Source organism: Pseudomonas sp. GW822-FHT06B12, from assembly GCF_058799675.1.
In genome coordinates, this window is the sequence record NZ_JBXALR010000004.1 from 224278 (window position 1) to 454963 (window position 230686).

The 230686-nt window shown below is 59.6% G+C and carries 210 protein-coding genes and 1 pseudogene (2 of these 211 running past the window's edge); 98 read left to right on the forward strand and 113 right to left on the reverse strand.

The genetic code is table 11. From position 1 onward, the window contains the following. The 7 genes from AC1RKH_RS11095 to tagH form a co-directional block, all read right to left on the reverse strand. A protein-coding gene (locus tag AC1RKH_RS11095; protein ID WP_493062696.1) for a PP2C family protein-serine/threonine phosphatase crosses the window boundary here: on the reverse strand, positions 1-31 show its beginning. It extends 701 nt beyond the left edge of the window; 31 of the gene's 732 nt are visible here — the first part of the coding sequence; the start codon lies at positions 29-31; its stop codon lies beyond the left edge, outside the window. Next, the gene (gene tagF, locus AC1RKH_RS11100) at positions 32-682 is read right to left on the reverse strand and encodes a type VI secretion system-associated protein TagF (protein WP_493062697.1); all 651 of its coding nucleotides are present in this window, start codon (positions 680-682) and stop codon (positions 32-34) included. Continuing rightward, entirely contained in the window at positions 679-4179 is a 3501-nt protein-coding gene (gene tssM, locus AC1RKH_RS11105) for a type VI secretion system membrane subunit TssM (RefSeq protein WP_493062698.1), read from the reverse strand. The genes tagF and tssM overlap by 4 nt, the downstream gene beginning before the upstream one ends. Then, positions 4176-5474, reverse strand: a complete 1299-nt coding sequence (locus AC1RKH_RS11110; protein WP_493062699.1) for a DotU family type VI secretion system protein — start codon at positions 5472-5474, stop codon at positions 4176-4178. Before AC1RKH_RS11110 ends, tssM begins: the two co-directional genes overlap by 4 nt. Positions 5475-5480: 6 nt before the next feature. After that, positions 5481-6815 (reverse strand): type VI secretion system baseplate subunit TssK, encoded by a 1335-nt coding sequence (tssK, locus tag AC1RKH_RS11115; RefSeq protein WP_123426126.1) that lies wholly within the window; start codon positions 6813-6815, stop codon positions 5481-5483. A gap of 15 nt (positions 6816-6830) precedes the next feature. Further along, positions 6831-7337 carry a type VI secretion system lipoprotein TssJ gene (gene tssJ / locus AC1RKH_RS11120; protein WP_123426125.1) on the reverse strand — a complete coding sequence of 169 codons (507 nt, stop codon included), beginning with the start codon at positions 7335-7337 and terminating at the stop codon, positions 6831-6833. 75 nt (positions 7338-7412) lie between these two features. Beyond that, the gene (gene tagH, locus AC1RKH_RS11125) at positions 7413-8810 is read right to left on the reverse strand and encodes a type VI secretion system-associated FHA domain protein TagH (protein WP_493062700.1); all 1398 of its coding nucleotides are present in this window, start codon (positions 8808-8810) and stop codon (positions 7413-7415) included. 404 nt (positions 8811-9214) lie between these two features. Here tagH and tssA point away from each other — a divergent pair, with 404 nt between their 5' ends. From tssA to AC1RKH_RS11195, 14 genes are all read left to right on the forward strand, one after another. After that, positions 9215-10270, forward strand: coding sequence for a type VI secretion system protein TssA (tssA, locus tag AC1RKH_RS11130; protein ID WP_493062701.1), 1056 nt, complete (start codon positions 9215-9217; stop codon positions 10268-10270). 80 nt (positions 10271-10350) lie between these two features. Beyond that, the gene (tssB, locus tag AC1RKH_RS11135; protein ID WP_007894500.1) at positions 10351-10860 is read left to right on the forward strand and encodes a type VI secretion system contractile sheath small subunit; all 510 of its coding nucleotides are present in this window, start codon (positions 10351-10353) and stop codon (positions 10858-10860) included. A gap of 15 nt (positions 10861-10875) precedes the next feature. After that, complete coding sequence (gene tssC, locus AC1RKH_RS11140) at positions 10876-12369, forward strand: type VI secretion system contractile sheath large subunit (protein ID WP_493062702.1); 1494 nt, start codon at positions 10876-10878, stop codon at positions 12367-12369. Positions 12370-12491: 122 nt separating this feature from the next. Beyond that, on the forward strand, positions 12492-12980 hold the full coding sequence (locus AC1RKH_RS11145) for an Hcp family type VI secretion system effector (protein ID WP_493062703.1): 489 nt from the start codon (positions 12492-12494) through the stop codon (positions 12978-12980). 82 nt (positions 12981-13062) lie between these two features. Continuing rightward, entirely contained in the window at positions 13063-13503 is a 441-nt protein-coding gene (locus AC1RKH_RS11150) for a type VI secretion system amidase effector protein Tae4 (RefSeq protein ID WP_493062704.1), read from the forward strand. Beyond that, positions 13500-13940 carry a hypothetical protein gene (locus tag AC1RKH_RS11155; protein ID WP_493062705.1) on the forward strand — a complete coding sequence of 147 codons (441 nt, stop codon included), beginning with the start codon at positions 13500-13502 and terminating at the stop codon, positions 13938-13940. The genes AC1RKH_RS11150 and AC1RKH_RS11155 overlap by 4 nt, the downstream gene beginning before the upstream one ends. Continuing rightward, positions 13934-14446, forward strand: a complete 513-nt coding sequence (gene tssE, locus AC1RKH_RS11160) for a type VI secretion system baseplate subunit TssE (RefSeq protein ID WP_493062706.1) — start codon at positions 13934-13936, stop codon at positions 14444-14446. The genes AC1RKH_RS11155 and tssE overlap by 7 nt, the downstream gene beginning before the upstream one ends. Beyond that, on the forward strand, positions 14443-16302 hold the full coding sequence (tssF, locus tag AC1RKH_RS11165) for a type VI secretion system baseplate subunit TssF (RefSeq protein ID WP_123426117.1): 1860 nt from the start codon (positions 14443-14445) through the stop codon (positions 16300-16302). Before tssE ends, tssF begins: the two co-directional genes overlap by 4 nt. Beyond that, positions 16266-17318, forward strand: coding sequence for a type VI secretion system baseplate subunit TssG (gene tssG, locus AC1RKH_RS11170; protein ID WP_493062707.1), 1053 nt, complete (start codon positions 16266-16268; stop codon positions 17316-17318). Before tssF ends, tssG begins: the two co-directional genes overlap by 37 nt. Next, positions 17311-19989 (forward strand): type VI secretion system ATPase TssH, encoded by a 2679-nt coding sequence (tssH, locus tag AC1RKH_RS11175; RefSeq protein WP_493062708.1) that lies wholly within the window; start codon positions 17311-17313, stop codon positions 19987-19989. The genes tssG and tssH overlap by 8 nt, the downstream gene beginning before the upstream one ends. A gap of 168 nt (positions 19990-20157) precedes the next feature. After that, positions 20158-22095 carry a type VI secretion system Vgr family protein gene (locus tag AC1RKH_RS11180; RefSeq protein WP_493062709.1) on the forward strand — a complete coding sequence of 646 codons (1938 nt, stop codon included), beginning with the start codon at positions 20158-20160 and terminating at the stop codon, positions 22093-22095. An 18-nt stretch (positions 22096-22113) separates the two neighbouring features. Beyond that, a complete protein-coding gene (locus AC1RKH_RS11185) occupies positions 22114-22548 on the forward strand; it encodes a DcrB-related protein (RefSeq protein WP_493062710.1) in 435 nt (144 codons plus the stop codon). 12 nt (positions 22549-22560) lie between these two features. Continuing rightward, a complete protein-coding gene (locus tag AC1RKH_RS11190) occupies positions 22561-26934 on the forward strand; it encodes an RHS repeat-associated core domain-containing protein (RefSeq protein ID WP_493062711.1) in 4374 nt (1457 codons plus the stop codon). Positions 26935-26956: 22 nt separating this feature from the next. Next, entirely contained in the window at positions 26957-27403 is a 447-nt protein-coding gene (locus AC1RKH_RS11195) for a hypothetical protein (protein WP_493062712.1), read from the forward strand. 380 nt (positions 27404-27783) lie between these two features. On the opposite strand, the gene AC1RKH_RS11200 is transcribed toward AC1RKH_RS11195, so the two are convergent. From AC1RKH_RS11200 to AC1RKH_RS11210, 3 genes are all read right to left on the reverse strand, one after another. Beyond that, on the reverse strand, positions 27784-28059 hold the full coding sequence (locus AC1RKH_RS11200; RefSeq protein ID WP_003213368.1) for an HU family DNA-binding protein: 276 nt from the start codon (positions 28057-28059) through the stop codon (positions 27784-27786). A gap of 189 nt (positions 28060-28248) precedes the next feature. Next, positions 28249-29397: an NAD(P)/FAD-dependent oxidoreductase gene (locus AC1RKH_RS11205; protein WP_493062713.1), complete on the reverse strand. Its 1149-nt coding sequence runs from the start codon at positions 29395-29397 to the stop codon at positions 28249-28251. A gap of 34 nt (positions 29398-29431) precedes the next feature. Then, a complete protein-coding gene (locus AC1RKH_RS11210; protein ID WP_123427432.1) occupies positions 29432-29602 on the reverse strand; it encodes a rubredoxin in 171 nt (56 codons plus the stop codon). A gap of 201 nt (positions 29603-29803) precedes the next feature. On the opposite strand from AC1RKH_RS11210, the gene AC1RKH_RS11215 reads away from it, so the two are divergent. After that, positions 29804-30367 carry a chorismate--pyruvate lyase family protein gene (locus AC1RKH_RS11215; RefSeq protein ID WP_493062714.1) on the forward strand — a complete coding sequence of 188 codons (564 nt, stop codon included), beginning with the start codon at positions 29804-29806 and terminating at the stop codon, positions 30365-30367. Further along, positions 30367-31257 (forward strand): 4-hydroxybenzoate octaprenyltransferase, encoded by an 891-nt coding sequence (gene ubiA, locus AC1RKH_RS11220; protein ID WP_493062715.1) that lies wholly within the window; start codon positions 30367-30369, stop codon positions 31255-31257. The genes AC1RKH_RS11215 and ubiA overlap by 1 nt, the downstream gene beginning before the upstream one ends. A 102-nt stretch (positions 31258-31359) precedes the next feature. Here the strand turns inward: ubiA and AC1RKH_RS11225 are convergent, their stop codons facing one another. Next, on the reverse strand, positions 31360-31737 hold the full coding sequence (locus AC1RKH_RS11225) for a COG4315 family predicted lipoprotein (protein ID WP_493062716.1): 378 nt from the start codon (positions 31735-31737) through the stop codon (positions 31360-31362). A gap of 151 nt (positions 31738-31888) precedes the next feature. On the opposite strand from AC1RKH_RS11225, the gene phoB reads away from it, so the two are divergent. The 3 genes from phoB (at position 31889) to AC1RKH_RS11240 (ending at position 35613) form a co-directional block, all read left to right on the forward strand. Next, positions 31889-32578, forward strand: coding sequence for a phosphate regulon transcriptional regulator PhoB (gene phoB, locus AC1RKH_RS11230; RefSeq protein WP_007896474.1), 690 nt, complete (start codon positions 31889-31891; stop codon positions 32576-32578). Between the two features lie 128 nt (positions 32579-32706). Beyond that, positions 32707-33993, forward strand: coding sequence for a phosphate regulon sensor histidine kinase PhoR (gene phoR, locus AC1RKH_RS11235; RefSeq protein WP_259740302.1), 1287 nt, complete (start codon positions 32707-32709; stop codon positions 33991-33993). Positions 33994-34272: 279 nt separating this feature from the next. Next, positions 34273-35613 (forward strand): hemolysin family protein, encoded by a 1341-nt coding sequence (locus tag AC1RKH_RS11240; protein ID WP_123427442.1) that lies wholly within the window; start codon positions 34273-34275, stop codon positions 35611-35613. Between the two features lie 141 nt (positions 35614-35754). On the opposite strand, the gene AC1RKH_RS11245 is transcribed toward AC1RKH_RS11240, so the two are convergent. From AC1RKH_RS11245 to AC1RKH_RS11290, 10 genes are all read right to left on the reverse strand, one after another. Then, entirely contained in the window at positions 35755-36651 is an 897-nt protein-coding gene (locus AC1RKH_RS11245; protein WP_493062717.1) for a M23 family metallopeptidase, read from the reverse strand. Between the two features lie 119 nt (positions 36652-36770). Next, entirely contained in the window at positions 36771-37088 is a 318-nt protein-coding gene (locus tag AC1RKH_RS11250) for a helix-turn-helix domain-containing protein (RefSeq protein ID WP_123427510.1), read from the reverse strand. Between the two features lie 176 nt (positions 37089-37264). Beyond that, on the reverse strand, positions 37265-37654 hold the full coding sequence (locus AC1RKH_RS11255) for a DUF6124 family protein (protein ID WP_493062718.1): 390 nt from the start codon (positions 37652-37654) through the stop codon (positions 37265-37267). Between the two features lie 475 nt (positions 37655-38129). Then, positions 38130-39074, reverse strand: a complete 945-nt coding sequence (locus AC1RKH_RS11260) for a response regulator (protein ID WP_493062719.1) — start codon at positions 39072-39074, stop codon at positions 38130-38132. Positions 39075-39239: 165 nt separating this feature from the next. Continuing rightward, positions 39240-40001: a phosphate signaling complex protein PhoU gene (gene phoU / locus AC1RKH_RS11265; RefSeq protein ID WP_123427460.1), complete on the reverse strand. Its 762-nt coding sequence runs from the start codon at positions 39999-40001 to the stop codon at positions 39240-39242. A 113-nt stretch (positions 40002-40114) separates the two neighbouring features. Next, entirely contained in the window at positions 40115-40948 is an 834-nt protein-coding gene (gene pstB, locus AC1RKH_RS11270; RefSeq protein ID WP_019694309.1) for a phosphate ABC transporter ATP-binding protein PstB, read from the reverse strand. Between the two features lie 146 nt (positions 40949-41094). Further along, the gene (gene pstA / locus AC1RKH_RS11275) at positions 41095-42765 is read right to left on the reverse strand and encodes a phosphate ABC transporter permease PstA (protein WP_493062720.1); all 1671 of its coding nucleotides are present in this window, start codon (positions 42763-42765) and stop codon (positions 41095-41097) included. 15 nt (positions 42766-42780) lie between these two features. Next, the gene (locus AC1RKH_RS11280; protein WP_493062823.1) at positions 42781-44814 is read right to left on the reverse strand and encodes an ABC transporter permease subunit; all 2034 of its coding nucleotides are present in this window, start codon (positions 44812-44814) and stop codon (positions 42781-42783) included. 465 nt (positions 44815-45279) lie between these two features. After that, on the reverse strand, positions 45280-46284 hold the full coding sequence (locus AC1RKH_RS11285) for a phosphate ABC transporter substrate-binding protein PstS (RefSeq protein WP_123427466.1): 1005 nt from the start codon (positions 46282-46284) through the stop codon (positions 45280-45282). A gap of 243 nt (positions 46285-46527) precedes the next feature. After that, positions 46528-47826: an MFS transporter gene (locus tag AC1RKH_RS11290; protein WP_123427468.1), complete on the reverse strand. Its 1299-nt coding sequence runs from the start codon at positions 47824-47826 to the stop codon at positions 46528-46530. A gap of 361 nt (positions 47827-48187) precedes the next feature. Between AC1RKH_RS11290 and AC1RKH_RS11295 the strand changes: the two genes are divergently transcribed. Together AC1RKH_RS11295 and AC1RKH_RS11300 are read left to right on the forward strand one after the other, a co-directional pair. Next, entirely contained in the window at positions 48188-48592 is a 405-nt protein-coding gene (locus tag AC1RKH_RS11295) for an acyl-CoA thioesterase (protein ID WP_019694314.1), read from the forward strand. A 57-nt stretch (positions 48593-48649) separates the two neighbouring features. Beyond that, a complete protein-coding gene (locus tag AC1RKH_RS11300; RefSeq protein WP_493062721.1) occupies positions 48650-49549 on the forward strand; it encodes a D-hexose-6-phosphate mutarotase in 900 nt (299 codons plus the stop codon). Positions 49550-49684: 135 nt separating this feature from the next. On the opposite strand, the gene AC1RKH_RS11305 is transcribed toward AC1RKH_RS11300, so the two are convergent. From AC1RKH_RS11305 to AC1RKH_RS11325, 5 genes are all read right to left on the reverse strand, one after another. Beyond that, positions 49685-50221, reverse strand: coding sequence for a DUF3299 domain-containing protein (locus AC1RKH_RS11305; RefSeq protein ID WP_123427514.1), 537 nt, complete (start codon positions 50219-50221; stop codon positions 49685-49687). Between the two features lie 88 nt (positions 50222-50309). Beyond that, positions 50310-50555, reverse strand: coding sequence for a GlsB/YeaQ/YmgE family stress response membrane protein (locus tag AC1RKH_RS11310; protein WP_123427470.1), 246 nt, complete (start codon positions 50553-50555; stop codon positions 50310-50312). Between the two features lie 111 nt (positions 50556-50666). Beyond that, positions 50667-51749 (reverse strand): 5-(carboxyamino)imidazole ribonucleotide synthase, encoded by a 1083-nt coding sequence (locus AC1RKH_RS11315; RefSeq protein WP_493062722.1) that lies wholly within the window; start codon positions 51747-51749, stop codon positions 50667-50669. Positions 51750-51760: 11 nt separating this feature from the next. Further along, on the reverse strand, positions 51761-52252 hold the full coding sequence (purE, locus tag AC1RKH_RS11320) for a 5-(carboxyamino)imidazole ribonucleotide mutase (protein WP_019694319.1): 492 nt from the start codon (positions 52250-52252) through the stop codon (positions 51761-51763). Between the two features lie 224 nt (positions 52253-52476). Further along, complete coding sequence (locus AC1RKH_RS11325; protein WP_123427475.1) at positions 52477-53403, reverse strand: LysR substrate-binding domain-containing protein; 927 nt, start codon at positions 53401-53403, stop codon at positions 52477-52479. Between the two features lie 180 nt (positions 53404-53583). Here AC1RKH_RS11325 and AC1RKH_RS11330 point away from each other — a divergent pair, with 180 nt between their 5' ends. From AC1RKH_RS11330 to AC1RKH_RS11360, 7 genes are all read left to right on the forward strand, one after another. Next, positions 53584-55008: an aspartate ammonia-lyase gene (locus tag AC1RKH_RS11330; protein ID WP_071552724.1), complete on the forward strand. Its 1425-nt coding sequence runs from the start codon at positions 53584-53586 to the stop codon at positions 55006-55008. A gap of 486 nt (positions 55009-55494) precedes the next feature. After that, the gene (locus AC1RKH_RS11335) at positions 55495-56946 is read left to right on the forward strand and encodes an alanine/glycine:cation symporter family protein (protein ID WP_493062723.1); all 1452 of its coding nucleotides are present in this window, start codon (positions 55495-55497) and stop codon (positions 56944-56946) included. Between the two features lie 181 nt (positions 56947-57127). Further along, positions 57128-58132: an asparaginase gene (locus AC1RKH_RS11340; RefSeq protein WP_123427478.1), complete on the forward strand. Its 1005-nt coding sequence runs from the start codon at positions 57128-57130 to the stop codon at positions 58130-58132. A 162-nt stretch (positions 58133-58294) separates the two neighbouring features. Then, a complete protein-coding gene (locus AC1RKH_RS11345) occupies positions 58295-59287 on the forward strand; it encodes an AraC family transcriptional regulator (RefSeq protein WP_493062724.1) in 993 nt (330 codons plus the stop codon). A gap of 318 nt (positions 59288-59605) precedes the next feature. Continuing rightward, positions 59606-60637 (forward strand): histone deacetylase family protein, encoded by a 1032-nt coding sequence (locus AC1RKH_RS11350; RefSeq protein ID WP_493062725.1) that lies wholly within the window; start codon positions 59606-59608, stop codon positions 60635-60637. Positions 60638-60649: 12 nt separating this feature from the next. Then, on the forward strand, positions 60650-61765 hold the full coding sequence (locus AC1RKH_RS11355; protein ID WP_493062726.1) for a polyamine ABC transporter substrate-binding protein: 1116 nt from the start codon (positions 60650-60652) through the stop codon (positions 61763-61765). Between the two features lie 161 nt (positions 61766-61926). Then, entirely contained in the window at positions 61927-66555 is a 4629-nt protein-coding gene (locus AC1RKH_RS11360) for a dermonecrotic toxin domain-containing protein (protein WP_493062727.1), read from the forward strand. 407 nt (positions 66556-66962) lie between these two features. Here the strand turns inward: AC1RKH_RS11360 and pdxR are convergent, their stop codons facing one another. Then, a complete protein-coding gene (pdxR, locus tag AC1RKH_RS11365) occupies positions 66963-68525 on the reverse strand; it encodes a MocR-like pyridoxine biosynthesis transcription factor PdxR (RefSeq protein WP_493062728.1) in 1563 nt (520 codons plus the stop codon). A 104-nt stretch (positions 68526-68629) separates the two neighbouring features. Between pdxR and AC1RKH_RS11370 the strand changes: the two genes are divergently transcribed. The 4 genes from AC1RKH_RS11370 (at position 68630) to AC1RKH_RS11385 (ending at position 72964) form a co-directional block, all read left to right on the forward strand. After that, positions 68630-69259, forward strand: a complete 630-nt coding sequence (locus AC1RKH_RS11370) for an FMN-binding negative transcriptional regulator (protein ID WP_493062729.1) — start codon at positions 68630-68632, stop codon at positions 69257-69259. A gap of 2 nt (positions 69260-69261) precedes the next feature. Beyond that, complete coding sequence (locus AC1RKH_RS11375; protein WP_493062730.1) at positions 69262-69708, forward strand: GNAT family N-acetyltransferase; 447 nt, start codon at positions 69262-69264, stop codon at positions 69706-69708. Positions 69709-69725: 17 nt separating this feature from the next. Beyond that, positions 69726-70397: a GNAT family N-acetyltransferase gene (locus tag AC1RKH_RS11380; protein WP_493062731.1), complete on the forward strand. Its 672-nt coding sequence runs from the start codon at positions 69726-69728 to the stop codon at positions 70395-70397. A 350-nt stretch (positions 70398-70747) separates the two neighbouring features. Then, positions 70748-72964: an autotransporter outer membrane beta-barrel domain-containing protein gene (locus AC1RKH_RS11385; protein WP_493062732.1), complete on the forward strand. Its 2217-nt coding sequence runs from the start codon at positions 70748-70750 to the stop codon at positions 72962-72964. Positions 72965-73042: 78 nt separating this feature from the next. On the opposite strand, the gene oadA is transcribed toward AC1RKH_RS11385, so the two are convergent. Together oadA and AC1RKH_RS11395 are read right to left on the reverse strand one after the other, a co-directional pair. After that, positions 73043-74866, reverse strand: coding sequence for a sodium-extruding oxaloacetate decarboxylase subunit alpha (oadA, locus tag AC1RKH_RS11390; protein WP_493062733.1), 1824 nt, complete (start codon positions 74864-74866; stop codon positions 73043-73045). 11 nt (positions 74867-74877) lie between these two features. After that, entirely contained in the window at positions 74878-76293 is a 1416-nt protein-coding gene (locus tag AC1RKH_RS11395) for an acetyl-CoA carboxylase biotin carboxylase subunit (protein WP_493062734.1), read from the reverse strand. Positions 76294-76482: 189 nt separating this feature from the next. Between AC1RKH_RS11395 and AC1RKH_RS11400 the strand changes: the two genes are divergently transcribed. Further along, positions 76483-77445, forward strand: a complete 963-nt coding sequence (locus tag AC1RKH_RS11400) for a LysR family transcriptional regulator (RefSeq protein WP_123427499.1) — start codon at positions 76483-76485, stop codon at positions 77443-77445. Here AC1RKH_RS11400 and AC1RKH_RS11405 read toward each other — a convergent pair. From AC1RKH_RS11405 to AC1RKH_RS11415, 3 genes are all read right to left on the reverse strand, one after another. Beyond that, positions 77387-77596, reverse strand: coding sequence for a PA3496 family putative envelope integrity protein (locus tag AC1RKH_RS11405; RefSeq protein WP_081013719.1), 210 nt, complete (start codon positions 77594-77596; stop codon positions 77387-77389). The genes AC1RKH_RS11400 and AC1RKH_RS11405 overlap by 59 nt on opposite strands. A 226-nt stretch (positions 77597-77822) precedes the next feature. After that, complete coding sequence (gene hexR / locus AC1RKH_RS11410) at positions 77823-78689, reverse strand: transcriptional regulator HexR (protein ID WP_123427501.1); 867 nt, start codon at positions 78687-78689, stop codon at positions 77823-77825. 235 nt (positions 78690-78924) lie between these two features. Further along, the gene (locus AC1RKH_RS11415) at positions 78925-81795 is read right to left on the reverse strand and encodes a putative bifunctional diguanylate cyclase/phosphodiesterase (protein WP_493062735.1); all 2871 of its coding nucleotides are present in this window, start codon (positions 81793-81795) and stop codon (positions 78925-78927) included. Between the two features lie 260 nt (positions 81796-82055). Between AC1RKH_RS11415 and uvrD the strand changes: the two genes are divergently transcribed. The 4 genes from uvrD to AC1RKH_RS11435 all read left to right on the forward strand — a co-directional run bounded on the left by uvrD (position 82056) and on the right by AC1RKH_RS11435 (position 86427). After that, on the forward strand, positions 82056-84239 hold the full coding sequence (uvrD, locus tag AC1RKH_RS11420; protein WP_493062736.1) for a DNA helicase II: 2184 nt from the start codon (positions 82056-82058) through the stop codon (positions 84237-84239). A gap of 164 nt (positions 84240-84403) precedes the next feature. Next, a complete protein-coding gene (locus AC1RKH_RS11425) occupies positions 84404-84844 on the forward strand; it encodes an EamA family transporter (protein ID WP_071552707.1) in 441 nt (146 codons plus the stop codon). A gap of 178 nt (positions 84845-85022) precedes the next feature. After that, a complete protein-coding gene (locus AC1RKH_RS11430) occupies positions 85023-85883 on the forward strand; it encodes a Tim44 domain-containing protein (RefSeq protein ID WP_493062737.1) in 861 nt (286 codons plus the stop codon). A gap of 136 nt (positions 85884-86019) precedes the next feature. Beyond that, positions 86020-86427 carry an SMI1/KNR4 family protein gene (locus AC1RKH_RS11435; protein WP_019694340.1) on the forward strand — a complete coding sequence of 136 codons (408 nt, stop codon included), beginning with the start codon at positions 86020-86022 and terminating at the stop codon, positions 86425-86427. A gap of 21 nt (positions 86428-86448) precedes the next feature. Here the strand turns inward: AC1RKH_RS11435 and AC1RKH_RS11440 are convergent, their stop codons facing one another. Continuing rightward, a complete protein-coding gene (locus AC1RKH_RS11440) occupies positions 86449-88212 on the reverse strand; it encodes a cation:proton antiporter (protein ID WP_493062738.1) in 1764 nt (587 codons plus the stop codon). A 254-nt stretch (positions 88213-88466) separates the two neighbouring features. Here AC1RKH_RS11440 and AC1RKH_RS11445 point away from each other — a divergent pair, with 254 nt between their 5' ends. Then, positions 88467-88949 carry an acyl-CoA thioesterase gene (locus tag AC1RKH_RS11445; protein ID WP_123427195.1) on the forward strand — a complete coding sequence of 161 codons (483 nt, stop codon included), beginning with the start codon at positions 88467-88469 and terminating at the stop codon, positions 88947-88949. Positions 88950-89014: 65 nt separating this feature from the next. On the opposite strand, the gene pdxY is transcribed toward AC1RKH_RS11445, so the two are convergent. Next, positions 89015-89887: a pyridoxal kinase PdxY gene (pdxY, locus tag AC1RKH_RS11450; protein WP_493062739.1), complete on the reverse strand. Its 873-nt coding sequence runs from the start codon at positions 89885-89887 to the stop codon at positions 89015-89017. Between the two features lie 115 nt (positions 89888-90002). Here pdxY and AC1RKH_RS11455 point away from each other — a divergent pair, with 115 nt between their 5' ends. Then, complete coding sequence (locus AC1RKH_RS11455) at positions 90003-90401, forward strand: DUF3301 domain-containing protein (RefSeq protein ID WP_401123013.1); 399 nt, start codon at positions 90003-90005, stop codon at positions 90399-90401. A gap of 12 nt (positions 90402-90413) precedes the next feature. Here the strand turns inward: AC1RKH_RS11455 and AC1RKH_RS11460 are convergent, their stop codons facing one another. Next, complete coding sequence (locus AC1RKH_RS11460) at positions 90414-91385, reverse strand: CobW family GTP-binding protein (protein ID WP_493062740.1); 972 nt, start codon at positions 91383-91385, stop codon at positions 90414-90416. A gap of 27 nt (positions 91386-91412) precedes the next feature. Between AC1RKH_RS11460 and AC1RKH_RS11465 the strand changes: the two genes are divergently transcribed. Then, a complete protein-coding gene (locus AC1RKH_RS11465; protein ID WP_123427187.1) occupies positions 91413-91769 on the forward strand; it encodes an NADH:ubiquinone oxidoreductase in 357 nt (118 codons plus the stop codon). A gap of 1 nt (position 91770) precedes the next feature. Here the strand turns inward: AC1RKH_RS11465 and AC1RKH_RS11470 are convergent, their stop codons facing one another. Beyond that, positions 91771-92412 (reverse strand): DUF1826 domain-containing protein, encoded by a 642-nt coding sequence (locus tag AC1RKH_RS11470; RefSeq protein WP_493062741.1) that lies wholly within the window; start codon positions 92410-92412, stop codon positions 91771-91773. Further along, positions 92412-93620 carry a zinc metallochaperone GTPase ZigA gene (gene zigA / locus AC1RKH_RS11475; protein WP_493062742.1) on the reverse strand — a complete coding sequence of 403 codons (1209 nt, stop codon included), beginning with the start codon at positions 93618-93620 and terminating at the stop codon, positions 92412-92414. Before zigA ends, AC1RKH_RS11470 begins: the two co-directional genes overlap by 1 nt. Before the next feature lie 138 nt (positions 93621-93758). Here zigA and AC1RKH_RS11480 point away from each other — a divergent pair, with 138 nt between their 5' ends. Further along, positions 93759-94136, forward strand: coding sequence for a glutamine synthetase (locus tag AC1RKH_RS11480; protein ID WP_493062743.1), 378 nt, complete (start codon positions 93759-93761; stop codon positions 94134-94136). On the opposite strand, the gene AC1RKH_RS11485 is transcribed toward AC1RKH_RS11480, so the two are convergent. Then, positions 94133-95344: an N-acetylmuramoyl-L-alanine amidase gene (locus AC1RKH_RS11485; protein ID WP_493062744.1), complete on the reverse strand. Its 1212-nt coding sequence runs from the start codon at positions 95342-95344 to the stop codon at positions 94133-94135. The genes AC1RKH_RS11480 and AC1RKH_RS11485 overlap by 4 nt on opposite strands. Positions 95345-95430: 86 nt before the next feature. Between AC1RKH_RS11485 and folE2 the strand changes: the two genes are divergently transcribed. From folE2 to AC1RKH_RS11510, 5 genes are read left to right on the forward strand one after another with little or no spacing between them, the layout of a single operon-like run. After that, on the forward strand, positions 95431-96327 hold the full coding sequence (gene folE2 / locus AC1RKH_RS11490) for a GTP cyclohydrolase FolE2 (protein ID WP_493062745.1): 897 nt from the start codon (positions 95431-95433) through the stop codon (positions 96325-96327). Continuing rightward, entirely contained in the window at positions 96324-96992 is a 669-nt protein-coding gene (locus AC1RKH_RS11495; protein ID WP_493062746.1) for a metal ABC transporter ATP-binding protein, read from the forward strand. Before folE2 ends, AC1RKH_RS11495 begins: the two co-directional genes overlap by 4 nt. Next, positions 96992-97858 (forward strand): metal ABC transporter permease, encoded by an 867-nt coding sequence (locus AC1RKH_RS11500; RefSeq protein ID WP_493062747.1) that lies wholly within the window; start codon positions 96992-96994, stop codon positions 97856-97858. Before AC1RKH_RS11495 ends, AC1RKH_RS11500 begins: the two co-directional genes overlap by 1 nt. Positions 97859-97869: 11 nt before the next feature. Then, positions 97870-98754, forward strand: a complete 885-nt coding sequence (locus tag AC1RKH_RS11505; protein WP_493062748.1) for a metal ABC transporter substrate-binding protein — start codon at positions 97870-97872, stop codon at positions 98752-98754. Further along, positions 98751-99311, forward strand: a complete 561-nt coding sequence (locus AC1RKH_RS11510; RefSeq protein WP_493062749.1) for a gamma carbonic anhydrase family protein — start codon at positions 98751-98753, stop codon at positions 99309-99311. Before AC1RKH_RS11505 ends, AC1RKH_RS11510 begins: the two co-directional genes overlap by 4 nt. Before the next feature lie 94 nt (positions 99312-99405). Here the strand turns inward: AC1RKH_RS11510 and AC1RKH_RS11515 are convergent, their stop codons facing one another. Next, entirely contained in the window at positions 99406-99927 is a 522-nt protein-coding gene (locus AC1RKH_RS11515; protein WP_123427167.1) for a DUF3617 domain-containing protein, read from the reverse strand. 131 nt (positions 99928-100058) lie between these two features. On the opposite strand from AC1RKH_RS11515, the gene cls reads away from it, so the two are divergent. Beyond that, positions 100059-101498 (forward strand): cardiolipin synthase, encoded by a 1440-nt coding sequence (gene cls, locus AC1RKH_RS11520; RefSeq protein ID WP_493062750.1) that lies wholly within the window; start codon positions 100059-100061, stop codon positions 101496-101498. On the opposite strand, the gene cfaB is transcribed toward cls, so the two are convergent. From cfaB to AC1RKH_RS11555, 7 genes and pseudogenes are all read right to left on the reverse strand, one after another. After that, entirely contained in the window at positions 101495-102679 is a 1185-nt protein-coding gene (gene cfaB, locus AC1RKH_RS11525) for a C17 cyclopropane fatty acid synthase CfaB (RefSeq protein WP_493062751.1), read from the reverse strand. The two genes, cls and cfaB, sit on opposite strands and share 4 nt — an antisense overlap. Before the next feature lie 84 nt (positions 102680-102763). Then, positions 102764-102919: pseudogene (locus AC1RKH_RS11530) on the reverse strand (HvfC/BufC N-terminal domain-containing protein); the annotation flags it as partial. 7 nt (positions 102920-102926) lie between these two features. Continuing rightward, positions 102927-104837, reverse strand: a complete 1911-nt coding sequence (locus AC1RKH_RS11535) for a heavy metal translocating P-type ATPase (RefSeq protein WP_493062752.1) — start codon at positions 104835-104837, stop codon at positions 102927-102929. Further along, positions 104834-105892 carry a protease modulator HflK gene (gene hflK, locus AC1RKH_RS11540; RefSeq protein WP_493062753.1) on the reverse strand — a complete coding sequence of 353 codons (1059 nt, stop codon included), beginning with the start codon at positions 105890-105892 and terminating at the stop codon, positions 104834-104836. The genes AC1RKH_RS11535 and hflK (AC1RKH_RS11540) overlap by 4 nt, the downstream gene beginning before the upstream one ends. Further along, positions 105889-106935, reverse strand: a complete 1047-nt coding sequence (gene hflC, locus AC1RKH_RS11545; RefSeq protein ID WP_493062754.1) for a protease modulator HflC — start codon at positions 106933-106935, stop codon at positions 105889-105891. The genes hflK (AC1RKH_RS11540) and hflC overlap by 4 nt, the downstream gene beginning before the upstream one ends. Beyond that, on the reverse strand, positions 106932-108905 hold the full coding sequence (gene hflK / locus AC1RKH_RS11550) for a protease modulator HflK (protein WP_493062755.1): 1974 nt from the start codon (positions 108903-108905) through the stop codon (positions 106932-106934). The genes hflC and hflK (AC1RKH_RS11550) overlap by 4 nt, the downstream gene beginning before the upstream one ends. A gap of 179 nt (positions 108906-109084) precedes the next feature. Beyond that, the gene (locus AC1RKH_RS11555; protein WP_054594814.1) at positions 109085-109558 is read right to left on the reverse strand and encodes an Lrp/AsnC family transcriptional regulator; all 474 of its coding nucleotides are present in this window, start codon (positions 109556-109558) and stop codon (positions 109085-109087) included. A gap of 143 nt (positions 109559-109701) precedes the next feature. On the opposite strand from AC1RKH_RS11555, the gene AC1RKH_RS11560 reads away from it, so the two are divergent. Beyond that, entirely contained in the window at positions 109702-110331 is a 630-nt protein-coding gene (locus tag AC1RKH_RS11560) for a LysE family translocator (RefSeq protein ID WP_493062756.1), read from the forward strand. Positions 110332-110334: 3 nt separating this feature from the next. Here the strand turns inward: AC1RKH_RS11560 and AC1RKH_RS11565 are convergent, their stop codons facing one another. From AC1RKH_RS11565 to AC1RKH_RS11595, 7 genes are all read right to left on the reverse strand, one after another. Beyond that, complete coding sequence (locus tag AC1RKH_RS11565) at positions 110335-112479, reverse strand: hypothetical protein (RefSeq protein WP_493062757.1); 2145 nt, start codon at positions 112477-112479, stop codon at positions 110335-110337. Then, positions 112466-113662, reverse strand: a complete 1197-nt coding sequence (locus tag AC1RKH_RS11570) for a DUF3142 domain-containing protein (RefSeq protein WP_493062758.1) — start codon at positions 113660-113662, stop codon at positions 112466-112468. Before AC1RKH_RS11570 ends, AC1RKH_RS11565 begins: the two co-directional genes overlap by 14 nt. Before the next feature lie 106 nt (positions 113663-113768). Continuing rightward, a complete protein-coding gene (locus tag AC1RKH_RS11575; RefSeq protein WP_493062759.1) occupies positions 113769-114599 on the reverse strand; it encodes a class I SAM-dependent methyltransferase in 831 nt (276 codons plus the stop codon). Further along, positions 114593-115747: an acyltransferase family protein gene (locus AC1RKH_RS11580; protein WP_493062760.1), complete on the reverse strand. Its 1155-nt coding sequence runs from the start codon at positions 115745-115747 to the stop codon at positions 114593-114595. Before AC1RKH_RS11580 ends, AC1RKH_RS11575 begins: the two co-directional genes overlap by 7 nt. Beyond that, complete coding sequence (locus tag AC1RKH_RS11585) at positions 115744-116631, reverse strand: class I SAM-dependent methyltransferase (protein ID WP_493062761.1); 888 nt, start codon at positions 116629-116631, stop codon at positions 115744-115746. Before AC1RKH_RS11585 ends, AC1RKH_RS11580 begins: the two co-directional genes overlap by 4 nt. Then, on the reverse strand, positions 116628-117932 hold the full coding sequence (locus tag AC1RKH_RS11590; protein WP_493062762.1) for a glycosyltransferase: 1305 nt from the start codon (positions 117930-117932) through the stop codon (positions 116628-116630). The genes AC1RKH_RS11585 and AC1RKH_RS11590 overlap by 4 nt, the downstream gene beginning before the upstream one ends. Next, positions 117926-119491 (reverse strand): glycosyltransferase, encoded by a 1566-nt coding sequence (locus AC1RKH_RS11595; RefSeq protein WP_493062763.1) that lies wholly within the window; start codon positions 119489-119491, stop codon positions 117926-117928. The genes AC1RKH_RS11590 and AC1RKH_RS11595 overlap by 7 nt, the downstream gene beginning before the upstream one ends. A 429-nt stretch (positions 119492-119920) precedes the next feature. On the opposite strand from AC1RKH_RS11595, the gene AC1RKH_RS11600 reads away from it, so the two are divergent. From AC1RKH_RS11600 to AC1RKH_RS11635, 8 genes are read left to right on the forward strand one after another with little or no spacing between them, the layout of a single operon-like run. Further along, positions 119921-120835, forward strand: a complete 915-nt coding sequence (locus AC1RKH_RS11600; RefSeq protein ID WP_493062764.1) for a GDP-mannose 4,6-dehydratase — start codon at positions 119921-119923, stop codon at positions 120833-120835. Beyond that, the gene (gene gmd / locus AC1RKH_RS11605; RefSeq protein WP_493062765.1) at positions 120832-121803 is read left to right on the forward strand and encodes a GDP-mannose 4,6-dehydratase; all 972 of its coding nucleotides are present in this window, start codon (positions 120832-120834) and stop codon (positions 121801-121803) included. Before AC1RKH_RS11600 ends, gmd begins: the two co-directional genes overlap by 4 nt. A gap of 3 nt (positions 121804-121806) precedes the next feature. Further along, complete coding sequence (locus AC1RKH_RS11610; protein WP_493062766.1) at positions 121807-123249, forward strand: mannose-1-phosphate guanylyltransferase/mannose-6-phosphate isomerase; 1443 nt, start codon at positions 121807-121809, stop codon at positions 123247-123249. Further along, on the forward strand, positions 123250-124047 hold the full coding sequence (locus AC1RKH_RS11615) for an ABC transporter permease (protein ID WP_493062767.1): 798 nt from the start codon (positions 123250-123252) through the stop codon (positions 124045-124047). It abuts the gene before it with no gap. Further along, on the forward strand, positions 124047-125300 hold the full coding sequence (locus AC1RKH_RS11620; protein WP_493062768.1) for an ABC transporter ATP-binding protein: 1254 nt from the start codon (positions 124047-124049) through the stop codon (positions 125298-125300). The genes AC1RKH_RS11615 and AC1RKH_RS11620 overlap by 1 nt, the downstream gene beginning before the upstream one ends. Further along, positions 125297-126664, forward strand: a complete 1368-nt coding sequence (locus AC1RKH_RS11625; RefSeq protein WP_493062769.1) for a glycosyltransferase family 4 protein — start codon at positions 125297-125299, stop codon at positions 126662-126664. Before AC1RKH_RS11620 ends, AC1RKH_RS11625 begins: the two co-directional genes overlap by 4 nt. Further along, positions 126648-127778, forward strand: a complete 1131-nt coding sequence (locus AC1RKH_RS11630) for a glycosyltransferase family 4 protein (protein ID WP_493062770.1) — start codon at positions 126648-126650, stop codon at positions 127776-127778. The genes AC1RKH_RS11625 and AC1RKH_RS11630 overlap by 17 nt, the downstream gene beginning before the upstream one ends. Further along, the gene (locus tag AC1RKH_RS11635; protein ID WP_493062771.1) at positions 127779-128909 is read left to right on the forward strand and encodes a glycosyltransferase family 4 protein; all 1131 of its coding nucleotides are present in this window, start codon (positions 127779-127781) and stop codon (positions 128907-128909) included. Between the two features lie 102 nt (positions 128910-129011). On the opposite strand, the gene AC1RKH_RS11640 is transcribed toward AC1RKH_RS11635, so the two are convergent. The 5 genes from AC1RKH_RS11640 to AC1RKH_RS11660 form a co-directional block, all read right to left on the reverse strand. Further along, positions 129012-131042 (reverse strand): pyridoxamine 5'-phosphate oxidase family protein, encoded by a 2031-nt coding sequence (locus AC1RKH_RS11640; RefSeq protein WP_493062772.1) that lies wholly within the window; start codon positions 131040-131042, stop codon positions 129012-129014. A gap of 63 nt (positions 131043-131105) precedes the next feature. Next, positions 131106-131729 (reverse strand): glutathione S-transferase family protein, encoded by a 624-nt coding sequence (locus tag AC1RKH_RS11645; protein WP_493062773.1) that lies wholly within the window; start codon positions 131727-131729, stop codon positions 131106-131108. Positions 131730-131859: 130 nt separating this feature from the next. Continuing rightward, positions 131860-132762, reverse strand: coding sequence for a LysR family transcriptional regulator (locus AC1RKH_RS11650; RefSeq protein ID WP_493062774.1), 903 nt, complete (start codon positions 132760-132762; stop codon positions 131860-131862). Between the two features lie 43 nt (positions 132763-132805). Then, positions 132806-134128 (reverse strand): ABC transporter ATP-binding protein, encoded by a 1323-nt coding sequence (locus AC1RKH_RS11655; RefSeq protein WP_493062775.1) that lies wholly within the window; start codon positions 134126-134128, stop codon positions 132806-132808. Between the two features lie 14 nt (positions 134129-134142). Next, positions 134143-135885 (reverse strand): ABC transporter permease, encoded by a 1743-nt coding sequence (locus AC1RKH_RS11660; protein WP_493062776.1) that lies wholly within the window; start codon positions 135883-135885, stop codon positions 134143-134145. Positions 135886-137200: 1315 nt separating this feature from the next. Here AC1RKH_RS11660 and AC1RKH_RS11665 point away from each other — a divergent pair. Then, the gene (locus tag AC1RKH_RS11665) at positions 137201-138841 is read left to right on the forward strand and encodes an Nramp family divalent metal transporter (RefSeq protein ID WP_493062777.1); all 1641 of its coding nucleotides are present in this window, start codon (positions 137201-137203) and stop codon (positions 138839-138841) included. Between the two features lie 440 nt (positions 138842-139281). Here AC1RKH_RS11665 and AC1RKH_RS11670 read toward each other — a convergent pair whose 3' ends face one another. After that, on the reverse strand, positions 139282-139479 hold the full coding sequence (locus AC1RKH_RS11670) for a hypothetical protein (protein ID WP_493062778.1): 198 nt from the start codon (positions 139477-139479) through the stop codon (positions 139282-139284). A 744-nt stretch (positions 139480-140223) separates the two neighbouring features. On the opposite strand from AC1RKH_RS11670, the gene AC1RKH_RS11675 reads away from it, so the two are divergent. The 3 genes from AC1RKH_RS11675 to AC1RKH_RS11685 all read left to right on the forward strand — a co-directional run bounded on the left by AC1RKH_RS11675 (position 140224) and on the right by AC1RKH_RS11685 (position 142182). Continuing rightward, positions 140224-140880 carry a hypothetical protein gene (locus AC1RKH_RS11675; RefSeq protein ID WP_493062779.1) on the forward strand — a complete coding sequence of 219 codons (657 nt, stop codon included), beginning with the start codon at positions 140224-140226 and terminating at the stop codon, positions 140878-140880. Positions 140881-141348: 468 nt separating this feature from the next. Then, positions 141349-141570: a hypothetical protein gene (locus AC1RKH_RS11680; protein ID WP_493062824.1), complete on the forward strand. Its 222-nt coding sequence runs from the start codon at positions 141349-141351 to the stop codon at positions 141568-141570. A 60-nt stretch (positions 141571-141630) separates the two neighbouring features. After that, on the forward strand, positions 141631-142182 hold the full coding sequence (locus AC1RKH_RS11685; RefSeq protein WP_493062780.1) for a helix-turn-helix domain-containing protein: 552 nt from the start codon (positions 141631-141633) through the stop codon (positions 142180-142182). 193 nt (positions 142183-142375) lie between these two features. Here the strand turns inward: AC1RKH_RS11685 and glmS are convergent, their stop codons facing one another. The 21 genes from glmS to rpmH all read right to left on the reverse strand — a co-directional run bounded on the left by glmS (position 142376) and on the right by rpmH (position 162748). Beyond that, positions 142376-144208, reverse strand: a complete 1833-nt coding sequence (glmS, locus tag AC1RKH_RS11690; RefSeq protein WP_493062781.1) for a glutamine--fructose-6-phosphate transaminase (isomerizing) — start codon at positions 144206-144208, stop codon at positions 142376-142378. Position 144209: 1 nt separating this feature from the next. After that, positions 144210-144989: a DeoR/GlpR family DNA-binding transcription regulator gene (locus tag AC1RKH_RS11695; protein ID WP_493062825.1), complete on the reverse strand. Its 780-nt coding sequence runs from the start codon at positions 144987-144989 to the stop codon at positions 144210-144212. Positions 144990-145204: 215 nt separating this feature from the next. Continuing rightward, positions 145205-146572 (reverse strand): bifunctional UDP-N-acetylglucosamine diphosphorylase/glucosamine-1-phosphate N-acetyltransferase GlmU, encoded by a 1368-nt coding sequence (glmU, locus tag AC1RKH_RS11700; RefSeq protein ID WP_493062782.1) that lies wholly within the window; start codon positions 146570-146572, stop codon positions 145205-145207. A 116-nt stretch (positions 146573-146688) separates the two neighbouring features. After that, positions 146689-147114 (reverse strand): F0F1 ATP synthase subunit epsilon, encoded by a 426-nt coding sequence (locus AC1RKH_RS11705; RefSeq protein ID WP_071552658.1) that lies wholly within the window; start codon positions 147112-147114, stop codon positions 146689-146691. A gap of 44 nt (positions 147115-147158) precedes the next feature. Then, positions 147159-148538, reverse strand: a complete 1380-nt coding sequence (atpD, locus tag AC1RKH_RS11710) for a F0F1 ATP synthase subunit beta (protein WP_019694391.1) — start codon at positions 148536-148538, stop codon at positions 147159-147161. A gap of 27 nt (positions 148539-148565) precedes the next feature. Then, on the reverse strand, positions 148566-149426 hold the full coding sequence (atpG, locus tag AC1RKH_RS11715) for a F0F1 ATP synthase subunit gamma (protein WP_019694392.1): 861 nt from the start codon (positions 149424-149426) through the stop codon (positions 148566-148568). Between the two features lie 50 nt (positions 149427-149476). Beyond that, entirely contained in the window at positions 149477-151021 is a 1545-nt protein-coding gene (gene atpA / locus AC1RKH_RS11720) for a F0F1 ATP synthase subunit alpha (RefSeq protein WP_054594853.1), read from the reverse strand. 21 nt (positions 151022-151042) lie between these two features. Next, entirely contained in the window at positions 151043-151579 is a 537-nt protein-coding gene (locus AC1RKH_RS11725; RefSeq protein ID WP_462020455.1) for a F0F1 ATP synthase subunit delta, read from the reverse strand. Positions 151580-151591: 12 nt separating this feature from the next. Beyond that, positions 151592-152062 (reverse strand): F0F1 ATP synthase subunit B, encoded by a 471-nt coding sequence (locus tag AC1RKH_RS11730; protein ID WP_019694394.1) that lies wholly within the window; start codon positions 152060-152062, stop codon positions 151592-151594. A 58-nt stretch (positions 152063-152120) separates the two neighbouring features. Further along, positions 152121-152378, reverse strand: coding sequence for a F0F1 ATP synthase subunit C (gene atpE, locus AC1RKH_RS11735; protein ID WP_019694395.1), 258 nt, complete (start codon positions 152376-152378; stop codon positions 152121-152123). Positions 152379-152511: 133 nt separating this feature from the next. Then, entirely contained in the window at positions 152512-153381 is an 870-nt protein-coding gene (gene atpB / locus AC1RKH_RS11740; RefSeq protein ID WP_123427106.1) for a F0F1 ATP synthase subunit A, read from the reverse strand. Positions 153382-153397: 16 nt separating this feature from the next. Next, a complete protein-coding gene (locus AC1RKH_RS11745) occupies positions 153398-153805 on the reverse strand; it encodes a F0F1 ATP synthase subunit I (protein WP_123427104.1) in 408 nt (135 codons plus the stop codon). A gap of 148 nt (positions 153806-153953) precedes the next feature. Beyond that, positions 153954-154826 (reverse strand): ParB/RepB/Spo0J family partition protein, encoded by an 873-nt coding sequence (locus tag AC1RKH_RS11750; protein WP_493062783.1) that lies wholly within the window; start codon positions 154824-154826, stop codon positions 153954-153956. Positions 154827-154835: 9 nt separating this feature from the next. Next, entirely contained in the window at positions 154836-155633 is a 798-nt protein-coding gene (locus tag AC1RKH_RS11755; RefSeq protein WP_019694399.1) for a ParA family protein, read from the reverse strand. A gap of 18 nt (positions 155634-155651) precedes the next feature. After that, positions 155652-156287, reverse strand: coding sequence for a 16S rRNA (guanine(527)-N(7))-methyltransferase RsmG (gene rsmG / locus AC1RKH_RS11760; protein WP_493062826.1), 636 nt, complete (start codon positions 156285-156287; stop codon positions 155652-155654). 5 nt (positions 156288-156292) lie between these two features. Continuing rightward, positions 156293-158185, reverse strand: a complete 1893-nt coding sequence (gene mnmG, locus AC1RKH_RS11765; RefSeq protein WP_493062784.1) for a tRNA uridine-5-carboxymethylaminomethyl(34) synthesis enzyme MnmG — start codon at positions 158183-158185, stop codon at positions 156293-156295. A gap of 637 nt (positions 158186-158822) precedes the next feature. Next, on the reverse strand, positions 158823-160193 hold the full coding sequence (gene mnmE, locus AC1RKH_RS11770) for a tRNA uridine-5-carboxymethylaminomethyl(34) synthesis GTPase MnmE (RefSeq protein WP_123427098.1): 1371 nt from the start codon (positions 160191-160193) through the stop codon (positions 158823-158825). A 79-nt stretch (positions 160194-160272) separates the two neighbouring features. Beyond that, positions 160273-161955, reverse strand: coding sequence for a membrane protein insertase YidC (yidC, locus tag AC1RKH_RS11775; protein ID WP_493062785.1), 1683 nt, complete (start codon positions 161953-161955; stop codon positions 160273-160275). A gap of 2 nt (positions 161956-161957) precedes the next feature. Beyond that, positions 161958-162203 carry a membrane protein insertion efficiency factor YidD gene (yidD, locus tag AC1RKH_RS11780; RefSeq protein WP_052966011.1) on the reverse strand — a complete coding sequence of 82 codons (246 nt, stop codon included), beginning with the start codon at positions 162201-162203 and terminating at the stop codon, positions 161958-161960. Further along, positions 162196-162597, reverse strand: a complete 402-nt coding sequence (gene rnpA / locus AC1RKH_RS11785) for a ribonuclease P protein component (RefSeq protein WP_221178169.1) — start codon at positions 162595-162597, stop codon at positions 162196-162198. Before rnpA ends, yidD begins: the two co-directional genes overlap by 8 nt. Before the next feature lie 16 nt (positions 162598-162613). Beyond that, positions 162614-162748 (reverse strand): 50S ribosomal protein L34, encoded by a 135-nt coding sequence (rpmH, locus tag AC1RKH_RS11790; RefSeq protein ID WP_003213577.1) that lies wholly within the window; start codon positions 162746-162748, stop codon positions 162614-162616. 565 nt (positions 162749-163313) lie between these two features. Here rpmH and dnaA point away from each other — a divergent pair. The 5 genes from dnaA to AC1RKH_RS11815 all read left to right on the forward strand — a co-directional run bounded on the left by dnaA (position 163314) and on the right by AC1RKH_RS11815 (position 170156). Next, positions 163314-164831 (forward strand): chromosomal replication initiator protein DnaA, encoded by a 1518-nt coding sequence (dnaA, locus tag AC1RKH_RS11795; RefSeq protein WP_493062786.1) that lies wholly within the window; start codon positions 163314-163316, stop codon positions 164829-164831. Positions 164832-164870: 39 nt separating this feature from the next. Beyond that, positions 164871-165974, forward strand: a complete 1104-nt coding sequence (gene dnaN, locus AC1RKH_RS11800) for a DNA polymerase III subunit beta (protein WP_123427090.1) — start codon at positions 164871-164873, stop codon at positions 165972-165974. 20 nt (positions 165975-165994) lie between these two features. Next, a complete protein-coding gene (recF, locus tag AC1RKH_RS11805; RefSeq protein ID WP_019694407.1) occupies positions 165995-167098 on the forward strand; it encodes a DNA replication/repair protein RecF in 1104 nt (367 codons plus the stop codon). 4 nt (positions 167099-167102) lie between these two features. Beyond that, entirely contained in the window at positions 167103-169520 is a 2418-nt protein-coding gene (gene gyrB / locus AC1RKH_RS11810; RefSeq protein WP_493062787.1) for a DNA topoisomerase (ATP-hydrolyzing) subunit B, read from the forward strand. 306 nt (positions 169521-169826) lie between these two features. Beyond that, a complete protein-coding gene (locus tag AC1RKH_RS11815; RefSeq protein WP_123427085.1) occupies positions 169827-170156 on the forward strand; it encodes a hypothetical protein in 330 nt (109 codons plus the stop codon). A 120-nt stretch (positions 170157-170276) separates the two neighbouring features. On the opposite strand, the gene AC1RKH_RS11820 is transcribed toward AC1RKH_RS11815, so the two are convergent. Next, positions 170277-170996, reverse strand: coding sequence for a response regulator transcription factor (locus tag AC1RKH_RS11820; protein WP_493062788.1), 720 nt, complete (start codon positions 170994-170996; stop codon positions 170277-170279). Positions 170997-171177: 181 nt separating this feature from the next. Here AC1RKH_RS11820 and AC1RKH_RS11825 point away from each other — a divergent pair, with 181 nt between their 5' ends. From AC1RKH_RS11825 to AC1RKH_RS11835, 3 genes are all read left to right on the forward strand, one after another. Then, on the forward strand, positions 171178-171468 hold the full coding sequence (locus tag AC1RKH_RS11825) for a hypothetical protein (RefSeq protein ID WP_493062789.1): 291 nt from the start codon (positions 171178-171180) through the stop codon (positions 171466-171468). 431 nt (positions 171469-171899) lie between these two features. Further along, a complete protein-coding gene (locus tag AC1RKH_RS11830) occupies positions 171900-172901 on the forward strand; it encodes a FecR family protein (RefSeq protein WP_493062790.1) in 1002 nt (333 codons plus the stop codon). Positions 172902-172919: 18 nt separating this feature from the next. After that, positions 172920-175226, forward strand: a complete 2307-nt coding sequence (locus tag AC1RKH_RS11835; RefSeq protein ID WP_493062791.1) for a CHASE2 domain-containing protein — start codon at positions 172920-172922, stop codon at positions 175224-175226. Between the two features lie 178 nt (positions 175227-175404). Here AC1RKH_RS11835 and AC1RKH_RS11840 read toward each other — a convergent pair whose 3' ends face one another. The 4 genes from AC1RKH_RS11840 to glyQ form a co-directional block, all read right to left on the reverse strand. Further along, on the reverse strand, positions 175405-176175 hold the full coding sequence (locus tag AC1RKH_RS11840; protein WP_123581840.1) for a lysophospholipid acyltransferase family protein: 771 nt from the start codon (positions 176173-176175) through the stop codon (positions 175405-175407). Positions 176176-176238: 63 nt separating this feature from the next. Then, complete coding sequence (gmhB, locus tag AC1RKH_RS11845; protein WP_185015443.1) at positions 176239-176778, reverse strand: D-glycero-beta-D-manno-heptose 1,7-bisphosphate 7-phosphatase; 540 nt, start codon at positions 176776-176778, stop codon at positions 176239-176241. A gap of 4 nt (positions 176779-176782) precedes the next feature. Further along, entirely contained in the window at positions 176783-178837 is a 2055-nt protein-coding gene (glyS, locus tag AC1RKH_RS11850) for a glycine--tRNA ligase subunit beta (RefSeq protein ID WP_493062792.1), read from the reverse strand. Next, positions 178834-179787, reverse strand: a complete 954-nt coding sequence (glyQ, locus tag AC1RKH_RS11855) for a glycine--tRNA ligase subunit alpha (protein ID WP_031319418.1) — start codon at positions 179785-179787, stop codon at positions 178834-178836. Before glyQ ends, glyS begins: the two co-directional genes overlap by 4 nt. 81 nt (positions 179788-179868) lie before the next feature. Here glyQ and AC1RKH_RS11860 point away from each other — a divergent pair, with 81 nt between their 5' ends. The 3 genes from AC1RKH_RS11860 to AC1RKH_RS11870 all read left to right on the forward strand — a co-directional run bounded on the left by AC1RKH_RS11860 (position 179869) and on the right by AC1RKH_RS11870 (position 181682). Beyond that, positions 179869-180432, forward strand: coding sequence for a DNA-3-methyladenine glycosylase I (locus AC1RKH_RS11860; RefSeq protein ID WP_493062793.1), 564 nt, complete (start codon positions 179869-179871; stop codon positions 180430-180432). A 51-nt stretch (positions 180433-180483) separates the two neighbouring features. After that, complete coding sequence (locus tag AC1RKH_RS11865; protein ID WP_493062794.1) at positions 180484-181371, forward strand: lysophospholipid acyltransferase; 888 nt, start codon at positions 180484-180486, stop codon at positions 181369-181371. Positions 181372-181442: 71 nt separating this feature from the next. Then, positions 181443-181682 (forward strand): PilZ domain-containing protein, encoded by a 240-nt coding sequence (locus AC1RKH_RS11870; protein ID WP_123427063.1) that lies wholly within the window; start codon positions 181443-181445, stop codon positions 181680-181682. Positions 181683-181698: 16 nt separating this feature from the next. Here the strand turns inward: AC1RKH_RS11870 and AC1RKH_RS11875 are convergent, their stop codons facing one another. From AC1RKH_RS11875 to def, 5 genes are all read right to left on the reverse strand, one after another. After that, positions 181699-182013: a tetratricopeptide repeat protein gene (locus AC1RKH_RS11875; protein WP_493062795.1), complete on the reverse strand. Its 315-nt coding sequence runs from the start codon at positions 182011-182013 to the stop codon at positions 181699-181701. Between the two features lie 178 nt (positions 182014-182191). Continuing rightward, a complete protein-coding gene (trkA, locus tag AC1RKH_RS11880) occupies positions 182192-183565 on the reverse strand; it encodes a Trk system potassium transporter TrkA (RefSeq protein ID WP_123427060.1) in 1374 nt (457 codons plus the stop codon). A 23-nt stretch (positions 183566-183588) separates the two neighbouring features. Continuing rightward, entirely contained in the window at positions 183589-184899 is a 1311-nt protein-coding gene (gene rsmB / locus AC1RKH_RS11885; protein ID WP_493062796.1) for a 16S rRNA (cytosine(967)-C(5))-methyltransferase RsmB, read from the reverse strand. Continuing rightward, the gene (fmt, locus tag AC1RKH_RS11890) at positions 184896-185855 is read right to left on the reverse strand and encodes a methionyl-tRNA formyltransferase (RefSeq protein ID WP_493062797.1); all 960 of its coding nucleotides are present in this window, start codon (positions 185853-185855) and stop codon (positions 184896-184898) included. Before fmt ends, rsmB begins: the two co-directional genes overlap by 4 nt. Positions 185856-185921: 66 nt before the next feature. After that, on the reverse strand, positions 185922-186428 hold the full coding sequence (def, locus tag AC1RKH_RS11895) for a peptide deformylase (protein WP_123427054.1): 507 nt from the start codon (positions 186426-186428) through the stop codon (positions 185922-185924). A 171-nt stretch (positions 186429-186599) separates the two neighbouring features. Here def and AC1RKH_RS11900 point away from each other — a divergent pair, with 171 nt between their 5' ends. The 3 genes from AC1RKH_RS11900 to tsaC all read left to right on the forward strand — a co-directional run bounded on the left by AC1RKH_RS11900 (position 186600) and on the right by tsaC (position 189418). Beyond that, positions 186600-187625 carry a LysM peptidoglycan-binding domain-containing protein gene (locus AC1RKH_RS11900; protein WP_493062798.1) on the forward strand — a complete coding sequence of 342 codons (1026 nt, stop codon included), beginning with the start codon at positions 186600-186602 and terminating at the stop codon, positions 187623-187625. 80 nt (positions 187626-187705) lie between these two features. After that, positions 187706-188809 (forward strand): DNA-processing protein DprA, encoded by a 1104-nt coding sequence (gene dprA / locus AC1RKH_RS11905; protein ID WP_493062799.1) that lies wholly within the window; start codon positions 187706-187708, stop codon positions 188807-188809. Between the two features lie 51 nt (positions 188810-188860). Next, positions 188861-189418, forward strand: a complete 558-nt coding sequence (gene tsaC / locus AC1RKH_RS11910; protein ID WP_071552626.1) for an L-threonylcarbamoyladenylate synthase type 1 TsaC — start codon at positions 188861-188863, stop codon at positions 189416-189418. Between the two features lie 133 nt (positions 189419-189551). Here tsaC and AC1RKH_RS11915 read toward each other — a convergent pair whose 3' ends face one another. Continuing rightward, positions 189552-190529, reverse strand: coding sequence for an NADPH:quinone reductase (locus AC1RKH_RS11915; protein WP_493062800.1), 978 nt, complete (start codon positions 190527-190529; stop codon positions 189552-189554). A gap of 179 nt (positions 190530-190708) precedes the next feature. Between AC1RKH_RS11915 and hemF the strand changes: the two genes are divergently transcribed. Continuing rightward, positions 190709-191617 (forward strand): oxygen-dependent coproporphyrinogen oxidase, encoded by a 909-nt coding sequence (gene hemF, locus AC1RKH_RS11920; protein WP_123427047.1) that lies wholly within the window; start codon positions 190709-190711, stop codon positions 191615-191617. 104 nt (positions 191618-191721) lie between these two features. Further along, positions 191722-192543, forward strand: coding sequence for a shikimate dehydrogenase (gene aroE, locus AC1RKH_RS11925; protein ID WP_493062801.1), 822 nt, complete (start codon positions 191722-191724; stop codon positions 192541-192543). Between the two features lie 115 nt (positions 192544-192658). Here aroE and AC1RKH_RS11930 read toward each other — a convergent pair whose 3' ends face one another. From AC1RKH_RS11930 to betC, 3 genes are all read right to left on the reverse strand, one after another. Continuing rightward, entirely contained in the window at positions 192659-194227 is a 1569-nt protein-coding gene (locus AC1RKH_RS11930) for a SulP family inorganic anion transporter (protein WP_493062802.1), read from the reverse strand. A gap of 166 nt (positions 194228-194393) precedes the next feature. Next, the gene (gene choX / locus AC1RKH_RS11935; RefSeq protein WP_493062803.1) at positions 194394-195326 is read right to left on the reverse strand and encodes a choline ABC transporter substrate-binding protein; all 933 of its coding nucleotides are present in this window, start codon (positions 195324-195326) and stop codon (positions 194394-194396) included. Positions 195327-195341: 15 nt separating this feature from the next. After that, positions 195342-196856, reverse strand: a complete 1515-nt coding sequence (betC, locus tag AC1RKH_RS11940) for a choline-sulfatase (protein WP_493062804.1) — start codon at positions 196854-196856, stop codon at positions 195342-195344. Positions 196857-196970: 114 nt separating this feature from the next. Between betC and AC1RKH_RS11945 the strand changes: the two genes are divergently transcribed. Both AC1RKH_RS11945 and AC1RKH_RS11950 read left to right on the forward strand, forming a co-directional pair. Beyond that, the gene (locus AC1RKH_RS11945) at positions 196971-197921 is read left to right on the forward strand and encodes a choline sulfate utilization transcriptional regulator (protein ID WP_493062805.1); all 951 of its coding nucleotides are present in this window, start codon (positions 196971-196973) and stop codon (positions 197919-197921) included. A gap of 40 nt (positions 197922-197961) precedes the next feature. Further along, positions 197962-198288, forward strand: a complete 327-nt coding sequence (locus tag AC1RKH_RS11950; RefSeq protein WP_493062806.1) for a DOPA 4,5-dioxygenase family protein — start codon at positions 197962-197964, stop codon at positions 198286-198288. A gap of 136 nt (positions 198289-198424) precedes the next feature. Here AC1RKH_RS11950 and AC1RKH_RS11955 read toward each other — a convergent pair whose 3' ends face one another. The 3 genes from AC1RKH_RS11955 to trpB form a co-directional block, all read right to left on the reverse strand. Continuing rightward, on the reverse strand, positions 198425-198856 hold the full coding sequence (locus tag AC1RKH_RS11955; protein WP_103314883.1) for an anti-virulence regulator CigR family protein: 432 nt from the start codon (positions 198854-198856) through the stop codon (positions 198425-198427). A 123-nt stretch (positions 198857-198979) separates the two neighbouring features. After that, a complete protein-coding gene (trpA, locus tag AC1RKH_RS11960) occupies positions 198980-199792 on the reverse strand; it encodes a tryptophan synthase subunit alpha (RefSeq protein WP_493062807.1) in 813 nt (270 codons plus the stop codon). Then, a complete protein-coding gene (gene trpB / locus AC1RKH_RS11965) occupies positions 199792-201027 on the reverse strand; it encodes a tryptophan synthase subunit beta (RefSeq protein WP_123427036.1) in 1236 nt (411 codons plus the stop codon). The genes trpA and trpB overlap by 1 nt, the downstream gene beginning before the upstream one ends. Before the next feature lie 112 nt (positions 201028-201139). Between trpB and AC1RKH_RS11970 the strand changes: the two genes are divergently transcribed. Continuing rightward, on the forward strand, positions 201140-202033 hold the full coding sequence (locus AC1RKH_RS11970) for a LysR family transcriptional regulator (RefSeq protein WP_493062808.1): 894 nt from the start codon (positions 201140-201142) through the stop codon (positions 202031-202033). Here AC1RKH_RS11970 and AC1RKH_RS11975 read toward each other — a convergent pair. Beyond that, on the reverse strand, positions 202030-202356 hold the full coding sequence (locus AC1RKH_RS11975) for an ElaB/YgaM/YqjD family protein (RefSeq protein ID WP_493062809.1): 327 nt from the start codon (positions 202354-202356) through the stop codon (positions 202030-202032). The genes AC1RKH_RS11970 and AC1RKH_RS11975 overlap by 4 nt on opposite strands. Before the next feature lie 142 nt (positions 202357-202498). Between AC1RKH_RS11975 and AC1RKH_RS11980 the strand changes: the two genes are divergently transcribed. Both AC1RKH_RS11980 and AC1RKH_RS11985 read left to right on the forward strand, forming a co-directional pair. Continuing rightward, a complete protein-coding gene (locus AC1RKH_RS11980) occupies positions 202499-202714 on the forward strand; it encodes a dodecin (RefSeq protein ID WP_123427033.1) in 216 nt (71 codons plus the stop codon). A 132-nt stretch (positions 202715-202846) separates the two neighbouring features. Further along, positions 202847-203068, forward strand: a complete 222-nt coding sequence (locus AC1RKH_RS11985; RefSeq protein ID WP_123427032.1) for a DUF1161 domain-containing protein — start codon at positions 202847-202849, stop codon at positions 203066-203068. Between the two features lie 68 nt (positions 203069-203136). Here AC1RKH_RS11985 and AC1RKH_RS11990 read toward each other — a convergent pair whose 3' ends face one another. Next, positions 203137-204138, reverse strand: coding sequence for an LLM class flavin-dependent oxidoreductase (locus AC1RKH_RS11990; RefSeq protein ID WP_123427031.1), 1002 nt, complete (start codon positions 204136-204138; stop codon positions 203137-203139). A gap of 241 nt (positions 204139-204379) precedes the next feature. Between AC1RKH_RS11990 and AC1RKH_RS11995 the strand changes: the two genes are divergently transcribed. Beyond that, on the forward strand, positions 204380-204811 hold the full coding sequence (locus tag AC1RKH_RS11995; RefSeq protein ID WP_401120207.1) for an OsmC family protein: 432 nt from the start codon (positions 204380-204382) through the stop codon (positions 204809-204811). Between the two features lie 127 nt (positions 204812-204938). After that, entirely contained in the window at positions 204939-205172 is a 234-nt protein-coding gene (locus AC1RKH_RS12000) for a DUF1161 domain-containing protein (protein ID WP_019694449.1), read from the forward strand. Positions 205173-205178: 6 nt separating this feature from the next. Here AC1RKH_RS12000 and AC1RKH_RS12005 read toward each other — a convergent pair whose 3' ends face one another. Together AC1RKH_RS12005 and AC1RKH_RS12010 are read right to left on the reverse strand one after the other, a co-directional pair. Then, positions 205179-205598 carry a PA0061/PA0062 family lipoprotein gene (locus AC1RKH_RS12005; protein ID WP_493062810.1) on the reverse strand — a complete coding sequence of 140 codons (420 nt, stop codon included), beginning with the start codon at positions 205596-205598 and terminating at the stop codon, positions 205179-205181. A 40-nt stretch (positions 205599-205638) separates the two neighbouring features. Continuing rightward, positions 205639-206055: a PA0061/PA0062 family lipoprotein gene (locus AC1RKH_RS12010; RefSeq protein ID WP_493062811.1), complete on the reverse strand. Its 417-nt coding sequence runs from the start codon at positions 206053-206055 to the stop codon at positions 205639-205641. 58 nt (positions 206056-206113) lie between these two features. Between AC1RKH_RS12010 and AC1RKH_RS12015 the strand changes: the two genes are divergently transcribed. Beyond that, positions 206114-207190 (forward strand): aminopeptidase, encoded by a 1077-nt coding sequence (locus AC1RKH_RS12015; RefSeq protein ID WP_493062812.1) that lies wholly within the window; start codon positions 206114-206116, stop codon positions 207188-207190. A 117-nt stretch (positions 207191-207307) separates the two neighbouring features. On the opposite strand, the gene AC1RKH_RS12020 is transcribed toward AC1RKH_RS12015, so the two are convergent. Both AC1RKH_RS12020 and AC1RKH_RS12025 read right to left on the reverse strand, forming a co-directional pair. Continuing rightward, complete coding sequence (locus AC1RKH_RS12020) at positions 207308-207958, reverse strand: HAD family hydrolase (protein ID WP_493062813.1); 651 nt, start codon at positions 207956-207958, stop codon at positions 207308-207310. Positions 207959-207985: 27 nt separating this feature from the next. Continuing rightward, positions 207986-208531, reverse strand: a complete 546-nt coding sequence (locus AC1RKH_RS12025) for a gamma carbonic anhydrase family protein (RefSeq protein WP_123427025.1) — start codon at positions 208529-208531, stop codon at positions 207986-207988. Between the two features lie 76 nt (positions 208532-208607). Here AC1RKH_RS12025 and prlC point away from each other — a divergent pair, with 76 nt between their 5' ends. After that, positions 208608-210686, forward strand: a complete 2079-nt coding sequence (prlC, locus tag AC1RKH_RS12030; RefSeq protein WP_493062814.1) for an oligopeptidase A — start codon at positions 208608-208610, stop codon at positions 210684-210686. Next, a complete protein-coding gene (locus AC1RKH_RS12035; protein WP_123427023.1) occupies positions 210683-210973 on the forward strand; it encodes a YheV family putative zinc ribbon protein in 291 nt (96 codons plus the stop codon). The genes prlC and AC1RKH_RS12035 overlap by 4 nt, the downstream gene beginning before the upstream one ends. Before the next feature lie 136 nt (positions 210974-211109). Here the strand turns inward: AC1RKH_RS12035 and AC1RKH_RS12040 are convergent, their stop codons facing one another. Further along, entirely contained in the window at positions 211110-211766 is a 657-nt protein-coding gene (locus tag AC1RKH_RS12040; protein ID WP_493062815.1) for a dual specificity protein phosphatase family protein, read from the reverse strand. A 329-nt stretch (positions 211767-212095) separates the two neighbouring features. Beyond that, positions 212096-212398: a hypothetical protein gene (locus AC1RKH_RS12045; protein WP_493062816.1), complete on the reverse strand. Its 303-nt coding sequence runs from the start codon at positions 212396-212398 to the stop codon at positions 212096-212098. Between the two features lie 243 nt (positions 212399-212641). Between AC1RKH_RS12045 and AC1RKH_RS12050 the strand changes: the two genes are divergently transcribed. From AC1RKH_RS12050 to AC1RKH_RS12060, 3 genes are all read left to right on the forward strand, one after another. After that, positions 212642-213700, forward strand: coding sequence for a PA0069 family radical SAM protein (locus AC1RKH_RS12050; RefSeq protein WP_493062817.1), 1059 nt, complete (start codon positions 212642-212644; stop codon positions 213698-213700). A 244-nt stretch (positions 213701-213944) separates the two neighbouring features. After that, entirely contained in the window at positions 213945-214676 is a 732-nt protein-coding gene (locus AC1RKH_RS12055) for a carbonic anhydrase (protein WP_054594926.1), read from the forward strand. Positions 214677-214765: 89 nt separating this feature from the next. Further along, positions 214766-216304 (forward strand): SulP family inorganic anion transporter, encoded by a 1539-nt coding sequence (locus AC1RKH_RS12060; protein WP_493062818.1) that lies wholly within the window; start codon positions 214766-214768, stop codon positions 216302-216304. Positions 216305-216424: 120 nt separating this feature from the next. Here the strand turns inward: AC1RKH_RS12060 and AC1RKH_RS12065 are convergent, their stop codons facing one another. After that, positions 216425-217075: a hypothetical protein gene (locus tag AC1RKH_RS12065; protein ID WP_123427017.1), complete on the reverse strand. Its 651-nt coding sequence runs from the start codon at positions 217073-217075 to the stop codon at positions 216425-216427. A 373-nt stretch (positions 217076-217448) separates the two neighbouring features. Between AC1RKH_RS12065 and coxB the strand changes: the two genes are divergently transcribed. The 4 genes from coxB (at position 217449) to AC1RKH_RS12085 (ending at position 221872) form a co-directional block, all read left to right on the forward strand. Next, positions 217449-218576: a cytochrome c oxidase subunit II gene (gene coxB / locus AC1RKH_RS12070; RefSeq protein ID WP_123427016.1), complete on the forward strand. Its 1128-nt coding sequence runs from the start codon at positions 217449-217451 to the stop codon at positions 218574-218576. 82 nt (positions 218577-218658) lie between these two features. Next, the gene (gene ctaD, locus AC1RKH_RS12075; protein WP_019694463.1) at positions 218659-220254 is read left to right on the forward strand and encodes a cytochrome c oxidase subunit I; all 1596 of its coding nucleotides are present in this window, start codon (positions 218659-218661) and stop codon (positions 220252-220254) included. Between the two features lie 138 nt (positions 220255-220392). Continuing rightward, complete coding sequence (locus tag AC1RKH_RS12080) at positions 220393-220950, forward strand: cytochrome c oxidase assembly protein (protein WP_123427015.1); 558 nt, start codon at positions 220393-220395, stop codon at positions 220948-220950. A gap of 34 nt (positions 220951-220984) precedes the next feature. Further along, positions 220985-221872 (forward strand): cytochrome c oxidase subunit 3, encoded by an 888-nt coding sequence (locus tag AC1RKH_RS12085; protein ID WP_493064504.1) that lies wholly within the window; start codon positions 220985-220987, stop codon positions 221870-221872. An 8-nt stretch (positions 221873-221880) separates the two neighbouring features. On the opposite strand, the gene AC1RKH_RS12090 is transcribed toward AC1RKH_RS12085, so the two are convergent. Next, positions 221881-222084 (reverse strand): twin transmembrane helix small protein, encoded by a 204-nt coding sequence (locus tag AC1RKH_RS12090; protein ID WP_123427013.1) that lies wholly within the window; start codon positions 222082-222084, stop codon positions 221881-221883. A 70-nt stretch (positions 222085-222154) separates the two neighbouring features. On the opposite strand from AC1RKH_RS12090, the gene AC1RKH_RS12095 reads away from it, so the two are divergent. Genes AC1RKH_RS12095 through AC1RKH_RS12115 form a run of 5 tightly spaced genes read left to right on the forward strand, consistent with a single transcriptional unit; the run spans position 222155 to position 226060 of the window. After that, positions 222155-222895 (forward strand): SURF1 family protein, encoded by a 741-nt coding sequence (locus tag AC1RKH_RS12095; RefSeq protein ID WP_493064503.1) that lies wholly within the window; start codon positions 222155-222157, stop codon positions 222893-222895. Beyond that, positions 222861-223451 carry a PA_0111/PP_0108 family redox-active disulfide protein gene (locus AC1RKH_RS12100; protein WP_493064502.1) on the forward strand — a complete coding sequence of 197 codons (591 nt, stop codon included), beginning with the start codon at positions 222861-222863 and terminating at the stop codon, positions 223449-223451. Before AC1RKH_RS12095 ends, AC1RKH_RS12100 begins: the two co-directional genes overlap by 35 nt. A 10-nt stretch (positions 223452-223461) precedes the next feature. Further along, on the forward strand, positions 223462-224541 hold the full coding sequence (locus AC1RKH_RS12105; protein WP_493064501.1) for a COX15/CtaA family protein: 1080 nt from the start codon (positions 223462-223464) through the stop codon (positions 224539-224541). Then, entirely contained in the window at positions 224529-225428 is a 900-nt protein-coding gene (gene cyoE / locus AC1RKH_RS12110) for a heme o synthase (protein WP_493064500.1), read from the forward strand. Before AC1RKH_RS12105 ends, cyoE begins: the two co-directional genes overlap by 13 nt. Next, positions 225425-226060, forward strand: coding sequence for an SCO family protein (locus tag AC1RKH_RS12115; protein ID WP_123427008.1), 636 nt, complete (start codon positions 225425-225427; stop codon positions 226058-226060). The genes cyoE and AC1RKH_RS12115 overlap by 4 nt, the downstream gene beginning before the upstream one ends. 195 nt (positions 226061-226255) lie before the next feature. Here the strand turns inward: AC1RKH_RS12115 and AC1RKH_RS12120 are convergent, their stop codons facing one another. The 6 genes from AC1RKH_RS12120 to znuC form a co-directional block, all read right to left on the reverse strand. Then, positions 226256-227029: a MetQ/NlpA family ABC transporter substrate-binding protein gene (locus tag AC1RKH_RS12120; RefSeq protein ID WP_123427007.1), complete on the reverse strand. Its 774-nt coding sequence runs from the start codon at positions 227027-227029 to the stop codon at positions 226256-226258. A 61-nt stretch (positions 227030-227090) separates the two neighbouring features. Beyond that, entirely contained in the window at positions 227091-227765 is a 675-nt protein-coding gene (locus AC1RKH_RS12125) for a methionine ABC transporter permease (protein ID WP_123427006.1), read from the reverse strand. Then, positions 227765-228772 carry a methionine ABC transporter ATP-binding protein gene (locus tag AC1RKH_RS12130; protein ID WP_123427005.1) on the reverse strand — a complete coding sequence of 336 codons (1008 nt, stop codon included), beginning with the start codon at positions 228770-228772 and terminating at the stop codon, positions 227765-227767. The genes AC1RKH_RS12125 and AC1RKH_RS12130 overlap by 1 nt, the downstream gene beginning before the upstream one ends. A 222-nt stretch (positions 228773-228994) precedes the next feature. After that, positions 228995-229708: a PA5502 family lipoprotein gene (locus AC1RKH_RS12135; protein WP_493064499.1), complete on the reverse strand. Its 714-nt coding sequence runs from the start codon at positions 229706-229708 to the stop codon at positions 228995-228997. Between the two features lie 37 nt (positions 229709-229745). After that, positions 229746-230534 carry a zinc ABC transporter permease subunit ZnuB gene (gene znuB / locus AC1RKH_RS12140; protein WP_071552583.1) on the reverse strand — a complete coding sequence of 263 codons (789 nt, stop codon included), beginning with the start codon at positions 230532-230534 and terminating at the stop codon, positions 229746-229748. Next, positions 230527-230686: the end of a zinc ABC transporter ATP-binding protein ZnuC gene (gene znuC, locus AC1RKH_RS12145; RefSeq protein ID WP_493064498.1), read on the reverse strand. 626 nt of this gene lie beyond the right edge of the window; the window shows 160 of its 786 coding nt (coding positions 627-786); the start codon falls outside the window, past its right edge; its stop codon occupies positions 230527-230529. Before znuC ends, znuB begins: the two co-directional genes overlap by 8 nt.

Sequence of the window (230686 nt, forward strand, 5' to 3'; positions counted from 1 at the left end):
ACTTGAAGATCTTTCCAACGCTTGCACACATCTACACAACACCTTCTTGGCCGAGCAAAAATTGCGCAAAATCAGCGGCGGCCGGCAGGCCCTGGCACCGCAATAAACCGGGCGCGATGCGCTCCGAACCCTGGCCCCACCACACACTGGCCCCTTCGCAGGCCTGTTCGGCGAGGGCGGTCATTCGCGCCTGCGGATCGGTGACATCAAAGCGGTGCAGACCGGCAAAACGGCTGCTCGGCGTGCGCCGCAGGTACGCCGGGCTACCCAGCGTCTCCAGCCCTGCACCGAAGGCTTCGAAGCTCGCCTCCACGCTCAAGGTGCTCAACATCAATTGCTCGACCTGTTCAAACCAGGCATCCGAACCGCCGACCACCGATGCCGGATCGGCGTCGTGTTGCAGCAGCACCGCGACGGTCAGCGGAAAATATCGGCCAACCCGATCGACACTCGGCATCACTACCCCCACGACGGCCTGCGGCCCACACACACCGGGCGCGACCACAAAACGCCACAACGGACTGACCAGATAGGCATTCAGCCAACGGTCGCCGAGGCTTTGGCTGGCGAGCAAACCCGCCGCAAGCCATGAATCCCAGGGGCCGATAAAACTCTGCGGCAAGCCACGGCTGACAAAGTCCCCGCGACTGGCCAACTTTCCATAGAAACCCGGAGTACTCATAACCGCTCCGGCAGGCTGAAACCACTGAGCACACGGCTCTTGAACGGGTTGAAGGCGCTGTTGGCCCGCAGCTCGTAAGAGGCGCTGGCGCCGTCGACCCGCAGCCGCAGGTTGAAGCGATCCGGCGAGTTGCCGGCGGTCAGGTCCGATTGCTCGAGCAGGCGGAACCAGGCCCAGGGGCCGTCCAGGGTGATGCCGGACCGACCGCTGGCCGTGGGCGGCATGATCGAGATCCGCACCACGCCGATGCTGCCAGCGTTGGGCCATTGCATGGCGGTCGGACGGCTCGGGCCGTGGTCGTAGCTCAATTGCTGACCATCGAGGTCAAGTAAAAACTGGGTAATGCTGGCGTCCATCGCCACTGGTTTGAGTTCGAAGCGCACCATCGGCTGGGTGCCGCCGGAACGGAAAAATGCATCCCGGATGGTCGCTGCCCGCTGGAAGGTCTGCAGCACGCCCGGGGCGATGCCGAGCTTCTGCGCGGCGCCCGGTTGCCAGCGCCAGGCCTGGGTCGAGGTATCCACATACGGCTGCAGGTACTTGCGGAAGTAGTTGTCCATCACCCCGCCCACGCCGAAGAACTGGCCGAAGTCGTCGAGAGTCGCGTCTCGCGCACTGCCTGGCGACATCGGATAACGCCCGGCCAGGGACTGGCGATAGATGTTCACCACTTCGCTGGTCCAGGCCGCGTTCAGTTGATTGCGTACCCCGCCCATCATGCTATTGGTGGTGGAGTTGACCACCGACTTGACCAGGCCCTGCACCAACGCCGGTTGACGCTCGGCGTTGAGGCTGACCCGTGTCGCGGCCGCTGCGGCCTGGTTCTTGGCTTCGCCAAGCAAGGCGTCGCCGCTGGCGCCGACCATGGCGCTGACCTGCACATACAGGGCGTTCATGTCGGCCAACAGGCCATCGATGGCCGCCGGCTCGCCTTCGTTCTTGCTGACGATGCGGTTGAGTTCGGCAAAATGCGCGGTGATTGGATCGTCACTGGCCTCAGGTGTGTTTTGCGTCGCCTGCTCCTGGCCGAGCAAGGTGCCCAGGCGCTCCTTGAGCTTGTCGACCCCGCCCTCCACCGGCGCGCCCTTGGCGGCCAGCAGGCGTTCTTCCTGTTGCAGGTCGGTTTCCTTCGCCACCGCCACCAGCAGTTTTTTCAACGGTGAAGTCGGCCCGGAAATCACCCGCAGCACATCGGCGGCCTGGGCCACGCCGGTAATCGGCACGAAGTCGATATCAGCCAGCAAGGCGTCCCACTGGCGCTGGTAATCCTGGAAATACAGGCGACGCACTTCGGCGGCCAGGCTGGCGACGTTCTGCTGTTCTGCCTGGTCGTGACCGAGCACCCACTGCTCCTCAGCCAGGGTGCCGGTCTGGTTCAGGCTGGTGAGCAAAAACCCTTGGCGATAACCCTTGGCGGTGAAGAAGCCGCTCAAGGGGTCGCCCAACGGCTTGCCGCTCTTGCGGCTGAACACCAGCGCCGCATCGCGCCCGGCCGCTTCGTTGAGACGAAAGTCCGGGATGCCGTCCGGCAGTTGCTGCCGTTTGATCCGGTCGTAGACACGCTGGGCCACCGGCAGTTGTTGCAACTGCCGGCGCAAATCGTCGATCAGGCTTGGGTCGAGACGTGCGGTGGGTGGATGGCGTTCGAACAGCGCCTGCAAGTGTTCCCCGAGGGCTACGCGCTGCTCGGCCGGCAAGTCGCGCGGCAGGCTGCGGTCCCAGTCCAGGGCGATCCATGCCTTGATGAAGTCAGCATCGTAATGCTCGCTGTCGGCGAGCATCAGGTAGGCCTTCAAGCCTTCGTAAAGGAAGTCCGAATTGCCGCCGCCGTGCAGTTGCTCTTCGATACGCGTGAGCAAGCGCGGCGCGAAGACCGCGATCAACAGCTTGCGATAGACACTGCCGGACTCGGCTTCAAGCATGTAACCCTGATACAGACCCAGGCCTTCGGCCCAGTTCGGCGCATCATCGGCCAAGTGCTTCACTGCGTTGAGCAAGGGCAACACTGCGAGCACGTCCCTCTGTGCCGGGCTGAGGTTCTGCACGGCCTGGCCCAGGGGCACGACTTTCTGATCGACTTGCGCGATATACGCCTGATTAGCGCGGTAGCTGACCCACCACAAGGTCCCGACCACCAGCACCAGGGCCACGGTCGAGGCCAGCACGCCCTGGGCGATCCACTTGCGTCGACGTTCGACTTTCGGGTTGACCCCCACCAGCCCTCGCTCGGCAAAGGCCACGGCGGTGAAGAGTCTTTCGATGAAGTAACTGCGCCCGGTGCCGGTCTGGCGCGCCAGGTGCTGGCGGTCCAGGTTCATGCTCTGGGCCATAGAGCCGATCAGCCGGTCAATCGGACTGCCTTCCTGAGTGCCGCTGGTGAAATACACCCCGCGCAACAGCACTCGCTCTTCAAAGGCGTTGGGTTTAAACACACCCTCAAGGAAGCTTTGCAGGCAATCCTTCAACGCGCCGAACTGCTGTGGAAAACCGTAGATCAGATCGCGTCGCGCCGGGTCGCGTTCCTGCTGCAAACGCTCCACCAGTCGATCGTTCAAGCGTTGCTCCAGACCGGCGAATTCGCTTTGCAGATGGGCCAGCGGGCTGTCATTGCTTTTGCCGTCATCCAGAACGAAGGTCATGCCCCAGACCTGGGCTCGCTCTTCTTTGCTCAGGGTGTCGAAATACTCCATGAACCCAGGCACCAGATCGAGTTTGGTCAGCATCAGGTAGATCGGGAAGCGCACGCCCAATTGGGTATACAGCTCCTGAATGCGCAGGCGTATCGCAGCGGCATGGGCGGCGCGTTCGGCGTCGCTGCCCAGCAACAGGTCGGAGAGGCTGATAGCGATAAATGCACCATCGATCGGGCGACGGGCCCGCTGTTTTTTCAACAGACCCAGAAAGCCCAGCCAGGCGGCCTTGTCGACTGTCGCGTCGCTGTCCTGAGTGGTGTAGCGGCCTGCGGTGTCGAGCATCACAGCCTGGTCGGTAAACCACCAATCACAATTGCGCGTACCGCCGACGCCGCGCACCGCACCTGCGCCCAACTGCGCAGCCAACGGAAAATGCAGACCGGAGTTGACCAGCGCCGTGGTCTTGCCCGAACCCGGCGGGCCGATGATCACGTACCACGGCAATTCGTAGAGATTGCGTCGCTCGTCGCCGCCCAGCTTGGCTTTCTTCAACAGCGCCAGGGCTTCGTCCATACGTTGACGCAGGGTTTCGAGCTCTTCGGCCGTAGCGATGCTGGTCGGGTCCGGCGGGGTTTGCGCCGCCAGGCTACGCATGACTTCGGCGGCCTGACGGCGGGCCTGGATGATGCGAAACAGCCGGTAGGCGATCCACACCGCGAACAGCAGAATGATCAGCGCCCAGCGCCGGCCTTCGGGCACCAGGAATTCGAGCAGCGGCCCGACAAACCAGATGATCAGGCTCAGGGCGATCAGCCCCAGCAACGGAATGACCCAGCGGGTGATAAAACTGAAAAACGCCTTCACTCGACTCCCTCCGCCAACACTGTGATTTCGACCCGACGATTGCGTGCGCGCCCCTCGGTCGTAGCGTTCGAGGCCAACGGCTCGGTGTCACTGCGGCCTTCGGCGCTGAAGCGCTCGGGCTGGCCGGTCTTGGCCGAAAGGATTTGCAGCACCGAAGTGGCCCGCGCCTCGGACAAAGCCCAGTTCGATGGAAACCTGAGGGTGGCAATCGGGCGATTGTCGCTGTGGCCGGTCACGCGGACCTGGCCCTTGACCTTGCGCAGGGCATCGGCGATGCGCAGCATCAATGGCTGAAAGTTGTCGATGATGCTGGCGCTGCCCGAGGCGAACAGTTCATCGCCACGGATGGTCACCACTGAACGGTCAACGGCGTCTTCCACCGAGACCCGCCCGGCCTTGATTTCATCGGCAAGGAAGCCTGCCAGGCGAGGACGCTCGATCAGTTTCGGTTGCACCACCGGACGGTCGATGGCCTGCACCGGGATTTCGCCCAGCGCATGGATGTTTTTAAACACCGGCTCGGCATCGGCGGCCAGTTTCAAGCGCAGGCCGAACAACAGGGCCAGCAGCAACGCCACACCGATGGCCACCGCGATCCATGGCGGTATGAATTGCGCCAGCCGGTCGCGCGCCACGGTAACGCCGCGCCAATGGGGCGACAGTTCACGCTCGTATTCGCCACGGGCGCTGCGGATGACCGCACTGGTGCGCTCACGCAAGGCATCCAGTTGGCTGCGACCGTCATTTATGACCCGATAACGCCCTTCGAAACCCAGGCACATGCACAGGTACAACAGCTCCAACAGATACAAACGTTCGCGGGGGCTTTGCAGGCAATGTTCCAATAGCTGGAACACCTTCTCGCCGCCCCAGGCCTCGTTATGCACGGTGATCAGCAGGCTCTGCTTGCCCCAGTCGCCGGTGCCGCCCCACGGCGTACTCAACACCGCTTCATCCAGGGCGGTGCACAAGGCGTAGCGGGCCAGCAACACATCGTTGCGCACCACACCGGCGGCCTCGGCGCGTTCCTCGAACTGGCGCAGGTAGGCCAGTAATTGCGCCCGCAGGCTCGCCGGTGCCGGGTGGGCAATGGTGTTGCGCAAGCGGGTCAGCAAAGCCAGCAGCGGACCCGCGGCGCTCTCCAGGGGGTTGAGACCTTCGGCTTTGCCGGTCAACACCGGCGCGGCCGGCATCGAAAGCGGCGCGGGCTGGGCGCGACCAGGGTCCGGGCGGGCCGGTTCGGCGCCACGGCCACCGGGTGTCGGCATGAACTGGGTACGATCGTCGTTATTCATCGCGGTTTATCCTCGGATCGCCCAGAAAGCCAGGTTCAGCCCCGGGAACTGACCCGCGATGTGGAACGCAAAACCGCCGGAGTTGGCCAGTTGTTGCCAATGCTCGCTGCCCCGGTCGAGTTCGTAATAGGTGGAACCGGCGTGATACGGAATCTGCCGTGGCGCCACGGGCATTGGCAGCAGGCCGATGCCCGGCAATTGCAGGTTGACCATATCGCGAATGTGCTCCACCGAGCCGATTTTGCTCTGCTGGCCGAAGCGGCTGCGCAGGGTCTCGGCAGGCACATCGGCGCGCACCACCAGGATAAAACTGGCACTGTCGAGCAGGGTTTTGTCAGCCAGCATGGCCACATGAATGCCGTAGGCTTTTTCGACAATCGGAATCGGCGTGGCCTTGCTGTCGATCAGCATTGACAGCGCCTCACGCAGGGCTTGCATCACCGGCGCAAAACTTAGCGCGAGGTCATCATGCTGGTACTGCGGGAATTCCTGCGGTCGCCGCCCGGAAGCGGTAAAGGTCGAGAATTCCCCGGCCAGGCTCACCAACTCGCTGTAGAACCGCTCGGGATGCAACGGGCTCAAGTGGCTCAAGTGCTGGATCAGCGGCTGGGCACGGTTGACCAGTTGCAGCAGCATGAAATCGGCAATCTCCGAGGCACCGCCGGCACCGGACGCCACCACTCGCCCGGCGAGCGCTTCGCCGCGCTGATGAAGCAGGCCCAGTAGCTCGTTGCGAAACGCGGCCAAGGGCGTGGAGGCGACCACATCCAGCAGCGGCGGGATGTAAGTGTCGTCGAGCACCAAGGCACGGTCGGCGCGTTTCTCCTTGATTCGCACCAGGCCGATCGCCGCGTAGTCGCTGATGCCGTCCCGGGCGATCAATAATCGCAGCGCCCTCGATCCCACGGCCACCGGGGCCTGGTTTTCGAACGGCGCGTTGTCGTCCCGCACTTCGCGCACCTGACTCACATAGCGCGCAGCGCCCAGGGCCTCGCCCTCGTCAACGGTGTCACGCGCGCCGGCGCGCTTGAGCGGCAAGGCCAGGTACACCAAACCATCGCGCAGGTTGTCATCGACATTCAGCGGGCTCGGCGCCAGGTCATCCTGGGGAATGTTGAATGGCGTGCCATCTGGCAACAGGCCCCGCGCCGAGATGATCGCCAGTTTGCCCTGGGCCAGCAGGCCCTGGTCGATCAGCAATTCAGAAAATCCCCAGGCCCCAGCCGACAATGGGCGACTCCGGGCGTCGATGAGGTTCTCCAGGTAACGGTCATGCTGCTGGAAGTGCTGCGTTCCAATGAACATACCTTCCGACCAGACCACGCGATTGTTCCAGGACATGGGGGCTCCGATTGCTTATTGGGCAGGGCTGGATGGGGGAACAACGACGGCGCTGCGCACGGCGCGCACATCGAGGCTGATCTGGTATTCGGTGTATTGGCGCGGCGGAACATTCATCACCGTGCGCCACTGCGCCTGATCCAGTTCGCGATACCCCACCAGCACGCCGATATGGCGAGTGGCCGGATCGAGGTCGCGCTGCAGGCTCAACTGCTGGCCGGGCTGGATCAGCACTTCGTCCTGGTCGATCAGATCCGCACCGAGCGTCGCCTGGGCTCGTTCGGCCAGTGCGAAATAATCGGAACGACCGAAGGTGGCGGCATTTTTCAATTCGAAAATGCGCACCCGGACCGGGGCCGGCTGGCCAGTGGCTCCGGGGTTGAGCCCGGCGATGGCGTGAAAGTGCAACTCGACGGCGGCCGTGTCGGCCTCAGCCTCTTCGGGTTGGGGTTTGGTGGCCTCCTTGGCACACGCGGTCAGCAGAAGCGCGGTGGCAACTGCGAGTAAAAACCTGGGAATCATCCTGCGTCCTCAATGACGTTTCAGCTATCCGTTGTTCCGTTCTTTGCTATGAATCGCGTTATGTGACAGCGGCGCTCAGCGGCGACCTTGTCTTGCACTGTGTTCTTCGTAGGCGCGGCTGAACTCCCGACCGAACAGGTCCTGGAAATCCTCCTGGGCCTCACGGGAAATATTGCTGTAGAGCTCGGTGAACTGCTGCCAGTACTGGGCCTGTCGTGAGCCATTGAAAATGCTCGACAGGCCACCGGGCTTGCCCATGCGCTCTTCCAGTTGTGCCGGCTCGAAACGCGCCAATAGGTGCTTGATCGCAGCTTCCACACCCGCCATCACCGCCAATTGGTGGGCGCGCAAGTCATCGAAGCTGTCGCGCACCGCCAGGTCCGGCGCCATGAACGCCTGATTGGTGTGGCGCAACAGCAACAGCAAGGCTTCATCGACGTTGGGAGCGAATTTCAGCGGGTTGTTTTCCACCGGCTGAATCATCGTCTGCTGAATGCGGAACTCGCCCTTGAGGCTGCTGCGGGCGCGCAAGACATCGATCAGGCCCTCGACCATCAGCCGATAACTGCGGCCGATGCTTTCCATCTGCGCTTCGGCCTGGGCCTTTTCCAGGCGCACTTGATCCAGCCCGGCGCCGCGCAGAAAGGCTTGCAACAGGTCGGGTTGAGAATGGCTGACCGGACTGACCGGGGGCTCAACGATAGCCACGGGCGGTTCGCGCAGGGGGGCCGGCTCGATCGGTACGCTGATTTGAGGTACGGGTGGCGGCGCAACTTCTGCAACAGGCAAGGGGGCAACCGCCAGCGGCGCAGGCTGGTCGCTGAACAGGTCCCAATCTTCCGGAATCAGTGGGGCCGACGCCAGCGGCGCAGGCTCTGTCATGGGCGTCGGCTTAGGGATCGGGGTCGGTGGACGGAAGTCGTGTTGCTCGACCGGGACATGGTCGGGCTGGGTGGCCGGCGGGATGCTGCTCGGTGCCAGAAAGTCGAACAAGTCCGGCAGCGTGTCCATGGCCGACACGCCCTGAAAATGTGCTGGGGGTGTCACGGGCAACGGGGTCGGCGTCTTCACGCCGGCGCCCTGGCGTCCCATCAAGGCATCGAAGCTGCTGGACGAATCGGCAAACGGGTTGCTGTCAGTCACAGGCAGATTGAAATCGATGCGCGCCTGGATTTCATAATCACCGATGCGGATAACTTCCCCATCTTGCAACGGCTCGCTGTTTCCCTTGCGCAGACGAATGCCGGCCTTGACTAACTCCACCCCATTAGTGCTGTTATCGGTTAAATAATACCGGCCATCTTTGTATTGAATAATGCAATGTTTTCCGGAGACCAAGCGCTCTGGATCGGGCAATACCCAGTCATTATCAGAATTACGGCCAATTGCCATCACGCCCTGATCCATGGATTTTTCAGAGCATTGACCAGGGGTAATTTTGTGATAACTAGTGATAGTCAAACACAGTGGCATCTTGCCTCCTTGCTGCACACTTTGCGCGCCGGCGAATGAGGGGATCAATCCCCGCGGAACTCGCCGACAAACCTTGCAAACAACCTCAAAAACGGCTTTTTACCAGCATGTTTGCTGATCTTAACCGGTTTACGTGACAAAAACCTGCGTCAGCACCTTCCTGGACCTACTGGTCGTGAGGGTTGTTAAGCACCTCACATCCGTCACACAGGAGAAATAGCTTACCTTGACAAGCCATAAGTACTACACCAAAAATGAACAACTTTCTTGAATAACAATGATGGCACTTTAAGGTCATAGAGGATCCAAAGGGCCATTACACGCAAGGAAACATGCGAAGTTCCACTTGGAACTAACGTGTGAACTGCCCGACTCTGTCGCGGGCGATAGGGAGATCAAATTCAGTGGAAGTGCTTTCGCTGCTTGCCGCCGTTTCCGCGACTTCGCCTTGTGGCGAAGATCTGGAATACGACGCGGACTTTTTGCGCCTGGAACGCGATTCCCTAGGCCAGCCCGAGCGCAGCATGGGCGATTCAATATTGCCTGCCGAACCGCCTGAGTGGCGCAGCATCCAGCAGCAAAGCCTGGATTTGTTGCAACGCAGCAAAGACCTGCGCATCACCCATTTCCTTTTGCAAAGCTCCCTTGCCCTGGAAGGTGTCACCGGCCTGGCCCGCGTCCTGACGCTGATCAGCGAATTGCTCAAGCAATACTGGGCCGTCCTGCATCCACGACTGGATGCCGAAGACGACAACGATCCCACCGTGCGCATCAACGCCCTCGCCGGCCTGGCGTCCGATGCCACCATTCGACTACTGCGCGAAAGTATCCTGGCCCGTTCGCGAACCTTTGGCGCTGTCAGCCTGCGCGCGGCCGCCAACGCCAGCGGCCTGCAAAGCTTCCCTGACGAAAACCTCGGCGCCGAGCAGCTTGCCGGGGCGTTCCTTGACAGCGATCCCGAGCAGCTGGAAATTACCCGCGCCGCCTTGCACGAGGCCCGCAACGTCGCCGAGGCCATCGAGCAACACGTCAGCGAACAGGTCGGGTCCGCCCAGGGCGTTGACCTTGGCCCGTTGAAGCAACCGCTCAAAATGGCCCTGCAGATTCTCGGCCAGTTCGCCCCGCAGAAAGGCGATAGCCCCCTGCCCGACTCCATCAGCCACGACAGCGCCGCGCCGGTTGAATACACCACCGCACCGAGCGCACCGCGCAGCAGCGGCACCAACAGCGGTACCAGCAGCGGTACCAGCAGCGGCGAAATCAATAACCGCGACGACGTGCTGCGCAGCCTGGACCGGATTCTTGCCTATTACACCCGTCATGAACCCTCCAGCCCTCTGCCGGTGCTGTTGAACCGGGCAAAGAATCTGGTGCACGCCGACTTTGCGGCGATCGTGCGCAACCTGATTCCCGACGGCATGAGCCAATTTGAAAACCTGCGCGGACCAGACAGCGAATAAAAGCGTACGGATCACGCAGTCACGTCACCGGCACCGCCGATGACGCCAACACCGTCGCTTGAGCGACCAGGAGCAGCAACGTGGCGAAGCAAAGTTCTCAGAAATTCATCGCGCGCAACCGCGCGCCTCGAGTGCAGATCGAGTACGACGTCGAGCTCTACGGCGCCGAAAAAAAGGTCCAGTTGCCCTTCGTAATGGGGGTTATGGCTGACCTCGCCGGCAAGCCGGCCGAGCCCCTGGCTCCTGTGGCCGATCGCAAGTTCCTTGAAGTGGATGTGGACAACTTCGACTCCCGCCTCAAGGCCATGCAGCCACGCGTCGCGTTCCACGTGCCCAACGAGCTGACCGGCGAAGGCAACCTGAGCCTGGACATCACCTTTGAAAGCATGGACGACTTCAGCCCGGCCGCCGTGGCACGCAAGGTTGACTCGCTGAACAAACTGCTCGAAGCGCGCACTCAATTGGCCAACCTGCTGACCTACATGGACGGCAAGACCGGTGCCGAAGAAATCATCATGAAGGCCATCAAGGATCCGGCGCTGCTCCAGGCACTTGCCAGTGCGCCCAAGCCCGCCGAGCCTCAGGCTTAATCAGGACGAATGATCATGACCGATCCAGTACGTGCAGACGCCCAGACACTGGGCACCACCGAAGAAGCCAGCGAGTTCGCCTCCCTGCTGCTGCAAGAATTCAAACCCAAGACCGACCGCGCTCGCGAAGCCGTCGAGGCTGCTGTACGCACCCTGGCCGAACAGGCCCTGGCGCAGACCGACCTGGTGTCCAACGACGCCATCAAGTCGATCGAGTCGATCATCGCCGCCATCGACGCCAAGCTCACCGCCCAGGTCAACCAGGTCATCCATCACCCGGAGTTCCAGCAACTGGAAAGCGCCTGGCGTGGCTTGCACTACCTGGTCAACAACACCGAGAGCGACGAGCAGCTGAAGATCCGCGTGCTCAACATCTCCAAGACCGACCTGCACAAGACCCTGAAGAAATTCAAGGGCACCGCATGGGACCAGAGCCCGATCTTCAAAAAGATGTACGAAGAAGAGTACGGCCAGTTCGGCGGCGAACCTTACGGCTGCCTGGTGGGCGATTACTACTTCGACCAGTCGCCGCCGGATGTCGAATTGCTGGGCGAACTGTCGAAAGTCTGCGCCGCCATGCACGCGCCATTCATTGCCGCCGCATCGCCGACCGTGATGGGCATGGGCTCGTGGCAGGAACTGTCGAACCCGCGCGATCTGACCAAAATCTTCACCACCCCGGAATATGCCGGCTGGCGCTCGCTGCGTGAATCGGAAGACTCGCGTTACATCGGCCTGACCATGCCGCGCTTCCTGGCACGCCTGCCGTACGGTGCCAAGACCGACCCGGTGGAAGCCTTCGCCTTCGAAGAAAACACCGACGGCGCCGACAGCTCCAAGTACACATGGGCCAACGCCGCTTACGCGATGGCGGTGAACATCAACCGCTCGTTCAAACACTTTGGCTGGTGCTCGCGCATTCGTGGCGTGGAGTCTGGTGGTGAAGTGGAGAACCTGCCGGCGCACACTTTCCCGACCGACGACGGTGGCGTGGACATGAAGTGCCCGACTGAAATCGCCATTTCGGACCGCCGTGAAGCGGAACTGGCGAAGAACGGTTTCATGCCGCTGCTGCACAAGAAAAACACCGACTTCGCCGCGTTCATCGGCGCCCAGTCATTGCAAAAGCCGGCCGAGTACGACGACCCGGATGCTACCGCCAACGCCAACCTGGCCGCGCGCCTGCCATACCTGTTCGCCACCTGCCGTTTCGCCCATTACTTGAAGTGCATCGTGCGCGACAAGATCGGCTCCTTCAAAGAGCGGGACGAAATGCAGCGTTGGTTGCAGGACTGGATCCTCAACTACGTCGACGGCGACCCAGCGCACTCCACCGAAACCACCAAGGCCCAGCACCCATTGGCGGCGGCCGAAGTGATTGTCGAAGAGGTGGAAGGCAACCCGGGGTACTACAACTCCAGGTTCTACCTGCGCCCGCACTATCAGCTCGAAGGTCTGACTGTGTCCCTGCGCCTGGTATCGAAGCTGCCTTCGGCCAAGGGCGCGTAACACCGCTCTTGATGTGATCGTTCCCACGCTCTGCGTGGGAATGCCGCCCGATGCGTGACCACGCAGAGCGTGGGAACGATCAGCAAAAACACAATGTGGTAGAGACCACACAGGGAGAAAACATGGCTGTTGATATTTTCATCAAGATCGGCGACATCAAGGGCGAGTCCATGGACAAGGCCCACAAGGACGAAATCGACGTCTTGAACTGGAGCTGGGGCATGTCTCAGTCGGGCAATATGCACCTGGGGGGCGGCGGCGGTGCCGGCAAGGTGAACGTCCAGGACCTGTCGCTGACCAAGTTCGTCGACAAGGCCTCACCCAACCTGATGATGCATTGCGCCAGCGGCAAGCACATCGACAAGGTCAAGCTGACCGTGCGCAAGGCCGGTGGCGAAAGCCAGGTCGAGTACATGATCATCAACCTGGAAGAAGTTCTGATCAGTTCCCTGAGCACCGGCGGCTCGGGCAGCGATGATCGCCTGACTGAAAACGTCACCCTGAACTTCGCCAAGGTGCTGGTGGACTACCAGCCGCAAAAAGCCGACGGCACCAAGGAAGGCGGGCCGATCAAGTTCGGCTGGAACATCCGCCAGAACGTCAAGTTGTAATCGAACGTGCCCCCGTCGTTATGCGTCGGGGGCATTTTGGTGCTTGCTCGAATCCAATCCTTCCCCATCCGGTGTCTGAGTCATGGCCAAGCCTTCGTTTGTCAATTTGTGGAACAGCTACCCCACTACGTCAACGCCCTGTGATGGGCCTTGGGATAATCAGTGCGCCATCCGCATGAGCGTCACGCTCAATGCGGAACAGACAATCAAGGTCAACAAGTCCACTTACAGCGACCCCAAGTGTGCGCACGAACATGCCCGGGGCGCTGAGTCGCTGGCCAACTGGCTTTGGCGTCATCATCTAGGCCGTCCGACCATTCTCACGGGAAGCGCCGAAGACCGACGCACGCTTTACCAAAAGACTGGGATCATCTTTTTCAAGGACTGCTTTGCACGACTGGGCCAATCTCAGGAAGCGCGTACCGGCGACCATATCGACTTATGGAATCGTGGCAGGGTCACAGGCGACTTCGCCGATCAGGCACATCGCTCAAAGCAAGTCTGGTTCTGGGAACTGAAATGATCAAACGAACTGTGCTATCGGCGCTGTCGGGCTGTCTTTTCTTAAGTCTGAACGCCTGCGCCGAACAAACCGACGCACCCGCCACGCAAAACAACCAGGTCAGTCTTGCCGGTCAAATCCTGACCTTGGAAAACCACGACCAACGCTGTGCCTTGCGCAAACCGGACCAGACTTTACTCACGCTGAACATTCCATGGCCCTGTCAGTTAAGTGTCGACCGCAACGGCTTACCCCGCGTTGAAAGCTTTAACAACGCATTGATCATTATCGTGCAGCACTTCGAACCAGAACCTGCGCCAAGCACTGAGTGTCGCTCCCAATACCAAGCCATTAGACAAATCGAAGGCCGTCTGGAGACGTCAATTGTGGGTGATGGCGGTCGTTGCTTGGCCGGGGCTGTTGACCAGAAAAATTTTGTGGCCCTGTTTTCGTGGTAACCGACATCGCCACCCGCGATCGTCTGCAACCGTCCCTGCTGGATCGGCTGACCGACGACGACCCGAGCAATCTCAAGGAAAGCGCCGACAAGCGCGTGCTGTCCCTGAGCCAACTCAAAGCCTCGGTGCTGCGGGACCTGGCGTGGCTGCTCAACACCACTTCATTGCTCGGCGCCGATGAGACGTTGCACACCCCGGCCGGTACTTCGGTGGTCAACTTCGGGCTGCCGGCCCTGGCCGGCAACAGTGCGTCGAACGTCGACATCGCGGCGCTTGAAGCGCTGATCCACCAGGCCATTGCCACGTTCGAACCGCGCATTCTGCGCCATACCCTGCGCGTGCGGGCCCGGGCATCTGCCGAGATGAACCACAACGCCCTGAGTTTCGAGATCGAAGGCGATCTCTGGGCCCAGCCAGTGCCGCTGCGCCTGATGCTGCAAACCGACCTGGACCTGGAATCCGGTCATGTACGGGTGGTCAACGCCGACCAGCGGAGACACTCATGAACCCGCGCCTGCTGGAGCTGTACAACCAGGAACTGCACCACGTGCGCGAAAGCGCGGCGGAGTTCGCCCAGGAGTACCCGAAAATCGCCAGTCGGCTGACGTTGTCCGGCATGGACTGCGCCGATCCGTACGTCGAGCGCTTACTGGAAGGGTTCGCCTACCTGACGGCGCGGGTACAGCTCAAGCTCGATGCCGAATACCCGACCTTCACCCACAACCTGCTGGAAATCGCGTACCCCCATTACCTGGCGCCGACACCGTCGATGACCGTGGTGCACTTGCAGGCCGACCCCGATGAAGGCTCGCTGAGCAGCGGCTTCCCGCTGCCCCGGGACACAGTCCTGCGCGCAGCCCTGGGGCGCGAAAGCCAAACCTGCTGCGAGTACCGCACCGCCCATGCGGTGACGTTGTGGCCATTGCAGGTCAGCCAGGCCGAGTACTTCGGCAACCCGTCCGCCGTGCTTGGGCGGCTGGCCGCTAGCGCCCCCAAGGCCAAGGCCGGCCTGCGCCTGACCCTGCGCACCGGTGCCGAACTGCCGTTCAACAGTCTGGCCCTGGACAACCTGCCGTTGTACCTCAACGGCGCCGACGAACAACCCTTTCGCCTCTACGAACAGTTGCTGGGCAACGCCTGCGCCGTCTTCGCCCGTCAGCCTGGCGGCGATTGGGTAGAACGCCTGCCGCAGGATGCACTGCGTTCCGTGGGATTCGACGATACCGACGCCGCGCTGCCCGTGGTCTCGCGAGCCTTCCAGGGCTATCGCCTGTTGCAGGAATATTTCGCCCTGCCCCGCCGCTTTCTGTTTGTCGACTTCACCGGGTTGAGCCGGGCAGTCAAACGCTGCGAGGGTCAGGAACTGGAATTGATCGTGCTGTTCGACCGTCATGATCCGAGCCTGGAAGGCAGCGTCGGTGCCGCGCAGTTCCTGCCGTTCTGCACCCCGGCAATCAACTTGTTTCCCAAGCGCCTGGATCGCATCCACTTGTCGGAACGGGTGAATGAACATCACGTGATCGCCGACCGTACCCGGCCGATGGATTTCGAGATTCATTCCCTGACCGCCCTCACCGGCCATGGCACCGGGTCGGAACAGCCTTTTTTGCCGTTCTATGCCGTCCGCGATCCGTCTCGCTACGGCCGTGATCAGGCGTATTACACGGTGCGGCGCGAACCCCGCATGCTGTCCAGCGGCCAACGGCGCAACGGCCCACGTTCGACTTACATCGGCAGCGAAACCTTCGTCAGTCTGGTGGACAGCCAGCAGGCGCCCTATCGCCACGACCTGCGCCAATTGGGCGTAACGGCGCTGTGCACCAACCGCGACCTGCCGCTGTTCATGAGCGTGGGCAACAGCAAGACCGACTTCACCCTGGCCGACAGCGCACCGGTAGCAGCAGTGCGCTGCGTGGCGGGCCCGAGCCGCCCACGCGCCAGCCATGCCCACGACGCCAAGGCCTGGCGGTTGATCAGCCAGCTTTCGCTCAACTACTTGTCCCTCAGCGAGCAAGGCCAGGGCGCCGCCGCCCTGCGCGAGCTGCTGCGCCTGTATGGCGACGACAATGATGCAGCCTTGCAGTTGCAGATCGAAGGCCTGCGCGAAGTCAGCAGCAAAGCCTGCACCCGACGCTTGCCAATGCCGGGACCGATCGTGTTCGGCCGCGGTATGGAAATCACCCTGGAATTCGATGAGAACGCGTTTCGTGGCACTGGCGTCTTTTTGCTCGGTGCAGTGTTCGAGCGCTTCCTGGCACGTTACGTGTCGATCAACAGTTTTACCGAGACGGTGATCCGTACCACCGAACGCGGCGAGATCATGCGATGGAAAGCCAAACCCGGACGCCGTCCGACCCTGTGAGTACCCTGGACGCGATGCACCAGGAGCCCTGGGAATACGACTTCTTCCAGGCATTACGGCGCATCGAGTGCGAATCGCCTGAGTTGCCGCGCCTGGGCCATTCGTTGCGCCTGGCCGACGACCCCTTGCGCCTTGGGCAACAGGCCGATTGCACCTTCGCCCCCGCGACCCTGGCCTCGGTACAGCCGGGCATCGACGGTTCGCCGGCGCGTCTGGAGCAGTTCTTTTTCGGCCTCGGCGGCCCCAATGGCCCATTGCCGCTGCACCTCACCGAATATGTGCGTGAACGCCAGCGCAACAACGCCGACAGCACCAGCAAACGCTTTCTGGATGTGTTCCACCATCGCCTGCTGAGCCTGTTTTACCGGGCCTGGGCCGAAGCCCGGCCGACAGTCAGCCATGATCGCCCGGACGATGACTACTGGTCGGCACGTCTGGCAGCACTGAGCGGTCGAGGCATGCCGAGCCTGCTCAAACAAGGGCTGATACCCGACACTGCAAAGCTGCATTACAGCGGTCATTTGTCGGCACAAACCCGTTACCCCGACGGTTTGAAGGCAATTATCGGCGAGTACTTCGGCCTGCCGGTGGAGATCGAAGAGTACGTCGGCCAATGGCTGATGCTGCCGGAGCGCAGCCGCGTGGGCGTGAGCGCCCATCAATTGGGCGTGGATTTTTGCCTGGGCCGCTGCGTCTGGGATCGCCAGCACAAATTCCGCATTCGCCTGGGGCCGCTCAAGCTGGATGACTACATGAGCATGTTGCCGGGCAGCCCATCCTTCAATGAGCTGGTGGCCTGGGTGGCCGAATACCTGGGCCATGAACTGGACTGGGATCTGAACCTGGTTCTGAAACAGCCCGAAGTGCCGGCGCTGCAACTCAATGGCCGCTTCCGCCTGGGGTTCAATACCTGGGTGGGCAAGCCCGCAAAAGATGCCAAGGACTTAATACTGGCCCGGCATTACGCCGAGCAAGCCAACACCTCACAGATCTCAAGGAGCCAAGAGCATGGGTGAAATCAGTCGCGCCGCGTTGTTCGGCAAACTCAACAGCGTGGCCTACAAAGCCATCGAAGCCGCCACCGTGTTTTGCAAGTTGCGTGGCAACCCTTATGTGGAACTGGCCCACTGGTTTCATCAGTTGCTGCAATTGCAGGACTCGGACCTGCACCGCATTATCCGCCAGTTCAATATCGAACCGGCGCGCCTGGCCCGGGACCTGACCGAAGCCCTGGACCGTTTGCCACGGGGCTCGACTTCGATCACTGACTTGTCCTCCCATGTGGAAGAAGCCGTGGAGCGTGGCTGGGTCTACGGCAGCCTGATGTTCGGCGAAAGCCAGGTGCGTACCGGTTATCTGGTGCTGGGCATCCTCAAGACGCCGAGCCTGCGCCATGGGTTACTGGGACTGTCGGCAGAGTTTGACAAGATCAAGGTCGAGGCCCTGAGCGAGCGTTTTGACGAATACGTCGGCGACTCGCCGGAAAATGCGCTCAGCGCCAGCGATGGTTTCAACGCCGGCAGCGTGCCCGGTGAAGCCAGCGGCGCCATGGCCCCCAGCGCCATGGGCAAGCAGGAAGCGCTCAAGCGTTTTACCGTCGACCTCACCGAGCAGGCCCGCAATGGCAAGCTTGACCCGATCGTCGGCCGTGACGAAGAGATCCGCCAATTGGTGGACATCCTCATGCGTCGTCGGCAGAACAACCCGATTCTGACCGGTGAAGCCGGCGTCGGTAAAACCGCCGTGGTCGAAGGCTTTGCCCTGCGCATCGTCGCCGGTGACGTGCCGCCGGCGCTCAAAGACGTGGAACTGCGCAGCCTCGATGTCGGCCTGTTGCAGGCCGGCGCGAGCATGAAAGGTGAATTCGAACAGCGCCTGCGCCAGGTCATCGAAGAGGTCCAGGCCTCGCCCAAGCCGATCATCCTGTTCATCGACGAAGCCCACACCCTGGTCGGTGCCGGTGGCGCCGCTGGTACCGGGGATGCGGCCAACCTGCTCAAGCCGGCCTTGGCCCGGGGCAGCCTGCGCACCGTGGCCGCCACGACGTGGGCCGAGTACAAGAAGCACATTGAAAAAGACCCGGCCCTGACTCGTCGCTTCCAGGTGGTGCAAGTGGCCGAGCCGTCGGAAGACAAGGCGTTGCTGATGATGCGCGGCGTGGCCTCGACGATGGAAAAACACCATCAGGTGCAGATCCTCGACGAAGCCTTGGAAGCGTCGGTCAAGCTGTCTCACCGCTACATCCCGGCGCGCCAGTTGCCGGACAAATCCGTGAGCCTGCTGGACACCGCCTGCGCCCGGGTCGCCATCAGCCTGCATGCCGTGCCGGCCGAAGTGGACGACAGCCGTCGCCGCATCGAGGCGTTGGAAACCGAGCTGCAGATCATCGCCCGCGAGCACGCCATCGGCATCGTCATCGGCGCCCGCCAGAGCAACAGCGAAAACCTGCTGGCCGCCGAGCGCAAACGCCTGGTCGAACTCGAAAGCCGCTGGGCCGAAGAGAAGACCTTGGTGGACGAACTGCTCGCCACCCGCGCCATCCTGCGTGAAAGCGTCGGTATCGTGGACAACGATGTCGGGACCGAAGACAGCCACGCCCTGCGCGAGAAACTGGTGGACCTGCAACAGCGTCTCAGCGCCCTGCAAGGCGAAACCCCGTTGATCCTTCCGACTGTGGATTACCAGGCCGTGGCCTCAGTGGTCGCCGACTGGACCGGGATTCCGGTGGGCCGCATGGCCCGTAACGAACTGGAAACCGTGCTGAATCTCGACCTGCACCTGAAGAAACGCATCATCGGCCAGGACCACGCCTTGCAGATGATAGCCAAGCGCATCCAGACCTCCCGCGCCGGCCTCGACAACCCGAGCAAACCGATTGGCGTGTTCATGCTCGCCGGTACCTCCGGCGTGGGCAAGACCGAAACCGCCCTGGCCCTGGCCGAAGCCATGTACGGCGGCGAGCAGAACGTCATCACCATCAACATGAGCGAATTCCAGGAAGCCCACACGGTGTCCACCCTCAAGGGCGCGCCACCGGGCTACATCGGCTATGGCGAAGGCGGCGTGCTGACCGAAGCCGTGCGGCGCAAACCCTACAGCGTGGTGCTGCTGGACGAGGTGGAAAAAGCCCACCCGGACGTGCATGAGATCTTCTTCCAGGTCTTCGACAAAGGCGTGATGGAGGACGGCGAAGGTCGGGTGATCGACTTCAAGAACACCTTGATTCTGCTGACCACCAACGCTGGCACCGAGCTGATTGCCCGGGTCTGCAAAGACCCGCAAAACGTGCCCGAGCCCGAAGAAATCGCCAAGGCCCTGCGCCAACCGCTGCTGGAGATTTTCCCGCCGGCCTTGCTGGGCCGCCTGGTGACCATTCCGTACTACCCGCTCAGCGACGAGATGCTCAAGGCCATTACCCGCCTGCAACTCAATCGCATCAAGAAGCGCGTGGAGAACACCCACAAAGTGGCGTTCGATTACGACGATGAGGTGATCAACCTGATCGTCTCCCGTTGCACCGAAACTGAAAGTGGTGGGCGGATGATCGACACCATCCTGACCAACAGCCTGCTACCGGACATGAGCCGCGAGTTCCTCACCCGCATGCTCGAAGGCAAGACGCTGGCAGGGGTGCGGATCAGCGCCCGGGATAACGAATTGCACTACGACTTCAGCGACGCCGCCTGACCTGACCGAAACACGGTCAATGTGGGAGCGGGCTTGCTCGCGAATGCAATCTGTCAGCGACATTGATATTGGCTGACACACCGCCTTCGCGAGCAAGCCCGCTCCCACACTGGACCCGGTTCCGACAGGGATATGCAGCTCGGTTCTATAACGTTTACGGGATAACTGATGCTATTCAAGCAACTCTCACGCCTGGCAAAAATCACCAGCCCCCTGGGGCCGGAGGTGCTGTTGCTCAAAGACATGGGCGGCGGCGAAGAGCTGGGGCGGCTGTTCAACTATGAGTTGCAGCTGCACTCACTGGACAATGCCATCGACCTCAACCAGTTGCTCGGCAAACCCATGTCCCTGAGCCTGCAACTGGACGGCGGTGGCGAACGTCATTTCCATGGCATCGTTGCCCGCTGCAGCCAGAATGTCGACCAGGGCCAGTTCGCCAGCTACCAGGTCACGCTGCGGCCTTGGCTTTGGCTGCTGACCCGCACCTCCGATTGCCGGATTTTCCAGAACCTGACCATCCCGCAGATCATCAAGCAGGTGTTTCGCGACCTGGGCTTTTCCGATTTCGAAGACGCCCTGAGCCGGCCCTATCGCGAGTGGGAATACTCCGTGCAGTATCGCGAAACCAGTTTCGATTTTGTCAGCCGCCTGATGGAGCAGGAAGGGATCTACTACTTCTTCCGCCATGAACAGGGTCGTCATGTGTTGGTGTTGGCCGATGCCTACGGCGCTCACACCAGTGCGCCCGGCTACGCCTCGGTGCCCTACTACCCCAAGAATGAGCAGCAGCGCGAACGCGATCACATCCACGATTGGCACTTGGCCCAGGAAGTCCAGCCGGGTTCGCTGGAACTCAACGACTATGATTTCCAGCGCCCCAGCGCGCGTATCGACGTGCGCTCGGCCATGCCCCGTCCGCACACCGCCGGCGATTATCCGCTGTACGACTACCCCGGCACTTATGTGCAAAGCGAAGACGGCGAACATTACGCCCGCACCCGCATCGAAGCCTTGCAGACCCTGCACGAACAGGTCGAGCTGGCCGGCAACGCCCGAGGCCTGGGCTCGGGCCATTTGTTCAACCTCACCGGCTTCAGCCGCCAGGACCAGAACCGCGAATACCTGATCGTTGGCGCACGCTATTACATTTCCCAGGAAAGTGGGGAAACCGGTGGTGGCGCGCCTTCGGCACAGTTCGAAAGCAGCCTGACCTGCATCGACGCCCAACAAAGCTACCGCCCGCTGCCCAACACCCACCGCCCAATCGTCAAAGGCCCGCAGACCGCGTTGGTGGTAGGCCCCAAAGGCGAGGAAATCTGGACCGACCAGTTCGGCCGGGTGAAGGTGCACTTTTACTGGGACCGGCATGATCAGTCCAACGAAAACAGCTCGTGCTGGATTCGCGTGTCGCAGTCCTGGGCCGGTAAAAACTGGGGCTCGATGCAGATCCCGCGGATCGGTCAGGAAGTCATCGTCAGCTTCCTCGAAGGCGACCCGGACCGGCCGATCATCACCGGCCGCGTCTATAACGCCGAACAGACCGTGCCCTACGACTTGCCGGAAAACGCCACCCAAAGCGGCATGAAAAGCCGTTCGAGCAAGGGCGGCTCACCGGCCAATTTCAACGAAATCCGCATGGAAGACAAAAAAGGCGCCGAGCAGCTGTACATCCATGCCGAGCGCAACCAGGACATCGTGGTCGAGGTCGATGAAAGCCACTCGGTGGGCCACGATCGCAACAAGAGCATCGGGCATAACGAGACGGTGACCATCGGCAACAACCGTCTGCGCATCGTCAAGCAGGAAGACATTCTGTCGGTGGGCCAGCGCAAGACCGACAGCATTAGCCAGAGCTACGTCATCGAAGTTGGCGAGAACCTGCGGCTGGTGTGCGGCGAAAGCATCCTGGAGCTCAATGCCAGCGGCCAGATCAATCTGACCGGCGTGCAAATCAGCTTCTATGCCAGCGGTGATGCCGAGATCAACACCGGCGGCGTACTGCACCTGAACAACGGTGGCGGCCCTGGCGCCACGCCTGACGGCCAGGGCGTCAAGGCCAGCATCGACGCCAATATCAATGCCGCATTCCCCAAGCCCAAGGGTTAACCACGAGATTTAGGCGCCATGACTTATCGCATCAATGAATTCCAGTTCCAACTGCCGGCAGGCGAGCTGCAAGACGCGACGATCAACATCCTCAAGTTCGCCGAACTGGGCACTTCGCTGATCGTCAGCCGCAGCTTGCTGGCCGACGGCGAAACCCTGCAAAGCAACTTCGACGACCAGCTCAAACGCCTGGAAAAACAAGTGCAAGACTTGCGTTTTCAACCGGGTGTCGCCGTGCGCCTGGGTGCCAACCAGGAAGTCGAAGGCATCGAGTTGCGCAGCCAGTTCAACAAGGGCAACGACAAAGTCTTCCAGTACCAATTGGCGCTGGTGTTGCCCGGCACCCGCAAAATGCTCGCCCTGAGCTACGTGAAGGCGGAAAAACTCGGCGATGCCGAAGCCGCGCATTGGGCGACCATCAAGAATTCGCTGTTGTTCGACGTTCAGGCCTGATGAGCACCCCGCATGTCTGACGCACTCTGGGCCGCCCGGCTGGGCGATGCACTCGACCACACCTCGATGATGGCCGACATTCTTGGCGGCGTGCTTGAGGTGGCGGCCAACATTGCGATTACCGCGCTGGCCACCGCCGCCGTGGTCGCGGCCACCGGCATCACCGTCGCCACCGGCGGCCTCGGTTGCTTTCTGCTCGGTGCGGTGGTGGGCACCATCGTCGGCCTTGCCATGAGCAAGACCGGGGCCGACAAGGGTTTAAGCAACCTGTGCGAGAGTTTCAGCAATTCGCTGTTTCCGCCCACGGTGCAGGCGACGATTCTCACCGGTTCCACCAACACCCTGATCAACAGCATTCCCGCCGCCCGCGCCGCCGGGGCGATCCCGTCCCATGTCGCGCCGGCCGGTACCGAGCTGGAGGCACCCGAGCCCGAAGCCGAGCCCAGCTATCTGGACATGGCCGAGAGCTTCTTCTCCCAGATGTGGCGCCCCACTGTCGCCACCCCGGCGCCCGGCGCCGTACCCAAGCCGCTGGACCTGGTCACCTGCATGAAGCATCCGCCGATGCCGCCGCAATTTCTGGCCGAGGGCTCGGACAAAGTCACCATCAACGGCCAGCCCGCCGTGCGCAGCGGCGACCGCACCACCTGCGACGCCAAGGTGGTGGGTTCCGGGCTGATCTCACCCAACGTCACCATCGGCGGCGGTTCGGCGGTGGTGCGCGAGATCCGCAGCGGCAAGACCCCAGGCGTGGGGCTGGCGGTCACCGCGCTACTGATGCTCAAGGGCGGCAAAGGCAAGTTCTTCAGCAAACTGCCGTGCATGCTGATCGGCGGCGCGACGTCGATGGCCGTCAGCAGCGCGATGGGCGCCATGGCCAACGCCGCCATGGGCTCGTCGAATCCGGTGCACGCCGCGACCGGGGCCAAGGTGCTGGGGGGCGATGAAGAGCTGGATTTCGTGCTGCCCGGTATCTTGCCGATCGATTGGCAGCGCTTCTACAACAGCCGTGACGAACGCCGCGACAGCTTGTTCGGCGCAGGCTGGAGCGTGTCCTACGAGGTGTGCGTGGAAATCCTGCCTCACCCGGAGGGCGGGGAAACGCTGGTTTATACCGATGAACAGGGCCGACGCATCGACATGGGTTCGATCCCCTTGGGTGGCGCGGTGTTCAGTGCCGGTGAAGGGCTCAGTGTTCGGCGCCACGTTAATGGGCAGTTGTTGATTGAAAGCGATGACGGGTTGTATCGGCTGTTCGACGGTACACCCGGTAATCCGTCCTTGTTGCGCCTGAATCAGCTGGGTGATCGTAATGACAACCGGGTTCACCTCGACTATGACGAAACCGGACAATTGTCGCGCCTGCGGGATACTTTCGATCTGGTGCAGGTCGAGCTGACTCATGAAGGCGGTCGCGTGGCTCGGGTGGAACGCCTGTACCCCGACCAACGCCGCGAAGTGCTCGTCAGCTACGGCTACGACGCAGTGGGCGATCTGGCCGAGGTGCGCGACGCCACTGGCCAGGTGCAGCGGCGCTTCGCCTACGACGCCGGGCGGCGGATGGTCGAGCATCAGTTGCCCACGGGGCTGCGCTGCTTCTATGAATGGGCTTATATCGAGGAAAAAGAATGGCGCGTGGTCCGGCACTGGACCGACGAGGGCGATACTTACCGGTTCGACTATGACCTCCTCGCCGGTGTCACGCGCATCACCGATGGCTCGCAGCGCGTCAGTACACGCCGCTGGAACACCCAACACCAGATCACCGAATACACCGACAACCTCGGCCAGACCTGGCAGTTCGAGTGGAACGACGAACGCCAATTGCTCAGCGCCACCGACCCGCTGGGCGGGCGCTACGAATACAGCTACGACGACGCCGGCAACCTGATCGGTGAAACCGACCCGCTGGGCCGCAGTGACTCGACCCTATGGCTGGAACACTGGGCCTTGCCGCTGGTGGAAACTGATGCCGCCGGCAACAGCTGGCAATATCGCTACGATCAGCGCGGCAACTGCATCGCCGAGACCGATCCGCTGGGCCACATCACCCGCTACCGCTACGACACCCACGGCCAGGTCGTCGAGATCATTGACGCCACCGAAAAAAGCAAAAAACTGCGCTGGAACCCGTTCGGCCAACTGGTCGAACACATCGATTGTTCGGGTTACCCGACACGATTCAGCTACGACAACCGGGGCTATCTGCAAACCATCACCGACGCCCTCGGTGAACGCACCCAGTTCAGCTACGACGCCCAGGGACGGTTGCTCAGCAGCCAATTACCGGACGGGCGCATCGAGCAGTATCAGCGCGACGTCAGCGGCCAGTTGATCGGCTACACCGACCCGGCCGGGCACACCACGCTCTATCAACACAACCGTCGCGGCCAGGTACGCCAGCGCACCGACGCCCATGGCCGGCAGGTGCAGTTCGGGTACGACAGCTATGGGCGACTGCAAGCGCTGACCAATGAGAACGGCGAAAGTTATCGGTTCGCCTGGGATGCTGGAGACCGGCTGACCGAACAACAAGACCTCGACGGCAGCGCCAAGCGCTACACCTATGATCTGCTGGATAACGTCGCGGCGGTCACGGCGATTACCGCGCCTTACGGTAACGGCCTGGCCGTCGTCCCCGAAGCACCTCCGGCCCCCATCGTTCATCGGCTGGAACGCGACGCCGTTGGCCGGCTGATCGCCAAAGTCACCGACGATGGCCGCACCGACTACAGCTACGACCCGCTGGACCAGCTCACCGCCGTCACCTTCACCGACCACCACGGCAACGTCCAAGCCCTGAGCTTCGCCTACGACGCCCTCGGCCAGTTGCTCGCAGAACAAAGCACGGCCGGCAACCTGCACCACCACTACGACGAACTCGGCAACCTGATCCAGACCCAACTGCCCGACGGGCGTTGGCTCAATCGCCTGTACTACGGCAGCGGCCACCTGCACCAGATCAACCTCGACGGCCAGGTCATCAGCGACTTCGAACGCGACCGCCTGCACCGCGAAGTGCTGCGTACCCAAGGCCAGATCAGCACTCGCAGCGAGTACGACCGTAGCGGCCGCTTGCGCTCACGCCAACGCCGTCACAGCAGTCAGCTCTCGCTGATGCCGGCAGCGGTGCAAAAGCACTTCGAGTACGACCCCGCCGACAACCTGATCGGCAAACTCGACCAGCAACCCGCCGCGCAACACCGCCAACTGCTGCACTACGACGCCACCGGCCGCATCATCGCCAGCCAGGACAGCCTGCACGGCCAGCGCGAAACCTTCGCCTACGACGCCGCCGCCAACCTGCTGGACGGCCCGCAACCCGGTGCCGGGCTGGTGGTGCACAACAAACTGCTGACCTATCAGGACAAACGTTATCGCTATGACGCGTTTGGCCGGATGATCGAAAAACGCAGCGCTAAACGGGGCCTGCAACGCTTTGCCTACGACGCCGAAAGCCGGTTGATTGAAGTGCGCAACGAAAACGGCAGCGTGGTCAGGATGACCTACGACCCGCTGGGCCGACGCATTGAAAAAACCGAGCACGACACCCACGGCTACCCACTCGGCGAAACCCGCTTCACCTGGGACGGCCTGCGCCTGTTGCAGGAACATCGCCATCAGCAGACCAGCCTCTACCTCTACGAAGACGAAGGCTACGAACCCCTGGCCCGCGTCGACGGCACCGGCCCGCTGCAAAAGATCCGCTACTACCACAACGACCTCAACGGCCTGCCGGAACAGCTCACCGAAGCGGACGGCCACAACGTCTGGCGGGCGACTTATCGGGTGTGGGGCAACACGTTAGAAGAGGCGCGCGAGCCGTACTACATTGAAGAGCAGAACCTGCGATTCCAGGGACAGTACCTGGACCGGGAGACGGGGCTGCATTTCAATACCTTCAGGTTTTATGATCCGGATGTGGGGCGGTTTACGACGCCGGATCCGATTGGGTTGGATGGGGATCTCAATCTATACCTATATGCGCCGAATCCTATTGCCTGGGTGGATCCATGGGGATGGAAATGTTGGGGTACTGCAAGGAAAGGCCACTGGAAAAAAGCGGCAAGTAAAGCTCCGCCAGGCAAGTATTCCGCAAAAAATCTGGCGCGGATGGCGGCCGGTAAAGCACCTAGAATGAGGGTCGAGGTCCGCTACCGTGACAGTGCAAGGAACCGACGGCTCGGGCGTGTCGGCAAGACAGCTCGAATAGATGTGTCGATGGAACTGAACCACCAGTACATTCCCCAACGCGTCGGATCGAAAGTCGCTCACGAGGATTGGAACCTGACCAAAGCAACACCTTGGGGGCATGAGTCAATGGACAAGTACCGCCATACAGGATGGGACTTGGTAAAAGTTATAAAAACCACCGGACAATGGTAAAGCAAGCTTTACAGGAGAGGACATGAGCGGGTTGACCGATTTTCACATTTTCTGGGGCGCTGCGATGGAGATCGCAGAAAAGCAATCCGCGTCGATGGAAGCCGAAGGTGCAGAAGATTTTGCAAGGAACCTTTACAACGAATACGTCGAGCAAGGCGCCCCAAAAAATAAAAAGAAATGGCTAACAGAACGTCTAGAAAATGAGTTCCTGTGTTTGAATGAAAAACCTGTATGGGTGGGCGAACCAGCCTGGTTGTATCATCAGGGCCTACCCATGGTCTTCTTACATCAATTTTTAGTCTCGCCCTCAGCACAGCATATAAAAGAAAAAATTTCACTTGGCGACACCATATACGTGTTTGGCTCAAAACATACTCTTAAAAGATCATCAGAGGATAGTTGGACGGTCATTTATCGAACGGCCGTCCAAACCTTTGAAGGAGAGACTGCAGTGGAAACCTTAGAGTAGGCTGTTATAAATCTCACGCCACTTATAGCGATCAAGTATCAAGCAGTACGCCTACCATAAATGCAGAACTATCATATGAAAGACTTAGCCAATGAAAACCCTAAACTGGCAGACGAGATAATGGCCATCATGGCCTCGGGCAATGAGTTCGATGAGCAAAAAAATCCGCTACTACCACAACGACCTCAACGGCCTGCCGGAACAGCTAGGCTTCTACACCGTTAACCACTCATTCTCCCCCTATAAAAACCAAGCGTGATCTACCAGTGGAAGGCATTCGTTTAAATGCGCCAACCAGCGTTCACAAAAAATGGGCACCCGACCCAGTCGGCGTGCCCATTTTTTTACCGCCCCGCCTCCCTTCGAGACGGTACCGCTAATTACGGATTAACGCTGTCTTTGAGCGACTTGCCCGGCTTGAAGGCAACGGTGTTGCTGGCCTTGATTTTCACTGGCTCACCGGTTTGCGGGTTCTTGCCGGTGCGAGCGCCACGATGACGCTGCAGGAAAGTACCGAAGCCCACCAGGGTGACGCTGTCTTTACGGTGCAGAGCGCCGGTGATTTCTTCGAGGACGGCGTTGAGAACGCGGTTAGCCTGTTCTTTGGTGAGGTCAGCCTTTTCAGCGATTGCTGCGGCGAGTTCTGGTTTACGCATGAGTGAAGCCTCTTTGACGGTTTTTTGTTGTTATGTCCGTGCTGTTCTTCCGGAACAGCGCCCAAGGCGCCGCAGGCTCTACTCTGCGGCAGACGGGAGTGAGGATGGCACGCGGTTAGTTGCGGCGCCAGTCTCGGGGCGACCTTTGTAGGGGCAAAAGCGGGGTGATTCCGACAGAACGACCGGTATTTACGCCAGAAGCGCCGGAAGCTCCTTGTTTAGAGCCAGTTTCTCCATCACCGCCGCCCCGGTAAGCGCGTAACCCAGCAGTTTTCCGCTGGCATCACGGCACAGCGCCTTGATGTCCGCACCCTGCCCTTCGACGGTCCAGATACCTTCAAAACCCCGTGGTGGCGGGGACACCACCAATGGGCAGACCGGTGTTTTCACGGTGATCGGCATCGCGCCGTAGCTGACCGCAGTCGGGTTGCCGGCCAGGGTCTGAGCCAGCGCACGCGCACAGCTCATCAGGGGCATCACGTACAGCAAATTCAGCCCATCGACCTCGGCGCAGTCGCCCAAGGCGTAGATATTGGCGTGGGAGGTCTTGAGGTGGCGGTCTACGACCACACCGCGATTGATCTGCAAACCGGCAGCGGCCGCCAGATCGATGCGCGGGCGCAGGCCAATGGCAGATACCACGACGTCGCAGGGGATCACCTGGCCATCGGACAAATGCCCTTCGAGCCCGTCATCGGTGCGCTGCAAACTGTTGAGTACCGGCCCGAGGTGGAACTGCGCACCCAGGCTTTCCAGCCCGGCCTGCACCGCAGCAGCCGCTGCCGGGTGAAGCAGCGTCGGCATGACTTGTTCGCATGGCGCGACCAGCTGCACTTCATAACCACCGAGGATCAGGTCGTTGGCGAACTCGCAGCCAATCAGGCCGGCGCCGAGTAGCAGCACCCGACGCTTACCGGCCGCCGCTGCACGAAAGCGCGCATAGTCTTCGAGGTCGTTGATCGGGAAGATCGCCTCGGGCGCATCGCCCTGCACCGGCACGCGTACGGTTTCCGCGCCCCAGGCGAGGATCAGGTCGCGATAGGCCACGGCTTCTTCGCCGATCCACAGGCGTTTGTGGCCAGGGTCGATGCCGCTGATGCGCGTGTGGGTGCGCACTTCAGCTTTCAGTTGTTCGGCCATGGCGCCGGGCTCGGCCATGCTCAGGCCATCGGCGTCCTTGTTCTTGCCGAAACCAGTGGAGAGCATCGGCTTGGAGTAAGAGCGTCCGTCATCTGCGGTAATCAGCAGCAGCGGTGTTTCGCCATCGAGTTTGCGAAACTCCCGGGCCAGGTTGTAGCCAGCCAGCCCAGTGCCGACGATCACGACAGGTGCGTTCATTCCTTACTCCTCTTCAATTCATAAAAAGCTGTGATCAGGCAGCGATTTCGATCATCTCGAAATCCATTTTGCCGACGCCACAGTCCGGACACAGCCAGTCTTCTGGCACGTCCTGCCACAAGGTACCGGCGGCGATGCCGTCATCCGGCCAGCCTTCGGCTTCGTTGTAGATCAGCCCACAGACCACGCATTGCCACTTTTTCATTACTTGTTTCCTCAGGTTCTCAGGCTTTTGCTGGCGCGAACGGTCGCCTGATAAAGGTCTGCCGTCCGGCTCAAGGCGTTTTGTACTGATCGGGCGCAGCAGATGCAAGCCTGTTCGCGGCCATTACCCGGTCTGATCAGTCAATATCACCGACCAACATGGTAAGCTCGCCGCCTCATTTGCTGCCAATACTGACTCACTGTGCCGCACTCAAAACCCCTCGCCCCTGCTCTGCTCTGGCTGCCACAAAGCCAGCTGACCCCGCTACCTGACGCGCAAACCCTCGACTGGCTATTCGATGAGGGCTCGCTCACCCGTCGCCTGACCCGTTTGTCGGATGACGGCTTCAGCGTGACGCCGCTGTTCGAAGGCTGGCAGCCTTTGCGTGCAGACGAATGCGCCGCACTGGAATTGCCCGAAGGCAGTGAAGGCTGGGTTCGTGAGGTGTATTTGCGTGGTCATGGCGAGGCCTGGGTGTTTGCCCGCAGCGTCGCGGCGCGCAGCTCGTTGCAGGACGGCGGGTTGAATATGGATGAGTTGGGCAGCCGCTCCCTGGGCGAGTTGCTGTTTTGCGATCAGGCGTTCCAGCGCCGCGCCATCGAGGTTTGTCACTATCCCGTCGAGTGGTTGCCGAGCGAATCCCGGGCACCGCAATTGTGGGGCCGTCGTTCGCGTTTCGACCGGGGGAGCTTAAGCGTACTGGTCGCGGAAATATTCTTGCCGACGCTGTGGCGTGCTGTTTGCGCGAATGCGGAGAACTGCTGATGTACCAGAGTCTGCTCAAATCGTTGAATCGCCTGAACCCACGTGCCTGGGACTTCATTCAACTGACCCGCATGGACAAACCCATCGGCATTTACCTGCTGCTGTGGCCGACCTTGTGGGCGCTGTGGATTGCCGGCAAAGGTTCGCCGTCACTGGCCAATATCGTGATTTTCGTCCTGGGTGTGGTGCTGACCCGCGCCGGAGGCTGCGTGATCAATGACTGGGCTGATCGCAAGGTCGACGGCTACGTGAAACGTACCGAACAACGGCCACTGGTCAGCGGCAAGATCAGTTCCAAAGAAGCGCTGGTGTTCTTCGGGTTGCTGATGGGCGTGAGTTTCCTGTTGGTGCTGTGCACTAACGCGGCCACGGTCTGGCTGTCGTTCGGCGGTTTGGCGCTGGCCGCTACTTACCCGTTCATGAAGCGCTACACCTATTACCCGCAAGTGGTGCTGGGCGCGGCGTTCTCCTGGGGCATGCCGATGGCGTTCACCGCCGAAACCGGTGAGCTGCCGGCCATTGCCTGGTTGCTGTGGATCGCCAACCTGCTGTGGACCGTGGGTTATGACACCTATTACGCCATGACCGACCGCGACGACGACTTGAAGATCGGCGTGAAATCCACGGCGATTCTGTTTGGCGATGCCGATCGGGTGATTATTCTCACGCTGCAAGGGCTGGCCTTGGCGTGCTTGCTGCTGGCGGGATCAAAATTCGAGCTGGGCGGCTGGTTTCACTTGGGGTTGCTGGCTGCGGCCGCGTGCTTTGCCTGGGAATTCTGGTACACCCGAGACAAGGACCGACTGAAGTGTTTCCAGGCCTTCCTGCATAACCACTGGGCGGGGTTGGCGATTTTCATCGGAATTGTGCTGGATTACGCGTTGCGCTGATTGTTTGAAAAGATCACAGCCTCCGGCAGCTCCTACGGAGGTACGCGCGTAGGAGCTGCCGGAGGCTGCGATCTTTTAGCGGTTCAGATCACGTTGTATGGATCAATGCTTCGCCATGTGCCACATATTTTTGAAACCTTCACCTTTCGCTTCACCGGGCTTCATGTCCATTTTGTAGGTGTACAGCGGCTTGCCGTCGTAAGCCCATTGCATCATGCCGTCATCACGCTTGATGACCGTCCATTCACCTTCGGCCTTGGCGCCTGCCGGGGCCATCATCGGCAGCCAGATCTTGGCGCAATCAGCGTTACACATCGACTTACCGCCCGTGTCCTTGTCGAACGTGTACAACGTCATGCCCTTTTGATCGACCATCATGCCGTTCTTCATCATTGCCGGCTCGGCAGCGAGCGCGAGTGTCGGTAATGCCAGGGCAGCGGCCAACACCAGAGCTTTGAACGATTGAGCGTAGTGAGTCATGGAAACCTTCCTTTGTGGTTGTCAGGATTCGAACTTTGAGCTTAGTTCAGGATTGCACCGCCCGCCGCACGACTAAAATACTGTCACACGACTGCAATAATTCCGTTATCTAATGCGGCGCAAGACAGTTAAATGACAAGAGGATTAAGGCATGGTTGGCAGGAGTATTCTGATCGTCGACGACGAAGCGCCCATTCGCGAAATGATCGCCGTTGCGTTGGAAATGGCCGGCTATGACTGCCTGGAGGCGGAAAACTCCCAGCAGGCCCACGCCATTATTGTCGACCGTAAACCCGACCTGATCCTGCTCGACTGGATGCTGCCCGGCACGTCAGGCATCGAGTTGGCCCGGCGTCTCAAGCGCGATGAACTGACCGGGGACATCCCGATCATCATGCTCACCGCCAAAGGCGAAGAGGACAACAAGATCCAGGGCCTGGAAGTTGGCGCCGATGACTACATCACCAAGCCGTTTTCCCCACGTGAGCTGGTTGCGCGCCTGAAAGCCGTGCTGCGTCGCGCCGGCCCTACCGACGGCGAGGCGCCGATCGAAGTCGGCGGCCTGCTGCTGGACCCGATCAGCCATCGTGTGACCATCGACGGCAAACCCGCCGAGATGGGCCCGACCGAATACCGCTTGCTGCAGTTTTTCATGACTCACCAGGAACGCGCCTACACCCGCGGGCAATTGCTCGATCAGGTCTGGGGCGGCAATGTGTATGTCGAAGAGCGCACCGTCGACGTGCATATCCGTCGTTTGCGTAAAGCCCTCGGCGATGCCTATGAGAATCTGGTACAAACCGTGCGTGGCACTGGTTATCGCTTTTCCACGAAAGCATAAAAGCAGCTGCAAGCCTTAAGCTACAAGCGGCAAGCAGCCGCTCTAACTTGCAGCTTGCAGCTTGAAACTTGAAGCTGCCTTTAGGACCCCAAGTGAACCAAAACTGGCATGGCACTCTGATCCGCCACATGCTGTTGCTGGTCACCGGCTGTCTGGTGATCGGCCTGATCACAGGCGCATACGGCTGGAGCCTGGCCGCAGGCCTGGGGATTTACCTGGCCTGGACCCTCAAACAACTGCTGCGTCTGCACGAGTGGCTACGCCTGCAAAAACCCGACGAAGCACCACCCGACGGCTATGGCCTGTGGGGTGAAGTGTTCGACAGCATCTACCACCTGCAACGGCGCGATCAGCGCGTGCGCGGACGCCTGCAAGCGGTGATCGACCGGGTTCAGGAGTCCACCGCAGCGCTGAAAGACGCAGTGATCATGCTCGACAGTGACGGCAACCTGGAATGGTGGAACCGCGCCGCCGAAACGCTGCTGGGCCTCAAGACCCCGCAGGACAGCGGTCAGCCGGTAACCAATCTGGTGCGTCATCCGCGCTTCAAGGAATACTTCGAGCAGGACAGCTACGCCGAACCGCTGGAAATCCCTTCGCCCACCAACGACCGGATGCGGATTCAGCTGTACATCACCCGTTACGGCAACAATGAACACCTGATGCTGGTGCGCGATGTCACCCGCATTCATCAGCTCGAGCAAATGCGCAAAGACTTCATCGCCAACGTCTCCCACGAACTGCGCACGCCATTGACGGTGATCTGCGGCTACCTGGAAACCCTGCTCGACAACGTCGAAGAAGTGAATCCGCGCTGGAGCCGTGCGTTGCAGCAAATGCAGCAGCAAGGCGGGCGCATGCAGACGTTGCTCAATGACTTGCTGCTATTGGCCAAGCTCGAAGCCACCGATTACCCGTCGGACAACCAACCGGTGCCGATCGACAGTCTGCTGCAATCGATCAAGAGCGATGCCCAGGCACTGTCCGGGCAGCGTAATCAGCACATCACCCTGGAAGCCGATTCGTCGATTATGCTCAAGGGCAGTGAAGCGGAACTTCGCAGCGCGTTCTCGAACCTGGTGTTCAACGCGGTCAAATACACCCCGGACGGCGGTAATATCCGCATCCGCTGGTGGGGTGACGAGCAAGGCGCACACCTCAGCGTGCAGGACTCGGGGATCGGCATCGACAACAAACACCTGCCGCGCCTGACCGAACGTTTCTACCGCGTCGATTCCAGCCGCAACTCCAATACCGGCGGCACCGGACTGGGCCTGGCCATCGTCAAACACGTTTTGTTACGACATCGCGCGCGAATGGAGATCAGCAGCGTGCTGGGTCACGGCAGCACGTTCACCTGCCATTTCGTGCCGGCACAGGTCACAAAATCGCGGGTCAACTCGCTGACCGACTAACGCACGTGTCGTGGCCTGTACGGCTAGTTCGTTAGCTCAAATTCGGATGCCAGCGGTCCAGAGCCAAGGCGCTGTGACGAGTCATAGCCCGCTATGGCGAGGAACAGCAACGCAGGATATGGGCTGCTGGCGCCGAAGTTGACTAACATAACTGGCCACACAGGCCACTACCCTCTAGGCAATCGCCCTGTCAGCCGCTACATTGGCTGACTTGGGCCTGCCTTTCAGGCTCGGCAATCCCCTTTCCTTTCGAATATACGGAACCCGCAAAACTCCATCATGGACCCTTCCCCTGGCTTGACCCTCGCTTCACTCTTCGCCGATTTCGGCATGATTCTTTTTGCACTGATCCTGGTTTTGCTCAACGGCTTCTTCGTTGCGGCGGAATTTGCCATGGTCAAACTGCGCTCGACCAAGGTCGAGGCCATTGCCCATAAAAACGGCTGGCGCGGGCAGATCCTGCGCACCGTACACAGCAAGCTCGACGCCTACCTGTCCGCCTGCCAATTGGGTATCACCCTCGCCTCCCTGGGCCTGGGTTGGGTCGGTGAACCGGCGTTCGCGCACTTGCTGGCGCCACTGCTCAGTGCGGTGGGCGTAGAGTCCGCTGAAGTGGTCAAAGGCATATCGTTCTTTACCGCCTTCTTCATCATTTCCTACCTGCACATTGTGGTCGGCGAACTGGCCCCCAAATCCTGGGCGATCCGTAAACCCGAGCTGCTGTCGCTGTGGACCGCAGTGCCGCTGTACCTGTTCTATTGGGCAATGTACCCGGCCATTTACCTGCTCAACGCCAGCGCCAACACCATCCTGCGGATCGCCGGCCAAGGCGAACCCGGCCCGCATCACGACCACCATTACAGCCGTGAAGAACTGAAACTGATCCTGCACTCCAGCCGTGGCCAGGACCCGAGCGACCAAGGCATGCGCGTACTCGCCTCGGCCGTGGAGATGGGCGAGCTGGAAGTGGTCGACTGGGCCAACTCCCGGGAAGACCTGGTGACGCTGGAGTTCAATGCGCCGCTCAAGGAAATCCTCGCGCTGTTCCGTCGTCACAAGTTCAGCCGCTACCCGGTGTACGACAGCGAACGCCAGGAGTTCGTCGGCCTGCTGCACATCAAGGACCTGCTGCTGGAACTGGCCGCACTGGACCACATTCCCGAGTCGTTCAACCTGGCCGAGCTGACCCGCCCGCTGGAGCGCGTATCGCGCCATATGCCGTTGTCGCAGTTGCTGGAGCAGTTCCGCAAAGGCGGTTCGCACTTCGCCGTGGTAGAAGAGGCCGACGGCAACATCATCGGCTACCTGACCATGGAAGATGTGCTGGAAGTGCTGGTCGGCGACATCCAGGACGAACACCGCAAAGCCGAGCGCGGGATCCTCGCTTACCAGCCGGGCAAGTTGCTGGTGCGCGGTGACACACCACTGTTCAAGGTCGAACGCCTGCTGGGCATTGATCTGGACCACGTCGAAGCAGAAACCCTCGCCGGGCTGATCTACGAAACCCTGAAACGGGTGCCGGAAGAGGAAGAAGTGCTGGAAGTCGAGGGTTTGCGGATCATCATCAAAAAGATGAAAGGTCCGAAGATCATATTGGCCAAGGTGTTGATGCTCGACTAGTGCCCGACACCTGATCGGCGTCGATCCCATCGCGAGCAAGCTCGCTCCCACACTGATTCGGTGTTACTCCGGTTTCCCGGCAAAACACAAATCCCCTGTGGGAGCGAGCTTGCTCGCGATAGCGCCAGCTCGGACAACACATTATTGTTTGCCCAACGCAAAGTTCGGCAAGCTGCCCACCGGCTGGTTGAACTGATACGGAATCGACACCAGCCCCAGCCCGCTATTGCGCTGCACCACGAAGTGCAAGTGCGGCCCGCTGCTGTTGCCGGTGTTGCCCGACAACGCCAGCGCACTGCCGACCGCCACCCGCTGACCTTCCCGAACACACACCGAACCGCGCTTGAGGTGCAGGTACACGCCCATGGTCCCGTCATCGTGCAGCACCCGCACGAAGTTGCCGGACGGATCGGTGCCACGTCCGCTCTGGCTGTTTTCGGTCTTCACCACCACCCCGCCACGCGCCGCAATGATCGGCGTGCCTTCCGGCATGGCGATGTCCATCGCGTAACGGTTCTTGACCCCAAAGTGGCTGTATTGACCATTGGCGCCCTGAGTCAGGTGAAACGGCCCGCCACGCCACGGCAGCGGATATCGATAGGCCAGCGTGGTGCCTGAGGGGTCGCCCAGTGAATAGTTGAACGTCGGGGTATAGGCCAGCGGCTTGCCAGGCGCAATCGCCGTGAGCAACGCCAGACGCATAGTGCTGCGCGCCGGCAACACCCGGCGGATCGTCTGCGAAGGCGCGCCCCTGACATTCATCAGTCCTGCAAAACTCAACTCGACCTCTACCGGCGCATACAGGTCGTTACGCGCAAACACGATGTGCGTGTCCTTCTGCTTCTTGATATCCAGATGAACCTGGCGCTCAAGGTGCTCGTCCATCCGGTCGCGAAACACAAAGATCCGTGCGCCATGGGATGGGCGGTCACTGTACGAGACCACGCCCGTCACGCTGGTGGATTTGTAAATAGTGATGGCCACAGCCGAAGTGGAGGCCATGAACAGACCACAGAAAAACAGCAATCGCGCGAGCATGGGCAAGGTTCTGTCGAGGAAGGCCTGAAAACAGCCTAGCAGCCAGAATGGACCCGTGTAGTCGGCAGATGTTTCAAATGATCGTTCCCAAACCTTTCGTAAACGATCAACTGACCGCATCAGACCATCTGAAGTGGCCCGAGCGGCTGTGGGTCGAAACAGATATCAACGCCCAATCGAGCGGCTGCGGACAAGTTCACCAAGGCATCCAGCGAGAACTTGTCGATCTTGCCGTTGAGCACATCATTGAGCCGGGGTTGAGTGATGCCCAGGCGTTTGGCCGCGTCCTTTTGCGGCAACTCCCAGGCACGAATGGTTTTGCACAGTTCCTGCATCAGCCTGGAACGCAGGCGCATGTTGGCCGCTTGTTGTGGAGTGTCTTCCAGCGCATCCCAGACACTGGTGAAACGCTCGGTTTGAATCTGACGTTCGGTCATGGTGTTCAACCTATTTCCTGCAATCTGGCGCGTGCCAGTTCGATATCCCGCATTTCGGTTTTCGATCGTTCCCATGCTCTGCGTGGGAATGCAGCCAGTGACGCTCTGCGTCACCGTCGAACTGGACGCGGAGCGTCCGGGGAGGCGTTCCCACGCCGGAGCGTGGGAACGATCAACTACATCTTGACCCGATATTCCGCTGGGTTCGGTGGGTCGAGGTTGTCCATGGCGCGGTCGATCAGCAGTTGGGCGCCTTCGGCCATGCGGTAGATGGCGAGGGCGACGTTGCGGCGGGAGCCTTCGATTTCGAAGGCGAGGTCGCCGGCGATGGCTTTGATGGAGGCGATGTCTTCGGAGGCGTTGGCCAGGAGGCTGTCGGTGTCGACGTCTGGGGCGACGATGAAGAGTTGGCCTTTGCGGGCGTCGGCCAGGTGGATTTTGTGGCGTGGTGGGGTCAGGTGGTGGTCGAGGGCGCGTTCGGCGGCTTCGTGGAGTTTTTTCGAATCCAGGGATTCGTAGGGGGAAGTTGCTGGGTCTTCTGGTGGATTAGGTGTTGGCTTGATCATTGGAGTAATTCCGAGATTAAGGAGCTAACACCGTTTCGCTTGCTTCGAAAGAGGTGGCAGCTGTGCATAGGTGTGCAAGACCGGGCTCGGAAACCGGCAGACCCGAAGGCCTCCCACACACAGCCGCCATAACGATTCGCGAGCATAAGAAAACGCTCGATGAATAGCCATCTACGATTGTGTACCAAGCCGGACTTGCACGTCCGTGTCACCGTTTTTTGGTGACAGGGTGAGACTAGCCCTGACTCGCAGGCCGGACTAGTTACCGAACACCGCTACAACTTGAAGGAAATGTCCGAGGGGTTGGGAACGACCAATGAGCGCTTCAGGGAGAGATGCGCAGAGTTCGATGACCCCATCGCGAGCAAGCTCGCTCCCACACTGGTTGTGTGTCGATCACATAAATGTGGTTCGACGCCAATTAAATGTGGGAGCGAGCTTGCTCGCGATGGCGTACTGACAGGCGAAGCTGTACTTACGCGCCCGGTACGAAATGCTTCTGCGCCGTGCCGCGGGCGATCAGGCGGGAGATGTAGTCGAGCTTTTGTGCGTCCTGGTCGACGAAGCGAAAGGTCAGTTGCAGCCATTCGCTGTCGGGTTTCGGTTCAAAGGCGACGATAGCGTGCAGGTAACCGTTCAGGCGTGCGACTTCAGCGTTGTCACCCTGCTCCAGGTCGAGCACTGCGCTATCCAGCACTTGTGGCAGGGTGTCGGTGCGTTTAACCACCAGCAACGCTTCCTTGATGCTCAAGGCTTTGATCACACATTGCTGAGTGCCGTTGGGCAGACGCAGTTGACCTTGGCCACGACCGCCGGCCGGGGCCGCTGCAGGGGCTTTGACCGGCGGGCTGTTGAGCAGGCCGCGAGAGGGTGCTGCTGCCGGGGCAGGTGCGGCGGCGGCAGGTTTGGCGAACGGATTGACCGGGGCCGCCGCAGGGGCGACGACAGCAGCCTTGCCGCCCGTGAGTGCGCTGAGCGAGTCGTTGCCGAACGCCGAATTCATCTTGGTGGGCGCGCTGTTCATCAAGGTGTCGAGTTTGCCGACCTTGTTCAGGGCCTGTTTGACCTTGGTCAGCAACTGCTCGTTGGTGAAGGGTTTGCTGACGTAGCCGGAAACGCCGGCCTGAATCGCCTGAACCACGTTCTCTTTATCGCCACGGCTGGTGACCATGACGAACGGCATGCTCTTGAGATTGTCCTGCTCGCGGCACCAGGTCAGCAGTTCGAGGCCGGACATTTCCGGCATCTCCCAGTCGCACAGGACCAGGTCGAATGCTTCGCGCGCCAGAATGGCCTGCGCCTTTTTACCGTTGACCGCGTCTTCGATTCGAATGCCCGGGAAGTAGTTGCGCAGGCACTTCTTCACCAGGTCACGAATGAACGAAGCGTCATCGACCACCAACACACTGACCTTACTCATCAAACACCCCTTTAAAAAATCCCGGCAAGCATAACGCTTTGCTGATGGCACTTTGCCAAAACTCTTCAGTCACGCCGGGACTTTTTTCGTTCGCGGGTGCTATGAATTGCAAAACCACAAACAAAAACGCCCGGCCAAAGGGCCGGGCGCTTTACTTGGGCAATCTTACTTATCGTCAGCTTTGCCCGGAACATTAGCGCTTTCGGCACTTGTGCCTTCAACTTCTTCCTTCATGCGCTTGAGGCCCAAGTGACGGACATCGGTACCGCGCACCAGGTAAATCACCAGTTCGGAAATATTGCGTGCGTGGTCGCCGATCCGCTCCAGTGAACGCAGCACCCAAATGATGCTCAAGACCCGCGTGATAGAACGCGGATCTTCCATCATGTAGGTCGCCAGTTCGCGTAGCGCGGTCTTGTATTCGCGGTCGATGGTCTTGTCATATTGGGCCACCGACAACGCCAGGTCGGCGTCGAAGCGAGCGAAAGCGTCCAGCGCGTCGCGAACCATGTTGCGTACCTGATCGCCGATGTGCCGAACTTCGACGTAGCCACGCGGGGCCTCGCCTTCTTCGCACAGCTGGATGGCACGGCGGGCGATTTTGGTCGCTTCGTCACCGATGCGTTCCAGGTCGATCACCGACTTGGAGATGCTGATGATCAAGCGCAAGTCGGACGCGGCCGGCTGACGACGGGCCAGAATGCGCAGGCATTCTTCGTCGATGTTGCGCTCCATCTGGTTGATCTGGTCGTCGATCTCGCGCACTTGCTGGGCCAGACCCGAGTCCGCTTCGATCAGTGCAGTGACCGCGTCATTAACCTGCTTCTCGACCAGCCCGCCCATGGCCAGCAGGTGGCTGCGCACTTCCTCAAGCTCAGCGTTGAACTGCTGGGAGATGTGGTGAGTTAAACCTTCCTTCGAAATCATGATTTGCTCCGCAAAAGCTGTGAGCTGCAAGCTACAAGCTGCAAGCTATTTGTGTCGTAACGCTGAACCGCTCTCACTTGCCGCTTGAAGCTTGCGGCTTGCAGCTGCCTCAACTAGCCATACCGACCGGTGATGTAGTCTTCGGTCTGCTTCTTCGCCGGATTGGTGAACAGGGTGTCGGTGTCGCCGAATTCCACCAGTTTGCCCATGTACATGAACGCCGTGTAGTCGGAAACCCGCGCGGCCTGTTGCATGTTGTGGGTCACGATGACGATGGTGAACTTGGATTTCAGTTCGTAGATCAGTTCTTCGACTTTCAGCGTCGAGATCGGGTCGAGTGCCGAGCACGGTTCGTCGAGCAACAGCACTTCCGGCTCCACCGCGATGGTACGAGCGATCACCAGACGTTGCTGCTGACCACCGGACAAGCCCAGTGCCGACTCGTGCAGACGGTCTTTGACTTCATCCCACAGTGCCGCGCCCTTCAACGCCCATTCGACGGCTTCGTCGAGCACGCGCTTTTTGTTGATGCCTTGAATGCGCAGACCGTAGACCACGTTTTCATAGATGGTTTTCGGGAACGGGTTCGGCTTCTGGAACACCATGCCGACGCGACGACGCAGTTCAGCCACGTCTTCGCCCTTGCGGTAGATGTTGTTGCCGTACAGGTTGATCTCGCCTTCGACACGGCAGCCGTCCACCAGATCGTTCATCCGGTTGAACGTGCGCAGCAGCGTTGACTTGCCGCAACCGGACGGACCGATGAAAGCGGTCACGCGCTGCTTGGGAATGTTCATGCTGACGTCGTACAGCGCTTGTTTGTCGCCGTAGAACAGGCTCAGGCTCGGCACTTCGATGGCCACGGTTTCCTGTGCCAGGTTCAGGCTCTGTTTGTCGCGACCCAGGGCCGACATGTTGATGCCGTGGGTATGTGTTTCGTGCTGCATGGGAAACTCCCTGTGCTAACAAATTCGGTTCGGTTTTTGTGGGAGCGAGCCTGCTCGCGATGCAGGCGGCGCGGTTTAAGTCTGAAACCGCGGTGATGCCATCGCGAGCAGGCTCGCTCCCACAGAAAAATCAGTGCTGCATGAAATCAGCTATCCAAAGCTTTGTATTTCTCGCGCAGGTGGTTACGAATCCACACTGCCGACAGGTTGAGCGTGGCGATCACCAGCACCAGCAGCAGCGCCGTGGCGTAGACCAGCGGCCGCGCGGCTTCGACGTTCGGGCTCTGGAAGCCGACGTCATAAATGTGGAAGCCCAGGTGCATGATTTTCTGGTCAAGGTGCAGGTAGGGGTAATTGCCGTCTACCGGCAGCGACGGCGCCAGTTTCACCACACCCACCAGCATCAACGGCGCCACTTCACCGGCGGCGCGAGCCACGGCGAGGATCATCCCGGTCATCATCGCCGGGCTGGCCATTGGCAGCACGATCTTCCACAAGGTTTCAGCCTTGGTCGCGCCGAGGGCCAGCGAGCCTTCACGCACGGTGCGAGGAATCCGCGCCAGACCTTCTTCAGTGGCCACGATCACTACCGGCACCGCCAGCAGCGCCAGGGTCAGCGAGGCCCAGAGCAAGCCCGGGGTGCCGAAGGTCGGCGCCGGCAAGGCTTCAGGGAAGAACAAACGGTCAACCGAGCCGCCGAGCACGTAAACGAAGAAGCCCAGGCCGAACACGCCATAAACAATCGCCGGAACGCCCGCCAGGTTGTTCACCGCAATGCGGATCAAACGGGTCATCGGCCCCTGGCGTGCATATTCACGCAGGTAGACCGCCGCCAGTACGCCGAACGGGGTAACGATCATCGCCATGATCAGGGTCATCATCACGGTGCCGAAGATCGCCGGGAAGATCCCGCCTTCGGTGTTGGCTTCACGCGGGTCGTCGCTGAGGAATTCCCAGACCTTTTTGAAGTAGAAACCCAGTTTGGTCAGGTAGCTCATGGCGTTCGGCTGGTAGGCATGAACCACTTTGCCGATGCCGATTTCGACTTCCTTACCATTGGCATCGCGAGCGGTCAGGCTGTCGCGGTTGAACTGCGTGTGCAGGTCGCTCAGGCGCGCTTCGACGTCTTGATAGCGGGCGTTCAGCTCGGCGCGCTCGGACTCCATATCAGCTTGCGCGGCGGCGTCGAGTTTGCCCTCCAGTTCCAGCTTGCGGCCGTGCAGGCGAATACGCTCAAGGCCTGAGTTGATCGCGCCAATGTCGGTTTTTTCGAGGCTCTTGAGTTGTGCCGCGAGCTGGTTGACGCGATCCACCCGCGCTTGCAACTCCGGCCAGGCTGCTTCGCCTTCAGCGATGACCTTGCCGTCCTGTTTGACGTTGAGCAGGTAGCCGTAAAAGTTACCCCACTCGCGACGCTCGATGGTCATCAACTCGGGTGGATTGCTCTGGTTGGTCAGCCACTCGCCGACAATCCAGGTGAAGTCATTGCCGTTGATGTCACGGTTGCCGACCTTGATCAGCTCGCGGGTCATGAACTCCGGGCCCTGATCCGGCACTGGCAAACCAGCGCTTTTCAGACGCTCACGCGGCACTTCTTCCTTCTGCACCACTTCGCCGATGACGATATGGTTGGCCTGGCCTGGCACGTCGTAACTGGCGTGCATCAGGTCTGCCGGCCAGAAGTGGCCCAGACCGCGCACGGCAATCACCGCCAGCAAACCAATGGTCATGATGACCGCGATGGACACCGCGCCACCGCTGATCCAGACGCCGGGGGCGCCGCTCTTGAACCATCCTTTCAGGGAGTTCTGTTTCACAGACTTCTACCTTTCTTAAAGCGACGAGTATTTCTTGCGCAGACGCTGACGGATCAGCTCCGCGAGGGTGTTCATGATGAAGGTGAACAACAGCAACACCAGCGCCGAGAGGAACAGCACGCGGTAGTGGCTGCCGCCGACTTCCGACTCGGGCATTTCCACCGCGACGTTGGCGGCCAGAGTGCGCAGGCCTTCGAACAGGTTCATTTCCATGACCGGGGTGTTACCGGTGGCCATCAACACGATCATGGTTTCACCGACCGCACGGCCCATGCCGATCATCAGTGCGGAGAAAATGCCCGGGCTGGCGGTGAGGATCACCACGCGAGTCATTGTCTGCCATGGCGTAGCGCCGAGGGCCAGGGAGCCCAGCGTCAGGCCGCGCGGCACGCTGAACACGGCGTCTTCAGCGATCGAATAGATGTTCGGGATTACCGCAAAGCCCATGGCCAGACCGACCACCAGTGCGTTGCGCTGATCGTAAGTGATGCCCAGGTCGTGGGAGATCCACATGCGCATGTCGCCGCCGAAGAACCAGGTCTCCATGTACGGGCTCATGTACAGCGAAAGCCAGCAGACGAAAATGATCACCGGGATCAGAATCGCGCTTTCCCAGCCGTCCGGCACTTTCAGGCGCAGCGACTCAGGCAGGCGGCTGAAGGTGAAACCGGCCACCAGGATGCCGACCGGCATCAACAGCAGCAGGCTGAAGATCCCCGGCAAGTGGCCTTCGACATACGGCGCGAGGAACAGACCGGCGAAGAAACCGAGAATCACCGTCGGCATCGCTTCCATCAATTCGATGACCGGCTTGACCTTGCGGCGCATGCCCGGAGCCATGAAGTATGCGGTGTAGATCGCGGCCGCAACAGCCAGCGGCGCCGCCAGCAGCATCGCGTAGAACGCCGCTTTCAACGTACCGAAGGTCAGTGGCGAAAGGCTCATCTTGGGTTCGAAGTCGGTGTTGGCCGCGGTCGATTGCCAGACGTATTTAGGCTCGTCGTAGTTTTCGTACCAGACCTTGCTCCACAACGCGCTCCACGAGACTTCCGGATGCGGGTTGTCGAGCAGCAGCGGTTGCAGCTTGCCGCCCTGCTCCACGATGATGCGGTTGGCACGCGGCGACAGACCGAAGAGGCCCGTGCCATCAACCACCTGGTCCACCAACAAGGTGCGGTGAGCGGTGCTGTGAAACACGCCGAGCTTGCCGGCAGTGTCGAGGGCGACGAAGCCTTTGCGACGTTCTTCGGCGGTGATTTCAACGATCGGCGTGGTGCCCATCTGGAAGGTGCGGATCTGTTTCAGTCGTTGCTCGCCATCGGTATCGCGAGCCATGAACCACTGGGCCAGACCACCCTTGGAGTCGCCGATGATCAGCGAGATGCCGCCCACCAGTTGAGTACTGGCGGTCACTTGCGCTTCGCCGTCATCCAGCAGTTTGTAGCGACCGTTGAGGCTCTTGTCGCTCAGGCTGAAGACGTCGGCCTGGGCGCGACCGTTGACCACGTACAGCCACTGCTGACGCGGGTCGACGAAGATGTTCTTCACCGGCTCGGTCATTTGCGGCAGTTCAATGCGCTTCTGCTCGTTGGTGACCTCACCGGTCATCATGTTTTCTTCGCTGCTCAGCGACAGCACGTGCAATTGCGAACCGGTAGAGCCAGCGAGCAGCAGGGTCGAGTCGGTCGCATTGAGGCTAACGTGCTCCAGGGCACCGCCCTGCTCGTTCAGTGCGATCGGCGTTTCGCCGTACGGGAATTCGATGGCCGGCGAGATAGTTTTCTTGCCTTCCGGGTAACTGACTTTATAGGTGTGACGGAACACCAGCACCTGACCGTTGGACAAGCCCACCGCTACCAGCGGATGGCCGGGCTGGTCTTTACCAATGGCGGTTACGCTGGTGCCGGCCGGGATCGGCAGGTCGACGCGGCGCAGCTCGGCACCACTGTCGATGTCGAAAAACAGCGCCTGGCCCTTGTCGGAAACCCGCATGGCGACCTGGTTCTGTTCTTCGAGGGAGATCATCAGCGGTTTGCCGGCGTCTTGCATCCAGGCCGGAGTAATCGCGTCTTTGGCGGTCAGGCTGGCGCCCTGAAACAGTGGCGCAACGACGTAGCCAAGGAAGAAGAAGATCAGCGTGATCGCGCCGAGCACGGCGAGGCCGCCGACAAGGACATACCAGCGGGTCAGGCGATCTTTGAGCGCGCGCATACGGCGCTTGCGTTGCAGCTCAGGCGTATTGAAGTCAATGCGCTTGGGGGGATTGGTAGTCATGTTGGAATTGGCCAGATCATTCATGCGCACACCCTAGCGATCCTGTATGACAGAAAGATGACAATGCAGTGACGCAACAAATCCGCCGCCCGTGTGAACTGGCAGCGGACAGAAATTTGGGGGTGTAGGAGCCGGCTCGCCGGCAGTGCAATCGACCTGGTCGACTGGCTCACCGCGGTGAGGCCATTCACCGCCGAACCGGCTCCTACCGAGTCAGGACTTCAGCCCTGGCTCAGGGTTTTACTTTTTTGCGACTTCAGCGCCGCCTTCCGCCAGACCCAGGTCAGCCAGTGCCTTGGCGGCAACTTTGGCTGGCAGTGGGATGTAGCCGTCTTTCACTACAACTTCCTGGCCCTGTTTGGACAGAACCAGTTTCACGAACTCGGCTTCCAGCGGGGCCAGAGGCTTGTTCGGGGCTTTGTTGACGTAAACGTAGAGGAAACGCGACAGCGGGTATTTGCCGTTCAGGGCGTTTTCTTCGCTGTCTTCGATGAACTCGGTGCTGCCTTTCTTCGACAGGGCAACAGTTTTCACGCTGGCGGTCTTGTAGCCGATGCCCGAGTAACCGATACCGTTCAGCGACGAGCTGATCGATTGCACGACCGAAGCCGAGCCTGGTTGTTCGTTGACGTTTGGCTTGTAGTCGCCTTTGCACAGGGCTTCTTCTTTGAAGTAGCCATAAGTGCCGGATACCGAGTTACGGCCGAACAGCTGAACCGGCTTGTTGGCCAGGTCGCCTTTCACGCCCAGGTCGGCCCAGGTTTTGACTTCTTCTTTAGCGCCGCACAGACGAGTCGAGGAGAAGATCGCGTCGACTTGTTCCATGGTCAGGTGCTGGATCGGGTTGTCCTTGTGCACGAACACGGCCAAGGCATCCACGGCAACCGGGATGGCGGTTGGCTTGTAGCCGTACTTCTGCTCGAAGGCAGCCAGTTCGGTGTCCTTCATCTTGCGGCTCATCGGGCCCAGGTTAGAGGTGCCTTCAGTCAACGCAGGTGGCGCAGTGGCGGAGCCAGCGGCCTGAATCTGGATATTTACGTTCGGGTATTCTTTTTTGTAGTTCTCAGCCCACAAGGTCATGAGGTTGGCCAGGGTATCGGAACCGACGCTGGACAGGTTGCCCGACACACCGGTGGCCTTTACATAAGGCTTAATAGCCGGGTCAACACCAGCGGCTACCGCATTGGCGGTTGCAACGCCAGCAGCGACAAAAGTCATTGCCACCATCAAACGCTTCAGTTTCATGCCTTACTCCTAGCAAATAGGGTGTGTTAAGTCGGGGCCAAGTATCGGCAGGCCGTATGAACACTCTATGACTCGAATATGACAATTAGATGAAAGGCCAGCATTTGGCGTTTTGAAGGAGTACCGCGTCATCATTCATCGCGAGCAAGCTCGCTCCCACATTGGTTCTGTGTTTACCGCAGATCCCCTGTGGGAGCGAGCTTGCTCGCGATGAGGCCGGTGCAGTCAATGCAAGGGGTCGGCTTAGCGGTTGTTTTTCCAGAGATAACCACCCACCAGAATCCCGATACTGCAGATGATTGCCACATAGTAGGCAGGCCCCATCGGGCTTTCCTTGAGCAGCAGGGTGACGACCATCGGGGTCAGGCCGCCGAAGATCGCGTAAGCCAGGTTGTAGGAGAACGACAGGCCGCTGAAGCGCACCACCGCCGGGAACGCCTTGACCATCACGAACGGCACCGCGCCGATGGTGCCGACGAACAGGCCGGTCAGCGCGTACAGCGGGAACAGCCAGTCGGGGTGATTGAACAGGCTGTGGTAGAAGGTCCAGGACGTCGCCAGCAGCGCCGCGCTGCCAAACACGAACACCCGGCCAGCACCGAAGCGATCCGCCAGCGCGCCGGAGGCTACGCAACCCAGGCTCAGGCACACGATGGCCACGCTATTGGCTTGCAGCGCGGTCGTGGCCGAGAAGTGATAAATGGTTTGCAGCACGGTCGGGGTCATCAGAATGACCACAATGATCCCGGCCGACAGTAGCCAGGTCAGCAACATCGAGATGGCGATGGCGCCGCGATGGTCACGCAGTACCGCGCGCAGCGGCACTTCTTCGGCCAGCGCCTTGCGCAGTTGCAGCTCGGCGAACACCGGGGTTTCGTGCAGCCAGCGGCGCAGGTAGACCGAGAACAGGCCAAACACACCACCGAGCAGGAACGGGATCCGCCAGGCGTAATCAGCTACTTGTTCAGAGGTGTAGAGGCTGTTGATTACAGTGGCGACCAGTGAGCCGAGCAGGATGCCGGCAGTCAGGCCGCACGTCAGCGTGCCGCAGGCGTAGCCGATGTGCCGCTGGGGCACGTGTTCGGAAACGAAGACCCAGGCCCCTGGCACTTCACCGCCAATCGCCGCGCCCTGGATCACGCGCATCAGCAGCAACAGGATCGGCGCCCACATGCCGATCTGCGCGTACGTCGGCAGCAAGCCCATGATCAGCGTCGGTACGGCCATCATGAAAATGCTCAGGGTGAACATTTTCTTGCGCCCCAACAGGTCACCGAAGTGCGCCATGACGATGCCGCCCAGCGGCCGCGCCAGGTAACCGGCGGCAAAGATGCCGAAGGTCTGCATCAGCCGCAACCACTCGGGCATGTCCGCCGGAAAGAACAACTTGCCGACGACCGTGGCAAAGAACACGAAAATGATGAAGTCGTAAAACTCCAGCGCACCGCCCAAGGCAGACAGCGACAGCGTCTTGTAATCGTTGCGGGTCAAGGGACGTGCAGATTGCGCGGGTGTCGCTATGCTCGATGGCGCTGTGGTCATGGCAAGGGCTTCTCTTATAGTCAGATCCGCAACCCCAACAACGCTGGCAGGGGCTTGGGCAGGTTCGGCACGATAACAAATTGTTCGAAAAAGCACATGGAAGCGCGTATTTGGCCGTCAAAATGAGAACCGGGTGGTCGTCGCGCGGTCTACCGCTCGATATACTCGCAACCTGCAACACGCTGAAAGGGTTGCTGTGCGAAGACGCCGCTGGCTCTACCAGTCGATTTCGCAGAGTTTCCCTTTAGCGCGCCTTATGGAAAACGCGACGAACGTAGTATGTTCGGGCTGAATCGTTTTTCTCAAGACGGCTATTCACCTGAAGTACCAAAGAGAGTCACGGGTCAGAGGCACCCCCGGCATGATAGAGCTCGAACAAGAAGATCCTATTCCGCAAGGCGATCTGGCCCTGCAAATCACCGCGCTTCCCCGCGAAACCAACGGCTTTGGCGATATTTTCGGCGGCTGGCTGGTGTCTCAGATGGACTTGGCCGGCACGGCGATGGCCAGCAAAGTCGCGGGCGGGCGCGTAGCCACCGTGGCGATCGATCGCATGGCGTTCCTGGTGCCGGTCGCGGTCGGCGCGCAGCTGTCCTTCTATACCCAGGCAACGGAAATCGGTCGTAGCTCGATCAAGATGATGGTCGAGGTCTGGAGCGACGATCCACTGTCCAGCGAATGGCGTAAAGTCACTGAAGCGGTGTTCGTGTTCGTCGCCATCGATGGCAGCGGCCGCACCCGCTCGGTTCCGCCTAGAGCTCGTTAAACCCGGCAGCCGTTTTGCGGTCCATTGCTGTCATTGATCCTGAGCGAGATGTGCAACATGCCTACTCCCAACGTTGAAGCCGTGAAACTGGATGAACTGAACTGCTGGCGCATCCGCCACGGTCAGGCCGAACTGCTGGTGGCCCAGCAAGGCGCGCACATCCTCAGTTATCAACTGGCCGGGCAACCGCCGCTGATCTGGCTCAACGATGAGGCGGTGTTCAAAACCGGCAAGAGCATCCGTGCAGGTGTTCCCGTGTGCTGGCCATGGTTTGGCAATCTCGACCGCAACCCGCCGAGCGTTCAGGCGATGCGCGTCAGCGATCAACCCGCTACCGCCCATGGGCTGGTGCGGGCGATGGACTGGGAGCTGGGCGCGATTGAAGCCGAAGGCGAAAGCCTGAAGGTCGAATTTGTCCTGCCGCTACCGGAAGGCGGCCTGCCCGGCTGGCCGCATCAGGTCGATTTGACGCTGAGCATTCGTCTTGATGAGCAACTGCACATCAACCTGACCAGCAATAATCGCGGTGCCGACAGCGTGAGCATCAGCCAGGCGCTGCACAGCTACTTCGCGGTCAGCGATGTACGTAACGTGCATGTCGAAGGCCTGGACGGGCTGAGCTACATCGAAACCCTGGATAACTGGAAAACCGTCACTCAGACCGGCGATCTGCGTTTTGCCGGGGAAACCGACCGGATTTACCTGAATACACCGGCGCCATTGAGCATCGTCGATCCGGCCTGGGAACGGCGGATCGAACTGACCAGCAGCGGCTCGCGCTCGGCGGTGATCTGGAACCCGTGGATTGCGCGCGCGGCGCAGTTCAGTGACATGGCCGACGATGGCTGGCAGCGCATGCTGTGCATCGAAACGGCCAACGTGATGGATGACATCGTGACCCTGGCGCCGGGGGCGAGTCATACGCTGGGCGTCAGCATCGCCAGCAAACCGCTTTAAGCAACGCCATAAACAAATGTGGGAGCGAGCTTGCTCGCGATGAGGCCATAACATCCAACATCTATGTTGACTGTTACACCGCCATCGCGAGCAAGCTCGCTCCCACATTTGATCAGTGCCAAGCCAGCTGGCGCGTTACAGATCCGACTCTTTGACCACCCGCACTTTCTCCGCATCCAGCGCATAGGCCGCATCGGCCAGGTCATTGTTGACCTTCTCGATCTTCAGCGTGCCGGTGACCCACAGCGGTGTGTAGATATCGTCCAGCTTCAACCCCTTCGGATAACGCACCAGTACCAACTGGTTAGGCGGCGGCGGTGGCACGTGGATGCAGGCACCTGGGTAAGGCACCAGGAAGAATAGCGTGCTGCGACCCTTGCCATCAGTTTCCAACGGCACGGGATAACCACCGATACGGATATTCTTGTCGTTCATCGACGCCACGGTTTTGGTCGAATACATCACCGCCGGCAAGCCCTTGCTCTGCTTCAGGCCACCCTTGTCGGTAAAGGTGCCGTTGGCTTCGGGCGAGTTGTGGTCGATTTCAGGCATGGCCTCAAGGGCCTTCTGGTCCGACTTGGGCATCAGTTCGAGCCAGTCGGTTTCCGGCAGTTCGCCGGCATGGGCCAGGCCTGAGCCCAGCAATAGGAGAGTCAACAGAAGACGGCGCATGAAGATGCTCGGCAAAAGGGAAGTCAGTAAGTCGTCGAGCATTCTAGCCCTCCCCGCACGCAGAGCAGAGAGGGCTTTGTCGTTTGAATCAGCTCTTTCTAATGAAGCCGTAGATCACCAACAGGATGATCGCGCCCACCAGTGCACCGATGAAGCCCGCACCTTGGCCAGCCTGATAGATACCCAGCGCCTGGCCGCCGTACGTGGCCGCCAGCGAACCGCCGATGCCGAGCAGGATGGTCATGATCCAGCCCATGCTGTCGTCACCCGGCTTCAGGAAACGAGCCAGCAGGCCAACGATCAATCCGATGAAGATGGTTCCAATAATGTGCATGCCGTTTCCCTCTGAATGAACTGGACTGGATATGCCAAAGCCTAGTCAGACTTTGGCATCCTGCCATCAGAGATCGGCGGCGACCGAAGGTTCCGTCGCTGCCAGATGAAACTATTCGGCGATCAGCGCTTCGACCTTGAGAATCTGCTGCGCAAGCGTGGCCTTGTCGGCGCAACGCAGGTTGACGTGACCGACCTTGCGGCCGACCTTGAACGCCTTCCCGTAGTGGTGCAGATGGCAATCAGCGATGGCAATGACCTTCTCCACGGGCGGTACAACGCCGATGAAGTTGAGCATCGCGCTCTCGCCGACCTTGGCGGTCGAACCCAGCGGCAGGCCGGCAACGGCGCGCAGGTGGTTTTCGAACTGGCTGCACTCGGCGCCTTCGGTGGTCCAGTGCCCGGAGTTGTGTACGCGCGGGGCGATTTCGTTGGCCTTCAGGCCACCGTCGACTTCGAAGAACTCGAACGCCATCACGCCGACGTAGTCCAGCTGCTTGAGCACGCGGCTGGAGTAATCTTCGGCCAAGGCTTGCAGCGGGTGGTCGGTGCTGGCCACGGACAGTTTGAGAATGCCGCTGTCGTGGGTGTTGTGGACCAATGGGTAGAACTTCGTTTCGCCATCGCGAGCGCGCACGGCGATCAGCGAGACTTCACCGGTGAACGGCACGAAGCCTTCCAGCAAGCAGGCCACGCTGCCCAGCTCGGCGAACGTGCCGAGCACATCGGCCGGTGTGCGCAGGACTTTCTGGCCCTTGCCGTCGTAACCCAACGTGCGGGTTTTCAGCACCGCAGGCAGGCCGATGGTGGCTACCGCGGCTTCAAGATCGGCTTGCGACTGGATATCGGCGAAGGCCGGAGTCGGAATGCCCAGGTCCTTGAACAGGCTCTTTTCGAACCAGCGATCGCGGGCAATGCGCAGCGCTTCGGCACTCGGGTAAACCGGGACGAATTGCGACAGGAAGGCCACGGTTTCGGCCGGAACGCTTTCGAACTCGAAGGTCACCAGATCGACTTCATCGGCCAACTGACGCAGGTGGTCCTGATCGCCGTAGTCGGCCCGCAGGTGTTCACCCAGCGCAGCTGCGCAGGCATCCGGCGCGGGGTCCAGAAAAGCGAAGTTCATTCCCAGCGGCGTACCTGCCAGGGCCAACATGCGACCCAACTGGCCGCCACCGATTACACCGATCTTCATCGTCAACAACCTCAGGCGATGCGTGGGTCTGGATTGTCCAGGACGCTGTCTGTCTGCTCAGCACGGAAGGTTTTCAGCACCGCGTGGAACTGCGGGTGCTTGGCGCCCAGGATACTCGCCGAGAGCAGCGCGGCGTTGATCGCGCCGGCCTTGCCGATGGCCAGGGTGGCAACCGGAATACCCGCTGGCATCTGCACGATCGACAGCAGCGAATCGACGCCCGAAAGCATCGACGACTGCACTGGCACGCCCAGCACCGGCAGGTGGGTCTTGGCCGCACACATGCCTGGCAAGTGGGCCGCGCCACCGGCACCGGCAATGATCACCTCGATGCCACGGGCCTCGGCCTCTTCGGCGTACTGGAACAGCAGGTCCGGGGTGCGGTGGGCAGAAACCACTTTCACCTCGTAAGGGATGCCGAGCTTTTCCAGCATATCGGCGGTGTGGCTAAGGGTGGACCAATCGGACTTGGAGCCCATGATCACGCCAACCAGTGCGCTCATCGTCGTGCCTCTTCTCTCTGGGCGCCCGCAGGCGCGTCAAAAAACAACAAGCCACGCAAATGCGTGGCTTGATTGTACGAAATATGGCCAGTCAAACCGGCCGAAGGCCGCGCAGTATACCTCAATGAAGCAGATAAACAGCCCCCCGCGCGACCATCTGTCATACGGCGCAAAGTGCCGGTTTTATTGACTTTAAGGTCAGCCAAAACACACCACAGGGTGCTTCATTGTGTTCCAGAGACGGTGGAGCCCTGCGCTGCGCCGCCTTCCAGCTTGCGCCAGAGCAACCGCACATTCGCCTTGCGCACCAGTGCGCAGCGGTACAAGCGAATCTCCAACGGTACGTGCCATTGCGGGCCACCGCAGACCACCAGCTCACCGCGCGCCAGTTCGGCGCGAACACTCAATTGCGGTACCCAGGCGATACCCAACCCTTCCAGCGCCATGCTTTTCAGGCTGTCGGCCATGGCGGTTTCATAAATGGTGGTGAAACGCAGCGCACGCTGGCGCAGCAACATATTTACCGACCGGCCGAGAAACGCACCGGCGCTGTAGGCCAGCAGCGGCACACTGGCCTCGCCTTCGAGGTCAAATAGCGGTTTGCCGTCGGCATCGGCCGCGCAGACCGGAAGCATTTCGGTGTCGCCCAGATGCAGTGACGGGAAAATCTCCGGGTCCATTTGCATGGCGGCGTCCGGGTCATAGAAGGCCAGCATCAGATCGCAGCCGCCTTCGCGCAGGGCGTGCACGGCGTCGCCCACGTTGGTCGCTACCAGCCGCGTGGCGATGTTCAACCCTTCGTTGCGCAGCTGCGCGATCCAGCGCGGGAAGAAACCCAGGGCCAGGGAGTGAGCCGCCGCGACTTGCATCACTTCGCCCTGCCCGCCTTCGAGGTGATGCAAATGCCGCAGCACTTCGCCGAGCTGCTCGACGACCGTGCGTGCCGTCACCAGGAACAACTGCCCCGCCGCCGTCAATTCGATGGGCGTGCGCGAGCGATTGACCAGGGTCAGCCCCAGCGCGGCTTCCAGGCTGCGGATCCGCCGGCTGAACGCCGGCTGAGTCACGAAGCGCCGTTCGGCAGCCTGCGAGAAGCTACGGGTGGCGGCCAGGGCACTAAAGTCCTCGAGCCATTTGCTTTCCAGATTCATCACGTCCTCCCGGACACGCACCAATTTAGGTCACACGCTCGCCGTGAACACGGCGTCACACGGGCATTATGCCGAATGTGCATAGGGCAGTGTTTAACAGCATTGGCCCAAAATTCTCCACAAGCCTAGCATTCGCAGCGTTCCGGCACAGACCGGGTCCATATCGAGATGATTTCTATCATGTCCTCCGCTGCATCATTCCGCACCGAAAAAGACCTGCTTGGCGTACTCGAAGTACCGGCTCAAGCGTATTACGGCATCCAGACCCTGCGAGCGGTGAACAACTTCCGTCTCTCCGGCGTTCCGATTTCGCATTACCCGAAGCTGGTTGTCGGTCTGGCGATGGTCAAACAGGCCGCTGCTGACGCCAACCGCGAGCTGGGTCACCTGAGCGAAGTCAAGCACGCTGCCATCAGCGAAGCGTGTGCCCGTCTGATCCGCGGCGATTTCCACGAAGAGTTCGTGGTGGACATGATTCAAGGCGGCGCTGGCACTTCAACCAACATGAATGCCAACGAAGTCATCGCCAACATCGCGCTGGAGGCCATGGGCCACAGCAAGGGCGAGTACCAATACCTGCACCCGAACAACGACGTGAACATGGCGCAGTCGACCAACGACGCCTACCCGACGGCTATCCGTCTGGGCCTGCTGTTGGGTCACGACGCCCTGCTCGCCAGCCTCGACAGCCTGATCCAGTCGTTCGCGGCCAAAGGTGAAGAATTCAGCCACGTTCTGAAGATGGGTCGTACCCAGCTGCAAGACGCCGTGCCGATGACCCTTGGCCAGGAATTCCGCGCCTTCGCCACCACCCTGAGCGAAGACCTGGCACGCTTGAAAACCCTGGCTCCCGAGCTGCTGACCGAAGTCAACCTGGGCGGCACCGCAATCGGTACTGGCATCAACGCCGACCCGCGTTACCAGCACCTGGCCGTTGAGCGTCTGGCACTGATCAGCGGTCAACCGCTGGTACCGGCCGCCGACCTGATCGAAGCCACTTCCGACATGGGCGCCTTCGTGCTGTTCTCCGGCATGCTCAAGCGCACCGCAGTCAAGCTGTCGAAGATCTGCAACGACCTGCGTCTGCTGTCCAGCGGCCCGCGCACCGGCATCAACGAAATCAACCTGCCAGCGCGTCAGCCAGGCAGCTCGATCATGCCAGGCAAGGTCAACCCGGTTATTCCGGAAGCCGTTAACCAGGTGGCCTTCCAGATCATCGGTAACGACCTGGCCCTGACCATCGCGGCCGAAGGCGGCCAGTTGCAACTGAACGTGATGGAGCCGCTGATCGCGTTCAAGATCTTCGACTCGATCCGCCTGCTGCAACGCGCCATGGACATGCTGCGCGAGCACTGCATCGTCGGCATCACCGCCAACGAAGCCCGCTGCCGCGAACTGGTCGAGCACTCGATCGGTCTGGTCACCGCGCTGAACCCGTACATCGGCTATGAAAACGCCACCCGCATCGCCCGTATCGCCCTTGAAAGCGGCCGCGGCGTGCTGGAACTGGTGCGCGAAGAAGGCCTGCTCGACGACGCCATGCTCGCCGACATCCTGCGCCCGGAAAACATGATTGCTCCGCGTCTGGTGCCACTGAAAGCCTAACGCTGTAGTTATTGCTCACCAGGTCGAGGGACTAGACACCTCTCACCTTTTGAGGGCTTGGAGATTATTCTCCAGGCCCTTTTTTTTAACTTGTTTGCAACAACGCAGAACCTGTGGGAGCGAGCTTGCTCGCGATGAACGATGACGCGGTTTTCCTGAAAAACCGCGGTGCCGGCATCGCGAGCAAGCTCGCTCCCACATGAGCCTGACTCTAAAAAGTCAGGTGTTTCAAAGGCTTCGTTTCATCGTTCGCACCTCAACCGTGCAGACGGGCGCCGCACTGATAGGTATAGTGCCGCCCCTCTTCGCGTGAGCGGTCGTCGGTAACGAGACCCAAACCCATGCGAAACCCGAACTAATAACAAACCCGCGATATGGAACCGGGACGAACTTCGCCCCACCCGTTGCGCCGTGCGCAGACTGGTGTAACGCGATATTTCGGACCGCCCAGCATTTGCCTACACAAAAAACAGCGAGGAATACTCCATGCTCGAAGTCATTAACGACTTCCTCTCAGGGAAAGTACTGATCGTGCTCATTGTCGGGCTCGGTAGCTACTTCACGATCCGCTCGCGTTTCGTTCAGTTGCGTCACTTCTTCCACATGTTCTCGGTCTTCCGCGACAGCCTGCGCAGCAGCGCCGGTCAACTCAGCTCCTTCCAGGCACTGATGCTCAGCCTCGCCGGCCGCGTCGGCGCAGGCAACATCGCCGGTGTCGGCATCGCCGTGACCCTTGGCGGTCCAGGCGCGGTGTTCTGGATGTGGGTGACGGCACTGGTCGGCATGTCCAGCAGCTTCTTCGAATGCTCTCTCGGCCAGCTCTACAAGCGCTGCGACTCCGAAGGCCAGTTCCGTGGCGGCCCGTCCTATTACATCCAGCACGGCCTGCAGAAACGCTGGTTGGGGATGATCATGGCATTCCTGCTGCTGATCACCTTCGGCTTCGCCTTCAACGGCCTGCAAGCCCATGCCGTGACCCACTCGCTGAACAACGCCTTCGGCCTCGACACCACCTACACCGGCCTCGGTCTGGCGGTGCTGCTGGGTCTGGTGTTCATCGGCGGGATCAAGCGCATTGCAGCTATTGCTGACCTGCTGGTGCCGGTCAAGACGCTGGTCTACATCGCCGTGACCCTCTATGTGATCGTGCTGCAATTCGATCACGTACCGGGCATGCTGATGACCATTGTCAAAAGCGCCTTCGGTCTGGACCAGGCCTTCGGCGGCCTGATCGGCAGCGCCATCATCATGGGCGTGAAGCGCGGCGTGTTCGCCAACGAAGCGGGCCTGGGCAGCGCACCGAACGTGGCCGCCGTGGCCTCGGTCGAGCACCCGGTCGCACAAGGCGTGGTTCAGGCGTTCAGCGTGTTCCTCGACACTTTCGTGATCTGCACCTGCACCGCGTTGCTGATTCTGTTGTCGGGTTTCTACACTCCGGGCTTCGAAGGTGACGGCATCGCCCTGACCCAGAACTCCCTGGCAGCGGTCGTCGGCGATTGGGGCCGGATGTTCATCAGCGTCGCGCTGGCGTTGTTCGTGTTCACCTCGATCCTCTACAACTACTACCTCGGCGAAAGCAACCTGCGCTTCCTGATCGGTGACAACCGTAAAGCGCTGATGGGCTATCGCGCACTGGTACTGGTGCTGATCTTCTGGGGCGCTATCGAGAACCTCGGCACGGTGTTCGCATTTGCCGACATCACCATGACCATGCTCGCGTTCGTCAACCTGATCGCGCTGTTCCTGCTGTTCAAGGTCGGCATGCGCATCCTGCGTGACTACGATGACCAGCGTGCTGCCGGCATCAAGACGCCAGTGTTCGACTCCAGCAAATTCCCGGACCTGGATCTGGACCTCAACGCCTGGCCAGCCAACCCGCCAGCCGCCGCTCCAAAGGCCGAAGCCGAGCCGCAAGGCGTGACCGCAGCGCAACGCTGATCGGTTAAAACCGGGCGCATCCCCTGCGCCCGACGTGACACAGCGTGCGACCGGCGTCATGCTCGGTCGTATGTTGTGGCAGCTTGTTGAGGCTGCCGTTTTGGTTCGAGCTTAAGACCGCGGCGCTCCTTTCGCGAGCAAGCCCGCTCCCACAAGAAGTCATCGTTTTCGGAGAACCTCCATGAATTCCTCAACCTATCCCGCTGCGCAGCACGTCATGGTGCTCTACACCGGTGGCACCATTGGCATGCAAGCCAGCGCCAACGGCCTGGCCCCGGCATCCGGTTTCGAAGCGCGGATGCGCGATTATCTGCATAGCCAGCCTGAGCTGGTGGTGCCGAACTGGCGCTTCCGCGAAATGACCCCGCTGATCGACAGCGCCAACATGACCCCAGCCTACTGGCAGCGCCTGCGTGACGCGGTCATCGAAGCGGTCGACGTCGACGGCTGCGACAGCGTGCTGATCCTGCACGGCACCGACACCCTCGCCTACAGCGCCGCCGCCATGAGTTTTCAATTGCTCGGCCTGCACGCGCGGGTGCTGTTTACCGGTTCCATGCTGCCGGCCGGCGTGCCCGACAGTGATGCCTGGGAAAACCTCGGTGGTGCGCTGGTCGCCCTCGGCCAAGGTCTGGCGCCGGGCGTGCAGTTGTACTTCCACGGCGAGCTGCTGGACCCGACCCGTTGCGCGAAGATTCGCAGCTTCGGTCGGCATCCGTTTGCTCGCCTGCAACGCCAGGGTGGCGGCGTCAAGGCGCCTGCTCTGCCGGCTGCGCTTGAATACCGTCAGAGCAAGCAACTGGCCAAGGTCGGCGTACTGCCACTGTTCCCCGGCATCGGCGCCGAGCAACTCGACGGCATGCTCAACAGCGGCATTCAGGGTCTGGTGCTGGAATGCTTCGGCAGCGGCACCGGGCCGAGTGACAACCCTGAGTTTCTCGCCAGCCTTGCGCGCGCGCGGGACAAAGGCGTTGTGGTGGTAGCGATCACCCAGTGCCATGAAGGCGGGGTTGAGCTGGACGTCTACGAGGCGGGCAGTCGCTTGCGCGGCGTGGGTGTGTTGTCCGGGGGCGGCATGACCCGTGAGGCGGCGTTCGGCAAGTTGCATGCGTTGTTGGGGGCGGATCTGGATACGGCAGAGGTTCGGCGCTTGGTCGAACTGGACCTGTGCGGCGAGTTGAGCTGACACACCACAAACCCTGTGGGAGCGAGCTTGCTCACGATGACGGTGGGCCAGTCGACATTGATGTTGAATGATCAACCGCTATCGCGAGCAAGCTCGCTCCCACCAGATCGTCGTTGGGCACACAACTTGCTCCTTTCCAGCACTCCCAAGCTGGAACCGCCCATGCTCCACTCCCACCTCACCACCCTCAACGCCGTTTCTCTGGTGCTCAATGCCTTCAAGGCCGATGGGCTTTCAAGTGAAGCGCTGCTGGCTGGCAGCGGCATCAGCGCGGCGGATTTGAGCCGGGCGGACACGCGCATCACCACCAACCAGGAAATGCAGGTCTGCGCCAATGCTGTCGCACTCAAGCGTGATATCGGCCTGGAACTGGGTCGGAGCATGCACGTTTCGTCCTACGGCATACTCGGTTATGCCCTGCTCACCAGTGCCACCTTCGGTGACGCTTTGCGTCTGGCGATTCATTATCCGGCGCTGTTGGGAACACTTTTCGAGTTGAGCCTTGAGGACGACGGCGAGCGTATCTGGTTTGTTGCCGCCGATTACCGGGAGAGCCCGGCGATGGCAGTGTTCAACGCCGAGTTCTGCCTGGTCTCGCTGAAAGTCATCTGCGACGACCTGCTCGGCCATCCACTGCCCCTGCTCGGCGCTCGTTTCGAACATTCGGCACCGGATTATCAGGCCAGCTATGCGACGCACTTTGATTGCCCGCTGCATTTCGGTTGCACTGATAACGCCTTCGCTTTTGACAAACAGTGGCTCGACCAACCGTTGCCGCTAGCCGATACCATCACCCATCAAGCCATGGCCGAACGTTGTCGTAAGCAGAATACCGAGTTCACCGGCCGCCAGGCGTGGCTGGGGCGGATTCGCCAACTGCTCAGTGCACAATTGAACTCCGCACCAGGGCTCGAAGGGCTGGCCGAGCAGATGAATTGTTCAGCGCGGACGTTACGTCGGCACCTCAAGGATCTTGGCTGCAGTTATCAGGAGTTGATCGACGAACTACGATTCGAGCAGGCCAAACAAATGCTCTATGAGGATCAACTGCCGATTTACCAGATCGCCGAGGCGCTGGGGTTCAGCGAGACCGCGAGTTTTCGCCATGCTTTCGTGCGCTGGAGCGGCGTGGCGCCGAGTCAGTTCCGCCCTTGAGTACTGCGGTTTCCGGGCTGCCGTCATCGCGAGCAAGCTCGCTCCCACAGGGATTACTATCGTATACAAATGCCGTGTTCACTGAAGCTCAATGTGGGAGCGAGCTTGCTCGCGATGGCGTCCTCAAGAACACCCAAAGCCTCGCAGACAGCTCAGCATTCCATGCCCTGAGCTGGCGCATCCTCGTGCCAATAAGGGGCGAATTTCGGTCAAACCTTTTGGCCATATCTATCCCCTTTTGGCCGCTCCTGCCGTTCTCTGAATCCGCGCACGCCGCAAGACTGTGTTCAACCGAATCAGCCTGCGGAGAACAAGAAAATGCTGACGATCTACTCGGACGATCACCACCTGCACCACGGACGCTGCGAATTGATGGACGGGCAACTGATGCCCTGCTTCGAAATGCCCTCGCGGGCCGACCACGTTCTGGCACGCGTTCAATCCCGTGAGCTGGGGCCGGTGGAAGCGCCGCAGGATTTCGGGCTGGGGCCGATCCAACGCATTCACAGCGACGACTACCTGACGTTCTTCAAAGGTGCCTGGCAGCGCTGGACCGAGTTCGAGCGCGACGGTGATTTGCTGCCGTACACCTGGCCGGCGCGCACACTGCGCCGCGTCATACCGACCAGCCTGCACGGTCAGCTCGGCTACTACAGCTTCGACGGCGGTGCACCGATCACCGCCGGCACCTGGCAGGCAGCGTATAGCGCAGCGCAAGTGGCGCTGACCGCCCAGGCCGAGATCCAGCGCGGCGCACGCAGTGCGTTTGCCCTGTGCCGTCCACCGGGACATCACGCCGCCAGCGACTTGATGGGCGGTTATTGCTACCTCAACAACGCCGCCATCGCCGCCCAGGCATTCCTCGATCAGGGTCACCAGAAAGTCGCGATCCTCGATGTCGACTACCACCACGGCAACGGCACCCAATCGATTTTCTATCAGCGCAGCGATGTGCTGTTCGCCTCGATCCACGGCCACCCGGAAGCCGAGTTTCCGTTCTTCCTCGGTTACGAAGACGAGCGCGGCGAAGGTGCCGGTGTTGGTTTCAACTTCAACTACCCGTTGCCCGCAGGTTCTGGCTGGGACAGCTGGAGCGCCGCACTGGAACAGGCCTGCAAAGAGATCGAAAACTACGGCGCCGACATCGTGGTCGTGTCCCTGGGCGTGGACACCTTCAAGGACGATCCGATCTCCCAGTTCAAGCTCGACAGTCCGGATTACCTGGCGATGGGCGAACGCATCGGTGCCCTCGGCAAGCCAACCCTGTTTGTGATGGAAGGCGGCTACGCGGTGGAAGAAATCGGCATCAATGCCGTGAACGTTCTCGAAGGTTTCAAAAGCGCCCAATGAGGAATTAGAACAATGAATCAACTCAAGCGTTTTATCGCGCCGGCACTCTTCACCACAGTGCTCTGCGCCACGGTCCTCAGCGGCGCCGTACACGCCGAAGAGCGCACCTTGCGGGTCTACAACTGGTTCGACTACATCACCCCCAAGGCCCTTGAAGACTTCAAGGCCGAGAACACCAAGGTCAAACTGGTCTACGACATCTTCGACACCAACGAAGCGCTGGAGGCCAAACTGCTCACCGGCAACTCCGGTTACGACGTGGTGGTGCCGTCCAACGTGTTCCTCGCCAAGCAGATCGAAGCCGGGGTGTTCCAGCCGCTGGACCGCAGCAAACTGCCGAACTGGAACCACCTCGATCCCAAGCTGATGAAGCTGATCGAAGCCAACGATCCGGGCAACAAATTCGCCGTGCCGTACATGTACGGCACCATCCTGATCGGCTTCAACCCGGACAAGGTCAAGGCCGCGCTGGGTACCAACGCACCGGTGGACAGCTGGGACCTGATCTTCAAGGAAGAGAACATCAGCAAGCTCAAGCAGTGCGGTGTGGCCCTGCTCGACTCGCCGTCGGAGATCCTGCCGCTGGCCTTGCAGCACCTGGGCCTGGACCCGAACAGCAAAAAGCCTGCGGACTACGACAAGGCTGAAGCGCTGCTGATGAAGATTCGTCCGTACATCACCTACTTCCACTCCTCCAAGTACATGGCCGATATCGCCAACGGTGACATCTGTGTCGCCGTCGGTTACTCCGGCAGCTTCTCCCAGGCCGCGAACCGCGCCAAGGAAGCCAAGAACGGGGTGATCGTCGACATGCGTCTGCCGAAAGAAGGCGCGCCGATCTGGTTCGACATGCTCGCGATCCCCAAAGGTGCGAAAGATCCGGAAGACGCCTACACCTTCATGAACTACCTGTTGCAACCGAAAGTCATCGCGCCGGTCAGCGACTTTGTCGGTTACCCGAACCCGAACAAGGACGCCACGGAAATGGTCGACCCGGCGATCCGCAACAACCCGAATCTGTACCCGACCGAAGCGGCGATGAGCACGCTCTACACCCTGCAACCGCTGCCGCGTGATGCGGAACGGGCACGGACCCGGGCCTGGACCAAGATCAAGTCCGGGACCTGAACCCCCCATCGTTTACGCGACATTGAAGACCCGCCCCGTGCGGGTCTTTTTTTACCTGACGGTATATTTAAGTACCGCCCGACCGATCCCGCACCCCGCTACTTTCCGAACCTGACCGGCGCGTTTGCGCGCACGTCCCAGTCCCTCAGAAAGGAATGCGCATGTCCTCTACCGAAACGAATGCTGTCGAAGCCGATCCGGCATCCAGCAACCCAAATGATCTGCTGACCCAACTGGTCACCGGCCCCTCGATCAGAGAGGTGGCCTCCCGCGTTCTCCAAGACGATCTGAAACAACTTTACCCACAACTGGACATTGATCCCGGGGTGGCGATGGTCGCCACGCCGAGCTGGGAAACCGCCGACGGGAAGGTCCAGCCCGGACCATTGGAATTCGAATCCCTGACAGACACGCTGATCCGGCACATGGCCTCAGGCAAGTCAGTGACCTACCTCGACGGTGAACACTTCCTGAGCCTGAATCCCAGTGCGATCACGCCCATCCACCTTCCGGTCAGGATCGATGCAATCGGGCGCCTGATCAATAAGCTGTCCCCCCTCCTGTTGGTGGCTTACCAGGAACAACAACTCGAATACTGGGACCAACCCACCCAAGGCACGACCCTGCGTTGGCAGGCGTTGTCGCAGTCATTACGTCAGGTCTGGAACGTAGAAAAAGTTGGGGCCTGGGATGTGCATCAACTGGCCATTGCGCGCAATGTCTTCAATTATCCCGACGCAACGTTGCGCGGCCCCCACGACACTTATAAGACCCGGGTCTGCCTGATCGACTTCGACCGGCTCGATGGCACAGTGTCCAGCCACCTCAATCGTACGGATTTGACGGTCGTGATCGGCACCATCGGGACCCGCACGATCATTCTGACCCATTCCGTCACCACAGGCTTCCAGGCGTATGAATCGCTGGAGAAACTGGGCGAGGCCCTGCCCAAGTACGTTGAAAAGCTACCTCCCGAGGCGACGCTTCAATGGCGCCTGTTCGAACCCTCCGGGAATTTTTTTGATCATCAGGCCATCGCACTGATTGCTCTCCAGGCTGATGCCATTGCCGGCCTGGAGTTTGCACAACGGGCCAGCAGACCGGCGATCACCACCGCCCCCCGTCCCGCAGCAGAGGTGAGCGGTACGACTCAAGCCGAGCAGGTTTCGCACTTCGAAAAGGTGCAGCGTCTGATCCCCGAATGGCTGAACAACGCTTCGCCATTCGATCTGGGTTGCTACAGTCGACACCTGTTGGATCTGGCGCTGCTACAACTGCGTAACAGCGGAAAATCCTTCGACGACGATATTGCTCCGATCAAGACATTCGCGCTGGATGCACTTCGAGCCCACATGCTCAAAAGCCACAGTGACGTTGCCCTCATGAAGCTTGAGAGCGTCGAGATCGTTATTGTCAGTCAAGTGGTGTGGGGAGCATTCACGGCCCCCGGCATGCGCGAGACCACACGCCTGGACCTTGCCGAACTGGCGCTCGAAAACCTCATCGCCCTCCCGCTGGGTAACCAGTCGGTTCAGTACAAAGACGGCACAGCGGTGCCGGACTGGATGACACCCGCCTATCTAAAGACCGCCATCAGCGCCGTCGATATCGGTGCGACCTACCCGGCGTGGGTCAAGGGCAAGCTATTGGATGACCCGCTGGAATCGCTGCGGCGTCAACGCCTCTACGCCAGTAACCTGCGTATCCAGCTGGCGCTGCAAGCGTTGCAAAGCAAGATCCTTGGCGAACACGGCATCGACGAGCGGGGCTATCGTTACGTTGTGGCGGTGATGAATGAGCTGAATACCGATCGGTGGGTGGACGGGCTAGAGATCGTCATTCGCCCTCTGGCGTTCATCCCCAGCCAGCGGGATAGCAAAACCTCTGACGAAGTCACCAACATGTATGTGATCGGTCCGCGGGACATGGACAAGGGGCCTTGCATTCTCTATCGCCCACTGCTTGAACAACCGTTGACGCAGTACCCCACGGCCGCCAACCTGCTGTATGCGATCAAACACTCCAAAGAGCTGCGGGCATCAACCCTGGCGTGGTTGCCGGACAACGTTCGGTTCAACTATTCACAGTATGTCTTCCCGGGGAAATTGCCTTCGGTCTGGACGGTGTCACAACTGCTGATCAACCCAACCATTTCCTTGCAGATGAGCGGACCGGTATTGCTTGGGCAGAGAGTGATCGAGCATGACCGCCTGATGAAACTGTTCAAGGCCAACGCCAACGCTCTGATCATGAAGGGTGAACGGGATTCGGTGTCCAATGCCGAAAGCCGCTGGGCCAGCTTCAAACAACACGCCTGGATGATATTCAGCGCCGTGTTGCCGTTTCTCGGTCGCACCGCCGGAACGGCTGCGTGGATCTGGCAGATTCTGGACGACCTGCAAGAAGGCATCGACGCCCGGGAAAACCAGGATACGACGGCACAATGGTCCGCCCTGACCGACTTGTTCCTGACCCTGGGCATGGTGCTGGCTCACCACGCAAGCGCCCGGCGCCAACCCGCGCGAGACCGCGTATCGCAGACCGAAACAGCCATCATTGTCAGCGCGGAGAAAAACCCGCCGGCCCAGACCCCGGCCAGCATACAACTGCCTGATATTGCTGACGATTATCTGCCAGCCGAACACCAGACCTCACTTCATCCCACCACCGTACTCAATAGCAGCAGCCAAGGGCTGGGGCCAACCCTGGACCGCTACAAAATCCCCAAACCTCAAGGACTCGGGGCGGCCAGTACCGAAGGTTTGCACAAGCACCTCTATGAACATCAGTCCAAATGCTATGCCCCGGTTGGCGAACGATGGTTCGAGGTCTTCGTGAATGACGATGGAATCGTTCAGATCATTGATACCCGCCAGGAACCGCCCATCAACGGACCGTTGTTGATCAACAACGCCACAGGTGAATGGTTCATTGATATCAGGCTGCGGCTGCGTGGCGGCGGCAAGAACAGCAGGCTCAAGGCATTACAACAAGCGAACGCAACCCAAATCGCCAACATCAAGACTTATCTGGCCGACTTCGATGCGCAGATGGCATCCAAACGAAAAAGTATTACCGACGCCTACAACGCTATGAAAAATGCCACCGCAGGCGCAATCGACGCCACTCGACAAACACTTCTCGAAAAACTGGAGGCACGCACCGACGAATATGAAACCACGATCGAGAAAATCAAATCGCTCAATCTGGTCGAGGAAGTGCCTAACTATCGTGACGCGATGATCGAAATACTGGGAACTCAACTGTTTTTCAACCAAACCTGGATCGACCAGAAATACCCGGCATTCGTCGAGGCCCTGCGTCTGACCATGGAACATCTCGATGCCGAAGAAAACAACGCCCCCCCTCCTCCCGCCGGCACGTTTAAAACCATGTCAGACCTGACCCAGGGCATTATTCAGAAGGTTGAATTCGCTCAGTCGCGCTTCCAGGAGTTGAAGCGTCTGGGCAAAAACGCCGAGCAATTGTCCCTTGAGTATCAAGCAAAACTCCCAAAATTCGACCTCCAGGACCTCAGGTCCCTTCAGGTCACCCTCGCCCGCGAGCTGTGCCTCAAACCTGGCGAAACGCCCGAACTGTCCGCAGCCAAAACTTCCATCGAGCAGATTGTCGAAGATGCCGATCTGATGGTGAATAGTGCAATGGAGTTGATACGCGATGAGCAGGTGCTGAGCACGGGTGACCGGATCGAGGCCTTGAACAGCCTGGTCGACCAGTTCGCCGCTATCGAACAGCGCCTGCAGAGCTTCGCCGGTACGTACCCGGAGCAGATTGTCAAAGAACAATTTGAGCGACTGCAGGGCCGCGTTGATGAGTTCAATCAGCAGACCGTCGGGCATCTGGCGGACCTGCTGCGCGAGCAGCGACTCCTGGAGCCTACACCCGGCCCGTCACGCACCTCATCGGCATCAAACAAGAGAGTCATCAAGACGCGCTTCAAAGGCACCGTGATCGGCCATACCCGCAAAACCGAGCCCGGCCACCCGGTCCTCGTGGATGTCACCGCGCCAGTGACCGGCAAGGTGATGGCCACCTTCCACGAAAAGACCCCTGGGGTCTGGGTCGAGCGGCTGAAGAAGAAACCGCAGGCCCCTAGAGCGCGCTTGCCTGATCCGGGGACACGTATAGCAGCAGGAAAATCACTGCTGGATACTCTGCCCGCCTTTACTCAACGTACCGAAGCTGACTCAGAACAGCCCTGGCAGCTTCCGGTGGAAATAGAGGAAGCGTTCCACCAGCAGGCCTCCCGCCTTGAAGACGCCGCCAAGGCGATCAACGCAGCGCTCCTCCAAAGCAATGCCACGCAGGACCATACAAACACCGCACGACCGGTATTGACCCAACTGGCCAAACAAACCACCCGGCTCTACGCCGAGGGCCATCGCCTGCGGCTCAAGATGACCAAACTACAACCACCTACCGCCGCACGCGTCGAGTGGCTACACAGCAAAGGCGAAGTCGACATCGTGCGAGTGAAAGACCGGAGTCGACTCAAAGGGCCGCGCCGGGATTATCTGCAGGAATACGAAGTGCGTGAGGCCAAAACCGCCCGCGTGCTGTGGTACGCCCACTTTCACTACGCCCAGCTCAAGGATGGCGTCCAGTCCTATACCGCCGCTCACCTGAAAACCCGCGAGCAACAGCGGCTTGGCCGTTTCGATATAGGGCCGAGCACCAGCGACCAGGAAGCGATCAAGATCTATCGCAGCGAGATCAGCCCTCAGCTGGCCCGATCGCTGTTCTTCTCTCAGGCCCCCGCGTCCACCTGACCGTTACCACAGACCCACCTGCCGGTGGGTCTTTTTAACCGCAGTCATCGACCCCAGCTTCACCGGCTGTTACGCCCATTATCGGGTGCTGGCGCCGCCCTCTCTACGCCGGTCAAAAAGGAAAATGACCATGCCTCAAGTATCCACAACCACACCCTCAAGCAACGCAACGCTGTTACTGGACAGAAGTAATCTGGCCAGCCTGGCCAGTCAGGGCCCCACACTCAACGATGTCAGCTCGCAGGTGCTGCGCGAAGCACTGAAGCAGCTTTATCCGCAGCTCGACATCGACCCCGACGAAACACTGATCGTCACTGCGTCGAATCACCAGTGCGTCCACCCAATCACTGTTCCTGACACTCGAGCCCCAGTGACCCGTAAAAAGGCTGTTCTGCCGACCAGCCTTTTTACCGACGCCAGGCACTGCGCAAACGCGCAAGCGCTGACTCGATGGCCGCTTCCGGCACTGCCGCAAAACCCAGCACCAACCCCGCTCGCTGATCCACCGGAGTGCTCGAATCCGGTAACCAGTAACTGCTCAGGCCATTGATCTCGACATCAACACTCGCCGCCGCTTCGATCAATTCGCGTTCACGGGCCTGTGTATCGACCGTCACCGTCAAATGCAGTCCTGCCGCTACATTTGGCAGGCTGCCAACGCCGGGGATATCCACAGGCCAACCCGCCAGCAAGGTGTTGCGCCGACTCAAGGCCGCACGCCGCATACGGCGGATATGCCGCTGAAAGTGCCCGGCGGCCATGAATTCGGCCATCACTGCCTGAGTGCTCACCTCTGAATGGCGCACATCCACCGCACGGCGCTGAGCGAATGCCTCCACCAGGCCCATCGGCAGCACCAGATAACCCAGCCGCAATGCCGGAAACGCGACTTTGCCGAAGGTGCCGACGTAAAGCACCCGGCCCTGGCGATCCAGCGCCGCCAAGGGCGCCAACGGTGCACCGCTGTAGCGATATTCGCCGTCGTAGTCGTCCTCGATGATCCAGCCGTCGGTGCGCTCGGCCCAGGCGAGCAATTCCAGACGCCGGGCCAGGCTCATGATCACCCCGGTCGGATACTGATGAGACGGCGTGACATAAGCCAATCGGCAGTCACTCAAATCAGCCAGTTCGGCGCAGTTGATGCCATCGCTGTCCACCGAGACCCCATGCAAACGCGCCCCTGCCACGGCGAAGGCGTGCCCGGCCGCGCGATAGCCGGGGTTTTCCACAGCCACCCCATCGCCGGGCTCCACCAGCAGCTGTGCACAAAGGCTAATCCCCTGCTGTGCGCCACTGGTGATCACAATTTGCTCAGCGCTGCACTGCATGCCGCGCGAGCTGCGCAAATAGGCCGCAATTAATCCACGCAAGCGCTCGTCACCTTCGGGCGCGCCGTAGCACAGTTGCTGTAAATCCGGTTTGCGCCAGAAAGCCGCATTCAGCTTGGCCCAGACCTCGAACGGAAACAGATCGAAGGCCGGTACACCAACCCGAAAAGCCCTCGGTGGACCACTTGGCGGCCTGGGCAAATGGTGCTTCTCGACCCGCTCAAGAGCACCGCCGTGGATAACTTTACTGGATGTAACCACAGGTAAATCCAGCCAATTTGTGGATAACCCTGTGGATAACCCTGTGGGTAAGCCTGTTGACAACCCTGTGGATACTTTTGTGGATAGTTTTTTCGCGGGCAATGCAGTTTGCGGCAATTGCGCCACGTACGTGCCGTCACCCACCCGCCCCTCGATGAAACCTTCGGCATAGAGTTGGTCATAGGCACGGACCACGCTATTGCGCGAAATCGACAACGCCGCGGCCAGATCGCGGCTGGCTGGCAAGCGTGTGCCACTCACTAGCCGACCGTCGAGCACACGCAGGCGTAATGCCTGATAGAGCTGGCGACTCAAGCCCTGACGGCGATCGAGTTCGATACCCGTCGGGTTGAACGACAGGGACAATGGCGGGTTGTTCATGGCAATGGAACCCTGCTAATGGACCTACGAAATTGGCTGTTAATGGCTCTTACAACAGACCAATAGCCTGCCTAGGATACAGGCATTCGCCAAGGAAAATATCCATGTATACCCCCAGCGCATTTGCCATCGAAGACCTCCCCGCACTGCATCAGCAGATCCTCGACACACGCCTGGCCATATTGGTCACCCATGGCGAGCGCGGCTTGCAGGCCAGCCATTTGCCGCTGTTGCTAAGCCCGGAACAAGGCCCTAACGGCACCCTTTACGGCCACTTGGCCCGAGCCAATCCACAGTGGCAGGAACTGGAGGCCGGTGCCGAGGCGCTGGTGATTTTCGCGGGGGCCGATGCTTACGTCAGCCCATCGTTTTACCCAAGCAAAGCCGACCACGGCAAAGTCGTACCGACCTGGAACTACGTAGCCGTGCACGCCTATGGCAACGCCGAAGTGTTCAGCGATGCCCATCGCTTGCGCAATCTGGTCAGCGCCCTGACCGATCGCCATGAAACCGGCCGCGCCACGCCATGGAAGGTCGACGATGCGCCGCCCGACTACATCGATGGCATGCTCAAGGCCATCGTCGGCTTCGCCCTGCCCATCCAGCGCCTGGAAGGCAAGCGCAAGCTCAGCCAGAACCGCAGTACTGCAGACATCGCCGGTGTGCGCGAAGGGCTGATCGCCAGCGCCAACCCGCACGACCAGGCCCTCGCCCACCTGATCCCCAAGGAATGATCATGAGTCAGATCGAGATTCGCCGTGTCACCGCCAACGACCACGCCGCCTGGCAACCGTTATGGCAAGCCTACCTGCGCTTCTACGACACCGAGTTGCCGGACACGGTTTATCAGAGCACCTGGCAACGCTTGCTCGATCCAGAGGAGCCGACCCACGCAGCCCTCGCCTGGGTCGACGGCAAGGCCGTGGGGCTGGTGCACTTCATCTACCACCGTTCCAACTGGAGCATCGAAAATGCCTGCTACCTGCAAGACTTGTTGGTGGCGCCTGAGCAACGCGGCACTGGTATCGGTCGATTACTAATCGAATTCGTCTACGCCACCGCCAAGGCTGACGGATGCTGCAAGGTTCATTGGCTGACCCACGAATCCAACGCCACCGCGATCCAGCTCTACGAGCGCATCGCCGAACGCCCGGGTTTCATTCAGTTTCGCAAAACCTTTTAAGGTTCAAGGAGAGCAGCATGTCGACCTCACTCGCGGACTGGAAAGGCGTTCCAGCGCCCTCGGTTCAACTGATCGAAGGGCGCTTCATTCGCCTGGAAAAACTCGACCCGGCGCGCCACGCCGATGGCTTGTTCAAAGCCCTGCAAGGCCCGGGCGCCGACCCGAAACTGTGGGATTACTTGCCTTACGGCCCGTTCCCGGAGCGCAGCGCGTTCAACGATTGGCTGAACAACCACGCGGCCAACAGCGACCCGTATTTCTTCAGCGTGATCGACCGCGCCACCGGAGAAGTGCAAGGCATCCTCAGCCTGATGTCGATCGTCCCGGCCCAGGGCCGCATCGAAATCGGCCACGTCACCTTCGGCGCACCGATGCAGCGCTCACCGAAAAGCACCGAAGCCGTTTACCTGCTGGCCAAAGAATCGTTCGCCATGGGCTACCGTCGCCTGGAATGGAAGTGCAACAACGGCAATGCCCGCTCCAAATACGCGGCCGAACGCTTGGGCTTCAGTTTCGAAGGTGTGTTCCGCCAGCACATGGTGGTCAAGGGCCAGAACCGCGACACCGCGTGGTATTCGATTCTGGATTCGGAATGGCCGGCGATTGGGGCGGGGTTTGAGAAGTGGTTGTCTGATGAGAATCAGACGGACTCCGGTCAGTTGAAAACGCTGGTTGAATGCCGGGGATAACCGCCCCTAACAGCAAAAGATCGCAGGCTGCGATCTTTTGATTTTTACGATACAGCAGAGGCAGGCTCGCGCTTAAGCTTCTGCTCATCGACTCCGAACAAATCCAGCTCACCATCCGACTATGCAATTTATTGCAGATATGGTTTCCAAGCCTTCGCAAATCGACACATCCGAGAACGGCGTAAGGAAAAACGTCAGTGCAAGGAGGCCAATGATAATGCGACCTCGTGGGTCTACCCATTTCTACAACCGAAGCTCCAGCGTCTTTCGATAGCGCCGGAAATGCCCGGCATCGGAGCATGTGCCCGGCCTTTTAGAGTTCGACCTCCCCAAGGAAGAGGTCGTATTCAATGCCCATTCTGCACACTCATCGTCCACATTATCTCGCCCTGGCTATCACCCTCGCCTTCGGCGGCATCGAAATGTCCCATGCTCAGCAAACAGAGTCCGCAGTCACCGAGGCCAAGCCCCGTCCCACAAAAGCCCAAAAACCTGCGAAACCCAAACCCGACATCCCCGCCACCACAGCAGCGGCGTTGATCACCGCCGATAACAGACAAGCAGCTCCTGTTCCTGATCCGCTGCTCGTCGACAACACCACGGCCAGTGAAGGATTGATCGCTGCACTGACACCTGAACTCCCGGTGGAAGTGACGACCAATGCCCACAATGTGAAGCAATACGACCTTGCCGAACCCTCGGTCCAGGAGTTGTTCCTCGCATTCGCCAAAGCACCCACCACTTTCCACAGCCGAATCGCAACCGCCCTCGAGACCATCGATGGCGTTGCCGCGAAGTACGGTGACGGCGATGACCTGGTCGTCCTGACCAGCGGTGTCCGACAGGAAGGCGTAATCGATGGCGGCGGTGGCTTGAACGGTTTGAGACTGAATGCCGTCGAGGGCGGCACACTGGGCGAAACCCGCAACTTTAGGGGACTGCTGGTCGAACAGGGTGTCTGGAGACTGACCGGCTCCGGCGACTTCAGTCATGGCACCGGAGTTCTCAAGGACGCTGCCCTGTACAATCAGGGCAGTATCGCTGGCGATGTAGAGGTCGAATCCGGTGGCCACTACGGCGGTGGCGGCTCAGTCAACAAGCTGTTTGTGTATGGCGGCTTGTCGGCCAATGCAGCTCTTGGCGCCGCCAGGGTTCGTCAGGATCTGTACCTGAACGAGGGTGCCGTTCTGTTCTACGGCATCGACGCCGAAGGCCGAAGCGCTACCGTTGTTGTCGAGGGAACGGCAATCATCAGCGGCTCTACGCTGGCTATCAATGCGGCCAATGCCGATCACCTGCCGACCAGCGAGCATGTCGTGCTCCAGGCTGGCAACGTCGAGGGAACGTTCGCCACCGTCACCAACAACCTGGCTTACATGACGCCCACCCTGGCATACACCGACACCTCCATCGCCCTGACTTACGCCCGCAACGATATGTCGCTGGAAAGCGCCGCCACCACCGAGAATTCCCGCCAAGTTGCCAACAGCCTCGACTCAGATAAAAACGGCACAACGCAAACATCGAAGACCGATGCGAACAATGCCGCTATCAATGCCCTGCTCACCAGCAACATCGCAACGGCCGCCATAGCGCTGGAGCAACTGGCCGGCGGCAGCAATGCCAACCTCGCCAATGCCACGTTGAGCAGCGTCAGGCCGGTCAGCGCGAGCATGCTTTCGACCCTGCGCGAGCTAAGTAACGATGCAAGCCTGCAAGATCGCTCGGCAACCGGTCACGATACCAACGGCAGGGTCTGGGTCCAGGCGCTGGGCAACTCCGCAACCCTCGATGACAAACTGGACGACAGCGCCCTGCGGCAACGCACTCACGGGGTGGTGGTGGGGGCCGATTGGTCACTCGATAATGAATGGCGCGTAGGCGTACTCGGTGGCAAATCACAAACTCGCCTGGACGGGGCGCTACTGGACGGCGATCTCGACAGCTGGCACCTCGGCGCCTATGCCCTGCGCCAAAGTGGTCCGCTGGCCCTGCGCTTCGGCGCTACCTACGGCAGTCATGACGGTACAACCAAACGCAATATTGCCTTCAGTCGTTACAGCGACAGACTCAAAGGCAGCTACGACGCCAGCAGCCAGCAGGTTTTCGCCGAAGTCGGTTACAACCTGAGCAGTGGCGCCTTGCAGTTCGAACCTTTCGCAAGCCTCGGGTATGAACATTATCAACGCGACAGCTACCGGGAAAAAGGTGGCGATGCTGCGTTGAAAGTCGACAAACAAACCCAGCGCAACATGAACAGCACCTTCGGATTACGCCTGTCGCACCATAGCCAACTTGAAAACGGCATGCGCCTGACTCCATACACAAGCGCTGGCTGGAGACATACCTATGGCGATCTCACAGGTCAGGTACGCCAGACCTTTGTGGTGGGTGGTGAGACATTCGACATCGAAGGCATTCCACTGGATCGCAACAGCCTGACACTGGAAGCGGGGTTGGATCTGAGGGTCTCGAAGCAGCACTCTCTGAGCGTTGCCTACAACGGTGGGATGAGCAGCAACAGCCACGAAAACGGCGTGATGGGTCAGTGGCGGATGAGTTTCTAAAACACTGACAACAGCGGACAAAAAAAAGGGGGGCACATGCCCCCCCGAGGTAAAAGCGTTGCAGTCGAGGCTGTTAAATCAGCCTTCGATCTCGATCAGGATCTCGCCCGGGTTGACCCGGTCGCCCTTGGCCACGTGGATGGCAGTCACTTTGCCGGCGATGGCCGCTTGCACTTCGGTTTCCATCTTCATCGCTTCGGTGATCAGCACCGCCTGGCCGGCTTTCACGGTGTCGCCTTCCTTGACCAGCACATCGACGATGTTGCCCGGCATGGTGGTGCTGACGTGGCCCGGTGCGCTGGCTTGCTTGCGCTTGCTGCTGCCACCGCTGACGAATTCGTTGAGCGGCTCGAACACCACTTCTTCCGGCATGCCGTCGATGGACAGATAGAAGTGACGCTTGCCTTCGGCCTTGACGCCCACACCCGTGATGTCGACGCGGTAGGTTTCGCCGTGAACGTCGATGACGAACTCGGTCGGGACGCCTTCGCCGCCCGCCGAGGTCACGCCACCGGCTTCTGGAATCGGCAATAGCACTTCCGGAGTCAGGGTGCCGGCTTCGCGTTCTTCAAGGAACTTGCGGCCGATGTCCGGGAACATCGCATAGGTCAGCACGTCTTCTTCAGACTTGGCCAAGGCACCGATTTCGCCGCGCAGTTTGGTCATTTCCGGCTTGATCAAATCCGCCGGACGGACATCGATGACTTCTTCGCTGCCGATCGCCTGACGACGCAGCTTCTCGTTAACAACACCTGGCGCCTTGCCGTAGCCGCCTTGCAGGTAGAGCTTCACTTCGTTGGTGATGGTTTTGTAGCGCTCACCGGCCAACACGTTGAAGAACGCCTGAGTACCGACGATCTGCGAAGTCGGGGTCACCAGCGGCGGGAAACCAAGGTCTTCGCGAACCCGCGGGATCTCGGCCAGCACTTCGCTCATGCGGTTCAGCGCGCCCTGCTCTTTCAACTGGTTGGCGAGGTTGGAAATCATCCCGCCCGGCACCTGGTTGACTTGTACGCGAGTGTCGACGGCAGTGAATTCGCTTTCGAACTGGTGGTACTTCTTGCGCACGGCGTAGAAGTACAAACCGATTTCCTGCAGCAGTTCCAGGCTCAGGCCGGTGTCGAACTCGCTGCCTTTAAGAGCGGCGACCATCGACTCGGTGCCTGGGTGGCTGGTGCCCCAGGCGAAGCTGGAGATCGCGGTGTCGATATGGTCGGCACCATTTTCGATGGCCTTCAATTGGCACATCGCGGCCAGGCCAGCGGTATCGTGAGAGTGGACAAACACCGGCAGCGACTGCTCGGCTTTGAGAGCCTTGACCAATTCGCCGGTGGCGTACGGGGTCAGCAGGCCGGCCATGTCCTTGATCGCCACGGAATCGCAACCCATGGCTTCCATCTGCTTGGCTTGCGCCACGAACGCCTCGATGGTGTGTACCGGGCTGGTGGTGTAGGCGATGGTGCCCTGAGCATGTTTGCCGGCAGCTTTCACCGCTTCGATGGCCACCCGCAGGTTACGCACGTCGTTCATCGCGTCGAAGATGCGGAACACGTCAATGCCATTCACCGCAGCCTTGGCGACGAAAGCTTTGACCACGTCGTCGCTGTAGTGGCGATAGCCCAACAGGTTCTGGCCGCGCAGGAGCATTTGCAGACGGGTGTTAGGCAACGCCGCGCGCAGTTTGCGCAGGCGCTCCCACGGGTCTTCTTTGAGGAAACGTACGCAGGCATCGAAGGTCGCGCCGCCCCAGACTTCCAGCGACCAGTAGCCGACTTTGTCGAGCTTGTCGCAGATCGGCAGCATGTCGTCGGTGCGCATGCGGGTCGCGAGCAGCGATTGGTGGGCGTCGCGCAGGATTGTGTCGGTTACGTGGATACGCTTTGTAGGTAAAGAGTTAGTCATTGGAATATTCCTCACAGGCCTGCGTGAGCGGCGATGGCGGTGGCGATGGCCAGGGCCAGCTCTTCGGGTTTGCGCTTGATCGAGTAGTTGGTCAGCTCGGGATGGCTTTCAACGAAGCTGGTGTTGAACTGACCGCTACGGAATTCCGGGTTACGCAGGATTTCCTGGTAATAAGCGGCGGTGGTCTTGACCCCTTGCAGACGCATGTCGTCGAGGGCGCGCAAGCCACGGTCCATCGCTTCTTCCCAAGTCAGTGCCCAGACCACCAGTTTCAAGCACATGGAATCGTAGAACGGTGGGATGGTGTAACCGGTATAGATCGCCGTGTCGGTACGTACGCCGGGACCGCCGGGTGCGTAGTAACGGGTGATCTTGCCGAAGCTCGGCAGGAAGTTGTTTTTCGGGTCTTCGGCATTGATCCGGAACTGCAGCGCAAAACCGCGGTGCTGGATGTCTTCCTGCTTCACCGACAGCGGCAAGCCGGATGCAATGCGGATCTGCTCACGGACGATGTCGATGCCGGTGATTTCTTCGGTGATGGTGTGTTCCACCTGCACCCGGGTGTTCATCTCCATGAAGTACACCTCGCCCTCGGCGAGCAGGAACTCCACGGTACCGGCATTCTCGTAACCCACCGCCTTGGCCGCACGTACCGACAGGTCGCCGATGTAGGCGCGTTGCTCTGGTGTCAGCTGCGGGCTCGGAGCGATCTCGATCAGTTTCTGGTTGCGACGCTGGATCGAGCAATCACGCTCGAACAGGTGCACCACGCTGCCGAAGCTGTCGCCCAGGATCTGCGCTTCGATGTGCTTGGGATTGACGATGCATTTTTCCAGGAAGACTTCCGCCGAACCAAAGGCCTTGGTCGCTTCGGAAATCACTCGCGGGAAGGCTTGTTCCAACTCCTCGCGGCTGTTGCAGCGACGAATACCGCGACCGCCACCACCGGAAGTGGCCTTGAGCATCACCGGGTAGCCGATGCGATCGCCTTCAGTCAGGGCTTCGGCGATGTCGGCGACGTTGCCTTCAGTGCCGGGCGTGACTGGCACGCCAGCCTTGATCATGCTGCGGCGGGCTTCGGTCTTGTCGCCCATGCGGCGAATGACTTCCGCCGACGGGCCAATGAATTTGATACCGCGTTCGGCGCAGATATCGGCCAGCTCGGCGTTTTCCGAAAGAAAGCCATAACCTGGGTGCAACGCGTCGCAACCGGTTTCCACCGCCAGGTTCACCAGCTTGCGCGGGTTCAGGTAACCGGCCAGTGGCTCGGCACCAATGCTGTGGGCTTCATCGGCACGTTTGACATGCAACGCATGGCGATCGGCGTCGGAATAGATCGCGACCGAACGAATGCCCATCTCGGCGCAGGCACGTACGATTCGTACGGCAATCTCACCACGGTTGGCAATCAGGATCTTTTTTATCACTTGGAGGTTCCCTTGAGCCGGTTGCTACCCACGACCTTGGACTGGGTCGGCGCGTGACTAAATGTTTCAAGCCAGTCGCACAGTCACACTAGCCCGCTCAAGGGATTAACAAAAATCAATAATAATTGGGTCAGGCATAAGCAAAGACTTATAGTTGAACGACCAGCCTGCGACCAGAGTCCCTAGATAATGCGTAAGTCTTTGATGCGTATGACATTACGCCAACTTCAGATTTTCAATGAAGTCTGCGATTTGCGTTCCTACAGCCGTGCAGCTGACGAAATGTCGCTCACACAACCGGCCGTCAGCCTACAGATTCGTCAGCTTGAAGAGCTGATTGGTCAGCCTTTGTTCGATTATGTCGGCAAAAAGCTCTACATGACCGAAGCGGCTGAAGCGTTACAGCGCGCCAGTCGGGACATTTTCGGACGCCTGGAAAATCTCGATATGCAGCTCTCGGACATGCAGGGCTCGTTGCAAGGTCAGCTGAAACTGGCAGTGGAATCCAGCGCCAAGTACTTCGTACCGCACTTGTTTGCCGCCTTCAAGCGTCAGCACCCGGAAGTGAACCTGCAACTGACGGTGGTCAACCGCGGACAGGTGATCCGGCGCCTGTCCGACAACCGCGACGACCTGGTGATCATGTCCATGGTGCCGCAGGACATGGGCCTGGAGTTCTTGCCGTTCCTCAACAACCCGATCGTTGCCGTGGCGCCACCGGATCATCCGCTGTGCCACATGGGACCGCTGCGCTTGCAGGATCTTGAGCCCTACACGCTGCTATTGCGCGAACCAGGCTCCGGGACACGACTGGCGTGCGAAGAATATTTCAAAGAGAAGCGCGTGCACTTCAACCAGACCCAGGAAGTCTCGTCGGCTGAAGCCCAGCGTGAATGCGTGGTGGCGGGTCTGGGCCTGGCCTTGTTGACGCGCCACGCCCTGAACCTGGAGTTGGCGACCGGCGGACTCAAAGAGCTGCCGGTCGAAGAGCTGCCGTTGTACCGCAGCTGGTGCCTGGTGCAGGCCAAAGCCAAACGCCTGTCACCGGTAGCGCATGCGTTCCTGGGGTTTATCCGCAGTGAACGGGTGCAGATCAGCGCGCTGGTTGAGCGTTTCGACGCGAAGCTGCCGGTGTTGCCTGCCAATAGTTGAGTTCCAGATCCGGATATTCACCGATCTCGGCCAGAAGCTGGCGGTGCTCGCAACGATCTTCAATTGCGCGGCGAAACGCCATGCGGCGCTGATCTTCTTGCTGACGGCGGGTTTTGACTGCGCTGTTGCGTTCTTCGTAGTGCTGGGCCATTTCGAGTCTCCCAAGGCGAGTACGGGAGTTTCAAGATAGGCGCGGAGGATGACGGTTTGGCGGCGCGGGGATTACAGGGATGTGAACTTTCGGCGCTTTCGAGGACGCCTTCGCGAGCAAGCTCGCTCCCACAGGTTCTGTGGTGTGCGCAGGATTTGTGCAACACAGCCGATCAATGTGGGAGCGAGCTTGCTCGCGATAAGGTCGGAACGACCTTCCAGCAGGATCAGTCGTCCAGCGCTTTGACCGATTTGGGCGACAGGCGCAGGCTGCGAAGGCTGCGTTTGACGCTCTTGAGGTGGTTGACCAGGCTCGGCCCACGCGCCATGGCCACGCCCATGGCCAATACGTCGATCACTACCAGGTGAGCGATACGCGAAGTCAGCGGCGTATAGATTTCGGTGTCTTCATGCACGTCGATCGCCAGGTTGACGGTCGACAGCTCGGCCAACGGCGTCTGGCTCGGGCACAGGGTGATCAGCGAGGCACCGCTTTCACGCACCAGATTGGCGGTGATCAACAGATCCTTGGAGCGGCCGGACTGGGAAATGCAGATCGCCACGTCCGTAGGCTTGAGCGTGACCGCCGACATTGCCTGCATGTGCGGGTCGGAATAAGCCGCAGCGGTCAGCAGCAAACGGAAAAATTTGTGCTGGGCATCCGCGGCAACGGCACCGGAGGCACCAAAGCCATAGAACTCGACGCGCTGAGCCTGCGACATGAGCGTCACAGCCTTCTGCAACTCCACCGGATCAAGCTTCTCGCGAACCTCCATCAGGGTGTGCAGGGTGGTGTCGAAAATTTTCAGACTGTAGTCGGCGACCGAATCGTCTTCGTGAATCGCAAATTGCCCGAAGCTCGCCCCTGCTGCCAGGCTTTGTGCCAGTTTCAGCTTCAAGTCCTGAAAACCCGAACAACCGATGGCGCGACAGAAGCGCACGATGGTCGGCTCGCTGATGCCCACGCTGTGGGCAAGATCGGCCATGGAACTGTGCATCACAGCCGCTGGGTCAAGCAGCACGTGATCGGCAACCTTGAGCTCCGATTTGCGTAACAGGTGGCGCGACTGGGCGATGTGTTGCAACAGGTTCAAAGGGCAGGACTCATTGTTATTGGCAGACGCCGGGGATGTAGCAAGCTTGTAGTTATACTACAAGAATTCGCTTTTTGCCTGTTCAATGCGTAACTCCATGCCCCTGTTTTGGCCGAGCACGCCCCATGTAGCAGCTGGCGTAGCCTGCGTTCGGTTGCGCAGCAGCCGTAAAACCTGAGCTCGCGTTCGACGTCATTGCGACCGCTTCGCGCTCGGGCGCAGCCTTCGGTAGCGGCTACGCAAGTGGGTTATCGGCACGCAGTAGTTCAGCCACGGCACACGCTTCCACTGGCCGGCTGATCAGGTAGCCCTGCACCTCATCGCATAACTCGGCCTTGAGGAACTCAAGCTGCTCCTCACGCTCGACCCCCTCAGCCACAACCTTGAGCGACAGACCGTGCGCCATGGCGATAATTGCCCGGGTAATCGCTGCGTCTTCACCGCCCTCACCCAGCCCGCGGATAAACGCCTGATCGATCTTCACGTAGTCCACAGGGATACGCTTGAGGTAGCTTAGCGACGAATAACCGGTGCCAAAATCGTCGATTGCCAGTTTCACCCCCAGATCACGTAACTGCTGGAAGGTCGCGATGATGTGCTCGACGCTGTCCAGCAACTGACTTTCGGTCAGCTCCAGTTCCAGGTAGTGCGGCGCCAGGCCAGTCTCCTCAAGCACCTGACGCACCAGGCTGACCAGTTTGCCCTGACGCAACTGGTGGACCGACAGATTGACCGAAACCCGGATCGGCTCCAGCCCCTGACGCTGCCACTCGCACGCTTGCCAGCAGGCCTGACGCAACACGAACTCACCAATCGGCCCGATCAGCCCCGTCTCTTCCGCCAGACCGATGAAGTCCCCCGGCGGCACCCGCCCCATGGTCGGATGATCCCAGCGCACCAGCGCTTCGGCGGCGTTCAGCCGGCCGGTGGCGAGGCAGAGTTTGGGCTGGTAAAACACCTTCAACTGCTTTTCTTCGATGGCCTTGCGCAGTTGGTTCTCCAACTGCAAGCGCTCGAGGGTGCTGGCCTGCAGGCTGTCGGTGTAGAACTGGAAATTGTTCCCGCCCAAGTGTTTGGCATGCTGCATGGCCATGTTCGATTGGCTGACCAACGCGGAAATTTCCCGCGCGTTGTCCGGCAACATGCTGATGCCCATCGACGCACTGACGACCAGTTCATGGCCGTCAACGGTCAGCGGCAAGCGCAGCTTGGTCGACAGTCGGGTGGCGACTCGCGCCAGACTCGACAGGTTGCCGTAAGCGTCGAACAGCACCGCGAACTCGTCACCGGACAAACGTGCAATGGTGTCCGCCTCCGGCAATGCATTGACCAGACGCCGCGCCATTTTCTGCAACATCTGATCGGCGACTTCATGGCCAAGGCTGTCGTTGAGCAATTTGAAACGGTCCAGATTGATGTGTAGCAGCGCCAGACTCCGGCCGCCCTGTCGTACCCGTTGATGGGCCTCATGCAGGCGCTCGCGAAACAACGAGCGGTTGGCCAGCCCGGTCAGTTCGTCGTAATGGGTCAGGTAGCGCATGCGCTCTTCGGATTCGCGCCGGGCTGATAGATCGGCGAAGAAGCCTACGATATGACTTACATTTCCCCGAGCATCGCGCACCACGTTCAGTTGCAGCCATTGCGGATAGAGCTCGCCGTTTTTGCGCGCCTCCACCAACTCGCCCTGCCAACTGCCATGTTGCTCCAATGCCTGATGGATCGCCGGATAGTGCCGTCGCGCGTCACGACTGCACGGCAACTCGACCACATTGCGCCCCAGCAAGTCTTCAATCTGATACCCGGTGACCCGGCTGAACGCCTGATTGACCGCGATCAACGCGTAATCCGGGTCAAAAATCACAATGCCTTCGCTGGCGGCTTCAAACACCGTCGCCGCCAGTTGTCGCTGTTCTTCCAGGCCTTTGCTGGCGCTGATATCACGCCGGGTGCCGACCATGCGGATCACCCGTCCGTTGGCGCCACGCTCCACTGCGCGCCCACGGTCTTCGATCCAGACCCAATGACCATCGCCGTGGCGCACACGGTATTCGATCTGATAATCCTCGGTGCGGCCCTTCAAATGCTCGACCAGCGCCCGCCGTAGCGGCGGCAAGTCCTGCGGGTGCAGCCGCGGCTTCAAGTGACTGAGCATCGCCGTGACGAATTCCGGCTCAATGCCAAACAACTCCTTGAGTTGGGTGTGATGCACTTCATCGGTTTGCAGGTTCCAGTCCCACAACCCCAATTCACTGGCCTTCAATGCCAGCGCCAGCCGCGCTTCGCTCTTGCTCAGGGCCTGGTTGGCGACATCCAGTTCGCGGCTACGCTGGGCGACCCGACTTTCGAGCCCGACCTGGGCTTCACGCAGCTCTTCTTCGGCATGGCGGCGCTGTTCGATTTCCCGCGCCAGCTCCTGATTGAGCAGCTCGCTGCGACTTTGCGCCTGCTGCAAATGCTCGATCAGCGCCTGATTCTGGAAACGCCGCATCAAACCGTGCTGGATCAGCCGGTTGACCTGCCAGGCGACCACACTCAGAGAACCCAGCAGAATCAGCCCGAGCCAGCCCCAACCCTGCTGCTGTTCATCGCCGCCCCAGAATAGATAGCCAATCGCCGGTAATAAGCACGGCAAGGTAAAGGACAGGAAAGCCGGCAAGCTCACCGCGTAGGCGACGCTCGCCGAGAGAGTCGCCGCGCCGATCAGGCCGAACACCCAGGCTTGTTGCAGGAAGCTGTCGGTGGGCACCAGGGCAATGCCGGCGCCGGCCAGGGTCAGGCCGCTGATGGCCGAGCCCAGCAGAAACATTCGGCGCCAGATCGGCTGTGCCTGACGGCTGGGCATCGCCGAGTCGAAGGCCGCGACCTGAATCACCCGCAACGCCACCAGCGACAGTAACCAGATCAGCCAGATGCTCACCAGGAAGTAGCGCTGCGGGCTCCAGAGCAACCCGGCGCACACCAGACCATTGATCAACATGAACAGCGTGGGCAGCAACGACCCCTGATACAGCAGGCGCGTACGCTCGACCGCCATTTCCATAGCGTACTGTTTGCGAATAACCCGAGGTTCCACAAGGGGGCCCGACAGGCTGGAGCTGAGGGTCATAGGCGATATTCTTATTCTTATAAGGTTGAGCGTGATGAGCCCGAAACGTCGACGGAGCATACACAAGCAATGGCCCGGACCAAACTGCTCCAGATCATAAAATCGACAAAACAAATGGCCCGTTGCCACCCCTCAAAACCGCAGAAGCGCTGCCCATCAAGGCTTGCAACGAATGACTGACCGGTCGTCCCCGAGTTTCTTTCATCGGTTAATGCAAAGCTCGGTTTGCCCGGTGTGGCGCGGCACCCTAGAATGCCCCGATGCGCGATGATCTCTCCCTTCTGCTGAACTCCCTCAACGATGCCCAACGTCAGGCCGTAGCTGCCTCCGTGGGTCGTCAGTTGGTCCTGGCCGGTGCTGGTTCCGGTAAAACCCGTGTGCTGGTGCACCGTATCGCCTGGTTGATCCAGGTCGAGAACGCCTCGCCACATTCGATCCTGTCGGTGACCTTCACCAACAAGGCCGCTGCCGAGATGCGCCATCGCATCGAGCAGCTGATGGGTATCAACCCGGCCGGCATGTGGGTCGGCACCTTCCACGGCCTGGCGCACCGCTTACTGCGGGCGCATTGGCAGGAAGCCGGCCTGAGCCAGACTTTCCAGATCCTCGACAGCGATGACCAGCAGCGTCTGGTCAAGCGGGTAATCCGCGAGCTGGGCCTCGACGAACAGCGCTGGCCGGCCCGTCAGGCCCAGTGGTTCATCAACGGGCAAAAAGACGAAGGTCTGCGTCCGCAACATATTCAAGCCAGTGGCGATCTGTTCCTGGCCACCATGCGCAGCATTTATGAAGCCTACGAGGCCGCGTGCCTGCGCGCTGGCGTCATCGACTTCTCCGAACTGCTGCTGCGCGCCCTCGACCTGTGGCGCGACCATCCGGGGCTGCTGGCGCATTATCAGAAGCGCTTCCGTCACGTGCTGGTGGACGAGTTCCAGGACACCAACGCCGTGCAGTACGCCTGGTTGCGACTGCTGGCCAAGGGCGGCGACAGCCTGATGGTGGTTGGCGACGACGACCAGTCGATCTACGGCTGGCGCGGCGCGAAAATCGAGAACATTCACCAGTATTCGGCCGACTTCCCGGACGCGGAAGTCATTCGACTGGAACAGAACTACCGCTCCACCGCCGGGATCCTCAAGGCCGCCAACGCCTTGATCGCCAACAACACCGGACGTCTGGGCAAAGAACTGTGGACCGACGGCGGCGAAGGCGAAGCGATCAACCTGTACGCCGCGTTCAACGAACATGACGAAGCACGCTACGTGGTGGAAACCATCGAAAGTGCGCTGAAAACCGGCATGGCCCGCAGCGATATCGCGATTTTGTACCGCTCCAACGCCCAATCACGGGTTTTGGAAGAAGCTTTACTGCGTGAACGTATCCCGTACCGAATCTATGGCGGCCAGCGCTTCTTCGAACGGGCTGAAATCAAGAACGCCATGGCCTACCTGCGCTTGCTCGAAGGCCGCGGCAACGATGCGGCACTGGAGCGGGTGATCAACGTTCCGGCCCGTGGCATCGGCGAAAAAACCGTCGAAGCGATCCGCGACCACGCTCGTCACAGCGATGTGTCGATGTGGGAAGCCATGCGTCAACTGGTGGCCAATAAAGGCCTCACCGGTCGCGCAGCCGGCGCCCTGGGTGCATTCATCGAGTTGATCGAGCACCTGGCGACCACAACCGCCGAAATGCCGCTGCACCTGATGACTCAGACAGTCATCGAGCAGTGCGGCCTGATTGCCTATCACCAAGCGGAAAAAGGCGAGAAAGGCCAGGCGCGGGTAGAAAACCTTGAAGAACTGGTCAGCGCGGCGCGCAACTTTGAAAACGCCGAAGAAGACGAAGACCTGACGCCGCTGGCCGCGTTCCTCGGCCACGCCTCGCTGGAGGCCGGCGACACTCAGGCCGACGAACACGAAGACAGCATTCAGCTGATGACCTTGCACAGCGCCAAAGGCCTGGAATTCCCTTATGTGTTCCTGGTGGGCATGGAAGAAGGCCTGTTCCCGCACAAGATGAGCCTGGAAGAGCCCGGCCGCCTTGAAGAGGAACGCCGTCTGGCCTACGTTGGCATCACCCGGGCGATGCAAAACCTGGTGATGACCTACGCCGAAACCCGACGCCTGTACGGCAGCGAGACCTACAACAAGGTTTCACGCTTCGTACGCGAAGTGCCTAAGGGCCTGATCCAGGAAGTCCGGCTGTCCAACAGCGTCAGCCGTCCGTTCGGTGGCGGCCAGAAGCAAAGTTCGAGCAGCCTGTTCGCCGGCACGGAAATCCCGGAAACCGCGTTCAGCCTCGGCCAGCAGGTGCAACACGCAGTCTTCGGCGAAGGGGTGATCCTCAACTTCGAAGGCGCTGGCGCGCAGGCTCGGGTGCAGGTGAACTTCAGCGAAGGCAGCAAATGGCTGATGCTTGGCTACGCCAAGCTCGAAGCTATCTAAAAGCCTACCCGAAGAGCTTTTCTGTGGGAGCGAGCCTGCTCGCGATGAACGATGACGCGGTGCTCCTGAACTCCGCGGTGCCGCCATCGCGAGCAGGCTCGCTCCCACAGGGTTTTGTGTTGACCCCACCTCAGCAGGTTTATCTGATAGAAGGCGTAATAAACATGGGCTCAGGCTTCTTTTCTTCCTGGACATTCTGGGCTCTGTTGTCGGCGGCATTCGCGGCGCTGACCGCGATTTTCGCCAAGGTCGGCATCGAAAACGTCAATTCCGACTTCGCCACGCTGCTACGCACGATCGTGGTATTGGTCAGCCTGGCCTTGATTTTGTACGCAACGGGCCAATATCAGTCATTAGGATCGATATCCGCCAAGAGCTACCTGTTCCTGCTGCTGTCTGGCCTGGCAACCGGTGCCTCGTGGATTTGCTACTTCCGTGCGCTGAAACTCGGGCCAGCCTCGCTGGTAGCCCCCGTCGACAAACTCAGTGTGGTGCTGGTGGCCGTGCTGGGCGTAGTGTTGCTGGGTGAGCGGCTCGACTTGCGCCAATGGGGCGGAATCGGTCTGATCACGGCGGGCGTGGTGATGTTGGCATTGCGACGTTAAGCAGCGTTCCTGCTGAACAAATCCATTTGTCCTACAGACAAAAGTACACACGCCTCCTTGTACCGACGGAGCTGAACGCAGCCTGTCAGGCAAAAGCCCGAAACACTCTGCCGCTAGCCAGTGTCACTTCACCTGTGCAACATGGCGCGCGTGCCATCCACAAATGGGAATTCCCTTTATGAAACGTTTTCTTAGCATCGCCCTGGCGCTGTGCATCGGCCTGACGATGAGCCTCGACGCCAACGCCAAGCGCTTCGGTGGCGGCAAAAGCGTAGGCGCCGCGCCTACCCACCAGACCAGCCAAATGGCGCCGTCCTCGCCTGGCATGGGTTCTGCTGCCGCGACTGCCGGTGCTGCGGGTGCCGCAGGCGCTGCCGCCAAAGCCGGCGGTGCTTCGCGCTGGCTCGGCCCTCTGGCCGGCATCGCTGCCGGTGGCCTGCTGGCCTCCATGTTCATGGGCGGCGGCTTCCAGGGCATGCAGATTTTCGACATCCTGATCATGGCAGTCATCGCGTTCGTGATCTTCCGCTTCATCGCCGCTCGTCGCCGCAAGCAACAAGAGCACATGGCCCCTGCGGGCGCGCCAATGCAGCGTGAAGTGTACGAACAGAAGCCAATCTTCGGCGGATCGACTGCCCCTGCTGCCGCTCGTCCGGTGATCAACGCCCCGGCGTGGTTCAACGAAGAGCGCTTCATTGAGGCGGCGCGCAGCCACTTCCAGTCCCTGCAACAGCACTGGGACGCCAACGAAATGGACAAGATTGCCGAGTTCGTGACCCCACAAATGCTGGAGTTCCTCAAGCGCGAACGCGCCGATCTGGGTGACGGTTTCCAGTCCACCTACATCGACAACCTCACCGTTCAACTGGACGGCGTGGATGATCGCGCAGACAAGACCATCGCCACCCTGACCTTCAACGGCGTGTCGAAAAACTCGCGTTTCGACCAGGGCGAAGTGTTCAGCGAAAGCTGGAACATGGAACGTCCGCAGGGCGATAACCAGCCTTGGCTGGTGGCTGGTATCCGTCAGAACGGCTAATACCGCCCTCGTTTCGCATGCTGTAATGAAAACCCCAGCCTCGGCTGGGGTTTTCTATTTCGCGGTTGCATCTATAGCGAGCTACTGTATAAACCGCCCCAACTAAACCGCGCCATCAAGCAAGAGGATCCCGGACGTGGAAGAAATCATCGAACAACTGCGTGAAGCCAACGAACCGGTACCGGTCCCCTTGGAACTGCCTGACGAAGACCTGCTGGTGGAAATCGAAGAACAACTGTTCATCGACATCCCGTTTGTCTTCAGAGAATTCCTGCTGACCGTCAGCGACGTCGTGTATGGCAGCCTGGAGCCGGTGACCGTCACCGACCCGCAATCGCACACCTACCTGCCGGACGTTGCCGCCAACGCCTGGGACGCTGGCGTTGATCGCAGCATGATTCCGATCTGCCAGGACGGTGACAATTACTACCTGGTCGAAGAAGATGGCACCGTGGTGCTGTGGCTGGCCGAGGAAGAGCTGCTGGCCGAAGAAACCTGGGAGTCGGTGTGGCACTGGGCGCGGGACGTCTGGCTGGAGAGCTGATCTGCCTGACGCCCCGCTGAGTCAATGCCCGGACGAATCCTTATGGTTGTCCAGGGTTTCCAGCAGGGCCACCTGCATCCGCGTGTGCACGCGGATGAACCAGCGCCAGAGCAGAGCCGCTACCGCGGCGGTTACAACGGCGATCAGCACCAGCAACTTGTTGGTCGGCAAGATACTGGCCGACAAGGCTGCCAGCAGCAGGAAAATCACCAGCAGCGAGAGGATCGGGATCACTTCGGCGATCACCCGACGCACTCGCTGCGTGTGGCGGCCGGCCATCTCCGGTTTCACGCCCATTTCCGCCAGCAACATCGAGAGCGCCTTCAGCTTGCGATAAGCGGCAATCAGGAACGGCAGCGACAGCAGCAATGCCCCACCCCAGATCAACGCCTTCTGCCAGCTCGGATCATCGATCCAGGCGTGCAGGTAGCTGGAAATCCGCTCGGCAAAAAAGCTGCCCGAGAAGAAAATCGCCACCACCAGCGCCAGATTGACCCCGACCTGCAGCAAGATCCGCCGAATCATCGACGCCAGCAGCGCACCCTCGCCCTGCGGTTGAATGCTGCGTAGCCATTCTCCATACATCCCCAGCACACGGCCCAGGCGCTGCGGGATTACAGCAGCCAGCTTCAGCGATAGCGGATCGGCGGCACGGATCAGGTACGGCGTCAGCAAAGTGGTAATGGCCGAGACAGCTACCGCCACCGGATAGAGGAAATCGCTGGTGACCTGCAAGGTCATGCCCAGCGCCGCGATGATGAAAGAGAATTCGCCAATCTGCGACAGGCCCATGCCGACTCGCAGTGAGGTGCGTCCGTCATTGCCGGCGATAAACGCCCCAAGGCCGCAGGAGAACATTTTGCCGAGCACCACGGCGACAGTAATCACCACAATCGGCCAGGCGTACTGAAGAAGAATCTGCGGGTCGATCATCAGGCCGATCGCAACAAAGAAGATGGCGCTGAACATATCGCGAACCGGCTCGATCAGGCGCTCTATTTTCACCAATTGCCGTGATTCGGCCATGATCGCACCAATCAGAAACGCCCCGAGCACCATGCTGTATTCAAGCTTGACCACCAGCAGGCAAAAGCCAAAACACAGGCCAAGCACGGTGATCAGCAGCATTTCGTTGCTATCGAACTTCGCTACATAGGCCAGTAAGCGCGGTACCAGCAGGATGCCAACCACCAGCGCGACGATCATGAACAGCGAGAGTTTGCCGACGGTGGAAAACACTTCGCCCGAGCTCACCGTGCCACTCACGGCAATACTCGAGAGCAAGGCAATGATGCCGATGCCAAGGATGTCTTCGACGATCAACACACCAAAGATCAGTTGGGCAAAGCGCTGGTTCTTCATCTTCAGATCGTTGAGGGCCTTGACGATGATGGTGGTCGAGGAAATCGCCAGGATCGCGCCGAGGAACAGCGAATCCATGGTGCTCCAGTCAAACCAGCGGCCGATTTCGTAGCCGATCCAGATCATCAGCACGATTTCCAGGAACGCCGCAATGAACGCCGTGGCACCGACCTTGAACAGTTTGCGCAGGCTGAACTCCAGGCCCAGGCAGAACATCAGGAAAATCACCCCCAGCTCGGCGAGGGTCCTGATGGTTTGTTCGTCGTGGATCAGCCCGAACGGCGGGGTGTGCGGGCCGATGATGAAACCGGCAACGATATAGCCCAGGACCACCGGCTGTTTGAGCCGATGAAAAACAATGGTCACCACACCCGCAACCAGCATGATCACTGCCAGATCCTGAATAAAACTGATGGCATGCATGGCAAGGGCTCCTCGATGGATGTGCTGACGTCGTTGGCGATTACCAGATCGGATGAAAGGGCCCTTGAAGTGGGCTTTTGAAGGGTAACACCGCGACTTCAGGCGCAAAGGCGGCGCAATATATGGAAACAGATCGATTCGGGCGTGACGGCCATCATCGGCGTGGCGTCCCGTTAACGGTGGTTTTAAAAAACCAGCCAGGCACCCACAGAGGTGCTCCCGCAATCCCAGCCTTGAACTGTGAGTAGTGTGCTATGGAACCCGGAAACGCCCAGCTGTCGATGACGGTACTGATGACCCCCGACATGGCCAATTTCTCTGGCAATGTCCACGGTGGCACCCTGCTCAAATACCTCGATGAAGTCGCCTACGCCTGCGCCAGCCGTTATGCCGGCCGCTACGTGGTGACCCTGTCGGTGGATCAGGTGATCTTTCGCGAACCGATCCATGTCGGTGAATTGGTGACCTTTCTGGCTTCGGTCAACTACACCGGCAATACCTCGATGGAGGTGGGCATCAAGGTGGTAACCGAGAACATTCGCGAGCGCTCGGTACGTCACACCAATAGCTGTTTCTTCACGATGGTTGCGGTCGACGATCAGCGTAAGCCAGCGGCTGTTCCACCGTTGCAACCGCAGAACAGCGAAGATAGACGCCGGTTCATCCAGGCCCAGCAGCGCCGGCAAATTCGCCAGGAGCTGGACCAGCGTTATCGCGAAATCAAGGCTGACGTCTGACACCGCACAGATCGCAGCCTATGTAGGAGCTGCCGCAAGCTGCGATCTTTTGCGCCGCGACGCCGTTACAAACTGATCGCCGTCGCCTCGAACTTCACCCGAGGGTGGGCAATACGGTCCTGGGCGCGCACCAGCTCCAACTCGTAGCTGGCGCAAGCCTGGGTTTCCAGCAGTACTTCATGTACCGCCGACGCCGTGAATTCAAAGGCCGCGACCAAGCTGTCCCCCAACAACACCCGAGCCAGGAACAGACCCGACGTCAGGTCGCCCACGCCCACCGGCTGACGCGGAAACGCCAGCAATGGGCGGCGCAGGTGCCAACTGCCTTCGGCTGTCACCAGCAGCATCTCGAAGCTGTCCGGCAATTTGCCGGGGTAATCCAGATGCTTGACCAACACCGCCTTCGGGCCACGTGCCAGCAGCGCGCGGGCCATCGCCAGGCAATCGAACAGCGACAGCGGCTTGCGCCCGGAGAAGCTGTCCAGTTCCAGTTGGTTGGGGCACATGAAGTCCGCCACCGCGGCGGCTTCATTCAGCAGGAAGTCGCTGACTTCGGCCGGCACGATGCAGCCCTTCTCCGCATGCCCCATCACCGGGTCGCACAGGTACAGGGCGTTGGGGTTGATCGCCTTGATCCGCGCCACGCCGCTGAGGATCGCCCGACCTTGAGCGGCGCTGCCCAGGTAGCCGGACAGCACCGCATCGCAGTTGCCCAGTTCGCCAATGGCCGCGATGCCTTCCACCAGCTCGGGAATCTGCTGCGGCGCCAACACTTCGCCAGCCCACTGGCCGTATTGAGTGTGGTTGGAGAACTGCACGGTATTGAGCGGCCAGACATTCACCCCGACCCGCTGCATCGGGAAAACCGCGGCGCTGTTGCCGGCGTGACCGAAAACCACGTGGGACTGGATGGCGAGCAGATGGGGAGTACGTTTCATGCGGGATTTCCGTAAAACGATTGAAATTCGAGCCGCGCAGTATGCGACTAAACGGAGCCTGTACGACAGACCGGAGAGACAGTTAAGCTGACACTAATTTGTTGGAGCACTGTTCATGCTGACCCTTGGAAATATCTTCGTGCTGATGCTGCTGGCGACCGGTGCCGCCTGGCTGTGGCACAACCATGGCCTGCGTGAGCGGGCCCTGGAACGGGTCAAGCGGCATTGCGCCAAACTCGACATCGAATTGCTCGACGGCAATGTGGCACTGAAAAAAATTGGCTTCGTGAAGGACGCCAACGGGCGGCGACGCCTGGCCCGCGTGTATAACTTCGAGTTCACCGTAACCGGCGAAACACGTCACATGGGCACCATCACCCAATTCGGAGCCCACAGCGCGCAGATCGAATTGGCACCCTACCCGATTCCGCTTGAGGAAAAACCTGTGCTGCCCAGCGCCGAAGTGATCGAGCTGAGCCAATGGCGCCAGGACCATAACAAGTGGCGTCATTGAACCTGAGCCGCGTTAAATCAGGCTCACACGGCAGTTCACGAGTTTCCTCTGTAGTGAATCGGCATCCTGCGGCTTATCGAAAATAAGCTCGATGCGCGAATCCTGACGCCATTCACTGGGTTGCCAGTGCAGCGCGGCGTTATCCAGCGAGTTGGCCGACACCCAGCCCTCGGTGCTGTGGATAACCAGCTTGGCCCGGCGCCAGTCCAACGCCGCTAGGCAAGCCTGGACCCTGGAAAGTTCGAACGACTGACTCGGGTGCCAACGCCAACCAATACTCCAGCCACCTTCCTGCTGCTGGCTCAGGCAAATCGGCTGTGTCGGATCAGTCCAGAGCGCCGGCATCTGCGCCAGACCTTTAGGCACACTGAAGTTAGCCACACCCTCGACCGCTCGGCGGCTGACACCTGGCAAGTCACTCAGTGCCAGAGCGCCCAGCTGCGTCCAGTACAGCGGGCATTCCGGCAACTGCGCGGTGATGCGCTGACGATCCTCATCGCTCAGATGCTCGGCCTTGTTCATCAACAACAGACCGGCGCTCGACAGGGCTTCCTGTTGCGCGGCAGGGAGTGGTTTTCCGGCGGCCAGTGCTTGAGCGTCGAGCACCAGAACGCTCGGTTGAACCGCCAGCACGCCCTGCCATGGCGCTTCGCTTAATTGCTTGAGCAGTTGCGCCGGGTGTCCAAGCCCGGAGGGCTCGATAAACAAGCGATCCGGCCGTGATTTACGCAGCAACCGCCCAAGGCCGATCTGAAACGGCGCACCATTGACGCAACACAAACAGCCACCAGCCACTTCACCCAGTGCGATACCATCGGCGCCGGTGGTCAACAGCGCGGCGTCGAGACCGATCTGGCCGAACTCGTTGATCAGCACCGCCCAGCGCTCGTTCGCCGGCCGCTGCGTCAGCAGATGCTTGATCAGGCTGGTCTTGCCGGCACCTAACGGTCCGGCGATGACGTGAGTAGGAATGTTCTGCAGCATGTTTGGCAGTTTCTTGGGAGGAAAAGGATGCGACTGATCGGCTTGCCATTGCTGTTGGCCTTCGCTTCGGGCGAGGCGCTGGCCCAGGCCTGTGTGGTTCATAGCCAAGCGGAGCGGCTCGACGTCAAAGTCTGCCAGCAGAACCGCAACATCCCGGAAAAGCTGTTCCATGACGGCTTCTGTCAGCCAAACCTCGCGGGGCAGAAGGTCGACGTCGCATTTCTCGACCAATGCCCCAGCGGCGCCTTCGGAGTGTGCAGCAACGCTCAAGTTGCCAATATGCCTTACCGGCAGGATATTCACTATTACGGCGTGGCCACAGACGCGGCGTACCTGAAGCCGTTTTGCGAAAGCCAGAGTCAGGGCGCGTGGCTCACGCCTTGAGTCACGCGAGCCAGTCGAGTGTCAGGATCAGCCGGCGCTCACCCGGTGCCGGTTGCGGCGAACGATGAATCAGCCCGAAACCCTCGTTGCCGTGCCACTTCTCGCCCTTGAGCAACGCCACTTCACCACAGAGCATTTGCTCACAGTCCTGCGGCTCGGTCTCCGCCCTGGCCAGGTTCTTACGATCCATGGCGCCTTCTCTGAGCCACTGACTGCCGATACCGGCGTAGGTGGTAATCAGCCGCACCGGCACATGATCGACGTGAAAACGCGGGCACATGGCTTTGTCCAGCACCCGTAAACGCAAGCCGATACGCGTCGCCCCCAGCAAGCAGGCAAACGCGCTGACCAGCCATGAAACGTCAGCGATAAACCCTTCGTAGCCTTCCAGATCACTGAAGCTTGTGGCCAGCCCCCGCAGGTCGGGTTCAACGTCGTCTGTCGCCAACTCCACGACCAACGACTCGGCCAGCGGCTCGTTCAATGACAGCAACAATCTGCCGAAATCGGCGATATGTGCCGGCAAACGGCGCTGCCAAAGGGCCAGATTGGTACCGTCTTCAAGTATCTGCGTGAAGACTTCAGGGGTTGGGCCCTGTACCTGACGAACCACCGGACGCACTTTCAAATTCGGCGCCAGCATCAGGCCGCTTCCTCTTCGAGCCAAGGACCAAACGGGTCAGTCATCAGCCGCCAACCTTCGACGCCCAAGGCCATTTCGTCATCGTTAAGCAGGCAGTTGTCGAGGTGTGCTGTGAGTTGGGCGAAGTCGATGTTCTGGCCGATGAACACCAGTTCCTGACGGCAATCACCCGTGGCAGAGGTCCAGTTTTCCATGATCGCCGCGGTGCTCTCTTGATCCTGCGGCCACTCTGATTTCGGCACAAAGCGCCACCAGCGACCGGCGAACCCGTGACGCATCAAACCACCGGCCTGGGACCAGCTACCGGCGTCCTGGTGCTTGCTGGCCAGCCAGAAAAAGCCCTTGGAACGCAGCAGTTTTCCATTCACCCACGGCCGATTGATGAAGCTGAAAAAACGCTGCGGATGAAACGGTCGACGTGCCCGATAAGCCATTGACGCGATGCCGTATTCGGCGGTTTCCGGCACATGCTCGCCGCGCAACTCTTGCAGCCAACCCGGCGCCTGAGAGGCTTTGTCAAAGTCGAAGCGGCCGGTGTTGAGGATCTGTTTCAGTGGTACTTCACCCATCACCATCGGAATAATGTGTGCCTGAGCGTTGAGCCGCTTGAGGATCGCGATCAACTCTTCGCGCTCCGAGCTGCTGATCAGATCGATCTTGCTGATCAGCAGCACGTCGGCGAATTCGATCTGCTCGATCAACAAGTCAGTGATCGAGCGTTCGTCTTCCTCGCCAAGGGTTTCACCGCGTGACGCGAGGCTTTCTGCGGCCTGGTAATCGAGCAGAAAATTCATCCCATCGACCACCGTGACCATGGTGTCGAGCCGCGCGATATCGGCCAGGCTTTGGCCTTCCTCGTCGCGAAAGGTGAAGGTTTCCGCGACTGGGAGAGGTTCGGAAATACCGGTGGACTCGATCAGCAGGTAATCGAAGCGACCGTCTCTGGCCAGTTTGCTGACCTCCTCCAGCAAGTCTTCGCGCAAGGTGCAGCAGATGCAGCCGTTGCTCATTTCGACGAGTTTTTCTTCAGCGCGGTTCAAGGTAACGTCACGCTGAACTTCACTGCCGTCGATGTTGATTTCGCTCATGTCGTTGACGATCACCGCGACCCGAAGGTTCTCGCGGTTACGCAGCACGTAGTTGAGCAGCGTGCTTTTGCCGGCGCCGAGAAAGCCGGACAACACGGTAACGGGGAGACGATTGGGCATCAGGTATTCCTCATCAGGAGTGGCCGGTCAGGTGACTCTTCAATGTTATAGTATAACAACACAAGGACGCCAATCCCCCTCTTGCTTCCAACGACAAAGGACGCAATGCTTGATCCCGCTCACCCCACGAGAAAGCCCATGCACAAGGCCTTGAAATGCACACTGTTGAGCCTTTCGCTGCTGGTCGCAGCAAACGCTTGCGCGCAGATGCCGAGCCTGGCGAAGTGCACGCGCAGCGCCAATCTGCTGGCCTGCGTGGACCCCGACGGTAATGCGTACAGCGTCGCCACAGTAGGCAGCACGACGTACTTGCGCGGGTTTGAAGTGACCGGCAAACGCTATTGGGCGCAGACCAGCAGCCGTTACGGCCAACTGACGTTCTTCACCGGTTTGGCGTCCGACGGCGAAGCCTGGGTCGGCTACAGCCGCCGTGTTGGCTGGACCACCCTCAATCGGTTCTCCAGCTCCGGCGGTTCCAGCGGCAAGTTCACCTGTAGTCGGCTGACTGGCTGCTAAACCTGCGATTTTTGCTGGGACTGCTGCCAGGCCATGTAGCTGTTCACCGGCGGATTCTTCTGAAAATAGCGCTGCAAACCTTCAAAAAGACCGTCGGCTACCGCCTTTTGATGCCGCGCCGTCACCAGTCGCTGGCTGTCGCGGGCGTTGGAAATGAAGCCGGTTTCTACCAGGATTGATGGCACATCCGGTGATTTCAGCACCGCAAATCCGGCCTGTTCCACGCGCTTCTGATGCAGTGTGGTAATGCCCGCCAGGCTACCAAGCACCGTGCTGCCGAGCTGCAAACTGGCGGCGATGGTGGCGTTCATCGACATGTCGAGGATCACTCCGGCGAGCATCGGATCCTTGTCCTTCAAGTTGAGCAGACTGGTCGCACCGAGCAGGTCGGCACCGTTTTCCCGTTGCGCCATGAAGCGCGCCGTGGCCGAGGTCGCGCCACCTTCGGACAATGCGTAAACCGAAGCGCCAGAGGCCGTGAGCCGTGGTGCCGCGTCAGCGTGCACCGAGATGAACATGTCGGCCTTGTGCGTACGGGCGATCTCCACGCGTTTGCGCAGCGGCACGAAGAAGTCGTCGTTGCGCACCAATTTCACATCGAAACCTTTCTCGCGCTTCAAACGCTTGGCCAGCAATTGTGCGATGGACAGCACCACGTCTTTCTCGCGCTCGCCTTTGGCGCCAATCGCGCCGGGGTCCTTGCCGCCATGGCCAGGGTCGACCACGACGATGATGTCGCGCTTGGGATGAGCTTTGTCGATCGGCGTTTCACGCTGAACCAACGGTGCAGCCGCGGCGATCTGCACGGGCGCGGCGCTCAGTAGATCAAGTACCAGACGATGGCCCTGCCCGTCCTGTGGCGGCAATAGAAAACTATTGAGCCGCACCGGACCGGTAAGGTCGAGGACGATCCGCGTATCGCCTTGCCCGAAATGCCCTGAACGGATCGAACGAATCACCGTGTTGGTGAGCGCCAATTGGCTGAAGTCACCGCTGAGCTGCGCACCGCTCAAGTCGATGATCAGTCGCTCGGGCGCACTCAACGAGAAGGTTTTGTACTGCACCGGTCCGCTCAGATCGAGTACCAGGCGAAGCTTGTCATCCGAACGCCAGAGCCGTGCATTGCGGATCTGCGTCGCCGACACGCCGAAAGGTAAAACCAGCGCAGCGCTGGCCAACAACAGGTTGAGCAATTGTCGCCTGTGCATAGTGAAAGACCGCTCGAGAAAAAGGCATCGTCGATTTGATTGTTATAATATAACATGGCAAAACATTTCCAACGATGGACCTGCTCATGAATGCGCTGACTCTGCCGGATATCGCCGCGCAGGCCTCACGCCAAGCCTTGCCACTCGAATGGGTGGGCATGTGCGGCATTGCTCTTCCTGTTGTGTTCGACGGCCAGCGATTGAGCGCGAAAGCCGATGCGGGTGTCAGCCTCGATGATGGCGAGGCGCGTGGCATTCATATGTCACGGCTGTATCTGGCACTGGAGATGCTCGAGCAGGAAAGCCTCACCCCGGCGTTGTTGCGGCAAGCTCTGCAACGTTTCCTCGACAGCCACGAGGGTTTATCCAATGCCGCTTACCTGCGCATTCACGCCGATTTGCTGCTCAAACGCCCAGCCTTGATCAGCCCTTTGGCCGGCTGGAAAAGCTATCCAATCAGCATCGAAGCACGGTTGGAAAACGCAGTGTTCCACGTGGAACTAAAAATTGAAGTTTCTTATTCGTCCACCTGCCCCTGTTCAGCTGCGCTTTCGAGACAACTTATTCAGCAGCAATTCATCGATGACTTTGCCAACAAACAGTTGCAGCACGCAGACGTTCTGGCTTGGCTCGGATCATCAAAAGGCATCGTTGCCACGCCGCACAGTCAACGTAGCAGTGCGCAATTGCGGCTACGGCTGGATGGCTATCTGGGCGATCTGCCCTTGATTGCGGCGATCAACGACACCGAAGCCGCGCTCGGCACCGCCGTTCAAACCGCAGTAAAACGCGCCGACGAACAAGCCTTCGCACTTGCTAACGGTCAGAACCTGATGTTCTGCGAAGACGCCGCGCGGCGTTTGAATCTGGCGTTGAAACGCTCGCCTGGCATCAAGGCTTTTCAGCTGCGCGTGGTTCACGCCGAAAGTCTGCATGCCCACGATGCGGTGGCCGAAAGCCGCTGGAACTGGGAGGCCGCATGATTCGTTGCCAAGGATTACGCTGGGGTGCGCCCGGACAACCACTGACGCCCCCCGTCGATTTCGATTTGCCCAGCGGCAGCCTGACGGCAGTCATCGGTGCCAACGGATCGGGCAAAAGCAGCTTGCTGAAAGTCATCGCCGGTCTGCAAAAACCGCTGACGGGAAAAGTCGTCCTCGATGTTTCACCACGGGGTGGTTTGTCCTTTTTGCCACAACAGCAGCACCTCGACCGGCAGTTCCCCATCAGCCTGCAAGAGCTGGTGAGCGCTGGATTCTGGGGCAGCAAACAAACGCCGGACGTTCGCCGCCAGCGCCTCGACAGCGTGCTGAACGACTGGTGCCTGAACGGTTTGGAGCAACGCCCATTGATGGCGTTGTCGGGCGGCGAATTGCAACGCGCCCTGCTCGCTCGTCTAAGTCTCGCCGAAGCACCACTGTTGCTGCTCGACGAACCTCACGCCGCGCTGGACGAACTCGGCCAGGCGCTACTGTGGAAACACATCCACACCTGGCACAAAGAAGGGCGAACCCTGGTCGTGGTGTGTCATGACCTTGCGGCGGTTCGCCAACACATTCCGCAAGCACTGCTGATCAAAAACACGGGCTGCGTCCTGGCGCCGAGTCGTGAACTGATTCTCCAGCAACCACACACGCAGGTGGCGTAATGCTCGTCGCTGCGCAACTTTGGCAACCGTTCCATGAATTCGTGTTCATGCGCCGAGCCCTCATCGGCGGTCTGGTATTGGCTTGCAGCACTGCACCGCTTGGGGTGTTTCTGATCCTGCGGCGCATGAGTCTGATCGGCGACGCCGTGGCTCACGGTATCTTGCCCGGTGCCGCGCTAGGGTTCTGGTTTGCCGGATTGAGCTTGCCTGCGCTGACCATCGGCGGCCTCGGTGCCGGCCTGAGCATGGCCGGATTGGCGGCATGGATCACCCGCCGCACCGGTCTTCGGGAAGATGCGAGCCTGGCGGCGATCTACCCCATCTCGTTGGCCAGCGGCGTGCTGATTCTGGGGATCGCCGGCAAACGCCTCGACTTGCTGCACTTGCTGTTCGGCTCGGCATTGGCCGTCGACGGGCCAACATTGACCGGCATGCTCTGGGTCTCCGCCATCAGCCTCATCGCGATGGCGCTGATCTATCGGCCACTTCTGTTGGACACCCTCGACCCATTGTTTCTGCAAACCGTCAGCCGTCTCGGCCCGTTGGCACATGGCGTGTTTTTGACCCTGGTGGTGCTGAATCTGGTGATCGGTTTCCAGGCCATCGGTGCGCTGATGGTGGTCGGTTTGATGATGTTGCCAGCCGCCGCTTCACGCTTCTGGAGCCGTCACTTGCCGATGCTAATGGTCATCGCCGGGCTGCTCGGCTGCCTCTCGGTGTGGCTCGGTCTGTTGCTGTCGTTCTACTACTCGCTGCCCAGCGGCCCAGCCATCGTGCTGGTAGCCGGTGCGTTGTACCTGCTGTCCGTGGTGTTCGGTCCGGTGCACGGTTTGCTGCGCCGCCCGCCTTTGCTCACATCCCAATGAGGTGTTTCCCGATGCGCGCTTTACTCGTGCTGTTCAGTGTGTGGCTGTCGATGTCGTTATCAACGGTATCGGCCGCAGAAAAGCTTCCGGTGGTCACCAGTTTCAGCATCCTCGCCGACATGGTTCATCAGGTCGGCGGCGAGCATGTCCAAATCACCAACATGGTCGGCCCGGACGCTGATGCCCACACCTACGAACCGACTCCGGACGACGCCAAGGCGTTGCTAAAGGCCAAACTGATCTTCAAGAACGGCATCGGTTTCGAGCCTTGGCTGGATCGTCTGGTCGCCAGCACCGCGACCAAAACCCCTGTGATCACCGCAAGTCACGGCGTCATCCCACGTACCATGGACGAGGATGGCGAGACCATTCCCGACCCGCACGCCTGGCACAATCTGGCGAACACCGAACTCTATGTGAACAACATCACCAAGGCGTTGATCGCCGCAGACCCGGCGAACAAAGCCGACTACGAACACAACAGCCAAACCTACCTGAAACAGATCTACCACCTGCTGGCCGAAGCCAAATCCAAGTTCGGCGCATTGCCACCGGGCAACCGCAAGATCGTCACCTCCCACGACGCCTTCGGCTATCTGGGTCAGGCGTACGGCATCGACTTCATGGCGCCTCAAGGTTTGTCCACCGAGCGCGAACCGTCTGCCGCCGAAGTGGCCGCATTAATCACCCAGATCCGTCAGGCCAAGGTCAAAGCGGTGTTCATGGAAAACATCAAGGACGCCCGTCTACTCAAGCAAATTGCCGACGAAAGCGGCGCGCAAATTGGCGGCACCCTGTACTCGGATGCACTCGCCGCCGAAGGTCCGGCCAGCACCTTTGCCGGGCTGTTTGAATACAACCTCAATACGCTTTACGACGCCTTGAGCAAGCCATGATCCGCAAGAACCCGTCCGGCGATTTGCCGCGGATTGCCGAGTCCGCCTACGTCGATAAAACCGCGATCATCTGCGGCAAGGTAGTGATTGGCGAGAACGTTTTCGTCGGTCCCTACGCGGTGATCCGCGCCGATGAAGTCGACGATTCGGGCGAGATGGAACCGATCACCATCGGCGCCAATTCGAACATTCAGGACGGCGTGGTAATCCACTCCAAATCCGGTGCGGCGGTGACCATCGGCGAGTTCAGCTCCATCGCCCACCGCTCCATCGTCCATGGCCCGTGCACGGTCGGTAACCGGGTGTTTATCGGCTTCAACAGCGTGCTGTTCAACTGCGTGGTCGGCGACGGCTGCGTGGTGCGTCACAACTCGGTGGTCGACGGCCGAGACTTGCCGGCCGATTTTTACGTGCCGTCCACCACCCGCATCGGCCCCACAACCGACCTGTCCCAATTCCCGCCAGTCAGCATCAGCGCCTCGGAGTTTTCCGAGGATGTGGCGCGTACCAACGTCGATCTGGTGCGCGGCTACAAAGCCCTGCAGAACGAATTTTGAATATGAGCAGCGGGATTTGGGGCGGATGAGTGTTGAAGCAGGGTTAACGAGGAGGTTATCGCTGGCAAGGCCAAGGCCCTGCCAGCGATAGACATCAGGCGCGAGGTTTGACAGTCCCGCAATCCTGCCCCAGCCACACCGCGCGAGTATCCATACTGCCCTTTTGCTGAATGCCGGTGGCGTTGAACGTGCCGTTGACCGTGGTGTTGAACTCACGGTCGCTTAGGAACGTAGCAACACCGGCGCCCTGGGCTTTCGGGCAGCTGAAGCGGAACTTCCACTGATTACCGGAGCGATCGGTGACCTGCTGCGTACAACCCGATTGCGGGTCCTGCAGCGGAATGGTGTCGGATTGAACCTGTGCCGGAGTCAGGCACACACGAATCCCTTTACCGCCCATGGTGATGCCCTGTTTCTCCAGTGCAGCCTTTTGTGCCGGCGTCATCTGGCTGCCCAACTGGTTAAGGATCAACTGCAGATCGGGCAGATTCTGGTCATCGACCTTCATGTTGCTTGAGGTCAATTCCCACAAACCCGGTTGCAGCATCTGCGCCTGAGCGACCACAGGAAGAGACAAGCCAACAGCCATGGCCAAACCCAGCAGACGTACGTTCATCGAGTAACTCCTAGACAATAGTGGCCGTTAGACGTCGCCAATCTACTTCGGTTGCATGTCTAATTAAATAGCGACATTCGCCGTGGAACATGGTCTGTTAAGCATTGAATTGTCAGGAGCACGGTTGCCCCATGGATTTTTTTGGACCCCATCTTTTCGCTTATCTGATTGCGCTCATCCACTCTCTGGGCACGATCGCAGCCATTCATGCCGTATTGACCGTCAGGACTGCTCAAGGCTCGATTGCCTGGGCCTTGTCGCTGGTGTTCGTGCCCTACCTGACGCTTATCCCTTATCTGGTCTTCGGTCGCAGCACCTTCGACGCTTATATCAAGGCTCGTCGACAGGCCAACGAAGAAATGCGCAAGGCGATTGCCGTTCTTGACTGGCGCCCATGGGTCGAGGAAGCGCTGACCGCACGTGCCTCTAATGCCTACGCGTCGTTGCGGGCGATGCCGAAGCTAGGTCGCATGCCGTGCCTGGCGAACAATTCAGTGCGCCTGTTGATCAATGGTCAGGCGACCTTTGATGCGATTTTCGAAGCGATTCACACTGCCCGCGAGGCCGTGCTGATTCAGTTCTTCATCATCCATGACGACCAGCTAGGTCAGCGTCTGCAACAGCTGCTGATGGAAAAATCCGCGGAAGGTGTCGCCATTTACCTGCTCTACGATCGGATCGGCAGCCACTCCCTGCCTCACACCTACGTTCAACCCCTGCGCGATGCCGGGGTACAGGTCGAAGCATTCGCCACACGCAGTGGCTGGCTCAATCGGTTCCAGGTGAACTTCCGTAACCACCGCAAGATTGTGGTGGTCGACGGTGTGCAGGGGTTTGTCGGCGGGCACAACGTCGGCGACGAATACATGGGCAAGAAACCACCGTTGGCACCCTGGCGCGATACGCACATTGCCGTCAGCGGCCCCGTGGTGGCGTGCATGCAGGAGTCATTCGCGGAAGACTGGTTCTGGGCGTCCCGCAAACTGCCGCCGCTGATACTGCCGCAGAGCTACCCCGATGACGGCGTGCTCTGCCAACTACTGGCCAGCGGCCCGGCGGACCCTTACGAAACCTGCTCGCTGTTTTTCGTTGAAGCCATCCATTCCGCGACCGAGCGCGTGTGGATCACCAGCCCGTATTTCATCCCTGATGAGGCGGTGTTCGCCGCACTGCGCCTGGCCGTGTTGCGCGGTGTCGACGTACGGCTTCTGCTGCCATCGCGACCGGATCACCGGATCGTCTACGCCGCCTCCAGCCTGTACGCCTTCGAAGCGGTACGCGCCGGGGTCCGGGTATTCCGTTACCAGCCGGGTTTTTTGCATCAGAAAGTCGTGCTGGTCGACAGCGAGATCACTGCCATCGGCAGTGCGAATCTGGACAACCGTTCGTTCAGGCTCAACTTCGAAGTGATGCTACTGACCGTCGACAGCGAATTCGCCAATGAGGTGGAACACATGCTCAATGACGACTTCGCTCAGGCCCGCGAAATCGCCAAAGGCGAAAGCCGGAAGACCCACCGCCTGCAACAGCTTGGCATGCGGATCGCCCGGCTTATCTCGCCGATCCTTTAGTTGTAGATATCGTCACGCGTCCACGGTAGCTCATGGCTGCCGTCGGCATGGGCCTTGACCGCAAGGATCTGGTGCAAGTTGATCCAGCCCCGCGCGAACGCGTAGGCGCAGCCTGCCAGATACAATCGCCAGATCCGCAACGCCTGCTCCGGAACCTCTTTGGAGGCGGCCTCGAGGTTATCCTCGAGTCGCTCGCTCCAATGGTCCAACGTGCGCGCGTAATGCAGGCGCAGGCTTTCGACGTCGACGATCTCCAGCCCCGCTTCACTGATCTCGGCCGAAATCATCGCCAGGTGCGGTAATTCACCGTTAGGGAATACGTAGCGCTCGATGAAATCGCCAGCTCCGCGTCCGACCGGCCGGCCATCCGTGTGCTTGGCGGTAATACCATGGTTCATCACCAGGCCACCTTCGCGCACGGCACCAAACAATGTCTTGCAGTACTCCGCCAGGTTGGCATGGCCAACGTGTTCGAACATGCCGACACTCACCACCTTATCGAATCGCCCATCCTGGGGCAGATCGCGGTAGTCGAGCAGTTGTAGCTCAACCTGATCCTCCAGACCTTCGGCGATCACTCGTTCCTGTGCCAACGCCAACTGCTCCCTGCTCAGGGTGATGCCAAATACTTTCACCCCAAACTCCCGCGCCGCATAACGCGCCAACCCTCCCCAGCCGCAGCCGACATCCAGCAGATACTCGCCGGGTTGCAGCCGTAGTTTGCGACACAGGTGGCGGAATTTTGCTTGCTGGGCCTGTTCCAGGGTTTCGCTGCCGGTCTCGAAGTAGGCGCAGGAATACGCCATGTCACTGTCGAGCCAGAGCTGATAGAAGGCATTCGAGAGGTCGTAGTGATAGGAAATCGCCGCCGCGTCTGTGGCTTTGTCATGGACAGAGCGCACCGGTTGATTGTCGTCAGCATCATCCAGCAATGCCTGGCTCCACTCATCACACACCCGGATCACATCGCTGATCGAACCTTCAAGTTCGAGCTTGCCCTCAACGAAGGCGGCGCCCAACAGGTCGAGGCTTGGACGGGTGAATTGAGGCACCAATTGTGGGTCCTTGACCACAATCGTGACGCTGGGCGCAGGGCCCAGATTAATTTCATGGCCATCCCAGAGTCGCAAGCGAAGCGGTAATTGCAGATTCTGTAAGGCCGGTGGCAGTTGCGCGAGCATGAATAGTCCCCCTTGTTTCAGACGTCTGTCTTGAGGGTAGACCATCGTGGAAAATTAGCTGGCTATCGATTTAATAGCCTTTTCCTATAAGTCACGACAGAACAACAAACTGTCGTAAACCCATTGCTTCAGCCAGGTGCCGGCCTGAAGAGGTGCGCCCTCTTCACAGTTGACTGTCAATTGTGCGCACAGTTCGGCAAAGCTCCAGCCGTTCAGTGCCTGTGCCTCATCAGGCGGCAGGCCGGCTTCAACCTTCCTCTTTCAGCTTGAGCAGCGGCTCCTGGAACCGCAGCAACCGCCCGGCATTACCCAACACCAGCAACGTGCTGAAGTTGTGCAAGACCGCAGCAATCATCGCCCCTGCCGCGCCAAGCCAGCCAAACGCGGCGAACGTAACAATCGCCAGCGTCCAACCCAGACCGATGATCACATTGACCTGCAAGGTCTGCCGGCACTGGCGACTCAGGCGTACGCAGGTGCCGAGCCTGCGCAGGTCGCTGCCGATCAGCACGATGTCTGCCGAGGCCAGGGCAATGTCCGCCCCGCCCGCACCCATGGCCACACCGACCACACCCGCCTTGAGCGCCAACGAATCGTTGATGCCATCGCCAACCACCATCGGCCGAAAGCCATTGTCGATTTCGGTCAGGACGCGGTTGAGTTTGTCTTCCGGCAAGGCCTGAGCCTCGACGTCACTGATACCGACTTCATGGGCCAGGCTATGGGCGACGCTCTGCCGATCACCGGTCAACAACAACTGCCGGCCAAGGCCCAGCTCACGCAGCTCGCTCAAGGCAAAGCGCGCTTCCGGCTTGACGCTGTCAGCCAGCAACAACCAGGCGAGGAAACGCCCATTCAATGCCAGACCAGCAATCGGCCCATCGTGCTCCGGTACCGTCGAGGTGGTGATGCCCAACTGCGCAAACAACTCGGGTCGGCCGAGCGCCGCTTCGCCCTGCTCGGTCATCGCCACCACACCCAGGCCCTGACGTTCACGAATGTCCGACAGCAAGAGAAAATGCTCCTGAGTGACCAACCCCGCTAACGCCCGACTGACCGGATGACTGCTGGCAGAACCGAGGCTGGCGGCCAGTTTCAGTAACGTGCCGCGGTCCTCGACCGGGCTGTCGATTGATTGCAAACGCAACGTGCCAAAGGTCAGGGTGCCGGTCTTGTCGACCACCAGCGATGTCAGGTCTGCCAATTCTTCGAGGAACGCCGAGCTGCGAATCAGAATGCCGTGGCGCGCCGCCACCGCGATCCCGGCAATCGCCGTGGCCGGGGCCGACAACACCAACGCGCACGGGCACGCGGCAACCAACACCGCGAGCATCGCTTGCGCATCATTGGTGACGAACCAGGTCACAGCGGCCAACAGCAGCACCAGTACCATATAGCTGCCGGCGTAGCGCTCGAGCAAACGGGTGATTGGTGGCTTGGAGCGCTCGGCGCTTTGCATCAATGCAATGACTTTACCGAGGGTCGATTCGTTGCCGGTGCGGGTCACTTCCAGCCGCAACAAGCCATCCAGATTGATCGCCCCGCCGAACACTTGCGTGCCGACGGTGGCCTCGAGCGGCACCGACTCACCGGTAATCGGCGCGGTGTCCAGGCTCGCTTGACCGGATAGCACCAGCCCATCGGCCGGCACTCGATCGCCTGCGCGCACTTCGACGATGTCTCCAGCCTTCAATGCAGCGTTGTCGATTTCGATAATCGAGCCATCGGCCTGAACCTTACGCGCATGGCTGCGCGTCAGACGACCAAGCGCGTGGATCGCTTCCTGAGAGCCAATCACGCTGCGCTCTTCCAGCACGTGGCCGAAGATCATGATGATCGGCAACAACGCCGCGGTCAGCAGATCGCCTGTAGCCCAGGCGCCCATCATCGCCAGCGCGATCAGTTGATCGGTGATTCCGTGCAGGCTCGGGTAACGCAGGCTGTACCAGGCCGAACGCATGACCGGCACGGCCACCAGTAACGAAGCCAGCCCAAGCAGCAGTTGGCTGACTCCGGTTTGCTCTGGCGATAACCAGCGCCAGACCAGCCCCAGGCCGAGCAAGCCCAAAGCAAGCATCGCCAGGGTCAATTGGCGGGCGGCACTGCGTTGTTCAGCCGTGCTCAACATGCTTGGCGCGGCGGCGGTTTGAGCTGTCATTGTTCGGCTCCCTGAATGATCAGGCGGGAATCGTCTTTAGGGTTGACCGTGGTAACCGAACCGGCCTGACCGAGAATTTTCGGCAGGCGCTCGCGGTAGATTCGCAGGAGCATTTCCGGATCGGTACCCTGCTGTTGCGCCTGCGCCAGGCTGAGCACCGTGGCGGTGTCTGCCGACGCTTTGGCCAGCCGCTCGCTGGCTTGAGCGTGAGCGACTTGCAGCGTTCGATCAGCTTGTTGATTAGCCGTCTGGGTGAGTTTTTCGGCTTCAGTGCGAGCGTTAGCTACGGCTTTATCCGCCTGCTGACTGGCCGTCAGTACCGCGTTGAAAGCGTTTACCGCAGGTCCTGGCAAACTCGATTGCACGTCGACCCGTGCGACCTCGATACCCAGGCCCTGCCCCGTCGCAGCCAGCTCGGCCAAGCGTTGATTGATGCCTTGCACCAGATCACCACGCAGGCGTTCACGACGTTCGGCGGCCTGATTGTCAGCACCGATCAATTCCGGCCGAGCGACCAGAATGGTGTCCAGGTCTCGCGCAGCCGTCAGCGCCACCGCACTACGGGTCACCAACCGATCAAGCGCCGGCAGCACATGTTCACCCTGGAGGACGAACGCGTAAGGTTCGGTCACTTTGTAAAACACCCGAACGTCCAACTGCACCACGCCCGAATCGCCGGTGAGCAAATACCCGGAGCCGGCCAGCGCATCGCTCAGCGGCGTGGCGAAACTCGCCACGCGCTCACCTTGCAGCGCAGCATCAGAACGCAGCAGATTTTCCACACGCCGGTCGATCACCCGATCCGCCGCCGGCAACATAATTACCTGCTCGAACGGACGCGGCCACGCCAAGAGCAAGCCGGCGTTCTGAATGCGATCCAGCGCGCCAAAGTGCAACACCACGGCGCGATTCTGCGGATCAATCTGCCGCACATTGGAGAAAGCCCAAGCCAACGCTGCCAACACGGTTACTGCATAAAGCGCGAGAAATGTCAGGCGTCCCGCCTGAATCCACGGGCTGCTAAGTTCATTTGTTCCACGTGGAACCACACTCATGGCTGCGACCCAGACTTGTTATCCAGCGTCGGTGGCCCATCGACCAACACCCGGAATGGCGCGGCATCGGTGCGCAGAATCAACTTGGTGCCCGGTGTGACCACCGTGCCCAAGGTGTCCAGCGAGCGAAGCAAGTTGTACAACTGCGGCGAACTGGCGTAGGCCTTGCCGTAGATTTGCGCGGCTTCAACCCGTGATTGGGCTTCGATGTCCGCAGCTTTCACCGTGGCATCAGCCTGGACGATGCGCGCATCGCGCTCGGCCGCGGAACGGATTTGCGCCGCTTCGCGTTTGCCGATGGCCGTGCGCTCAGTGGCGATGGTTTCACGCTCGGCGCGCATACGGTCGACGGTGGCAGTCAGAGTCACTGACGGCAACGTCAGCCGTTCGATGCCGACTTGCAACACGCGCACACCGTAGGTGGTCAGCAGTTGCTGATCGATCTGCTTGCGCAATTGCGCCTCGAAATCGGCGATATGCACTTGGTTGGCGTCGGTGTTCACCAGGTTGGCCAGGTCGAAACTGCTGGCCGTGGTTTCCAGCGCTGAGCCCACGAACGTACGAATCTGCCGTGCCGCTTCGTCCGGTTGGTTCTGCACGGCACGCATGAAGCGCTGCACATTGTCCGGATCACCCTGCACCTGCCACGCCACATACGCTTGCACGATGATCCGCAAACCATCGCGCGTGCCCACGTCCTGCAACCCGCTGGAGGTGGTGCGCAACCGCAGGTCCACCGGAATCGCCGCCTCGAACGGTGCCGGCCAGCGCCAGCCGAGGCCAGGCTCCAGCAGCACCCGCGAAGGATTGCCGAAACGGGTAATCACCGTCGCCTCGCCCGAGCGCACTTGCACCAGGCTCGCCGCCGCAATGGCAAACAGCACCAGCAGCGCCGCCCAGCCCATCCGCCGCCACGGAAACGGCCCTGCCTCTTGCGGGTCGCCATGGTGATGATGGTGGCCGTGATGATGCCCGCCATGGCCATGGTCATGGCCGGCGTGGTCGTGATGATCATGCGGCTCGTGGGAATGCGACGGGCTCAATTGGCGGCTCCTGACTGAACGGGTTGACGTGACGGCGAAGTGTCAGTCGGTAAGGTGGCGGGTAACGTGTAGCTGCGTAAGTCGATGGTCGGTGTACTGTTACCGCCCAGACGATGATCAAGCACCAGTACTTTGGCGCCGGCCAAACCCTGGCTCAGCTGGGCGAAGTATTGCTCCAGCACGAAGGCCCGACCGGCTGCGGCATAGGCCTTGCGCTCGGCAGCGAAACGCAGGTCGGCGGCCTCGGCCGTGGCGTTGACTTCGCGGGCCGTGGCCAGCGCCTGGTCATGGGCGACACTGGCCTGCAATTGCGCCTGATTGGTCTGCTCGGCAGCTGCACCGCGCTCACGCGATATCAAGGCCTGCGCGCCGATCTGCGCGGCTTGCACTCCGTGATAGGCGTTGGCTGCACCCGCCGGCGGATGAATCGCTTCGACCACCGTGGCGAGGATTTCCACACCGCTGTCGAGTTTCTGCAAATCGGCCTGTACCGCACGACCAATGTCTTCGGCGAGCCCTACCCGATCTGCGCCGAGCAAACCGTCGAGGGTCCGCGAGGCGAAGTCGTGCACCAGAATCCGGCTGGCGGTGCTGCGAATCAGCGTCGGTACATCGGCGCTGTTGTAGGTCGCCGCCAAGGCGGACTGATCACTCAGACCGATGCGATAGACGAAACGCACGTCCATGTTGACGATCTGGAAGCTCTGTTTGTCGTTGCTGTTACTGGCAATGACCTGAGACTTGTCATTCACGTGGCTGGCGTCCCACAACCGGTTGGCAATCGCCGGCGCTGGCCCTTCGGCGGGATCAGCCACCGTCACCGCTGGCGCGTCACCGACGCTGGTCGCCAATTCGTGAACCACGCCATTTTCGACGCTCAGCACCCGGCCCAACGGCCAAGGCAGGCCGGCATGCAAACCCGGGCCAAAGACCTGCACCGGTTTGCCGAAGCGCTCGTAGATCCCCCGCCCTTGCAGCGGTATTTCGTGAATCCCGGTCAGCAACCAACCCACCGCCAGCACCACCGCCAACACCGGCAAGAACGCCCGACGCATATAAGTGAAGGCCCAGATCTGCCGCAGGTCGATGCCAAAACGGTTATGCAGTTCGTGCTGCAACGCCAGCAAGGGTTGCGGCGGCCAACACAACATGTCCGCGACAAAACTGCGCGCCAACAGCGTCGGTTCGAGCAGATCGCGACGCGGACTGAACAACGACAACACCGCGCGCAGCAACAATTCTGCGGCAACCAGCCCCGGCAGCAAACCGATCAACACCACCAGGCGCACCGGCCAGACGGCAGTTACGCTGCTGAACAACAGGCAGAATGCGCTGATCACCAGACAGATGATCGCCACGCGAGTGAGCTGCGCCAACTGCCCGGCTTCGGGCCATTCGGCGGGATTTTCCTGGGCCAGTTGACGTTCGAACACCAGCAGTCCGAAGGCCAGCAGCAACGATATCGCCGCCCCAACGCTGGCCGAAAGGCCCAGTGCAGCAGCGGGTAATGTCAGGCTCCAGAACTGTTCAAGGCTGAACAACGCCAGCAATGACCAACCGGCCAGCCACAGCGTCGGTGCGCCGATCTGCGCCAGCAACCCGACCCAGCGCTCACCCGCTCGCGCCAACAGTCGCTCATACCAGCCGAGCGCCTCGGTGGGTTCGGTCTGTTCCGCAGCCAGCACAACCACCGGTTCACCCAGCGCCCGCGCCCGCCACTGGGTGATCCACCAAGCCGATTGCAGACCGGCCACCACCACGATCAACGCCGAGGACTGACTGACCAATAGTGGCGCCCAGAGCGATTGTGGTGCAAACAGCCCGACAAAAAACGCCAACAACAATCCTGCTGCTGCGAGACTCGCCAGGCCGATGCCCACCCGCTTCAACCGACGTCCGTGAAACACCGCCTGCTGAAAACGTGGCAGTCCTTCCACGTTCGTCCCCTCAGCCTCCAGATCGACTTGCATACCACCTCAGTACTTGTTGTTACGTGAGCCAGGCCTGTGGATAAATCGCCAGGCCGTTGCATTTTTTGCAAATCGTTACGATATAACGATGGTAGTGATTTTTTGGCTCCCCGCCCATCGCCCAACCGGCACAAATGATGAAGCAGAAAGATAAAGCGTAGCCGGGCTGTGCAAGGGCATCAGCTCGGTAAATGCCCCAGCGGTAATGGCCCTGGGGTTTTCACCGTGTGAATCGCAAAGTTACTGCGAATATCACTCACACCCGGCAACTTGAGCAGGCTGCCAGTCAGAAAGCGCTCATAACCGCGCAAATCCGGCACCACCACTTGCAGCAGAAAATCCGATTCGCCTGACACCAGAAACGCCGAAATCACCTCGGGCAAGGCCGTCACCGCCAAACGAAAGGCTTCGGCCTCTTCGTCGTTGTGGCGCTCGACCTTGACCCCGACAAACACCGTCAGCCCCAGCCCCACTTCATCGCGGTCCAGGTTGGCTTGATACCCGCGAATCACTCCGGCCTCTTCCAGCATCCGCACCCGGCGCAAACACGGCGAAGCCGACAGGCCGATCTCGTCCGCCAGTTGCACGTTGCTCAGGCGACCGTCGCGTTGCAGCGCGGCGAGGATTCGGCGGTCATAGGCGTCCAGTTTCATGGTTTGGCAGTTCCTGACTGTTTTTATTCATCGATTGGCAGAAGCTGCCAAGTCTAGCTGTTTCCGAGAGCAACTACGCAAGCACCTGCCCTGCCCTTCGGCCATAGACTTTGATCACCGAATCGCTAACGAATGGGTGCAACATGGCAGAACTCTGGATGTTCTTTTTGGCCTTGGCAGTGGTTTACCTGTTGCCCGGTCCGGACATGATTCTGCTGCTGCAAACCGGCGCCCGGCAGGGCAAGGCCGCAGCACTGGCCACCGCCATCGGCCTGGCGATTGCCCGTGGTTGTCACGTTGCGCTGGCCGCGCTGGGCCTGGCGACGCTGTTCAAGGCAGCGCCCTGGACCTTTGAAGTGGTGCGCCTGGCCGGTGCGGCCTATCTGCTGTGGCTGGGGATTCAATGCCTGCGCTCGAACATGCTGCCAAACCTGAACGCCAACGGCACAACCGCTTCGAAACTGGCGTGGCGCGAGGCGATCCAGCGCGGCTTGCTGACCAACCTGCTCAATCCCAAGGCGCTGCTGTTCTGCTCGGTGCTGTTGCCACAGTTCATCGACCCGCAGGCAGGGCCGGTGCTGACGCAGTTCGCGACCCTGGGCGTGTTGCTGGTGGTCACCGGTTTGCTGTTCGACAGTTGCTACGCGCTGATCGGCGCCTGGCTTGGCCGCTGGCTGGAACGCAGCCCTTCGGCGCAACGCGTGCAGCAATGGCTGTTTGGCAGCCTGCTGATCGGTTTTGCGCTGCGCCTGACGTTCGTTCAGCAGGCCTGAAACCTACGACGCCTTGCGCCGACGGCGATTGATCAGCAGCAAGGCGATTGCCGTGACGACCACTACGCTGCCGATCTGCATCCACCTTTTATACGGCCGCAAGGTTGAACGCACTGGCTCCAGCGCTTGGGTCACGTAACGTTTATCGGCGCTCTGAAAATCGGGATAAGGGCATTGATGCCCGAAGTTCGCCGCCCAATCCACATACGGACCTTCTTTGACATAGCGCTGATAGAACGCACGCTCTTCCTCGAGACTGGTCCCCCAACCTGCCGCTGCGCACAGCACCGCCGCGAACGCCTGACTGCTGTGGGGCAGCAGGTCCGCGGCCTTGCTGGCCAGCCCCGTGGCGACATACCGATAGTGGAAGCGCTCGTCCGGTTTGGCTGCGCTGGCCAGCTGGCGTTGCACCTCACCTTCGGTGATCAGCGGCCCGACCTTGAGTTCAGTCTTCTCAAGGCTGTAGTTACCGTCGAACGTGGTGTAATCCGGGGCCATTTCGTAACCGAGAAGCTCCATCCCCCACTCGCGAGCCATCGAGGCTGCGTTGAAATAATCCGCTGCGCGACGGGTTCGCCACCAGCGAGACTCGGCGTCCAGACGCAACTGTCCGTAGCCCCGAGCTTTGGCTTGCAACTCCGGATTATCGAAGTAGGCCGGCGCTTCGTCGTAGCGCTCCTCACGCAACAGTCGACGCCCGAGCAAATCACGCAGACGCGCAGCGACCGATAGCGGCACATAGCGGTCGCGTTCCTGCTGGGTCAATGGTGTTGGCGCTGGCACCTGACGGTCGACAAACTGCTTGAGCTCATCGACGGTCAGCACCCGCTCCGCCACCACGGCCGCGTCTTCCCAGTAGAGATCCTGGCTGCGATACAACTGCTCGAAAGCTTGCAGATAGTCGCCACGGTCCAGCGCCAGCAGTGCACTTTCACCGTCGACCCGGCAGCCGGGTTTGAGCGTTTCATAGTCGCCGCTGGAGGTGCTGCGCTCACCCCAGTTTTCATCCTGCGGGAAAGCTTTGGCCGCCTTGGCATAAGCGCTGGCCGCCGCCGCTTTGTCACCCTGACGCAGGGCCAATTTGGCCCGTAGCCACCAGGCCAGGCCGCCGTCACCGGCGTGTTCGAGCAGGGTTTGAGTGGTGGCATAGTCGCCGATCTGATAATTCAGCGCCGCCAGGCGGTCAGCGTTATCCAGACTACCGACGGTGCTCCCCGTCAGCGCCTTGATCATTTTTTGTTCAGCGGGCGGCTGCTCACTATATGACCAGCCGACATGGCTGATCAGCGCCGCCGTGACCAATTGCTGAACGGCTTTACCTTTGAGCACCTCGCTGAGCTGCGCTTCTGGCATCGAGCTCAACTCATCCATCAACTGCTTGAGCGAGCTGTAGCCGACCTGCGAGCCTTGCAGGCTCTGGGTTGCGTAAAGCTCGACGGCGGTGTTCCAGTCGCCCGCCAGACGTACCAGCCGTGCTTCTTCGCCAAGGCTGGCGATGCCCAACTCTTGAGGGTCGCTGAAGCCCTCGATACTCAATTGGCGGGTCTGCACAAACGCCTGTCGGGCCTGTTGCTGAGCCTCACGACGGCCAGCTTCGTCGAGGTCGTTGGCCTCCTGGCTGATGGTAAACAAGGCCCGACCCAACGAGTACGCAGCCCAGGTGCTGCGCAATGCACGCTGATCGGCCGGCAGCGCCAGCACTTTGCGAAAATATTCCGCCGCCACGACATGTTCGCCCGCGTTGAAAGCCACGGCGCCGGCGGTGTATAGGCTGAGTTCAGGTGGCAGGCTGGCGCCCTCGGCTTGCACCTGTTGCGCGTCCTGCAGCGTTCGCAGTTGTGCCACCTGCGCACGCTGAGCGTCGCTCAAACCCATCTGTTCAGCGGTGTTTCGCGCCTGCACATAACTATCGTCGCTAGCGCCATAAACGTAGTCGACCGTCATTGTCTCGGCAGGTTTCAGACCGGCGATGGCTTTGCCCAGGCGATTCACTTCGAACCGGAAGCTGCCTTCCGGCAATTCGCCCAGGGTCTGTGCCCGGTCACCGAGCAAGCGCAGCGGAAAATTGGGCCCACAGGCCATCGCGCAACCCAGCGGCAGGCAGAGACTTAAAGCAAGTACGTGGCGCGGCCAGTTACGGATAGACATGTGAGCTTCCTTGATCAATTTTTGTGCAGCGCGCCCAACCCAGGGTGCGCTCGGTATCCGCCAGTAAACGGCCGTCCTGGAGGCGGGTAAAGCTGAGCTGTCCGGATGTTTGTTTCACGGCATAACCGTTGACCGCGTCAACCATATCGCAGTCAGTGACCGCCAGCGTCACACGCTCGGGCAGACTACCGTCGAGATTGCCGCGATTGCTCACAGCGATGTCGTACAGACCGCCATGGTTCGAAAGGTTCAGGTTCAGCTGACTCGCCAGCCGATCCCCCCGCGCCACTGCACGCAATGTTGCCAGGCTCCAGGCGCGCCGCTCGCCCTTGAGCGGCAAGCGGAACCAGATCAACCCGGCCAGATGGGCCGGTGGCTCGGCACGCAATTGGTTGGCGAGCTTCGATAACTGCAACGGATCGGCCAGTAGCTCGCGGCGCTGCCCAGTGCGTTCGATCGGCACTTCGCTTTCAACCATCGGCGCCCCGCCGTCCCCCGGTAGCAACGCGATGCCGTAGGCCGGCAATGCCAGGTAAAAAGGTTTCACGGTGATCCGGCTCCAGCGCCCGGCCCATTCTTTTGCTTGATCGGGATCGAACAACCCGCGTTCGGGATTGCTCACTGCATGCACCTGCAACACGCTACTGTCGACCACTGCCAGCAACGCCGGTAATTGCGGACTGTCGAGCCAGGCGGGCAGCGCGGTGATGCTCAGTTTCAGCGTGGCCGGCAGCACGTCGCGCAACCCGGCGAGAAACTCACGATAGGCCGGCAGGCGCGCCGTGCCGGCATCATGGTCAATCTCGACGCCGGCCAGCGTCAGGCCCTGAGCCTGCCAATCGGCCACCAAGCGCTGGATCTGCGCCGTAGCTTCGGTTTGATCCAGGGCCTTGAGCTGGCCATCGAGTCGAATTACCGCAATCAGTGGGCGACCATCGTTTATCAACAACGCCGGATTGATCCGCGCACGATGCCAGCCGGTCTGTGGATAAGTCTGCAAGGCGAGCACCCGCAAGGTCGAAAAATCTCCGCGCGATTGAGCCAGGGCGTCGTCGTGGGCATCGGTCCATTGCCGCTGCCAGACGTAAAGTTGTTGATCGAGCGGCGGCGCGTCCTGCTGTTGGCAAGCGTTGAGCAGCAGGAGCGTGACGAGCATGGTAGTCAGACGAACGAACAAAAACATGACCCCCCTTAATACGGAATGACTTTCTCCAGGGCCGGTAAATTAAGCAGTGCCGAAAGATTTTTATAGCTATTGCGTTCGTCAAGATCGCAGCCTTCGGCAGCTCCTACTCCAAAGGCTTGCGGGCAATGATCACCTGACTTTTCGCCACAACCGCGTCCAGCGCCTGCTTGATCTGCGCCCCGCGTGGCGAATCCAGCACGGCCTGCCAAGTGTCGGCCCAGTGATGGAGCAGTGGATGATCAGGGTTAGCGAAGTCGACGTTGGCCTCCCAGAACAACAGCATCCACATCGACCAGTAGAAGCCGTATTGGCTGTGGCTGATCAGTTCCAGGCCGGCATCGCCGACCATTTGCTTGAACTGCTCTTCGCTGATGATACGGATGTGGTTGGGCTTCTGGAAATACTCGGGACGCGCGATGTCTTTTTGCAGGTCTTCGGAACTGGGATGCGGGACGCTGAGCAAATACAACGCGCCGGGCTTGCCCACGCGGACCAGTTCGGCGAGAAACTGCGCCGGATCGTCGACGTGTTCGATGACTTCGGTGGAGACCACCCGTGTGGCGGTTGCATCGGCAATCGGCAGCGGACTGCAGTCTGTGACGTGGCACTCGATACCGCGCGCCGGCGTGTCGCTCAGGCGCTGGCGAGTCGCTTCGACCTTGGCCGCATCGATGTCGGCAATGATGATCTTCGCCCCGCGCATGCCGCAGAAATGCACGTTGCCGCCGTCACCGCAGCCCACGTCCAGCAGGGTGTCCTCGGCGGTCACCGGGAAACCGGTGAACAACTCACCGGTTTGCTGATTGAACCAGCCGCTGAGGGCCGCATCGTACAACCCCAGCATGTACGGATCGACCTTGGCCGTGGGCGCCTCTGGCTGCACGGGTTCGGGGACGGGCGCACCCGCTGTGAGTTTCTTGAAAAGGCTCAACATGAGGTAACTCCGGAGGATGGGACGGCGGCTCTGGACGTGCCAAGGCGTTTCACCAGGGCGGCTCCGCGGTTGCGCATGGGCATTTCGATGAAGCGATAATTGAGCTCGCTCAACAGGACAATCAGCCCGAAAGCGATAAGCAACGTCAGGATCGGATGGCCAGCCGGACTGGGCAGCCCCGCCGCCTGCAAGCGAAAGATGAACTCGCGGACCAGTAGATAGGTCGGGATATGGATCAGGTAAATCCCGTAGGAGCGGCTGCCTATCCAGGTCATCAGATTCTTCAGCAGTCCAGGTGGCATCAGGTAATCCCGGTTATAGGACGCCACCCAGACCAGTACTGCGCTGAGCACGGCAATCGCACCGATACGATAGTCAGTGAGCGTGAAGCGATCAGTGGCCAGCGCACTCAGCATCACCACAATGGCCAGCAGCACCGACACACCGGCCCATGGCCGACGCAAAAACGTCGGTTCCCAGCGCGCATAACCGGGGCGCGCACTCCACATCGCCAACAGCACGCCGAGGGCCAGCGCGTCGGTTCGGACCACCATCAGAAGCGGCGTGCGCAGCGTAAAAAGCTGCACGGCGACCAACGCCAGCAAGGCCCAGACCAGATGCTTGCGGCAGACCAGAATCAGCAGCGGAAACAGCAGGTAGAACTGCTCCTCCAACGACAGGCTCCAGTAGACGAAACTGGTGCCGTATTCATAGTGGTAGAAGCTGTCGGCAAAACGGAAATTGGCGTACTGCGCTATCCCCGCCAGGGTCGCCTGCAGGTTGGCGTGCAATGTGCCAAAGGCCCCGGAACGGTTGAGAAACACACAAGCCAGCAGCATCAGCGCCAGCCACAGCCACGCCGACGGCAACAGCCGAAAGGCTCGCCGCAGCCAGAAGTTGCGCGTCTGCTGCCAGTATTCCTGACGCGTGCTGCAGCCTTGCAACGCCGGAATCAGACTGCGAGCGATGACAAACCCCGAGATGGCGAAAAACAGATCGACGCCCCACCAGGGTTGCCCATACTCGGTGATGGTGTGCAGCAGCGGCACAACGTCCGTGAACAGACTGCCTTGCAGGTGGTGAAACAGCACGCCGAGCACCGCAATGCCACGCAACAACTCGATGTCCATGATCCGTTTGCTGCTCATGCCGTCCTCCTGGACGTTGCATCGGCATCCGCCGGTTTGCGGGCGATGATCACCTGGCTCTTGGGCATGAAATGATCGAGCATCTGCTTGATCGCCAAACCATCGGGCTGTGCCAGCAGGTCTTGCCAGGTCCGTGCCCAGCTCTCCATCAGCGGCGGATATGGTGCCTGAATCCGGTCTCGCACCGCGCCGCCCGGATCCCGCCCGGCCGCACGCTCGCTGGCCCAGAAAAAGATCATACCCATGACCCAGAAAAACCCGCTGGCCTGACGATGCTCGATCACCAGACCGGCATCTTCCACCATCGCAGAAAAGCGCTCGGGAGTAAAAATCTGTACATGGTTGGGTGATTGGAAATAGCTGGCCGGTGCGATGCCCTGCTGCAAATGCTCGCCCACCGGTGCCGGAACGCTGAGCAGATACAACGCCCCAGGACGCCCCATGCGCACCAGCTCAGCCATGAATGGCTCGGGCTGATCAATGTGCTCAAGCACTTCCATGCACACGACTTTGCTCGCACAGCCATCGGCCAGGGGCAGCGGCAGGCTGTTGCTGACCAGCCCCAGGCTCGGCTGGTCCGACTGTGCTTCCACCTGCCTGGCGAGGCTGCGGACCTTGTCGTGTTCGCTGTCGGTGAAGATCACCGACGCGCCCTGACGTACCGCAAACAACGTCGCCACACCTTCACCGCAGCCGACGTCCAGCAAGGTGTCATCCGCCGTGATCGCGAAGCCCTTGAGCAACTCACCGCTGTCACCCAGAAACCAGCCGTCGAGCACGGCGTCGCGTAAACCCACATCCCTGGGTGACATCGGGCTTGGCACAACCGGTAACGGTTCGGCTTTCACCGCTGGAAGCAGGCGTTTCAACAATGCACGGATCATGCCTCGGGGGTTTCCAAGGCAGACACCGCGTGGATTTTGAACAGTCGGGCGAAGAATTCTCCGAGGCGTTGCTCCGCAGTTGCCTGGCTACAGAAAGTTTCCAGACGGGCCACCGCGTGGGCGGACATCTGCGCATAACGCTCGGGATCTTCCTTGGCGACGTCATAGCTGGCCCGATAAGCCCTGCACAACGACGCCCAGTTGGTGACATAACGCAGTGTGCGGAACGCCCGTCGTGGATCGTGGGGCCAGGCGGTCAGCTCATCAGTGGTGTCGATCAGGAATGCGTTGTCGGCGTCCAGGTAATCGATCATCGCCGTGGTGCGTGGCGCGACTGCCGGTTTGCCGCAGGACATGAACTCCATCAACGGCAGGCACTGGCCTTCGCCGTAGGACGTGTTCACCACGTAACGGGTGGCCTGCACCAGACGCTCGTAGTCCGCATCCGCGAGATAGCCGTAAATCAGTACGATGCGGCAGCGGTAGGACTGATTCTTGTACAAATGATGAAGGATGTCGGTCAGCGCTTCTTCGGCATCGTGGTGGGTCAGTTTGAGCACCAGCGTCGCGTCCTCCACCTCGCGGAAGGTCACGCAGAAGGCACTGAGCATGTCTTCCCAGTTCTTGCGCCCGTCACTTGGGTTGAACACCGAGGTGTAGATCACACCGTCAAGCACCAGCTCGTGCTCGCGAGCCGGTGCCTGGAAATCGATACCCTTGCCGGCGCGCAAATGCGCAGGACCAAAGGCCCGCAGGTCGAGTTGGCGACTGTCTGCCAGCAATCCCTTGATCGTCAATCGCACCTGACGGGCCAGCGGCTGACGCTGTAACTGCGCACCGCGCGCGGCAAAACGATCCCACACCGGCGCCGGCACCGCGACGATCGGATAATCGGCGCCCATTGCCTCGCGCACGGCATTAACGGTGTAGCTGGAGTGGGTAATCGCAGCGCCTGACGCTCGCAATACGTTGCGCCAGTCGTTGCGTGGCTCTCCGGCAAAAGGCTCGTTGGGAATGGTGCTGAACTCCCAGGCAAACACCGCGAGGGTCGGACAGGCGAAGTGCACGGGTGTGCGATGAGGCGGCGAGAACGACAGGAACACGCAGTCTTCCCCACGGGACAGACAGTCGAGGTACAGGGCATCGACTTCGGTTTGCGGGTCGCTGACCTCCACCACCCGGCCCAACCGCTCCAGCACCGGACGGTACTCCTTGAGCACGAAGTAATAGCTGTACTCCGAGCGGCCGAGGTTCTGGGCAATGGTGTACTGGTTGGTTTCCGAATGAATGATGATCAGCATAAGGCGTTATCCGTCACGGTCGCTGCCTGCGAAGTCAGCGGTGCCAGCCCGAAAAAATCCGCCAGGCGCTGTTGCACCGGGGCGAAGGCGCAGTACTCATGCATCCGGTCAATGGCGGCGCGGGACATACGCTGATACTCCTGCGGTTGCTCCCTGGCCATTCGATAGCTGTTTTCGTAAGCCGTTTTCAACGAGCCCCAGTCCGGTCGGTAACGCAGGGTGCGGTAGATGATGCGACTGTCCTGAGGCCAGATGGTCAGCTCTTCGCTGGACTCGACCACGAACGCCACGCGCTCGTCGATGTAGTCCTCCATGGCGGTGTGGTCCGGGGCGATCACCGGTTTGCCACTGGCCATGAACTCCATCAACGGCAGGCACAGGCCCTCGCAGCGCGAAGCGTTGACGTAATAGCTGGCGGCTTCGTAGAGCCGGGCGTATTGCGGATCGTCCAGATAACCGTGCATCACCACCACCCGACAAGCGAACGGCGACAGCTGCGCCAGTAAGGTCATCAGTTCGGTGTAGTAGGACGACAGATCGTTTTGAGTAATCTTCAGCACCAGCGTGGCGTCCTCGGTTTCCCGGAAGGCCCAGCAAAACGCCGTGATCAGTCGATGCCAGTTCTTGCGACCGTCCTGGGGGTTGAACACGCTGACGTAGATCACGCCATCGACCCGGGTTTCGACCTGGGCCGTGGTATCGGGCAAATCCATCGCCGCGGCCTCGGGTACCACCACCGACTGCGGGCCGGCAATGGCCGGCAGGTGGTGGGCCAGTCGGTTATGAGCAGCGTCCGATAACAGATCGCGAATGCCCTCCCAATACCACTGGCTCAGGAAGTGCGTGCGATGGACCGGCACCGGTTGCGCCTTGCCCAGATCCAGCGCCCACAGGCGCAGGTAATGGCGGGCAATGACGAAGCGGCGTTTCAGCGTCAGTGGCGGCGGCCGTAAAGCCTCCAGCTCAGCCAGTTGCTCGGCGGTCAGCGGTACGGGAATCAGCGAGTCGGCGGACAATCCGAGAACGCGGGTATCGAGGATGCAACCTTTGATGTCCAGGGACGAACCCGGATTGACCGGCATACTGGCGTGCCGGCTACGAATGGCCGCGAAGTTTTCCCACAACGGGGTCGGCAATACCAACACCGGGAAATCTTCGCCCATGGCCCGGCGGATCGCCCGGGCGGTGTGACTGGAGAGCGTGATGACCCGCCCCTGGCGCGCCAGCATTTGCGTCCAGTCCTGTCGCGGGTCGTTGTCCCACTGCTCATCGGGGATCGAGTCGAACTCCCAGGCCACCACGCAGATCGTCGGGCACTCGAGGTCGTTCGGGGTTTTCTGCGGCGGCGTGAAGGACAGGAACAGGCTGTCTTCGCCGGCGGCAAGCAATTGTCGATAGAGGGGGTCGACCTCGGCGGTGGAGGACACCACATGCACCCGCCCAAGGCTTTCGAGCACCGGGCGATAGGCCTTGAGCACGAAGTAATAACTGTATTCGGGACGACCGAGGCTCTGGCTGATGGAGCTGTCGTTGACGTCCGAGTAAAGAATGAAATTCATGGCATCCCACGATGAAACCGCCGTCCCGGCAGCCTCACTCTATGACGGCAAAGCTACGGATCGAGTCGGTGTTTGCCGGTCCTCGTCCATCGTCTTCTTGCCCGTCTACGTTCTTGTTTTAGTGGTCAGTTTCGCGGAGTTTCAGAACAACCCGGCCGAACCCTGAACGATCGTGACGAGGGGCATTCTAAACACATCCGTTGAGCATTCGTGAACCGCCCGGCGAGAATAAATCGGGCTACGCTGACGAGAACTGACCAGTCACGGTAGGACCTGTTGAAATTGCCGCGCAATTGGCACAGATTGACGACCAAACAATTAAAACAAAACCTTCGTACCAGATATTTCCGAGAAAACTGCGCAAGCAATCCGGATTTAACCAGCCAAGACTGGGGTTTGACGAAGTCTGCTCATTGAGGGGGCTGCTGTTTGAAAAAGCGTCTGTTCGTTACGGGTCTAAGTGGATTCGTAGGACGTCACATCCAATCCCGTCTGAACTCTTCTGACTCGGGTTGGGAATTGTCGCCCGTCCCATCCCGTTATGACCTTTGCGACCCCAAGAGCCTCGGCGGTCTGTGGCCGCACCTGCCTGATGCCGTGATTCACCTGGCAGGACAAACCTTCGTCCCCGAAGCCTTTCGTGACCCGGCGAAGACTTTTCAGGTCAACCTGCTGGGTACCCTGAACCTGCTGCAAGCCCTCAAGGCGCGAGGCTTCAACGGCACCTTCGTGTATGTCAGCTCCGGTGATGTCTACGGCCAGGTCAGCGAAAGCGCCTTGCCGATCGACGAACTCCAGCCGCCCTGCCCGCGTAATCCTTATGCCGTGAGCAAACTCTCGGCTGAGATGCTGTGTCTGCAATGGGGCATGACCGAAGGCTGGCCCGTATTGGTCGCGCGACCCTTCAACCACATCGGCGTCGGGCAGTTGGACAGCTTCGTCATTGCCAGTGCCGCCCGGCAGATCTGCCGGATCAAGCACGGCCTGCAAGCGCCTGAACTTGAAGTGGGCGACATCGATGTGACGCGCGACTTTCTCGACGTCAGCGATGTCATCTGCGCCTACCTGGCATTGCTTGAACGCGGTGCGCCCGGGCAGGTCTACAACATCTGCTCTGGGGTCGAGCAAAGCATCCGCGCCCTGATCGAGCAACTGGCGGATCTGGCCCAGGTCGATATGCAACTGATTCAAGACCCGGCGCGCCTGCGCCGCGCAGAACAGCGTCGCGTCTGTGGCAGCCATGCCAAGCTGCACCGGACCACAGGATGGACGCCTGAACTTACAACACAACAATCCTTGCGGGCGATCCTGTCCGACTGGGAGTCACGGGTACTACAAGAATGACAAAAAGTGCACTGATCACTGGGATCACCGGTCAAGACGGCGCCTACCTGGCCAAGTTGCTCCTCGACAAGGGCTATAAAGTCCACGGTCTGGTGGCGCGGCGCAGCAGCGATGCGCGCTGGCGTCTACGCGAAATGGGCGTCGAGGGCGACATCGTCTACCTGGACGGCGACATGGCCGATGCCTGCTCGGTGCAGCGCGCAGTGATCAGGTCGGCCCCAGACGAAGTCTATAACCTGGCAGCGCAAAGCTTTGTCGCGGCGTCCTGGGATCAACCCGTGACCACCGGGATCGTCGACGGGCTGGGCGTGACCCACCTGCTCGAAGCGATCCGTCAATTCAGCCCACACACCCGTTTCTACCAGGCCTCGACCAGCGAAATGTTTGGCCTGATCCAGGCCGAGCAACAGGACGAAAATACCCCGTTCTATCCACGCAGCCCTTACGGCGTGGCCAAGCTCTATGGCCACTGGATCACCGTGAACTACCGCGAAAGCTTCAACCTGCACGCCAGCAGCGGCATCTTGTTCAACCACGAATCACCGCTGCGCGGGATTGAATTCGTGACCCGCAAAGTGACCGACGCCGCAGCCCGCATCAAACAGGGCAAGCAACAGGAATTGCGCCTCGGCAACATCGACGCCAAGCGCGACTGGGGCTTTGCCGGCGACTACGTCGAAGCCATGTGGCTGATGCTGCAACAGGACAAGGCCGATGACTTCGTGGTTGCCACGGGGGTCACCACCACGGTGCGCGAGATGTGCCAGATCGCCTTCGAGCATGTCGGCCTCGATTACCGTGACTTCGTGAAAATCGACCCGGCGTTTTTCCGCCCGGCCGAAGTCGACGTGCTGCTGGGTAATCCGGCCAAGGCCCAACGGCTGTTGGGCTGGAAGCCAAAAACAGATTTGCAGACCCTGATCCGCATGATGATGGATGCGGACATGAAACGCGTCGCCAAGGAGTAGGCCATGCTGATTCCCGTGATTCTTTCAGGGGGTGCCGGAACCCGGCTGTGGCCGGTTTCACGTGAAGGTCATCCCAAGCCGTTCATGACCTTGCCTGACGGCCAGACGCTGCTGGGCAAGACCTATCAACGCGCGGCCGGGCTGCTCGGCACACACGGTGATATCGTCACGGTGACCAACCGTGACTACTACTTTCAAAGCAAAGATTACTATCAGGAAGCCCATCTGGGTCATCATCGCGGACACTTCGTGCTGGAACCGGTGGGCCGCAACACCGCCCCGGCCATCGCCGCCGCCGCCCTGTCGCTGCAGGCGTTGCACGGCAACGAAGCGATTCTGGTGGTGATGCCGGCTGATCACCTGATCCAGAACGAAGGCGCGTTCAAGACCGCCGTCAAGCATGCCGTGAAACTGGCCGAGGCCGGGCATCTGGTGACCTTCGGCGTGATCCCGACGGCACCGGAGACCGGTTTCGGTTACATCGAACGGGGTGAGCAGCTGGATGAGCAAGGAGCGACCAAGGTCGCACGCTTCGTCGAAAAACCCGACTTGCAAACCGCCACGCATTACCTGGAAAGCGGTAACTTCCTGTGGAACTCGGGCATGTTCTGCTTCTCGATCGGCACCTTGCTGGCGGAGTTGCAGAACCACGCCCCGCAATTGCTCGAACAGGCCGACGCGTGCCTCGCGGCCAGCGCCACAGTCGAGGCCGGTGGTTGTCTGCAACAGGAGTTGTCGGCGACACATTTCGCCGAGATGACCGATATCTCCATCGACTATGCCTTGATGGAGCATTCCGACAAAGTGGTGGTGGTGCCTGCCGGTTTCGACTGGAGCGACATCGGTTCATGGGGTGCCGTCAGTGCCCTGGTTCCGGCCGACGCACAGAACAACCGCGCCAGCGGCGAAGCGCTGTTCATCGACAGCCACAACAACTTCGTCCAGAGCGATGGCCGCATGGTCGCGACTGTGGGTGTGGATAACCTGATCGTCATCGACACCGCCGACGCCGTGCTGGTGGCTCACGCCGACCGCGCGCAAGACGTGCGCAAGGTGGTCAAACAGCTCAAGGAAAAAGAGCACGAAAGCTATCGCCTGCACCGTACCGTCAGCCGGCCTTGGGGCACTTACACCGTGCTGGAGGAAGGTCCGCGCTTCAAGATCAAACGCCTCGTGGTCAAACCCGGCGCCAAACTGTCGCTGCAAATGCACCATCACCGCAACGAACACTGGGTGGTGGTCGAAGGCATGGCCAAAGTCACCAACAATGGCTCGGGGTCGCACCTTGTGGCCAAAAACGAGTCCACCTTTATTGCCGCAGGGCACAAGCATCGCCTGGAAAACCCGGGAGTGATCGATCTGGTCATCATTGAAGTTCAAAGCGGTGAGTATCTGGGAGAAGACGATATCGTCCGCTTCGAAGATCAATACGGCAGGACGGTCTGAATGTTGTTCAATTTGCATCGCTCGCTGTGGAGCTATCGGGGGTTCATCCTTGGTAGCGTCAAGCGAGAGTTTCAGTTGCGGTATCGCAACTCGCTGTTCGGTGCCCTGTGGACCGTACTCAACCCGCTGTCGATGATCGTCGTCTACACAGTGGTCTTTTCCCAGATCATGCGCGCCCGCTTGCCGGGGGTGGATGACGGTATGGCCTACAGTGTCTACCTCTGCGCCGGATTACTGACCTGGGGACTATTTTCGGAGATCACCTTGCGCAGCCAGAACATGTTTCTGGAAAACGCCAATCTGCTGAAGAAAATCAGTTTCCCGAGAATCTGTTTACCGGTGATCGTGCTGCTCAATGCAGGCATCAACTTCGCGATCATCATCGGACTGTTCCTGGGCTTTCTACTGATCACCGGGCGACTGCCGGGCATGGCCTTGCTGGCGCTACTGCCGCTTTTGGCCTTGCAGGTGATCTTCTGCGCCGGGCTGGGGATGATTCTTGGTGTGTTGAATGTGTTCTTTCGCGATGTCGGGCAGTTCTTTGGCATCTGCCTGCAATTCTGGTTCTGGCTGACGCCGATTGTGTACCCGATGACTATCCTGCCCGAGTGGGTCCAGCGCCTGCTGCAACTCAACCCGCTGACCAACCTGATCGGCAGTTATCAGAATCTGTTCCTCTACGGTCAATGGCCGGTCTGGAGCTCCCTGCTGCCGATCTTGGTGCTCGGTGTGTTGTTCTGCGTTATAGGGCTACGACTGTTTCGCCAGCGGGTCGGCGAAATGGTGGATGAACTCTGATGGGACACATACGCGTTACGGGCCTGGGCAAGGCTTACAAGCAGTACCCCACCCGCTGGAGCCGACTGGCCGAATGGCTGATCCCGTTTTCACCGATCCGCCATCGCCAGCACTGGGTGCTGCAAGGTGTGGAATTCGAGATTGCCCCCGGAGACGCGGTGGGCATCGTCGGGGTAAACGGCGCCGGCAAAAGTACCTTGCTGAAGATGATCACCGGTACCACCCAGCCGACCTGTGGACAGATTCAGCTCGAAGGCCGGGTGGCCGCGCTGCTGGAACTGGGCATGGGGTTTCATGCGGATTTTACCGGCCGGCAGAACGCGGTCATGGCCGGGCAACTGTTGGGCATGTCGATCGAAGACATCGAAGCCCTGATGCCCGAGATCGAACGTTTCGCGGAAATCGGCGAAGCCATAGATCACCCCGTGCGCACCTATTCAAGCGGCATGCAGATGCGTCTGGCCTTCAGCGTGGCTACCGCCCGGCGCCCGGACATCCTGATCGTCGACGAAGCCCTGTCGGTGGGCGACGCCTACTTCCAGCACAAGAGCTTCGAGCGAATCCGCAGTTTTCGCAAAGCCGGTACCACGCTGCTGATCGTGTCCCACGACCGTTCGGCCATCCAGTCGATCTGCGATTCAGCGATCCTCCTGGAAAACGGTCGCATGGCCATGCACGGCAAGCCCGAAGCGGTCATGGATTACTACAACGCCTTGCTCGCCGAACGGGAAGGCCAGACCGTGCGTCAGGAAATACTCGCCGGCGGGCAAGTGCAAACCGTTTCCGGCACCGGCGAAGCCGGTATCCTCAGCGTGCGTTTGCTGGATGAGCGCGGACGCGCCATCGACGCCGCCGAAGTCGGTCAACCCGTGGTGCTGGAGGTGCAGGTCGAAGTCCGCCAGGATATCGAGCGGTTGGTATTGGGCTTCATGATCAAGGATCGCCTGGGCCAGGCCATGTACGGGATCAACACCCATCGCCAGGATCAGGCGCTGACCGACCTCCAGGCCTCTGAGCGGGTCACCTATCGCTTCGCCTTCGTCATGGGCCTGGGCAAGGGCAACTATTCGGTGGCCCTAAGCTTGTCTCGACTGGACTCGCACCTGGACCGCAATTTCGAATGGCGCGACTACGGCCTGGTGTTCCACGTCATCAATAACCGGCATGAAGACTTCGTCGGCTGCTCGTGGCTGGGCGCGAAAACCAGCATCACACGCACCACCACACAGACCGTTTCGGAGACTGCGCCATGACTCGCCTGCTGGTGGAATGCACCCATGTGTTCCAGCACCCCAAGGTCAATTCTGGCATTCAGCGGGTGGTGCGCAACGTCATCAATCAGCTGCCGGAAACCGTGGACGGCGTGCAATGCATTCCCGTGGCGATGTTCAAGGGCAAGCTCTACCGAGTGCTGAAGCTGGGCCCTTTGGAGAATCCGTTTTTCAACGGGTTGGTGGCGTTCGGCGGGCGGCTGGAGCGCCTGGCGCACCACTACCACCAACTGCACCAGCGTCTCGACAAACATTGCACTTCGCGATGGACCCGGCGAGCGCTGTATGTGGCTTACCGCCTCACGGCACTGGCGGGCTTCAGCGTTCCGTTGCGCCTGATTGATCAGGTCAACCAGTATCAACTGCCCAAGCGTTGCTCGCCGCTGCAGCATCAGCCGGGAGATCAACTGGTATTGCTGGACTCATCCTGGCACACGGATTTCTTCCCGTTCGCCGAGCAGCTCAAACGCGACGGCGTGGGTATCGTTTCGGTGATCTATGATCTGATTCCCGTGACCCATCCGCAGTTCTACGACACTCGGCTGGTGCAGATTTTTAACCAGTGGTTCGACTGGATCAGCCAAACCGCCGACGGTTACGTGACGATTTCTGCCACAGTGCGCGACCAGGTGTGCGAGGAATTGCATCGCCGGGTCGGCCCGGCCAAAGCCGAGACGTTGTGGTTCGACCATTTCCATCTCGGCTCCGAACTGGACCTGAGCGAAGCCACCGCCGCCGTGCAGCCGCGCCTGACCCGGTTGTTTACAACGTCGGATCCGGTGTTCCTGATGGTCAGCACCATCGAGCCGCGCAAGAACCACGACTATTTGCTGGACGCCTTCGAGCTTGCCTGGGCAGCGGGCTCCAAAGCCCGACTGTGCATTGCCGGCAGAATCGGCTGGAAGTGCGATGCCCTGCTCACCCGCGTGCGCGAACATCCGGAGCTGAACCAGCGGCTGTTCATGTTTAACGACCTGAGCGACACCAGCCTCGAACATGCGTACTCCCACGCCAGTGCACTGGTATTCCCTTCCTACGTCGAAGGTTTCGGCCTGCCACTGGTGGAAGCGATGCAGCGCGGCTTGCCGGCGATGGGCAGCGACATTCCGGTGTTCCGCGAGATTGGCGGTGAGTTCATGGCCTATTTCGATCTCGCGTCCCCGCAAAGCCTGGCCGATCTGGTCACCCACATGGAAAACACCGGGACCTTCCCGGCCGCGCGCAAGGTGAGTGAATGGCGCTGGCTCGGTTGGCGCGAGGCCAGTGAGCAATTGGTTGAGCGAGTTCTGCGCAACCTGAAGCAGTCCCCGGTGACCGTTGAGAGGCAGCATGCAGATTGCCCTTAACGCGCGAATTCTCCAGGCACCCCGGACCGGTATCGGCCATTACCTGGCCGAACTGGTCAACGCCTTGACTCATGAACCGGACCTGGAACTGTCGCTGTTTCACGGTTGGGGCTGGAGTTCGTCTCTACCGGTGGCAGAGATGCCCGGCTACTCACGGCTGACCCCGTTGCTGCGGCAGATTCCCGGTGCCTATCAGGCGCGTCGCTGGCTGGAACAACGGCGCTTCGACCGAGGGCGCTCTGCGCCCATCGACCTCTACCACGAACCGAGTCTGTGGCCCCTGGCATTCAAGGGCCCGACTGTCATTACCCTGCACGACCTGACCCATCTGCACTACCCGTCGACCCAGCCAGCAGCACGGTTGCGGGAGATTGAGCGGCGGCTGGGCCAGGGCGTGCAACAGGCGCGCCTGATCCTGACCGACTCGCAGTTTGTCGCCGACGAGGCTCAACGCTATTTCGGCCTAGGACCTGAGCGCTTCATGGTTGCCCCACTGGGGGCCGCAGCGCGTTTTCATCCACGTTCGAACGAGTCCTTGCAGCAGTCGCTGCAACCTCATCGCGTGCAGCCACAAGGGTACTTCCTGTGTGTCGGTACTCTGGAGCCGCGCAAGAACCTGTCGCTGGCACTGCGTGCTCACGCCGAGCTGCCTGAAGCACTGCGTCAGCACTTTCCTTTACTGGTGGTGGGAATGGCCGGGTGGAAAGGTGAGCAGCTTGCAGATGAATTACACACGGCGCTGGCAAGCGGTCATGTCCGCCTGCTTGGGTACCTGCCTGATGAACAGGTCGCAGAATTGCTGGCCGGTGCCCGAGCGCTGATTTTTCCGTCAATTTATGAAGGTTTCGGTCTTCCGGTTCTGGAGGCCATGGCCAGCGGCACCCCCGTCGTCTTGACCCGACGCTCGGCCATGCCCGAAGTCGCGGGAACCGCGGGCAATTATATCGAGCCTGACGATGTACACGGTTTATGCGAGGCCATGACCCGTTTAGCCGACGATCAAGCGCATTGGCAGGTATGCCAAGAAGCAGGATTGCAACAAGCGAAGCTTTATTCCTGGGAGCGTTGCGCGGCGATTACAGCCCGTGCCTACCGTCAGGCTTTGGGAGGTTGAATGCGCGTACTTCACTTTTTCAAAACGTATCTGCCAGATTCAGTCGGTGGTATCGAACAAGTGATCTTTCAGTTGTGTGAGAGTGGCGTCCAGCACGGCATCGAAAGCCAGGTTCTGACGCTAAGCGCTCACCCGAGCCCAGCAGTCATCCAACTGGGGGAGCATGAAGTTCATCGAGCAAAACTCGATGTGCAATTCGCGTCCACCGGTTTTTCCTACAGCGTCTTCAAACAGTTTCGGGAATTGGCCGCAGAAGCCGATGTGATCAATTACCACTTTCCGTGGCCGTTCATGGACCTGGTGCATTTCTTCAGCGGCATGAACAAACCCTGCGTAGTGACGTATCACTCCGACATTATTCGTCAGGAACACCTGCTCAAACTCTACCGGCCGCTGATGAACCGTTTTCTCGCCAGCGCCGACCGGATTGTCGCGGCCTCACCGAACTATCTTCACACGAGCGACGTTCTACAGGGTTTTCCGGAAAAAACCCGGGTCATTCCCTATGGCCTGAACAAGTCCGGCTATCCAAAACCTGACACCGAACGTATGGCCCGTTGGCGCGAGCGCCTGGGTGAGCGATTTTTTCTATTTGTGGGCGTGATGCGTTATTACAAAGGCCTGCACATCCTGCTCGATGCGCTCAAAGACGTCGATTATCCGGTGGTGATCGTCGGTGCCGGGCCACTGGAGAATGAGCTGCACGCCCAGGCCGCAACGCTGGGTCTGCGCAACCTGCATTTCCTCGGACGCCTGGACGACGAAGACAAAGTCGCGCTGCTGCAACTGAGCTACGCGATTGTGTTTCCGTCACACCTGCGCTCTGAAGCGTTTGGCATCTCCCTGCTCGAAGGGGCGATGTACGGCAAGCCGATGATCTCCAGCGAAATCGGCACCGGCACCAGTTACATCAATATTCATGGTGAAACCGGGCTGGTGGTGCCTCCGAGTAATCCACAGGCGTTTCGCGAAGCCATGCGCTCGCTGTGGGAAAACCCTGTTCGGGCAGCGGAAATGGGCGTGAAGGCTGAAGCGCGTTACCGGCAGCTGTTTACCGCGGACGAAATGGGTCGCAAGTGGGCCAAGTTATATCAGGAACTGCTGGAAGAAAAATCGCTGTCCTACGCGTAACCGCCTTTGGTGGGAGCGGGCTTGCTCGCGAAAGCGGTGAGTCAGTCGACATCAATGTTGAATGATCAATCGCTTTCGCGAGCAAGCCCGCTCCCACATTGATTACACATCCAGCACCAGCGGTTGTTGGCTCTGAGCCGGAACCGCACAGCAAATCAGCACTTCCCCCGCACCAGGCAATTCCGCCGGGGGTTGTGGATAACTCACCTGACCGCTGATCAAACGCGTCTTGCAGGTGCCACAAGATCCGCCACGGCAACTGAACTCTGGCCGCAAACCCTGGCTTTCCGCCAACTCCAGCAAACTACCGCCGTCCGGCTGCCAGCGCGCATCGATGGCCGAGCGCTGGAACACCACCGCGACCGAGGTGGTGGCCACTGGAGGCTGATCGATGACTACCGCCTCTGGATCCGGCTGCCGACGTAACGTCGACGGACCAAAGGTTTCGGCGTGAATCCGCTCATCACGAATGTCCAACCCACGTAAACCGTCGTACAGCCCTTGAGTGAAACTGCTCGGGCCACACAGGACAAAATCCAGCTGATCGTAGTCTTCCACCAACAGGATGGTTTTAAGCAGCGCGAGGTCGATGCGCCCGGTCAGGTCAAAATCCTCGCCTTCCAGGGCTTCGTGTTCCGGCTGGCTGAGCAGACGTAATACCCGCACCGCGTCATCCGCACCGCCCAGCAAGCGATCAAGTTCAGCGCGAAATGGCTGATCAGCCAGGCTGCGCGAACTCTGGAACAACCAAGTCGGCCGTGTACGCCGGGTGCGCTGGCCCTGGTAAACCACTTCACGCAGCATCGACAACAACGGCGTGATGCCGACCCCGGCCGCCAACAACACCAGTGGCCGGCGTTCATTGGCGGCCAGCATGAAATGCCCTTGCGGCGCACGGGCTTCAATCAGGTCACCGACCCGAATCTGTTCGTGCAAATGTGACGACACCAACCCTTCACGTTTCACGCTGATGCGGAAAAACTCATCGGACGGTGCACTCGACAGGCTGTATGTGCGGATGTGCACCTGGCCATCGAGGGTGAAACGCACCGGCAAGTGCTGCCCGGCCTGGAACAGCGGTAACCCGGCGCCGTCAGCCGGTTCCAGATAGATCGAGCGAATGTTCTGGCTTTCCCGCTCGATCCGGCTGACCCGCAAGGGCCGCCAACGATCACCCAATGCCGCGGCCTGCAACCTGGCGGCAGCCTGCTCCCAGGTGCCGGTCATCAAACTGTTGGGTGAAACCCCATCGAAGCGCCAGCGCAACGCCAACGCTGCCGGCCGTCGCACCATGTGCTGCACGTGCAGCTTCCACAGCCGTTCGGCGCCTTGAAAGGCTTCTACTTGTGGGCCATCGAGGATGATTTCGGTACGACCGCTGACCTGCAGCAGATCGCCCGTGGTGAAATCGATAAACAGCAACCCGGCGCGCGGATTGAGCAACAGATTGCCCAAGGTATTGAAATGCAGATTGCCGGCAAAATCAGGAATGGTCAGGCAGTCGCCCTCGACCTGAACGAAGCCCGCCTGGCCACCACGGTGGGAAACATCCACTGAGCGCGAGTTATCCACATCCACGTAACTGGCGACAAAGAAGGTGTCGGCACCCCGAATCATCGCCGTGGCCGCGGCATCCAGCGAATTCAGACGCTGTGCAATGCGCGTCAATGGATCGGCCAACGGCACCGATTCGAACTGCCGCAATTGAATGTACTGCGGGCAATTACCGAAAGACTGATCGACCGAGACGCTCAAGCCTTGCGCGCCAATCGTGCTGACCCGGCCGTTGATCCGGTTACGCCGCCTTGTGTGCAACTCGATCCCCAGCAAGCCAATCGCTGCCCCGGCGTGTAATTGCGCCGGGTCGTCCAGCGTGGGCAGGCTGTCCAGTAGCAAGCGCGCAGGTTCGGGGGAATGGGCAAAACCCGGTTGGCCTTCGAGGATGCTCGCCCAAGGGTTACCGTCGGCGTCCACGGCACCGAACACCATGAACGGCAACTGACGATAGAACTGCCGATGCTGATCCGGCATTTCACTGCGGATCACCTTGCGCCCGTGCGCTTCCATACGCTCGGCAACCCCTGCATGAGCCTGCAATTGTTTCTCGCCGGCATGCCAAGGTGAAAGCTCCATCGCGGTCCTCCTCTGCGCATCGGCGCAGTGTGAACGGCCCGGCAATGCGGGGCCGTAAGCGCTTCAGGCGGTTTGTAAACCGGCCACCGTGCGTGGCATGCCGACAAAACCGGGCAAGGCCTCGATCCGCGCCAGCCAGGCCCGCACGTTGGCATAGTCGGTCAGCGACACGTTGCCTTCCGGCGCATGGGCGATGTAGCTGTAGGCGGCAACATCGGCGATGGTCGGCTCATCACCAGCAAGGTAGGTGGATTTGCTCAGTTCTTGATCAATCACCTTGAGCAGGTTGTGTGAACGAACGATCACTTCTTCGGCGTTGTAAGGCGCACCAAACACCGTGATCAGTCGCGCAATGGCCGGGCCGAAGGCAATCGGACCAGCCGCTATCGACAACCAGCGCTGAACCCTGGCTGCACCGACCGGGTCGGTGGGCAGCCAGCGGCCCTTGCCGTATTTCTGCGCTAGGTACACCAGAATCGCGTTGGAATCGGCCAGCACCACACCTTGGTCATCGATCACCGGGACCTGACCAAAGGCATTGAGTGCAAGAAAGTCTGGCTGTTTATGCGCGCCTTTTGCCAGATCGACGAAGATCAGTTCAGTTGGCAGCTCAAGCAACGACAGCATCAACTCCACACGGTGGGCGTGGCCGGAACGTGGGAAGTTGTAGAGTTTGATGGCGTGCATGGTCGACTCCGCAGGTGGATTGCGCGGTTCAGGAGAGAATCGCGCTGAGTGGCGCTATCTTCCATCTGCTACCAAAACAACAGAATAACCAGAAAACACAATCGATCATTTCACCCGGTGCAATAACGCCTCAGGTGCGCAATGCCGGATGTTCACGCAATCCCTTCACCGCATAGTCCACAAAGCTGCGTACCCGCGCCGGCGCCTTGCGCCCGCCCTGATACACCACGTGAATGGGCAATGGAGGTAGTTCGAAGTCTTGCAGGACGATTTCCAGCTCACCGGCGGCAACCTTGCTCGCCACCTGGTAGGACAAAACCCGGGTCAATCCCAGACCCAGAGAGGCGGCGGTGATTGCTGCCTGATTCGCTGTCACCACCAGACGCGGTTCAGGGCGAACGCTCAACGACTCCCCGGCCGCCATAAAGGGCCAGTTCCTCTGCTGCCCAATGGACGAGGTGGCGACAATTCGCGCTCGGCCCAGATCATTGGGATGCACAGGCCGGCCATGACGCTTCAGATAATCGGGAGAACCGCAGATAACCCGCCGCACCTCGCCCACCAGAATGGCGTGCTGGTTGCTGTCGGGCAGCTCACCGATGCGCACCGCAACGTCGATGCCCTCCTCGACCATGCTCACCACCCGATCGACCAGCAACGCGTTGATGCTGATATCGGGAAACTGCTCGAGGTAGCCAACCATCAGCGGCGTAACGAACAGCTCGCCGAACAGCACGGGCGCGGTGATCGTCAATTGCCCACGCGGTTGCGCATGACTGCCGGCGGCTGAAGCCTCGGCTTCCTGAATCTCCGACAGTATGCGTCGGCAATCTTCCAGGTAACGCTGACCGGCCTCGCTCAGATGCACACTGCGCGTGGTTCGCGTCAGCAGTTGAGTGCCGATACGCGCCTCCAGCGCCGCCACCGCCCGCGTCACGCTGGCCGCCGACAACCCCAGACGCCGCGCCGCCGCAGAAAAACCCTGCTCCTGCGCCACGGCGACGAATACCTGCATTTCCTGGAGTCTGTCCATGAGCTACCTGTTGCACCGTCGTGCCCGACATTGAATGAGCCGGTTACAGACTGCCTTCAACATCTTCCAGACTGAAGGTCTCGGTGTTGTCGTCGTAGGAAAATATTTCGGCGTACCGGCCCCAGCTGATCACGTTCTCCAGGGTTTCTTCTACCGCGGCGTCATTGAGCGAATCTCCCAACTCCTGCTCGAAACGGACACGCGGCGCCCAATGTCCGCGGCGCTCTTGCAGCACCTGGCGAATACGCGCGGCCAATGGCACATACCGGAGCAGATGGTCGGCAAAAATGGTTTTACGTTCCTGGGTGCCGTACTCATCGAACAGCTTGCCCGCGTCGGTCAGCTTGATATCGGCGCCCTTGAGTTCGGCAAACCCCAGATGCTCGAGCATCTCCGCCACCGGAAACAGGTCATCGACCTCCAGCAACAGACGCTCGGCGACATTGGAAAGGCTGTCCTGCCCATAATACGGCTCGGCCGCCAGCGCCGAAATCAGACCGGCCATCAGGTTGGTCGACACTTCAGGCAATGGGCTGCCCAATTGCAGTTCGGCCTTGCCGGTTTTGGCATCGGCACTGCGTCGGTTGGTCATCAAGGCATAGATGTCATCGACCATTTTGCGAAAGGCCGGGTCCAGACGGTTGCGCGGGTGGGCGAACGGCACATTGATTTGTGCCACGACCCGGCCGGGGTTCGACGACAGGACCAGTACGCGGTCGCACATCAACACCGCCTCTTCGATGTTGTGGGTCACGATCAGGATGGACTTGATCGGCAACTGGCCACCGCTCCACAGGTCCAGCAAATCGGTTCTCAGGGTTTCTGCCGTCAGCACATCCAGCGCCGAGAATGGTTCGTCCATCAGCAGCAAGGTCGGATTGACCACCAGCGCCCGGGCAAAGCCCACCCGCTGGCGCATGCCACCTGACAATTCCCGCGGGTAAGCGTTTTCGAATCCGTCGAGGCCGATCAGGTCGATCGCTGCCAGTGCACGCTTGCGCGCGGCCTTGGGTTCCACCTGCAACGCCTGAAGACCGGCTTCTACGTTTTCCAGAACCGTCAGCCAGGGAAACAGGGCAAAGGTCTGGAAGACCATGGCCACGCCTTCGGCCGGGCCGGTCAACAACGAACCGTTATAGCGGACCTCGCCTGAGGAGGGCAGGATAAGACCGGCAATGATCCGTAGCAGCGTCGACTTGCCGGACCCGGAGCGGCCCAGCATGCCGACGATTTCGCCCTCGCGCAGGGTCAGATCGACATCGCTGAGCACCTGCAACTCGTCCTTGCCCTTGCCGAACCCGCGACTGACGTTCTTGAGTGCATAAATTTCGGAGTGCGCGCCTGTTTTTTCAGTATGGCTATTCATCAGATCGACACCTGTTAATTCAGACGGAGTTTGTTTTCAGCGATGGCGTACATCGGCCGCCACAGCACGCGGTTGAACGCCACGACAAAGAACGACATCACTACCACGCCCAAGGTGATTTTTGGAAAGTCGCCAGCCGCGGTGGTCTGGGCGATATAGGCCCCCAAGCCGTGAGCGACCACTTTGTCCTGCCCCCAGGAAACGAATTCGGAAACGATACTGGCGTTCCAGGCACCGCCCGAGGCAGTAATCGCACCGGTCACGTAATACGGAAAAATGCCGGGCAGCATTACCTTGCGCCACCACTGCCAGCCACGAATGCGGAAATTCGCCGCGGCCTCGCGAAAATCGTTGGGAAAGGCGCTGGCACCGGCGATCACGTTGAACAGGATGTACCACTGGGTACCCAGCACGATCAGCGGGCTGAGCCAAATGTCCGGGTTCAACTTGTAGTGCAGAATCACGATGACAAACACCGGAAACAACAGGTTCGCCGGGAACGCCGCCAGGAACTGGGCCAGCGGCTGGATCTTCTCCGCCAGATGCGGACGCAAGCCGATCAGCACGCCCAGCGGTACCCAGATCAGCGAGGCCACCAGAATCAACAAGGCCACCCGCAGCAGGGTGATGGCGCCCAGACCGATCACATGCCAGAGTTCATCAAGCGTCACCTCGCTGCCGACGTAGATGACGATGTGATACAGCGCGTAAAGAGTCATGGCCACAATCGCAGTCGCCCAGATCCAGTCGATAGCCCTTGAAACCGTCGGGCTGGCCTGAACCATCACCGCTTTGGAGCGTGGCAGGCTCAGGCGCATGTTGGTGATGCGCACGATAGCCCGGAGAAAAGGCCGCAACAGGCGCTGAACGACCCGGGTGCGCTGGATCAGATTCAGTACCCACGACTCAGGGCTCCCGGCCTGGGAAGCGGTGTCTTCCATCCGGAATTTGTCTGCCCAGGCCACCAGCGGCCGGAACAGGAATTGGTCGTAAATCAGGATGACCACAATCATCGCCAGAATGACGTAACCCACGGCGTGCATGTCGCGCTGTTCGATGGCCGTCGCCAGATAGGAACCAACGCCTGGCAAAGTGATGGTTTTGTCGCCCACGGTGATCGCTTCAGAGGCGACCACGAAGAACCAGCCTCCGGACATGCTCATCATCATGTTCCAGACCAGGCCCGGAATGGCGAACGGTACATCGAGCTTCCAGAACTTTTGCCAGCCGGAAAGCTGCAGATTGCTGGATACCTCTTCCAGATCTCGAGGCACCGTGCGCAGCGACTGGTAGAAGCTGAACGTCATGTTCCAGGCCTGGCTGGTAAAGATGGCGAAGATCGCCGCGCACTCCGCGCCCAGCACCCGTCCTGGAAACAGCAGCAGGAAAAATGTCACGGTGAACGAGATATAGCCCAGCACCGGCACCGACTGCAGGATGTCCAGCACCGGCACCAGCAGCTTCTCTGCCCGCCGGCTCTTGGCCGCCAACGTGCCATAGACCAACGTGAAAATCAGCGCCGCCACCATGGCCGCGAGCATGCGCAATGTCGTGCGGATCGCATATTCGGGCAAGTCGGCCGGATCCAGCGAAATGACCTGCGTCTGCAACGTCGAGATTGGAGCCCAGGTTTCGTGTGCGCCAATCGAGAAGAACAGCAAGAAGCCAATCACCAACGGCATGGCGATTAGGTCCCAGCGGTTGGGAAGCAACCGTTGTGCCGTGGCCGGTATGTAATGACGCAATACCTTATTCATGTTCAGTGATTCCAGTAGCGTTCTGGAGGTGATCGTTGACCACCGATCAGCAGTTTCTAGAGTGACCGCGCACAGAACGGCTCAACGGGCAGTTGCAGCACAGCTACGTACACTCTAGCGGGGTAATAAAACGACGGCGGGAGGCCACACAAACGAACGCTACGGGGGCGATGCAGAACAGGGTTCATGTGGCTCGGAGATCCGTGGATCTGAACACACCATTTACCCTCTGCGCCTCACTCGGCATCCCAATGGGTGGCCCGCCGAGAATCGGCAGGATCCATGGCTGGAGTCTCCTGAACGGGAGTGAAAAGTACATTTCGACAGGAAAAGCGCGACATCATCCGGCCAGCAGATTTTGCCTGCGGCGCAAGCCATCGGTATCGATGCCGACGTGCTGTTTTTCCGGGGCGGATTGTACGTTTCTAATTGTTACAGAAACATAAACTTGACGTATTTTTTACGTATTTGTGAATGGCCACCATCCCGGTGGCGGAATCGATGCCCATTGCCGCATCTCGACTCCACCGGCCATCAGGTAGCGAGCGGGGGGTTGAATGAGCAGTGTTGACTTTCCCGGCTCGGCCCACCAAAATTTACAACTTGTTACATCTGAGGTCATTTTTCTTTGGACAGTCATTGTTGTAAATCGGAGAAGTTCTCCGTAAAAGCGCGGCACGACCTCAGCTAGATCCCCTTAGCCAACGTCTTGCCGAGTGCAGGACGTTGCGCGCATCAGTATCAAACTCCTTCGCGTAACTAAAACATCAAACCTGAGCGGGCAGATCTTTCTGTTCCAGCCCTGATCCGTGTGTGCGTCTTGCGTTCGCGGCGGTTACAGGTTTCTGACCCATCGCCTGCCTCCGTTTGTGCAGCAGCGATTGTTTTAACGCGTTCGTACCGCCAGGTACGGAAAGGAGGGCGTCATGCCACCTGAAAGTAATCAAAGGCCATCTGAATATTTGAAGCTGTGCCGCCACGAAAATCATGAAGGAGAGACCCCTTATGGACCCCAGTAGTAGTAGTCCGGTCACTCTGATTGAAATGACGGCGCCCAATGGGTAGTCAAACCAGCATCACTGGCTGATCTCCCCCTCGATTTTCCGCATTTCTCTCCGCGTGACCTCTCACGACTCCGACCGCTTTGGTCGACGGTTTAGTGCCCGTTTATTTCGCACCCTTCAGTGCCAGGACGCCTGATTTTCCACTCTGATGCCAGCTTTAGGCTGTGGTTTGCAGAGGGAAAGCACCTACGCACCTGTCCGGCGGGAATCGAAAGCGGCATCCAGCGTTACGCTTTTGGAGAGATTTCGTTATGTCCAACATGAAGATTGAAACTGCTGTTCTTGACAGTGCCCACGCCGGAGACATCCGCGGAGCATTCGGCACCATCCGTCATGACGACATTGCACCTCGCAATGGTTGGTGGCAGCGCTTCAAAACGCTGCTGGCCATCCTGGGCCCGGGACTGATCGTGATGGTCGGCGATAACGATGCCGGCGCATTCAGCACCTACGGCCAGGCCGGCCAGAACTACGGAACCATGCTGCTATGGACAATGGCACTGTTGATCCCGGTGCTGTACGTCAATCAGGAAATGGTGCTGCGTCTGGGCGCCGTGACGGGTGTCGGTCACGCCCGACTGATCTTTGAACGCTTCGGCAAGTTCTGGGGTGCGTTCAGTGCGATCGACCTGTTCATCCTCAACGCGCTGACCATTGTCACCGAGTTCATCGGCATCAGCCTCGGGATGGACTTCCTCGGTGTGCCCAAGGTGGCCGGTGTGTGTGTGGCAGCGGTGTTCATCATGCTCGCAGCCTGCACCGGCGACTTCCGGCGCTTCGAACGCTTCGCGTTGATTCTGGTGATTGGCAGCCTGCTCCTGGTACCGATTTTCGTGATGATCCATCCACCGATGGCACAAGTCGCTCACGACTTTTTCATCCCGCAACTGCCGACTGACGGCAAATTGTCGGAGGTGTTGCTGCTGATCATCGGCATCGTGGGCACCACCGTTGCACCATGGCAGCTGTTCTTCCAGCAAAGCTACGTGATCGACAAACGCATCACTCCGCGCTTCATCAAGTACGAACGCGCCGATCTATGGCTGGGCATTGCGATGGTGGTGATTGGTGCCGTGGCAATGATCGCTTTCACCGCGCAGGTTTTTGTCGGCCACCCTGAGTTCGGCCAATTCACCGATGCTGGCGCCATTGCCACAGGTATCGCCAAATACCACGGGCGTCTGCCAGGCGTGCTGTTTGCGATCGCATTGATCGACGCCAGCATCATCGGCGCAATGGCGGTCTCGCTATCGACCGCCTACGCGCTGGGCGATGTACTGAAACTGAAACACTCGCTGCACCGTAAACCAAGCGATGCCAAGGGCTTTTACGTGATGTACTGCGGCTTGATTGCGCTGGCTGCGGCGCTGGTGTTGATTCCGGGTGTACCGCTCGGCCTGCTGACCAACGCGGTACAGACGCTGGCGGGTGTACTGCTGCCAAGCGCCACCGTGTTCCTGTTGCTGCTGTGCAACGACAAGGAAGTGCTGGGTCCATGGGCAAACAAGCGCTTCACCAACGTCATTACTGCGGTCATTGTGGCGGTGCTGGTACTGCTGTCGGTCATCTTGACGGCTTCGGTGGCCTTCCCGGATATGTCCGGTGAAACCATCACCAACATCCTCATCGGTGGCGGCCTGGTGGGACTCGTTATCGCCATTGCGGTGAATGTGCTGCACGCCCGCAAAGAAGTCGACAACGGGATGCTGCCTGAGAACACCGTCACCTTCACCCAACAAATGATGCACGCCTGGCGGATGCCGCCGCTGACACAGCTCAAGCCGATGGTGCTGTCGCAACGTAACCGCATCTGGATGGGAGTACTGCGCGGCTACCTGCTGGTGGCAATGGGCATGGTGATATACAAGGTCATTCAACTGGCACTCGCTTAAATCTGTTAACAGGCAGGACGGATGCGCAAGCTTTCGTCCCGCCTGTAAAGCAGCCCGCTATCCCCTCCCTGGAACGCGTCCTCGCAGCCGCTTCGTGATGAAAGGGTGGCGCCAGAAAATACCCCCCCCTGAGTCAGGGGGTTTTGCATAGCGTCGAAACCGGTTGGTAAAAACCAACTCAGGTGAATTTTGTGAATTAAAGCTGTCTTGGCCAGCCCCCAAAACTCTGGGCCTCCAAGCCATAACAAGAACTCCGCAAAACTGTCCCAACCTGCGCAAAAGCCTGTTGATTGCATCGTGCTTGAGAATTAAAACTGTCGCGACTGTAACCGATTTATGTCTGCGCCAGCCTTAGACACGGTCTGTTGATGCAAGCTGGCCCAGTTAAAGGTCTTACGCTCACCTGCTCTCAACGAAAAAAGAAGGGAGCGGCCAGCTTCCTAAGACAGCGGCTTTGGAACGCGAGCCATCATCATGCCGCAGACTGTACAAATATACGTTCCCTTCGGACCATCCTTCATTCCTTTGGTGGATATCTGCTCCCAGCTTTTGGAGTATGGCTGATCGTTCTCGGAGGTTTTTTCTTCGCCTTGGTGGCCATTAGGGCAGGCGAAGTATTCGTAAGTACGCATGGTCATGTGTGGATTTCCTACTTGGCTCGGCCTTTAGGCAATCTCGCCATCAGAGCAGCCAGATCCCGCCATGGATATTGAAGAGTCGGTACACCCTGCATGCAGCCTAGCCCATGCACAAACGGGCGATCAGGCTCACTGGCGCGACTTGCCATTTGGCAGGTTTTGCACCCGAGCACTTCTCCTTGAAGCTCCCATCGTCGGCACCAATCCCGCAAGCTGTTGCTTAAGCTAATACGTGGCATAGCAATCCCTATAAGACTTCAGCGACCACAAACTGTGTCGCGGTTTCAAACAACCCAACAACTATTTCCTTATCTTGCCGAGCGAGTTCGTAAACATCGACAAAATGGTCGAACCGGTGAGCGAGGCATCGCCCTGATCCGTATTTGACGTAAGGTCAATATCGCCCACAGCCAGAGAGATCAGCTTGCTTAGCTAAGACGGCCCAGCCAAACACGCCCTTGGCACCTCGCGGTCTACGACGCTTGGGTGCTTTCTATATCCAACCACCTGGCGTAGCGTTGCCCGAAAAAAAGGGCTGCAGCCTTACTTTGCCAAATACTGACCATCTCTTCTCGCAACGGAAAAGCCCGGCTATCGTGCTGGGCTTTTTGTTGCCCGCTCTTGTACCAAATACGCCTATCCCAAGCGATGTATGATCCCATCGCGGTTTCGATAATGGATCCGATATCGTGTCCGGTAGACCCGGCCAATCCTTAAACACCAACACACTGGAGATATTACGTAATGAAAACACTGGAATTGCCAGAGTTCCAAAAAGAATTGATTGATTCGTGGGAGGCTAAGCTCAACGCCCTGTTTGACGGTGAGATTCCGGCTGATGCCGAATGGTACGGCGCTAACGAGATTGCAGGCGTGTTCAATGCAATGCTGGGTAACGAAGGGCACATCCTTCTGCCTACTGGCGGTGACGAGGACCTGCGCAGCGCCCGCGCTAACAAGGACGGGCTGCTGGAGTGGTCCGGCGATGACGACTCCCTCGATAAATATGCCCGAGTGGTGAAGCCAGTGCGCCTGGTCTTCTCGAACCCTGGTAACCAGACTCATGAAGCCCACTTCATCCTGGAAGTCGACGCAATGCCTGCAGCGCTCCACGACGGCTATGCAAATGCGGACGGCATCGAGGAGTGCGTGGAGCTGGCGAAAGGTAGCTATGCCCCCCGCAGCGCTTGGGACAACAATGAGTTTCAGGGTAAACCATTGCCTGAGTCTGCTCGGCTGGTGATCCGGGCGACTAAACCCGGCCGTTACGCCTTGTTCGGTCGGGGTGCGATCTACTGCAAAATCCGTGATAGGACTTTCGACGCCTATAGCGCGTTCCACAATGACGCAGCGCAGTTTGAGATGATGGTGGCGAAAATGGCGGCCATCGAGATCGCCTAAAGCGAAAAGCCCGGCATATGTCGGGCTTTTTGTCCACGTCAGTCGTCTTTCAAGATGTCAGGCAAGTCTTTGAGGACGCACTCTGCGTTCACCCGGCCAAATTTCTTCTTCAGGCTGCTGATGTGGTGCTTCGCACTGACACCCGGTCTTGCTACAAGCAGTCTGTCTTCTGTCGCCGGTACGGCACCCCCATCATGATCGTGACGCGGTTCTTTAGGCTCTCGACGGCTGTGACGCGGACCATCTCGATGACCTGGCGAGTGATGATGACCTCGATCCCGTAATGGCCTGGTCAAGGATAAATTCGAGGCTCAATTGGGTCTCAGGTATGTCGTATTTCACATGGTGCATAGAGCTTTCTCTTGGGATTCCAGCCCTCCGGCGTGGTCCGGGTGGATCTGGCCGGTCTGGGATACGGCGAGGGGTTGGGTGTCTTGGTGACGCTAGACAGACAAAGCGACGAGGATCCTGGAGCGCTTCGAGAAGGCCCTGGCCGAGATTCCCAAAGTGCTGGCTGCCTACTTGGTGTCGGGGAAACAAGAATACGTCCTACGGCAGCTCAAGGCCGAGAGCGTGCCGTTACAGGCCGTTGACCATGCGGCATTGGCGGAAATCTGGCTCTTGTCTATCGTTATAAGCCCTAAACGACGCTTGCTGATAGGACCGCGTAACCATAATATGGGACACTAAATGTCCCGATGGGAAATAGAATGTCCCACCAGGAATGCTAACCCTATCAGGAATCAAGCTATGCAGTTCACGCCCCCACCGCAACGCTCCGCAAATTATTCCACCGTGTGCCTTCTCGCCCTTAAAGACGTGCGCCTTGAGCGTGGCGTCCATCAGTCCCACATCGCGCAGTTTGTCGGCAAGACTCCGAGCGCTTGGGCCAAGATCGAATCGGGCCATTCCCCCCTACTGATGGACACGCTATTTGGGGCGTGTCTCGCCATGAACATCAACCCGAGCCAGTTCTTGGTTGTTGTTGAGCGCCTCTGCCAAGCCTTCAACTATCACAATTGGTATTTTTACGCCGCCGACCTACAGGGCGAAGACGAGCTGCTTCCACTGGTGCAGGAATACTTCGCCAGCTCGGGATTCGAGAACCTGAAATACCGCCCGAATGATCGCTTAACCGTGCAGGCTTTCTCCAACACCATCAGCTCGATGGTGCCGCCAACGATCATCCAGTATTGCTGCTTTCCGAAGGCTAAGGAGTGGATCGATAATGGCGCACCAGTGAGCAATCCCGCGAACTTGGCCACCATGGCGTCCGTTGGCGTCCATACCCCGTCGACCTGATCGGTGCCGTCCCCGCAAGCCCACCGCGTGGTGGGCTTTTCGTTAGGTGCTGATGAGCTCTGCCGTAGCAGTCTTCACTGGTCCGATAAATGTCCCAGTGACGCTCCCGAATTGTTGGCCGCGTGCGACAGTTTTAATTCGCACGCGACCGTTTTAATTCTCAAAAGTCACAGGTTTCAGTCCTGTGGATAACTCACTCCACCGTCACCGACTTCGCCAGGTTGCGCGGCTGGTCGACGTCAGTGCCTTTGAGCACGGCGACGTAGTACGAGAGCAGCTGCAGCGGAATGGTGTAGAGGATCGGCGACAGGATGTCGTGGATGTGCGGCATGTTGACCACATGCGTGCCTTCGCCATTGATCATGCCGGCTTTTTCGTCAGCAAACACAATCAGCTGGCCGCCACGGGCACGAACTTCCTGCAGGTTGGATTTCAACTTCTCCAGCAGTTCGTTGTTCGGTGCCACCGTCACCACCGGCATGTCGTCGTCGACCAGCGCCAACGGGCCGTGCTTGAGCTCGCCGGCCGGGTAGGCTTCAGCGTGGATGTAGGAGATTTCCTTGAGCTTGAGCGAGCCTTCCATCGCCACCGGGTACTGCGCGCCACGGCCCAGAAACAGCGTGTGGTGCTTGTCGGCAAACAGCTCGGCAATTTTTTCGACGGTGCTGTCCATGGCCAGCGCTTCGCCCAGACGAGTCGGCAAGCGACGCAGCTCTTCCACCAGTTCGGCTTCCACGCCGTTGGCCAAAGTGCCACGTACCTGACCCAGCGACAGGGTCAACAGCAACAGACCTACCAACTGAGTAGTGAACGCTTTAGTCGATGCCACACCGATTTCGCGACCGGCCTGGGTCAGCAGGGTCAGGTCGGACTCACGCACCAGGGAGCTGATGCCGACGTTGCAGATCGCCAGGCTGGCGAGGAAACCCAGCTCTTTGGCATTGCGCAGTGCAGCCAGGGTGTCAGCCGTTTCACCGGACTGGGAGATGGTCACGAACAGCGAATCTGGCTGCACGACCACTTTGCGATAACGGAATTCGCTGGCAACTTCGACCTGGCACGGGATCCCGGCCAGTTCTTCCAGCCAGTACCGCGCGACCATACCGGCGTGGTAGCTGGTTCCGCAGGCGACGATCTGCACATTGCGGACCTTGGCGAACAACTCGGCGGCTTGTGGACCAAAAGCCTGAACCAGCACCTGGTTCGGGCCAAGGCGACCTTCCAGAGTACGTTGCACGACCGATGGTTGTTCGTGGATTTCCTTGAGCATGAAGTGGCGGAACTTGCCCTTCTCGGCGGATTCGGTGTTATCGCGGTATTGCACCGCTTCGCGCTCGACAGCTTTGCCATCGATATCCCAGATCTGCACGCTGTCGCGGCGGATCTCAGCGATGTCACCTTCCTCCAGATACATGAAACGGTCAGTGACCTGACGCAGCGCCAGTTGGTCGGACGCGAGGAAGTTCTCGCCCAGCCCCAGGCCGATCACCAGCGGGCTACCACTGCGAGCGGCGACCAGACGATCCGGTTGTTGCGCGCTGATAACAGCAAGGCCGTAGGCACCGTGCAGTTCTTTGACAGTGGCCTTGAGGGCAACGGTCAGGTCAGGGAGCTCTTTAAGTTTGTGGTTCAGCAGGTGGGCAATGACTTCAGTATCGGTGTCCGAGTTGAACACGTAACCCAGTGCCTTCAGCTGCTCACGCAGGGCTTCATGGTTTTCGATGATGCCGTTGTGTACCACCGCCAGATCGCCGGAAAAATGCGGGTGAGCGTTACGTTCGCAGGGCGCGCCGTGAGTGGCCCAACGGGTGTGGGCAATACCCAGACGGCCGACCAGAGGTTCAGCGGCCAGCGCTTGTTCCAACTCGCTGACCTTGCCCGGGCGACGCATGCGCTCGAGTTTGTCGCCGTTGGTGTAAACCGCCACACCGGCGCTGTCGTAGCCGCGGTATTCGAGGCGCTTCAGGCCTTCGAGCAAAATGGCGGTGATGTTACGTTCCGCGACTGCGCCGACAATTCCACACATGCTATATCTCCTGGCTGACTGCCGCGCATATCAAGTGAATGCCGCGGGCCTGAATCTGGTCGCGAGCCTCTTGCGGCAGGCGATCATCGGTAATGAGGGTATGGACGCTGCTCCAGGGCAGCTCCAGGTTTGGAATCTTGCGGCCGATCTTGTCGGATTCGACCATCACGATCACTTCACGAGCCACGTCGGCCATTACTCGGCTAAGACCGAGCAGTTCGTTGAAAGTTGTGGTACCGCGCACCAGATCAATGCCGTCGGCACCAATGAACAACTGGTCGAAATCATAAGAGCGCAGGACCTGCTCGGCGACCTGCCCCTGGAATGACTCGGAATGCGGGTCCCAGGTTCCACCGGTCATCAACAACACGGGCTCATGTTCAAGTTCGCTCAGCGCATTGGCGACATGCAGGGAGTTGGTCATGACGACCAGACCCGGCTGCTGGCCAAGCTGCGGAATCATTGCGGCGGTGGTGCTACCGCTGTCGATGATAATCCGCGCATGTTCACGAATCCGCGTCACCGCGGTTCTGGCGATGGCTTGCTTGTACTGGGAGACGGATTGGCTCGGGTCACTGACCAGCTCTTGCGGCATGGTGATCGCGCCGCCGTAACGGCGTAGCAACAAGCCATTGCTTTCAAGCGCCGCCAGGTCTTTGCGAATTGTAACTTCCGAAGTTTCAAAACGCTTGGCCAGTTCATCCACACTGACTTCGCCCTGTTCATTGAGCAAGGCAAGAATATTGTGGCGACGTTGTGGTGTATTGCGCTTCGACATGATTTGGTAAGTTTCGATTCGAAAGATAACGAAAGCAATCAAAACCTATCGGCGAAACTTCGTCAAGCCGGTGCACGAAAAAAGATCTGTGGTTAACCCATTCGCGAGCAAGCCCGCTCCCACAGGTCATACGCAATCTCTGTGGGAGCGGGCTTGCTCGCGAATGCAATGGATCAGGCTGTGAATAACTCCAGCCTGATCATTGATCTGTGGATAACTCAGCTCTTGTGGATTTTCACCGGCCGCTTCCAGCCATTGATGTTCTTCTGCCGAGCCCGACCAACGGCCAGCTGGGATTTATCCACATTCGAGGTAATCGTCGAACCCGCCGCAGTCGTCGCACCGTCCAGGATATCCACAGGCGCTACCAACGAGTTGTTGGAACCAATGAACACGTCTTCACCCAGGACCGTCTTCCACTTGTTGACGCCATCATAGTTGCAGGTAATGGTGCCGGCGCCGATGTTGGTCCGTGCACCGATCTCGGCGTCACCCAGATAGCTCAGGTGACCGGCCTTGGCGCCTTCACCCAGATGGGCATTCTTCAATTCGACAAAGTTACCCACATGAGCGCGGGCTTCCAGCACAGTGCCCGGACGCAGGCGCGCGAACGGACCGGCATCGCTGCCCTCGCCCAATACCGCGCCTTCGATGTGGCTGTTGGCCTTGATCACCACGCCTTTGCGCAAAGTGCTGTCCTTGATCACGCAGTTCGGACCAATGACCACGTCGTCTTCGATGACCACACGACCTTCGAGGATCACGTTGATGTCGATCAGCACATCACGGCCAACAGTCACTTCACCGCGTACATCAAAACGTGCCGGATCGCGTAGCGTCACGCCTTGAGCCATCAGGCGGCGGCCTGCGCGCAACTGATAGTGACGCTCCAGCTCTGCGAGCTGCTTGCGGTCATTGGCGCCCTGCACTTCCATCGCGTCGTGAGGTTGCTCGGTGTCCACCACCAGACCGTCGCTGACGGCCATGGCAATCACGTCGGTCAGGTAGTACTCGCCTTGGGCGTTGTTGTTGGAGAGCCGGCTCATCCAGTCGCCCAGATGGCTGGCCGGCACCGCCAGAATGCCGGTGTTGCCTTCAGTAATCGTACGCTCGGCTTCGCTGGCATCTTTGTGCTCGACGATAGCGGTCACCCGACCGTCAGCATTACGCACGATGCGACCGTAACCCGTCGGGTCATCGAGCTCGACGGTCAACAGTCCCATCTGCAGTGGCGCCACAAGCTTGAGCAGGCGTTGCAGGGTCGGGACTTCAATCAACGGCACATCGCCGTAAAGAATCAATACGGTATCGGCGGTAATGAACGGCACAGCCTGGGCCACCGCGTGGCCCGTGCCGAGCTGCTTGTCCTGCAGCACGAAATTCAAGTCGTCTGCAGCCAAGCGCTCGCGCACTGCATCGGCACCGTGGCCAATCACCACGTGAATGCGCTGTGGATCAAGTTGGCGGGCAGTGTGGATAACATGGCCAAGCATCGAGTTGCCCGCCACCGGGTGAAGAACCTTCGGCAGTGCCGAACGCATGCGAGTGCCTTGACCGGCAGCGAGAATAACGATTTCTAGAGACATGACTGGCTACCAATCCTGGGTGGTCAGCGGCTGCGACCAAGAGATGAATTGCAAAAAAGAAAAAGGGTAGCCGAGGCTACCCTTTTTAATCAATCACACAACAAGCGGGAGGCTTATCAGCCGCCGAACTTCTTGCGGATCTGCTGGACGGTGCGCAGCTGAGCTGTCGCCTCGGCCAGACGTGCGGCAGCGGAACCGTAGTCGAACTCGGCGCCTCTTTCATGCAAGGCCTTCTCGGCAGCCTGAACGGCTTGCTGAGCGGAGGCTTCGTCCAGGTCGGCAGCACGTTGCACGGTGTCGGCAAGAACCTTGACCATGTTCGGCTGAACCTCGAGGTAACCACCGGAGATGTAAAACACCTCGGCTTCCCCACCCTGTTTGATCAGGCGGATCGGACCTGGCTTGAGTTCAGTGATCAGCGGTGCGTGACCCAGAGCGATACCAAGATCACCCAGGCTGCCGTGCGCAATCACCATCTCGACCAGACCGGAAAAGATTTCTCCTTCCGCGCTGACGATGTCGCAATGGACTGTCATAGCCATCTGCTTGCCTCAACCTGATTAGCGCCCGTTGCCGGGCGCCCGGATTACAGTTTCTTGGCTTTCTCGATCGCTTCTTCGATGCCGCCGACCATGTAGAACGCTTGTTCTGGCAGGTGGTCGTAGTCACCGTTGAGGATGCCTTTGAAGCCAGCAATGGTGTCTTTCAGGGAAACGTATTTACCCGAAGCACCGGTGAAGACTTCAGCCACGAAGAACGGCTGCGACAAGAAGCGCTGGATCTTACGAGCGCGGGATACCAACTGCTTGTCGGTTTCCGACAGCTCGTCCATACCCAGGATCGCAATGATGTCCTTCAGTTCTTTGTAACGCTGCAGAACATACTGAACGCCGCGAGCGGTGTCGTAGTGGTCCTGACCGATCACGTTCGGGTCCAGCTGACGCGAAGTCGAGTCCAGTGGATCTACCGCTGGGTAGATACCCAGGGAAGCGATGTCACGGGACAGAACGACGGTGGCGTCCAAGTGGGCGAAGGTGGTCGCTGGCGACGGGTCAGTCAAGTCATCCGCAGGTACGTATACCGCTTGGATCGAAGTGATCGAACCGTTTTTGGTGGAAGTGATGCGCTCTTGCAGAGTGCCCATCTCTTCAGCCAGGGTCGGCTGGTAACCTACTGCCGAAGGCATACGGCCCAGCAGTGCGGATACTTCAGTACCGGCCAGGGTGTAACGATAGATGTTGTCGACGAACAGCAGAACGTCGTTACCTTCGTCACGGAACTTCTCGGCCATGGTCAGGCCGGTCAGTGCTACGCGCAGACGGTTTCCCGGCGGCTCGTTCATCTGACCGTAAACCAGTGCCACTTTGTCCAGAACGTTGGAATCCTTCATCTCGTGGTAGAAGTCGTTACCCTCACGAGTACGCTCACCCACACCGGCGAACACGGAATAACCGCTGTGCTCGATGGCGATGTTACGGATCAGTTCCATCATGTTTACGGTTTTGCCTACACCGGCACCACCGAACAGACCGACTTTACCGCCCTTGGCAAACGGGCAAACCAGGTCGATAACCTTGATGCCGGTTTCCAGCAGGTCGTTGCCGCCAGCTTGTTCAGCGAAGGACGGCGCAGGACGGTGAATGCCCCAGCGTTCTTCGGTGTCAATCGGGCCAGCTTCGTCGATCGGGTTGCCCAGTACGTCCATGATCCGGCCCAGGGTCGCTTTACCGACCGGTACGGAGATGGCTGCGCCGGAGTCCTTGACTTCCAGACCACGCTTCAAGCCCTCGGTGGAGCCCATCGCAATGGTACGAACCACGCCGTCGCCCAGCTGCTGCTGAACTTCCAGAGTGGTTCCGGCCGCGCTTTGTACTTCCAGCGCGTTGTAGATGCTCGGTACGCTGTCGCGTGGAAATTCCACGTCGATAACGGCGCCGATGATTTGAACGATACGTCCGCTACTCATAGCTGGATCCTCTGAATATTTGAACCGTTAAACCGCGGCAGCGCCGCCGACGATTTCCGAGATCTCTTGGGTGATCGCAGCCTGACGCGCCTTGTTGTAGATCAGCTGCAAATCGCTGATCAAGTCACCGGCGTTGTCGGTAGCGTTCTTCATTGCGATCATCCGCGCCGCTTGTTCAGCTGCGTTGTTCTCGACCACCGCCTGGTAGACCTGCGACTCCACGTAGCGGACCATCAAGCCGTCAAGCAGCTCCTTGGCATCCGGTTCGTAGAGATAGTCCCAGTGGTGCTTGAGTTCTTGATCCGGGGTCGCCACCAGTGGAATCAATTGCTCCACGGTAGGCTGCTGCGTCATGGTGTTGATGAACTTGTTGGACACCACGCACAGGCGGTCAATACGGCCGTCCAGGTAGGCATCCAGCATCACCTTGACGCTGCCGATCAGATCATTGATCGACGGCTCTTCACCCAGGTGGCTGATAGCTGCAACGACGTTACCGCCGAAGTTGCGGAAGAAAGCCGCACCTTTGCTACCAATCACACACAGATCGATCTCGACGCCTTGTTCGCGGTTTACCGCCATGTCCTTGACCAAAGCCTTGAACAGGTTGGTGTTCAAGCCACCACACAGACCACGGTCACTGCTCACGACGACATAACCGACGCGCTTGATAGCACGGTCGATCATGAACGGGTGGCGATATTCCGGGTTAGCGTTGGCCAGATGACCAATAACCTGGCGGATGCGCTCCGCGTAAGGACGGCTAGCCGACATGCGCATTTGTGCCTTGCGCATTTTGCTGACCGCCACTTTTTCCATGGCGCTGGTAATTTTTTGCGTGCTTTTGATGCTCGCAATCTTACTGCGAATCTCTTTTGCGCCTGCCATGTAACACCTATCAGGTTAGCAAGCGGGAGCCTCTCGGCCCCCGCTGCGGCTTACCAGGTTTGGGTGGCCTTGAACTTTTCGATACCGGCTTTCAGGCCAGCGTCGATTTCGTCATTGAAGTCACCCTTCACGTTGATCTTCGCCATCAATTCGGCGTGATCGCGGTTGAAGTAAGCAATCATGGCCTGCTCGAAGCTACCGATTTTTGGAATCTCGATGTCTACCAGGAAGCCACGTTCAGCGGCATACAGGGACAACGACATGTCGGCAATGGACATCGGCGCATATTGCTTCTGCTTCATCAGCTCGGTAACGCGCTGACCGTGCTCAAGCTGCTTGCGAGTGGCTTCGTCCAGGTCAGAAGCGAACTGGGCGAATGCAGCCAGTTCACGGTACTGAGCCAGAGCGGTACGGATACCACCGGAAAGCTTCTTGATGATCTTGGTCTGAGCGGCACCACCCACACGGGATACCGAAACACCGGCGTTCACTGCAGGACGGATCCCGGAGTTGAACATGGCGGATTCCAGGAAGATCTGACCGTCGGTGATGGAAATCACGTTGGTCGGAACGAACGCGGAAACGTCGCCAGCCTGAGTTTCAATGATTGGCAGAGCGGTCAAGGAACCGGTCTTGCCAGTCACGGCACCGTTAGTGAACTTCTCTACGTACTCTTCCGAAACGCGGGATGCGCGCTCCAGCAGACGGGAGTGGAGATAGAACACGTCGCCTGGGTAGGCTTCACGGCCTGGTGGACGGCGCAGCAGCAGGGAAATCTGGCGGTAAGCCACTGCTTGCTTGGACAGATCGTCATAAACGATCAGCGCGTCTTCACCGCGGTCGCGGAAATATTCGCCCATGGTGCAACCGGAGTACGGTGCCAGGAATTGCAGTGCAGCCGATTCCGAAGCACTGGCAGCTACGACGATGGTGTTAGCCAAGGCGCCGTTTTCTTCCAGCTTGCGAACCACGTTGGCGATGGTCGATTGTTTCTGACCGATCGCTACGTAGACGCAGAAGATGCCGCTGTCTTTCTGGTTGATGATCGCGTCGATCGCCAGAGCGGTTTTACCGATCTGACGGTCACCGATGATCAGCTCACGCTGGCCACGGCCGACAGGGATCATGGCATCGACAGCCTTGTAGCCAGTCTGTACAGGCTGGTCTACCGACTTACGCCAGATCACGCCCGGAGCAACTTTCTCGACCGCATCGGTCTCGGTGTTGTTCAGCGGACCTTTGCCGTCAACTGGGTTACCCAGTGCGTCGACTACGCGACCCAGCAGTTCCTTACCAACCGGAACTTCGAGGATGCGGCCAGTGCACTTGGCGCTCATGCCTTCAGCCAGAGTCTGGTAAGAGCCCAATACAACGGCACCTACAGAGTCTTGCTCCAGGTTGAGGGCCATACCGTAGACGCCGCCCGGAAACTCGATCATCTCGCCGTACATAACGTCGGCCAGACCGTGAATCCGCACGATGCCGTCAGATACGCTGACGACAGTGCCTTCGTTACGGGCTTGGGAGGTCACATCGAGCTTTTCGATGCGGCCCTTGATAATTTCACTTATTTCGGAAGGATTGAGTTGCTGCATTGCTCTGCTGCCCCTTCAAACTCAAGATTTCAATGCTTCGGCAAGGTTCGCGAGTTTGCCGCGAATCGAGCCATCGATTACCAGGTCGCCGGCGCGGATGATGACACCACCAATAAGGGTGGCATCCTCCGCAGCGTGCAGTCGCACTTCCCGGCCGAGCCGTGCACTGAGAACCTTGGCGAGTTTGTCTTGCTGTTCTTGGTTCAATGCAAAAGCACTGGTGACATCCACATCTACCGATTTCTCTTGTTCGGCCTTGTACAGGTCAAACAGAGCGGCGATCTCCGGCAAAAGCGGGAGACGGTCGTTTTCAGCAACGACGTGGATGAAATTCTGTGCCTTGGCATCGAACTTGTCGCCACACACGTCGATAAACGTGGTGGCCTTGTCTGCGCTCGTCAGTCGCGGGGCCTTGAGCACGCGCTGCATGGTGTCGTCTTGCGACACTGCTGCAGCCAGGCCGAGCATGGCTGACCAAGAGGCCAGTTGCTGGTGGGCCTGGGCGTGCTCGAAGGCTGCCTTAGCGTAAGGTCGGGCCAACGTGGTCAGTTCTGCCATGATCGCCCTCGCTTAAATTTCAGCAGCCAGTTTGTTAACCAGCTCCGCGTGCGCGTTTTGATCGATTGTGGCACCCAGGATCTTCTCGGCGCCGCCAACGGCCAGGGCACCCAGTTGGGCACGCAGCGCGTCTTTGACACTGTTCAGTTCCTGCTCGATCTCGGCCTGAGCCTGCACCTTCACACGTTCAGCGTCGACACGGGCTTTATCAACAGCCTCTTCGACGATCTGATTACCGCGTTTCTTGGCTTGCTCAATGATTTCGGCTGCCTGAGCTTTAGCTTCGCGCAGTTGTTGACCCGCTTTATCTTGGGCCAATTCCAGGTCGCGAGCTGCTCGGGCGGCAGCGTCCAGTCCATCCGCGATCTTCTTCTGACGTTCGTGCAAAGCCGCGATGACCGGAGGCCACACGAACTTCATGCAAAACAGTACAAAAATGAAGAACGCAACGGACTGGCCAATCAGGGTTGCATTAATGTTCACGCCAACACCTCGCTCGTTCGTTGTCCATCAGACTTGCTCAACTCGAAAATCCGAGTGATTAGTGAGCGAGTTGACCAACGAAAGGGTTCGCGAAGGTGAAGAACAGAGCGATACCAACGCCGATCATGGTTACGGCGTCGAGCAGACCGGCAACGATGAACATTTTGACTTGCAGCATTGGAACCATTTCTGGCTGACGCGCTGCGCCTTCCAGGAACTTGCCGCCCAACAGGCCGAAACCAATTGCGGTACCCAGTGCGCCCAGGCCGATCAACAGTGCAACAGCGATAGCGGTTAGACCAACTACAGTTTCCATCTTTCCTCCCGACTTTTACGTCGTATGGTTTAGGTTTTTTAGATTAAAGCGGTAAAACAAATCGTTTCATCGAGCCCGGTACGGGCCCCCTCTCACCGAAGCGAGAGGGACATCAGACTAGCCGAAGCAGGTCTTAATGGTTCTCTTCGTGCGCCATCGACAGGTAGACGATGGTCAGCATCATGAAGATAAACGCCTGCAGGGTGATGATCAGGATGTGGAACACAGCCCACGCCCACTGCAGCACAATGCCCAGGCCGCTAAGCCAGAGCAGGCCGCTGCCGAACATCACGGCGATCAGGATAAACACCAGCTCGCCAGCGTACATGTTGCCGAACAGACGCAGTGCCAGCGAAATTGGCTTGGCAATCAGCGTCACGAACTCCAGCAGGAAGTTCACCGGAATCAGCAGGGCTTGAAGGAAAATGTTCTTGCTGCCGAACGGGTGCAAGGTCAGTTCGCCGATAAAGCCGCCGATGCCCTTGATCTTGATGCTGTAGAAAATGATCAACGCGAACACCGAGAAGGCCATGGCCAGCGTAGCGTTCGGGTCGGTGGTCGATACGGCACGGAACGGGATCTCGTGGTTGCCGGAAATGGCCGCGGCCAGTTGCGGGATCCAGTCGACCGGTACCAGGTCGATGGCGTTCATCATGAACACCCAGACGAAGATGGTCAGTGCCAGAGGTGCAACCACCGGGCTACGGCCATGGAAGCTGTCTTTCACGCTGCTGTCGACGAATTCGACCAATACTTCAACGAAGTTCTGCAAGGCACCTGGTACGCCGGAAGTCGCCTTCTTCGCCGCCATGCGGAAAAGAAGAACGAAGATCAGACCCAACGCGACCGACCAGCCGAGGGTATCGACGTGGAAAGCCCAGAAGCCCATTGCCTTGGCTTCTGCTGCGGTGTGGGCAAAGCCCCAGCCGCCGGTAGGTAGCTGACCGAAGGTCAGGTTTTGCAAGTGGTGCTGGATATAGCCCGAAGCGGATTCTGCTGCCATGGTTGCCTCAAACGCCCTAAGGTCTCGAAAGTCTTGTTCTCATCAGCAGGGGAGCGAACCAGCTGACCAGTTGGGTCAGCACGAAGACGCCGAATACAGCTAGCGGCGCCAGTGGCTTCACACCTGCGAACGTCAATGCAAAGAGCACTGCCGTCAAAATCAGTTTGCCCGCCTCGCCGGCATAAAAAGACCGGACGATGGCTTGAGCTGCTCGGGCGCCGGAAAACCGAAATGCCCTGTGAGCGAAATAAACATTGGGAAGCAAGGCTATCAGGCCTCCGCAGAGTCCTGAGTATCCGGCTACGACTCCATGCCATCGCCAGAGCGCCAAAGCGGCAAGCAGCAAAACGACAAATTGCGCCAATAACACGGGAAAAACCGCCAGGCGATGGAACGGCAAGCGGTTTGGCGTGCGGGTTTCCATCACTTTTGCTCCTCAAAGGCCGGCTGCCAGAATTCAATAACTTGGCATAATTTGTGCCGACAAAATGCGCGCAGAGTATAGGGGCGGTTCAGCCCCTATTCAACTGTCAGGTAGTGATTTCGAACTTCGCGCTACATGAGGAAATGTTTCAGCGGATATGTGCGAGGACGCCTTGAAGCTCATCGAGGGAGTTGTAACCAATCACCAACTGCCCTTTGCCCTTCTTCCCGTGGCGGATCTGCACCGCAGAGCCTAGGCGCTCTGCCAGGCGCTGTTCGAGACGAGCGATATCCGGGTCGGGTTTTGAGGGTTCGATGGGCTCCGGTTTGCCACTCAACCACTGGCGAACCAGTGCTTCGGTCTGGCGCACGGTGAGGCCACGTGCGACAACATGTCGCGCCCCCTCAACCTGTTGATTTTCCGGCAAACCGAGCAAAGCACGGGCATGACCCATTTCCAGGTCACCGTGGGACAACATGGTCTTGATGACTTCCGGCAATGCAATCAGGCGCAACAAGTTGGCGACGGTCACGCGGGATTTACCCACCGCCTCGGCGACTTGCTGCTGAGTCAGCTGGAATTCCTGCTGCAAACGCTGCAGGGCAACCGCTTCCTCGATCGGATTGAGGTCTTCGCGCTGGATGTTCTCGATCAGCGCCATGGCGATCGCAGTTTCATCCGGCACGTCGCGAACCATCGCCGGGATGGTTTCCTGGCCAGCCTGCTGGCTGGCACGCCAGCGGCGTTCGCCGGCGATGATTTCAAAGCGGCCAGCACCGATCGGGCGAACCACGATCGGCTGCATCACGCCTTGAGCCTTGATCGACTGCGCCAGTTCTTCCAGCGCCTGTGGGTCCATGTCCCGACGCGGCTGGTACTTGCCGCGCTGGATCAGGTCCAGCGGCAGGTGTTGCAGCTCACGCTGATCGGCCTGCACCGCTTGTTCTTCAAGCAAGCTGACAGTCGGACCACTCAGCAGTGCATCCAGTCCACGTCCGAGACCTCGTTTCTTGACGGCCATGGGGATTCCTTAAGTTGCCTGAGCAGCGGCAATGCGTGAATTTTTGCGCTGACGACGAACCATCTCGCCCGCCAGGGCCAGATAGGCCAGTGCGCCACGGGATTGTTTGTCATAGGCCAACGCCGGCATGCCATAACTTGGCGCTTCGGCCAGACGGATGTTGCGCGGAATCACGGTGTCATACAGTTGCTCACCGAAGTGTTCCTTGAGCTGCGCCGACACATCGTTCATCAGGCTCAGGCGCGGGTCATACATGGTCCGCAGCAGGCCTTCGATTTTCAGATTCGGATTCAGCAACTCGGCGATGCGCTTGATGTTATCCACAAGGTCGCTCAACCCTTCGAGCGCGAAGTACTCGCACTGCATGGGGATAATGACCCCGTCGGAAGCAACCAGAGCATTGAGCGTGAGCATCGACAGCGACGGTGGGCAGTCGATCAAAATGTAATCGTAGTTCTCACGGATCGGCGCCAAAGCGCTGCGCAGACGGCTTTCCTTCATCTGCATTTCCAGCAGAACGACTTCAGCCGCCGTCAAATCGCGGTTGGCCGGCAACAACTGGTAACCACCGTGTTCGGAAAAGTGCATGGCCTGAGCCAGATCGCATTCGCCGATCAACAGGTCGTAGACCGAGTTTTCCAGACCGTGTTTATCCACACCGCTACCCATGGTGGCGTTGCCCTGTGGATCAAGATCGATCAACAACACCCGGCGCTTGGTCGCGACCAGGGATGCTGCGAGGTTGATGCAGGTGGTGGTCTTGCCCACACCACCCTTTTGGTTCGCTATCGCGAATACCTTAGCCATTCTTGCTTGTGTTCCCAATCATGCCGTGCGGCGCAGTATCAGCAGATGGCGTTGGCCTTGGCAACCGGGTACGGCCAGGGCGTGTTCGCTATCGAGGTGGAAGTCTGCCGGCAATGCTACCAGCTCATCCGCGGGATGAACGCCCTTCATTGCCAGCCAACGTGTATCGCTATCGCCCAAATGGCGAGTCCAGTTGCTGAAGTTCTCCATGCTGCTGAATGCCCGGGAAATGATCCCGTTGAACGGCAGTACAGGCGTGAAGGCTTCGACGCGACTGTGGATAACTTGCAGGTTATCCAGTTTGAGTTCGAGTTTGACCTGAGTCAGGAAGCGGGTTTTCTTGCCGTTGCTGTCCAGGCACGTCACTTGCGACTCGGGAAACAGGATCGCCAATGGAATACCCGGCATGCCGCCGCCGCTGCCAACATCCAGCCAGCGGCCGTTTTCGATGAAGGACATCACGCTCAGGCTGTCGAGCAAATGCCGTGAAACCATTTCGTCGGGATCACGCACGGCGGTCAAGTTGTAAGCCTTGTTCCATTTGATCAACAGGGCCAGATAACCCAGCAGCTGCGCGTGCTGGGTTTCTGTCAGGTTGACGCCGAGCTGGCGAGCACCTGTGGATAACTCTTCGGCGTGTTGCGAGGTGACCATCGAACTCAAGCGCTTTGCTCCAACTGACGGCCCGCGCCGCGTTTTTTCAAATGAATCATCAACAGCGAAATCGCTGCCGGGGTCACGCCCGGGATCCGCGATGCCTGGCCCAGGGTCTCTGGACGGGTCGCACCGAGCTTGCTCTGGATCTCTTTGGAGAGACCGGAGATGTTCGTGTAATCGATATCCACAGGCAATTTGGTGTCTTCACTGGCCCGCAGGCGAGCGATTTCATCTTGCTGGCGGTCGATGTAACCGGCGTATTTGGTCTTGATTTCGACCTGCTCGGCGACCTGTGGATCTTCTGCACCGGCGCCCGTCACCGAGATCAGACCAGCGTAGTCGATTTCCGGACGGGTCAGCAGGTTCAGCAAGTTGTATTCGTGAGTCAGCGGCGTGCCGAATTTTTCGGCAATCGCATCGCCCTGTTCGGTGCCCGGGCGAACCCAGGTGCTTTTCAGGCGTTGCTCTTCGACTTCGATGCTTTCGCGTTTTTTGCAGAAAGCCGCCCAGCGCACGTCATCCACCAGACCCAGTTCGCGACCTTTTTCGGTCAAACGCAGGTCGGCGTTGTCTTCGCGCAGGATCAAACGATATTCGGCGCGGGAGGTGAACATCCGATACGGTTCCTGGGTACCCAGGGTAATCAGGTCGTCGACCAATACGCCGATGTACGCCTCGTCGCGACGCGGGCACCAGCTGTCTTTGCCCTGGGCGCGCAATGCTGCGTTGGCCCCGGCCAGCAAACCTTGGGCACCGGCTTCTTCGTAACCGGTGGTGCCATTGATTTGTCCGGCGAAGAACAGACCGCCGATGACTTTGGTTTCCAGGCTGTACTTCAGGTCACGCGGATCGAAGTAGTCGTACTCGATGGCGTAGCCCGGGCGAACGATATGGGCGTTTTCCATGCCGCGAATCGATTGCACGATCTGCAATTGCACGTCGAACGGCAAGGATGTGGATATCCCGTTCGGGTACAGCTCGTGGGTGGTCAAACCTTCCGGCTCGATGAAGACCTGATGGCTTTCCTTGTCGGCAAAGCGGTGGATCTTGTCTTCGATCGATGGGCAATAACGCGGGCCAATACCTTCGATCACCCCGGAGTACATCGGCGAACGGTCGAGGTTCGCGGCAATGATCTCGTGAGTACGGGCGTTGGTGTGGGTAATCCAGCAGCTGACTTGCGCAGGATGCTGTTCTTTGGACCCCATGAACGACATCACCGGAATCGGTGTATCGCCGGGCTGCTCGGTCATCACCGAGAAATCCACAGAACGGCCATCGATACGCGGCGGCGTACCGGTTTTCAGGCGACCCACGCGCAAAGGCAGTTCACGCAGACGATGGGCCAGGGCGATCGACGGTGGATCGCCGGCACGACCGCCGGAATAGTTCTGCATACCGATGTGGATAAGTCCACCGAGGAAGGTGCCAGTGGTCAACACCACGGAGTCCGCGAAGAAACGCAGGCCCATTTGGGTGACAACACCACGCACTTGTTCCTGTTCGACGATCAGGTCGTCGGCCGCCTGTTGAAATATCCACAGGTTCGGCTGGTTCTCGAGAATCTCGCGCACAGCGGCCTTGTACAGAACGCGGTCGGCCTGGGCGCGAGTAGCGCGCACGGCTGGGCCTTTGCGGCTGTTCAAGACGCGAAACTGAATACCGCCTTTATCGGTAGCCATGGCCATCGCGCCGCCAAGGGCATCGATTTCCTTGACCAGATGGCTCTTGCCGATCCCGCCAATCGCGGGGTTGCAGCTCATTGCTCCGAGGGTTTCCACGTTATGCGTCAGCAACAGGGTTTTTGCCCCCATACGTGCTGATGCAAGTGCTGCCTCGGTACCGGCATGACCGCCGCCGATGACGATCACTTCAAAACGGGAAGGGAAATCCACCACGCACCTCGTGCCTGCTTCAGTTAGGTAATCAGGAATAGTTTGAGCTCAGGTTTTTGGACCTGGGCGGCAAGTATAGGGACTTCGCCCTTTCTAAAGAACCCTTTGCACAAAATTTAACCAGCTGTGGAGAAGTCGGGGTAATAGAAATTAAAAAGAGAGAAATTTATTAAATCTTTGTTTTTATGTTTATTTCTACTGCGCTACCTTTCTGTGGATAGATTCATACAGCCCTTTATTTTCAATGTGTACAGAGGTTCAAAACCCTGTGGTCATGTGCCAAGGAGGCCCTTGGATAACCGGTGTAAGCCTGTGGATGAATGAGCTGGTTATCCACAGAGGTGGTTTTCCTCAGTTTTTAGGCCCTGTTATCAACTGTGCTCAGTGGCAGTTATTCACAGGGCTTAATCCACAGAAAAGCGCTGAATAGGGCAAATTCCGCCCACGGGGAAACCACCTGTGCGATGGATACGCATGGCAACGGAAGAAGAAAAAGGGATTTGACGCGATGCTCACTCCCGTAGGAGCTGCCGAAGGCTGCGATCTTTTAGCGGCTTAGGCGCCTATGAAGCTCAAACGCACAGGGCAAAACATCAAAAGATCGCAGGCTACGCCAGCTCCTACGCGAAGGAATGGGCTATTTACCGATACAGAAGCTGGAAAAGATCCTTCCCAGCAGGTCGTCGGAGCTGAATTCGCCGGTAATTTCACCCAACGACTGCTGCGCCTGACGCAAATCTTCAGCCAGTAGCTCTCCAGCACCGGCCAAGGTCAGCTGCGCGCGGCCATGTTCGAGTGAGGCACTGGCATGGCGCAGGGCTTCCAGGTGACGCCGGCGGGCGCTGAAACTGCTTTCCGAGGTCTGCTCATAGCCCATGCAGGCCTTGAGATGATCGCGCAGTAGCTCCAGGCCTTCGCCTGCAGACCTGGCGCTCAGGCTGATGGTCACGTGGCCATCGTCACTGACTTCCAGTGCAATCGCCTCGCCAGTGAGGTCTGCCTTGTTGCGGATCAAGGTCACTTTGGCCGGATCTGGCCGCTGCTCGAGGAATTCTGGCCACAAGGCAAAAGGATCAAGTGCTTCAGGGGCTGTGGCATCGACCACCAACAACACCCGATCTGCCTCGCTGATAGCCTTCAATGCCCGTTCCACGCCAATCTTCTCGACCTGGTCATCGGTATCGCGCAATCCAGCCGTATCGACCACATGCAGCGGCATACCGTCGATGTGGATATGCTCGCGCAGGATATCCCGGGTAGTGCCGGCAATTTCGGTAACGATGGCCGCTTCACGGCCGGCCAATGCGTTGAGCAGGCTGGATTTACCGGCATTCGGACGACCAGCGATCACCACGGTCATGCCGTCGCGCAGCAATGCGCCCTGCCCGGCTTCACGCAACACGGTGGATAACTCATCACGCACCGCATCGAGCATCGTCAGTACGTGGCCATCGGCAAGAAAGTCGATTTCTTCTTCAGGGAAGTCGATTGCCGCCTCAACGTAGATCCGTAGTGCAATCAGTTGCTCGGTGAGGTTATGCACACGTTGCGAAAATGCGCCTTGCAACGAGCGCAAAGCGTTACGAGCAGCCTGTGCAGAGCTTGCCTCAATGAGGTCGGCGATGGCTTCGGCCTGGGCCAGGTCGAGTTTGTCGTTGAGGAACGCGCGTTCGCTGAATTCCCCCGGCCGGGCAAGTCGGCAACCCAATTGCAGGCAACGCTGCAGCAGCATATCCAGAACGATCGGCCCACCGTGGCCCTGGAGTTCCAGCACATCTTCGCCGGTGAATGAATTCGGCCCAGGGAAATACAGGGCGATGCCTTCGTCCAGCACCTCTTCGTGTTCACTGAGAAACGGGCCGTAATGGGCAAACCGCGGTTTCAGCTCGCGACCGCTGATGGCTTTGGCCGCCACGTTTGCCAGCGGTCCGGAAATACGGACGATACCGACACCGCCACGGCCTTGAGCGGTGGCGACGGCGGCGATGGTTTCACGAGGAGCGCTCATGATTCGATATCCAGATAAAAATGGCAGATAGCAAAACGCCCCACTAGGGGGCGTTTTGAGTGGTTATCCACAGAGTAAGTTATGCGGCGGCTTTTTTGGTAGCCGCTTCAATCTTACGAGTGATGTACCACTGTTGGGTGATGGACAGGCAGTTGTTCACAACCCAGTACAGCACCAGACCCGCCGGGAACCACAGGAAGAAGAAGGTGAAGATGATTGGCATCAGCTTCATCACCTTGGCCTGCATCGGATCCGGAGGAGTCGGGTTCAGCTGCTGCTGGATGAACATGGTTGCGCCCATGATGATCGGCAGAATGAAGAACGGATCCTTGATCGACAGGTCGGTAATCCACAGCATGAACGGTGCCTGGCGCATTTCCACGCTTTCCAGGAGTACCCAGTACAGCGAAAGGAATACCGGCATCTGCACGAGGATTGGCAAGCAACCGCCCAGCGGATTGATCTTCTCTTTCTTGTACAGCTCCATCATGGATTGCGACATTTTCTGCCGGTCATCGCCATGTTGTTCTTTCAGAGCAGCCAGTTTCGGTGCCACTGCACGCATGCGCGCCATGGATTTGTAGCTGGCAGCCGACAGCGGGAAGAAGATCCCCTTGATCAGCATGGTCAGGAAGATGATCGACCAGCCCCAGTTACCGACAATCGCGTGGATATGTTGCAGCAGCCAGAAGATCGGCTGGGCAATGAACCACAGAATGCCGTAGTCGACTGTCAGTTCCAGACCTGGGGATAACTCTTTCAGTATCGCCTGGCTTTTCGGACCTGCGTACAAGGTAGCGCTGGTTTCAGCCTTGGCGCCTGGCGCAACGGACAATACCGGGCCAGTAAAACCGATGATGTAGTTGCCTTGGCTGTCTTTGCGAGTCTGCACCACGTTGCTGTCGTTCTTGGCTGGAATCCAGGCAGTCACGAAGTAGTGTTGCAGCCAGGCGACCCAGCCACCGTTAACGGTTTCTTTCAACGACGCCTTGTCGATATCTTTCATCGACACTTTTTTGTACGGCTCTGCACTTGTCCACAGGGCAGCGCCCAGGTAAGTGGCAGTGCCGGTAGCGGTGGTCGAAGAAGGATCGGCACTGGCATCACGCTTGAGCTGGGCAAACAGGTTGCCAGTCCAGGCCTTGTCGCTGGTGTTGTCGATCAGATAAGTGACTTTCAGATCGTACAGACCGCGAGTAAAGCTGAAGCGCTTGATGTAGTTGACGCCAGCGTCGCTGAATTTCAGGTCAACGTTGAGCTGGTTCTGGCCATCAGCCAGTTGATAAGTCTTCTGTTCGGTCGAGTAAACCGGACGACCGGTAGGACGAGCATCCGGACCGTTGGTACCGGTCAGGCCGCTTTGGGCCAGATAAGTACGTTCGCCACCGTTATCAAACAGCTGGAACGGAATTTCCGGGTGGTCCTGACGACGTGGATACAGCGGCAGCATCAGCTGGGCGATATCACCACCTTGAGGATCGATAGCCAGTTCGAGCACATCCGTTTTTACGCGGATGAGATCTTTGTTGGTCACTACCGGCATTGCGGTAGGGGTACTGGTATCGGCATTCGCGCTGGGTACATCGGCACTGGCGGCAGCATTGTTACCAAGTGGCGTGTCCGGAATAGCCGGGGCAGCCTGATTGGCAGCAACATTCTGAGTCGGCAGGGCAGCCTGACCATAGTCCTGGTTCCATTTCAGAACCATAACGTAGGACACGATTGCCAGGGCGACGATCAGGATCGTGCGTTTAATATCCATGATTACTCGGCCATCGAAGAAGAACGGGAGGTAGGGATAGATGGAACCGGGTCATAACCACCGGGATTCCACGGATGACAGCGACCTAAACGACGAAAGGTCAGCCAGCCACCGCGCAGAAGGCCATGATTTTCAATGGCTTCATACGCGTAGCAGGAACAACTGGGGTAGAAACGACAGTGGCTGGCCATCAGAGGACTAATGGCATAGCGATAAAACTGGATCGGAACGAGTGCCAGTTTACGCATCGGTGCTGTCTACCCCTACAGTTTCGGTTTTGACTGCTGGTACCGGCGTGCTGCGTGCCAGACGTTTCCAGAGTTTGCCGAAATGCTGAATCAATTCGGGGTTTTCTACGTCGCCCAAACCTTTGCGCGCGACGATAACGATATCCCAGCCAGCCAGAGAATCCTGGTTGAGGCGAAAGGATTCGCGCATCAGACGTTTGAGGCGATTGCGCTCAACGGAGAGCTTCACACTCTTTTTCCCGATAACCAGTCCTAGACGGGGGTGATCGAGATCGTTCGTGCGTGCAAGGAGCAGGAGATTTTTCCCCGGAACCTTGCCGGTAGGGGAGTCAAAGACTGCCTTGAAATGCCGGGGGGTAAGCAAACGCTTTTCCCGACTGAAGTCCTGACTCACCTCCAGTACCGGATTATCAAACTGCCAGACGCGCACGACCTTTGGCGCGACGACGCGACAGGACGGCACGGCCGTTCTTGGTAGCCATGCGAGCACGGAAACCGTGAGTACGAGCGCGTTTGATAGTGCTTGGTTGGAAAGTACGTTTCATGTCGTGTTACCTGGTTCGTCCACAACGGGCCGGAATGGCCCCCGTTTTAAGAGACCGGGGATTCTAGAGAAAGCAAGCCTCTAGGTCAATTTCCAACCAACGTTTCCTTTAAATGGATATCTGCAGGGTTCGTCCTTGAAAGGTGGACAGCTAGATATAAAAATAAAGAAGGGAATTATTTAAAGCTTTTCTGTAAAGCTTATAAAAGCTAGGCCCGCCTCCATCTGTGGATAACTACCTTAAGGCCTTCTATTACGGGCTGTACAGAGAATGACAACTACAGTGGAAAACGGTGTTCAGCCTGTGCTGCGCTGTCGGATAAGCTGTGTGTGGAATGGGCAGTTATCCACAGGCAGGTTATCCACCGAGTTTGCCCCCCACTTGTACAACGACCTTAAGTGGGCTTATCCACAGAGCTTATGCACAGACCATTGGTCGTCTTTTTTACGTATAAAGCGTTGATTCTTCGACACCCGTGAGCAACCTACGTGTGGATAAGTCGGCGTCTGGTCGCTACAATGGCCGCTTGTTTTTGCCTCACCGGCTTTCAACTTAGGGGATATCCGTGTCAGTGGAACTTTGGCAGCAGTGCGTGGAGCTTTTGCGCGATGAGCTGCCTGCCCAACAATTCAACACTTGGATCCGTCCACTACAGGTCGAAGCCGAAGGCGACGAGTTGCGTGTCTACGCACCGAATCGTTTTGTTCTCGACTGGGTTAACGAAAAGTACCTGAGCCGCGTGCTCGAGCTGCTGGATGAGCATGGCAACGGCATGGCGCCGGCGCTTTCCTTATTAATAGGCAGCAAGCGCAGTTCAGCACCGCGTGCTGCGCCGAATGCACCGTTGGCTGCGGCGGCGTCTCAAGCCCAGGCAGCCGCCGCACCGGCACCGGCCAGCGCGCCAGCGTCTGCCGCGCCGACCAAGCGTGCAACGCAAAAAGTCGCCGAGGTCAGTGAAGAACCGTCCCGCGACAGTTTCGACCCAATGGCTGGCGCCAGTTCGCAACAGGCCCCAGTCCGTGCAGAACAACGCACCGTGCAGGTCGAGGGCGCGCTCAAGCACACCAGTTACCTGAACCGCACCTTTACCTTCGAGAACTTCGTCGAAGGCAAGTCCAACCAGCTGGCCCGCGCGGCAGCCTGGCAGGTTGCGGACAACCCCAAGCATGGTTACAACCCGCTGTTCCTGTATGGCGGCGTTGGCTTGGGTAAAACCCACTTGATGCACGCTGTGGGTAACCACCTATTAAAGAAGAACCCGAATGCCAAGGTCGTGTACCTGCATTCCGAGCGCTTCGTGGCTGACATGGTCAAGGCGTTGCAACTGAACGCGATCAACGAGTTCAAGCGCTTCTACCGTTCGGTCGATGCGCTGCTTATCGATGACATTCAGTTCTTCGCTCGCAAGGAACGTTCCCAGGAAGAATTCTTCCACACGTTCAACGCCCTGCTTGAAGGTGGCCAACAGGTCATCCTCACCAGTGACCGTTACCCGAAAGAAATCGAAGGCCTTGAAGAGCGCTTGAAGTCGCGCTTCGGCTGGGGCCTGACAGTTGCCGTCGAGCCGCCGGAACTGGAAACCCGCGTCGCGATTCTGATGAAGAAGGCCGATCAGGCCAAAGTCGACCTGCCGCACGATGCTGCGTTCTTCATCGCCCAGCGTATTCGTTCCAACGTCCGAGAACTCGAAGGCGCGCTCAAACGCGTGATCGCCCACTCGCACTTCATGGGCCGCGATATCACCATCGAGTTGATTCGCGAATCCTTGAAGGACCTGTTGGCGCTTCAGGACAAGCTGGTCTCTGTGGATAACATTCAGCGCACTGTCGCCGAGTACTACAAGATCAAGATTTCGGATCTGCTGTCCAAGCGCCGTTCGCGTTCGGTTGCACGTCCACGGCAAGTGGCCATGGCCCTGTCCAAGGAACTGACCAACCACAGCCTGCCGGAAATCGGCGATGTGTTTGGCGGCCGCGACCACACTACGGTGTTGCACGCATGCCGCAAGATCAACGAACTTAAGGAATCCGACGCGGACATCCGCGAGGACTACAAGAACCTGCTGCGTACACTGACCACTTGATGAACACCAGCGCAGCTTATTAAGGCAAGGGACTAGACCATGCATTTCACCATTCAACGCGAAGCCCTGTTGAAACCCCTGCAACTGGTCGCAGGCGTCGTCGAGCGCCGACAGACCTTGCCGGTGCTTTCCAACGTGCTGCTGGTTGTCGAAGGCCAGCAGTTGTCGCTGACCGGTACCGACCTGGAAGTCGAGCTGGTCGGGCGTGTGCAACTCGAAGAGCCGGCCGAGCCGGGCGAAATCACTGTCCCGGCGCGTAAGCTGATGGACATCTGCAAGAGCCTGCCGAACGACGCGCTGATCGACATCAAGGTCGATGAGCAGAAGCTCGTCGTGAAAGCCGGCCGTAGCCGTTTCACCCTGTCGACGTTGCCAGCCAACGACTTCCCGACGGTGGAAGAAGGCCCGGGCTCGCTGACGTGCACTCTTGCGCAGAGCAAGCTGCGTCGCTTGATCGAGCGCACCAGCTTCGCCATGGCTCAGCAGGACGTTCGCTACTACCTCAACGGCATGTTGCTGGAAGTCTCCGCCGGCATCATCCGCGCCGTGGCCACCGACGGTCACCGTCTGGCCATGTGCTCGATGCAGGCCGACATCGGTCAGCCAGATCGTCACCAGGTGATCGTTCCACGTAAAGGTATTCTGGAACTGGCACGCTTGCTGACTGAACCGGAGGGCAATGTCAGCATCGTTCTGGGCCAACACCATATTCGCGCCACCACCGGCGAGTTCACCTTTACCTCGAAACTGGTCGACGGCAAATTCCCCGACTACGAGCGTGTTCTGCCGAAGGGTGGCGACAAGCTGGTACTGGGTGATCGTCAGGCACTGCGTGAAGCGTTCAGCCGTACCGCGATTCTGTCCAACGAGAAGTACCGCGGCATTCGTCTGCAACTGGCCAACGGTCAGTTGAAGATCCAGGCGAACAACCCGGAGCAGGAAGAGGCGGAAGAAGAAGTGGGCGTTGAGTACAACGGTGGCTCGCTGGAAATCGGCTTCAACGTGAGCTATCTGCTCGACGTGCTGGGCGTGATGACTACCGAGCAAGTGCGCTTGATCCTGTCTGACTCCAACAGCAGTGCGCTGGTGCAAGAGTCCGACAACGACGACTCGGCTTACGTTGTCATGCCGATGCGCCTGTAAACATGTTCAGCAGACGCTAGATGTCCCTCAGTCGTGTCTCGGTCACCGCGGTGCGCAATCTGCACCCGGTGACCTTCTCCCCCTCCCCCCGCATCAACATCCTGTACGGCGCCAACGGCAGCGGCAAAACCAGTGTTCTGGAAGCCATCCATCTGCTGGGGCTCGCCCGTTCGTTTCGCAGCACCCGCCTTTTACCGGTCATCCAGTACGAGCAGTTAGCGTGCACGGTATTTGGCCAGGTCGAATTGGCCGAGGGCGGACATAGCGCCTTGGGAATTTCGAGGGACCGCCAAGGGGAGTTTCAGATTCGCATCGACGGGCAGAACGCCCGCAGTGCTGCGCAACTGGCAGAAATCCTGCCGCTGCAATTGATCAACCCCGACAGCTTCCGTCTGTTGGAAGGTGCGCCAAAGATTCGCCGACAGTTTCTGGATTGGGGCGTGTTCCACGTGGAACCACGTTTCATGTCCACCTGGCAACGGTTGCAGAAGGCCCTGCGCCAGAGAAACTCTTGGCTGCGGCATGGTACACTTGACGCCGTTTCGCAAGCGGTTTGGGACAGAGAATTGTGCCAGGCCAGCGCTGAAATTGATGAATACCGCCGCGCTTATATCAAAGCCTTGAAACCAGTCTTTGAACAGACCTTGAGCGAACTCGTCGAACTCGAGGGCTTAACGCTTAGCTATTACCGGGGTTGGGACAAAGAGCGAGAGCTGAGTGCAGTGCTCGCCGCGTCCGTTCACCGGGATCAGCAAATGGGGCATACCCAGGCCGGACCACAACGCGCTGATTTGCGTCTTAGATTGGGCGCACACAATGCCGCGGACATCTTGTCTCGTGGTCAGCAGAAGTTGGTGGTCTGTGCATTGCGGATTGCCCAAGGGCATTTGGTCAGCCAGGCCCGGCGCGGCCAATGTATTTATCTGGTGGATGACTTGCCGTCCGAGCTGGATGAGCAGCACCGCCGTGCGCTTTGCCGTTTGCTGGAAGACTTACGCTGCCAGGTGTTTATCACCTGTGTAGATCACGAATTATTGAGGGAAGGCTGGCAGACGGAAACGCCAGTCGCCCTGTTCCACGTGGAACAGGGCCGTATCACCCAGACCCACGACCATCGGGAGTGAAGGCATGAGCGAAGAAAATACGTACGACTCAACGAGCATTAAAGTGCTGAAAGGCCTGGATGCCGTACGCAAACGTCCCGGTATGTACATTGGTGACACCGACGATGGCAGCGGTCTGCACCACATGGTGTTCGAGGTGGTCGATAACTCGATCGACGAAGCTTTGGCCGGCCATTGCGACGACATCAGCATCATTATCCACCCGGACGAATCCATTACCGTGCGCGACAACGGTCGTGGCATTCCGGTAGACGTGCATAAAGAAGAAGGCGTCTCGGCGGCCGAGGTCATCATGACCGTGCTGCACGCCGGCGGTAAATTCGATGACAACTCCTACAAAGTATCCGGCGGTCTGCACGGTGTAGGTGTGTCGGTTGTAAACGCCCTGTCCGAAGAACTGGTCCTGACCGTTCGCCGCAGCGGCAAGATCTGGGAACAGACTTACGTCCACGGTGTTCCGCAAGAGCCGATGAAGATCGTTGGTGAGAGCGAGTTCACTGGTACGCAGATCCACTTCAAGCCTTCGGCTGATACCTTCAAGAACATCCACTTCAGCTGGGACATCCTGGCCAAGCGGATTCGTGAACTGTCCTTCCTCAACTCCGGTGTCGGCATCGTCCTCAAGGATGAGCGCAGCGGTAAGGAAGAACTGTTCAAGTACGAAGGTGGCCTGCGTGCGTTCGTTGAATACCTGAACACCAACAAGACTCCGGTCAACCAGGTGTTCCACTTCAACGTCCAGCGTGAAGACGGCATCGGCGTGGAAATCGCCCTGCAGTGGAACGACAGCTTCAACGAGAACCTGTTGTGCTTCACCAACAACATTCCGCAGCGCGATGGCGGTACTCACCTGGTGGGTTTCCGTTCGGCACTGACGCGTAACCTGAACACCTACATCGAAGCGGAAGGCCTGGCGAAGAAGCACAAAGTCGCCACCACCGGTGACGATGCCCGTGAAGGCCTGACCGCAATCATTTCGGTCAAGGTACCGGATCCGAAGTTCAGCTCGCAGACCAAAGACAAGCTGGTTTCTTCCGAAGTGAAGACCGCGGTCGAACAGGAAATGGGCAAGTACTTCTCCGACTTCCTGCTGGAAAACCCGAACGAAGCCAAGCTGGTAGTCGGCAAGATGATCGACGCGGCCCGTGCTCGTGAAGCGGCGCGTAAAGCCCGTGAGATGACTCGTCGTAAAGGCGCGCTGGATATCGCTGGCCTGCCGGGCAAACTGGCTGACTGCCAGGAAAAAGACCCTGCCCTGTCCGAACTGTACCTCGTGGAAGGTGACTCTGCTGGCGGCTCCGCCAAGCAGGGACGTAACCGCAAGACCCAGGCGATTCTGCCCCTCAAGGGCAAGATCCTGAACGTCGAGAAGGCGCGTTTCGACAAGATGATCTCTTCGCAAGAAGTGGGCACCTTGATCACCGCGCTGGGCTGCGGCATCGGTCGGGACGAGTACAACATCGACAAGCTGCGTTATCACAACATCATCATCATGACCGATGCTGACGTCGACGGTTCGCACATCCGTACCCTGCTGCTGACCTTCTTCTTCCGTCAGCTGCCGGAGCTGATCGAGCGTGGTTACATCTACATCGCTCAACCGCCGTTGTACAAAGTGAAGAAAGGCAAGCAAGAGCAATACATCAAAGACGACGACGCCATGGAAGAGTACATGACGCAGTCGGCCCTGGAAGATGCAAGCCTGCACCTGAACGAGGAAGCACCGGGCATCTCCGGCGAAGCCCTCGAACGTCTGGTGAATGACTTCCGTCTGGTCATGAAGACCCTCAAGCGTCTGTCGCGCCTGTACCCACAGGAACTGACCGAGCACTTCATCTACCTGCCGGCGGTGAGCATGGATCAACTGTCCGATCACGCAGCGATGCAGGATTGGCTGGCCCAGTACGAAGTTCGCCTGCGCACCGTCGAGAAGTCTGGCCTGGTCTACAAAGCCAGCCTGCGTGAAGACCGTGAGCGTAACGTCTGGCTGCCAGAAGTCGAACTGATCTCCCACGGCCTGTCGAACTACATCACCTTCAATCGCGACTTCTTCGGCAGCAACGATTACAAGACTGTTGTCTCCCTGGGCGCTCAATTGAGCACCTTGCTGGACGACGGCGCTTATATTCAGCGCGGCGAGCGCAAGAAAGCCGTCACTGAGTTCAAGGAAGCCCTTGAATGGTTGATGGCCGAAAGCACCAAGCGTCACACCATCCAGCGATACAAAGGTCTGGGCGAGATGAACCCGGATCAGCTGTGGGAAACCACCATGGACCCAAGCCAGCGCCGGATGCTCAAAGTGACCATCGAAGACGCCATCGGCGCGGACCAGATCTTTAACACCCTGATGGGTGATGCGGTCGAACCACGTCGTGACTTCATCGAAAGCAATGCCCTGGCAGTGTCTAACCTGGACTTCTGATCCGGTGTAGGTTCGCAAAAAAGATGCACATTTTCACAAGTAAATGAGTCTGGCCCACCCTGAGAGGTAGGCCAGACAAAAGGCCAGCGCACCGCGCTGGCCTTTTTTTTGAGGGGGATTTTTTGGACATCGAGACTCGACCTTCCTTAGAGATCCTGTGCCGCGCAGCTTCCCTTTGGTTTCAAGGAGTGAACTGCCGAGACTGAATCGTGTCTATGAAACCAGGGACGACTCAGTAACTACATGGCCGGCGGTGCCGATCAAATCAACCGGGCCAGCCCTTAAAGCGTTCAGTAGGAATCAAACATGTCTAAGAAGCTTGCTGCTGTTTTGTTGTCCGCAGTTGTAGGTATGGTTGCCGGTAATGCAATGGCAGCTGATGCTCAGTGGAAAAAAGATCACCCACGTCGAGCCGAGGTCAATAGTCGTCTGGCCAACCAGAACAAGCGAATCCATAACGAAGTCAAAGAGGGTGAAATGACCAAGGGACAGGCGGCCAATCTGCATAAAGAAGACCGCCAGATTCGTCAGGAAGAACGGGACATGGCTAGCCAGAATAAAGGGCACATTACAAAGCAGGAGCAAAAGAGCCTTAACCAGCAAGAAAATGCGGTAAGCCACCAGATTGGTGGCTAGGTTCAATTTGCTTCTGCTGAACGGGTCTCTGTGTTGAGACCCAACAGCCTGCAAAAATGTAAAAGGCCAACGTTCAGCGTTGGCCTTTTTTATTGTTCGCGAGAAGACGTTTAAAGCTCTTTACTCGCTCGCAGCCGCGACGCTTTCCAGTCGATACCCATACCCGTAGATCGTCAGCAACTGCCAACCCCGATCGGCCGTCAGCCCGAGCTTGTTGCGCAGGCGGTAGATGTGAGTATCCAGTGGCCGTGAAGACACCATCTCTTCATGGGTCCAGAAACGCTCGTAGAGATATTCCCGTGACAGCGGCCGGCCCAGGTTGGCAAACAGGCAGCGGGCCAGGCGGTATTCCCGTTCCGTCAGGCTGATGGGTTTGCCAGCGCGGGTCACCGTCAGTTCGGCGTCGTCGAAGTTCAGATCGTTGAAACTCAGCACTTCGCTGGCCGCATTGCGCTGTAAGCCGTGTCGGCGCAGTACGGCGCTGACGCGGGCCTGGAGCTCGTTGGGACGGAACGGTTTGCTGACGTAATCATCGGCGCCGGCGTTCAACGCCTGGACGATGTCACTCTCGGCATCGCGGCTGGTGAGCATGATGGCGGCGGGAGGTGCCTCCATATGTTCGCGGGTCCAACGTAGTAGCGATAGACCGCTGAGATCAGGCAACTGCCAGTCGAGTATCAACAGGTCGAAGGTCTCGCGTCGAAGCTGGCGCAGCAGGTCTTCCCCGCGTTCGAAGCTATGCAAGGTCCACGCTTGCTCCCCGGTTCCGGGAATCTGTCGCAGTGTCTGTTCCACCCGGCGTAGCTCGGCGGGTTCGTCATCCAGTATTGCGACACGCATGCGGGGCGTTCCTTCATCTCGTAAAGTGCGATGGGTAAAAAATCCTGTGTGCCGAGTTTAGGCTGATTGCCTGAATCTGAACAATTATGGTGATTTGCTCCAGATTCTTTGTGTCTGGTTAGGCTGATGTCAATTGGCCGTTAACCGGCGGATATCAGCTCGAAGACTCGAGGACACAACGATGGGGAACAGGCTGAATCTTCGTGCACTGATCACGAAGGTGATCAAGGGCAAGGCGCTCACACGCTGTCTGTCGTTGGCGTTTGTGGCCTTTGTCGGGGTTACGTCGCAGACCGTGAGCTCAAGCAGCGAAGCACCGGATGAGCACGCGACACCGCGCTTCTTCAGTCCTGCTGTGGTGAATGTGGCGTTCAGTGATTCACGAGGCTTTGCACCGGTCAGCACCTCCGCAGACAGTGAGCAACCGGTTCCCCTGCGGCTTCCTGAAGGGCAGCAGCGTTGGGTGTTCTGACAACGGGCTCGGGCAATTCTGAACAATTATGGAGAATTGCCTCATCGACCATGGGTGTCGGTAAATTCTCAAGCGTTGAGTGGCACAGGAGCATTCGGAAGTGCTCCGACACAGGGAGTGTCATCGCCAACCTGGCGGGACCGCCGATCGCCGGTTCGCTTGCGGTCTGCAGTTCAGGGGAAAAAAAGGAGTGCCTGCTCACGTTGTAAAACCGGATCGATGTTGAATCGGTTCCGACACAAGGATGTGTCACCTCCAACCCTCTTCGATTTGTTTACCTTCATGGATAACCGCAACTGCCTTTGTAATCGATGCGGGCGTTTTGCATAGACGTGGGCTATCTGCCATCGAGCCCTGTCAGGTATGGTGCGTAAGGCTGATGAATCAGCTGGTCGGCCAGATTCCAAGAAAAAGCGTGAAAAGCGAATCCAATGAACCGAATGACTTCTTTGCACTGTCGCCACCTGGGCACCTGTCTGTTGCTGGTTGTTGGCTTGGTGGGCCCATTGACGCAGAACGCATCCGCGGCGTTCTTCGACTCAAAGCGCTTGCCGTATATCGATGACCATCAGCAATGCCGTGGACAACCCCTGCCCGCCACTGTCGAGCATCTGACGGGCGAAGCCTGGAAGCTCGACCGCAAGGGCAAGCAGGTGGCACTTGAAGAAGGGATGACGGTTGACGAGCAGGAAGGCGTGAAGACCTCCCCTTCGGCGTTCGTCAGCCTGTCGTTGGGCGACGGATCGCGCATCGTTCTGCCGTCCAGTTCACAGGTCACGTTGCGTTTGAACGAAGAACTCGTTATCCCGCAGGTGATTCTTGAGCAAGGTCAGGTCGAGTCGTATGTGATCAAGCGCGCCAGCGACTATGATCGTTTTCAGATCGTGACGCCGGTGGGCGTGCTCGGGGTCCGAGGCACACACTTTCGGGTGCGCAACGAGGACAATGGGCAATCGCTGATCGAAGTACTGAATGGCCAGGTCGCCGTCGATCGTGGTGAAGACGTTGACGCGCCACCAAAAAAACGCACAGGTAAACCGCTCGCGAAAAAGGCCGAAAAACCAGCAGATGAAGTGCAGGTCATGGCGCGCCAGGGGTTACGCATCCAGAAGGAAGGCAAGCTGACACCGATCGACCTGTTGCCCGCGCCGCAGTTGTTGGGGCAGACGGGTCAAAACGGCCCCTCTCCGATCTGGCAGTTGATCATGAAACCCTTGCACGGTGCCACGCGCTACCGGGCGCAAGTGGCGACCGACACAGACTTTCTGAACATCAAGCAGGAACAGTTTTCCAGCACGCCAGAGATCAACTTCAGTGGATTGAAGGCATTTTTCTACCATGTTCGACTCTCTGCGTACGACGCGCAGGGGCTTGAGGGGGAAACCGGGGTATATGACATCTTCTATTACCCCAGGACCACGCGTGTCCAATAGCGACTCGGTTATTTGCCGATGAAGCACAGACCAAGGAGGGAAGGTCGCGAGCCGACTCAGGCCCAGCGGCTGTTTCATCGGATGGTCCGGGAATGGCTGTGGGTCAGTCTGATCCTGCTGCCGTTGACGGCGATTCTGTCCTTGAGCCATGGGCTGACGCTGAGCAATCTTCTGTACGACAACCTGCGTCGATTGAGCCCGCTCCCGGTCGATCCACGAATCCTCGTCGTCACTATCGACGATTACAGCCTGCAGCAACTTGGTCAGTGGCCCTGGTCACGAACCTTACACGCCGACCTGCTGGATCGGCTCACCGAGGCGAAGGCCAAGGGCGTGCTGTTCGACGTCATCTTCAGCGAGCCCGACAAGCTTCCCGACAACGACCTGCGCCTGGCACAAGCGATGTGCCGGGCCGGCAATGTGTTCGTGCCTTTGCTGCGCGAAGGGGTTGCGCGCTATGGGCAGCCGCTGGGTGAAATCGAACCGGTAGCGCCGTTGAGCCACTGCGCCAAAGGTATCGGGCATATCAACGCCGAAGCGGATGCTGATGGCATCGTGCGCAGCGTGTACCTGCGCGAAGGACCTGAGCGCAACCCGAGAGCGCAATTGGCCTGGTTGCTCTACGAGATGACCACAGACGGCCCGGATACCCTGCCCGGCTCGCCGTTATCATTGACGGTTCAAGGCTGGCAACGAACCAACGGCATTCGAATTCCCTTTATCAGCGCGAATGCGGGCTTCCCCAGTGTTCCTTATGTCAGCGTGCTGCGCGGCGAAGTCCCACCCGAGTTGTTGCGTGATCGCCTGATCCTGATTGGCTCCACGGCGCCTGGGCTGGGCGACCGCTATGTGACACCGCAATCGGAGAGTATCGGCACAACGCCGGGCATCGAGATTCAAGCCAACATCCTCAACGGTCTGCTGCAACAGCGCAGCATCGTGGTGCTCGCCGATGGCTGGGTGGTCGGGTTGTCGACGGTCATCGTCGCGTTGCTGCTGGCCTTGCTGCTGTTCCGTCCACGGCGCGCCTTGTGGTTGACCCTGGGATGCATGGTGATGGCCCTGCTCGCCTCGGCTCTGCTGCTTCGAGCGGGTTGGTGGTGGTCGCCCGCAGCCAGTTTGCTCGGAATGCTGCTGGGTTACCTGATCTGGAGCTGGCGACGCCTGAGCGCGGTGCTCGCCTACTTCGGCTGGGAACTGGCCCGGCTTGATAGTGAGCCGAAAGTGTTCCCTGAGCGCCGCCGCACGCCATCACCGGTCGGCGATGTATTGCAGGGGCAGATCGTTGCACTGGAACAGGCCATGAGCCGGACCCGCGACACCCGACGGTTCATCGCCGACGGCCTGGAGTATCTACCGGTTGCGACGCTGATCAGTGATCCCGGCGGGCGAATCCTGCTGGCCAACCGCAACGCCCGGAGTCTGTTTGCCAGTGATCTGGTCGGCGAAGACTTGCTGCAACGGCTCTCGGATATTGGTTATCCGGGGCTGGTTGAAGAGGGACACCCCGCGTTGTCGACGCTTGAAACCAGCGAGTTTCGCGACACCCAAGGGCGAAGCCTGCGTCTGGATCTGGCGCCGTTACTGCCGGCGGAAGGTGGAACAGCGATTGGCTGGCTGCTCAGCCTTACGGATCTGAGCCTCGAACGCGATGCCGAGGAGCAGCGCGCGGTTCTGTTGCGGTTCCTTTCGCATGACTTGCGTGCGCCGCACTCGGCGATTCTGGCCCTGCTCGACGTCCAGCATTACCAAGGCACAGGTGACGCGCAGCTGTTCAGCCAGATCGAGTTGCAAGTGCGCAAAGCCTTGAGCCTGACCGAGGCCTTTGTGCAGTTAGCCAAAGCTGAGTCCGAGGCGTACCAGTTCGAACCGAGCATGTTCGCGATGCTGGTGCTTGATGCGTTTGATCAGGCGATGAGTACCGCGCAGCTCAAGCAGATCGAGTTGCTGCATGATCTGGATGAAGAGGCGGAAGGCATGGTTCTGGCCGACCAGTCGTTGCTGACCCGGGCGCTGTTCAACCTGTTGGAAAACGCCATCAAGTACAGCCCGGCAGGTTCGCAGGTCCGCGTGCGGGTGAGTTGTGCACAGGGCTGGCTGACCTGCGAGATCACTGACCAGGGCAAAGGAATTACGGCCGAGGAGCTGCCCGAGTTGTTCAGCCAGTACCGGCGCTTTGCATCGTCTCAAGGCAGTGACGGATTGGGCCTGGGGTTGTCGATGGTCAAAGCCGTGGTGGATCGACATGGTGGACGGATTTTCTGTGAAAGCCGGATTGGGCAAGGCACGACGTTCAGCGTTCAATTGCCGTTGCTGGATGAATGAAAGACCTTTAAACAGGTATAAAAAAACCGGCGCAAATAGCCGGTTTTTTTTGCGTCGTGAAAACTTATGCACGTTTTCCTGCGTTTTATGAGCTTAAGAAATATCTATATAAATCATAAATTTAGCTAACAAATAAGACGCTTTTCAACAAAACCGTACACAGGTTATCCACAGAACCTCAGACAGTCTCTTTATCCGCCGCAGCAGGCAATGGTGGCAGCGAACCCATGTCTCGTTGGGTCTGTTCGTTCCAGGCCGCAGCGCGGTCGTTGAGCTCGGCAATCGCTCGTGGGCCGCTGCCTTCGGCGTACATCGGCGCGCCGATGACCACGGTGATGGTGCCAGGTGTTTTCAGCCAACCGGTTTTCGGCCAGAACTTGCCGGCGTTATGGGCGATTGGCAGCACAGGCAACTGCGCATTGACCGCCAGCGCCGTACCACCACGAGAGAACTTGCCCACCGTGCCAAACGGAACTCGGGTGCCTTCCGGGAAGATCAGCACCCAGACATTGTCCTTGAGCAGCTCGTCGCCCTTCTTCGCCACATGCTTGAGCGCGGCTTTCGGGTTGTCGCGGTCGATGGCGATCGGTCGCAGCATGGCCATCGCCCAGCCGAAGAACGGCACATACAGCAGTTCGCGCTTGAGCACCTGGCTCAACGGCTCGAAGTAGGCCGACAGAAAAAATGTCTCCCAGGTGCTCTGGTGGTTCGACAGAATCACGCACGGCTGGTCAGGGATGTTCTCGGCGCCTTTGACTTCATAGCGAATGTCCAGGAACACCTTGCTCAGCCACAGTGCGCAGCGGCACCAGTAGACGTTGATGAAACGGTAGCGCGCCTTGAACGGTAAAAAAGGCGCGATAAAAAAGCTCAGGCTGCACCAGAGCAACGAGCTGGTGCCCAGCAGCAGGTAAAAAAGAAAGGTTCTGATTGCCTGCAAGATCGACATAGCGGCATTTGCCTATTAAAAGTGCGCTCCCGAACAGTCCTTGATCAGGATGTCAGAATCGCCCTAGTTGTGGATAAGTTCTGCGGCAATCGCCGCCAGATCGTCAAAAATCAAAGTACCTACCGGTAGGGTCAAGCCCTGAGTCTTTTCGCCTTTTCCGGTTTTTACCAAAACTGGCTGACAGTCGACGGCTTTTGCCGCCTCCAGGTCACCGAGACTGTCGCCGACGAACCACAGGTTAGTCAGCGCCACGTCGTAATGTGCGGCAATGGTTTTAAGCATGCCAGGTTTGGGCTTACGACAGTCGCAGCCTTCGTCCGGCCCATGCGGGCAATAGACGATCAGCCCGACCTCGCCACCCTGCTCCGCCACCAACGTGCGCAAGCGCTCGTGCATGGCGTCGAGGGTGGCGACATCGTAGTAGCCGCGAGCAATGCCCGACTGGTTGGTAGCGACCGCTACCGTCCAGCCGGCTTTGCTCAACTGCGCGATGGCTTCGATCGAGCCGGGGAGCGGAATCCACTCCTCCACCGACTTGATGTAAGCGTCGGAGTCGTAATTGATCACTCCGTCCCGATCGAGAATCAGCAGTTTCAACAGCAGCTCCTCAGCCCAGCAACGAGATGTCGGCAACGCCGAGGAACAGGCCACGCAAGCGTGCCAGCAACGCATAGCGGTTGGCGCGGACCTTGGCGTCTTCAGCGTTGACCATCACTGCTTCGAAGAACGCATCGACCGGCTCGCGCAAGGCGGCCAGACGCGCCAGCGATTCGCGGTACTGACGGGCCGCAGCCATTGGCTGCACCGCTTGATCCGCTTGCTGGATCGCCGAGTACAGGGAGAACTCGGCGGCGTTGTCGAAGTACTTGGCTTCAACGGTGGACGGCACACTGCCTTCGAGTTTGCTCAGCAGGTTCGATACGCGCTTGTTCACCGCCGCCAGTGCCGCGGCTTCCGGCAATTTGCGGAACGCTTCCACGGCTTGTACACGCTGATCGAAGTCCAGCGCCGAACCCGGTTTCAGGGCACGTACCGACAGGTAGGTGGCGACATCCACGCTTTCGTCTTCGTAACGGGCACGCAGACGGTCGAAGACGAACTCCAGTACCGAATCAGCCAGGCCAGCAGCCTTGACCTTGCTGCCGAACGAGTTGACAGCGAAAGCCACGGCGTCGGTCAGGTCGAGGTCGAGCTTCTTGTCGATCAGGATCCGCAACACGCCAAGAGCGGCACGGCGCAAGGCATACGGGTCTTTGCTACCGGTTGGCAGCATGCCGACACCAAAGATGCCGACCAGAGTGTCGAGCTTGTCGGCGATTGCCACGGCTGCACCGGTCAGGGTGGTCGGCAATTCAGCGCCGGCACCGCGCGGCATGTATTGCTCGTTCAGCGCCAGTGCGACATCTTCTGGCTCGCCATCGTTGAGGGCGTAGTAGTAACCGGCGACACCTTGCATCTCCGGGAACTCACCGACCATCTCGGTCGCCAGGTCGCACTTCGACAGCAGGCCCGCACGCGCCGCCCACTGGGCGTTGCCGCCAATGTGTGGAGCGATGAACGCGGCGAGTCTGGAAACGCGTTCGGCCTTGTCGTAGACGCTGCCGAGTTTTTCCTGGAACACCACGTTCTGCAGACGCAGGTTGAAGTCTTCGAGTTTCTGCTTCTTGTCTTGCTTGAAGAAGAATTCGGCGTCGGTCAGACGTGGGCGAACCACTTTCTCGTTACCGTCGATGATCTGTTGCGGGTCTTTGCTCTCGATGTTGGCCACGGTAATGAAACGTGGCAGCAACTTGCCGTCGGCATCCAGCAGGCAGAAGTACTTCTGGTTGTCCTGCATGGTGGTGATCAGGGCTTCTTGTGGCACATCGAGGAAACGCTCCTCGAACGAGCACACCAGCGGCACTGGCCATTCCACCAGCGCGGTCACTTCGTCGAGCAGCTCTGGTGGAACGATTGCAGTCCCTTCCTGACGGGTGGCCAGCTCGGCGGTACGCGTGCTGATCAGCTCGCGGCGCTCATTGGCATCGGCCAGTACGTAGGCCGCGCGCAGGTCGCTCAGGTAGTTGGCCGGCGAGGTGATGCGCACGCTTTCCGGGTGATGGAAGCGGTGACCACGGGAATCGCGACCAGCCTTCTGGGCGAGGATGGTGCAGTCGACCACTTGGTCGCCGAGCAGCATCACCAGCCATTGGGTTGGGCGAACGAATTCTTCCTTGCGAGCGCCCCAACGCATGCGCTTGGGAATCGGCAGGTCGTTCAGCGAGTCTTCGACGATGGTCGGCAACAGGCTGACGGTCGGCTTGCCGGCAATGCTTTGGCTGTAACGCAGCTTCGGCCCGCTTTGATCGATTTCGCTCAGCTCGACGCCGCACTTCTTGGCGAAGCCCAGGGCGGCCTGGGTTGGATTGCCTTCGGCGTCGAAGGCGGCCTGACGTGGCGGGCCGTCGAGGTTAATGCTGCGATCCGGCTGTTGAGTGGCCAGTTTGGTGATCAGCACGGCCAGACGACGCGGTGCGGCGTAGACCTGCTTGGCTTCAAAGCCCAGGCCAGCGGCCAGCAGGCCCTTCTCGATGCCGGCGAGGAACGCATCGGCCAGGGTGTTCAGGGCCTTGGGTGGCAGCTCTTCGGTGCCCAGTTCAACCAGGAAATCTTGAGCACTCATTGTGCAGCCTCCAGCTTAGCCAACACTTCATCACGCAAATCCGGGGTCGCCATCGGGAAGCCCAGCTTGGCGCGAGCCAGCAGGTAGGCTTGCGCAACGGAACGCGCCAGGGTGCGGACACGCAGAATGTATTGCTGACGCGCAGTCACCGAGATCGCCCGGCGCGCATCCAGCAGGTTGAAGGTGTGCGAGGCCTTCAGCACCATTTCATAGCTTGGCAGCGGCAGCGGTTGATCGAGTTCGATCAGGCGCTTGGCTTCGCTTTCGTAGAAATCGAACAGTTCGAACAGCTTCTCGACGTTGGCGTGTTCGAAGTTGTAGGTCGACTGTTCCACTTCGTTCTGGTGGAACACATCGCCGTAGGTCACTTTGCCGAACGGACCGTCAGCCCAGACCAGGTCGTAGACCGAATCCACGCCTTGCAGGTACATGGCCAGACGCTCGAGACCGTAGGTGATCTCGCCGGTTACCGGGTAGCACTCGATGCCGCCGGCTGCCTGGAAGTAGGTGAACTGGGTCACTTCCATGCCGTTGAGCCAGACTTCCCAGCCCAGACCCCACGCGCCGAGGGTTGGCGATTCCCAGTTGTCTTCGACGAAACGGATGTCGTGCACCAATGGGTCCAGGCCCACGTGCTTGAGGGAGCCCAGGTACAGTTCCTGGAAGTTGTCCGGGTTCGGCTTCAGGACTACCTGGAACTGGTAGTAGTGCTGAAGACGGTTCGGGTTTTCACCGTAGCGGCCGTCAGTCGGGCGACGACTGGGCTGCACATAAGCGGCGTTCCAGGTTTCCGGGCCGATGGCACGCAGGAACGTGGCGGTATGGAAAGTGCCGGCGCCTACTTCCATATCGTAGGGCTGAAGTACCACACAACCTTGCTCGGCCCAGTATTGCTGGAGGGCGAGGATCAAGTCTTGGAAGGTACGCACGGCTGGCGTAGGCTGGCTCACGAAATTCACCTGTTTCTTGGGCTGCGATTTAAAGAGCGGGAGTATACCCGATTCGTTCGTCCGCACGCCCCCTGGAGCCTTATGCCACGCTGCTTTTGGTGTTCCGAAGATCCGCTGTACATGGCTTATCACGATCAAGAGTGGGGCGTACCGCTACGCGATGCGCAGCGCTTGTTCGAGTTGCTTTTGCTCGAAGGGTTCCAGGCCGGTCTGTCATGGATCACCGTGCTGAGGAAACGCGAACGCTACCGTGAGGCACTGTTCGGCTTCGACGTGCAGCGCGTGGCGCAGATGAGCGACGCCGAAATCGACGATTTGATGCTCGATCCGGGGATCATTCGCAACCGTCTCAAACTCAATGCCGCCCGGCGCAATGCCCAGGCCTGGATGGCGCTGGAAGACCCGGTGGCGCTGCTCTGGTCGTTTGTCGGCGGCGTCCCGAAGATCAATCATTTCAAGGATCGCAGCGAAGTGCCGGCCGTGACGCCCGAGGCCGAAGCGATGAGCAAAGGTTTGAAGAAAGCCGGCTTCACCTTTGTCGGCCCGACCATTTGCTATGCCCTGATGCAGGCCTCGGGGATGGTCATGGATCACACCACCGATTGTGATCGCTACGCCATCTTGCGCAGTGGGCGGTTAGAATAGCCGGCTCGCGATACGGATCATTACGTCGGTTCAGAAGATCAGGAGTGACCTGTGGATAAGTTTAAAGGCGCCTTGCTGGTAGGCGCTCTGCGTTTGTTTGCCCTGCTCCCGTGGCGGGCGGTGCAAGCGGTAGGCGCGGCAATTGGCTGGGTCATGTGGAAAACCCCCAACCGTTCCCGCGACGTGGTGCGCATCAACCTCGCCAAGTGTTTCCCGCAGATGGACGCCGCCGAGCGCGAGCGTTTAGTGGGACAGAGCCTGATGGACATCGGCAAATCATTGACCGAAAGCGCCTGCGCCTGGATCTGGCCGGCCCAGCGCTCTATCGATCTGGTGCGTGAAGTCGAAGGTCTGGACGTGCTCAAGGACGCGCTGGCTTCCGGCAAAGGCGTGGTCGGCATCACCAGCCACCTGGGCAACTGGGAAGTGTTGAACCACTTCTATTGCAGCCAGTGCAAACCGATCATTTTCTACCGTCCACCCAAGCTCAAGGCAGTGGATGAATTGCTGCGCAAACAACGGGTGCAATTGGGCAACCGCGTGGCAGCGTCCACCAAGGAAGGCATCCTCAGCGTCATCAAGGAAGTGCGCAAAGGTGGTGCAGTGGGCATACCCGCTGACCCGGAACCGGCCGAATCCGCCGGGATCTTCGTGCCCTTCTTTGCCACCAAGGCCCTGACCAGCAAGTTCGTGCCGAACATGCTCGCGGGCGGCAAAGCAGTCGGAGTCTTCCTGCACGCCCTGCGCCTGCCGGACGGTTCAGGCTACAAAGTGATCCTGGAAGCCGCGCCCGAGGCGATGTACAGCACCGATACCGAGACGTCCTGCGCGGCCATGAGCCAGATCGTCGAGAAGTACGTGCGGGCATACCCGAGCCAATACATGTGGAGCATGAAGCGCTTCAAGAAACGCCCGCCGGGTGAAGAGCGCTGGTATTGATCCCATTGGCATGATCTGTGGATAACCTTGGGTTGGGGTTATCCACAACCGTTCAATCAAGGGCGCAGAAGATGTCCGAACACCGTAAGTCATTTCGAATCAAGATCCAGCACGAGAGCTTCGGCGAGTGCCTGGGCCAGACTCGCAACCTTTCCGCCAGCGGCGTCTATGTGAAGCATCCGACGCTCGCGGCGTTGGCCAAGGGCGCCGTGGTCTATGGCCAGGTGCAGGGTTTGCCGTGCGGTGCGCCGCGAGTGCGCATGGAAGTGGTGCTGGTCGACGCTGAAGGCATCGGCCTGCGTTACCTTTGAATTGAGCGTTTTTTGATCAGTTGCCCAACCGGTCAAGCTTCTTCAGAAACACCGTCATTTCCTTTTCTGCCTGCTTGTCGCCGTGAGCGCGGGCGGCTTCCAGGCCCTGCTCCCAAGCCTGACGGGCGGCTGCATGGTCAGCCAGCGCCAAGTGGGCCTTGCCCAACAACTTCCAGGCTGCCGAATACTTCGGATCGAATTCCACGCAGCGGCTGAAATGCTCGGCTGCTTTGGCATTTTCGCCCAGATCCAGATAACCCTTGCCCAGACCGAAGCGCAGCAACGAGTTATCCACACCTTTGGCGAGCATTTTTTCCAGGGATTCGATCATTGGGTGGATTCCTTGTTGAGGGGGGTCAGGGATTGATCTGTTTTAGTGAGACCGCTATCGCGAGCAGGCTCGCTCCCACATGTGATCTTCAGTGGACGCCGTTTTTGTGTACAACCGAATCCACTGTGGGAGCGAGCCTGCTCGCGATTGGGCCAGTCCGGCCAGCGCAGAGCCCGGATCAGAAAAAGCTCAACCCCACATGAAACAACTTCTCCACATCGCGGATATGCTTTTTATCCACAAGGAACAGAATCACATGGTCGCCAGCTTCGATCACTGTGTCGTCGTGGGCGATCAGTACTTCTTCGTCGCGAATGATCGCACCAATGGTAGTGCCTGGCGGCAGGACGATGTTTTCGATGGCCTTGCCGATGACCTTGCTCGACTTCGCATCGCCATGGGCAATGGCCTCGATGGCTTCTGCCGCACCGCGGCGCAGTGAGTGCACGCTGACGATATCGCCACGGCGCACGTGGGCCAGCAAGGTGCCGATGGTCGCCAGTTGCGGGCTGATGGCGATGTCGATGTCACCGCCCTGAATCAGGTCGACATAGGCCGGATTGTTGATGATGGTCATCACCTTCTTCGCGCCCAGGCGTTTGGCCAACAGTGACGACATGATATTGGCTTCGTCATCGTTGGTCAGCGCCAGGAAGAGATCGGCGTCGGCGATGTTCTCTTCCAGCAGCAAATCGCGGTCCGAGGCGCTGCCCTGCAACACCACGGTGCTGTCGAGGGTGTCCGAGAGGTGGCGGCAGCGCGCCGGGTTCATCTCGATGATTTTCACCTGATAGCGGCTTTCGATAGCCTCGGCCAGCCGTTCGCCGATCTGCCCGCCGCCGGCGATGACAATGCGTTTGTAGCTCTCGTCGAGCCGGCGCATTTCACTCATCACGGCACGAATGTTCGCTTTGGCGGCGATGAAAAACACTTCGTCGTCGGCTTCGATCACTGTGTCGCCTTGCGGCAGGATCGGCCGGTCGCGACGGAAGATCGCCGCCACGCGGGTGTCGACGTTCGGCATGTGTTCGCGCAATTGACGCAATTGCTGACCCACCAGCGGCCCGCCGTAGTAAGCCTTGACCGCCACCAGCTGGGCCTTGCCCTCGGCAAAGTCGATCACCTGCAAGGCACCGGGGTGCTCGATCAGGCGCTTGATGTAGTGGGTCACCACCTGTTCCGGGCTGATCAGCACGTCGACCGGAATCGCGTCGTTGTCGAACAGGCCGGCGCGGGTCAGGTACGCGGCTTCGCGCACCCGGGCGATTTTGGTCGGCGTGTGGAACAGGGTGTGCGCGACCTGGCAGGCGACCATATTGGTTTCATCGCTGTTGGTCACCGCCACCAGCATGTCGGCGTCGTCGGCTCCGGCCTGGCGCAGCACCGTCGGGAACGAGCCGCGACCTTGCACGGTGCGGATATCGAGACGGTCACCGAGGTCACGCAGGCGTTCGCCGTCGGTGTCGACCACGGTGATGTCATTCGCTTCGCTGGCCAAGTGTTCCGCCAGTGTGCCGCCCACCTGCCCGGCGCCGAGGATGATGATCTTCATCCGGTCACTCCCTTGAAATCCGCTTAACCGCGTGCGGCGGCAATCTTGATCAGCTTGGCGTAATAGAACCCGTCGTGACCGCCCTCTTGCGCCAGCAACTGGCGGCCATGAGGTTGCTTGATGCCGGCCTGGCTGGCGATGTCGAGTTCGCGAGCGCCCGATGTGCGGGCGAGGAAGGCTTCGATGACTTCGGTGTTTTCAGTCGGCAAGGTCGAGCAGGTGGCGTACAGCAGAATGCCGCCGACTTCGAGGGTCGGCCACATTGCGTCCAGCAACTCACCTTGAAGCACCGCGAGCGCGGCGATGTCATCCGGCTGGCGGGTCAATTTGATGTCCGGGTGCCGGCGAATGACGCCGGTCGCCGAGCACGGTGCGTCGAGCAGGATGCGCTGGAACGGCTTGCCGTCCCACCACGCCTGAGTGTCGCGACCGTCGGCGGCGATCAATTCGGCGCTGAGGCCCAGCCGCTCAAGGTTTTCCCGCACGCGAACCAGACGCTTGGCTTCCAGGTCCACGGCCACCACGCCGGCCAGTTTGGGCTCTACTTCGAGGATATGACAGGTCTTGCCGCCCGGTGCGCAGCAGGCGTCGAGCACCCGTTGGCCCGGCGCCAGGTCCAGCAGGTCCGCCGCCAGTTGTGCGGCCTCGTCCTGCACACTGATCCAGCCTTCAGCAAAGCCCGGCAGCTGGCGCACATCGCCCGGCGTGTCGAGCACGATGCCGTCCTGGCTAAACACGCACGGTTTGGCTGCAACGCCGGCATCGCTCAGCAAGGCGAGGTAAGCGTCGCGAGTGTGATGACGACGGTTGACCCGCAGAATCATCGGCGGGTGCGCGTTGTTTGCCGCGCAGATCGCTTCCCATTGCTCAGGCCAGAAAGCCTTGAGGGATTTTTGCAGCCAGCGCGGGTGGGCGGTGCGCACCACCGGATCGTGCTCAAGCTCGGCCAGCAGCGCTTCGCTTTCACGTTGGGCGCGGCGCAGTACGGCGTTGAGCAAGGCTTTGGCCCAGGGCTTTTTCAGCTTGTCGGCGCAACCCACGGTTTCACCGATGGCGGCGTGAGCCGGGACGCGGGTGTAAAGCAGTTGGTAGAGGCCGACCAGCAACAGCGCTTCGACATCGGCGTCAGCGGCTTTGAAGGGTTTTTGCAGCAACTTGGCCGCCAGCGCCGACAAGCGCGGCTGCCAGCGTGCGGTGCCGAAGGCCAGGTCCTGAGTGAAGCCGCGATCGCGGTCTTCGACCTTGTCCAGCTGCGTCGGTAGCGAACTGTTCAGCGAAGCCTTGCCGTTAAGGACGGCGGCCAGTGCCTTGGCGGCGGCCAGACGCGGGTTCATTGGGCGTCCATCGCTTGGCCCAGGACGCTGCCCACGGCAAATTTCTCACGACGACTGTTGAACAAGTCACTGAAGTTCAGCGCTTTGCCACCGGGCAATTGCAGGCGGGTAAGGCACAGCGCCTGTTCACCGCAGGCGACGATCAAGCCGTCCTTGCTGGCGCTGAGGATCTCGCCCGGTGCGCCTTTGCCTTCGGCGAGGCTGGCGGACAGCACTTTCAAGGCTTCGCCGTCGAGCGTGCTGTGGCAGATCGGCCACGGATTGAACGCGCGAACCAGACGTTCCAACTCGACCGCTGGACGGTTCCAGTCGATGCGCGCTTCGTCTTTGTTCAATTTGTGAGCATAAGTAGCGAGGCTGTCGTCCTGAACTTCGCCTTCCAGCGTGCCGGCGGCCAGACCGGCAATTGCCTGAATGACTGCCGGCGGACCCATCTCGGCGAGACGGTCATGCAGGCTGCCGCCGGTGTCAGCGCCGCTGATTGGCGTAGTGACCTTGAGCAGCATCGGCCCGGTGTCGAGGCCGGCTTCCATGCGCATCACGGTCACGCCGCTTTCACGGTCACCCGCTTCGACGGCGCGCTGGATCGGCGCCGCACCGCGCCAGCGTGGCAGTAACGAGGCGTGGCTGTTGATGCAGCCCCGGCGCGGAATATCCAGCACCACTTGCGGCAGGATCAGGCCGTAGGCCACGACGACCATCAGGTCCGGCTTGAGCGCGGCCAGTTCGGCCTGGGCGTCGGCGTTGCGCAGGGTTGGCGGCTGCAGCACCTGGATGTTGTGCTCCAGAGCCAACTGCTTGACCGGGCTCGGCATCAGCTTTTGCCCACGGCCCGCCGGACGATCCGGTTGGGTGTAGACCGCAACGATCTCGTAAGGGCTGTCGAGCAGGGCCTTGAGGTGTTCGGCGGCAAATTCGGGGGTGCCGGCAAAGACAATGCGCAGTGGCTCAGTCATGGGAATTCTCGGTTGGAAACACGCGGAAAAGAAAAAGGCTTGCCGCAGCAAGCCTTTGGAAGGGCATCAAGCGTTCTGGCGATGGAGCTTTTCCAGTTTCTTCTTGATGCGGTCGCGTTTGAGCGTGGACAGGTAATCGACGAACAATTTGCCGTTGAGGTGGTCGCATTCGTGCTGAATGCACACCGCCAGCAGCTCTTCGGCGATCAGCTCGAACGGCTTGCCGTCACGGTCCAGGGCCTTGATCCTGACGCGTTGCGGGCGGTCGACGTTTTCGTAGAAGCCCGGTACCGACAGGCAGCCTTCCTGATACTGGCCCATCTCGTCGGTCAGGGTTTCGAACTCGGGGTTGATGAACACCCGAGGTTCGCTGCGGTCTTCGGAAAGGTCCATGACCACGACGCGTTTGTGCACATTGACCTGGGTTGCCGCGAGGCCGATGCCGGGTGCTTCATACATTGTTTCAAACATGTCATCGACCAACTGCCGCACTTCGTCGTCCACTACGGCCACTGGTTTGGCGATAGTACGCAGGCGCGGGTCGGGAAATTCGAGGATGTTCAAAATAGCCATAAGCGTAATTGCTGCACGTGTGAAGTAAAGTCTGGGCCGATTGCCTGGCGGGTCCGAAGATGCAGGCTACCGTTGTAAAACGTAGTTCCCTTCTTTTCATTAGCAAGAGGGGAGCGAGCCACGGGGGCTCCGGCGTTCTACTCGAATGCACATAATAAAGGGATTCACTGCATGAGGAAATCACTACTCGCCTTGCTGCTTCTAGCCTCGGCCGGTTTCGCACACGGACAAGTGCAACTCAAGGAAGGTTTCCCACAGCATTACACCGTAGTGGCGGGTGACACGCTCTGGGGCATCTCGGGGAAATATCTCCGCGAACCCTGGAAGTGGCCCGAACTCTGGCAGGCCAACCCGCAAATCGAAAACCCGAACCTGATCTATCCCGGCGACTCGCTGTCGCTGGTCTATATCAACGGGCAACCGCGCCTGACCGTCAATCGCGGGGCTTCAAGGGGCACTATCAAGCTCTCGCCACAAGTGCGTAGCACACCGATGGCCGACGCCATTCCGAGCATTCCGCTGCGATCCATCAACAGCTTCCTGTTGAGCAACCGCATCATCGACAACGTAGAAGACTTCAACAAGGCGCCGTATATCGTTGCCGGTGACGCCGAACGGGTGCTCAGTGGCATGGGCGATCGCATTTACGCGCGCGGCAAGTTCGACCCGGCGCATTCGGTGTACGGCATCTTCCGGCAGGGCAAGGTCTACAGCGACCCGCAAAGCAAAGAGTTCCTGGGGATCAACGCCGATGACATCGGCGGCGGCGAGATCATCGCCACTGAAGGCGACGTAGCGACCCTTGCCTTGCAACGCACGACCCAAGAGGTTCGCCTCGGCGACCGCTTGTTCAGCGGCGAAGAGCGGGCGATCAATTCGACCTTCATGCCCAGCGCACCCCCAACCGATATTCACGGCTTGATCATCGACGTGCCACGGGGTGTTACGCAGATCGGCGTGCTTGATGTGGTGACCCTGAACAAGGGCCAGCGCGACGGCTTGGTCGAAGGCAACGTGCTGGTGGTGATGAAAACCGGCGAAACCGTGCGTGACCGGGTGACAGGCGAGCAGGTGAAAATCCCGGATGAGCGCGCCGGTTTGCTGATGATCTTCCGCACCTACGAAAAGCTCAGCTATGGCTTGGTGCTGAACGCCTCGCGCTCCTTGGCGGTGATGGACAAGGTGCGTAATCCGTAAAAGACTCAACAAGTTACCAACAGACTTATCCACAGCTTGTTCCTGAATCAACAGGACCAATAACGATCAAGGATGATCTTATGCCGCTGTTTGCCCCTACGCAGGTTTCGCCGGCGGAACTGGAAGCGCGTTTGCGTTTGCATCGCCTCCCGGAACTCGGACCACGACGTTTTCAAAAGCTGCTCGAAGCCTTTGGCTCGGCCTCAAAAGCCATCAGCGCCCCGGCCAGTGCCTGGCGTGCGTTGGGGTTGCCAGTGGCAAGTGCCGAGGCCAGGCGTAGCCCTGAAATTCGCGACGGCGCCTACCACGCATTGGCCTGGCTAGAGCGTGAAGGCCAGCATTTACTGATGTTTGACCAACCGGGCTACCCGGCGCTGCTGGCAGAAATCAGTGATCCACCGCCGCTGCTGTTCGTCGCGGGCGATCCGGGCATTCTGGAAAAACCGCAGTTGGCGATGGTCGGCAGCCGACGCGCATCGAGGCCGGGGATGGACACCGCCACGGCGTTTTCCCGCAGCCTTGCGGGTGCCGGTTTTGTCATCACCAGCGGCTTGGCATTGGGCATCGATGCGGCGGCGCATCAGGCCGCGCTGGATGTGGGTGGGCAGACGGTTGGAGTGCTCGGCACCGGACTGGAAAATTTTTATCCACAGCGCAATCGACGAATTGCCGACGCGATGATTGCCCAGGGCAGCGCGGTGGTGTCCGAGTTTCCGCTGGATGCCGGGCCACAGGCCAGCAACTTCCCGCGTCGCAACCGGATTATCAGTGGTTTGTCCCTCGGGGTGCTGGTGGTCGAGGCCAGTGTTGCCAGCGGCTCGTTGATCACCGCCAGGCTGGCGGCGGAGCAAGGGCGCGAGGTGTATGCGATTCCAGGCTCCATCCATCATCCCGGCGCCCGTGGTTGCCACCAGTTGATCCGCGATGGCGCAGTGTTGGTGGAAACTATCGAACATATCCTCGAAGGCCTGCGCGGTTGGCAGAATCTGCCGTTATCCACAGAGGCCCCGGCCCCCATTGATCACCCGTTGCTGTGCCTGCTGTTTGCCGCGCCGCATACCAGCGAGGCCCTGGCCGACGCGGCGGGATGGGCATTGCCGAAGGTATTGGCGGCGCTGACAGAGCTTGAAATGGATGGCCGGGCGGTGAGCGAAGGCGGACGCTGGTTTGCGCGCGTAAGCTAGGTTCATAAAAGATCGGTAAACTGCGCACAGCCTTATTTTGGAGAGTCGGTAATGGTCAACAGTTGGCGTGTGCAACAAGCCGCACGAGAAATTCGCGCAGGGGCGGTGATTGCCTATCCAACCGAAGCTGTCTGGGGCCTGGGTTGCGACCCGTGGGACGAAGAGGCGGTGTATCGTTTGCTGGCGATCAAGGGCCGCTCGGTGGAAAAGGGCCTGATCCTGATTGCCGACAACATTCGCCAGTTCGACTTCCTGTTCGAAGACTTCCCGGAACTGTGGATGGATCGCATGGCCAGTACCTGGCCGGGGCCGAACACCTGGCTGGTGCCCCATCAAAACATGCTGCCGCAATGGATCACCGGGGTACACGAGACCGTGGCGCTGCGGGTCAGCGATCATCCGCAAGTGCGGGACTTGTGTGCGTTGGTCGGGCCGTTGGTGTCGACTTCAGCCAACCCGCAAGGCCGGCCGGCAGCGCGCACGCGAATTCGCGTCGAGCAGTATTTCCGTGGGCAAATCGACCTGGTGCTGGGCGGTAATCTGGGCGGACGCAAAAACCCCAGCCTGATTCGCGATCTGGCGACCGGCAAGGTTGTGCGCCCGGCGTGAGACCGAGGTGAACCCATCGCGAGCAGGCTCGCTCCCACAGTAGATCTTTAGCGAACACAGATTTTGTGTACGACAACGATTCAGTGTGGGAGCGAGCTTGCTCGCGATGAGGCCCTTCCAAACACCCTGATACTTAAGGCAGCAACACCGTCGACCCGGTAGTACGCCGCGCCGACAACTCAATGTGCGCCTTCGCCGCTTCAGCCAGTGGATAACGCTGGCTGATGTCCACCTTCAACTTACCGCTGATGATCATCGCGAACAGCTCATCGGCCATGGTTTGCAGGTTCTCGGCATTGTTGGCGTAAGTCCCCAGGGTTGGCCGGGTCACGTACAGCGAGCCCTTCGCGGCAAGAATCCCCAGGTTCACGCCGTCCACCGCCCCCGACGCGTTGCCGAAGCTTACCACCAATCCGCGTGGCGCCACGCTGTCGAGCGAGGTCAGCCAGGTGTCCTTGCCGACGCCGTCGTACACCACGGGGACCTTTTTGCCGTCAGTCAACTCCAGCACCCGCTGTGCGACGTTTTCATGGCTGTAGTCGATGGTTGCCCAGGCGCCGTTGGCCTTTGCCAGCGCGGCTTTCTCCGGCGAGCTGACGGTGCCGATCAACTTAACGCCCAAGGCCTTGGCCCATTGGCAGGCCAGCGAACCGACACCGCCGGCAGCGGCGTGGAACAGAATGGTTTCGCCGCCCTTGAGTTCATAGGTCTGACGCAACAGGTACTGCACGGTCAGGCCCTTGAGCATGACGCCCGCAGCCTGTTCGAAGCTGATGGCGTCCGGCAGATGCACCAGATTGTCTTGCGGCAGTACATGCATCTCGCTGTAAGCGCCCAGCGGGCCACTGCCGTAGGCCACACGGTCGCCGACCTTGAAACGAGTCACTTCACTGCCCACCGCGTCGACCACGCCCGCACCTTCAGAGCCCAGGCCTGATGGCAGGGCTGGCGGTGCATAGAGGCCGCTGCGGAAATAGGTGTCGATGAAATTGAGACCGATGGCCTTGTTACTGACGCGCACTTGCTGAGGGCCGGGCTCGGCCGGTTGGAAGTCCACATACTCAAGCACTTCGGGCCCGCCATGGGCTCGGAACTGGATACGTTTGGCCATCTGCACTCTCCTTGGGTGTGTTTGCCGTCAGTCTTTCGGCGAAGGTCCCTATCGGACTCCTAAGCTTGATCTTCGTCAACTGCGACGGTCACGAGTGCAGTGTTATGCTACGCGCCCATTTGCGCCGGCCGCCGTTCTGATCGAGCGCCGCGTAGCTTTGCCCGATTCAAGGTGATGCCATGACTACCCGCACCGAGGCCGTAAAAGCCTACCTGCTCGACCTGCAAGACCGTATTTGTGCCGCGCTGGAAGCCGAAGACGGTGGTACTCGCTTTGTCGAAGACGCCTGGACCCGGCCTGCCGGTGGTGGCGGTCGTACGCGGGTGATCGAAAACGGCGCAGTTATCGAGAAGGGCGGCGTCAACTTTTCACACGTCTTTGGTAGCGGTCTTCCGCCTTCCGCCAGCGCTCATCGGCCGGAACTGGCTGGACGCGGCTTCGAAGCCCTCGGCGTGTCGCTGGTGATTCACCCGCACAATCCGCATGTACCGACGTCCCACGCCAACGTGCGCTTTTTCATCGCCGAGAAAGAAGGCGAAGAGCCGGTCTGGTGGTTCGGCGGAGGCTTCGACCTGACCCCTTACTACGGCAATGAAGAAGACTGCGTGCACTGGCACCGCGTGGCCGCGCAGGCCTGCGCGCCGTTTGGGCCGGACGTCTACAGTCGTTACAAGGACTGGTGCGACAGCTATTTCCACATCAAGCATCGCAACGAGCCTCGGGGTATCGGCGGTCTGTTCTTCGATGACTTGAACGAGTGGGACTTCGACACCTGCTTCGCCTTCATGCGTGCCATCGGCGACGCTTACATTGACGCTTATCTGCCAATCGTCCAGCGTCGCAAGGCGCAAGCCTTCACCGCGAAGCAGCGCGAGTTCCAGGAATTTCGTCGTGGGCGCTACGTCGAGTTCAACCTGGTTTACGACCGTGGCACGCTGTTTGGTCTGCAATCGGGTGGGCGTACCGAGTCGATCCTCATGTCGCTGCCGCCGCAAGTGCGCTGGGGCTACGACTGGAAGGCCGAGCCTGGCAGCGAAGAAGCGCGCCTGACCGAGTATTTCCTGCAAGACCGCGATTGGTTGGCCTAACCCCTGTAGGAGCTGCCGAAGGCTGCGATCTGTTCAAGGCGTTGCGCCGATTTAGATCAAAAGATCGCAGCCTTCGGCAGCTCCTACGCGAATGAGGAATCCTGATGGACCGTTACGTCGTATTCGGTAATCCGATTGGCCACAGCAAATCGCCGTTGATCCATCGCCTGTTTGCCGAGCAGACCGCTCAGCACCTGGACTACAGCACCTTGCTGGCGCCGCTGGATGACTTTTCCGGTTGTGCCCGGGCGTTTTTCAACGAAGGTCGCGGCGCCAACGTCACCGTGCCGTTCAAGGAAGAAGCCTATCGTCTGGCCAACAGCCTGACGGAACGGGCCCAGCGAGCGGGTGCGGTCAACACCTTGAGCAAACTGGCGGATGGCAGCCTGTTGGGTGACAACACCGATGGTGCCGGGCTGGTGCGGGACCTGACGGTCAACGCCGGGTTCAGCCTGCGCGGTAAACGCATTCTGCTGTTGGGCGCTGGCGGCGCTGTGCGTGGCGCGCTGGAACCGTTACTGGCCGAGCAGCCGGCGTCGGTGATCATCGCCAACCGTACCCTGGAAAAAGCCGAATTGCTGGCCGAACTGTTCGCCGATCTCGGCCCGGTGTCTGCCAGTGGTTTCGACTGGCTACGTGAGCCGGTCGACCTGATCATCAACGCAACGTCGGCCAGTCTGTCAGGCGATGTACCGCCGATTGCCAGCAGCCTGATCGAACCGGGCAAGACTGTTTGCTACGACATGATGTACGGCAAGGAGCCGACCTCGTTCTGCCGCTGGGCCAGCGAACACGGCGCTGCGGTGTCGATGGATGGCCTGGGGATGCTCGCCGAACAGGCCGCCGAAGCGTTCTTTCTGTGGCGCGGCGTACGCCCGGACACCGCACCGGTGCTGGCCGAACTCCGCCGCCAACTGGCGTTATAACCAATGTGGGAGCGAGCTTGCTCGCGATAGCCATCTGTCAGTCACATCAGTGCTGGAAGTTGCTGGCGTCATCGCGAGCAAGCTCGCTCCCACAGGGGGCCATCGTGATGTCGGTTTAATCCTCGAACCGGATCGGGCATTTCTCCGGTCCTTCGAGCTTCATCAACTCCTCGACCACATGCCCCCGCGCCCGGCGCAGGATCAGGCTGCGGTCTTGTCTGAGCAGTCGTCGCGCTTCCTGGTGCAGCATCTCCACGCCGGAATAGTCGATGAAGTTGATGTACTGCCCTTCGATCACCACCTTCAACCCTTGAGTGCGTTGCAAACGCACTTGCAGGTAGTGGCTGGCGCCGAAGAAGATCGAGCCGCCGACCCGCAAAATCTCTTCATCGCCTTCGCGCCACTGCTGCACGCGGGGTTGTGAGGTGCGCTTGAGGTAGAAGAACAGCGAGACCAGCACACCGGCATAGATTGCCGTTTGTAGCTCCAGCAGCAAGGTAGCGACGCAGGTCAGTGCCATCACCGCGAATTCGGCATGGCTGACCCGGAACAACGCGCGAATGCCGCGATGGTCCACCAATCCCCAGCAAATCAGCAGAATGCTCCCGGCCATGGCCGGAATCGGGATATGCGCAATCAGCGCCGCCCCAGCCACCGCAAACAACGCCACCCACAGCGCCGAGAACACCCCGGCCAACGGCGAGCAGGCGCCCGCTTCATAACTCAAACCTGAACGGGTGAAGGAGCCGGCCGACAAGGAGCCTGAGAAAAAACTGCCGACAATGTTCGAAAGCCCCTGCGCGCGGACTTCCTGATTCGCATCGAGCAACTGCTGCGAACGCGCCGACAACGAGCGGGCAATCGACAGGCTGGTGACCAGCCCGAGCATGCCGACCGCCACCGCGCTGGGCAGCAGACGCAACATCAGGTCCAGATCCAGCGGTAACGGGCTGAATGGCGGCAGCCGGCCAACGAACGAACTGACCAACTTCACATGGCCAAACATCGATGGCCACAGCCACACCAACAGGCCGCTGAAGATCAGGCTGATCAGCAGACTCGGCCAGCGCGGCAGCAGCAGTTTCAGCGCGATGCCTACCGCCAGCGTGACGAGGCCCAGCACCAGCGACGGTTTATCCAGCTCGCCGATGTCGCCGATCAATGACATCAGGCTGTTCAGCGCCGTGGCCTGATTCGGCAGGTCCAGCCCCAAGAGGTTCGGCAGTTGCCCGAGGGCGATCACCACCGCCGCACCGAGGGTGAAACCCAGCACCACCGAGTGCGAGACGAAGTTCACCAGCGCGCCAAAGCGCAGCATGCCCAGCAGCCACTGGAAAACACCGGCGAGGAAGGTCAGCAGCAGAATCAGCGTGACGTAATCCTGGGAACCGGGCACGGCCAAGGGACTGACGCTGGCGTAAAGAACGATAGAGATTGCTGCCGTCGGGCCACAGATCAAATGCCAGGAGGAGCCCCAGAGGCAGGCGATCAACACCGGAATGATGGCGGCGTACAAGCCATATTCGGCGGGTAACCCGGCGATCAATGCGTAGGCAATGGATTGCGGCAACGCAAGAATCGCCCCGCTGAGGCCAACGACAAGATCGCGGCCGACGTTGGCGCGGGTTTGCCTGGGCAGCCAGCTGAGAAAGGGGAAGAGTTTATGGCGGTTGGGGATTGCCATGGGGCCTCTTGATTGGGGTTTTGGCGAAAGAGTATCAGGGCTGAGGTGATCGTTCCCATGCTCTGCGTGGGAATGCCGCCATGGACGCTCCGCGTCCGCTGCTAGAAGTGACGCGGAGCGTCACGGGATGCATTCCCACGCGGGAGCGTGGGAACGATCATCGAGCTCAGAGTTTTGCTTTCACAATCGGCAACGCGTCCTTCCCATCCACGGTCTTCACGCCATCAAGCCACTTGTCCAGCACCGCCGGATTGGCCTTGATCCACGCTTTCGCCGCATCGGCGTTGCTGACCTTTTTGTTCACCACCTCGGCCATGATGCTGTTCTCCATCTCCTGGGTGAAGCTCAGGTTGGTCAGCAGTTTGCCGACGTTCGGGCAGGCCTGTGCATAACCTTTACGGGTCAGGGTGTGGACGCTGCCGGTGTCGCCGAAGTACTTCTCGCCGCCCTTCAGGTAATGCATTTTCAGCTGCACGTTCATCGGGTGCGGGGTCCAGCCGAGGAAGGTCACGAACTTCTGCTTTTTCACCGCGCGGGACACTTCGGCGAGCATCGCCTGTTCGCTGGACTCGATCAGCTTCCACTGGCCGAGGTCGAAATCGTTCTTCTTGATAATCTCTTGCAGCGAGATGTTCGCCGGCGCGCCGGAGCCGATGCCATAGATCTTCTTGTCAACTTCCCCAGGATGCAGGTCCGCGTATTTGTTCAGGTCGGCAAAGTCATGCACGCCGGCGTCCCACACATAGTCTGGCACGGCCAGGGTGAACTCGGTGCCGTCGAGGTTCTTCGACAGTTGGGTGACATCGCCATTGGCCACGAACTTGTCGTAGAAACCCTGCTGCGCCGGCATCCAGTTGCCCAGGAACACATCGACCTGGCCATCCTTGAGTCCGCCAAAGGTGATCGGCACAGCCAGGGTGTCGACCTTGGCCTTGTAACCCATGCCTTCAAGCAGGAAACCGGTGATGGCGTTGGTCGCGGCGATGTCGCTCCAGCCCGGGTCCGCCATCTTCACCGTGTCGCAGCTTTGCTCGGCGTAGGCCGACACACTGCTCAAGGCCAGCAGCCCCGCTGTCAGTACTGTGGATAACCTTTGCATGTTCTTCCCCTTACGTTATTGGTTTTGGCAGGGTTGTGGATAACGTGCTTTGCGCTCCAGATCATCGAGGTCGATGTGGTTGCGCATGTACTGCTGACTGGCGTCGACCAGCGGCTGGTGGTCCCAGCTCTTCAGCTTGCCGAGGGTCAGCGCCTGAGTGACGAAGCGTCGTCGGCGCTGGCTGGCGAGCACCTGTTGGTGGATCGCCGGGATATTCCATTTAGCCCGTGCTTCGGCGAGAAAATCCTCGAACACCTGGCGATGTTGCGCGGATTGGCTGAGTTCTTCCTGTTCGTGCGGATCGTTGTGCACATCGAAGAGCAGACACGGGTCGTCTTCGCTGTAGATGAATTTGTACGCGCCACGGCGGATCATCATCAGCGGACTGATGGTGCCTTCGGCCATGTATTCGCCAAACACCTCGTCGTGCCCGCCCTGCCCCTGCAAGTGCGGCACCAGCGAGCGACCGTCCAGTGGCAAGCCGGGTTCCAATGTGCCGCCGGCCAGTTCCACCAGGGTCGGCAACAGGTCGGCGGTGGACACCACAGCCCTGACTCGCCCAGCAGCGAACTGCCCCGGCGCGCTGACCAGCAGCGGTACGCGGGCGGCCATTTCGAACCAGTGCATTTTGTACCAGAGTCCACGCTCGCCAAGCATGTCGCCATGGTCACCAGAGAAGACGATGGTGGTGTTCTCGATCAGTCCGGTTTCTTCGAGGGTTTGCAGAAGTTTGCCGACGTTGCTATCGATATAGCTGCACGCACCGAAATAGGCGCGGCGCGCATCGCGAATCTTATCCACAGGCAGCGGCTTGTCCCACAGGTCGTAGACCTTGAGCAGACGCTGGGAGTGCGGATCGAGTTCGTCTTGCGCCGGGGTTTCCGGCAGCGGGATGTCTTTGTCGTCGTACAGGTCCCAAAAGGCTTTGGGAATGGTGTACGGATCGTGTGGGTGAGTCATCGACACAGTCAGGCAGAACGGCTGATCGCCGTCTTCGCGGATGTGATCGAACAGGTACTGCTGGGCCTTGAACACCACCTCTTCGTCGAAATCCAGCTGATTGGTGCGCACGCAGGGCCCGGCCTGCAGCACCGAGGACATGTTGTGATACCAGCTCGGGCGCACGTCCGGTTCATCCCAGTTCACTGCCCAACCGTAGTCAGCCGGGTAGATATCGCTGGTCAGGCGTTCTTCGTAGCCATGCAGCTGATCCGGGCCACAGAAATGCATCTTGCCGGACAGCGCAGTGCGGTAGCCGAGGCGCCGCAGGTAGTGGGCATAGGTCGGCACGTCTGCAGGAAAATCCGCCGCGTTGTCGTAGGCGCCGATCTTGCTCGGCAACTGGCCGCTGACCAGGGTGAACCGCGAAGGTGCGCATAACGGGCTATTGCAATACGCGGCGTCGAACACCACGCCTTGCGCGGCCAGGCGGCTCAGGTTGGGCAGCTTGATCGGCGATGGGCCGTAGAACGGCAACAGGGGCGCAGCCATTTGATCGGCCATGATGAAAAGAATGTTCTTGCGCTTCATGTGATCGCGGCATTCCATAGTGAGGAGTTATGCGAAAGTGCTGTGATCGAGGATGTAGCCCACGCACTTCGTGGTAAAGCCCACGCCAGGCAATGACTAGGATAAGAACAGCTTATGTATGACGCCCTTGGTGATTTGTCCCTGGACCTGTTCCGCGCCTTTGAAGCCGCCGCGCGCCATCGCAGCTTCACGGCAGCGGCGGTAGAGCTTGGTACCACGCAACCGGCTGTCAGCCAGCAGATCAAACGGTTGGAGGAGCAACTCGGTACGCGGCTGTTTGACCGCATCTACCGAGGTATCGAGCTGACCGAGGCCGGGGCGATTCTGTTCGAGCAAGTGCAGGCCGGTTTGCAGAACATCGACGCCGGGCTGAATGCGATCAGCGCCCAGCATCAGCACGAGGTGTTGCAGGTGGCCACCGATTTCGCCTTCGCCGCGTATTGGCTGATGCCGCGACTGCACCGTTTTCATGAAGCCAATCCGCAGGTGGACGTCAGCCTGGTCACCAGCGAGCGCAGCCACAACATGCTGCGCACCGACATTGACGTGGCCGTGCTGTTTGGCGACGGGCGCTTCAAACAGGGCGAAAGCCATTGGTTGTTCAGTGAAGAAGTGTTCCCGGTGTGCAGTCCGCTGCTGCTTAAAGACCGCGCGGTGCCCCTGCCCGCCCACGCCTTGCAGGAGCTGCCGTTGCTGCATTTGCGCGGCGAAAACAGCAGCCACTGGTTCGACTGGAGCGGCGTGTTCCGCACCTTGGGCATCGCCACACCTCCCGCGCCGGGGCAGTTGCGCTTCGACAATTACACGCTGCTGATTCAAGCGGCGATTGGCGGCCAGGGCGTGGCCATCGGTTGGCGACACCTTGTGGATAACTTGCTGGCGCAAGGCTTGTTGTGCCGACCGATTGCCGAGACGGCGATGTCGAGCTTCGGCTATTACGTGGTCCTGCCCCAGCGCAAACGCCGCAGCGCGCTGATCCAGAAGTTCGTTGACTGGCTGATGACCGAACAGGCCAGCAGCGCGGAGTCGCTGACAGGTTTGGCCCTGCCGTCGATTGCGGTGTAGCGTTGCGGGTGGGGAATGAATCCCGAGACACGAGAACACTATGCAGCGGATCAAGGGCTACCACGCCCACGTTTACTTCAATACGAACACCATCGATCAGGCGCGAGCCCTGTGTGAGCAGGCTGCGCAGTTGTTTCCGCTGAAGATGGGCCGGGTGCACGAACGGCCGGTAGGCCCACACCCGGACTGGAGCTGCCAGTTGGCCTTCGCGCCGGAGCAGCTCGGCGAAGTGCTGCCGTGGCTGGCGCTCAATCGCAAAGGTTTGGTGGTGTTTGTGCACCCGGATACCGGTGATGACCTGGCCGACCACACCGACCATGCGATCTGGATGGGCGCGATACGGCCACTGGATTTGTCGATTTTTTGAGCAGAATTGGGAGCTGGGTTGGCTGTCAGGGCCTCATCGCGAGCAAGCTCGCTCCCACAGGGGAACGCATTTCAATGTGGGAGCGAGCTTGCTCGCGATGACGGTGGTTTGGACTACACAAAACCCCGATCAACACTCAATACAGCACACCCTCCAGCACCTCATAAACCACCCCGGTGCCTATGGCGATCAGCACAATGTCGCCGCCCATGCGTCGCCATTCGTAACCTGGGTAGTACGGCAAGTGTTCGAGGGCTCGGCTGTCCAGGCGTTCGCCGTAGTAGCCGCGCGGCAAAGGTTGGCCTCTGACCCAGCGAACGCCCGGCGGTGGTGGTGCACCGCGGACGAAATACCCGTGGTTGACGCGGATCACTTCGCGCACCGGACCGAAGTCCCGAGGTGGCCCTCTGAATTCAGGGCCATGCTCGCGGTGTTCATCGCCACGATGCTCATACCGCGGGCCGCCGCGATCATGATCGTCGCGTTCATCGGCGCTTACGTGGAGCAAGGGCGTGGCGCTGAGCATCAATACACCCAGGCTGGCAATCAGGCGTTTGGGCATTTTCATTTGGGTCTTCCTCAGAGCATCCACAGCAAAAAAAGGGGCTCAGAACTCGGTTCCAAACCCCTGGGTCTTGCTATTTAGTCTGCGGCGCCGGGCGCTAATTCCTCTGTATCAGGAACTTTACTCTTAGCTGACGCGGGCTTTACGCACGCCTTCGGACAACGCCGAGCACAGGCTCAGCACGCCGTCGATGGCCTGCTCAGGCGTGGTCGCGTTGGCGATGTGGTCGATCAGTGCCGAACCCACCACCACGCCGTCTGCCAGACGGGCGATGGACGCCGCTTGCTCCGGTGTGCGGATGCCGAAACCGATGCTGATCGGCAGGTCGGTGTGGCGACGCAAGCGGGTGACGGCTTCTTCGACGTGTTCCAGGGTCGCTGCGCCAGCACCGGTCACACCGGCTACCGACACGTAGTAAACGAAACCGGAACTGCCATTGAGCACAGTCGGCAGGCGCACGTCGTCGGTGGTCGGGGTGGTCAGGCGGATGAAGTCGATGCCTGCCGCTTGCGCCGGGTCGCACAGCTCGGCGTTATGCTCAGGTGGCATGTCGACCACGATCAGGCCATCGACACCGGCTTCTTTGGCATCGCTGATGAAGCGTGGTACGCCGTAGTAATGAATCGGGTTGAAGTAACCCATCAGCACCAGCGGAGTGTCGTTGTTGTCTTTGCGGAACTCGCGAACCATTTGCAGGGTTTTCGCCAGGTTCTGTTTGGCACCCAGGGCGCGGATGTTGGCAAGCTGGATCGCCGGGCCGTCGGCCATCGGATCGGTGAAGGGCATGCCCAACTCGATCACGTCGGCGCCGGCCGCTGGCAGACCCTTGAGGATCGCCAGCGAGGTGTCATAGCTCGGGTCGCCGGCAGTGACGAAGGTTACCAGAGCGGCGCGGTTCAGTTCTTTGAGTTCGGCGAAGCGTGTTTGCAGGCGGCTCATCAGTGTTTCTCCTGCTGGGAGTGCTCTTGTTGAGAGTGCTCCATGTGGTGCATCACGGTCTGCATGTCTTTGTCGCCACGGCCGGAAAGGTTGACCACCATCAGGTGATCTTTCGGCAGGGTCGGTGCGCGTTTGAACACTTCGGCCAGGGCGTGGGCGCTTTCCAGTGCAGGAATAATCCCTTCCAGGCGGCAGCATTTGTGGAAGGCGTCGAGGGCTTCGTGGTCAGTTACCGAGGTGTACTGGACGCGGCCGATGTCATGCAACCAGGCGTGTTCCGGACCGATACCCGGGTAATCGAGGCCGGCGGAGATCGAGTGGGCGTCGATGATCTGGCCATCGTCGTCCTGCAGCAGGAAGGTCCGGTTGCCGTGCAGCACGCCCGGTACGCCGCCGTTCAGGCTGGCCGCGTGTTTGCCGGTTTCGATGCCATGACCTGCCGCTTCAACGCCAATGATTTCGACGCTTTTGTCATCGAGGAACGGGTGGAACAGGCCCATGGCGTTGGAACCACCGCCGATGCACGCTACCAGGCTGTCCGGCAGGCGGCCTTCCTGGGCTTGCAGCTGTTCGCGGGTTTCCTTGCCGATCACCGCCTGGAAGTCGCGGACCATCGCCGGATAAGGGTGCGGGCCGGCCACGGTGCCGATCAGGTAGAAGGTGCTGTCGACGTTGGTCACCCAGTCACGCAGGGCTTCGTTCATCGCGTCTTTCAGGGTGCCGGTGCCGGCAACTACCGGGATCACTTCGGCGCCCAGCAACTTCATGCGGAACACGTTGGCCTGTTGGCGCTCGATGTCGGTGGTGCCCATGTAGATCACGCAATCGAGGCCAAAACGTGCAGCCACGGTGGCGGTCGCCACGCCGTGCATGCCGGCGCCGGTCTCGGCGATGATGCGTTTTTTACCCATGCGCCGCGCCAGCAGGATCTGGCCGATGCAGTTGTTGATCTTGTGCGCGCCGGTGTGGTTCAGCTCTTCGCGCTTGAGGTAAATCTTCGCGCCGCCGCAGAATTCGGTCAGGCGTTCGGCGAAGTACAGTGGGCTTGGACGGCCGACGTAGTCGCGCTGGAAGTAGGCCAATTCCTCTTTGAATGCTGGATCTTCCTTGGCCGCTTCGTATTCGCGGGCCAGGTCGAGTATCAACGGCATCAGGGTTTCGGCAACGTAGCGGCCGCCGAACGCGCCAAACAGGCCGTTGGCATCAGGGCCGTTACGCAGATTAGTCTGGGTCATGGGGCGCTCCAGTTGAATACGTGAAGTGGCAATGGCGTTCACTCTACCCCTGACGTTCCACGCTGAAAACCGATAAGATCGCCGTAACCTGTCAGGAAAACTCACAGATCCCATGAGCCATGACCTTCCCCCGCTGAACGCCTTGCGCGCCTTCGAGGCCACTGCCCGCTTGAACAGCGTCAGTCAGGCTGCGGAGCAACTGCACGTGACCCACGGTGCGGTCAGCCGACAGCTGAAAGTGCTCGAGGAGCATCTGGGGGTGAGCCTGTTCGTCAAGGATGGGCGCGGCCTGAAACTCACAGATGCCGGCGTGCGCTTACGCGATGCCAGCAGCGAGGCTTTCGAGCGTTTGCGCACCGTGTGCGGTGAGCTGACGCAAGGCCACGCCGACGCGCCGTTCGTGCTCGGCTGCTCCGGCAGCTTGCTGGCGCGCTGGTTTATTCCGCGTTTGGGCCGGTTGAATGCCGAGCTGCCGGATTTGCGCTTGCACCTGTCGGCGGGTGAAGGCGATCTCGACCCACGACGACCGGGGCTGGATGCCTTGCTGGTGTTTGCCGAGCCGCCGTGGCCTGCGGACATGCAGGTTTATGAGTTGGCCAGTGAGCGCATCGGCCCGGTGTTGAGCCCGCGCTTTGCCGGTTACGACAGCCTGCGCCAGGCGCCGGCTGCTGCGTTGCTCAACGAACCCTTGTTGCACACCACTTCACGCCCGCAAGCCTGGCCCAGTTGGGCGCAGCGCAACGGCCTCGATGCCAAAGCGTTGAAGTTCGGGCAGGGTTTCGAGCATTTGTATTATTTGCTGGAGGCGGCGGTAGCCGGGTTGGGCGTGGCGATTGCCCCCGAGCCGCTGGTGGCCGAGGATTTGCAGGCCGGTCGCCTGGTTGCGCCGTGGGGGTTTAGCGAAACCCCGGCGCAACTGGCGTTGTGGCTACCCAAGCGCGCCGGAGACGGGCGCGCTCGGCAGTTGGCGCAATGGCTGAAAAACGAGCTGCGCCAAACCCTTTAATTACCACGTTTGTACAGCAGATACGCCGCCAGCAAACCCAAGGCTCCGACCGCGACGCTGGCGGTGGTCCATGGGTGTTCCTGGGCGTAATCGCGGGTGGCGATTCCGGTTTCACGGGTCTTGACTTTGACTTCTTCGTACGCGTCGCTGAGCAGGTGGCGCGAGTGTTTCAGCGCGCTCTCGGCGTTGCTTTTGAGAGCCTTGAGGGTTTTCAGCGACTCGTCCGAGGCATCGCTCTTCAGGCTTTCCAACGACTTGAGCAGACTCTCGATCTCGGCTTCCATGCTTTGCAATGACGCTTTACGCAACGAGGTGATGGCCATGATGACTCTCCTGCATTGATTGAGTGCGTATGTTGGTTGGGACTCCAGCGGTTCGCGAAAGTGCAGTAAATCTTGGGAATGGCAGGCACAAGAAATACCGAAAATCGCTGCTAGGCTCTAATCACTACTCAAGGAGAGCGCCATGACTGACCATCACACTTACAAGAAAGTCGAGCTGGTTGGCTCGTCCCCTACCAGTATTGAAGAAGCCATCAACAACGCCCTGGCCGAGGCCAGCAAGAGCATCAAGCACATGGAATGGTTCGAAGTCACCGAAACCCGCGGGCACATCAAGGATGGCCAGGCGGCGCACTTTCAGGTGACGCTCAAGGTCGGTTTCCGGATTGCCAATAGCTGAGGTTGAGCTAGGCTTCTGAACTTGTGCGCTGGCCGATTGCCATAGGGAATGGCAAAGCGCTACTTCGTCTTGGGCGACAGACGCTCAAGTGTTAACGCTTACCCCTTTTGATCCGACCAGGGAATGTGACCGATGAAGAAATTTATGTTGGCGGTGGGTTTGTTGAGCATTGCGGGAACAACCTTTGCGGCGGGCAAGCCGTGCGAAGAGTTGAAAAGCGAAATCGCGGCAAAAATCGACGCCAAGGGCTCCAAAAACTATTCGCTGGAAATCGTTGATAAAGGCGCGGCCGCGGGTGGCAAGGTGGTCGGCAAGTGCGAGGCAGGCAAGAAGGTCATCGTCTACAAGAAGTAGATTGAGTCCGTTGTTTATGTAAAAGCCGACGCCAAGGCGTCGGCTTTTTTCCGGGTGCTGTTTGGGGCTCAGCCCTTCATCACTTGCGCCAGCAGTTCGTAGGAATGCAGGCGATCGGCGTGTTCGTACAGATCGCTGGTGAAGATCAGTTCGTCGGCCTGAGTCTGCTCGATCAGCACCTCAAGTTTTGCGCGAATCTTCGCCGGGCTGCCGACCATGGCCAGCCCCAGGAAATCACCGACGGCTTCTTTCTCGTGAGGCAACCACAGGCCGTCCATGGTTTTCACCGGCGGGCGCTGAACCAGGCTTTGGCCGCGCATCAGCGCCAGAATCCGTTGGTAGACCGAGGTCGCCAGGTAATCGGCTTGTTCGTCGGTGTCGGCGGCAACCAGCGGTACGCCGAGCATCACGTAGGGTTTATCCAGTACGGCTGAAGGCTTGAAGTGATTGCGGTAAACCCGAATCGCTTCATGCATATAACGCGGTGCGAAATGCGAGGCAAAGGCGTAAGGCAAACCGCGTTCGCCGGCCAGTTGTGCGCTGAACAGGCTGGAACCCAGTAGCCAGACCGGCACATTGGTGCCCGTGCCGGGCATCGCGATAATGCGCTGGTCCGGCGTGCGTGGGCCCAGGTAGCGCACCAGTTCGGCCACGTCTTCCGGGAAGTCGTCGGCGCTGCCGGAGCGTTCACGGCGCAAGGCGCGGGCGGTCATCTGATCGGAACCCGGTGCGCGTCCCAGACCGAGGTCGATTCGCCCAGGATAGAGGCTTTCGAGAGTGCCGAACTGCTCGGCGATCACCAGCGGTGCATGGTTGGGCAGCATCACGCCACCGGAACCGACACGAATGGTCGACGTCCCGCCGGCCAGATAGCCAAGCAGTACGGAAGTCGCGGAACTGGCGATGCCATCCATGTTGTGGTGTTCGGCGACCCAGAAGCGGTTGTAGCCCCACTTCTCGACATGTTGCGCCAGGTCCAGCGAGTTGCGCAGCGATTGGGCGGGGCTGCCGTTCTCGCGAACGGGCACCAGGTCCAGCGTCGAGAACTTGATATCGGACAGTTGTTTCATAAGCCGGCTTCTCCAATGAGGGTACGCAGGCTTTTCTCACCAACGAAAACCTGCCGAATGCATGAGCGTGCTCTATGCAATGTGGGCATATACCCGAGTTTCAATAGCAGACATGAATTTGCCGACCAGATAAGTGGTTCGATCCAACAAGGTGAACTTTGCCCAGTCTTCTATCCTCAGAACCCTGGCAACCGAAAACCATGAAGGCGCGACCCTCGCGCCGGATTTTGAGGAGGCAGAGATGAGTATCAAAAAGAAAGCATCGGCGCATTGGGTCGGTGATCTGAAAACCGGCCTGGGTTCTATCTCGACTGAAACCGGGGTTTTGAAAAATGCACCTTATGGCTTCAAGGCGCGTTTTGAAGGCGGCCCCGGCACCAACCCGGAAGAGCTGATCGGCGCCGCTCATGCGGGGTGTTTCTCCATGGCATTTTCGATGATTCTCGGTGAGGCTGGCCTCAAGGCCGACACAATTGACACCAATGCCGAGGTGACACTGGATCAGGTCGACGGTGGTTTTGCGATCACCGCCGTGCACCTGACGCTCAAAGCGAAAATCCCCGGCGCCAGCCAGCAGCAGTTCGAAGAACTGAGCAAAAAAGCCAAAGAGGGCTGCCCGGTTTCCAAGGTGCTGAACGCCAAAATCACGCTTGATGCGACCCTCGTCAGCTGATTGCTCCCTGGTAGCAGCTGGCGCGCCAGCTGCTACAAATCAGAACTCGCTGGGTAGAACTGTGGTCGAATAAGTGACAGCAGCTTCAGCGCATAACTGTGCGCGCTGCCTAAAGGGAGCTTCAACCATGAAACGTTTTGCCTTGGCGGTTATCTGCAGCGTGCTGGCCACATCGGCCCTGGCGGCAACCAAATCCTGCGAAGAACTCAAGGCCGAGATCGAAGCCAAGATCCAGGCCAATAATGTGTCGTCTTACACCCTGGAGATCGTCACCAATGACGAAGTGCACGACCAGAACATGGTGGTCGGCACGTGTGAAGGCGGAACGAAGAAAATCATCTATCAGAAGAACGACAGATAATCCGTCTTACGGGATGCAAAAAGTCTGATTCTCTTCGGCGACGAGTTCGCGCTTGGCGTTATACAGCCGGGCGCTGGGCGTGGTGGTCAGCGAGCGAGCTTCGAGCAGGTAACGTTGGCCGGCTTCGAAATGATCGTAGCGCACGGTCAAATAGCACAGTCGGTTTGGCGAGTCGAAGTCCATGCCAAAGCCTCCGTAAAACTGCTCAAAGTCGAAGCGAACCTTCAATTCATGGCTGCCGGGTGTGACCTGGAAGAATCGCCCGTCTTTCAGGCGCTTATTGTCCAGGCTCTCGGCCATGAGGACTTTGCCCCCGGGCGTTGGCATGGCGAAGTCGACCCAGGCCATGTTCGGGTTCGCGGCTGGCAACGGGGTCATACAGCCGGCCAGCGAGCTGATGGCGAGAAAAAGCAGAGTCCTGCGCATGATCAATTTCCGGGTGGTCAGGTATTAAGCATAGCGCCGTTCAGGTGCGCTGGCAGCCCACCGGATGCGCCTGGCCAACGACTTTTCGCTGCTGATCGTAGAGCTTGGCCCACGGCCGGAAGCCAATATTCCCTGCTTGCAGCTGATATCGCTGACCGGCGTTGAAGTCGTTGAATTTCACACTCAACTGACAATCGCGCCACAAAGGTTCGGCGTCGGGGCCGATGTCAGTCGGTTGCACCGCAAACAGATAACGCACCTTCAGCTCATGGCTGCCCGGGGGAACCTGGAAGTAGCGTTTATCGGCGGATGCCTTGGCATCGACTTCCAGCGCTTGCAGCACGGTGTCACTTTGATGGGGGCCGAGGTCGATCCAGGCTTGTGTCGGGTCGGGTTGGGGTAGTCCAGCACAGCCGGCCAACATCAGCAGGCCTCCAGTCAGCAATAACACGCGCATAGCGAAGCTCCAGTAGGCGAGATAGTCTTGCGGGCAGACTCCCCAAGGATGATTCGATGTGATCAGGCCGCTTCCAAGCCATCGGTTACTTGATCGCGTTTTGCGCGTTTTGTTTCCGGCCACGCTGCTTTTACTGCTCAACGGTTGCACGAGCATCAGTTACTACAGTCAGTTGGCCAGTGGTCAGTGGCAATTGCTGCGTGCGCGTGAGCCGGTGAGCGAGGTAGTTGCCGACCCTGCACGTGACGCGAAACTGCGCGCGCACCTGGCCCAGTCACAAAGGGCCCGCGAGTTCGCGAGTCAGCAGTTGCACCTGCCGGACAACAAAAGTTATCGCCTCTATGCCGACATCGGCCGACCGTTTGTGGTGTGGAATGTGTTCGCCACGCCGGAATTTTCCCTCAAGCCGCAGAATCATTGCTTTCCGATTGCCGGATGCGTGGCCTACCGCGGGTACTACAGCCAGAGCGCCGCACGAGGCGATGCGGCGCTGCAGCGTCAGCAAGGCATGGACGTGTCGATCAGTGGCGTTGAAGCCTATTCGACCCTGGGCTGGTTCGACGACCCGATCATCAGTTCGATGATGAACTGGGGCGACGAGCGTCTGGCGACGCTGATTTTTCACGAGTTGGCGCATCAGCGGTTTTACGTGAAGGACGACACCGAGTTCAACGAGTCTTACGCCACCTTCGTCGAACAGGAAGGCACCCGCCAATGGCGAGCGGCGCGCGGTTTACCGCCGGCCAGTAAAGCTCAAGAGCAGCAGCGCGATCAATTTACCCGATTGGTTCTGGATACCCGTACGCGGCTCGAAAAGCTCTACGCATCGCCCCTGGCGGCTGAGCAAATGCGCCAGCGTAAAGCCGCTGAGTTCGAACGTTTGCGCAGCGACTACCGAGCCCTGCGCGACGGCCAATGGGCTGGCGAGAAGCGCTACGACGCCTGGATCAATGCCCCGATGAACAACGCCAGGTTGCTGCCATTCGGGCTCTATGACCAATGGGTGCCGGCGTTTTCCGTGGTGTTCAAGCAGTCGGGTGGGGACTGGCTGAAGTTCTATATGGCGGTCGAGAAATTGGGGGCGTTGCCGGTTGAGCAGCGCAAGGCGGCCTTGAAGTCGCTGTCAGCTTTTTGAGATTTGCGTTGGATGAACTGACGCCATCGCGAGCAGGCTCGCTCCCACATTAGACCGAGTTGTTGGGTAAGTACGCGATCCCCTGTGGGAGCGAGCCTGCTCGCGATGGCGATTTAATTAACCCCGTAAAAACGCCTGATGCAACTCGGCCAATGTCTCGAAGTGATAGGCCGGCTGTTCGGCGCTCAATTCTTCGTAGCTGCCGAAACCATAACCCACTGCTGCCGCGTCCAATCCATTGCGCTTGGCACCGATCAGGTCGTGTTTGCGGTCGCCGATCATCAGCGTGGTGCTTGGATCGAGTCCTTCTTCAGCCATCAAATGGGCAATCAGCTCGACCTTGTCGGTGCGGGTGCCGTCCAGTTCGCTGCCGTAGATCACCTTGAAGTGCCGATCGAAACCGAAGTGCCGGGCGATTTCCCGGGCGAAAATCCACGGCTTCGACGTCGCGATGTACAACTGCCGCCCTTGCCCGTTAAGGGTTTCCAGCAGTGGTGTGACGCCGTCGAACACCCGGTTCTCGTACAGGCCGGTGACCTTGAAGCGCTCGCGATAGAAATTCACCGCCTCCCAGGCCTTGGGCTCGTCGAAGTCGTAGAACTGCATGAAGGCTTGCAGCAATGGCGGGCCGATGAAGTGTTCGAGTCTGGTCAGATCAGGCTCGTCGATCCCCAGTTTGCTCAAGGCGAACTGGATCGAGCGGGTGATGCCCTCACGCGGGTCGGTCAGGGTGCCATCGAGGTCGAATAAAACGCTTTGGTAATGCATGAAGATTCCTGAGTGAGTCTGCCGGTGTCAGAGCTGGTCGTAGCCTTCGGCCAGATGCAGGTCCTTGAGCTTCACGTAATTCGCCGCGCTGTAGGTGAAAAACGCCCGTTCCTTGTCAGTCAGTGGACGGATCTGTTTCACCGGGCTGCCGACATAGAGGAAACCGCTTTCCAGGCGTTTGCCCGGTGGCACCAGACTGCCAGCGCCGATGATCACGTCGTCTTCGACCACCGCGCCATCCATGACGATACTGCCCATGCCGATCAGGATCCGGTTGCCGACCGTGCAGCCGTGCAGCATGACTTTGTGGGCGATGGTCACGTCATCGCCGATCAGCAGCGGGAAGCCGTCGGGGTTGAAGGGCCCGGCGTGGGTGATGTGCAAAACGCAACCATCCTGCACGCTGGTGCGCTGGCCAATGCGGATACGGTGCATGTCGCCGCGGATCACGGTCAGTGGCCAGACCGAGCTGTCTTCGCCTATTTCGACGTCGCCGATCACCACTGCCGAGCCGTCGACAAACGCGCCTTTGTCGAGCACGGGGGTGTGGTTCTGGTACTTGCGAAGGGACACGATAGGCTCTCTCTCTTTTGTTGATAGCTGCGGTTGGCGTCGATTGTAATTAAGATGGGGCTATGTTTCTTCCAGCATGTTTCTATCAGCCAAGGTGCCAACCGTGAGCGTGAACAACCCTCTTCTGCAGTCCTACGACCTGCCGCCGTTCTCGGCGATCCGCGCCGAGCACGTACAACCGGCCATCGAACAGATCCTCGCGGACAACCGTGCCGCCATCGCCGAGATCCTCAAAAGCCAGGGTAAACAACCTACCTGGGCCGGACTGGTGCTGGCGATGGACGAGTTGAACGATCGCCTGGGCGCGGCCTGGAGCCCGGTCAGTCACCTGAATGCGGTGTGCAACAGCGCCGAACTGCGTGAGGCTTACGAGTCCTGCCTGCCGGCACTGAGTGCCTACGCCACCGAGTTGGGCCAGAACCGCGAGTTGTTCGAGGCCTATGAAGCCCTGGTCAGCAGCCCGGAAGCGGTCGATTTCGACGTCGCGCAAAAAACCATTCTCGAGCACGCGCTGCGTGATTTCCGTCTGTCGGGTATCGATTTGCCTGCGCCTGAGCAAAAGCGTTACGCCGAGGTGCAGAGCAAACTGTCCGAGCTGGGCAGTCATTTCTCCAACCAATTGCTCGATGCCACCCAGGCCTGGACCAAACACATCACCGATGAAGCCGCCCTCGCCGGCCTGACTGATTCGGCCAAGGCACAGATGGCTGCTGCCGCCCAGGCCAAAGATCTGGATGGCTGGCTGATCAGCCTGGAATTCCCGAGCTACTTCGCGGTGATGACCTACGCCCATGACCGTGCGTTGCGCGAAGAAGTCTACGCTGCGTACTGCACCCGTGCGTCGGACCAAGGTCCGAATGCCGGTCAGAACGATAACAGCCCGGTGATGGAAGAGATCCTCGATCTGCGTCAGGAGCTGGCCAAGCTGCTGGGTTTCGCCAGCTTCTCGGAGCTGAGCCTAGCGACCAAAATGGCCGAGTCCAGCGATCAGGTGCTGAACTTCCTGCGCGATCTGGCCAAGCGCAGCAAACCGTTCGCCGCGCAGGATTTGGAACAGCTCAAGGCCTACGCCGCCGAACAGGGCTGCCCGGATCTGCAAAGCTGGGACAGCGGTTTCTACGGCGAAAAGCTTCGTGAACAGCGTTACAGCGTCGCCCAGGAAACCCTGCGTGCGTACTTCCCGATCGATAAAGTGCTGAGCGGTCTGTTCGCTATCGTCCAGCGTCTGTACGGCATCGAAATCGCCGAGTTGAAAGGCTTCGACACTTGGCACCCGGATGTTCGTCTGTTCGAAATCAAGGAAAACGGCCAGCACGTCGGGCGCTTCTTCTTCGACCTGTATGCCCGCGCCAACAAGCGTGGCGGTGCCTGGATGGACGGCGCCCGCGATCACCGCCGCACCGCCGCTGGCGTGCTGCAAAGTCCGGTGGCCAATCTGGTGTGCAACTTCACTCCGGCCGACAGCGGCAAGCCGGCCCTGCTGACTCACGATGAAGTCACCACCCTGTTCCACGAATTCGGTCACGGCCTGCATCACCTGCTGACCCGCGTCGAATATTCCGGTGTGTCCGGTATCAACGGCGTGGCCTGGGATGCGGTCGAGTTGCCAAGTCAGTTCATGGAAAACTGGTGCTGGGAGCCGGAAGGCCTGGCGTTGATCTCCGGTCACTACGAAACCGGCGAGCCACTGCCGCAGGACCTGCTGCAAAAAATGCTCGCGGCGAAGAACTTCCAGTCCGGGCTGATGATGGTTCGCCAGCTGGAATTCTCGCTGTTCGACTTCGAACTGCACGCCACTCACGGCGACGGCCGTAGCGTGCTGCAAGTGCTCGAAGGCGTTCGCGATGAGGTTTCGGTGATGCGTCCGCCGGCCTACAACCGTTTTCCCAACAGCTTTGCGCACATCTTCGCTGGCGGTTACGCGGCGGGTTACTACAGCTACAAATGGGCTGAAGTGCTGTCGGCCGATGCTTTCTCGAAGTTCGAGGAAGAAGGCGTGCTCAATGCGGCCACCGGTCGTGCGTTCCGCGAGGCGATCCTGGCCCGCGGCGGTTCTCAAGAGCCAATGGTGCTGTTCGTCGATTTCCGCGGACGTGCGCCGTCGATTGACGCACTCTTGCGCCACAGCGGCCTCAACGAGGACGCGGCAGCATGAGTGACGGGCCTGTGAGCAAAACCAAGAAACGCTTCATCGCCGGGGCAGTCTGCCCGGCGTGCAGTGAGCCGGACAAGTTGATGATGTGGAGTGAAGACGAAGTGCCGCACCGCGAATGCGTGGCCTGTGGTTATTCCGACACGTTGAACGAGCAAGGTCTGTCAGTGCCCAAGGAATTGGGTACGCGGGTTAACACCACCGCGTTGAAGGTCCCGGACGCCAAGGTCCAGGCTGTGCAGTTCTTCCCCAATCCAAAGCTGAAGAAAAAGCCCGACGATCATTCCTGATCACCCGGCTTTTTGAAATCCGCCTTTGAGCCTGAGTGCTCAAGGGCGGTCTCTGTCGACGACCACCACCATCCTCTATTGCAGGTCCATGAGCCGCCTCACCTGTTTGGGTAAGGGGCTTGTTGTGGCGCGCCTCTCAGATCTTCGGTTCTTCGCTATTGACCGTTTTTAACCAGCTTTTCATCGAGCAGGTAGCAAACACACTGGTACTGCAATCGCCGTTAGCCAGCGCGGTGCGCAGTTTGTCGATATCTGCCTTCATCATGTAACGAATGCCGTTCTTGAAGTGGGTATTGTCGTCGAAACCGCCCTGGGTCATTTCGTTCAGGGCGTCCTCCTTGCTCCAGCCTTGCACCACCACGCGGTACATCGCAGCCATCAAGCCGGTGCGATCCGATCCGCGTTTGCAATGGATCAACACCGGGCCTTTGCTTTGACCGGTTTGAATGGCCCGCAACGCACTCAGCACCTCGCTGTCATCGACATGGCTGGTCTTGTACGGCAATTGCACCAGGTTGATGCCGGGTGTCGATAGCCAGCTTGCGTCGGACTCGGGCAGAAAATTGATCACCGTCGCGATCTGGAATTTTTCCAGCAGTGGCAGCGCTCCATGATCGGGAAGTGCGCTGCGGTAGAGGGTCGGTGACATCTGGTAAAGGCCGTACTGCGCTTCGACGGGTTGGGCCCATTCTGCGGGACGGATGGATTGGGTTTGCTCGGCCTGAACCTGATCGAACGCAAAGAACGCCATGAATGACAGGTACAGTGCGAGCAAGAGGCGGTTTTTCGACATGAGTCAGGGGGCCGTGGATGAAGGAATGGGCGACGAAATCCCAGCCTGAACCCTGAGCAGTCAAAGCTCTGTGAGGGGCTTGTCAAAGAATCGTTAAGCCTGAAGGCGCCTTCGACTTTTGCGCGGACGTCATTTGCCGGGTGTTTGTCGGATCAGACGTGGTGGATGGAGTGAGCTTTAGCAGTAAAAAAATTGTTAAACGATTTGGGGTGATTAATAAAATGTCATTAATGGTTTTTAGTTGAGATAACCAACGCCTGCGAAACTGTTTTCGCAGGCGTTGGTTTCTGAATCCCGGTCTGTATTATCAAGTGCCGAATCAGGCCCAATTATGGATTGACGATACTTGCATAAGCTTTGGCCAACACCAGCAGCTTGGTTTTGTCATCGGCATCAATATCGCCATCACCGTCGACATCCTTGCGCAGGGTCCCGATAGTGAAGGAGCGCCCGCCGTCGCTGGAAACTGCGGTCATGAAGATCGAATCAACCAATGCTTCCGTTTGCATTTTATTTTCTGGATCCCAACCCAGTTCCTTACGGGCAAGTTGCATCGATACAAGAGTATTGGGTTCCGAAGGACCAGGGTTCATTAGTTGCAGGAAAATACCGCGTTGATTAAAGAAAGACATCGTTAAATCCTTTTATGGGTTATCCAGAGTGGTGTTGCAAGTGGCAAGGATAATAAGGGCGCCTTTTATCGGATGACCAATGGTTATATGTTTCCCGTTTTTACGGTTATTGGTTATGTAACAAGTAACCCGTATAAAACAGGTAGAACTTTAACTTGGCAGCTTCGCTGAAGCTGCCGAACGGCACTGGCCTGACAGCGAATCTTCCGATACTGTACAGGCATACAGTTATGGGGTTTTCCAATGCTCACGCCCTTGCCACCTCGCGGACGCGGCACCGCCAGCAATCCGCACAATCGCTTTGCGCCAAACCGTTCGGTGGCCGAAGACGATGGCTGGTACCAGGAAGCACCGCTGACCCAAGGCACCGAGGTGCGCATCGAGACGGCGAAAACCATCATCACCCGCAACAACTCGCCCGACCTGCCCTTCGATCGCTCGATCAACCCCTATCGAGGTTGCGAACACGGTTGCATCTACTGCTATGCGCGGCCAAGTCATGCCTATTGGGACCTGTCGCCGGGCCTGGATTTCGAGACGAAGCTGATTGCCAAAAGCAACGCTGCCGACGTACTGGAGCAACAGCTTTCCAAACGCGGTTATCAGTGCGCGCCGATCAACCTGGGCTCCAACACCGATCCCTATCAGCCGATCGAGCGCGAACACAAAATCACCCGGCGAATTCTTCAGGTGCTGCTGCGTTACCGGCATCCGGTGACCATCATCACCAAGGGATCGCTGATTCTTCGCGATCTGGATCTGCTCAGTGAATTGGCCGAGCAGCGGCTGGTGGCGGTGATGATCAGCCTGACCAGCCTCGACGACGAGCTCAAACGCATCCTTGAGCCGCGGACGGCTGCCCCGAAGGCGCGGTTGCGGGCGATTCGGGTCATGCGCGAGGCCGGGATTCCGGTGGGCGTCTTGTGTTCGCCGATGATTCCAATGATCAACGACAGTGAGCTGGAAAGCCTGCTGACCGAAGCACATGCGGCCGGTGCGCAGAGTGCGGCGTACATGATGTTGCGCCTGCCGCTGGAGGTGGCGCCGCTGTTCGAGGAGTGGCTGGCGGCTCACTATCCGCAACGCGCAGCCCATGTGTTGAGTTTGATCCGCCAAAGCCGCGGCGGTGAATTGTATGACAGCCGCTTTGGCGCCCGCATGCGCGGTGAAGGACCGTTCGCCGACCTGCTGGCGCAACGCTTCGCCAAAACGATAAAGCGTCTTGGGCTCAATCAACGTGAAGGTTTCAATCTGGACTGCGAAGCCTTTTGTCCGCCTGGTGCTCAGATGTCGTTGCTTTAGCAACAATTGGCCTATGGTTGAGTAGTGAAAAACGCTGGGAGTTTTTACCCCGGTCACGTTTTTTGTAACCTGGAACGCACGTTCTAGAGCGGTTGATTCAGTTTGAGTTAAGTTTCGGTGGGTACCTTGTTCATCAAGTGACTGGATGGTCACTTGTCGGCGATCTGAATATTTTCTAGCCAGTCGCTGGCTTTGTCCCAGGTAAAACGGGAAAATTTCCCTACTCCGTCAAAGAGGATGAATTATGAGTGACAAGGATAAACAGCCGTTGGCTGCGTCGGCTTCCGCCCTGCCCGAGGCCGAAAGCGCCGATGCAGCGCTGCAGCATATCGTTGACGGTTTTTTACACTTCCACCACGAGGTCTTCCCGCAACAGGAAGAACTCTTCAAGAAACTCGCTACGGCTCAGCGGCCCAGAGCGATGTTCATTGCATGCGCGGACTCGCGCATCGTTCCCGAATTGATTACCCAAAGCGCCCCTGGCGATCTGTTCGTCACCCGCAACGTTGGCAACGTAGTGCCGCCCTATGGCCAGATGAACGGCGGGGTTTCCACGGCCATTGAATATGCAGTGCTGGCCCTTGGCGTGCAGCACATCATCATTTGTGGGCATTCCGATTGCGGTGCCATGCGTGCGGTACTCAATCCGCAAAGCCTGGAAAAAATGCCCACGGTCAAAGCCTGGCTACGTCACGCCGAAGTGGCAAAAACCATGGTCCAGGAAAACTGCCATTGCGCTGACGAAAACGAAAGCATGCAGGTGCTTACCGAAGAAAACGTCATCGCCCAGTTGCAGCATTTGCGCACTCACCCCTCAGTGGCCTCGCGCATGGCCAACGGTCAGCTGTTTATCCATGGCTGGGTCTACAGCATCGAAACCAGCGAAATCAAAGCCTACGACGCGGATAAGGGCTGCTTCCTGCCTCTGGACGGTAGTCATCCGATACCCGTGGCGACGCCAAAAGCGCGCTTCTAAATCCTCCTAAACACTCTGTCTGGTCTGGCCAGGACCGCTGAAAAAGCGGTCGGGCTTCGCCGCGCCTGAAGAATCTCAGGAGAACGCTAATGCGTGCTGCGCAATTGAAAGCTGTTTTGCCACGGGAGCTGCTCGCTTCGGTGGTGGTGTTTCTGGTCGCCCTGCCCTTGTGCATGGGCATTGCAATCGCTTCCGGCATGCCGCCGGCCAAGGGCCTGATCACCGGGATTATCGGTGGACTGGTGGTCGGTTGGCTGGCCGGTTCGCCGCTGCAAGTCAGTGGTCCGGCTGCGGGGCTGGCGGTATTGGTCTTTGAACTGGTGCGCCAGCATGGTGTGGCGATGCTCGGGCCGATTTTGCTACTGGCCGGGTTTCTGCAACTGCTGGCCGGGCGTTTGCGGCTGGGCTGCTGGTTCCGCGTGACGGCGCCGGCGGTGGTCTACGGCATGTTGGCGGGCATCGGTGTGCTGATCGTACTGTCGCAGATGCATGTGATGCTCGACGGTGTCCCTAAACCCTCCGGGCTGGATAACCTCAGCGGGTTTCCGGCGGCTGTTGCCCAAGCCGTGCCAACACTGGGTGGCGGGCTGGGTTGGCAGGCCGGTCTGCTTGGGCTGTCGACGATTCTGGTGATGGGCTTGTGGGAGAAGTTTCGTCCGCAAGCGCTGCGCTTTATTCCCGGCGCCTTGCTCGGCGTTGGTTTGGCGACCCTTGCCAGTCTGGCGCTGGCATTGAACGTCAAACGGGTCGAAGTCCCGGCTAACCTGGCCGAGGCGATTGACTGGCTGAAACCGGCCGACCTGTTGAATCTGGCTGACCCCAACCTGCTGATCGCCGCCTTCGCCGTGGCCTTCATCGCCAGCGCCGAAACCCTGCTCTCGGCCGCCGCGGTGGATCGCATGCACAGCGGCGAGCGTTCGGATTTCGACCGCGAATTGTCAGCCCAGGGTGTGGGCAACATGCTCTGCGGGCTGGTCGGTGCGCTACCGATGACGGGGGTGATCGTACGCAGTTCAGCCAACGTACAGGCTGGCGCCAAGACTCGGTTGTCGGCGATTCTCCACGGTGTCTGGCTGCTGGCGTTTGTGATGCTGCTGTCCAGTGTGCTGCAAAGCATTCCGGTGGCCAGCCTGGCCGGCGTGCTGGTGTATACCGGGGTGAAACTGGTGGATCTGAAGGCGTTTCGCGGACTGGGACGGTATGGCCGAATGCCAATGTTTACCTATGCGGTGACCGCACTGGCAATCATCTTCAGTGACCTGCTGACCGGGGTGCTGATCGGTTTCGGCCTGACCCTGGCGAAGCTGGCCTGGAAGGCCTCGCGATTGAAGATCAGCCTGATCGACCTTCCGGCAGAGGGTGAAATGGAGTTGCGACTGGTGGGCGCTGCGACCTTTCTCAAGGTGCCGGCGTTGACCCAGGTGCTGGGGGCTATTCCGGCCGGTGCGACGGTGCATGTGCCGCTGAATAACCTGAGTTACATCGACCACTCATGCCTGGAATTGCTTGAGGAATGGGGGCGGGCCAATGCGGCGAAAGGTTCGAAGCTATTGATTGAAGCGCGGGGTTTGAAGCGCCGGTTGGAGGGGCGATTGCGTACGACCGTTGGAATGGGTTCCGCTGGATAGATAACAGTGTGGGAGCGGGCTTGCTCGCGAAAGCGATCAGTCAGTCGACATTTATCTCGACTGACCCACCGTTTTCGCGAGCAAGCCCGCTCCCACAGGTGTTCGGTTTTTACAGTTGGATCAAGCCGCTGGCTGATCCAGTTCCAGACCTACGCCCAGCTGACGTGACAAGCACGGCCAGCGCTTCCAGGCGGCGCCGGTGTCCGGGCTGTTGAGCTTTTCCCGGTAGGCTTCGACGGATTCCAGCGCGAAGCTTTCTTCATTCAGCATCTCGTCGACGGCGTGATGTACAGCCTCATCCAGTTGATTGGCGAAGTCCTCGCCGATCAGTTGGTGGGCAATCAGGTTGGCGACAGTCATGTCCAATGGGATCAGTGGCTGGCCGAAATGTTTGATGTAGAGATCGTTAACCTCTTCTACCAGGCGATGCGCCAGATAGGCTTCGTCCAGCAGGCTATCCAGGCCAACGTGACCGGCCATGATTGCCGGTGGCTGGAGGAAGAACTGCTCGGCGATTTTCAGCACCGGTTTGATCTGCGACTCGATACCCGCTTCGCGAGCTACATCGTTGGCGGCGTCGAGCAGGTCTGGCACTTGTTCTATATAAGCGGCAACAAAACGGGTCATCACGCCATTGGCGTCGACGTCCGGCAATTGGATGGCGGAGTGCAGGTGCGGCAATTGGACTTCCAGCTGACGGGTCAGCTGACCGGTTTCGGCTTCATGTTGTTGGGCACGTTGAATCTGCTCGCGCAATGCGGCGGTGTTCATGAAAACTCCAGGAAACGAATGCAAGGAAATAGGGGAAGACATAAGTTAGCCTGCTTATCAAAGTGGCTAAGACGTATTTGTCATAATTATTTCACCTTTGATGCCACTGCGTTATATCGATTTGCCATCACCGATCACACATCCTTCTCCATCCGTGGCCTGTGGCGCAAGTGCAAGGTGTTTCAGTTGATTTACGCCATCGCGTTGCGAGGTCGCACTCGCTGTCTATACTCGGATCTGAATGGAGTTAGCTGATGACGCCCGACTGCATAGGCAGCAAGGCCCGGCGATTCAAGTTCGTAGTCTGAAAAAGCCGCTCCCTTGCCGCTGGTGTTAGCCAGCGGGATAACAAGAACGATAAGGGGAACCCGCAATGATGCGACATCCACACGTCTGGATGGGCCTCCTGTTGTGGTCGATTTTCAGCCAGGCGCAAGCCGCCTGGACTGTGAATATGGCGCCTGGAGCGACTGAAATCAGTCACGCAGTATTCGACCTGCACATGACCATCTTCTGGATCTGTGTGGTGATCGGCATCATCGTTTTCGGCGCCATGTTCTGGTCGATGATGGTGCATCGACGCTCCACCGGGCAGGTGGCCGCCAAGTTCCATGAAAGTACGACGGTCGAGATCCTCTGGACCGTGGTGCCTTTCATCATTCTCGTCGCCATGGCTGTTCCGGCGACCGCGACCCTGATCAAGATGTACGACGCCAGTGAACCGGATATCGATATCCAGATCACCGGTTATCAGTGGAAGTGGCACTACAAATACCTGGGCCAGGATGTCGAGTTCTTCAGCAACCTGGCCACATCGCAAGAGCAAATCCACAACAAGAGCGCCAAAGGCGAAAACTACCTGCTGGAAGTCGATCAGCCGCTGGTGCTGCCGATCGGTGCCAAGGTGCGCTTTCTGGTGACCTCCGCCGACGTCATCCACTCGTGGTGGGTGCCGGCGTTTGCGGTCAAGCGCGATGCGATTCCCGGTTTCGTCAACGAAGCCTGGACCCGTATCGACAAGCCCGGCATCTACCGTGGCCAGTGCGCCGAGCTGTGCGGTAAGGACCACGGCTTTATGCCGATTGTGGTCGACGTCAAAACCAAGGCCGATTACGACACCTGGCTGACCGATCGCAAAGCCGACGCCGCCAAGCTCAAAGAGCTGACCAGCAAAGAATGGACCCTCGACGAGCTGAAGGAACGTGGCGACAAGATTTATCACACCACCTGTGCTGCCTGTCACCAGCCTGAAGGCCAGGGTATGCCGCCGCTGTTCCCGGCACTCAAAGGCTCGCCAATCGCGACCGGGCCGATAGAGGACCACCTGCACCGTGTGTTCTTCGGCAAACCCGGCACCGCCATGGCAGCGTTCGGCAAGCAGCTGTCGGAAGTCGATATCGCAGCCGTCGTGACCTACGAACGAAATGCCTGGGGCAACAACAAAGGCGACATGGTCACCCCTAAAGACGTACTGACCCTCAAACAGGCGGCAAGCAAATGACCCGGTCTATTGCGTGTTCCCGTGAACGCTTGGGGTTAAGCACCCCGAGCCGCCCAGCCCACCCGTTTGCAGGAGACAGGCCATGAATGCTGTGAACGATGACCACGGTCATGCAATCGTCGACAACCACGTCCACGGTCCTGCCAAGGGCCTGATGCGCTGGGTGCTGACCACCAACCACAAAGACATCGGCACGCTGTACCTGTGGTTCAGCTTTATGATGTTCCTGCTCGGCGGCTCGTTCGCCATGGTGATCCGCGCCGAGCTGTTCCAGCCTGGGCTGCAGATCGTCGAACCGGCATTTTTCAATCAAATGACCACCATGCACGGACTGGTGATGGTCTTCGGTGCGGTGATGCCGGCGTTTGTCGGTCTCGCCAACTGGATGATCCCGCTGATGATTGGCGCGCCGGACATGGCCCTGCCGCGGATGAACAACTTCAGCTTCTGGCTGCTGCCGGCAGCGTTTCTGCTGCTGGTGTCAACGCTGTTCATGCCGGGTGGCGGACCGAACTTCGGCTGGACCTTCTACGCCCCGCTATCGACGACCTATGCACCGGAAAGCGTGACCTTCTTCATCTTCGCCATCCACCTGATGGGCATCAGCTCGATCATGGGCGCGATCAACGTGATCGCCACCATCCTCAACCTGCGTGCCCCGGGCATGACCCTGATGAAAATGCCGCTGTTCGTCTGGACCTGGCTGATCACCGCGTTCCTGTTGATCGCAGTGATGCCGGTGCTGGCGGGTTGCGTGACCATGATGCTGATGGACATCCACTTTGGCACCAGCTTCTTCAGCGCTGCCGGTGGGGGTGATCCGGTGCTGTTCCAGCACGTGTTCTGGTTCTTCGGCCACCCCGAGGTGTACATCATGATCCTGCCGGCGTTCGGTGCCGTCAGCTCGATCATTCCGACCTTCGCCCGCAAGCCACTGTTCGGCTACACCTCGATGGTCTACGCCACGGCGAGTATTGCCTTCCTGTCGTTCATCGTCTGGGCGCACCACATGTTCGTGGTCGGCATCCCGCTGGTGGGCGAGCTGTTCTTCATGTACGCGACGCTGCTGATCGCGGTGCCCACCGGGGTCAAGGTGTTCAACTGGGTCAGCACCATGTGGCAAGGCTCGTTGACCTTCGAGACACCGATGCTGTTTGCCGTGGCGTTCGTGATCCTGTTCTCCATTGGCGGGTTCTCCGGGTTGATGCTGGCCATCGCCCCGGCGGACTTCCAGTACCAGGACACCTACTTCGTGGTCGCGCACTTCCACTATGTGCTGGTGCCGGGGGCGATCTTCGGAATCTTCGCTTCGGCCTACTACTGGATGCCGAAATGGACCGGCCACATGTACGACGAAACCCTCGGCAAACTGCACTTCTGGCTGTCGTTCATCGGCATGAACATGGCCTTCTTCCCGATGCACTTCGTGGGCCTGGCGGGTATGCCGCGGCGAATTCCGGACTACAACCTGCAATTTGCCGACTTCAACATGGTGTCGTCGATTGGTGCGTTCACCTTCGGTGCGACGCAGATTTTCTTCCTGTTCATCGTGATCAAGACCATCCGCGGCGGCCCGGCGGCCCCGGCGAAACCTTGGGAAGGGGCGGAAGGCCTGGAGTGGAGCGTGCCGTCGCCGGCGCCGTATCACACGTTCGTCACGCCGCCGGAAGTGAAATGAACAGCCTTTCTTGTGTGGGAGCGACGGTGCGGCGATCCGACTTGCTCGCGATGAAGGCGACGCGGTGTGTCAGGCGCACCGCTATCGCGAGCAAGCTCGCTCCCACAAGGTTCTATTTCTATATAGAGACCCGCCGCCATGGCTGACTCTGTTTCCATGAAAAAGCTGGTCACCCGGCTGCTGTTGGTGGTGGCCGGCATGTTCGTCTTCGGGTTTGCCCTGGTGCCGATCTACGACGTGATGTGCAAGGCGTTTGGCATCAACGGCAAAACCGCCGGGCAGTACGAAGGCGAGCAGGTCGTCGACAAGTCGCGGCAAATCCGCGTGCAGTTTCTGTCGACCAACGCCGTGGACATGGTCTGGGAGTTTTATCCCAAGGCCGACGACATGGTGATCAATCCGGGGGCGGTGAACGAGATGATCTTTGTCGCCCGCAACCCGACCGATCACCCGATGAGTGCGCAGGCGATACCGAGCATTTCTCCGGGCGACTCAGCCGTGTATTTCCACAAGACCGAGTGCTTCTGTTTCACCCAACAGGTGCTGCAACCCGGTGAACGAATCGAAATGCCCGTCCGTTTCATCGTTGACCGTGAGATTTCCAAGGATGTGAAGCACCTGACGCTGGCTTACACGCTGTTCGATATCACCGCACGTCATCCACCGGTCGTGGCAAACACCAATGCCGGTCCTTGAGGCGTTCAAGCGTGCCCGATAAGGAGAACAATAAATGGCAAGTCATGAGCATTATTACGTTCCCGCCCAGAGCAAATGGCCGATCATTGCCACGATCGGCATGTTCGTCACCGTGTTTGGCCTGGCCACCTGGTTCAACGACCTCAAGGCAGCGCGCCCGGAATCCCATGGCCCGCTGATCTTCTTCGTTGGCGGTCTGTTGCTGGCCTACATGCTGTTTGGCTGGTTCGGCACAGTGATCAAGGAAAGCCGCGCAGGGCTGTATAGCTCGCAGCTTGATCGCTCGTTCCGTTGGGGCATGAGCTGGTTCATTTTCTCCGAGGTGATGTTCTTCATCGCCTTCTTCGGTGCGCTGTTCTACGTGCGCAACCTGTCCGGGCCGTGGCTCGGTGGCGGGGGTGATAAAGGCATCGCGCACATGCTCTGGCCGAACTTCCAGTTCGCCTGGCCACTGCTGCACACTCCTGATCCGACACTCTTCCCGCCGCCCAGGGAAGTCATCAGCCCCTGGGGCTTGCCGCTGCTGAATACGGTGTTGCTGGTCAGTTCCAGCGTCACGGTGACCATCGCCCACCATTCCTTGAAAAAAGGCCATCGCGGCGCATTGAAACTCTGGCTGGCGCTGACGGTGCTGCTGGGCTGTGGGTTTCTCGGTTTCCAGGCCAAGGAATATATCCACGCGTATCACGAACTGGGGCTGACCCTGGGCTCAGGGGTGTATGGCGCGACATTCTTCATGCTGACCGGTTTCCACGGCGCTCACGTGACCATCGGCACGATCATCCTGTTCGTGATGCTGATGCGGATCATGCGTGGGCATTTCGATGCCGATCACCAGTTCGGCTTCGAGGCGGCCAGTTGGTACTGGCACTTCGTCGACGTGGTGTGGATCGGTCTGTTTGTCTTCGTTTACGTGCTCTGAGGCAGCGCTTACCAAGGCGCGCTGGACACCAACTGGCCGCTGAAGAATCCCCAGGCAATCAAGCCGACGGTGATGGCAGCCAGGCTGACCCGAACACTCAAGGCGATGACCAGGCGGTTTGAGCTGCTGTCGTCCTTGACCAGAAAAAACAGGCCGCTGAACAGGCTGACAACCGTGGCAATCAGCATCAGGACGATGGCTGCTTTGAGCATGGTGAGACTCCGGGGGGAATGCAATGCACTTGAGTATAGCTATCCCGTTTAACGATCTTCTGGCGGCGTCATGAAGCGCTTTCGGCCGGGCATCGCGCCGACGTTGGTGGTGCTCGCCTTGCTGCCGTTGCTGGTCTTTCTGGGCTTTTGGCAGCTGAGCCGAGGCGAGCAGAAACGCGTGTTGCTGGAGAGCTACGCCGAACGCCGCGCGGCTGAGCCGATGGCCAGTGAACAACTGTCGAGCACACAAGACCCGGCATTTCGACGCGTTCGCCTGCATGGCCAGTTCGATGCCGCCCACAGTTACCTGCTGGACAACCGCACCCGCAATGGCCGGCCAGGGGTCGAGCTGCTGCAACCCTTTCATGACCAGGCCAGCGGCCTTTGGTTATTGCTCAATCGCGGCTGGCTGCCGTGGCCGGATCGGCGCACACCGCCGGTATTCACCACCCCCGAACAGTCCCTGAGCCTTGACGCCTGGGTGTATGTCGCCCCGGGCGCGACCTTTCAGTTGCATGCCGATCCGGTGAATGCCAACTGGCCACGGCTGGTGACGGCGATCGATCCGGCCAAGCTTTGGAGCGAGTTGGGCCGCAACGGTTTTGCGTACGAATTACGTGAAGAAGCGGGCCCGGCGTCCTACGAGGCCGATTGGCCGGTCGTGGCCATGGGGCCGGAAAAACACCTCGGTTATGCCGTGCAGTGGTTCGCCATGGCGCTCGCACTGTTCGGTCTTTATCTCTACTTCGGATGGCACAACGCAAAGGAGAAACAGCATGGGAGCGGCCATGAGTCCACCCAACATGTCTGAAGCGCAGGCACCACATCGTCGTCGTGGGCGTTGGCAGTTGGTGCTGATCCTGCTGATGGTGATTGGTCCGATGATCCTCGCCACCGGCATGTACAAGTTGCAGTTCTGGGTGCCGGAAGGTCGCAGCTATCACGGTGAACTGATCGGCAACGGTCAGGGCCGTGCCGACCTGGGGGTGCAGGCGGACGAAGACCGCTGGCAGATGCTGGTGACCGCACCGCAGGACTGTTCGGTGGATTGTCAGCAGTTGGTGTACCTGGCCCGGCAGATTCAGGTCGGTCTGGGGCGGGATGCTTCGCGTGCCAGTCATGCATTGGCCGCCGGCCAACCCTTGAGCGCGGATTATGAGGCTAAGCTCAAACGTGAGTACCCGCAGTTGCAGCGTTATCCACTGGACCTCTCGACCTACAGCAAAAACGTTCAGGGCAAAGGTACGGCGCAGCTGTGGATCATCGACCCCCACGGCAACCTGGTGCTGCGCTACGACCCCACCGTCAAAGGCAAGGACTTGCTCAACGACCTGCGCCACCTGTTGAAACTGTCGAACATCGGATAAGGGCATCGTCATGGCCAAGCCTGGATTTCGCCTCGCGCTGTTTGCCACGTTGCTGGCACTGATTGTCGTCTTGCTGGGCGCCTATACCCGGCTGACCCACGCCGGCCTCGGTTGCCCGGACTGGCCGGGTTGCTACGGTTTTATCAGCGTGCCGAAAAGCGAAGCCCAGCTGGCCCATGCCGAGCTGCATTTTCCGGACACCCCGGTGGTTGCGCACAAGGGCTGGAACGAGATGATCCACCGCTATTTCGCCGGCACCCTTGGCTTGCTGATTGTGTTGCTGGCGGCACGTGCCTGGACCCATCGTCATCACTTGGACCAGCCCCTGAAGCTGCCGTTGTTCTTGCTGGCGGTGGTGTTTGCCCAAGCAGCATTCGGCATGTGGACGGTCACCCTTAAACTCTGGCCGCAGGTGGTAACGGGGCATTTGCTCGGTGGTTTTGCGACCTTGAGCCTGCTGTTTTTGCTGACTTTGCGCTTGTCCGGCGTATTGCCGGCGCTGATCGTGCCGCGACGTTTGCAGTACTGGGCGACGGCCGGGTTGCTGCTGGTGATCGGGCAGATCGCCCTTGGCGGTTGGGTCAGTTCCAACTATGCAGCAGTGGCCTGTATCGACTTTCCCACCTGTCACGGTCAATGGTTGCCGCCTGCCGATTTCGCCAACGGCTTTCACCTGACCCAACACATTGGCCCCAATTACCTCGGCGGGCAGCTCGACAGCGATGCACGCACGGCGATTCACCTGACTCACCGCATTGGCGCGCTGTTGGTCACGCTAGTCCTGCTGGGGCTGGCCTGGCAGTTGAAGGTCGTCGGCATGACCCGGCTCGCCGGTCTGGTGCTGGTGGCCTTGGCGGTGCAGATCAGCTTGGGCATCAGCAATGTGCTGTTTCACCTGCCGTTGCCGGTGGCCGTCGCCCATAACGCGGGTGGCGCGGCGCTGTTGCTGACGATGGTGTTGGTCAATTATCACGCACGAACCAGTCTGGTTCGAGTCAGGCAGCAGGCGCCCGGGCGCTGGCGCTTCAGTCCGCGTCAACACACGGCCGGGCCCATAACAATAAAAGGAGAAATGCCATGGCGACCCTGATCGGTGAACGGCAGAGCCGAGCGATCTGGCGTGACTATCTGGAGCTGACCAAACCGAAAGTCGTGGTGTTGATGCTGATTACCTCGCTGGTTGGCATGTTCCTCGCCACCCGTGCCGGGGTGCCGTGGACGGTGCTGGTGTTTGGCAATCTGGGGATTGGTCTTTGCGCGGGCGGTGCGGCGGCGGTCAACCATGTGGTGGACCGGCGCATCGACGCGGTAATGGCGCGCACGCATAAGCGGCCACTGGCCGAAGGCCGGGTTTCACCGACCGCCGCACTGACCTTCGCGTTGTTGCTGGCGGTGGCCGGGCAAGCCCTGCTGCTGGCCTTCACCAACCCGCTGACGGCTTGGCTGACCCTTGCCTCGCTGCTTGGCTATGCAGTGGTCTACACCGGGTTCCTCAAGCGCGCGACGCCGCAGAACATCGTCATCGGCGGGCTGGCCGGCGCCGCGCCGCCGCTGTTGGGTTGGGTTGCCGCCACCGGGCATGTCAGCGCCGAACCGCTACTGCTGGTGCTGATCATCTTTGCCTGGACGCCGCCGCATTTCTGGGCGCTGGCGATTCATCGCAAGGAGGAGTACGCCAAGGCCGATATTCCCATGTTGCCGGTGACCCACGGCGAGCATTACACCAAGATCCACATCCTGCTTTACACCTTCGCCCTGCTGGCCGTGAGCTTGATGCCTTACGTCATTCACATGAGCGGCCTGCTGTACCTGATCTGCGCCCTGGGTCTGGGCGCGAGGTTTCTGCAATGGGCCGTGGTGCTGTACCGTGGCACTCAGCCGCACGCGGCGATCAACACCTTCAAGTACTCTATTTACTACTTGTTCCTGCTGTTCATCGCCCTGCTCGTAGACCACTACTTATTGTTGAACCTATGACTCGAACCCAGAAAACCGTCTTCATTCTTGTTGCCCTGATCGCGCTGGTCCTGGGGCTTACCGTCAATAAAGTACTGTCTGGCAAAGGCCAGGGCGACCCGACTGCGCTGATCGACGCCGGGATCATCCTGTTGCCGCAAAGCCGCAACCTGCCGGATGTACAGATGACCAATCAGGACGGCCAACCGGTCACGGTCAACGCGTTGAAAGGCAAGTGGAGTCTGCTGTTCTTCGGCTACACCTTCTGCCCGGACATCTGCCCGACGACGCTGGCGCAACTGCGGCAGATCAAGAGCGAGCTGCCGGCGGATGCGGTCGACAAGCTGCAGATCATTCTGGTCAGCGTCGACCCGAACCGCGACACCCCCAAGCAGCTCAAGCAATACCTGGGTTACTTCGATCCGCAATTTGTTGGCCTGACGCCGGCTTCGGTCGAAGACCTGCAGAAAGTCGCCAATGCGGTGAGCATTCCGTTCATTCCGGCTGACACCAGCAAACCCAACTACACCGTCGACCACAGCGGCAACCTGGCGGTGATCGGGCCGGACGGCACGCAGCGCGGGTTCATTCGTGCGCCGTTGAACAACACGAAACTGGTGGCCCAGTTGCCGGTGATGCTCAAGCGTCAGTAGGGTGAAGCCACATTGTTTGGGCTGACAGGGCTCTAATGTGGGAGCGAGCTTGCTCGCGAAGGGGTCGTCACTGCCAACATTGATGTTGAAAGTAAGTCCGCTATCGCGAGCAAGCTCGCTCCCACAGGGATGGTGTTTCAGGCATAAAAAAACGGGGACGCAGTCAATGCGTCCCCGTTTTTTTATCGCGTCAGATCAGAACGCCGGCAGTACCGCGCCTTTGTACTTCTCCAGAATGAACGCCTTCACTTCCGGGCTGTGCAGGGCAGCAACCAGTTTCTTCATCGCGTCGCTGTCCTTGTCGTCCGGACGGGCGACCAGGATATTCACGTAAGGCGAGTCTTTGCCTTCGATAACCAACGCGTCCTTGGACGGATCGAGCTTGGCTTCCAGCGCGTAGTTGGTGTTGATCAGCGCCAGGTCGACCTGGGTCAGCACACGCGGGATGGTCGCGGCTTCCAGTTCACGGAACTTCAGGTCCTTGGTGTTCTCGGTGATGTCCTTGACGGTCGACAGGATGTTTTTCGAATCCTTCAACTTGATCAGACCGGCCTTCTCCAGCAGCAACAGCGCGCGGCCGCCGTTGGTGGCGTCGTTCGGGATCACCACGTTGGCGCCGCCTGGCAGTTCAGCGAGGGTCTTGTACTTGCTGGAGTACGCGCCCAGCGGCTCCAGGTGCACACCGGCAACGCTCACCAGGTTTGTGCCCTTGGCCTTGTTGAACTCATCGAGGTACGGCTGGTGCTGGAAGAAGTTGGCGTCCAGGCGTTTTTCGGCAACCTGTACGTTTGGCTGCACGTAGTCGGTGAACACCTTGACCTTGAGGTCGACGCCTTCTTTGGCCAGTGCCGGCTTCACGAACTCGAGGATTTCCGCGTGCGGAACCGGGGTAGCAGCGACGGTCAGGGTTTCAGCGGCCTGAGCAGAAAACGCTGCAACGGCAGCGAACGCGACGAGTAGTTTTTTCATCCAGCAAACTCCTTGTGAGGCACCCGTTCGGGCGCCTGCCAGCCGTGGCCGGCGATTGCATTTATTTTCGGGAAAAGTGCACCACCAGCTTATCGCCGACGGTTTGCAGAACCTGGACCAACACCAGCAGCAACACTACGGTCACCACCATCACGTCAGTCTGGAAACGTTGGTAACCGAAGCGGATCGCCAGGTCACCCAAGCCTCCGGCGCCGACCACACCGGCCATGGCCGTGTAGGACACCAGCGTAATCGCGGTCACCGTGATCGCTGCGAAAATGCCCGGACGGGCTTCCGGCAGCAGCGCGTTGATGATGATCTGGCGGGTGGTCGCGCCCATCGCCTGGGTCGCCTCGATAATGCCGCGATCGACTTCACGCAGGGCAGTTTCCACCAGTCGGGCGAAAAACGGCGTAGCGCCCACCACCAGCGGCGGGATCGCACCGCCGACGCCCAGCGAGGTGCCGGTGATCAACACGGTGAACGGGATCATCACGATCAGCAGAATGATGAACGGCAGCGAACGCAGGATATTCACGATCAGCGACAGCAGCGCGTAAACGCCTTTGGCCTCGAGCAACTGGCGCGGGCTGCAGAGGAACAGCAACACGCCCAGCGGCAGGCCGAGCAGTACGGTGAACAACAGCGAACCGCCCAGCATCAGCAAGGTGTCACCGGTGGCCAGCCAGATTTCGAACCAGTCGATATTGGCGAAGAAACTCATCAGGGCTTCCATTAACGCAGCACCTCCATGTGGACGTCAGCTGCGGTGAAGCGGGCAAACGCCGCGTCCATGTCGCCACCGGTGACCGCCAGGGTCAGTTGCCCGTAGGGGACGTCTTTGATGCGGTCGATACGACCGGCGAGGATGCTGTAGTCCACACCCGTTTCCCGGGCGACGGTGCCCAGCAACGGCGCGTAGGTGGCGTCGCCCTGGAAGGTCAGACGCACGATACGGCCCGGTACGTGAGCGAAGTCGTCGCGCTGTTCGCTTTCGTCGATCTGCTCGTCTTCCTGAACGAAGCGTTTGGTGGTCGGATGTTTCGGGTGCAGGAACACGTCGGCTACCGGACCTTGTTCGACGATTACGCCGGCATCCATTACCGCGACCTGGTCGCAGACCCGGCGAATCACGTCCATTTCATGGGTGATCAGCACGATGGTCAGGTTCAGCTCACGGTTGATCTCGGCCAACAGTTGCAGGACCGACGCGGTGGTTTGCGGGTCGAGGGCGCTGGTGGCTTCGTCGCAGAGCAGGATTTTCGGCTTGGTCGCCAGGGCGCGGGCGATGCCGACGCGCTGCTTCTGGCCACCGGACAGCTGCGCCGGGTACTTCTTTGCGTGGTCGGACAGGCCGACGCGAGCAAGCAACTCGGCCACCCGTTGGTCGATCTCGCTGCGCGACAGTTCACCGGCCAGGGTCAGCGGCAGTGCAACGTTGTCGGCAACCGTCTTGGAGGCCAGCAGGTTGAAGTGCTGGAAGATCATCCCGACTTGCTGACGGAAGCGGCGCAGAGCATTGGCATCCAGCGCGGTAACTTCTTCGCCGTCGACGATGATCTTGCCGCCGCTGGAGTTTTCCAGGCGGTTGATCAGACGCAACAGGGTACTTTTTCCCGCACCGGAATGACCGATCAGGCCGAACACCTGACCGTTCTCAATCGACAGATTGGTGGGGTGCAGCGCGGGAATATCCTTACCGGCAACGCGGTAAGTTTTATGGACGTTTTGAAACTCGATCACGTAGCGAACCTTGTGGGGCGCGTTAGAAAAGGATCAGCGGTTAGCCGGGCGGGCATTTTAGCCTGTCCGTATAGAGGTTCTTAGCATTTATTTCGCATTCATCCAGTCATTTGGAAATAACGCGATAACCGGAAATGCAAAAGATCGCAGCCTGCGGCAGCTCCTACGGACCGGTGTAGGAGCTGCCGCAGGTTCGGGCCGCGTTCGGACGATCTTGTCTTTTTAAGGCTTACGCGGTGTCAGAACCATTTGTGCCGGGACATTGCGCAGAATCTGCCGCTCGATCTTCAGGTCGAAGTCTGCATCAAGCTTCTTCACCCGTTTGGTCAGCAGCGTGGCCAGCCACGGGTAATCTTCGGTGCGAGGTGCCTGGATGCTGACGTCGCACTGGTAACTCACCACATCGCTGGCAATCGCATCGAGTTGTCGACGCAGTTGCTTGCTATCGGCGATGTTCAGCGCAACGGTGGTGCTCTCAGCCGTTGGGTCGATGACCTTGGCGACACGCTTGGCTTCGGCGGCTTTGAGGGCGGCCTCGGCCTGGTCCAGTTCAGCTTTGCGCGCATGGCTGATGGCGTTGTTGACGCCACCGGTCAGCGCCGGGGCTTTGGGCATCAACGCGCGAGCCCGGCTCAGGGCCGTGGCGGCGGCATTCACGTCGCCTTTTTGCAGAACGATCTGGCTGCGTTGCAAATAGGCTTCGGCGAGTTGCCGTTGATATTGCTCCAGCGACTGATCGTTGGGCGATTCGGCCTGCAAGGCGGCCAATTGATCCTCGGCGGTGGCCAACTCACTGCTGGCCAGGCTTTGCTCCAGCTGCGCGATCGCCGTAGCCCGTGCGTCAGGAACTTCAGGGGCTGGCGGCGTGCTTTGGCAGGCGCCAAGTAGCAGCGAAAATGCAACAAGGAGCAGATAACGGGAGGCGAACGGCTTCATTCCTGCGACTCTCTGATTGCGCAAAAAACGAGCAAGTCTACACCCCTCGACGGGGCAGGACAAAACTCAGCAGAAACAGCGCGGCGGCAGCCACCACAATCGATGGGCCAGCCGGCGTGTCCTTGAACCACGACAGCGCCAGGCCACCGCAGACCGCAAGTATACCGAGCAAACTCGCGCCCAAGGCCATCTGCTCTGGAGAGCGTGCGTGACGTTGTGCCGCAGCCGCCGGGATGATCAGCAAAGAAGTAATCAGCAGCACGCCGACGATTTTCATCGCCACCGCGATCACCACTGCAATCAACAGCATCAAGGTCAGGCGCAACGCCGCCACGGGCAGGCCTTCGACCGTGGCCAGTTCTTCGTGCACGGTAATCGCCAGCAACGGCCGCCACAGTGCCACCAACAGCAGCATCACCGCCGCGCTGCCGCCGAGAATCCACGAAAGATCGGTCGGGCTGATCGCCAGCAGGTCGCCGAACAGATAGGCCATCAGGTCGATCCGCACTTCATGCATGAAGCTTAGTACCACCAGCCCCAGAGAGAGCGTGCTCGGTGCAAGAATCCCCAACAAGGTGTCGGAGGCCAGCGGCTGGCGTTGTTGCAAGGTCACCAGCAGCACGGCCAGCAACAGGCAACCGACGGTGACGGCGATGGTCGGGCTGACATCCAGCAGAAAACCCAACGCCACACCGAGTAAGGCCGCGTGGGACAGGGTGTCGCCGAAATAGGCCATGCGCCGCCAGACCACGAACGATCCCAGCGGACCTGCGACGGCGGCCAGGGCCAGGCCTGCGAGCAGGGCGTACAACAGAAAATCAGCCATGCTTGCAGCCATCTCCATGAACGTGGGTGTGAACGACCGGTGCCGCGCTGACGACCGAGCCATGCAAGTCGTGGGCGTGGTCATGATGGTGGTGATAGACCGCCAGGCTCTGCGCGTTCTTGCCGAACAGCTCGACGAACGCCGGGTCGCCG

Coding starts and splice junctions, on each gene's coding strand:
- tagF (WP_493062697.1), bottom strand. CDS start 682: ATGAGTACTCCGGGTTTCTATGGAAAGTTGGCCAGTCGCGGGGACTTT.
- AC1RKH_RS11110 (WP_493062699.1), bottom strand. CDS start 5,474: ATGAATAACGACGATCGTACCCAGTTCATGCCGACACCCGGTGGCCGT.
- tssK (WP_123426126.1), bottom strand. CDS start 6,815: ATGTCCTGGAACAATCGCGTGGTCTGGTCGGAAGGTATGTTCATTGGA.
- tssJ (WP_123426125.1), bottom strand. CDS start 7,337: ATGATTCCCAGGTTTTTACTCGCAGTTGCCACCGCGCTTCTGCTGACC.
- tagH (WP_493062700.1), bottom strand. CDS start 8,810: ATGCCACTGTGTTTGACTATCACTAGTTATCACAAAATTACCCCTGGT.
- tssC (WP_493062702.1), top strand. CDS start 10,876: ATGACCGATCCAGTACGTGCAGACGCCCAGACACTGGGCACCACCGAA.
- AC1RKH_RS11145 (WP_493062703.1), top strand. CDS start 12,492: ATGGCTGTTGATATTTTCATCAAGATCGGCGACATCAAGGGCGAGTCC.
- AC1RKH_RS11150 (WP_493062704.1), top strand. CDS start 13,063: ATGGCCAAGCCTTCGTTTGTCAATTTGTGGAACAGCTACCCCACTACG.
- AC1RKH_RS11155 (WP_493062705.1), top strand. CDS start 13,500: ATGATCAAACGAACTGTGCTATCGGCGCTGTCGGGCTGTCTTTTCTTA.
- tssF (WP_123426117.1), top strand. CDS start 14,443: ATGAACCCGCGCCTGCTGGAGCTGTACAACCAGGAACTGCACCACGTG.
- tssG (WP_493062707.1), top strand. CDS start 16,266: ATGGAAAGCCAAACCCGGACGCCGTCCGACCCTGTGAGTACCCTGGAC.
- tssH (WP_493062708.1), top strand. CDS start 17,311: ATGGGTGAAATCAGTCGCGCCGCGTTGTTCGGCAAACTCAACAGCGTG.
- AC1RKH_RS11180 (WP_493062709.1), top strand. CDS start 20,158: ATGCTATTCAAGCAACTCTCACGCCTGGCAAAAATCACCAGCCCCCTG.
- AC1RKH_RS11185 (WP_493062710.1), top strand. CDS start 22,114: ATGACTTATCGCATCAATGAATTCCAGTTCCAACTGCCGGCAGGCGAG.
- AC1RKH_RS11190 (WP_493062711.1), top strand. CDS start 22,561: ATGTCTGACGCACTCTGGGCCGCCCGGCTGGGCGATGCACTCGACCAC.
- AC1RKH_RS11195 (WP_493062712.1), top strand. CDS start 26,957: ATGAGCGGGTTGACCGATTTTCACATTTTCTGGGGCGCTGCGATGGAG.
- AC1RKH_RS11200 (WP_003213368.1), bottom strand. CDS start 28,059: ATGCGTAAACCAGAACTCGCCGCAGCAATCGCTGAAAAGGCTGACCTC.
- AC1RKH_RS11205 (WP_493062713.1), bottom strand. CDS start 29,397: ATGAACGCACCTGTCGTGATCGTCGGCACTGGGCTGGCTGGCTACAAC.
- AC1RKH_RS11210 (WP_123427432.1), bottom strand. CDS start 29,602: ATGAAAAAGTGGCAATGCGTGGTCTGTGGGCTGATCTACAACGAAGCC.
- ubiA (WP_493062715.1), top strand. CDS start 30,367: ATGTACCAGAGTCTGCTCAAATCGTTGAATCGCCTGAACCCACGTGCC.
- AC1RKH_RS11225 (WP_493062716.1), bottom strand. CDS start 31,737: ATGACTCACTACGCTCAATCGTTCAAAGCTCTGGTGTTGGCCGCTGCC.
- phoB (WP_007896474.1), top strand. CDS start 31,889: ATGGTTGGCAGGAGTATTCTGATCGTCGACGACGAAGCGCCCATTCGC.
- phoR (WP_259740302.1), top strand. CDS start 32,707: ATGCTGTTGCTGGTCACCGGCTGTCTGGTGATCGGCCTGATCACAGGC.
- AC1RKH_RS11240 (WP_123427442.1), top strand. CDS start 34,273: ATGGACCCTTCCCCTGGCTTGACCCTCGCTTCACTCTTCGCCGATTTC.
- AC1RKH_RS11245 (WP_493062717.1), bottom strand. CDS start 36,651: ATGCTCGCGCGATTGCTGTTTTTCTGTGGTCTGTTCATGGCCTCCACT.
- AC1RKH_RS11250 (WP_123427510.1), bottom strand. CDS start 37,088: ATGACCGAACGTCAGATTCAAACCGAGCGTTTCACCAGTGTCTGGGAT.
- AC1RKH_RS11255 (WP_493062718.1), bottom strand. CDS start 37,654: ATGATCAAGCCAACACCTAATCCACCAGAAGACCCAGCAACTTCCCCC.
- AC1RKH_RS11260 (WP_493062719.1), bottom strand. CDS start 39,074: ATGAGTAAGGTCAGTGTGTTGGTGGTCGATGACGCTTCGTTCATTCGT.
- phoU (WP_123427460.1), bottom strand. CDS start 40,001: ATGATTTCGAAGGAAGGTTTAACTCACCACATCTCCCAGCAGTTCAAC.
- pstB (WP_019694309.1), bottom strand. CDS start 40,948: ATGCAGCACGAAACACATACCCACGGCATCAACATGTCGGCCCTGGGT.
- AC1RKH_RS11280 (WP_493062823.1), bottom strand. CDS start 44,814: ATGCAAGACGCCGGCAAACCGCTGATGATCTCCCTCGAAGAACAGAAC.
- AC1RKH_RS11285 (WP_123427466.1), bottom strand. CDS start 46,284: ATGAAACTGAAGCGTTTGATGGTGGCAATGACTTTTGTCGCTGCTGGC.
- AC1RKH_RS11290 (WP_123427468.1), bottom strand. CDS start 47,826: ATGACCACAGCGCCATCGAGCATAGCGACACCCGCGCAATCTGCACGT.
- AC1RKH_RS11295 (WP_019694314.1), top strand. CDS start 48,188: ATGATAGAGCTCGAACAAGAAGATCCTATTCCGCAAGGCGATCTGGCC.
- AC1RKH_RS11300 (WP_493062721.1), top strand. CDS start 48,650: ATGCCTACTCCCAACGTTGAAGCCGTGAAACTGGATGAACTGAACTGC.
- AC1RKH_RS11305 (WP_123427514.1), bottom strand. CDS start 50,221: ATGCGCCGTCTTCTGTTGACTCTCCTATTGCTGGGCTCAGGCCTGGCC.
- AC1RKH_RS11310 (WP_123427470.1), bottom strand. CDS start 50,555: ATGCACATTATTGGAACCATCTTCATCGGATTGATCGTTGGCCTGCTG.
- AC1RKH_RS11315 (WP_493062722.1), bottom strand. CDS start 51,749: ATGAAGATCGGTGTAATCGGTGGCGGCCAGTTGGGTCGCATGTTGGCC.
- purE (WP_019694319.1), bottom strand. CDS start 52,252: ATGAGCGCACTGGTTGGCGTGATCATGGGCTCCAAGTCCGATTGGTCC.
- AC1RKH_RS11325 (WP_123427475.1), bottom strand. CDS start 53,403: ATGAATCTGGAAAGCAAATGGCTCGAGGACTTTAGTGCCCTGGCCGCC.
- AC1RKH_RS11330 (WP_071552724.1), top strand. CDS start 53,584: ATGTCCTCCGCTGCATCATTCCGCACCGAAAAAGACCTGCTTGGCGTA.
- AC1RKH_RS11335 (WP_493062723.1), top strand. CDS start 55,495: ATGCTCGAAGTCATTAACGACTTCCTCTCAGGGAAAGTACTGATCGTG.
- AC1RKH_RS11340 (WP_123427478.1), top strand. CDS start 57,128: ATGAATTCCTCAACCTATCCCGCTGCGCAGCACGTCATGGTGCTCTAC.
- AC1RKH_RS11345 (WP_493062724.1), top strand. CDS start 58,295: ATGCTCCACTCCCACCTCACCACCCTCAACGCCGTTTCTCTGGTGCTC.
- AC1RKH_RS11350 (WP_493062725.1), top strand. CDS start 59,606: ATGCTGACGATCTACTCGGACGATCACCACCTGCACCACGGACGCTGC.
- AC1RKH_RS11355 (WP_493062726.1), top strand. CDS start 60,650: ATGAATCAACTCAAGCGTTTTATCGCGCCGGCACTCTTCACCACAGTG.
- AC1RKH_RS11360 (WP_493062727.1), top strand. CDS start 61,927: ATGTCCTCTACCGAAACGAATGCTGTCGAAGCCGATCCGGCATCCAGC.
- pdxR (WP_493062728.1), bottom strand. CDS start 68,525: ATGAACAACCCGCCATTGTCCCTGTCGTTCAACCCGACGGGTATCGAA.
- AC1RKH_RS11370 (WP_493062729.1), top strand. CDS start 68,630: ATGTATACCCCCAGCGCATTTGCCATCGAAGACCTCCCCGCACTGCAT.
- AC1RKH_RS11375 (WP_493062730.1), top strand. CDS start 69,262: ATGAGTCAGATCGAGATTCGCCGTGTCACCGCCAACGACCACGCCGCC.
- AC1RKH_RS11380 (WP_493062731.1), top strand. CDS start 69,726: ATGTCGACCTCACTCGCGGACTGGAAAGGCGTTCCAGCGCCCTCGGTT.
- AC1RKH_RS11385 (WP_493062732.1), top strand. CDS start 70,748: ATGCCCATTCTGCACACTCATCGTCCACATTATCTCGCCCTGGCTATC.
- oadA (WP_493062733.1), bottom strand. CDS start 74,866: ATGACTAACTCTTTACCTACAAAGCGTATCCACGTAACCGACACAATC.
- AC1RKH_RS11400 (WP_123427499.1), top strand. CDS start 76,483: ATGCGTAAGTCTTTGATGCGTATGACATTACGCCAACTTCAGATTTTC.
- AC1RKH_RS11405 (WP_081013719.1), bottom strand. CDS start 77,596: ATGGCCCAGCACTACGAAGAACGCAACAGCGCAGTCAAAACCCGCCGT.
- AC1RKH_RS11415 (WP_493062735.1), bottom strand. CDS start 81,795: ATGACCCTCAGCTCCAGCCTGTCGGGCCCCCTTGTGGAACCTCGGGTT.
- uvrD (WP_493062736.1), top strand. CDS start 82,056: ATGCGCGATGATCTCTCCCTTCTGCTGAACTCCCTCAACGATGCCCAA.
- AC1RKH_RS11425 (WP_071552707.1), top strand. CDS start 84,404: ATGGGCTCAGGCTTCTTTTCTTCCTGGACATTCTGGGCTCTGTTGTCG.
- AC1RKH_RS11430 (WP_493062737.1), top strand. CDS start 85,023: ATGAAACGTTTTCTTAGCATCGCCCTGGCGCTGTGCATCGGCCTGACG.
- AC1RKH_RS11440 (WP_493062738.1), bottom strand. CDS start 88,212: ATGCATGCCATCAGTTTTATTCAGGATCTGGCAGTGATCATGCTGGTT.
- AC1RKH_RS11445 (WP_123427195.1), top strand. CDS start 88,467: ATGGAACCCGGAAACGCCCAGCTGTCGATGACGGTACTGATGACCCCC.
- pdxY (WP_493062739.1), bottom strand. CDS start 89,887: ATGAAACGTACTCCCCATCTGCTCGCCATCCAGTCCCACGTGGTTTTC.
- AC1RKH_RS11455 (WP_401123013.1), top strand. CDS start 90,003: ATGCTGACCCTTGGAAATATCTTCGTGCTGATGCTGCTGGCGACCGGT.
- AC1RKH_RS11460 (WP_493062740.1), bottom strand. CDS start 91,385: ATGCTGCAGAACATTCCTACTCACGTCATCGCCGGACCGTTAGGTGCC.
- AC1RKH_RS11465 (WP_123427187.1), top strand. CDS start 91,413: ATGCGACTGATCGGCTTGCCATTGCTGTTGGCCTTCGCTTCGGGCGAG.
- AC1RKH_RS11470 (WP_493062741.1), bottom strand. CDS start 92,412: ATGCTGGCGCCGAATTTGAAAGTGCGTCCGGTGGTTCGTCAGGTACAG.
- zigA (WP_493062742.1), bottom strand. CDS start 93,620: ATGCCCAATCGTCTCCCCGTTACCGTGTTGTCCGGCTTTCTCGGCGCC.
- AC1RKH_RS11480 (WP_493062743.1), top strand. CDS start 93,759: ATGCACAAGGCCTTGAAATGCACACTGTTGAGCCTTTCGCTGCTGGTC.
- AC1RKH_RS11485 (WP_493062744.1), bottom strand. CDS start 95,344: ATGCACAGGCGACAATTGCTCAACCTGTTGTTGGCCAGCGCTGCGCTG.
- folE2 (WP_493062745.1), top strand. CDS start 95,431: ATGAATGCGCTGACTCTGCCGGATATCGCCGCGCAGGCCTCACGCCAA.
- AC1RKH_RS11495 (WP_493062746.1), top strand. CDS start 96,324: ATGATTCGTTGCCAAGGATTACGCTGGGGTGCGCCCGGACAACCACTG.
- AC1RKH_RS11500 (WP_493062747.1), top strand. CDS start 96,992: ATGCTCGTCGCTGCGCAACTTTGGCAACCGTTCCATGAATTCGTGTTC.
- AC1RKH_RS11505 (WP_493062748.1), top strand. CDS start 97,870: ATGCGCGCTTTACTCGTGCTGTTCAGTGTGTGGCTGTCGATGTCGTTA.
- AC1RKH_RS11510 (WP_493062749.1), top strand. CDS start 98,751: ATGATCCGCAAGAACCCGTCCGGCGATTTGCCGCGGATTGCCGAGTCC.
- AC1RKH_RS11515 (WP_123427167.1), bottom strand. CDS start 99,927: ATGAACGTACGTCTGCTGGGTTTGGCCATGGCTGTTGGCTTGTCTCTT.
- cls (WP_493062750.1), top strand. CDS start 100,059: ATGGATTTTTTTGGACCCCATCTTTTCGCTTATCTGATTGCGCTCATC.
- cfaB (WP_493062751.1), bottom strand. CDS start 102,679: ATGCTCGCGCAACTGCCACCGGCCTTACAGAATCTGCAATTACCGCTT.
- AC1RKH_RS11535 (WP_493062752.1), bottom strand. CDS start 104,837: ATGACAGCTCAAACCGCCGCCGCGCCAAGCATGTTGAGCACGGCTGAA.
- hflK (WP_493062753.1), bottom strand. CDS start 105,892: ATGAGTGTGGTTCCACGTGGAACAAATGAACTTAGCAGCCCGTGGATT.
- hflK (WP_493062755.1), bottom strand. CDS start 108,905: ATGCAAGTCGATCTGGAGGCTGAGGGGACGAACGTGGAAGGACTGCCA.
- AC1RKH_RS11555 (WP_054594814.1), bottom strand. CDS start 109,558: ATGAAACTGGACGCCTATGACCGCCGAATCCTCGCCGCGCTGCAACGC.
- AC1RKH_RS11560 (WP_493062756.1), top strand. CDS start 109,702: ATGGCAGAACTCTGGATGTTCTTTTTGGCCTTGGCAGTGGTTTACCTG.
- AC1RKH_RS11565 (WP_493062757.1), bottom strand. CDS start 112,479: ATGTCTATCCGTAACTGGCCGCGCCACGTACTTGCTTTAAGTCTCTGC.
- AC1RKH_RS11570 (WP_493062758.1), bottom strand. CDS start 113,662: ATGTTTTTGTTCGTTCGTCTGACTACCATGCTCGTCACGCTCCTGCTG.
- AC1RKH_RS11575 (WP_493062759.1), bottom strand. CDS start 114,599: ATGTTGAGCCTTTTCAAGAAACTCACAGCGGGTGCGCCCGTCCCCGAA.
- AC1RKH_RS11580 (WP_493062760.1), bottom strand. CDS start 115,747: ATGAGCAGCAAACGGATCATGGACATCGAGTTGTTGCGTGGCATTGCG.
- AC1RKH_RS11585 (WP_493062761.1), bottom strand. CDS start 116,631: ATGATCCGTGCATTGTTGAAACGCCTGCTTCCAGCGGTGAAAGCCGAA.
- AC1RKH_RS11590 (WP_493062762.1), bottom strand. CDS start 117,932: ATGCTGATCATCATTCATTCGGAAACCAACCAGTACACCATTGCCCAG.
- AC1RKH_RS11595 (WP_493062763.1), bottom strand. CDS start 119,491: ATGAATTTCATTCTTTACTCGGACGTCAACGACAGCTCCATCAGCCAG.
- gmd (WP_493062765.1), top strand. CDS start 120,832: ATGACAAAAAGTGCACTGATCACTGGGATCACCGGTCAAGACGGCGCC.
- AC1RKH_RS11610 (WP_493062766.1), top strand. CDS start 121,807: ATGCTGATTCCCGTGATTCTTTCAGGGGGTGCCGGAACCCGGCTGTGG.
- AC1RKH_RS11615 (WP_493062767.1), top strand. CDS start 123,250: ATGTTGTTCAATTTGCATCGCTCGCTGTGGAGCTATCGGGGGTTCATC.
- AC1RKH_RS11620 (WP_493062768.1), top strand. CDS start 124,047: ATGGGACACATACGCGTTACGGGCCTGGGCAAGGCTTACAAGCAGTAC.
- AC1RKH_RS11625 (WP_493062769.1), top strand. CDS start 125,297: ATGACTCGCCTGCTGGTGGAATGCACCCATGTGTTCCAGCACCCCAAG.
- AC1RKH_RS11630 (WP_493062770.1), top strand. CDS start 126,648: ATGCAGATTGCCCTTAACGCGCGAATTCTCCAGGCACCCCGGACCGGT.
- AC1RKH_RS11635 (WP_493062771.1), top strand. CDS start 127,779: ATGCGCGTACTTCACTTTTTCAAAACGTATCTGCCAGATTCAGTCGGT.
- AC1RKH_RS11640 (WP_493062772.1), bottom strand. CDS start 131,042: ATGGAGCTTTCACCTTGGCATGCCGGCGAGAAACAATTGCAGGCTCAT.
- AC1RKH_RS11645 (WP_493062773.1), bottom strand. CDS start 131,729: ATGCACGCCATCAAACTCTACAACTTCCCACGTTCCGGCCACGCCCAC.
- AC1RKH_RS11650 (WP_493062774.1), bottom strand. CDS start 132,762: ATGGACAGACTCCAGGAAATGCAGGTATTCGTCGCCGTGGCGCAGGAG.
- AC1RKH_RS11655 (WP_493062775.1), bottom strand. CDS start 134,128: ATGAATAGCCATACTGAAAAAACAGGCGCGCACTCCGAAATTTATGCA.
- AC1RKH_RS11660 (WP_493062776.1), bottom strand. CDS start 135,885: ATGAATAAGGTATTGCGTCATTACATACCGGCCACGGCACAACGGTTG.
- AC1RKH_RS11665 (WP_493062777.1), top strand. CDS start 137,201: ATGTCCAACATGAAGATTGAAACTGCTGTTCTTGACAGTGCCCACGCC.
- AC1RKH_RS11670 (WP_493062778.1), bottom strand. CDS start 139,479: ATGACCATGCGTACTTACGAATACTTCGCCTGCCCTAATGGCCACCAA.
- AC1RKH_RS11675 (WP_493062779.1), top strand. CDS start 140,224: ATGAAAACACTGGAATTGCCAGAGTTCCAAAAAGAATTGATTGATTCG.
- AC1RKH_RS11685 (WP_493062780.1), top strand. CDS start 141,631: ATGCAGTTCACGCCCCCACCGCAACGCTCCGCAAATTATTCCACCGTG.
- glmS (WP_493062781.1), bottom strand. CDS start 144,208: ATGTGTGGAATTGTCGGCGCAGTCGCGGAACGTAACATCACCGCCATT.
- glmU (WP_493062782.1), bottom strand. CDS start 146,572: ATGTCTCTAGAAATCGTTATTCTCGCTGCCGGTCAAGGCACTCGCATG.
- AC1RKH_RS11705 (WP_071552658.1), bottom strand. CDS start 147,114: ATGGCTATGACAGTCCATTGCGACATCGTCAGCGCGGAAGGAGAAATC.
- atpD (WP_019694391.1), bottom strand. CDS start 148,538: ATGAGTAGCGGACGTATCGTTCAAATCATCGGCGCCGTTATCGACGTG.
- atpG (WP_019694392.1), bottom strand. CDS start 149,426: ATGGCAGGCGCAAAAGAGATTCGCAGTAAGATTGCGAGCATCAAAAGC.
- atpA (WP_054594853.1), bottom strand. CDS start 151,021: ATGCAGCAACTCAATCCTTCCGAAATAAGTGAAATTATCAAGGGCCGC.
- AC1RKH_RS11725 (WP_462020455.1), bottom strand. CDS start 151,579: ATGGCAGAACTGACCACGTTGGCCCGACCTTACGCTAAGGCAGCCTTC.
- atpE (WP_019694395.1), bottom strand. CDS start 152,378: ATGGAAACTGTAGTTGGTCTAACCGCTATCGCTGTTGCACTGTTGATC.
- atpB (WP_123427106.1), bottom strand. CDS start 153,381: ATGGCAGCAGAATCCGCTTCGGGCTATATCCAGCACCACTTGCAAAAC.
- AC1RKH_RS11745 (WP_123427104.1), bottom strand. CDS start 153,805: ATGGAAACCCGCACGCCAAACCGCTTGCCGTTCCATCGCCTGGCGGTT.
- AC1RKH_RS11750 (WP_493062783.1), bottom strand. CDS start 154,826: ATGGCCGTCAAGAAACGAGGTCTCGGACGTGGACTGGATGCACTGCTG.
- AC1RKH_RS11755 (WP_019694399.1), bottom strand. CDS start 155,633: ATGGCTAAGGTATTCGCGATAGCGAACCAAAAGGGTGGTGTGGGCAAG.
- rsmG (WP_493062826.1), bottom strand. CDS start 156,287: ATGGTCACCTCGCAACACGCCGAAGAGTTATCCACAGGTGCTCGCCAG.
- mnmE (WP_123427098.1), bottom strand. CDS start 160,193: ATGAGCGCTCCTCGTGAAACCATCGCCGCCGTCGCCACCGCTCAAGGC.
- yidC (WP_493062785.1), bottom strand. CDS start 161,955: ATGGATATTAAACGCACGATCCTGATCGTCGCCCTGGCAATCGTGTCC.
- yidD (WP_052966011.1), bottom strand. CDS start 162,203: ATGCGTAAACTGGCACTCGTTCCGATCCAGTTTTATCGCTATGCCATT.
- rpmH (WP_003213577.1), bottom strand. CDS start 162,748: ATGAAACGTACTTTCCAACCAAGCACTATCAAACGCGCTCGTACTCAC.
- dnaN (WP_123427090.1), top strand. CDS start 164,871: ATGCATTTCACCATTCAACGCGAAGCCCTGTTGAAACCCCTGCAACTG.
- recF (WP_019694407.1), top strand. CDS start 165,995: ATGTCCCTCAGTCGTGTCTCGGTCACCGCGGTGCGCAATCTGCACCCG.
- gyrB (WP_493062787.1), top strand. CDS start 167,103: ATGAGCGAAGAAAATACGTACGACTCAACGAGCATTAAAGTGCTGAAA.
- AC1RKH_RS11815 (WP_123427085.1), top strand. CDS start 169,827: ATGTCTAAGAAGCTTGCTGCTGTTTTGTTGTCCGCAGTTGTAGGTATG.
- AC1RKH_RS11820 (WP_493062788.1), bottom strand. CDS start 170,996: ATGCGTGTCGCAATACTGGATGACGAACCCGCCGAGCTACGCCGGGTG.
- AC1RKH_RS11825 (WP_493062789.1), top strand. CDS start 171,178: ATGGGGAACAGGCTGAATCTTCGTGCACTGATCACGAAGGTGATCAAG.
- AC1RKH_RS11830 (WP_493062790.1), top strand. CDS start 171,900: ATGAACCGAATGACTTCTTTGCACTGTCGCCACCTGGGCACCTGTCTG.
- AC1RKH_RS11835 (WP_493062791.1), top strand. CDS start 172,920: ATGAAGCACAGACCAAGGAGGGAAGGTCGCGAGCCGACTCAGGCCCAG.
- AC1RKH_RS11840 (WP_123581840.1), bottom strand. CDS start 176,175: ATGTCGATCTTGCAGGCAATCAGAACCTTTCTTTTTTACCTGCTGCTG.
- glyS (WP_493062792.1), bottom strand. CDS start 178,837: ATGAGTGCTCAAGATTTCCTGGTTGAACTGGGCACCGAAGAGCTGCCA.
- AC1RKH_RS11860 (WP_493062793.1), top strand. CDS start 179,869: ATGCCACGCTGCTTTTGGTGTTCCGAAGATCCGCTGTACATGGCTTAT.
- AC1RKH_RS11870 (WP_123427063.1), top strand. CDS start 181,443: ATGTCCGAACACCGTAAGTCATTTCGAATCAAGATCCAGCACGAGAGC.
- AC1RKH_RS11875 (WP_493062795.1), bottom strand. CDS start 182,013: ATGATCGAATCCCTGGAAAAAATGCTCGCCAAAGGTGTGGATAACTCG.
- trkA (WP_123427060.1), bottom strand. CDS start 183,565: ATGAAGATCATCATCCTCGGCGCCGGGCAGGTGGGCGGCACACTGGCG.
- rsmB (WP_493062796.1), bottom strand. CDS start 184,899: ATGAACCCGCGTCTGGCCGCCGCCAAGGCACTGGCCGCCGTCCTTAAC.
- fmt (WP_493062797.1), bottom strand. CDS start 185,855: ATGACTGAGCCACTGCGCATTGTCTTTGCCGGCACCCCCGAATTTGCC.
- def (WP_123427054.1), bottom strand. CDS start 186,428: ATGGCTATTTTGAACATCCTCGAATTTCCCGACCCGCGCCTGCGTACT.
- AC1RKH_RS11900 (WP_493062798.1), top strand. CDS start 186,600: ATGAGGAAATCACTACTCGCCTTGCTGCTTCTAGCCTCGGCCGGTTTC.
- dprA (WP_493062799.1), top strand. CDS start 187,706: ATGCCGCTGTTTGCCCCTACGCAGGTTTCGCCGGCGGAACTGGAAGCG.
- tsaC (WP_071552626.1), top strand. CDS start 188,861: ATGGTCAACAGTTGGCGTGTGCAACAAGCCGCACGAGAAATTCGCGCA.
- AC1RKH_RS11915 (WP_493062800.1), bottom strand. CDS start 190,529: ATGGCCAAACGTATCCAGTTCCGAGCCCATGGCGGGCCCGAAGTGCTT.
- hemF (WP_123427047.1), top strand. CDS start 190,709: ATGACTACCCGCACCGAGGCCGTAAAAGCCTACCTGCTCGACCTGCAA.
- aroE (WP_493062801.1), top strand. CDS start 191,722: ATGGACCGTTACGTCGTATTCGGTAATCCGATTGGCCACAGCAAATCG.
- AC1RKH_RS11930 (WP_493062802.1), bottom strand. CDS start 194,227: ATGGCAATCCCCAACCGCCATAAACTCTTCCCCTTTCTCAGCTGGCTG.
- choX (WP_493062803.1), bottom strand. CDS start 195,326: ATGCAAAGGTTATCCACAGTACTGACAGCGGGGCTGCTGGCCTTGAGC.
- betC (WP_493062804.1), bottom strand. CDS start 196,856: ATGAAGCGCAAGAACATTCTTTTCATCATGGCCGATCAAATGGCTGCG.
- AC1RKH_RS11945 (WP_493062805.1), top strand. CDS start 196,971: ATGTATGACGCCCTTGGTGATTTGTCCCTGGACCTGTTCCGCGCCTTT.
- AC1RKH_RS11950 (WP_493062806.1), top strand. CDS start 197,962: ATGCAGCGGATCAAGGGCTACCACGCCCACGTTTACTTCAATACGAAC.
- AC1RKH_RS11955 (WP_103314883.1), bottom strand. CDS start 198,856: ATGAAAATGCCCAAACGCCTGATTGCCAGCCTGGGTGTATTGATGCTC.
- trpA (WP_493062807.1), bottom strand. CDS start 199,792: ATGAGCCGCCTGCAAACACGCTTCGCCGAACTCAAAGAACTGAACCGC.
- trpB (WP_123427036.1), bottom strand. CDS start 201,027: ATGACCCAGACTAATCTGCGTAACGGCCCTGATGCCAACGGCCTGTTT.
- AC1RKH_RS11970 (WP_493062808.1), top strand. CDS start 201,140: ATGAGCCATGACCTTCCCCCGCTGAACGCCTTGCGCGCCTTCGAGGCC.
- AC1RKH_RS11975 (WP_493062809.1), bottom strand. CDS start 202,356: ATGGCCATCACCTCGTTGCGTAAAGCGTCATTGCAAAGCATGGAAGCC.
- AC1RKH_RS11980 (WP_123427033.1), top strand. CDS start 202,499: ATGACTGACCATCACACTTACAAGAAAGTCGAGCTGGTTGGCTCGTCC.
- AC1RKH_RS11985 (WP_123427032.1), top strand. CDS start 202,847: ATGAAGAAATTTATGTTGGCGGTGGGTTTGTTGAGCATTGCGGGAACA.
- AC1RKH_RS11990 (WP_123427031.1), bottom strand. CDS start 204,138: ATGAAACAACTGTCCGATATCAAGTTCTCGACGCTGGACCTGGTGCCC.
- AC1RKH_RS11995 (WP_401120207.1), top strand. CDS start 204,380: ATGAGTATCAAAAAGAAAGCATCGGCGCATTGGGTCGGTGATCTGAAA.
- AC1RKH_RS12000 (WP_019694449.1), top strand. CDS start 204,939: ATGAAACGTTTTGCCTTGGCGGTTATCTGCAGCGTGCTGGCCACATCG.
- AC1RKH_RS12005 (WP_493062810.1), bottom strand. CDS start 205,598: ATGCGCAGGACTCTGCTTTTTCTCGCCATCAGCTCGCTGGCCGGCTGT.
- AC1RKH_RS12010 (WP_493062811.1), bottom strand. CDS start 206,055: ATGCGCGTGTTATTGCTGACTGGAGGCCTGCTGATGTTGGCCGGCTGT.
- AC1RKH_RS12020 (WP_493062813.1), bottom strand. CDS start 207,958: ATGCATTACCAAAGCGTTTTATTCGACCTCGATGGCACCCTGACCGAC.
- prlC (WP_493062814.1), top strand. CDS start 208,608: ATGTTTCTATCAGCCAAGGTGCCAACCGTGAGCGTGAACAACCCTCTT.
- AC1RKH_RS12035 (WP_123427023.1), top strand. CDS start 210,683: ATGAGTGACGGGCCTGTGAGCAAAACCAAGAAACGCTTCATCGCCGGG.
- AC1RKH_RS12040 (WP_493062815.1), bottom strand. CDS start 211,766: ATGTCGAAAAACCGCCTCTTGCTCGCACTGTACCTGTCATTCATGGCG.
- AC1RKH_RS12045 (WP_493062816.1), bottom strand. CDS start 212,398: ATGTCTTTCTTTAATCAACGCGGTATTTTCCTGCAACTAATGAACCCT.
- AC1RKH_RS12050 (WP_493062817.1), top strand. CDS start 212,642: ATGCTCACGCCCTTGCCACCTCGCGGACGCGGCACCGCCAGCAATCCG.
- AC1RKH_RS12055 (WP_054594926.1), top strand. CDS start 213,945: ATGAGTGACAAGGATAAACAGCCGTTGGCTGCGTCGGCTTCCGCCCTG.
- AC1RKH_RS12060 (WP_493062818.1), top strand. CDS start 214,766: ATGCGTGCTGCGCAATTGAAAGCTGTTTTGCCACGGGAGCTGCTCGCT.
- AC1RKH_RS12065 (WP_123427017.1), bottom strand. CDS start 217,075: ATGAACACCGCCGCATTGCGCGAGCAGATTCAACGTGCCCAACAACAT.
- coxB (WP_123427016.1), top strand. CDS start 217,449: ATGATGCGACATCCACACGTCTGGATGGGCCTCCTGTTGTGGTCGATT.
- ctaD (WP_019694463.1), top strand. CDS start 218,659: ATGAATGCTGTGAACGATGACCACGGTCATGCAATCGTCGACAACCAC.
- AC1RKH_RS12080 (WP_123427015.1), top strand. CDS start 220,393: ATGGCTGACTCTGTTTCCATGAAAAAGCTGGTCACCCGGCTGCTGTTG.
- AC1RKH_RS12085 (WP_493064504.1), top strand. CDS start 220,985: ATGGCAAGTCATGAGCATTATTACGTTCCCGCCCAGAGCAAATGGCCG.
- AC1RKH_RS12090 (WP_123427013.1), bottom strand. CDS start 222,084: ATGCTCAAAGCAGCCATCGTCCTGATGCTGATTGCCACGGTTGTCAGC.
- AC1RKH_RS12095 (WP_493064503.1), top strand. CDS start 222,155: ATGAAGCGCTTTCGGCCGGGCATCGCGCCGACGTTGGTGGTGCTCGCC.
- AC1RKH_RS12100 (WP_493064502.1), top strand. CDS start 222,861: ATGGGAGCGGCCATGAGTCCACCCAACATGTCTGAAGCGCAGGCACCA.
- AC1RKH_RS12105 (WP_493064501.1), top strand. CDS start 223,462: ATGGCCAAGCCTGGATTTCGCCTCGCGCTGTTTGCCACGTTGCTGGCA.
- cyoE (WP_493064500.1), top strand. CDS start 224,529: ATGGCGACCCTGATCGGTGAACGGCAGAGCCGAGCGATCTGGCGTGAC.
- AC1RKH_RS12115 (WP_123427008.1), top strand. CDS start 225,425: ATGACTCGAACCCAGAAAACCGTCTTCATTCTTGTTGCCCTGATCGCG.
- AC1RKH_RS12120 (WP_123427007.1), bottom strand. CDS start 227,029: ATGAAAAAACTACTCGTCGCGTTCGCTGCCGTTGCAGCGTTTTCTGCT.
- AC1RKH_RS12125 (WP_123427006.1), bottom strand. CDS start 227,765: ATGGAAGCCCTGATGAGTTTCTTCGCCAATATCGACTGGTTCGAAATC.
- AC1RKH_RS12135 (WP_493064499.1), bottom strand. CDS start 229,708: ATGAAGCCGTTCGCCTCCCGTTATCTGCTCCTTGTTGCATTTTCGCTG.
- znuB (WP_071552583.1), bottom strand. CDS start 230,534: ATGGCTGATTTTCTGTTGTACGCCCTGCTCGCAGGCCTGGCCCTGGCC.